Here is a 225,802-nt window from a genome sequence, read left to right as displayed (position 1 = left end):
AATCATCATCGACATAGGCCCAATCGGGTGCCTTCGTCCGGCGCCCGGTCTCCGCGATCAACTGGCGCGGCGGGGTGTGGACCATCAGCGGGTTGGCAAACACGTCGGTCGCCTGGCGCCAGTAGGGATCGCCCGCCAGGCCGCCATAGGTAACGACAAGGGTCGGCGTGTTGTTGGTCTGCGACCCGGCCCAGAACTGGAGCACGTCTTCGTAGAAGTGCTCCACTGGGACATTGTGTTCGACCGTCGAATTGCCGTCGGCGATCAGGTTCATGTCCATGCCGAACAGCGAACCACCCTCGGCCACGACGAGCATGTTCTCGTCGCGCGCCGCAGCAACCACCTGTTGGCGCTGTTCGCGCCGGGGCTGGTTGTAGTTCTTCACCGACACACCGCCCTGCGCCTTGATACGGCGGACATGCGCCAGCGCATCGTCATAGCCGTCGATACGGGCATAGATACCCGGTGCCTTCGCACCATAGATGACCTCGCCGGTCGAGAAGATGCGCGGCCCGAGCAGGAGGCCCGCCCGCTGGCGTTCGGACGCTTCGAAAATCTGGCTCGCTTGCGAGGAAGGATCGTGGATCGTCGTCGTGCCGAGCGCGAGGTTCTGGACCAGCGACCAGTTCTGCTGCGGGACAAGGTCGCCCGTCCCCTGCGATCCATGCGCGTGTGCGTCGACGAGGCCGGGCATGATGGTCTTGCCCGTGGCATCGACCTTCGTGGCACCTGCCGGAATGCTGACCGATGAGGCGGGTCCGACTGCAGCGATGCGATCACCGTCGATAACGATCGTACCGTTCTCGATCACGCCTGCGCCATCGCCGGTCATCGTCAGGATGCGCGCGCCTGTCAGGGCGACCACGCCCTGATGCTTGTCCGCCTGGACCGTGCGGGCCAGTGATACACCGCTCACCGGTGGCTCGAACTTGGGAGCATCCTTGTCCTGCGGAGCGTTGGCGAACATCGAAGAGATCGGTGCGCGGAACAGCGTCGGTCCCATCGACCAGGTCAGCGTGCGGCCACCGTCGGTCCAGCCGACATAGTCCGCGCCGCCCTTGCTCGCACGGGTCACTGGCAGGGAACTGGCCTTCTCGCCTAATGTAACCGCCTGCCCGCCTGGCATCAGCGGCGTTACGAAGACTTCGTAGTTCTCGCGGAAGGCTAGCATGTCCCCCTTGGGGCCGACGCTATAGCCGCTGACAAGTTCGCCCTCGGCATGCACCTGTCGCTTGTCACCATCGAGGTTGGCGGAGATCAGCTGCAGCTTGCCGCCCGACCGCCCGAGCATGAACACGCGGTCACTCGCTGCACCGAACTGCGGCTCCGACGTGTCGCGAGCAATCAGCTTCGGCGTCCCGCCGGTGACCGAAACCGCATAAACGCCCTCGTTCTCGGAATACTGGGGCGAAGTCAGGTATCCGCCAGAGCGCTTCTCGAACACGACAGTACGGCCATCGGGCGAGAACTGCGGCAGCGCATAGTGCCCGCGCATGGTGGTGACCGCTTTCGCATTGCGGCCATTGGCATCGGCCACCATCACCTGCCCCAGGCCAGCATCGGTCCAGCGCACGAAGGCCAGCTTGCGCCCGTCGCGCGACCAGCTCGGCCACAGCTCCAGAGCGTCCCCGCCATCGGAGAACAGGCGGCGCGGTTCGCCGCCCGCCACCGGCTTGGCGTAGAGTTTGCCAAGGCTTTCGAAGGCAACCGTTCGTCCGTCGGGCGACACGCTGGCAAAGCGCGGGATTTTCGCGGTGAAGCTGTCTTCACCCACCGGAATGACCGGATGCGGCGCGTCGGCGACGCCGCGCGTATCGTCGATGCGGAAGGGAATGACAGTCGCCCCGCTACCGTCGGCGGCGATGCGGCGGATTTTGCCGCCTGCCCATGCGACGATGCTCTTGCCGTCGGGCGTCCAGTCCATCAGCGGGTAGAACCCGTAAACCGCCCAGGTTTCCTGCATGTCCAGGTCGAGGTCGCCATAGACCATGCGCTCAACGCCGCTGGCGAGGTCTTTCACCCAGAGTTCGGTCTGATCCTTGTCGCGGCGGATGAAGGCAAGCGACTTGCCATCCGGCGACGGCGAGGGGCGCACAGCGCCGCCGAACCCGCTGGCGACCGTGGTGACTTCGGTGGTGCCGAGGTCGTAGCGTTCGATCGCGAAGGTGCCCTGCGTCGAATCCTGCGCATATTCGAACGAGTTACCGCCGGTGACATTGCGCGTGTAGTAGACCGCATCGCCCGAAGGTGCGTAGGTCGGCTCGCCCAGTTCCTTCTGCAGGTTTTCGTTGGCGCGGGCGACCAGCTTGACTCCGCCACCGCCGGACACGTGGTAGAGCCAGATTTCGCCCGTGCCGGCGCTGCGTTGGGTGGTGAAGTGCTTCTTCGCCGCGATGTACTGGCCATCGGGCGACCAGCTCGCCTGGTTGAGAAGGCGAAAATCTTCCTTGGTGACCTGCTTCTTGCCCGAACCGTCGGCGTTCATCACCCAGATGTTGTCACCCCCTGCACGGTCGGAGGTGAAGGCGATACGCTTGCCGTCGGGCGAGAAGCGTGGCTGCACTTCCCAGGCGAGGCCGTCGGCGACGCGCGTCGGCGTGCCGCCGGAAATGGGCATGGTATAGATGTCGCCGAGCAGGGAGAAGGCGAGCATCCCGCCGTCTGGCGAGACGTCGACATCCATCCATGTCCCCTCGTCGGTGCGGATCGGCACCTGGCGGATCGTCGCCCCGCGCGGTTCGGTGACGTCCCACTTCTCGTCTTCCTTCTTGGCTTCGGCAGCGGGCTTGGCCGGAGCGGCCTGAACCGCAATCCCCGAACCGTCCTTGGGTCCGGTTTCCTGCGATGCATCGACTTCCTGTTCCTCCACCGGATTGGGACTCGGCTGCGGATCTTGCGCGAATGCGGCCTGGCTCGCGAACAAGACCGCGAGGACGGAAGCGATACTCGATTTCATTATGCTCTCCCTGTGCGTGACCGCTTCATAGGCGGTGAGGCAGGGAGGGCAAATGCAGTTTGTCGATTGGCGTCAGCGGACGCTCGAACGCTCCACGAGATGAACCGGAACGCGGCGTTCGGGCTTTTCGCCCTCACCTGCCAGTGCCGTATCGACAAGAAGCTTTCCTGCCGCGGCAAAATCCGGCTCGACGGTGGTCAGTGGCGGCGAGCTGAATTCGCCCGAACCAAGGCCGTCGAAGCCTACCACGCCGACGTCGCCGGGCACGGAGATGCCCCGCGCCGAGAGTTCTTCCAGCGCGCCGAGCGCCATGGCATCGCAAGCGAAGAAGAGCGCATCGAACTTCGTCCCGGCATCGACCAATGCGGCAATCGCGCTGCGCCCTTGCGACACACGGTCCTCGCCTTCACTGACCACTGGCTCGCTAACCGGCAGGCCCGCCGCCTCCACGGCCTCGGCATAGCCTTCATAACGTTCTCGGAACTGCCGCTGCGAGGAATTGGTGTCGCCGACAAAGACGATGTTCCTCGCGCCGCTGTCGACCAGCCGCTGAACCGCGATCCGCCCGCCCTCGCGATTGTCCGAACGCACCCACACCGCATCGTCGAAAGGTGAACCCCAAAAGGCGATCGCATCGGTTTCCTTCGCGCATTCGCGGAAATAGTCCCACGCGGCGGAGTTGGTCGCCGTACCGATCACGACGACGCCGTCGGCCTGGCGTCGCGCGACGTAGTGGCCGAAGAAGTCGTCCGGTTGCGCCTGGAACGACACCAGCGCTTCGTAGCCGCGTTCTGCTGCCGCGGCACAGGTGCTGCCGAGCATGGAATAGTAGAACGGATTTATCGCTGCAGCGCCCTGCCCCTCGCGACCGATGATGACGATCGCGATCGTGCCGGTTTCGCCCTTACGCAGGCCGGCGGCACGGGCGTTGACGAAATAGCCCAGTTCGCGCGCCGCCTCCTCGACACGGCGGCGGGTTGCCTCGGTTATCGTCTCCGACCCGGAGAGCGCCCGGCTGACCGTAGACTGACTGACCCCTGCCCGTTCGGCGACGTCAATCGACGTCATCCGGCGGACCCTACCCTTATCATCATGCGGCATGTTTGCCCCGACTCCTCTCGCGCCCAACCCCTAACCGATCGCTTGTCTGATTGGTAGCGGGCGGCAATCCGCTTGTGCAAAGTGTCTTGCCATGGCTATCCTGACGAAAATCCAGGAAAGCTCATGCCAAGCGACAGTCGCCGTGAAGAACGACATATGGTTCAGGTTGCTGGACGCTATCGGTCGAAACACGGCCAGTCGCGAGACATCTGGATCAAGGACATCTCCGAATATGGATGCCGCTTCTTCGACCGATTTTCGGTGCTGGAGGTCGGCAGCACGATCCTTATCAAGGTCGGCAATATCGGTCCGATCACCACCGATGTGAAATGGCGCGAAGGGAGCACCGTGGGGGCCGAATTCGACAATCCTCTCCACCCGAGCGTGCTTGGTCACATCATCCGTGAGATGGACCGGCCGGGCGAGGGTCAAGACTGACGGCTGCTGCCCGGACAAATTCAGTGCATCGCGTACGTCCGCTGCTTGCCTGAGACACTCCGCAAAGGCATCCTTCCTGGAGTGTACGAGTTCCTCCTCCTTGCATCCTGCATCCTCTTCGTCGGGGTCTGCATCGCCTATGTAAGGCAGGAGGCGGCGAGCCTGCTGCACCCGGCGTCGATCTACCTCGCCTTCCACGGCTTCATCTTCGTGATCCGCCCACTGTTCGCGTGGTTCTACAAGTTCGATCTCGTCTATCGGGTCTACGATTTCCAGCCTTCGATGGCGGACAAGATAACGGTCATACTGGGTGCAAATCTGGCGATGGTGGTCTTCGTCGCCGTATCGCTGAAAGTGGCGTCCGTTCCCTCCCAACCTGTGGCGACGGGCGGCTTCGATCGCTTGCGGCGCGCGATGGTCGGACCGATGTTGCTCGTCTCCGCGCTGCTGGTGCCGCTTGCCGTGGCTGCACAGCTGGAAAACTGGAATCGCCGTATCGACCCTTACGCAACCATGGCGCGCGATGCGGCGACCGGAATCATGGTCAATGTCGAGGGCAACGGCTGGTTCAGCGAGTCCGCGCTGGTCCTTGGCCCACTGGCCGTGCTCGCGGTCTGGTTGCTCCGGTTTCGCGCCTCTGGCTGGCTGCTGTTCCTTGCCGCCAGCCTGCTGATGCTCGGCTCGGGCGGCCGCGGTTCCTTCATCTTCGCTGCAGCGGCGGTCGCCTTCCTTTTCCTGCTAGAGCGGCGCCGAAGCTGGTTCGACTGGCGCGTGATGGCGATTGCCGCAATCAGCTTTCTCACCTTCAATGCAGTGGTCGTGGACCGCGGCGCTGCCATTCGCGGAGTGCTGGGAGGCGACGCCGGCGATACCTACACCTCGGCCATGGAGCTCGATCCGCTCGAACACATGGATTTCGCCAGCCTCGAGTATTTCGAGTACATCGTCTACGCCGTCCCCCAGCGGACGGGCAGCTGGGACTATTTCGCCCATAACCTGCAGATTTTCACCGAACCGGTCCCCCGCGCCCTGTGGAAAGACAAGCCCATCGGCTCGCCTGTGCAGTTCTTCAAATTGTGGGACTACGGCACGCCGATCGGGATGACGATTTCAATGCCCGGCGCGGGCTGGATGTCGCTCGGCTATTTCGGCCTCATCATCCAGGCGGCGATCTTTGCGATGCTCTACGGCGGCGCACACTCCCGGCTGCTCACGCGCAACGACGATGCCATGCCGCGCCTCTATTATGCTCTCTTTGCAGCGACCTCGATCGTGGTCTTCCGCGACGGAATCCTCCTGACATTGCTCCGCCAGCTTCCCTTCTACCTCGGGCCTCTTGTGCTCATACACCTATTGGTGCGCCTGAAGAGCGTCAGAGCCGCGCGAATACCGGCGCAATCTCACAGCGCCCCTGTCCAAACTCCTGCCGAGAGGCGACGCGAGCTGGCCTCCCGCGCCTCCTAGTTCGGGTTGCATTTCACAACCTACTAGCGCACGCCTCGCGCTTGGGTTACGTTCGCGTAAAGTGGGAGACAAATTAATGGCAGACACGGCGACCGATTTCGACGTTCTCATCGTCGGGGCAGGCATTTCCGGCATCGGCATGGCAGCACACATGACCGAGAAGGCCCCGGGCCACAGCTACGCGATCGTCGAGCGCCGAGAGAACCTGGGCGGGACCTGGGACCTGTTCCGTTACCCGGGCATCCGTTCGGACAGCGACATGCACACGCTGGGATTCGATTTCGAGCCGTGGAAGCACGAGAAGTCGATCGCCGATGCTCCCTCGATCCTCGAATATCTCGACCGCATCGTCGACGAGCGTGGCATCCGCCAGCACATCCGTTTCAATCACAAGGTCATCTCCGCCGACTGGCGCGAGAGCGATGCGCGCTGGCATGTGACGCTCGAAACCGGTGAGGGCGAGCGCAAGATGCTGACCGCGAACTGGCTCTACCTTGGCGCGGGCTATTACGACTACGACGAACCCTATGATCCCGGCTTCGATTTCGGCGAGTTCGAAGGGCAGGTCATCCACCCGCAGTTCTGGCCCAAGGACCTCGACTACAGCGGCAAGAACGTCGTCGTCATCGGATCCGGCGCAACGGCGGTCACCATCGTCCCGTCGATGGCGGACAAGGCGGCGAAGGTCACCATGCTGCAACGCACGCCGACCTGGATGTTCAGCCGCCCGGCCAAGGACGGCATCGCCAATTTCCTGCGCAAGATCCTGCCGGAGAAAACGGCCTACAACATCACCCGGTTCAAGAACATCAAGATGCAGGACATCAGCTTCAAGATGGCCCGTAACAAGCCGCAAAAGGTGAAGGACGGGCTTCACAAGCGGATCCGCAAGTCGATGGGCAAGGACTACGATCTCACGCCCTTCACCCCGCCCTACAACCCGTGGGAACAGCGCCTTTGCCTCGTTCCCGACGACGATCTGTTCCAGGCGATCAAGAAGGGCAAGGCCGAGGTCGTAACCGGCCACATCAAGGCTTTCGAAAAGGGCGGCGTGCGTCTGACAGACGATACGTTCCTGCCCGCCGACATCGTCATCACCGCAACCGGGCTCAAGCTCGCCGTCGCGGGCAAGATCGCCCTATCGAAGGAAGGCCAGCCGATCGATCTGGCGCAGCACTTCTATTACAAGGGCTGCATGTTCTCGAATGTGCCGAACCTTGCGGCCGTGTTCGGCTATCTCAATGCCAGCTGGACACTTCGGGCCGACATCAATTCGGATTATATCTGCCGGGTGCTGGTCAAGCAGAAGGCGACAGGGACCGACGTTGCCGTACCTGTTCTCGCCGAGAATCATGGGCTCGAGGAAGACGACATCTTCGATTTCTCCAGCGGCTATATCCAGCGCGGCAAGCACATCATGCCGAAGAACGCGGTCAGCTACCCGTGGCGGCTCAACCAGGAATACGTGATCGACCGAAAGCGGATGAAAACCGATCCGCTGGAGGACGGCATTCTGGATCTTCACCGCCATGGAGCAAATGCACGCGAGGTCGAGGAACAGCTGGAAGCTGCAGAGTAGCTTTCCGGACAAAGCCGCACTACGTCCTCACGCATGAGCGAACGCATCTATACCGCCGGCCTCGTCGTCATCGGCGACGAGATCCTGTCCGGCCGCACGCACGACAAGAACATCGCGCAGGTCGCCAGCTGGCTTCAGGTGCAGAACATCCGCCTCGCCGAGGTCCGGGTGGTCCCCGATGTGGTCGAGCGGATTGTCGAGGCGGTAAACGCGTTGCGCGAGGCCTACGATTACCTTTTCACCACCGGCGGGATCGGCCCGACGCATGACGACATCACCGTCGATGCGGTTGCCGAGGCGCTGGGCGTCGCAGTCGTAGTTCATCCAACGGCGCGGGCGATCCTCGAGAAGTATTATGCCGACAAGGGTGGCCTCAACGAAGGGCGCCTGCGGATGGCACGCGTGCCCGAGGGAGCCGAACTGATCCCCAACCGCATGTCCGGTGCACCGGGCATCAAGATCGGCAACCTCCACCTCATGGCCGGCGTGCCGCACATCACCGCGGGCATGCTCGACGCGCTGACCGGCACGCTCGAAGGGGGGGCACCGCTGCTGAGCGAAACGGTTGGCGGTTTCATCCCCGAAAGCGAGGTCGCGATCCTGCTGCGCGATACCGAGAAGGCGTTCGAGAACTGCCAGATCGGCAGCTATCCTTTTTTCCGCGAAGGCAAGGTCGGATCGAACTTCGTCATCCGCTCGACCGACGAAGCGGCGCTCAAGGCCTGCATGGCGCAACTGTGCGAAGGACTCGATGCCGCAGGATTTGCCTTTACCCACGGCGGAATCTGACTGCGGCTTTCGCGCCGACCAAGCCACCGTTAGAAATGGCGCGAGGGGGATCGCGCGATGGAATGGCTTTTCATCTTCGGACTGGCCGGGCTGGTCGCCCGCTTGTGGCATCGTCTCGACCGGGCCGAACAAAAGCTCGAGCGCCTCGACGAGCTGCAGGATCACATGTTCGATGCAATGCGGACCATGCGTCCGGCAGAGCGCGAAGCGCCTGTCCCGGTTGAACGAACCGCCCCTCCGGCACCTCGCGAAACGGTTACGGTTCCCAAGGTTCGCCTGAGCCAGACGGTTCATTCCGCGCCCCCTTCGGAGACGACCGAACCAGCTGGCGAGCCTCAGGTCACGGCACCTGCGGTCGTGGATCACACCGAAGAACTCCACCCGCGCAAGCCACTGCGCGAAATGTTCGCGTTCGACCTTGAAGACGTTTTCGGTCGCAGGCTGCCGATCTGGGCTGGCGGGGTCACCCTGGCGGTCGCCGGGGTTTTCCTGGTTCGATATTCGATCGAACGCGGGCTGATCACTCCGCTGCTGCGCGTCATCATGGCCTTCGTCTTCGGCGGCGGCCTGATCGCCGGCGCCGAAGCCGCGTACCGTTTTCGCGAGAAGGTCGCCGATCCTCGTGTGGCGCAAGCGCTGGCGGGCGCAGGCCTCGCGACGCTCTATGCCGGGTTCTATCTCGCGGGCACACAATACGGGCTGATAGGGCAGACGATGGCCTTCCTCGGCCTTGCAGCGGTCACCGCCGGCGCCATTGCGCTGTCGTTCCGTTTCGGCATCCCAAGCGCGGTCCTGGGCCTCGTCGGTGGCTTTGCCGCGCCGGCAGTGGTCGGGGGTGACAATGCCAATCTGCCGCTGTTGGCACTCTATCTCGGCCTCGTCACCGGCGGCCTTACCTACGCGGGCCGCGAGCAGAAGCGCGAATGGATGGGCATCGCCGCAATGGTCGGTGGCCTCGGTTGGGGCGCATTGCTGCTGCTCGGCGGCGATCCCGGTTTCGCCGACGTTCTGGCACTTGGCCTCTATTTCGTCGTGCTCGGCGCAGTGCTGCCCGCGCTTTCGGGGATGGGCCGCTTCGAGCTACCGTTCCGCCTTGCGTCCGCACTGGTTGCAAGTGTCCAACTGGCACTGCTGGTCGACAGCGGCGGGTATTCGCCGCTCGCCTGGGGGCTCTACCTTTTGCTCGGTGCGACTCTCGGCTTCTTTGGCTGGAAGAGACCCGACATGCGGGAGGCAAATGCCGTTGCCGCATCGGTCGGATTGTTGCTTCTGGGCCAGTGGAGCGGTGCGTCGGGCGAAGGGTTCACTGTCGTGGCATGCGGCATTGCAGCAATATTTGCCGGACTTCCCTTGCTTCACATCTGGCGCGAGGACGAACGCAAGATCGATCTCTGGCAGGTTGGAGGCGTGACGGCTGCGCTGGCCGTGATCGCCTACGCCTCCTACGGAGATTTCTCCGCAGATCGCATCGAAGCAGCGCTGGCAGCGGGAACGCTGGCGCTCGCCACATTCCCGGCGCTGGCGGCATGGCGTCTCTGGCACAGGGGCCCTGCGACCGTGCTGGCCTTCGAATTGCTCGTTGCCTTGATGCTGGTGTTTGCCGCCAGCCTCATGGTGTCCCCCGCGTGGCTTGCGCCAATCGTGGCTGCAGCCCTGTTCGCGGGCAGCTTTGCCCTCCTGCGCGAACGCGAGGAAAAGGAACTGCTCGGGCTGCTCTGGGGCATCGGAACGGCAAGCATTTTCTCGCTCCTCGGTCACGTTGCGGTCGAGGCCGAGGTCATGCGTCTGTCCGCAGGCACCGAACCGGCGCTTGGCCTGCGTAGTCTCCTTCGCTGGCTCGCCCCGCTCGCAGTCATGGCAGCACTCGCATGGCGCGAGCGGATGCCCGAGTTGCGTCATTTCGCGGAAGGGGCTGCCGCGGCGCTGGCCTATGCTGCGCTCGCGCAAGTGCTACCGGGCTGGACTCTGGCCTGGGCAGCCGCCTTGCTGGCCATCGCATTGTCCTTCGGTCTGCCGGACCGCCCGGTCGCCAGGCTGGTCGCCGTGGCCATCACCGCGTTCTGGGCGCTCCTCCCACTGTTGAACTGGGTCGGCGCAGCGCTGATGTCGCTTGGCGGCGAGCCGGTATTTGTCGATGCAATCCCTTCGCTGGCGATGATCGGACGTCGCCTGCTACCCCTGATCGCTGCGCTGGCGTTCCTCCGGCTCCCTCCGCATGCTTGGCGGAGCGTGACTGTCCGCCTGGAATGGCTTGCTCTCATCCCGCTCGCGGTGGCGCTGCATGTCGCATTCAAGCAGGTTTTCGCGATCGAGACGATCGCGGCCTTCGTATCGCAGGGTCTTGCCGAGCGTACGCTTTGGGAAGCCCTGCTGCTTGCGGCGGGATGGGCCGCGATGACAAGGGTACCGCTGGTCGGGCGGGTCATCATGACTGCCGCGCTGGTCCATTTCCTCGTCTACACCGGCCTGCTGCATAACCCGCTGTGGGACAGGCAGGCAGTAGGCGCGACGCCGGTCGCCAACCTGGTGCTGGCCGCCTATGCGGTTGCGGTCGGCACGGCGCTGATGCTGCGCGGGGCCATTGCCGAGCGCCTGGAACCTGCGGCAGACGGGCTTGTCGTCGCGCTGGTCAGCCTGGGAACCCTAACGTTGCTCCGACAGGCATTCGCTGGTTCGATACCCGTGGATGCGCCGATGACGCAGACGGAGGACCTGCTGCGCTCGCTGCTTGGCATTGTCCTGGCGATCGGCTTCCTGATCCTCGGCAGCCGACGGGGAGAACGCAGCTGGCGGGTCGGATCGCTGGTGCTCATGGTCCTGGCGGTTGCCAAGGTCTTTATCGTTGATGCGGCCGGGCTCGAGGGCCTGTTGCGCATCGCCAGCTTCATGGCGCTGGGCTTCAGCCTGATCGGAATCGGCTGGCTCTACTCGCGCCAATTGCGGGGCGTACCAATGCCACAATGAGAAAGGGCCGGAGGGTTCCCCCCCGGCCCTTCTGATCTCATCGCTCGAAGCGAGTGGCTCAGGCGCCTTCGACTTCGGTGAGGTCGAGCTTGAGGCCCGGGCCCATCGAGCTGGTCAGGGTAACCTTGCGGACATACTTGCCCTTGGCACCCGACGGCTTGGCCTTCACGACGGCTTCAGTCAGCGCCTTGAAGTTCGCCTTGAGGTCGGCGTCCTTGAACGACAGCTTGCCGATGCCCGAGTGGATGATGCCCAGCTTCTCGACACGGAATTCGACCTGGCCGGCCTTCGCATCCTTGACCGCCTGTTCGACGTTCGGGGTGACGGTGCCCAGCTTCGGGTTCGGCATCAGGCCCTTGGGACCCAGCACCTTACCGAGACGGCCGACGACGCCCATCATGTCCGGCGTGGCGATCACGCGGTCATAGTTGAGGTTGCCGTTCTGCATGTCTTCCATGAGGTCTTCCGCACCGACCTTGTCGGCACCGGCGGCGAGAGCCTTGTCGGCATTGTCGCCACGGGCGAACACGGCGACGCGAACGTCCTTGCCCGTGCCGCTCGGCAACGAAACCATGCCGCGAACCATCTGGTCGGCGTGACGCGGGTCGACGCCCAGGTTCATCGCGACTTCGACGGTCTCGTCGAACTTGCTCTTGTGCTCGCGCAGCGTGGCGAGCGCCTCGTCGACGGTGTAGAGCTTTTCGCTGTCCAGCTTGGCGCGAACCTGCTGCTTCTTGGTCTGCTTTGCCATGGTCTTAGCCCTCCACCACGTCGAGGCCCATCGAACGCGCGGAGCCTTCGATGATCTTGGTTGCCTGCTCGATATCGTTCGCGTTGAGATCCTTCATCTTGGTCTCTGCGATTTCGGCGAGCTGCGAGCGCTTGATGGTTCCGGCCGAAACCTTGCCCGGCTCCTTCGAACCCGACTTCAGCTTGGCAGCCTTCTTGATCAGGAAGCTGGCCGGCGGAGTCTTGGTGATGAAGGTGAACGAGCGGTCGGCATAGACCGTGATGATCGTCGGGATCGGCATACCCTTTTCGAGGCTGTCGGTCGCGGCGTTGAAGGCCTTGCAGAATTCCATGATGTTCACGCCACGCTGGCCCAGTGCGGGGCCGATAGGCGGCGAGGGGTTGGCGGTGCCGGCGGGCACCTGCAGCTTGATATAGCCGTCGATCTTCTTGGCCATGAATGGCCTCCTTTCTCACTGTTGCCGCGCCTCTTTCGACACGCGGCTCATGGTAAGCGGTCAAGTGGACTACCGGGGCAGTCCTCCCGCGCGGGTTTCCCTAAGATGTCTCGGGAAGGCGCGCACATAGCGTTTCGCGCCGCGAATGCAAGCGATTCCGCCCCTGCACCGTCGACCGCCCATCGAACCCGATGGCTCCTCTATCGAAGCCCACTCCCTTCGAGGATTGCAAAGGTCTATGATCGCTGCATGAAGTGGAGAGGATCGATCGCCGCAGCTCTGCTGTTGGCAAGCTCATCGCCGGCCATGGCACAAGCTTCGAAAGAGGTGCGGACCACGCCGGTCATGCGGATGCCCGAACTGCCGCCTGCCGTCATCGACGAGACTCTGCAGATCGGTGGCGAAGCTATCGAGGCGGAGAAGCGCGTCAGCCGGATGACTGCAGAGGTCATGGTCAACGGCAAGGGACCCTACAACTTCGTCGTCGACAGCGGCGCCGACACCTCGGTGATCGGGCAGTCGCTGGCGGGTAAGCTCGGCCTTCCCGACGGGGAGCAGGTTCTTCTCCACGGCGTGACCGAAAGCCGCATGGTCGACACGGTCAAGGTCGACACGCTGGGATTGGGCCCGACCGAAACCGTCGGTCTCGAATTGCCCGTGCTCGACGAAAGCGATCTCGGCGGGGACGGGATGATCGGCCTCGACACCCTTGTCGAGCAGCGGCTGATGCTGGATTTCGAAAAGCGCATCATCACCGTTGACGACGAGCGCAGCGCGGGCATGTTCGGCGATGGCATCATCGTCGTGACGGGCCGTCTGGAGCGCGGCCAGCTGATCCTGACCGAGGTCACTGCCGAGAGGGAAAAGGTCGACGCAATCGTCGATACGGGCTCCGAGATCACCATCGGCAACCTTGCGCTGCGCGACAAGCTGCTGCGCCGCCACTTCGATGAATTCAGCAAGATCAAGGTCTATGGTGTGACCGGAGCCGCGATGGATCTCGATTTCGCCATCATCAAGCGGCTCAAGGTCGGTCCGATCATCCTCCAGAATGTGCCGATCGCCTTTGCCGACATCCCGCCGTTCGAAGTGCTCAACCTGACAGGGAAACCTTCGCTGTTGCTCGGCACCGACATGATGGAGAACTTCCGCCGCGTGTCGCTCGACTTCAAGGAACGCAAGGCGCGTTTCCAGTTGAAGAAGTGCGACAGCAGCCGCGTTTTCGTGCGTACCACGCACAGCGCATCGCGCATCAGCGCGGACCGCGAAACCGCCTGCTCTTAGGGATGCTTTGGCGGGACCCGGGCCCCGCCAGCCGAATTACTTGACGAGTTCGACTTGCTCGAAGTCGAGTTCGACCGGGGTCGCGCGACCGAAGATCGAGACCGAGACCTTGACCTTCTGCTTGTCGAAATCGAGTTCCTCGACGAGGCCGTTGAAGCTGGCGAAGGGGCCGTCGAGCACCTTGACCTGGTCGCCGATTTCGTAATCGACCGATACCTGCGTCTTGGGCGCGGCCTTGGCTTCTTCCACACCGCCGAAATAGCGCGCAGCTTCCTTGTCGGAGATGGCCTGCGGCTTGTTGTTGGTGCCGAGGAAGCCGGTCACCTTCGGGGTGTTCTTGACGAGGTGGTAGACGTCGTCGGTCATGTTCAGCTTCGCAAGGACGTAGCCCGGCATGAACTTGCGTTCGACCTGGACCTTCTTGCCGCGCTTCACTTCGGTCACGGTTTCGGTCGGGACCTGTACGTCTTCGACCCCGTCCTGCAGGCCCAGGCGCTCGGCCTCGGCGATGATCGCGTCACGGACCTTGTTCTCGAAGCCCGAATAGGCGTGGATGATGTACCAGCGTGCCATTTTTTCTCGTTACCCTGTCGGAAGTTCGGCCTGATCGGCGATTATGCGAGCGACAGCAGCCACTGCATGGCGGCGCTGAAAAGCGTGTCGATGCTGAGGAAGAAGACCCCCAGGATCAGCATCATGATGAAAACGAAGATGGCAGTGCGTACCGTTTCTTCGCGCGACGGCCAGACCACCTTGCGGGCCTCGGTCTGGACCTGGCGGATGAATTCCGCCGGCGAAGTCTTCTTTTCGTCTGCCATGTTCGCACTCTCGCGTGTAATTCGTCGCGCCTTCCGCCACGTCCCTTTCAGGTAGGGTCTCTCGCCGCCCCGGTTCAAGTCCGGGAGGGGCTTTTTCGATTCCCAATGTCGGAAGACGGGTGCGCATCTAGGGCTTGCGCGCATAAAAGGCAAGCGGGCTTGGCCGGCGAGCGGACACGAAAAAGGGGCCGGAAACCACCATGGCTTCCGGCCCCTTATCCTTCGACTGAACCCTCAGCGCCGTCCGAACAGTCGGGCCAGGAAACCCGGTTCCTCCATAGGGAGGATCTTGCCGTGGGTCTGATAGCGCAAGCTGCTGTCGCTATAGGGCTTTGGTTGGGTCCACCGGTCGGGGCGGCTACTGTGGAAGGACAAGCTCGACATGGGTTACCTCCATGAAACTCTTTCCCTCCGTCCTGATGGGTAGAAACCCTAAGTAGCTGCGGCGGTTCCCGTTTCAGTTTCGGCGAGTCCCGATCCGGGACGCGTCCACACGAGGAAAAACAAGGCCACGGCGGCAAGGGGCATGAGGTTCACCCCCATCGGCAATGCGGCGGCGCGAGTCGCATAGGGTGCGAACCACAGGACCACCAAAGCTAGCTTTTCGTAAGTACGAAACCCCTCGGTGATGCCCCGCTCCACTAGCCACAGCGTAGGGAAGATGAGGAACGGCAGATCGTAGTTGAACAGGTAGGGCGATGCGAGCGCCGTAGCTGCAAGGACGGCTGCTCCCGTGGCGCGGGCATCCCCGTCAAACCGACGCCAACACGTCACTGCGGCGAGCAGTGCCAAGAGCGCGGAGATGCTGCCCGCAATATAGGCTGCCCCGTCTCCAGCAAAAATGCGGGTCTGCGAGAAGAAGGTTGTCATGCGCAGGAGGAAGTCTGTGTTTACCCCTTCCATCAGCAATCCGCTGGCCTTCCAGCTGGTCACGTATCCTTCGAAAGTCGCCGTGCCGAAAACGAGCAATGCCGCAAGCAGCAGCGCAGCCACGGTCATACCTGCTGCAACGAACGTCCTCCATTTCCCTCCCGCCGCGAACCAGAATGGCGCCAGCAAGGCGAGGTGGGGCTTCATTACCAACGCCCCGATGGCGGCACCTGCGAGGCGCGGCCGTTTACCCAGCTCGTGAGCTGCAAGGACCAGAAGTGAACCCGTCAGCAAGCCTGTCTGGGCATGGCCCGCCGCGACCAGCGCTCCAGGATAGGAGACCACCAGTGGCCACAGGCGCGGAAAGGCGCGAATGCTCGCCCACGCCCACAGCCCCCAGGTGACAGCGACCCATGCAATCCAGGCCAATGGGAACGGCAGCGCGCCAAAGGGCGTCGCGGCGAACAGGAATGGTGGTGGGTTGACGAAGGCGAACCAGCCCAGGCTCCCGGTTGCGGTCTGCACACGCTGCTGCGTTGCCAGATCGTATGCCGCTGCCGGTTCGCCTGCTGACGTGACATGTCCCGCACCCCAGAATGCGAGGAAATCCGTCCCGTCAGGCCCCATGGCCTTGAAGTAGCTATTGGCAAGCAATGCCAGGGAGGCGAGCGCGACGAGCAGGGCATAGCCCCGCACACGATCTCGCGTCAGCCAGTCTGCCTTGCGCAGGAAATCCATCGCCACCCCCGGTCAACTCCCTTGCCGTAATGGCAGCATGAGGACGCGGCCATAGGGGGCGGCGATCAATCCACTTTCACGAGCCGGTCTACTTTCCGCCGCCGGCGATCCAGGCGTCGATCTTGGCCTCCAGCACCGACAGGGGCAGGTCGCCGGTATTGAGGACTTGGTCATGGAACTTGCGAACATCGAAGCTGTCGCCAAGCGCCGCTTCGGCCCTTGCGCGCAGCTGCTTGATCTTGAGCTCGCCGGTTTTGTAGGCAAGCGCCTGGGCCGGCATGACGATGTAGCGTGCCGTCTCGCTCTCGGCGAAGTCGCGGGGCTGACCGTTGGCGACCATGTATCCGATCGCCTTCTCGCGGCTCCAGCCCTTGGCGTGCATGCCGGTGTCGACCACCAGCCGGACCGCGCGCAGCAACTCGCCCCCTGCCAGGGCACCTATGCGATCCAGCGGGTCGTCGTAGAGGCCGAGTTCGTAGCCGAGGCTTTCGGCATACAGCCCCCAGCCTTCGCTGAAGGCCGTGAAACCGCCGTAACGCATGAAGTCAGGCAGGTCCTCGTTCTCGTAAGCGATCATGGTCTGGAAATGATGCCCCGGATTGCCTTCGTGCATATACAGCGCGATCGAGGTGCCCAGCTTGCGCTCGGCCACGTTCCAGCCACTAAAGTAGAAGGTGCCTGGTCGGGTGCCGTCGATCTTCCCCGGGTTGTACGACGCTGCAAGGTTGAAGGCCTCCCGGTATTCCTCGTAGGGGAGGATCTGCAACTCCGTCCGCGGCTTGTGGATGAAAAGCTTGTCGAGCAACGGATCGACCTTGCGACCGACGCCGTACCATGCCTCCTGCAGGTCCGCCTTGGTGGTATAGGTCGGTTGCGTGCGATCCCCCGCCTCGTCCCGGGCCTTGGACAGCGCTGCATTGATCCGCGCCACCTCGGCAAGCCCGGTCTGGTGCACTTCCTCCGCGGTCAGCGGCAGCGTGGTCATTTCGTGGATGCGATGCGCGTAGTAGGCCTCGCCACCAGGGGTCGCTGTGGCTGCAATGCTGGTTCGCGCCAGCGGCAGGTATTCATTTGCAAGATAATCCCGCATCCGCCTCATCGCAGGGAAGAGTTCGTCTTGCACGGCGGTGCGCGTTTCTTCGTCGAGCCGCGCCTTCTCGGCAGCGGAAAAACTGTCCGGGAAGGCCTTCAGGGGCGCGTAGTAGGGATTGCTCGCGTCTGGTGACCCAAGCTGTGTGTCGAATTGCTTGACCATTATTTCGACGGTCAGCCGAGGCAGAGTAATCCCCTCATCTGCGCCGGTCCGCAAACGGGCGATCATCTCGTCGATGTTCTGGGCTGCAGAACGATGCCGGGACAGATTGTCTTCGTAATCCTTCGCCGTATCGAAAGGCATGAAGGCGCCCGGAGCCGACATCCGTGGATAGAATACGTGGAAGCCCGTGAAATGGTCGATCGGAGTGGCGAGGTTGGTCTTGAGCACGTCGCCGGAATTGTCCGCGATGCGCCTCTGCATCGTGTATTCGAACGTGTCGTAGACCATTCGGTCGGTTTCGCTCAGAGCCGATCGGTCGATGGCGTGCAACGATGCCAGGTCCGACTGCGCAGCGGCTCGCTCGCGGTCGTAATATGCAGGCGAGGAATCGCCCAGAGTGTCGGCATGCGTGAAATCGCCGCGGAAGAACGCCGATACGGGATTGCGTTCCAGATACGCTGCTTCGCTGGCGACGAGGAGTGCATCCAGTTGCTGGTGGGGGCTGGGCAGCGCCGAGACCGCTTCCGCGTCGATGCCTCCCGTGGTGGTGCAGGCCCCTGACATTCCCGCAAGGACCAGTGCAAGCGCTGCCTGCGCGGCGAATTTCTTCATGTTCTTTCCTCCCCTTGGAAAGCTATTTGTTGAGCGGCCTCCATGCTTGCAGAGGCCGCCTCGATCACTTGCCTCCGCCGGCAATCCAGCGGTCGATCTTCTCCTCTAGCACCGGCAGCGGCAGCGCACCCGTATCGAGTACTTGCGCATGGAATGCGCGGATGTCGAACTTGTCGCCCAGCTTCTCCTCGGCCCGCTTGCGCAGTTCCTGGATCATCAGCGCACCGACCTTGTAGGCGAGCGCCTGCGAGGGGATCGCAATGTATCGTTCGACCTCGGCCACGACCTCAGTCCGGGTCATGCCGGAATTGGCCAGCATGAAATCGATCGCCTGTTCGCGCGTCCAGCCCTTGGCGTGGATGCCGGTATCGACGACGAGACGCATGGCGCGAAGCTGTTCGTCCTGCAGCGTGCCGTAACGGGCCCAGGGATCCTTGTAGAAGCCCATCTCGTAACCTAGCGTCTCGGCATAGAGCGCCCAGCCTTCGACATAGGCAGTGTTACCGCCGAACCGCATGAAGGCGGGCAGCGCCTCGTTTTCCTGCGCAAGGCTGATCTGGAAATGGTGCCCGGGCGCGCCTTCGTGGAGATAGAGCGTGACGTTGCCCGTCGTCAGCCTGCTCGGCAGGTCATAGGCGTTGAAATAGAAGGTGCCCGGGCGCGTGCCGTCGGGCGAGCCGGAATCGTAGGATCCGCCGGCCTCGAACTTCTCGCGCCATTCCTCGTAAGGCTTGATCTGCAACGGAGTCTTGGGAAGCAGCGAGAAGTAGTTGCCGATCTGCTCGTCGACGCGCTTGCCTATGTCATAATAGCTCTGGGTCAGTGCCTCGCGGCTCTTCGGCTTGAACTTCTCGTCGGTGCGGACGTAATCGAAGAACTCGTTGAGTGTGCCCTTGAAGCCGACCTCGTCCTTGATCTGCTCCATCCCGCCCTTGATCCGGGCGACTTCGGAGAGGCCCAGCTGGTGCAGGTACTCGGGCTCCAGCGGCAGCGTGGTCGAGTTCTCGATGAGAAAACGATAGTAAGCCGGTCCGCCCTTCATCTGGCCGAGACCGACGCTGTCGCGCGCCACGGGCAGGTATTCGTCGCGCAGGAAATCGCGCAGACGGGTGTGGGCAGCGTAGATTGCCTGCGTCGTGGTTCGATATTCAGCCGTCAGGCGCGCCTTGTCCTCTGCCGAGAAATCTTCCGGCATATTCTTGATCGGCATCCAGAAGGGCGAGTCCTCGATGGGCATCGCGAGCTGCGTGTCGAGCTGGCTGACGACATTGCCGATGGTCAGCTTGGTCTCGAAAACGCCGGTCTTCATGCCTTCGCGGAACTTGCCGATCGCCCGGTCGGTGATGGCAATGTAGTCGGCATGGCGCTTGAGATTGTTTTCGTAGTCGGTGACCGTCTTAAACGGAGCCGCGCTCTGGCCGCTGGCGAAGCTCGGGTAGAAGGTGTGGAAGCCCGAGAAGTGGTTGACCGGACGGACTTCGGAGGCGGCCATCAGTTCGGGCGCAAAGCTTTCCATCGCCCCCTTCTGGTCATGCGCGAACACATCGTAGGCGATCTGGTCCGTCGGGGAGAGCTTGCTGCGGTCGATGGCTGCCAGCAGCGTGAGATTGGTTTCGGTGTCCGCCTTGCTCGCGGCGGTGAATTCGTCGGTGAGATAGTCGCCGAGACGATCGGCGTAGCGCATGTCTCCGCGGAACAGCGCGCCGATGGGGTTGAGCTTGAGATTGCGTTCGTCGGCATCGGCGAAGAGCGCGAAAAGCGCGTCATGGGCAGCCTGCTGCTCGTCAGCCTGCGTGACGACCGCAACTTCCTGCGGTTCTGACATGGTGCCGGTGGTGGCGCAGGCGCCGAGCGAAAGTGCTGCTGTCGACAGCAATGCGATGCGGGCGAGTTTCATTGTGGTTCCCCTGGTTTTCTCGTGGCGCCCCTCAGACACGCGCAAGCGCGCGCCGAAAAGCGCTCTTCCGACCACGGGCGGACACTACTCGACCAATGTCAGGCGGCGACGGTCGCCCTTGCCTGCGATTCCTCTCCCAGCGGCTGGCCGCCGGAGTAGGCAAATTCAGGACCGTTGAAATCGATGTGGGGGAAGGCCTCGCGTTCGGCCCAGTAGTCCTGGTTGTGCCGCCATTCGGGCTTCGACCCGCGCCGCGGCATCGCATCGATCCCGCGATTGAGGTAGCCGGGATTGAAGTTGTCCGTCTCGATCCAGGGGAGGATTTCCATGTCCTGGTCCTCGGGCCGGAACTTCACCTCGACCTGCGACACGCCCTTGTCGTGCATGTTGTTGAGCATGGCACACACGAAATCGCCCATCATGTCGACGCGCAGGGTCCAGCTGGCACGGAAATAGCCCATCACCCAGACCATGTTGGGCACGCCGGTATGCATCGCACCGCGATAGGTGACGGTCTTGCCCCAGTCGACATCCTCACCATCGACGGTGAAGGGAATGCCGCCCATGACCAGCAGGTTGAAGCCGGTGCAGGCGATGATGATGTCTGCCTCGATCTCTTCGCCCGAAGATGTGCGCACGCCCTTCTCGGTGAAGCGGTCGATCGTGTCGGTGACGACGTCGAGCTTGCCCGAGACAGCCGCCTTGAACACGTCGCCCTCCGGACAGAAGGCCAGCCGCTGCTGCCAGACGCGGTATTTCGGGGTGAAGTGCGGTTCGAATTCGAAGTCGGGCTTTTCCGCGAAGGTCCGCACCAGTTCCTTCAGTTCCTCGAAAACCGTTTCGGGTTCCTCCTGGCAGCGCTTGGTCATCACGTCCTGGTTAAACATGATCTGGCGCCGGACGATGTCGTGAATCGCGGGCTCCTCGGCCCCGACCTCGCGCAGCTTGTCGGCCAGGGGGTTCTTGTTCTCGCTGCAGAAGAAGTAGGTCGGGCTGCGCTGGAGCATGATGACCTTCTCCGCCTTCTCGGCGAAGGCTGGCACGACCGTGGCGGCGGTCGCGCCCGATCCAATCACCAGCACGCGCTTGCCGGTGTAGTCGTAGTTCGGGTCCCACTGCATGGCGTGGAAGAAATCGCCCTTGTAGTCGCCCAGCCCCATGCCCTGCCACTCGGGCGGGATGTAGGGGTTCTCATGGTCGTAATAGCCCTGGCACATCCACAGGAAGTGGCAGGTGAAGGTGAGTTCGGCACCGTCGGACAGGCGGGTCGCGCCGACCGTCCACAGCCCCGTGTCGCGCGAATAGGCGCAAGAGGTAATGCGGTGACCGTAGCGGATATGCTCGTCGATCCCGTTCTCCTCGATCACCTCGCCCATGTACTTGAGGATTTCGTCGGCACTGGCGATCGGCGCACCTACCCACGGCTTGAAGCGGTAGCCGAAGGTGTAGAGATCGCTGTCGGAGCGCACGCCCGGGTACTTGTGCGTGTCCCAGGTCCCGCCGAACGTGTCCTTCATCTCCAGGATCGTGTAGCTCGCCCACGGGCATTGCTGCTGCAGGTGCCAGGCGGATCCGATGCCCGATATGCCCGCGCCGACAATCAGGACGTCGACATGGGTGGCATTCTTGGAGGGCGAAAAACTCTCGACAGCGTTCATAGGCGATTCCTCTCTCGCTGACGTGCTTATCACATCCGCGCAGGAATCGAGTCATTGATCGGCGTCAAAGCGCCAGATTGTGTCGCTAGAACGTGTAACCGACCCCTGCGGCAAGCATCCACTGGTCATCGTCACCCCGGATGCTGGTGAAGGGAGTGCGCTTCGCATCGCCGAGCATTTTCGAGTATCCGCCGAGCACGATCAGCGCGAAGCCGCCATTGGTCAGGTCGCCATCGAGATCCACTCCGGCAAGCAAATTGACCCCGACGCTGTCGAAACCGCCCTTGGCCTGGAAGCCGGGCAATGTGTCTTCGGGGGCCAGCGTATTGAGCGTGGGAACCGAGTAATAATAGTCGGCATAATCGTCGTCGACGTGGCCGGTGCTGACCGACAGCGACACGGCGGCACCGCGGCTGACGGGTGTGAAATAGGTCACGCTGGGGTTGATGGTCATGCCCTTGTGCGCACCCGCCACGTCCCACAGCGCGTCCACGTTGAAACTGAGGCTGTCGTAGGGATTGAGGACGGCGGGGAAGCTGACGCCGAGCGTCGGCCCGACTTCGACCGCGGTGTCGAGCTCGCCGTAGAGCTTGACCACGGGATCCTTGATCTGGCTGGCGCGATTGCGGTTGATCCTGGCTGCGACGCCCGCCGAAAATGCCACTTCGCCATCCGCATCGGGGATGAAGTCGAGCGCGAGACCACCGGGTCGCGGATTGATACCGATGCCGCCCAGCTTGCCCTGCACGATCGGCAGCGGTGAAATCACATAATCGTCCGACCCGTCGTAACTGGGCGAATAGACCACGCCCGCCCCGACGCTGAGCCAGTCGCCAGTATAAACCGATTGATGCGACTCACGCAGCAAGGCGTCGCCCTGTTCTGCGTCCTGCGCGAATACCGAGGTTGCACTGGCGGCGAGGATGGCCCCGAGTGCAAAGCGGATCGTATGCGATTCCATTTTGACATGCCCCTTTTCAATGGAGAACCGCCTTCACGCCGCGACGTTCCCCCATTCGGTAGAGCCAAGTCGTTGATCCATGTCGTTTTGCACGCCACAAGCATGCGATGATCACGAAGCTTAGCCTTGCTGCCCTGGTGGCACTTGCAGCGTCTCTGCCAGCACCTCTCTCTGCCGCTGGGGAAAGCGCGTACACCGACCTCGTCGAAGCCCTTGCGGCGAAGGACCGTCTCATGTCCGGCTTCGCCGATAGTGCGATCGCCGTGATGGTCGGGGAAGCGCGGCGCGATCCGGAAATGGTCGAGATGGAAGAAGAGTGCGCGGGAACGCTCGACCTCATGGGACAAACCGCGCGTCCGCATCTCGTCGCTTCGCACGAAAGAGGTGTGACGCAATACCGGGCGCAACTGCTTGAGCTCTTTTCATCCCGGCTTTCGCCAGAGGAAGCCCGCGGTGCGGCCGAGTTTTATGCATCCGATGACGGGCGATTCCTTATCAGCCTGGCCGAACAGAACGAGTCGGTCGAAAACGTTCTCTCGGACGTCCGCGGGAACGAGGACGGCTCCGTCTCTGCCGCAGCGCTCGCGGCAGACAAGGCGGTAATGGAGGAGAAGATCAGGAAGGGCGGCGACAGGACCAGGCTGGCCAAGATCGGCTGGTTCCTGATGACCGCCGACTGGTTTCGCAATTTCCAGACGCTGAAGTCCGAAATGCACCAGCTCGAACTCGCACTGGTGAACGACGACTTCACCGCGGAAGAAGGGGCCGCCTTCGATGCCGCCCTCGAGGAAGCCTTCACCGCGCATTTCGAGGCCTGCTACGCCGATTGAGCGGCGACACTCGCGATTGCCGCAGGCCAAGTTACTCCCTAAGCCTTCCTGCCAATGAGCGGGCGCAAGATCGACATGGCCATCGTAGGGGGCGGATTGGCCGGGGGGCTGACCGCCCTGGCCGTTCACCGCACCTATCCCGACATGGCCATCGCAATCTTCGAAGCGGGTGACAGTTTCGGCGGCAACCACCGCTGGAGCTGGTTCAAGGACGATGTCGCCGACACCGCCCGGGGCCTGCTCGTAGGTTTCGACAAGACCGACTGGACGAGCGGCTATGACGTGCGCTTCCCCGCCCATTCGCGGAGCCTGAAGGCGACCTACCGCTCGATGTCCAGTCGCGCCTTCGACGCCTTCTTGCGCCGCGAATTGCCTCAGGATGCGATACAACTGAGCACGCGCGTCGCCGGACTGCGCGACGACGGGATTGTTCTCGAGAACGGACAGGGCATTGCCGCAGACAGGGTGGTCGACTGCCGCGACTTCGAACCCAGCCAGCATCTGCGCGGGGGCTGGCAGGTTTTCATGGGCCGCCACATCCGCACACCTGCCCCCCACGGGGTCGAGCGCCCGATCGTGATGGATGCGGACGTCGCACAGCACGATGCCTATCGCTTCGTCTATACGCTGCCTCTCTCTCCCGACGAGCTCTTTGTCGAGGACACCTACTACGCCGATGCGCCGACGCTCGACCGCGAGGCGCTTTCCGCGCGGATCGATGCCTATTGCGAGAAGCAGGGCTGGAAGGGAGAGACGATCGGCGAGGAGACGGGTGTCCTGCCAGTGGTCACGGGAGGCAATTTCGCCGCCTTCCAGCGCGAACTTGGGATGCGCGGCGTCGTTCGAGCGGGCGCCCGCGCGGGCTTCGTCCATCCGTTGACAAGTTACACGCTGCCCTTCGCTGCCGCGAACGCGGTCTTCATCGCGCAGAATGCCCGCCTTCCGGGAGCCGAACTCGCCGACCTTCTCGCGAAGCGCGCGAAGGAGCACTGGAAGGCGATGCGGTTCTATCGCGATCTCGGTCGCATGCTTTTCGACGGCGCCGTGCCGGACCAGCGTTACCTTATCTTCGAGCGGTTCTATCGCCTGCCGGAACCGCTGATCCAGCGGCTCTATTCGGGTCGGTCCACGTTCCGCGACAAGCTGCGCATATTGAGCGGCAAGCCTCCCATCCCGATTCATGCCGGTGTGCGCGCCTTGCTTGGCAAAGGCGCTCCGCTGCGCCAAGGGGGGAGCCGATGAACGCCGAAACGACGTCCCCGACCGCACCCTCGCCCGAACTTTCCGAAGTCCCCATGACGCGAGGCCGGACCGCCTGCGTGATCGGATCGGGCTTCGGTGGCCTTGCGCTCGCCATTCGCCTGCAGTCCGCCGGTATTGCCACTACGGTGGTCGAGGCGCGCGACAAGCCGGGCGGTCGGGCCTACTTCTGGGAAAAGGACGGCTTCACCTTCGATGCCGGGCCGACCGTCATCACCGATCCCGATTGCCTCAAGGAACTGTGGGCGCTGACCGGGCACAACATGGCCGAGGACGTCGACATCGTTCCCGTCATGCCGTTCTACCGGCTCAACTGGCCCGACGGGACGAACTTCGATTATTCGAACGACGAGGAGAAGCTGTTCTCCGAAATCGCCGCGCTCAACCCGGCCGATGTCGCCGGCTACCAGCGGTTCCTCGAATATTCCGAGGCGGTGTACGAGGAAGGCTACGTCAAGCTGGGGCATGTGCCGTTCCTCGACTTCAAGTCGATGCTGAAGGCCGCGCCAGCGCTCGCGAAACAGCAGGCCTGGCGCAGCGTCTATTCGATGGTTTCCAGCTTCGTCGACAACGAGAAGCTGCGCGAGGCGCTCTCCTTCCACACCCTCCTCGTCGGCGGCAACCCGATGAAGACGAGCAGCATCTACGCCCTCATCCACAAGCTGGAGAAGGACGGCGGCGTGTGGTGGGCCAAGGGCGGCACCAATCGCCTCGTCGCCGGGATGGTCCGCCATTTCGAGCGGATCGGCGGCACAGTGCGGCTGCACGACCCCGTCACCAAGGTCCACACGCTGGGCAAGACCGCGACCGAGGTGGAGACGCATTCGGGCTGGAAGCAGCGCTTCGACGCGGTCGCAAGCAATGCCGACATCATGCACAGCTACCGCGACCTGCTCGGCGAATCCAAGCGCGGCACGGACTACGCACACAGCCTCGCCAAGAAGAAGTTCTCGCCCAGCCTGTTCGTCGTCCACTTCGGGATCGAGGGGACCTGGCCCGGCATTCCGCACCACATGATCCTGTTCGGCCCGCGCTACAAAGGCCTGCTCGAGGACATCTACGACCACGGCGTGCTGCCGGCGGATTTCTCGATCTATCTCCATCACCCCAGCGTTACCGATCCGGGCATGGCACCCGAGGGCAAGAGCACTTTCTATGCGCTCGTCCCCGTCGCCCACATGGGCAAGCTGGCGGTCGACTGGGCAGAGATGGGCCCGATCCTCGAAAAGCGTATCCTCGACGAGGTCGAGCGGCGCCTGATCCCGGGCCTTTCCGAACGCATCGTCACCAAGTTTCACTACGCACCGCGCGATTTCGCCATGGACCTCAACGCCCACATGGGCAGCGCCTTCAGCCTTGAACCGCTGCTGACCCAGAGCGCGTGGTTCCGCGGCCACAATCGCGACGACGTGATCGACAATTTCTACCTCGTGGGCGCAGGCACGCACCCGGGCGCGGGCATCCCCGGCGTCGTCGGCAGCGCCAAGGCGACTGCGGGGCTTATGATCGAGGACCTGCTTTCATGAACCGTCTCGCCGTATACTGCGGCTCCGCCAGCCCGGAGGATCCGCGATACATCCAGCTGGCCTACGACGTGGGCAAAGGTCTCGCCGAGCGCGGGATCGGGACCGTCTATGGCGGCGGCCGCCTGGGCCTGATGGGCGCGGTTGCGCGTGGCGCGCTGGAAGCCGGGGGCGAGGTCATCGGGGTAATCCCCGAAGCGCTCGCCAATTCGGAGGTCGCCAACCACGACTGCACCGAACTCTATACCGTCTCGGGCATGCACGAGCGCAAACAGCGCTTCACCGACCTTTCCGACGGCTTCGTCACCATCCCCGGCGGCGTCGGCACGATGGACGAGCTGTGGGAGGCGATGAGCTGGGCGCAGCTCGGCTATCACCAGAAGCCCGTCGGCCTGCTCAATGCCTTCGGCTTCTACGACCACCTTGTCGCCTTCAACCGCCACATGGCCGATGTCGGCTTCGTCCGCCCCGCGCACCAGGGCATATTGATCGCGGACGAGACGTTAACCGGATTGCTCGACAAGATGGCAGCATATGAGCCGCACACCCCGATCTTCCGCATGAAGGCCGAAGACCTCTGAGCAAACCGCGTCCCCTTACGACCAGCAAGATCCGCCACACCCCTGCCCGCGCCGGCGGCGGGCGCGAAAGGCATTTCCTGGTCCAAAAGGCGAAGGCCGCGATCGAGGAAGGCTCGCAGAGCTTTTCCGCCGCGTCGAAACTGTTCGACCGCGCCACCCGCGAACGGGCCTGGCTCCTCTACGCCTGGTGCCGCCGCTGCGACGATATTGCCGACAACCAGGACAAGGGCGGGCCGCTGGGCGACCAGGGCGACCTCAAGGACGCCGAGGACCGGGTGCAGGCCATCCGCGTGCTTACCCGCCGTGCGCTTGAGGAACAGCCGACCGCCGACCCGGCATTCGACGGCTTCGGCCTGGTTGCCGACGAATGCGGACTGACCATGGACCTCGCCAACGACATGATCGGTGGCTTCGCACTCGACGCCACCCGCTGGAAGCCGGCGAACGAGGCGGACATGCTGCGCTATTGCTACCATGTCGCGGGGTCCGTCGGGGTGATGATGGCGCAGGTCATGGGCGTGCCAGAGGATGACGGCGACACCCTCGACCGCGCCTGTGACCTCGGCCTGGCTTTCCAGATCGCCAATATTGCCCGCGACATCGTCGAGGATGCCGAGGCCGGGCGCCGCTACCTGCCGATGACGTGGCTGCAGGAGAAGGGCTGGGCCGAGGGCGAACATGCGCTGCCCGAAAACCGCTTCGTGCTCGCGAGCCTGATGCCGCGCCTCATCGCGCTGATGGAAAAGCACGAGCAGGCCTCCAAGCTCGGCGCCGCGCGCCTGCGCTTCCGTCAGCGCTGGGCGGTCCTGTCCGCCGCGAACATATACGGCGCGATCGGGCGCAAGGTGCTGAGCCGCGGGCAGAAGGCCTGGGACAAGCGCGTACGCGTGAACCGGCTCGAAAAGCTGTGGCACGTGACCACCGCCTTCTTCGAAGCGCTGGTCAATCGCCCCACCCCGCTCGAAGAACCGATCCTCTGGTCGCGCCACGATTTCCGCCCCGTCGCCGGGTGGTAGCTTGAAGAGGGCTTCCGCTACGGCTAGCGCGGGCGGGAAGTTTCAGGAGAGAGACGATGAAGGGATGGCTCGCCGCAATCGCGGCCACTGCGATGTGCCTCGGCACACCAGCCATGGCGCAGGACGACAGCAATGCCGCGATCCTGCACTCGGTCGACGAGTTCCTGCGCGGACTGAACGAGAAAGACCCCGCAGTGATCGGCGCCGTCTCGACCAAGGATGGCCTGCTCGCCTCGCACCGGATGCGCGAAGGCAAGGAAATCGTCCGTTTCCGCAGCTTCGCCGACGATCTCTCCACCATCAACGAGGGCGATGACACGTTCCGCGAGGTCTATTGGGACCCCACCGTTCTGGTGCGCGGCAACATCGCTGTCGTCTGGGCCGAATACAGCTTCGACCTCAACGGCAAGCGCAGCCACTGCGGCATCGACGTGTTCAACCTGATCAAGATCGAAGGCGCGTGGAAGGTCACCGGCATCCAGTACACCGTCGAACCCGACAACTGCCCCAAGGGACGCTGATTAGCTAACGATGATCCAGAAACTCCTCATCGCCAATCGCGGCGAGATCGCCTGCCGCATCATCCGCACCGCGCGCGAGATGGGTATCGCCACGGTGGCGGTCTATTCGGACGCCGATGCAAAGGCGCTGCACGTCCGCTCGGCGGACGAGGGGGTGCATATCGGCCCCTCGCCCGCGGCAGAGAGCTATCTCGTGGGCGAGAAGATCATCGCCGCGGCGAAGGCCACCGGGGCAGACGCGATCCATCCGGGTTACGGCTTCCTGTCGGAGAATGCCGGCTTCGCGCAGTCCGTGATCGACGCGGGGCTGATCTGGGTCGGGCCGAAGCCATCGAGCATCGAGGCCATGGGCCTGAAGGACGCGGCCAAGAAGCTGATGCGCGCGGCGGGTGTACCGGTCACGCCGGGTTATGAGGGCGAGGACCAGTCGGTGGAGCGCCTCAAGCAGGAAGCCGACGCCATCGGCTATCCCGTGCTGATCAAGGCGGTCGCGGGCGGCGGCGGCAAGGGCATGCGCAAGGTCGATGACGCGGCGGATTTCGAAGCCGCGCTCGAAAGCTGTCGGCGCGAGGCGAAGGCAAGCTTCTCGAACGACGAGGTCCTGCTCGAAAAGTGGATCACGTCGCCGCGCCATATCGAGGTGCAGGTGTTCGGCGACAGCCACGGCAACGTCGTCCACCTGTTCGAACGCGACTGCTCGCTCCAGCGCCGCCACCAGAAGGTGATCGAGGAGGCCCCCGCCCCCGGCATGGACGAGGCCACCCGCGAGGACATCTGCGCCGCCGCTGTGCGCGCCGCCAAGGCGGTGGACTACGAGGGCGCGGGCACGATCGAGTTCATTGCCGATGCCAGCGAAGGCCTGCGCGCCGACCGCATCTTCTTCATGGAAATGAACACCCGCCTTCAGGTCGAGCACCCGGTGACCGAGGAAATCACCGGGGTGGACCTGGTCGAGTGGCAATTGCGTGTCGCGAGCGGCGAGCCGATCCCGCTCAAGCAGGACGAGCTTTTCATCGACGGTCATGCGATCGAGGCTCGCCTTTATGCCGAAGACACGGTTGCGGGATTCCTGCCATCGACCGGTCGCCTCGAACATTTCGATCTCGGCGTTGAGGGCAGGATCGAAACCGGCGTGGAGGAAGGCGACATGATCTCGCCCTTCTACGATCCCATGGTGGCCAAGCTGGTCGTCTGGGGTGAGAACCGCAGCGATGCCATCGACCAGCTCGCCGAAATCGCCGAGGGTGTCGAAATCTGGCCGGTGAAGACCAACGCCGCCTTCATCGCCAATTGCCTGCGCGACGAGGATTTCGAAGACGCCAACCTCGACACCGGCTTCATCGCTGCAAAGCTCGACGACTTGGTCAATTCCGACGAAGCTGACGAGACGATCTGGCGGACCGCAGCCGATTTCGTCGTCCTGGCAGAGACCGAGGAATACGACCATCTCCCCATCGGGCTACGCCTCAACGCGCCCGGGGTGCTGACCACGACACTTTCTCACAAGGGCGACACCCGCACCGTCTCGGCCGCGCGCTCCGGCCTCGATGTTCCCGCAACCGGATTCGTGGATACTGCGCGGGTCGTGGTGTTCGCAGAAGGGCAGAGCTTCGTATTCGATCGCGGGGCACGCGGCGCTGGCGCGCACCACGCCCATGACGGCGACATCATCGCTCCCATGCCTGGCAAGGTCATCGCGGTCGATGTGGCCGACGGCGACACCGTCACCGCGGGCCAGCGGTTGATGGTGCTCGAGGCGATGAAGATGGAGCACGCGCTCACCGCGCCCTTTGACGGGACCGTCACCGGGCTCTCGGTCAGCGCCGGCAGCCAGGTACAGGTCGAGGCCGTGCTGGCAGTTGTCGAGCCGAAAGAAGAATAAGGCTTCCCTTTCGCCGCGTCCCTTGCAAGCGTGCTGGCCTGAGGAGAGCGGGCACGCATGAGCTGGGAAAAGGAACTCGAGGAACTGCGCCATCGCGAGGCACTGGCCGAGGCGATGGGCGGGCCGGACAAGGTCGCACGCCAGCACGGGCGCGGCAAGATGGACGCCCGCGCCCGGCTCGCGGCCCTGGTCGATCCCGGCTCCTTCCGCGAGATCGGCAAGATCGCCGGCAAGGGCTCCTATGACGAGGACGGCAACCTTACCGGCGTCCTCCCTGCCCCGTTCCTGTTCGGCAAGGCGACCATCAACGGGCGGCCGGTCGTCGCCACGGCAGACGACTTCACCATTCGCGGCGGCGCGGCGGATGCGGGGATCGGCCGCAAGATGGAGCAGGCCGAGAAGATGGCGCACGAGCTGCGCCTGCCGATCGTCCGGATGATCGACGGCACCGGCGGCGGCGGCTCGGTCAAGACACTGGAGATGATCGGTTCGACCTACATCCCCGCGGTCCACATGTGGGGCGAGGTGGTGAAGAACCTCGACACCGTGCCCGTGGTGGCGCTCTCGCTCGGCCCCACGGCGGGCCTCGGCGCGGCCCGGATCGCGGCGAGCCATTACTCGGTCATGGTCAAGGGCCTCAGCCAGATCTTCGCCGCCGGTCCTGCCGTGGTCGACGCGCTGGGCGATGCGTGGAAGGACGGCGGATCGGCGAACCACGAGGAGGCCAAGGAAGCGCTCGGCGGCAGCGGCATCCACACCCGCAACGGCGTGGTCGACGACGAAGTAGCGAGCGAGGCAGAGGCGTTTGCCCGTGCACGCCACTTCCTCTCCTTCATGCCCGAACACGTCGGCCAGCAGGCGCGTCGCATTGTCAGTGGCGATCCCGCGGACCGGCGCGAGGAAGCGCTGCTAAGCCTGATTCCGCGCGACGAGAAGCAGGTCTATTCGATGCGCCGGGCGATGGACCTGCTGTTCGACAAGGGCACCGTGTTCGAGATCGGCCGCATGTGGGGCCGCGCGTGCATCACCGCCCTCGCCCGCCTCGACGGCTGGCCGGTCTTCGTCCTCGCCAACGACCCGAGCTATCTCGGCGGATCATGGGACGCGAAGACCTCCGAGAAGGTCGAGCGGTTCGTGAAACTGGCCGACCTGTTCCGCCTGCCGATCGTGCACCTGGTCGACAATCCCGGCTTCATGATCGGGCGCGAGGCTGAGGTGGCGGGCACGATCCGCTACGGCGTGCAGGCGATGAATGCGGTCTACAAGGCTACCGTCCCGCTCGCCTCGATCGTCATGCGCCGCGCTTATGGCATAGCAGGAAGTGCGATGAGCAATGCCGATCTCTACCAGTACCGCTATTGCTGGCCCTCGGGCGACTGGGGTTCGCTCCCCATCGCGGGAGGGCTGGAGGTTGCCTACAAATCGGAGATCGAGGCGGCTGAGGACCCGGCGGCCGAACTGGAAGCGATCCGCGCGCGACTAGACAAGGTCACCAGTCCCTTCCGCAGCGCCGAGCGCTTCAATGTCGAGGATATCATCGACCCGCGCGACACGCGGCCGTTGCTGTGCGAATTCGCCGACCTCGCCTGGCGTAGGCTGGCGAGCGACCTCTAGTCTTCATCGTCGGGTTCAGGCGGCCCGAACAGCTTCCCGCGCTCGGAATAGAGCACGAAGGCGAGGCTCGTCAGCGCCGCCAGCAGCAGCGCCGTCGCCAGCGGGCGGGCGCTGCCGTCATAGGCATAGCCGACAGTCGCACCGAGCAGCGCACCGGTGGTCATGCGCAGGAAGCTCTGCGCGCTCGATGCGGCGCCGGCAATGTGCTTGAACGGCTGCATCGCGATCGATCCGAAGTTTGCTCCGATGAACCCAAGCAGGCTCATGTTGGCAGCCATCAGGGGGACGAAAGTCCACAGGTCCTCGTCCGGCTGGTGGGCGAAATAGTACTGCAGCCCTGCGACGCCGATGAACAGGAACAGCGCCGTGTGGCTCACGCGCCGCGCGCCGAAGCGCTCGACGATGCGGCTATTGGTCCAGTTGGCGATCGCCATGCAGCCCGCGCAGATGGCGAAGAGCAGCGGGAACATCTCGCCCGCGCCGAAGGCTTCGCCGATCAGCTGTTGCGAGGAATTGATGAAGCCGAACAGCGCCCCGAAGACGAGCGAACTCGCCAGCGTATAGCCGATGGTCGCGCGCAACGAGACTGCACTGAGCATGTTGCTGGCGATGTGCGATATCTCGATATCCTGCCGGTCTTCCTCGTGAAGGGTCTCGGGCAGGCGGAAATAGACCCATGTCGTCATTAAGGCGCCGAGCACGGCCATCGAAACGAATATCCACCGCCAGTCCCCGAACAGCAGCAGGACGCCCTGTCCGATACTCGGTGCGACGGCAGGCACGAGCAGGAAGATCACGAAGATAAGGCTCATCAACCGCGCCATGCGGTCTCCGCCCACGCGGTCGCGAATGATGGCGGGCGGCAGGGCGATTATGCCCGCCGCGAAGAACCCCTGCAAAGCGCGCAGGAAGAGCAACTGGTCGAAACTCGTTACCGCCGCGCAGGCCAGCGAGAGTGCGATGTAACAGCCCAGGGCCACGAAAAGTACCGGACGACGACCGTAGCGGTCGGCGAATGCTCCCGGTATCAACGTACCGATACCGCCGGCGAGGAGGTAGATGCCGACCACGAACTGGCGGTCATTGCCGGCAACGGCAAAGCTGTTCGCAAGGCTGTCGAGCGCAGGCAGGATGGCGTCGATGCCAAAAGCGTTGCACGCCATCAGCAGCGCCATCATCCAGATGAGCTCGCGCTCGCCGATCCGCCTCTTGGGGGCGGCGGCGATTACCGGCTGTTCACCGCTGGCAAGGACTTCTCTTCGCATGCGCACAAAATGGCAGGTGACGGACAAGGTTCCGCTTTGCAACCCGTCGGCCTATCTTGGTTGCTATGAGTGACGCGAAAGACACGGATGAGGACGGCGAGGCGGACGGCCTGCGCAAGGTCATCCATGTCGACATGGACGCATTCTTCGCCAGCGTCGAACAGCGCGATAATCCCGAATTGCGGGGCAAGCCGGTCGCCGTGGGCGGTTCGGGCGGACGCGGTGTGGTGGCGGCGGCGAGCTACGAGGCACGAAAGTTCGGCGTGCGCAGCGCCATGCCCTCGGTCACTGCCAAGAGGCTGTGTCCCGACCTCATCTTCGTCCGCCACCGCTTCGATGCCTACAAGGAAGCGAGCCGGCAAATCCGTGCCATTTTCCACCACCACACCGACCTCGTCGAACCCCTGAGCCTCGACGAGGCGTATCTCGACGTTACCGAGGACAAGCTCGGCATCGGCAGCGCGACACGCATTGCCGAACTGATTCGGCAGGAAATCCGCGCCAAGACGAAGCTCACCGCGAGCGCCGGGGTGAGCTACAACAAGTTCCTCGCCAAGATCGCCAGCGACCAGAACAAGCCGGACGGGATGTGCGTCATCCGCCCGGGCGAAGGCGCGCAATTCGTCGCAAAGCTGCCCATCCGCCGGTTCCACGGCGTCGGACCCAAGGGCGCGGAGAAGATGGCGCGGCTCGGGATCGAGACCGGAGGCGACCTGGCGCTCAAGGACATCGAGTGGCTGCGTGCGAACTTCGGTAGCTTCGCCGACTACCTTTATCGCGCCGCGCGGGGCATCGACCTGAGGCCGGTGCGCTCAAGCCGCATCCGCAAGTCGGTCGGCGGGGAGCGGACCTTCAACCGCGACCTGTCATCGGGCAGCGAACTGCGCGAGACGATGGAGGACATCATCGACATCGTGTGGGGTTATATCGAGCGCGCCGAGGCCAAGGGCCGGACGGTGACGCTGAAGATGAAATACACCGACTTCCAGATCTTCAGCCGCGCGAAGACGGTCGACCGGCCGATCGAAACGAAGGCCGAGTTCGCCGCCATCGGACGAACCTTGCTGGAGGAGGTCCTGCCGCTGCCCATGCCGATCAGGCTGATGGGGCTTACACTGTCGAAACTTGAAGGTGACGGCGAAGCCGAGCAGTCGCGCCCGGATGCGCAGTTGAGCCTGCTCTAGCTCTTGCGTGCCTGCCATAGGTGCAGGCGGGCCTTGGTCCGCGGGCTCAACGGTTCGGGCAGCGAATGGGTCGGGAAAAACCGGGCTTCGACAATCTCGCGGCCATCGGCCTTCGGCATGGTGTTCACCACGCCCTCGAAGATGTGCGCGCGGTGCGGAGCGCCCGACAATTCCTCCTCGATGATGCCGACGAGCTTGAGCCCTTCGATCGGGCAGTTCGCTTCCTCGCGCAATTCGCGCCGGGCTGCATCCTCGGGCATTTCATTTCTCCCGATTCCGCCGCCCGGGAAGTACCAGCCCTGCGGCCCGTAGCTATGCCGGACCAACAGGATCTGGCCGTCGAAGTCGCGTCCAATCACCGAAACGCCCTCGCCAGTGACGCCGGTCGCCTTGCGCCAATGATGGCGCAGGCGATGGCCGACGGTGAGGGCAAGCCGATGGAGCGGCTTCGGGATCAGGTGAAGCATGTCACCTTTTGTCTAGCTGCACCGAGCAGCCGCGCAACCGGAAGATCGCTTTGTCCCCCAATGGCTTGGTCGAGAACGGCGCGTTTCTCCTCGCCGCGGATGACGAAGACCAGCTGGTCGCTTGCCAGCAGCGAAGGAATGGTCAGGCTGATGCGGTCGAAGGGTGCCTCGGGCGGCAGGGGGTCCGGCGTGAGCCGCACCACCTGCTGCGGTTCGTCCACCCGCGGATCGGTATTGGGGAACAGCGAGGCAATATGGCCGTCAGCGCCCATGCCCAGCCACGCCAGCGTGAAGTGCGGCACGGCTTCCATCTCGGACAGAGTGACTACTTCGGCTCCCGCAGGTTCGAACAGGTCGCGCAGCTTGCCGGTGTTGGATGCGGGATGGTCCTCCGGCACGACGCGGTCGTCGCCCGGCCAGACGACAAGACGCGTCCAGTCGAGATCGTGGTCGAGCAGCGATTCCATGATCGGAAACGGGGTCGACCCGCCGGGGACAGTGATGGTCACCGGCCCCTCACCTGCGTTGAGCGCATCGGCAATCTGCACTGCCAGCCAGTCGGCAATCGCCGAGTCGCTCGCGCTTTCGATAATTTCCACCTGAGCCATCCGCTCTCCATACACCAAGGCCGCCCACGCCCAATGGCGAAGGCGGCCCGATGCGCGTGCGAATAGCTATTCGCTTACTTGGCGGTCTGGCGAAGGAACCAGATGCGCTCCTCGCAGGCGTCGATCCATTCGTCGACAAGTGCGCTGGTGGCGTTGTCATTCGCCGCTTCGGCCGCGTCCTTGAGCGTTTCGAGGCGCTCGTGCAGCGTTTCATTGTCGCCCTTGAGTTCGGTGACCATCTTGTCCGGGCCGATCGAGGTCGAGTCCTGGTCCTTGATCTTGGTGTGCTTGGCAATCGAACCGATCGAGGTGAGCGTGTCGCCATCCTGCTTGCGCGCGCGCTCGGCAATGATGTCCACAGTGCCGAACAGCTGTTGCGCCTGCTCGTCGAACATGAGGTGAAGGTCACGGAAACGCGGGCCCGCGACGTGCCAGTGGAAGTTCTTGGTCTTGATGTAGAGGGCGTAGGTATCCGCGAGCACCCCGTTAAGTGCCGCGATGAGTTCCTTCTTCGAATTGTCGCCAGCCTTGGCCATGGTCCCAACCTTTCGTGGATTTCGTGTTCGAACATCCAACGCAGGAAGGGCTGAACGGGTTTCCCGATTTCAACCGGTCAAGGTAATCGGTTCACCCGATGATGCCGCGGGCCGAAAGCGCAGTCGATACGGCGACGAGGAAGAGGAAGATGGCAACGAAATGCCTGATGGTGCGGAGCGGCAACCGGTCGAGACCGTCCTTTCCGAGCGTCCAGCCGATCGCGACAATGACCATTCCGCCGACAGCGCCTCCGACTGCGGCCATCTCGGGCGCGGCATAGGCCGCCGCAACGGCGAGGACGAGAAACCGCGCAGCATCGGTGAGCTGGCGTGCGAACAGAACGATGCCGATGGCACCCAGCGACCGTGTCGGCTCGTCGGGCGAGATCAGCCGGCGCGGGAGCGCACACTCGATGGCGGCGACCAGCATGGCAATGGCGACGAACATGGTCGAAGCGTCGTTGGACATGGTCGAGCCGATCAGCGCTCCGCACCATGCCGCGATCAAGGCGGTGGCCAGTGCCGTGGCCAACCCCGTCACCAGCAGTCCACCCGATTGACCCAGGCGGTCGCGCAATGTGCCGACGAGCACCTGGTCGCGCGCACCGGAACCGGCGGCAAAGGCGGCAAGAAGGGCGAAAAGAAATGCTGTCACGGTTCTGCGACGGCTCCACTGGCTATGGCTCTCGGCATGCGATAGCAGTTTCGCACGAGAGACAAAGAGCTGGGAGAGAGAGAATGGAACTGACGGCAGGCATGGCAGCGGTGGTGACAGGCGGCGCATCGGGCCTCGGGAAAGCAAGCGCGCAGGCATTGGCGGATGCGGGCCTCAAGGTGACGATCTTCGACGTCAACGAAGAAGCGGGCGAAGCTCATGCCGCAGCCATCGGCGGCACCTTCGCGCGGGTGGACATCACGGACGAGGATTCGGTCGTTGCCGGGTTCGAAAAGGCCCGAGCCGCTCATGGCCAGGAACGCGTAACCGTCCACTGCGCGATGACCAGCCGCCGGGGCAAGACGCTGGGCTGGGACAAGGAAACCGGGAGCTACAAACGCCTCGCCACCGAGGACTATGCCTTCGGGGCTGAAGGCATCCTCGTCTCTTCCTATCGCATCGCCAGCCATTCGGCGCTCGGCATGGCCAATTCCGAACCGCTCAACGAGGATGGCGAGCGCGGTTGCATCACGCTGACCGCCAGCGTCGCGGCGCAGGACGGACAGATCGGGCAGGTCATCTACGGCAGCTGCAAGGCGGGCGTGAACGGCCTCGTCCTGCCGATGGCCCGCGACCTGATGGATGTTGGCATCCGCGTGAACTCGGTCATGCCGGGCATCTTCGCGACTCCGCTGATGCTGGGGATGAAGGACCGCAATCCGGCAATGTGGGCGCAGCTCAACGCCTCGGTGCCCTTCCCCAAGCGTCTCGGCCATCCGGAAGAATTCGCCTCGCTGATCATCGAGATCGCGCGCAACACCTATATCAACGGGCACCAGTTCCGCCTCGACGGCGGGATCCGCATGCCGCCGAAATAGGCTAGCGCAGCAGCTGCAGACCCTCGCGGATTGCCGCCACGAGTTCGAGCGGAGTGTCGACGAGGACGTGGTGATGCGCGTCCTCTATCGCGGTCGAGAACCGGCAATCGGAAAGCAACGCCTGAAGTTCCTCGAGCCTCCCTTCCGGGAACAGCGCCGACTTCGCGCCTATGATGATGCCAATCGGTATGCCGACCTTCACACCGAAGGGAACCGGTGCGAACTTCTTCCAGAAGCGAGGGTCGAAGCGCCAGGTCCAGCCGCCCGGGTCATCCCCGGTTTCGGGAACCTGGTGGAGGGCATTGCGTGCCATCCAGTCGATGATCTCGGGCATGCCGGTGTCCTGTTCGGGCAGGAACCGGAAACGGCGCAAAGCTGCCTCCAGCGTCGGATATCGGGGATTGCGATCGCGGCCCTGCGCAAGGCGCGGTGGAGGCCCCTGCCCTGGCTTGGGCGGCGCCGAGTCGACGAGGATCGCGCCTGCAACGACGTCGGGATGGAATGCACCGATGTGGATCGTCGGGAAGCCGCCGAAGGAATGGGCGATGATCACCGGCGGTTCGCCCGAAGCGGCTAGCCCTGCCACTTCGATCGCGGTCATCGCTTCCCTGGCGAAGGTCGGGATCGCATAGGCCTCGCGCCAGTCGGAGCGCCCCATGCCTGACCACGAGATCGCTGCACAGCGAAAGTCGTCGGCAAAGAGGGGGGCAATGAAGCTCCACCAGTCGGCATGGGCGGCATTGCCGTGGAGGAACAACAGGCCGGGTTTGCCCACTTCGCCCCATGTCAGGAGCTCGATTTGCGCGCCGTCGACTTCGAAATGCGATCGCTCCGGAGCAATGGCGAGCGCTTCGGTGAACCACTCCGCCGCCGGGGGTTTTGCACCGTTAAAGCGCCCAAGCAGGCTGCCGTCGTCGTCGGACTGTTGCGAAACCATGCGGTCCAAGCCTGCCCCCAAGCCTATCGAGCAGAAAGAGCGTGGCGGCTCAAATGCACCAATCGGCCGGCTTGGTATGCGCGGCCTTGCCATCGAACTTGTCGCGGCCATGGATCATGCGCTTGGACAAATCGTGGACCGTCCTGCTGCCGTTGCCCTTGAACCAGAAGGGAAAAATGCCGTGCACGAAACAGGCGAGGCTCCCCACGAACATCCGCGACCCGAAACTGAAGGCGCTCGACATATGCTCGCCATAGCTTTCGCCGACTGAGTTGGGATGGTCCGTAAAGATCGACATGGTCGCTCCAAGCAGTTGCTGGGGCCACCCTATAATGCACCTGTGATGATGGGAAGGGCGGCTGGAGCGGGTAGCGGGAATCGAACCCGCGCGTTCAGCATGGGAAGCTGACAGGCTACCATTACATCATACCCGCCTGTGCGCGGCGCTTTGCCGCAGGTGCCCGCCCCGGTCAACGTCGTTGTGACCCGCGCTGTCGCGCTCCTCCCTTGCTTGTGGCGCACACATCTCTAGATGGGCCGCAAGAGGAGATTCCCATGCGTCAGGTAGACCATTTCATCGTCGGCGGAGCCGGCGGAACCGCAAGCCGCACCCACAAGATCTGGAACCCGTCGACGGGTGAAATCCAGGCCGAGGTCGCCCTCGGCGATGCGGCGCTGCTGCAGCGCGCGGTTGATGCGGCAAAGAAGGTCCAGCCCGAATGGGCCGCGACCAACCCGCAGAAGCGCGCGCGTGTGATGTTCGAATTCAAGCGCCACGTCGAAGCGCACAAACAGGAACTCGCCGAACTTCTGTCGAGTGAGCACGGCAAGGTGGTCGACGACGCGCACGGCGATATCCAGCGCGGTCTCGAGGTGATCGAGTTCGCTTGCGGCATCCCGCAGGCACTGAAGGGCGAATATACGCAGGGCGCCGGGCCCGGCATCGACGTCTATTCGATGCGCCAGCCGCTGGGCATCGGCGCGGGCATCACTCCGTTCAACTTCCCGGCGATGATCCCGATGTGGATGTTCGGCATGGCCATTGCAGCGGGCAACGCCTTCATCCTCAAGCCTTCCGAACGCGATCCGAGCGTGCCGGTCCGCCTCGCAGAGCTCTTCATCGAGGCCGGCGCGCCGGAAGGACTGCTGCAAGTCGTCCATGGCGACAAGGAGATGGTCGACGCGATCCTCGACCATCCCGACATTCCGGCGATCAGCTTCGTCGGGTCCTCCGACATTGCGCAGTACATCTACTCGCGCGGCTCGGCGAATGCGAAGCGCGTGCAGGCTTTCGGCGGGGCCAAGAACCACGGCATCGTCATGCCCGACGCGGATCTTGACCAGGTGGTCAACGACCTCGCCGGCGCGGCCTTCGGCTCGGCGGGCGAGCGCTGCATGGCGCTGCCTGTCGTCGTGCCGGTGGGCGAGGACACGGCCGACCGGCTTCGTGCGAAGCTGATCCCTGCGATCAATGGCCTGCGCGTCGGCGTCTCGACCGACAAGGATGCGCATTACGGCCCGGTCGTTACGCCCGAGCACAAGGCTCGCGTCGAAGGCTGGATCGACACCGCCGAGAAGGAAGGCGCCGAAGTCGTTATCGACGGTCGCGGCTTCACCTTGCAGGGCTACGAGAAGGGCTTCTTCGTCGGCCCGACGCTGCTCGATCGCGTCACCACCGACATGGACAGCTACAAGGAAGAGATCTTCGGCCCCGTGCTCCAGATCGTCCGCGCAAAGGACTTCGAAGAGGCCGTCCGCCTGCCGAGCCAGCACCAGTACGGCAATGGCGTCGCGATCTTCACCCGCAACGGCCACGCCGCACGTGAATTCGCGAGCCGCGTGAACGTAGGCATGGTCGGAATCAACGTCCCCATCCCGGTGCCGGTCAGCTACCACAGCTTCGGCGGGTGGAAGCGTTCGGGCTTCGGCGACATCGACCAGTACGGCATGGAAGGCCTGCGCTTCTGGACCAAGACCAAGAAGGTCACCCAGCGCTGGCCCGACGGCGGCGGCGACGGCTCGAACGCCTTCGTCATCCCGACAATGGGTTGATCTTTCAGGGATAGTTTCCGCAACCCGGGCGTTGGAGGCTTCATGAACCATGCAGCCCTCCTTAGCCCGCTCCTTCCCGCATTGTTCCTGGCCATGGCGGCATGTTCGCCGGGACCGGATGCATCGGGAGCAGATGAGCCCGTTGGTGCAGCCGGCTCTGGCGAAGCGAAGGCTTCCGCGCAGACGTCACCAACTTCCTCGCCAACCCCTGTCACGGCAGAGGAAATCCCCTCAACCTTCCTGGGTGTGTGGGACCACGACAAGCCTAGTTGCGACGTGCCGTCCGACATGCGGCTGGAAATCGCGCCCAAGTCCATCCGTTTCTATGAGTCGCGTGGCGAGGTCACGCGCATCGAGGTAGACAGCGCGGACAGCATCGTCGTCTCGCTGGCCATGGAGGGCGAGGGAGAGAAGTGGCAGATGGCTCGCAAGCTCGATCTTTCCGACGATGGTAATACACTCACCGAGTCCTCGGTAGACGAGGACCGGATAGACCCGATAAAGCTGATGCGTTGCGACAACTGAGGAGGATGCCCATGCGTTCGATTGCCCTGATCGCCATCGCCCTGCCCCTTGCGGCGTGCGCGGCCTACGAGGAGCCGGCCAGCACTCCGGCGGCAGAACCGACATACACTTGCGATGCGGCCGCAGTTCAGGGGCATATCGGCCATACCGCCAGCGCCGACATGGGTGCTGCGATCCAGCTGCAGAGCGGCGCTCGCACCCTGCGTTGGGGTCCGCCGGATTCGGCCTGGACCATGGACTATCGCCCGGACCGAGTGAACGTGCGTTATGATAACGCGATGAAGATAACCGAGATCACTTGCGGCTAGTCGTACTGGTTTCGATCACGGGGCTCATGTCGGTGACGGCATGTGCCCCTCGCCATTCGAGCCTCACCGAGCGTGCTGCTGCCGAGGGCGCCTGTGATGCAAGGCCGGCACAGGTCCACGTCGGGCAGCAGGCCTCGCAGGAAATTGCCCAGCGCATCCAGGACGTGACGCGCGCGCGCATTTTCGAATGGATCGAGCCCGACATGATTGTCACCACGGCATTCAGCCCGTGGCGGGTTCGCGTTACCCTGAACGGGGAAGGCCGTATCACCGCGATTACCTGCGGCTGACGCCTTCCATCCTGCCCCGTCCGGCGCTAGGGCACGCGCCATGACCGGACAATTTGCACTTACCGACGACCAGCTCGCGATCCAGGAAATGGCGCAGCGGTTCACGGCCGACAACATCACCCCCTTCGCCGCCGAATGGGACGAGAAAAGCCACTTCCCCCGCGACGTCATCCAGAAGACCGGCGAGCTCGGCTTCGGCGCGATCTACGTCAGCGAGGAATCGGGCGGCATCAACCTGGGACGGCTCGAAGCGGCGCTGATCATGGAAGCCATGGCCTATGGCTGCCCCGCGACCAGCGCCTATGTCTCCATCCACAACATGGCGACCTGGATGATCGACCGCTTCGGTGGCGAGGACGTGAAATCGCGCTTCCTGCCCAGCCTCGTGACCATGGAAAAGATCGCCAGCTACGCCCTGACCGAACCGGGTTCGGGATCGGACGCGGCGGGGCTCAAGACCACCGCAGTGCTCGATGGCAACCATTATGTCCTCAATGGCACCAAGCAGTTCATTTCGGGCAGCGGCTTCAACGATATCTATGTCGTCATGGTCCGCACCGGCGAGCACAAGTCCAAGGGCATCACCTGCCTCGTGATCGAGAAGGACACGCCCGGCCTCTCCTTCGGCAAGCCGGAGAAAAAGCTCGGCTGGAATGCCTCACCCACGGCGCAGCTGATTTTCGAGGATTGCCGCGTGCCCGTGGCCAACCGCGTCGGGCCGGAGGGCGACGGGTTCCGCTATGCCATGGCGGGCCTCGACGGCGGTCGCCTCAACATCGGTGCCTGCTCATTGGGCGGGGCGCAGCGCTGTCTCGATGAGGCGGTGAAGTACACCAAGGAACGCCAGCAGTTCGGCCAGCCGATCGCCGACTTCCAGAACACCCAGTTCATGCTCGCCGACATGGCCACCGATCTCGAGGCAGCGCGCGCCCTGCTCTACCTCGCGGCGGCCAAGGTCACCGACAACGCGCCCGACAAGAGCAAGTTCTCGGCCATGGCAAAGCGGCTGGCGACCGACAGCGGGAGCAAGATCGTCAACGACGCACTGCAGCTGTTCGGCGGCTACGGCTACCTCAAGGAATACCCGATCGAGCGCTTCTGGCGCGACCTCAGGGTCCACTCGATCCTCGAAGGCACCAACCAGGTCATGCGCATGATCGTCGGTCGCGAGATGCTGCGCCAATGATCGGCCTCGCCATGACGGCGTTGGTGGTGCCCGACTATGACGAGGCCATCGCCTTCTTCCGCGACGCACTGGGCTTCGCGCTGGAAGAGGACAGCGACCTTGGCGAAGGCAAGCGCTGGGTGGTCATGGCCGGATCGCATGGCGGCAAGCTCCTGCTCGCCCGCGCCGTCAATGACGACCAGCGCTCCGCCATCGGCAACCAGACCGGCGGACGCGTGGGCTGGTTCCTCGACACCAATGACTTCGCCACCGACCATGGCCGCATGACCGCATGGGGGGTGGAATTCACCGACGGACCGCGCGAGGAGCCCTATGGCACCGTCGCGGTCTTCAACGATCCCTGGGGCAACCGCTGGGACCTTATCGAACGCAAGGAAGCTGCATGACCGACGAGGTCCATATCCATACCCACGGCCACGCGGGGCACATCTCGCTCAACCGGCCCAAGGCGCTCCACGCGCTGACCCTCGACATGTGCCACGCGATGAGCGCGGGCCTCGCCAAATGGGCGGACGACGACAAGGTCGAGGCGGTCATCCTCGACCACGCCGAAGGGCGCGGGTTCTGCGCCGGGGGCGACATCAACCTGCTGCGCCATTCCGCCCTAAACGACGGGGGCAAGAGCGGGCGCGCCTTCTTCCATGACGAATACCAGCTCAATCACCAGATGTTCGAATATGCGAAGCCCATCGTGGCCTTCATGGACGGCATCACCATGGGCGGCGGCGTGGGCATCGCCATGCCGTGCAAGTACCGCGTGGCGACCGAGAACACGCGGTTCGCCATGCCGGAGACGGGCATCGGCCTGTTTCCCGATGTCGGCGGCGGCTGGCACCTCTCGCGCCTTGGCGGCAGGCTCGGCCAGTTCCTCGCGCTGACCGGCGCGCGGCTCGACGGGTCGGAATGCCTGTGGGCCGGCATCGCCACGCACTACCTGCCGGCTGAGAAACTGGCCGAAGCGAAGGCCCGCATAGCCGAGCATCCCGACCGGATCGCGGGCATCCTTTCCGAACTGTCCGAAACGCCTCCGCCGGCCCGGATCGAGGCTAATGCCGAGCGGATCGCCAAGCATTTCGCTTCCGACAGATACGAGGATATCCTCGAAAGCCTCGAGCTGGACGACATCGAATGGGCGGCGAAGGAACTCGCGACCCTGCGCACCAAGAGTCCGCAAACCTGCAAGGTCGCCCTGAGGCAATTGGCCGAAAGTCAAAATCTCGACAATTTCGCCGACAACATGAAAATGGAGTATCGGATCGCCTCGCGCGTGCTCGTCCGCCCCGATTTTGCCGAGGGTGTCCGCGCGGTGATCGTCGACAAGACCCACGACCCCAAATGGGACCCGGCAACGCCCGAGGGCGTGAGCGAGGAACTGCTCGACAGCATCTTCGCCCCGCTTCCCGCCAACGAGGAATGGAAACCCCTATGAGTTACGAGACCATCACCGTCGAGAAGCGTGACGCGGTTACGCTGATCACGCTCAATCGCCCGCAGGCGCTGAACGCGCTCAACTCGCAGGTGCTGGACGAGCTGATCGACGCTTTTGCTGCCTACCAGGCCGACGCCAGCCAACTGTGCGCGGTGCTGACCGGATCGGGCGACAAGGCTTTTGCCGCAGGCGCGGACATCAAGGAGATGAGCGAAAAGGCGGCCGCCGACTTCTATCTCGACGACTTCTTCAGCCCCTGGACTAGCGAAATCGTCAAGAAGACCCGCAAGCCGTGGATCGCGGCAGTCAACGGCTTCGCGCTGGGCGGCGGGTGCGAACTCGCGATGATGGCCGACTTCATCATCGCCTCGGACAAGGCCAGGTTCGGCCAGCCCGAGATCAATCTCGGCGTCGCACCGGGCATGGGCGGCAGCCAGCGGCTGACCAAGGCAGTCGGCAAGTCGAAGGCGATGGAGATGTGCCTGACGGGCCGGATGATGGGCGCCGAAGAGGCCGAACGCGCAAACCTCGTCGCGCGCGTCGTCCCGCATGAGACACTGGTCGAGGAAGCGATGAAGACGGCTGCCACCATCGCGTCGAAGCCGCCGATGGCCGCGATCGCCAACAAGGAAATGGTCAATGCCGCTTTCGAGACTTCGCTCGATCAGGGGCTGATCATCGAGCGCCGCATCTTCCAGATCCTCACCGCCAGCGAGGACAAGAAGGAAGGCATGGCTGCCTTCATCGAGAAGCGCGAAGGCCAGTGGAAGGGACGCTGACATGAAAATCGCTTTCATCGGCCTCGGCAACATGGGCGGCGGGATGGCCGCGAATCTCGTCAAGGCGGGGCACGAGGTGAATGCCTTTGACCTTGCGGATGAAGCGCTTCGTTCGGCCGCCGAACACGGGTGTTCGGTGTTCGACGACGCCGGCGCTGCGTGCGAAGGCGTGGACGCGGTCGTCACCATGTTGCCCAACGGCGGTATCGTGAAGTCGGTCTACCAGAACAGCGTCTTCGGCCATGCGCCTGCCGGTGCCATCCTGCTCGACTGCTCGACCATCGATGTCGCCACCGCCAGGGACGTCATCGCGGCCGCCGAAGCGGCGGGCTACGACATGGTCGACGCGCCGGTTTCCGGCGGGATCGCGGCGGCCAATGGCGGGACTCTGACCTTCATGGTCGGCGGGACCGAAAAGGCGTTCGAGCGCGCCAGCGAAGTGCTCGACCCGATGGGCAAGGCGGTGATCCATGCCGGCGCTGCGGGCGCGGGCCAGACCGCCAAGATCTGCAACAACATGCTCCTCGCCATCACCATGATCGGCACGGCAGAAGCGATGACCATGGCGAAGAAGCTCGGCCTCGACCCGCAGAAATTCTACGAGATTTCGAGTGTGTCGAGCGGCTACAACTGGTCGCTGAATGCCTACACGCCGCTCCCCGGGGTCGGCGTGCAGAGCCCGGCGGACAATGATTATCAGGGCGGCTTCGCCACCGCGCTGATGCTCAAGGACCTGCGCCTTGCGATGGAAGCTGCGGACAGTGTGAACGCGACGACCGTCCTCGGTTCGACCGCGGCGGAGCTTTACGAGAAGTTCGCCGAGGCCAATGGCGGGCTCGACTTCAGCGCGATCATCAAGACGCTCTGATTTCCTCGATAATCCTCGCGAGCCATTGGCGCGGCGCAGCCCTGCGCCCGACGTCGGCGACGAACTCCTGGCCGCGCGCCACGCTGCGCAACTTGCCGCCACGCAGCCAGCGGTCGGGACGGTCGTGATAGCTGAGCCCGCCCGGCTTAAGCCATGCGGGGCGCTGCCATAGCGAGGGCTGCGCCCCCGCCACGGTGAGGCGCAGGGCATCGCTCGCTCGCGCCGCCACCCGCCCGCTTCCGGCGTAGATCGTGTCGTTGCTGCCGTGCATACCGAGCGCGTGCGGATGCTTGTGCTCGACCAGCCAGTCCGGCGTACCGCCCGCGAGCGGGATGACTTCCCCGACTTCGAGGAAGCCGAAAATCCGGTGATGTGGATCGCCCCCGTCATCGCGGAACAGGCCGAAGAAGAGGAACACGTCCCCTACCCCGACACCGCGGTTTTCCAGATGGGTCTGCGCCGCGCCAACCTGTCCGAAGAGGCAACGGCCGTCGGCGGTGAACATGGGGTCGTGGTGGCACAGCGAAGCGGCGTCATGACGTCCCCTGCTCGCCCGCGCGGCATGGTCGCCAAGGCCAAGGTCGCCATAGCTTGTCCGCGATGCCACGCCCGCCGGTATGGGCAGGCTTACGGGTCGCCCTTCCACGATCGGCGAGGGTCCTCCGCCCGCCGCACTATCGAAGCCCTTCCGGCTGAAGACGATCTTCATGACCGCGGGCGAGCGATCAACGCCCGCCCTGCTCGCTCAAACTCGGCGATCCGGAAGGTGGATTGGGCTCCTGCCAGGCGAGCACCGGCTTCCTTGCCGCCAGCGTCTCGTCGAGACGGCGGCGCGGGGCGTAATGCGGCGCGGTCTTGAGCGTTTCGTCGCCGTTGACTGCCCGCTCTGCGACGCTGCGCAGGGCACCGATGAACTGGTCGAGCGCGGCCTTGCTCTCGGTCTCGGTCGGTTCGACCAGCATCGCGCCATGCACGACCAGCGGGAAGTACATGGTCATCGGGTGATAGCCTTCGTCGATCAGCCCCTTGGCGAGATCGAGCGTCGAGAGCCCTTCCGCAAAACCCTTATCGCTGAACAGCGCCTCGTGCATGCACGGCCCGCTCGGCCCGAAGGGCGCGTCGAGCACGTCCTCCAGGCTGCGAAGGATGTAATTGGCATTGAGGACCGCGTCCTCGGCCACCTGCTTGAGGCCATCGGCGCCGTGGCTGAGGATGTAGGTCAGCGCGCGGGTGAACATGCCCATCTGCCCGTGGAAGGCCGTCATGCGGCCGAAGGCCTGAGTGTGGTCGAACTCGGCCGCGTTCTCTTCCTCGACGAGGTGCACGATGCCGTCCTTGGTCCTCGCGGTGAAGGGCAGCGGACCGAACGGCGCGAGCGCTTCCGACAGCACCACCGGTCCCGAACCCGGACCGCCGCCGCCGTGCGGGGTGGAGAAGGTCTTGTGCAGGTTGATGTGCATCGCATCGACGCCAAGGTCGCCCGGGCGCACCTTGCCGACGATGGCGTTGAAGTTGGCACCGTCGCAATAGACAAAGCCGCCCGCCGCATGAACCGCGTCCGAGATCGCCTTCATGTCGCGCTCGAACAAGCCGCAGGTGTTGGGGTTGGTGATCATCACGCCGGCGACATCGGGACCGAGGCGTGCCTTGAGCGCCTCGAGGTCGACGCGGCCTTCGGCGGTCGCGGGAATGTCTTCCACGCGATAACCCGCAAAGGCGGCGGTGGCAGGGTTGGTGCCGTGCGCACTTTCGGGGACGAGGATGACCTCGCGCGCATCGCCGCGCGCTTCGAGCGCGGCGCGGATGCACAGGATGCCGCACAGCTCGCCATGCGCGCCCGCCTTGGGGCTCATCGCGACTCCGTACATGCCGGTCAGCTCGATCAGCCAAAAGGCCAGTTCATTGATGACCTCGAGCGCGCCGCGCACGGTGTCGACCGGCTGCAGCGGGTGGACATCGGCGAAGCCGGGCATCCGCGCGACCTTCTCGTTGAGCCGCGGGTTGTGCTTCATCGTGCAGCTTCCGAGCGGGAAGAGGCCGAGGTCGATGGCGTAGTTCTGGCGGCTGAGACGCGTGTAGTGACGCACGGTCTCGGGTTCGGAGAGACCGGGCAGGCCGATGGCCTCGGCGCGGTCGAAACCGCCCAGGCGGTTCGCGCCGCGACCTGAATCCTTGGGAGGCTCGGGAAGGTCGACGCCGGTCTGCTCGACATGGCCGATCTCGAACAGCAGCGGCTCTTCCAGCATCAGCGCGCGGTTGCCGGTGGCGGTGTCGGGACCGCTCATGGCGTTGTGACCTTCGACAGGCGTGCCGGGCTTCCAGCCGGATGCGTTCGGGGTTTTGGGGGGCGCGTTCATGCGAGCACCTCCTCGAGTGCGGAGGCAAGCGTTTCGATGTCCTCCTCGGTGGTGGTTTCGGTCACTGCGACGAGCAGGCCGTCGGCGAGTTCGTCATGCGCCGGGAACAGGCGACCGAGCGAGACGCCCGCCAGGACGCCCCTGTCGGCGAGAGTGCGCACGACCTTGCGCGCGTCCTTGCCGAGACGGAGGGTGAACTCGTTGAAGAACGCATCGTTGAGCACGCTCACGCCCGGGATCTTTGTCAGCCTGTCGGCGGCGAGGCAGGCGAGGCGGTGGTTCTCCGCCGCCAGCGCGCGCAAGCCCTTCTCGCCGAGCAGGGTCATGTGGACGCTGAACGCCAAGGCGCAGAGGCCCGAGTTGGTGCAGATGTTCGATGTCGCCTTCTCGCGGCGGATGTGCTGCTCGCGGGTCGAGAGGGTGAGCACGAAGCCGCGCTTGCCCTCGGCATCGACGGTCTCGCCGCACAGGCGGCCCGGCATCTGGCGCACATGCTTGGGATCGCGCACCGCGAAGAGGCCGAGATACGGTCCGCCGAACTGCAGGCCGACGCCGATCGACTGGCCTTCGCCCACGACGATGTCCGCGCCGAGCTCGCCCGGCGACTTGATCGCGCCCAGTGCGACGGGCTCGGTATTGACCGCGATCAGCAACGCGCCCTTGGCATGCGCCGCCTCGGCAATCTCGGTGAGGTCGGGAATGCGCCCGAGGATGTCGGGGTACTGGACCACGACGCAGCTGGTCTGGTCATCGATCCGCGCGATCAGGCCAGCGTTATCCGGCGCGGCCTGGAGCGCGGGCGAGGCAGATGCGATCTCGTCCTCGGTGAACTTCGCCATTGTCTTGACGACCTCGGCATAGTGCGGGTGCAAAGCGCCCGATAGAACCACGCGCTTGCGCTTGGTCACGCGCCCGGCCATCGCCACTGCTTCCCAGCATGCGGTCGAACCGTCGTACATTGAGGCATTGGCGACCGCGCAGCCATAGAGGCGGGCTACCTGGCTCTGGAACTCGAACAGCATCTGCAGCGTGCCCTGCGCGATTTCCGGCTGGTAGGGCGTGTAGGCGGTCAGGAACTCGCCGCGCTGGATGATGTGATCGACGCTCGCCGGGACGTGGTGCTTGTACGCCCCCGCACCGAGGAAAAACGCAGCATCGGCCGCCGCGAGGTTCTTCTTGGACAGGCGCCGCATGTGCTTCTCGACCGCCATTTCGCTGGCGTGCAGCGGGAGGCCCGCGATCGGGCCCGACAGGCGGGCTTCCTCGGGCACGTCGACGAAGAGATCGTCGATATTGCTGGCACCGATCCGGGCGAGCATCGCCGAACGGTCATCCTGGGTAAGCGGCAGGTAGCGCATCGTATGTCCTCGGGTCCCCGGCACGGGGACGATCAATTAGAGACTGTCGCAGAAGGATTTGTAGGCGGCTTCGTCCATCAGGCCGTCGAGCTGGCTCGCGTCGCCGATGGTCATCTTGAAGAACCAGCCATCGCCTTCGGGCGCGGTGTTGACCAGAGCGGGATCGTCCTCAAGCGCCGCATTGCCTTCGGTCACTTCGCCGTCGATCGGGGCGTAGACGTCGCTTGCCGCCTTGACGCTTTCCACCACCGCCGCATCGCCGCCCTTGCTGAGCGAGGTGCCGGCGGAGGGGAGTTCGACGAAGACGATGTCGCCGAGCTGGCCCTGCGCATAATCGGTGATGCCGACCGTGGCAGTGTCGCCGTCGACGTCGATCCATTCATGTTCATCGGTGAAGTAACGGGCCATCGGATCATTTCCCTCTGTAGTAGCGGTGGGGGACGAAAGGTGTCGGGACGACCGTGGCCGCCAGACGCTTCGAACGGACTTCGATTTCGAGCGCGGTGCCTGTCGCGGCATGGGCGCTGGCGACATAGGCCATGGCGATGGGCGCACCGAGCGTTGGCGAGAAACCGCCACTGGTCACCACCCCGACCTGCTCGCCGCCGGCAAAGACCTCGGCACCTTCGCGTGCGGGCATGCGGCCTTCGACCTTGAGGCCGACCCATTTGCGCAGCGTGCCTTCGACGATTTCGCGATTGATCCGTGTCGCACCGGGATAGCCGCCCCCACCCTGTTCAACGGGGCTGCGGCGGCGCTTGTTGATGCCAAACACCAGGCCCGCTTCGATGGGCGAGGTTTCGGGCGAAAGGTCGTGGCCGTAGAGCGGCAGGCCCGCCTCGAGGCGCAGGCTGTCGCGCGCGCCAAGTCCGATGGGCTTCACTTCGGGTTCGCGGCACAGCACGTCGGCGATTTCCTCGGTTGCATGGCCGGGAAGCGAAATCTCGAACCCGTCCTCGCCGGTATAGCCGGCGCGAGCGATGGTCACCTCGTGGCCCGCTATGGTGAAGCGGCCGAACTTCATGAAGGTCAGTGCCGAAAGCGGGTATTCGCCCGTCGCATGGCGCGCCAGCGCGTCCGCCGCCTTGGGCCCCTGCAGCGCCAGCAGCGCCTGCTCGTCGAGATGATTGAGGGTGATCTCGTCGGGCAGGTATTCGCGCAGATGGCCGATATCGTCCCACTTGGTCGCACCGTTGACGACGAGATACAGGCACTCCGGCCAGCGCGAGACCATCAGGTCGTCGAGCACGCCGCCATCTTCGTCGAGCAGCAGCGAATAGCGCTGCTGGCCAAGTTTCAGGGTCGACAGGTCGATCGGCAACACGGCTTCCACCGCCGCGTCGAGATCGGGACCGGACAACAGCAGCTGCCCCATGTGGCTGACATCGAACAGGCCGGCATTGGAGCGGGTCCATTCGTGTTCGGCCACGATGCCTTCGTACTGGATCGGCATCCAGTATCCGGCGAACTCGACCATGCGCGCGCCCTTGTCGCGATGCCAGGCATCGAGCGGCAGCGTACCGGTTTCGGGCTCTTCGATTTCGATGTCTTCGCTCAACAAACTTCCCCGACAGCATGGCCGCCCCTTGCGGAGCACAACATTTCCATGCCCCCTCTGTCGGGAAACCTGAGAGACTGGCCCCCACCTTCATGCAAAGGTGCGCGGGCTTACCCCTTCGGTGGCCGCCGATGATGGCGACGCTTTCCAGAGTGCCGATGGCAGCGCACGGTCCGTGGGCCTGAGAGTTTCCGGGGCGGTTGCTCCTTCGGCGCCGGAGGGTTGCCCCGCCGGTCTCTCCCGTGCGCGCCTGCCGCAGAATCGCTCCCGTGGCCGACGCCGATTGCCCTGCGCGATTAGCGCGGCACGGTCAATCTCTACCCTTGCCCCGCGAGGCAATTTCCACGGCACGCGCGACGAGCGCCCGTTCCTCGTCGGAAAAGCCGCCGGTGTCCTCGACTTCGGGCTCAGGCACGGCGGTAACGAAATAGGCGATGCCGCGGCGGCCCTCCGGGTCGATCCACAGCCCCGAGCGCAGCCCATAGGCCTCGCCCGCGTGACCGTACCGGCGCGCGACGTCGGGGAAGAGATCGTCGTTGCAGCCCGCCAGCCCGGGATGGAGCGTCTGCACGGCGAGGCCGTAGAAGCAGAACAGCGGTGCGCTCCCGGCAATAGGCGATTCCGGGCGCTTGAGCCGGGCGAATCCGGGTGGGTCGAGCAGGCGGGAATCCTCGTTCAAGATGGCCTGACCCAGTCTCGCCAGATCCACCATCCCGATGCGCACCCCGCCCTGAGGCGAGAAGATCGAGGCATTGGTTCCCGGCACATAGTCGTCGAGATTGCACGCAGTACCTTCGACAACCGGAATGGTGCAATTGGGCGGGCGGTCCCCAGCGGCATCGCGCGCGACCTCGCCGGTGCTGCGATACAGTACCACCGCGCGCTCGGCGAAATCCTGCGCACAGCCGATCCAGTTGAGGCAGGCCTCGATGCCCAGCGGCGCGAAGACCGTTCGCTCGACCAGCCGATCATAACGCTCGCCGCTCGCCGCCTCGAGCACCGTCGCGACCACGGGCGAACCGACATTGGCATATTCGAAGGGAGCCTCTCCCGGCGGTGCGCCATGATACCAGGCCGCGGGATCAGTGAACTTCGCCTGCAGGCTCTCGCCCAGCGGTATGACATAACCCGCATCGTCGCGCAGGCTCGACCGGTGCGAGAGCAATTGTGCGAGGGTAACCGGCACGTCGGGATAATCGGGGTGGCGCAGTTTCCAGCCGAGATAATCCGAAACGTCACGGTCGAGGTCGACCTTGCCTTCGTCGACCAGCCGCATGGCCGCGAGCGCCATGACGAGCTTCGATATGCTGGCGATGCGCACGGGATCGTTGGTTGTGACCGGGCGCATGGTGGAACGGTCGGCCATGCCCTCAACCACCACGGGTCTGACGCTCCCCTTGTCGAAGACGACCGCAACCGCAGCCGGTGGGGGAGACGCAGGAGCCTTGGGCACCGAAGCGCAGCCTGCCAGAAGGGCAAGTGAAGCCGTGAGAAAGAGCCGCATCATCACCTCAGCGCCAGTTGAGCCACAGCAGGTATAGCGCCGACAGCACGATCCACGCACCGTCCATGGTCTTGAGGCGCCGTGCCCCCAGCCACAGCGCTATGGGCCGCGCGAGGAAGCCGCCGAGAGCCGCGCCCGGACCGGCGAGGAGTACGACTTCCCACTGCATCGTTCCCGCCTCGACGTGCCAGATCGCCCCGCTGAGCACGCTGATCGAGGAGATGAGGCAGGCCGCACCCGTGCACAGCAGCACCGGGTAGTGGCGGATGAAGAGGTAGAGCGCGACCAGCTCCCCGACACCGACTGAGAACAAGGCGGTCAGCACGCCGCCCGGGACGGCAAGCACGAGCAGGACTATCAGGTCGAACCTCTCGAGCTGCGTTTTCTCGGGCCGCGCCATGTTGACCGTCCAGGTCGAGGCGATGAGAGCGACGCCGAGCAGGACGGAGAAAGCCTTGTATCCCATCAGGACCGCATGCTGGTCGAAGGCCGTGAAACGCTGGGTCAGCAGCATGGCCGGTAGCGATAATGCAAGGACGCCGAATGCGACGGTGAAGAAGTCGCGCGGGCGGACGAGGGCATGGAGCGGCTCGGGCGCGGGCTGGTGGTAGAGGCGGTCGGTCCAGCGCAGGGCCCCCATGGTCATGCCGAAGCTCTGGATGCCCATGGAAACGCCGACGACCTGCAGCGGCTGGAGGTCCATGACCCCCCATTCGCGCAAGGCGTTGAAGACCGGCACGAAGACCACGCCGCCACCAGTTCCCGAGGTGTTGGCAATGATCGCCCCGATCACCCCGATGCCGGGCAGGAACCAGAGCGCACGCATCAGATCGGGCTGGAACGGCACGGCGAGGAGCAGGATGATGTAGGCGGCAAGCAGCACGCTGCCGCCGATCCACACCAGCCGCCCCCGGGGCAGCGCGCTCAATCCAGATTCGGTCGCAGCCATCTCTCGGCGGTCGCAATATCGACCCCTCTGCGGCGCGCATAGTCCGCAAGCTGGTCGCGCCCGATCCGCGCGACGCCGAAATACTGTGCTTCCGGGTGGCCGAAGTAGAACCCGCTGACCGCAGCCGTGGGATACATGGCGAAATTCTCGGTCAGGGTGAGACCCGCGTTCTTCGGCGCATCGAGCAGGTCGAAGAGGATCGGCTTCAAACTGTGGTCGGGACACGCCGGGTAACCGGGCGCCGGACGGATGCCGCGATACTCTTCCTTGATCAGCGCCTCGTTGGTCAGCTGTTCCTGCGGCGCATAGCCCCACAGCTCGGTGCGGACATGCTGGTGAAGACGCTCGGCGAAGGCCTCCGCGAAGCGATCCGCCAGCGCCTTCAGAAGGATGTCCGAATAATCGTCCTTGTCGTCCTTGAAGCGCGCCGAATGCGGTTCGATGCCATGGATGCCAACCGCGAAACCGCCGATCCAGTCGCCCGCCGGATCGATGAAATCGGCAAGGCACATGTTCGCCCGGTCGCGGCTCTTCTTTACCTGCTGGCGAAGGAAAGGAAGCACTACGTGACGCTCTTCCTCCGCTATATGAAGCGTTACGTCGTCTCCATCCCGCGCGCAGGGCCAGAAGCCCGCCACCCCCTTCGCCACCAGCCACTTTTCGGCGATGATCCGGTCGAGCATGGCGTTGGCATCGGCGAACAATTGCTGCGCGGTCTCGCCCACGACCTCGTCCTTGAGGATCGCAGGGTAAGTCCCGTGCAGTTCCCAGGCGCGGAAGAATGGCGTCCAGTCGATGTAGTGGCGCAGGTCCGCCAAGTCCCAGTCGGCAAAGGCGTGCACTCCCGGCTGCAGCGGCGGTGCGGCCTTGTCCGAGAGATAGGCATCGAAGAAATTCGCCCGCGCTTCCTCGATGGTCAGCAGGACGCTCTGCCCTTTGCCTTCGCGCGCATCGCGGACCTTCTCGTATTCGGCTGCGGTCGTATCTACGAACTCGTCACGCTGCGTGTCAGACAGCAGGCGGCTCGCAACGCCCACCGCGCGGCTCGCGTCGAGGACGTGGATCACCGGACCTTCGTAGGCCGGGTCGATGCGCAGCGCTGTGTGGACCTTGCTCGTGGTGGCCCCGCCGATCAGCAGCGGCATGGTCATGCCCGCACGCTGCATTTCCTCGGCAACGGTCACCATCTCGTCGAGCGAGGGAGTGATGAGGCCCGAGAGGCCGATCATGTCGGCTCCGTTCTCGTTCGCGGCAGCGAGAATCTGCTGCCATGGCACCATCACGCCGAGATCGATGACCTCGTACCCGTTGCACTGCAGGACCACGCCGACGATGTTCTTGCCGATGTCATGAACGTCGCCCTTGACCGTCGCCATGACGATCTTGCCCTTCGACTGGTCGGCAAGGCCCGATGCCTCCTTCTCCGCCTCGATGAAGGGGATGAGGTGCGCGACCGCCTTCTTCATGACACGGGCCGATTTCACCACCTGGGGCAGGAACATCTTGCCGCTGCCGAACAGGTCGCCGACCACGTTCATGCCGTCCATCAGCGGTCCTTCGATGACCTCGATGGGGCGCGCGAATAGCTGGCGAGCTTCCTCCGTATCCTCGACCACATGGGCGTCGATACCCTTGACCAGCGCGTGCTCGATCCGGCGTTCGACCGGCCACCCGCGCCACTCCTCGGCGGCCTTCTCGTCAGCCGCGGACTTGCCCTTGTAGCTTTCGGCAAGCTCGATCAGCCGCTCGGTCGCATCCGGGCGGCGCATCAGGATCACATCCTCGCACGCTTCGCGCAGGCCTGCGTCGATCTGGTCATAGACGTCGAGCTGGCCCGCATTGACGATCGCCATGTCGAGCCCGGCGGGGATCGCGTGGTAGAGGAACACCGAGTGCATCGCGCGGCGCACGGTCTCGTTGCCGCGGAAGCTGAAGCTGAGGTTGGAAAGTCCCCCGCTGGTCCGTGCATGGGGGCAGCGCGCCTTGATCTCGGCCACCGCCTCGATGAAGTCGAGTCCGTAGCGGTCGTGCTCCTCGATCCCCGTCGCAACGGCGAAGATGTTGGGATCGAAGATGATGTCCTCGGGCGGGAAGCCGATGCCGGTGAGGATGTCATAGGCGCGCGAACAGATCTCGACCTTGCGGTCCTTCGTATCGGCCTGGCCCTTCTCGTCGAAGGCCATCACGACCACCGCCGCACCGTAGTCCATGCATTTGCGAGCGTGTTCGAGGAAAGCGTCTTCGCCTTCCTTCATGCTGATCGAATTGACGATAGGCTTGCCCGAAACACATTTCAGGCCCGCCTCGATCACTTCCCACTTGGAGCTGTCGATCATCACAGGCACGCGCGCAATGTCGGGCTCGGCAGCGATCAGCTTGAGGAAGGTGGTCATGGCCGCGACCGCATCGAGCAGGCCTTCGTCCATGTTGACGTCGATCACCTGCGCGCCGTTCTCGACCTGCTGGCGCGCGACTTCGACCGCCTTGTCGTACTCGCCGCCAAGGATCAGCTTCTTGAACGCCGCAGACCCGGTGACGTTGGTCCGTTCACCGATATTGACGAAGCGGGCAGTGGTGGTTTGCGTGTCGGTCATGCTGCAATCGTGAAGGGTTCGAGGCCGGCAAGGCGCATGTCGGGGGCGATGCTCGGCAGCTTGCGCGGAGCCAGGCCTTCTACTGCCTTCGCCATGGCGGCGATATGCGCAGGCGTGGAGCCGCAGCACCCGCCAAGAGCATTGATGCGCCCATTTTCGGCCCATACGCGGGTCAGTGCAGCGGTCGTTTCCGGTACCTCGTCATATTCGCCGAGGTCATTGGGAAGGCCGGCGTTGGGATAGGCCATGAGGTAGGTGTCAGCGATGGAGGACAACAACTGGACGTGCGGGCGCAGCTGCTCTGCGCCGAAGCTGCAGTTGAGTCCGATAGTCAGGGGCTTCGCGTGACGCACCGTGTACCAGAACGCCTCGACCGTATGGCCCGAGAGGTTGCGGCCCGACAGGTCGGTCAGCGTCAGCGAGATCATCAGCGGGATGTCGCGGCCCAGTTCGCGCTCGAGCTGCTTCACCGCCATGATTGCGGCCTTGCAATTCAGCGTGTCGAAAACCGTCTCGACGAGGATGAAGTCCACCCCGCCTTCGACCAGCGCGGCGCATTGTTCGCGATAGACATCGACGATGGTGTCGAAATCCACCTCGCGATAGCCCGGATCCTCGACATCGGGCGAGAGCGACAGGGTCTTGTTGGTCGGTCCGACTGCGCCGACGACGAAGCGCGGCACGCCATCTGTCTGCGCATCGACTGCCTCGCGAATGATCCGCGCCGCTGCAACATTGATGTCGCGAACCAGCCCTTCGGCTCCGTAATCGGCCTGGCTGATCCGGTTGGCGTTGAAGGTGTTGGTGGCAAGGATATGTGCGCCCGCCGCGATGTAACTGTCGCAGATGGCGCGGATGACCTGCGGCTGGGTCAGGTTGACGAGGTCGTTGTTGCCCTTCTGGTCGTGCGCGAGGCCGGTGTCGCCCGCATAGTCTTCCGCGGCCAGCCTGGCGCGCTGGATCTCCGTGCCGTAGGGCCCGTCCTTGATCAGGATGCGCTGCGCCGCTGCAGCTTCGAACTCTTCACGCTTGGTCATGATCAGGCCTTCGGACGCAAACCGAGCATGTGACAGATGGCATAGCTCAGCTCGGCGCGGTTGAGGGTGTAGAAGTGGAACTGGCGCACCCCGCCAGCATAAAGGCGGCGACAGAGCTCGGCGGCGATGGTCGCGCTCACCAGCTGGCGCGCCTCGGGACGGTCGTCGAGCCCCTCGAACAGGCCTTCCATCCACGAGGGGATGGCCGTGCCGCATAGTCCGCTCATTCGCTGGACGGCGGCGAAGCTCAGCACCGGCATGATGCCCGGCACGATCTCGCCCTCGATTCCGGCACGAGCAGCCTCGTCGCGAAAACGGAAGAAACACTGGGGGTCGAAGAAGAACTGGGTGATCGCGCGGGTCGCGCCGGCATCGAACTTGGCCTTGAGATTGGCGATGTCGGCCTGTGCGTCGGGCGAGTCCGGATGGACCTCGGGATAGGCGGCCACCGAAATTTCGAAATCGGCGATCTTCTTGAGACCCGTGATGAGTTCCACCGCATTGGCATAGCCGCCCGGATGCGGGGTATAATTGCCGCTGCCGTCCGGCGGATCGCCGCGCAGTGCGACGATGTGGCGGATACCCTCTTCCCAATAGTGACGGGCAACCTCGTCCACCTCCTCGCGGGTCGCCTCGACACAGGTGAGGTGGGCAGCTGCGGGGATTCCCGCCTCGTTCTGGATGCGGACGACCTGCTGGTGCGTACGCTCGCGGGTCGAGCCCCCGGCACCGTAGGTCACGCTGGCAAAACGGGGGCCGAGAGGTTTCAGCGTTTCGACTGCATGCCACAAGGTCTCGCCCATCTTTTCGGTCTTGGGCGGGAAGAATTCGAAGCTCACTTCGATATCGCCGGGCAGGCCGGAAAAGAGCGGCGTTTCCAGCGCCCGTTGCGCTTCGCGCATCTGGTCGACGGTTGGGCTCACGAGACGGCTTTCCTTCTTTCGGCGGCTCTTTCGCCAATCCAGATCTTCACCACCAGTTCGCCATCCTCGAGCGCAATGGCGGGGACGGGGTCGAAACCGGCATATTCCATTAGCTTGTCCATCTGGGCGTCTTCGAAGCCGAGGCGCGCATGGGCGTGCCGTTCGCGCAATTCCTCGCGCTGGTGGGCAGCGAAATCGACAATCGCAATCCTCCCACCCGCACGGGTGACGCGGGCCGCTTCGGCAAGGACGGCGTCCGGGGACTGCGCGAAATGGAGTACCTGGTGGAAGAGCACCGTGTCGAAGCTTGCCGCCGCGAAGGGCAGTGACGAAAAATCGCCCTGCACCAGTTCGACGCGATCTGCCGGCAGGTGCTGCAGCTTGGCCCGCGCGACGCGCAGCATGGCGAGGCTCTTGTCGAGAGCCACGATGTGTTCGGTCCGCTCGGCCAGCAATTCGGCCATCCGTCCAGTGCCGGTGCCGATATCGAGCAGGCGACCGAGCTGGCGTCCGCCCAAGGCCTTTGCCAGCGCATCCTCAACCGCCTCGTCCGAACTGTGAAGGCGGCGCAACTCGTCCCAGTCGCCAGCGTGGCGCGCGAAGTAGGCCTGCGCCTCTTCCTCGCGATACTTGCGGATTTCGGCGAGCTTCCGCCGGTCCGCATCACAGGCGGCAGCGAATGCCGGATCGTCCTCTTCGGCTTCTGCCAGCAGGCGCAGAACCCCGCCACACAGCGATACGCCTTCGGTCGAGGCCGAGCATGCGCGCACGAAAGTCCAGCTGCCCTCGCGCCTGCGTTCGGCAAGTCCGGCATCGCACAGGATCCCGATGTGTCGTGACACGCGGGGCTGGCTCTGTGCGAGGACCTGCGCGACTTCGCCGACGGCAAGCTCCATCGATCCCAGCAAGCGCAGGATGCGAAGGCGCGTAAGATCGGCAAGCGCGCGGAAGGTTGCTTCGGTTCGCATATCGAGACCAGAGGACATAAAGATATTTTTATATCTGTAAATCGCACAGCGTTCGTGCGACCAAACGATAGCTTTCCTGCGGCCAATTCCTCGTTCGCAAACGGGATATTTACCATTCTCGGCGATCACCGGTGGCGAAATGCCTGCCGGCCCAACCCAGCCCGCGCCCGAACGCGAACGGTTCGTCGAGGACCTGCTCGAGTACATGACGCTCGAGGAGAAGGCGGGCCAGCTCGTCCTGTTCCCCCAGGCCCCCGAACGCGGATCGGCAGCATCCAGCACCGAAGCCCACCTCCTCGACCAGTTGCGCCGCGGCCTTGTTGGCGGTGTCGTGGGCCTGCGTAGCGCCAGCGAAATCCAGCGACTGCAACGCATTGCAATCGAGGAAACCCGCCTCGGCATTCCACTGTTCCTGATGGCCGAAACGGGTTCGGGAATCCGCACCCAGCTGCCCACGCCGATCAGCGCCACTGCCAGCTGGGATCCCCAGGCCGTCGAGGCTGCAGAGACGCTCGTGGCCGACGAGGCCGGAGCAATCGGGATCAACTGGGCGCTGTCGCCGGTGGTCGCAACCGGCGACCAAGTGGAGGGGAGCAGCTTTTCGCAGAGCTCCGGCGACTCCCCGGTCCTGGCAAAGCGCATGGCGGTCGCACGGATTCTCGGCCTCCAATCGAGTGACGACGAACGGCGCCATCGCCTGCTCGCGTGCCTGCAGTACCCCAATGGTACCACGCCGCGCGGCAGCGTTTCGCGAGAAGCCGCAGCTCGCCATGCAGCCGAACGAGCCGACATCGTTCTTTCCGCACTGCGCCAGGCGCAACCTGCAAGCATAGCGCTCGACCCGATCATGCAGCGCGTCAGCGACCGTCGTTCGCCACTGCCGGATCCTGTCGAGTACCTGTCGAGGCCCGGCAGCTATGACGGCATCATGCTTTCGGACTGGAGCGAACTCGCAGAACTATCGGGGCAGCCCCTGACTTCACCAGGCTTTGTCGGCCTCTCGGTCGATCGGCTCGTGGCAGCGGTCACGGCGGGTCGCATAGAGCGCTCGACTCTCGACGACGCAGTCCGCCGGGTAATTGGCGCCAAGTACGACCTCGGGCTCTTCCGCCCTACCCTTCACGACTCGCCCCGCGCTTCCGCCACCATCCGCGACCCGGTGCTCGATCTCGCCCGCAAGTCGATCGTACTGCTGCGCAACGATCCTGCCCTCCTTCCGCTGACAGTGGATTCGGGCGAAGTCCTGGTGGTGGGCAGCGCGGCACGCGACCGTTCGCTCCCGCTTGGCGGCGCTGCGGGCGAAGCGGCCAGCATCATCGACGGGCTCGACGAACTGGGAATCATCTACAAGTTCGCTCCTGGCCTCGCCCTGCGTCAGGATGGCGCGACGGTTTCGCGCATGATCGATGCCGACCGGATGGCGATCGGCATGGCCGGCGAAGCGGCGCGCCGTTCCAACACCGTGGTCCTCGTTCTCGGTGATGTCAGCGACGATGCCGGTTCCCCGCTTGGCGAAGCACATCGAACGCTGATCGAAACGCTGCGCGCAGCCAACCCGCGACTTGTGCTGGTCACCCTCGGTGAACGTGCAATCGACCCGGATATCGGCGGAAGCCCGCTCCCCTGCGTGCTTCATGCCGGCCAGTTGGGCAGCCGCTCCGGTCATGCGATTGCCGAAGTCCTGACGGGCGACCGCGAGCCGGTGGGCCGCCTGCCCTATGCCCTGCATGGCAGCGACGGAAAGGTGCGCATCCCCTTCGGTCACGGCCTCGGCTATACCGATTTCGCGCTGACAGAACTCGCCCTCGAACTGGGCGGCGACCGCGTCCTTGCCAGCGCAGTGCTGCGCAATGCGGGCGAACGTGACGGCAGCGAGGTCATCCAGCTCTATGTCCGCAAGCTCGGCCCCGATCCGCAAATGGAACCCAAATTAAGGGATTTCCGCCGCCTGGCCCTCCAACAGGGCGATGCCGAGCGGGCCATCTTCGAGATCGGCGCGGAGGAACTGGGAACTCTCGACCAGGACGGTCGCCTCGTCGTCGCAGCCGGGAACTATGAAATCAGCCTCGCGGTCAACGCCAGTCGCGGCCAGTCGGGCGAGATCGTTGTCCCGCAGGCGGTGGCCGATGCAATGACCAGCGGAGTTTCGGGCGCGGGCGTCATGGTCCCCTTCCGGGGCCTGCGCGCGGGCTGATCAGCCTTCGAGCAGCGCGAGAAGCGCGAAGCTCGCCAGCCAGTGTTCACCCATATAGTCGCCCGCGACGTGCGGCATCGCAGCATTGAGATGCTCGCTCGCCCGCAGCTCGATCAGCGGAAGAGCCGGATGATCGCCCAGCGCCTTCCCGATGCCACGCAGGCACCAGGCCCGGCTCAGATTGAGGCCGTCGAGATGCGCAATCTTGCCATCGCTCCGATCGGAAACGGTAACCGGACGGCACTCGCGCTCGATCCAGCCATTTCCCAGCACCAGCCCGTCGACCCATGGCTCGAACTGTGTGAAGGGCATCACGCGGCTCATCAGCATTGAGGCGCAAAGCACGGGCGAAAGGAATTCATCACCGCCGGGTTCCCATCCCCGGTAGTCATCGCGGTGCGAAAAGCCGGCTATCGACCAGTCGTCGATGGTGGCGAGAAGGACCGGGTCGTGTCGCGCTGCCCACTCGCGCGCCAGGATCAGGGCGAAGCTCGTATTGAAGTGCGTGCCGACGGTTATCGGATATGTCAGGATGCGCAGGTATTCCACCAGTCGCGCGGCGAAGGCTCTCGCCAGTGGCGCAAGACGCTCGCCCCAACCGTGTTCGGCAGCGCGCTCGGCTTCGAGGTGGAGATAGAGCAGCCAGCCCCAGCCATATGGCCGCTCGAAACCGCGCGACGATGGCCGTTCGAGATAGGCGAGTTCGACAGCCAGCTTTTCCTCGGTGAAAGTTCCCTCGGCCAGCGCCGTTATGGCTGCTGCCTCGGGTATATCCGGATACAGCCGTCGCAGGGTCAGCAGGGTCCACCAACCATGGACGCAACTGTGCCAGTCGAAACTGCCGAAGAAGACCGGATGCGCCTCACGGGGTGCGCGCACATCATCTTCCCCCTCGAAGACATGGTCGTCCTTGTAGGGATAGGGCCGCGCGACATGGCCCAGCGCAATGCGCGCGAAATTGCGGGCGATATCCTCGGTCAGTTCCACAGCAGGAATGCTCCGACATAGATGATCGCCACGTTGCATACCCAAAGCGGCAGGGCAGTACCGACCTGCTCGCGGATCACCGCGTTCTGGTCCTTCAGTTCGAGCAGTGCGGCAGGCACGATGTTGAAGTTCGCCGCCATGGGGGTCATCAGCGTACCGCAGAACCCAGCGAGCATTCCGACTGCGCCGATCACCGCCGGGTTGCCGCCGTATTGCTGGACCAGCAGCGGGATGCCGATGGCGGCGGCCATGACCGGAAAAGCGGCGAAGGCATTGCCCATGATCATCGTGAACAGCGCCATCCCGAGCGCATAAACCATTACGGTGAGGAACACGCTGCCCTCGGGAATGACGCTTCCCGCGACACCCCCGATAATGTCGCCGACACCAGCCAGCGCGAAGACCGCGCCCAAGGCAGCGAGCATTTGCGGGAGGATCGCGGCCCAGCCTATGGAATCGAGCAGGCGTCGCCCCTCTTCGGCCGGGGCGAGGGCCGGCGGTTTCAGCCACAGCATGGCCACCACCAGCGCAACCAGCACGCCGATCCCGAACAGCAGCAGTGTCTCGCGCCGTTCCTCGAACAGGCCGGTCTCGCCCAGCGGCGTGTAGTTGTAGAGAAGCGTCCCCGCGACAGCGGTCAGCGGTACGATCAGTGCGGGCAGGAACAGACGATTGCCGAGCCGCGCCGAACTTGTCGCCCGCTCCTCGACGCTGGTCGTCGGCGGATCGCTGCGCTTGAGGCCGCCCAAACCGGCGATGCCGACCATGGCGAGCACGAGCAGGCCGTTGACGAGGTCCGAAAAATGGCTGCCGAAAAGGAAGCTGCCCGCGAGCAGGGCCCAGAACGCCGCGTTCCCCTTGCACCCGTCGCGCAGCGAGAGCAGCGCCCAGATGGCGAAGAAAATCCCTGCAAGGATGTAGAGCCATTCGTAGGTGATCATCGCGCGACCCTCCCCAGACGACGGTCCATCGCGAGGATGCGGCTGCCATGAATGAGGAAGGCGCAGATCGCGGTCGGAATGGCCCAGACCGACAGTTGCAGCGGCGTCAGGGGATAGCCCGCACTTTCGAAAACGCCCTGGATCAGCAGGATCGACGCGATGGCGAAGAAGATATCCTCGCCGAAAAACAGGCCGACATTGTCGGTTGCCGCCGCCATCGCCTTGACCTTCTCGCGCTCGTCCTCGGCCAGGTCGCCATGCGTCTTTTCAGCCGCCGCCTCCGCCATGGGGGCAACCAGGGGACGGACCGCCTGCGGGTGGCCGCCGATATCCTTCATGCCGAGCGCCGCAGTCAGCTGGCGGAAGGCAAGATAGATCACCAGCAACCTGCCCATCGTCGCCCCGCGCATCCCCTCGATCACCGTCCGGGCACGCTGTTGCAGCCCGTAGCGTTCGAGGAGACCGATAACCGTCAGGATGATCCATGTGACCGAGATGTAGCGGTTGTCGTTGAACGCCTTGCCCAGCGCCTCGATCACCGCGACCAAGTCGAGCCCGGCAAGGACCCCGGTGGCCAGTGCCGCGCCGACCACGACCATCAGCGGATTGAAGCGCAGCGCGAAGCCGATGACGACGATCGCGATGCCGGCCAGTGGCCAGTAGTTCATGGCTTCTCCTCCCCGTATCCCCCGCCGCCGGGCGTAAGGATCACGAACGTATCGCACGGCAGCATTTCGGCGGAGCCGGTTGCCCCCAGTTCCTCGCACTTTCCGTCCGCGCGCTCGACCCAGTTGCGGCCGGGCTGCGCATCCCCGCCACCGCAGATGCCTTTGGGAGCGATCCGGCGACGGTTGGCAAGCATGTTCGCGCGCATCGGCTCGAGGAAGGTCACGCGCCGTTCGACCCCGTCGCCTCCCTTGTGCGCGCCCTTCCCGCCCGAACCGCTGCGGATGGCGAAGCTATCGAGCCTGACCGGCAGGCGCGTCTCGAGGATTTCGGGATCGGTCAGGCGCGAATTGGTCATGTGCGTCTGCACTGCGCTGGTCCCGTCATGGTCTGGCCCTGCGCCCGAGCCGCCGCAGATCGTCTCGTAATACTGGTGCCGCGAATTGCCGAAGGTGAAATTGTTCATTGTCCCCTGGCTCGGCGCCAGGCGGCCGGTCGCCGCGAACAGCGCGTCGGTGACGACCTGGCTCGTCTCGACATTGCCCGCAACCACCGCTGCTCCGGGCGTGGGATTGAGCATCGAGCCTTTGGGCACGACCAGCTCGACCGGGCGCAGGCACCCATCGTTCATCGGGATCACGTCGTCGATCAGCGTGCGCAGGACATAAAGCGCGGCGGCGCGCGTGATCGAACGCGGGGCATTGAAGTTGTCGGGCAATTGGCCGCTGGTACCGCTGAAGTCGAACACGGCCGAGCGATTTTTGCGGTCGATACGAATGGCAACCTTCACCACAGCGCCATTGTCCATCTCATAGGCGAATGCGCCATCCTCGAGCCGGTCGAGCAGGCAGCGCACGCTTTCCTCGGCATTGGCGAGCACGTGATCCATGTATGCAGCGACCACCGCCTCATCTTGCTCCCGCGCCGCTTGCCGCAGCAGTTCCGCACCGCGCGTGCACGCCGCGAGCTGGGCCCGCAGGTCGGACAAGTTGCGGTCGGGATTGCGCGCAGGGTGGAGCGCGGAGGCGAGCACCTCTCGCATCCCGGCCTCGCGGAAATGCCCTTCGTCGACCAGCAGTTCGTTGTCGATCAGGACGCCTTCGTCCTCGATGGTCCGGCTTTCGGGTGGCATCGAGCCCGGGGCAATCCCGCCGATGTCGGCATGGTGTCCGCGCGCCGCGACGAATGCGTCGGGTTCTTCACCGTCTTCGCCATAGAAGACCGGAACGATGACGGTGATGTCGGGTAAGTGCGTGCCGCCGCGATACGGATCGTTGAGGACATAGGCATCGCCGCGCCCGAACCCGCGCCCGTCGCGCCGCTCGCCCCGCGCCTCGATCACCCGCGCGATGCTGTCGCCCATGCTCCCGAGATGGACCGGAATGTGCGGCGCGTTGGCGATCAGCGCGCCCGTGCGGTCGAACAGGGCGCAGGAGAAATCGAGCCGCTCCTTGATATTGACCGAGGTAGCAGTCGACTGAAGCACGACGCCCATTTCCTCGGCGATGGCCATGAAGAGGTTGTTGAAAATCTCGAGGCGCACCGGGTCAACCGCGGTCCCCGCCGCGCGTTCGCGCGCCAGCGGGACTGTGCGCTTAATGACGAGGCTTCCCTCATTCTCCAGCCGAGCCTGCCAGCCTTGCTCGACGACGGTGGTCGAGCCCGGAGCGATGACCAGCGCCGGTCCGTCGATGGTCTCGCCAGCCCTCATGCGGGCACGCTCCACCGTTCTCCAGCTTCCCGACGGTTCACCCGTCGCCGCGACAGGTTCGGGGATGATCCCGCCGAGCCCGCCTGATTGTCCGCTGGCCTCGACACTCAGTGCCTCGACGACAATCGCCGCATCGGCGTCGGAGTAGCCGAAGCGCTGGCGGTGATGAGTGCGGAAGGCCGCGTCCATGGTGGAGACATCGCCGCAATCGACCGCGAGCACGCTGTCGCTGCCGGCAAACCGCAGGTGCGCACGACGTTCGAGGGTGATGGCATCGGGAGTGATGCCTTGTTCGATGAGGGCCTGACTCGCCTCTTCTTCAAGAGCAGCCAGCTCCCCGGCGTAGCTTTCGCCGAGCGGACGCACGAGGCTGACCTCGCGGATGGCTTTGACCGGGGCCAATCCTATCCCGTAGGCCGACAGGATACCTGCAAGCGGGTGGACCAGCACGGTCTCCATCCCGAGGGCATCGGCGACCTTGCAGGCATGCTGCCCGCCCGCCCCGCCAAAGCATGCGAGCGCATAGGCGGTCACGTCATGCCCCCTCGCGACGCTGATCTTGCGGATGGCGTTGGCCATGTTGTCGACCGCGATGGCAAGGAAGCCCTCGGCGATTTCCTCGAGCGGGCGCGGTTCGTCGAGCAAGGCCGCGACCTCCGCCAGCCGAACAGCGGAGGCATGTGGATCGAGCGCTTCATTGCCCTGTTCACCGAACACCTTGGGAAAGAACGCCGGATCGATGCGGCCGAGGAACAGGTTGCAGTCCGTCACCGTCAGCGGGCCGCCCTTGCGATAGCAGGCAGGTCCGGGATCGGCCCCGGCGCTTTCCGGTCCGACGCGGAAGCGCGAGCCGTCGAACCGGCAGATCGAGCCCCCGCCCGCCGCCACTGTGTGGATCTGCATCATCGGTGCCGCCACCCGCACGCCCGCCACCACGCTGTCGCCGGTCAGCTCGTACTCGCCGGCATAATGGGCAACGTCGGTGCTGGTGCCACCCATGTCGAAGCCGATGAGCTTGCGGTGGCCGAGCGGCGCGCTGGCCGCGACCATGCCGACCACACCGCCCGCGGGGCCCGAGAGGATCGCATCCTTGCCGCGAAATGCGCCGACTTCCGCAAGGCCCCCGTTCGACTGCATGAAGCGCAGCGATCCGGTCGCGGGCAGGCTCGCCTGCAGCGTGTCGGTATAGCGGCGCAGGACCGGCGAGAGATAGGCATCGACCACGGTCGTATCCCCGCGCGGGATCAGGCGGATCAGCTGCGCGACCTCGTGACTGACGCTGACCTGGGCAAAGCCGAGTTCACGGGCGATCCGCGCCAATCGCTCCTCGTGATCACGGTGCTTCCAGCCGTGCATCAGGACGATGGCAAGCGCATCGTAGCCTTCGCCTCGCAAGGCCTCGAAACCGGCGCGGGCCTGCGCCTCGTCGAGCGGGTGCAGGACTTCGCCATCGACCGAAACACGCTCGTCGATTTCCAATACCCGCGAAGGCAATTGCTCGGAGAGCACGATATGGCGCGCAAAGATGTCGGGCCGCGCCTGCGTGCCGATGCGCAGGGCATCACCGAAACCGCGCGTGATCGCCAGCGCCAGGCGCTCGCCCTTGCGCTCGAGCAGGGCGTTGGTCGCGACGGTCGTGCCGATGCGCACCTCGGCGATCGGGCCGGACCCATGCCGCGCCATCAGGCGGCGAACCGCCTCGCTGGCGGCATCGTCGTAGAAGCCGGGGTTCTCGGATAGCAGTTTGTCGGTGACCAGCCTGCCATCGGGCGTGGTCGCGACGACATCGGTGAAAGTCCCCCCGCGGTCGATTGCAAAGCGCCAGCCCTCAAACTTCCCCTCTGCCACGACTCAATGCACCCGGAGGAAGCTTCGGCCGGTCTGACGTTCGAGCTCGCCCAGCCGTTCGGCGGCGAGCACCGCGACGACCGCACCGCCGAAGCCGCCTCCCGTCATGCGGGCCCCGCCCTGCGCGCCGATTACCGACTGCAGTTCCTCGACCACGGCATCGACCGCCGGAACCGAGACTTCGAACAGGTCACGCAGGGACGCGTGCCCTTTGCGCAAAATCGCCCCGAAGGCTGCAAGATCGCTTCGGCCCAAGGCGTCCGCCGCGGCGCGGGTGCGGGCGATCTCGTCGACCACATGCAGTGCCCGCCTGCGGGTGAGATCGTCCAAACCCGACGCCTCGACGTCCGCCATCGAGGCATCGCGCAGCGAAGCGACGCCAAGCGCCCTGGCCGCCGCTTCGCATTGTGCACGGCGGGCGTTGTATTCGCCATCGATCAAGCCGCGCGTGACCCCGCTCTCGGTGACGACCACCGCCCAGTCTTCTGGCAATCGATGCAACGAAAAGCCGAGGTCGCGGCAATCGAGCAGCATCGCATGGCCCGGCTCACCCGCCGCCACAGCCATCTGGTCCATGATCCCGCAGGCCACCTCGGCCCATTGGTGTTCGGTCCGTTGTGCTGCCTGGGCGAGTTCGACCGGGGAAGCCTCCCTGCCCGATGCCTCCGCAAGTGCGCACCCGACCGCAACGCACAGTGATGCCGACGACGACAGACCGGACCCGCGCGGAAGGTCGCCCGTGACCAGCATCCTCATGCCGCCTGCAGCCAATCCGCTCTCGGCCACCATTCCGCGCACATAGCTGCGCCAATCGACTTCGTCCGGTTTTCCGGGCGGAACAGCGAAACTGTCCTCTTCGCCGAAATCTGCCGCGACGACCTCGAATTCCGTCCCTTCACTGCGCGCCCAGGCGATCGCAGTCCCCTCGCGGACCGGCATCGGCAGCACGAGGCCTTCATTGTAGTCGACGTGCTCGCCGATGAGGTTGACACGGCCGGGAGCGAAAACCACGCCTTCGGGATCGGTACCGAACCGCTCCGCGAAGAGGCGGGCGGCCTTGTCCTTCAGCTCCGCACTCATGCGAGGCACTCGCGAAGGCGCTGGGCCGCCGCCTCGGGCGTCAGGTCGCGCTGGGTTTCGGCCATGAGTTCATACCCGACCATGTGCTTGCGGATTTCCGCCGAGCGCAGGAGCGGCGGGAAGAAGTGGGCATGCAGCCGCCAGTGTGCCGTATCCGCGCTCGCATCGTGTGGAGCACCGTGCCAGCCCATGGAATATGGGAAATCGGTGTCGAACAACGCGTCATAGGCGGGCAGGAGCTGTCCCAGAATACGCGCCAGCGCATCGCGGGCCTTGTCCGACAGATCTTCCATCCGCGCCACATCGTCGCGCGCGATCAGCAGCGTTTCGAACGGCCATGCGGCCCAGTGCGGGACGATGGCAAGCCAGTGATCGTTCGCGCAGATCACCCTGCTTCCTTCCGCCAGCTCGGCCTCGATCACGGCAGCGAGCAGGTTTGCGCCATTACCGTCGCGATAGTCCCGCTGGCACTTGTCCTCCTGCGCGACGATGGTCGGGACGAAATCGCTCGCCCACACCTGCCCGTGCGGATGCGGCGAGGACGCGCCCATCATCGCGCCCTTGTTTTCGAACAGCTGCACATAGGCCCACCGCTCGCCGAGGTCGCGCGACAGGTCGCACCAGCTTTCGACCACCTCGCGACGCCCGGCATCGTCGAGCCGCGCCAGCGTGGCGGAATGGTCGGGCGAATAGCAAATCACCCGCGCCTCGCCCGCCGCCGGTTCCTCGCGCAACAGGCCGTCGCGACGGCTACCGTCGCGCTCGCACAGCAGCGCAGGAAAGTCGTTCGGGAAGACGAAAGCGCCACCGTAGTCCGGGTTGGGCACGCCTCCGACGCGCTCGTTTCCGGGGCACAGATAGCAGGACGGGTCATGGCTCGGACGATCACCTGCGGCCGCCGGTTTTGTCTCGCCCTGCCATGGTCGCTTCATCCGCTGCGGGCTTACCAGCACCCACTCGCCGGTCAGGCGATTGAGGCGGCGGTGGGGATGGTCGGCGGTACTCATGAAACGGCCTTCAGGTGGTAGATCAGCGTGCTTTCGGCAGCGATGGACGGCATGGGCAGGCCTGCGCCTGCAAGCCAGCTGCCGGAAAAGCGATGGGCCATCCCGCGCATTGCCGCAACCGCCGGCCCGATGCGCGGCGTCAGCACGCCCCGCGGGCCGGCATGGCGCAGCAATTGCACGTCCCAATCGCGCGCCTCCGCAAAGGGCAGCGGGATTGGCTGCGCTCGGCGGTCCTCGCCATGATCGCGGCGGATGACCCAGAGGAGGAAATCCTCGCCGTCTCCCTGCGCCTGCCAGACGATCCCGTCGTTCGCTTCGCCCAGCACGGTGCAACCGCCATGGATCGTCGCGCGCCACTGCTTCCAGAACGCGATCCACTCCGCGAGGCGTGACCGCTCTGTCTCGTCCATGACAGCCGGATCGAGCTCGACGCCGAGGTGTCCCTGGCAGGCAATCGCCGCGCGGAAATCCAACGATTGTGCGCGTCCCGTCGCATGGCTCGGACTGGCGCCGACATGCGAGCCCATGACTTCGGGCGGCATGAAAGCGAGAAAGCCGCGCTGCATCGGTACGCGGGCGACTGCGTCGATGTTGTCGCTGGTCCAGAAGCGGTGGATGTAACGGGCGATGCCAGCATCGATCCGCCCGCCGCCCCCTGCGCAACTCTCGATTTCGAGCGAGGGATGAGCGGCACGAAGCCGCTGAAAAAGATCGTAAATTCCGCGAACTTGCGCCGCCCCGCCACCTGGAGCATGGTCGCGATTGTGGTCCCATTTGATGTAGTCGATATCGACCGTCGCACACACCTTGTCGAGCATGGTGTAGAGGTAATCGCGCACGGCGGGCAGGCGCATGTCGAGAACGAGCTGGTTGCGCGCGGTCGGCTGTTCACGACCCTCCAGTTTCAGCACCCAATCGGGATGAGCGCGGTAGAGCTCGCTGTCCGGGTTGACCATTTCCGGCTCGAACCACAGGCCGAACTGCATGCCGAGGCTGCGGACCTTGTCGGCGAGCGGCTTGAGGCCGTTCGGGTACTTGGCCGGATCGGGTGTCCAGTCGCCGAGTCCGGCATTGTCGAGATTGCGGCCCCTGAACCAGCCGTCGTCGAGAACGAAGCGTTCGATGCCGATGGCGGCGGCGGCCTCGGCGAGCTCGCCGATCCGCGCCTCGTCGTGCGAGAAGTAGACCGCTTCCCAGCTGTTGAGGTGGACGGGACGCGGGCGCATCGCACCGCCGGGCCAGTCGATCCGTTCGCGCACGGCCGCGTGCATCTGCGCCATCGCGCCGTTGCGGCCCTGGGCGGAGATTGCCAGCAGCAGCGGCGGGGCGTGGAAGCTCTCGCCGGGAGCCAGTACGATTTCTCCCGCGGCGAGCATTGCCTCGGCCATGGCGACCCAGAAACCCTCGTCGTCGCGCTCGATGGTGAGCTTCGCATCGCCCGACCAGGCCAGCTGCATTGCCACGGCGAGGCCCGAGTGCCATCCGGCATCCTCGCCCAGCACATAGGCTCCGCAAGGTCCGCCGTGTCCCGGCAGGCCGCGGCGCGTCTCGCGCACCCAGGCATGTTCGGGCATGGCCTCGCGGCATTCGACGAACTCGGCATTGTGTCGCCCGCGCCAGCTGACGATCTCGCGCGAGTGGCCGGCCAGCGGCAGGACGGCGCTGGCGCAGCGGTCGAGCGTGACGAAGTCGACGCCGCGATTGGTCAGGCGGACGGCAATCTCCAACCCGCCGCCATCGAGCTTGCGGAACTGCTGCCGGACCTCGATCCCGTCGAGACTGTCGCGACAGGTGAGCGTCAGGCCCGCCCCGGTCTTCTCCACCTCGCAGCTGTCGAACACGACCGCCGTATCGCGCAGCGCCAGCGCCGAAGGCCCGAACCACCCCAGCCCGCCCACCGGCAGCGCATCCATCGCATGGTCGCCCTCGAGCGAGAACGTCGCCGGACCGCGCAGATCCGCCAGCCGTGGCAGGCTGCCCGGCTCGACCCGTGCGCCGAGATGCCGCCAGACAGGTACCGCGCGGCCGCCCTTCTCGAGGACGAGGCTCCATTCCTCGCCATGCAGTTCCAGCAGTTCGGCGTCGCTCATGCGGGCGCTTCATCCCCGCCCCGGAAGAGCGCGAAGCCGATCCATTCGGCCCGTCGACCCAGGGCGAAACGGTTGAAGGCGAGCGCCGCGGCGACCGAGGTGAACAGGGTGATCACCATGAAGTCGATGTAGTGCAGGCCCACCGCTGCGGCGAACCCGTCGGCGAAGGTATAAGCCCCGTAGAGCGCGATGCCCCAGACGACGCCAGCAATCGCCGCGCGCGCCGCGACGTTGCGGAACAGCAGGCCGACGATGAAGGCGCTGAGGATCGGCATGGAGGACAGGCCATTGAGCTGCTGGAGCAGGTTTATGATGCTCTCGGCATTCTGGTAGAGCGGGATCAGCGCGATCGCGAGGACGGTCGCCGCCACGCTCATCACCGCGCCCAGCTTCCAGTGGTTGGCAACCTTGCCGATGAACTGCTCGTGGAAATCGACCGAATAGAGCGCGACCGTCGAATTCAGGACCGCGCTGAAGGTGGTGATGACAGCCGCCGCGACCATCGCGGCAAAGGCGCCCGAAAGCCAGGTCGGCAATACCTCTGCGACCAGCCGGCCATAGGCCGCATCGCCGACGTCACCGAACAGCTTGTAGGCGACAACGCCGGGAATGACGACGATCGGCGGGACGATCAGGATGCGGATAGCGGCGGCGGCGAAGACACCCCTCTGTGCTTCCTTCACCGTCGGCGCAGCCATCGCCTTCTGGGTGATGTTCTGGTTGGTCGACCAGTAGAAGATCTGGATGAAGGCCATGCCGGTGAACAGCGTGTGGAAGGGGATCGGGCTGTCCGCCGCTCCGACCATGCTCAGCCGCTCTGCGGGCACGCCGCTGACGATGTCGAAATCGACTGCTGCCAGCGCGAGGAAGACGATCACCAGCGCGAGGCCGAGGATGCCGACGCCCGAAAACGTGTCCATGACGGCGACCGCCCTCAGCCCGCCGAAGATGGTATAGGCCGCCCCGATCACCGCCAGCGCGATGGCCCAGCCGACCAGCGGCACGCCATCGCCGAACAGCGACTGCAGGAACAGCCCGCCCGAATAGAGCGCGGCGGGCAGGTAGATAAGGATATTGCCCGCCAGGAAGATGCCCGAGATCAGCGTGCGGATCGAACGCCCGTCATAGCGCCGTTCGAGCAGTTCGGTGACCGTGGTGCAATTGTAGCGGTAGTAGAGCGGCACGAAGACGAAGGCCAAGGCCATCAGCCCGACGAAACCGGCGATTTCCCACCAGGCGAGCAGCAGCATCTGGTTGCCGTTCATGCCCACCAGCTGGTCGGTCGAAAGGTTGGTCAGGGTGATCGAGCCCGCGACGAAGAACCAGCTTAGTCCTTTCCCTGCGAGAAAGACGTCCTGTTCGGACCCGTCATGTTTCGCACTGCGGACCTTCCACCAGGTTAGCGCCGCCACCAGCAGCATCAGCCCGGCAAACACGCCCAGCTGCACGATATTACCGAACTGCGCCTGCTCCCCGTACATCCGACCCTCCCGATTAGGCTGGCATCCATCGCATATTCGGCACTAGACGCAAGCGCATGGACCTTGGTGTTTGCTACTATCCCGAACATTGGCCCGAAACCCGCTGGGCCGAGGATGCGCGACTGATGCGCGAGACGGGCCTCACCCGCGTGCGGATCGGCGAGTTTGCCTGGAGCCGGATCGAGCCCGAGCCCGGAAAATTCGACTGGGGCTGGCTCGACCGTGTGGTCGACACGCTGCATGCCGCAGGGCTCGGCATCATCATGGGGACGCCGACGGCAACGCCGCCCAAGTGGGTGGTCGATGCCATGCCCGACATGGTCGCGCTCGACCGCAACGGGAGACCGCGCGGATTCGGGTCGCGGCGGCATTATTGCTTCAGCCATGCGGGATATCGGGCACAGGCCGCGCGCATCACGCGTGCGGTCGCGGAACGCTATGACCAACATCCCGGCATCGTCAGCTGGCAGACCGACAATGAGTACGGCTGCCATGACACGGTGCAGAGCTTCTCGCCCGCCGCGCGCGATGCATTCCGCCTGTGGCTAGCGGAGAGATACGGAACCGTCGCGGATCTGAACGAGGCTTGGGGCAACGTCTTCTGGTCGATGGAATATCGCAGCTTCGACGAGGTCGAACTGCCGAACCTCACCGTGACCGAGGCCAACCCGGCGCACTGGCTGGCCTTTCGCCGCTTCTCCTCCGACCAGGTGGTGAGCTTCAACAAGGCGCAGGTCGACATCCTGCGCGAATGTTCGCCGGGACGCGACATCACCCACAATGCGATGGGGTTCTACACCGGCTACGACCACCACGATCTTGCCGCCGATCTCGACGTGCTGGGGTGGGACAGCTACCCGCTCGGCTTCCTCGAGATGTTCCGCTTCACCGAGGAGCAGAAGCGCCGCTTCGCCCATTCGGGCCATCCCGACATCGCCGCCTTCCATCACGACCTCTATCGCGGATGCGCGAAGGACGGGCGCTGGTCGGTGCTCGAACAGCAGCCGGGGCCGGTGAACTGGGCGCGGCACAATCCCGCGCCGCTGCCCGGCATGGTCCGGCTTTGGACATTGGAAGCCTACGCCCACGGGGCGGAGCTGGTCAGCTATTTCCGCTGGCGCCAGTTTCCCAAGGCGCAGGAGCAGATGCACGCAGGGCTCTTGCGTCCCGACGCGACGCCCGCTCCCGCGCTGGCCGAGGCGCGCGCTGCGGCGGACGACCTCGCGAGCCTCGAAGGCGGCGCGCCGGTGAAGCAGTCAGCGGTGGTGTTCTCCTATGCCGCCGAATGGATGACGCAGATCCAGCCGCAGGGCGAAGGCAAGTCGGCACTGTGGGCGGCCTTCCACTGCTATTCGGCCCTGCGGCGGCTGGGGCTGAACGTCGATATCGTCCACCCCGATGCTCCCCTCGACGGCTATGCACTCGTGGTCGTCCCCTGCCTGCCGATCGTTTCCGACACGCTTGTCGCCAATCTCGAAGCTTTCGACGGGCAGGTGGTAATCGGCCCGCGCAGCGGATCGCGCGACATGGATTTCGGCATCCCGCCCACCCTCGCTCCCGACAAGCTCGAAGCACTGGTCGGCGGGCGCGTCGTGTTGAGCGAAAGCTGGCGCCCCGGCCTCGCCATCGAGGGCGATGGCTGGCTTGCAAGCGGCTGGTTCGACCATGTCGAGGGCGCGGCGGCGCCGGAACTGACCGGCAGATGCGGCCGCGTCGCAAGCTGGCAGCATGGCAAGGTCCGCTATGCCGCCTGCTGGCCCGAGGGAAGCTACATCGACCTCGTCGTCGCCCGCGCCGCCTACGATGCGGGGCTGCCGCACGACCCGCTGGCCGACCACGTCCGCCACCGCGTCCGCGGGGACCGTCGCTTCGTCTTCGATTACGAGAGCGCGCAGGTCACTATTCAGCAGGCTTGAACAAACCGATCACGACACGCAGGTTTTTTGCGTTGCAATAGGCACATGAATCCGCACATCGTGGCTCCAGCATGCTGCGCCAGTACGAACTTGTAGAACGGGTCAAGGAATACGACCCCGACGCCGACGAGGCGCTGCTCAACCGCGCCTATGTCTATACGGTGCAGAAGCACGGCACGCAGACACGCGCCTCGGGCGACCCCTATTTCAGCCACCCGGTCGAGGTGGCGGGCCTGATGACCGACCTCAAGCTCGATCAGGAAACGATCATGACCGCGCTGCTCCACGACACGGTGGAGGACACGCTGGCGACGATCGAGGACATCGAGAACAATTTCGGCGAGGACGTGGCGCGCCTGGTCGACGGGGTCACCAAGCTTTCCAAGATCGAGCAGATGCCCGAGAACGAGCGCGCGGCCGAGAACCTCAGGAAGTTCCTCCTCGCCATGAGCGAGGACATCCGCGTCCTGCTGGTCAAGCTCGGCGACCGCCTGCACAACATGCGCACGCTCCACTTCATCAAGAACCCGGAGAAGCGCCAGCGCATCGCGCGCGAGACCATGGATATCTACGCCCCGCTGGCCGAGCGCGTGGGCATGTACGAATACATGCGCGAGATGCAGATGCTCGCCTTCGAGCAGCTCGAGCCCGAGGCCTTCCGGACCATCACCCAACGGCTCGACCAGATCCGCAGCGAGGACGGCGGGCAGGTCGATGCCATCGCGCTCGACATGAAGCATGCCCTGCTCGAAGCGGGGATCACGACCGAGGTCTCGGGGCGCGAGAAGCACCCCTATTCGATCTGGCGCAAGATGGCCGAACGCCATGTCAGCTTCGAACAGGTGACCGACATCATGGCCTTTCGCGTCATCACCGAGGACGTGGCCGACTGCTACCGGGCCATGGGCGTGCTGCACACGACGTGGCAGTTCCTGCCGGGCAAGTTCAAGGACTACATCTCGACGCCGAAGACCAACGGCTATCGCTCGCTCCACACCTCGCTGATCTACGGCAAGTCGATGCGCGTGGAGGTGCAGATCCGCACGCGCGAGATGCACAAGCTCAACGAATTCGGCTTCGCCGCGCACTGGGCCTACAAGCAGGGCGACAAGCCCGACGGGCAGGTCGGCTGGCTGCGCGACCTTATCGAGATCGTCGATGCGAGCCACGATGCCGAGGAACTGCTCGAGCACACCCGCCTCGCCATCTACCAGGACCGCATCTTCGCCTTCACTCCCAAGGGCGCGCTGCACCAGCTGCCCAAGGGTTCGACCCCGGTCGATTTCGCCTTCGCGGTCCACACGGATCTCGGCGCGCAGACCGTGGGCGCGAAGATCAACGGGCGGCACATGCCGCTGCGCACCCAGCTCTCGAACGGCGACGTGGTCGAGATCATCAAGAGCGACAAGGCCGAGCCGCAGATGAGCTGGCTGGGCTTCGTCGTCACCGGCAAGGCGCGTGCCGCCATCCGTCGCGCGGTGCGCCTCAAGGAACGCGCCGAAGTGGCCGAGATCGGCAAGAAGCTGTTCGACGAGATCGCCCTGCGCGTCCCGGCAAAGATCGGCCGCAAGGCCACGCGCGAGGCGATCAAGCGGCTGGAGATGGAGGAGGAGGAAGATCTCTACTACGCCATCGGATCGGCCAAGATCACCGACCGCGCGGTGATGGAGGCGCTGGTTCCCGGCTGCACCGCCGAGCTCGAGGACGAGCCCGACTGGACCCGCAGCGGCAAGGCATTGTCGATCCGCGGGCTGACCGCCGGCGTCGGCTTCCAGCTTGCCCAGTGCTGCCACCCGGTCCCGGGCGACCGCATCGTCGGCATCCGCAAGCCGGGCGAAGGGGTGGAGGTCCACGCGATCGACTGCCATCAGCTGGCGAGCGGCATCGATACCGACTGGCTCGACCTGTCGTGGGGCAAGCAGTCGCGCGGTGCCGTGGGCCGCATGCGCGTCACGCTCTACGACCGCCCCGGCACGCTCGCCGAAATGGCCGGCATCTTCGCGCAGAACCATGCCAACGTGACCACGCTGGAACAGACCCAGCTCGACCATCCCTTCCACACCTACGAGGTCGATCTCGAGGTGCAGGACCTTCCCCACCTCACCCGCATCCTCAGCGCATTGCGCGCCAGCGATTCGGTCGCCCAGGCGGAGCGCGTATGAGCCACCTCACCGGTATCGACCACGTCCAGCTTGCCATGCCGCATGGCGGCGAAACCCATGCGCGGCTGTTCTGGGAAGAGATCATGGGGCTGACCGAAGTCGCCAAGCCCGCGCACCTCGCGGTCAACGGCGGCTGCTGGTTCGAAGGCGACGGGGTCACGATACACTGCGGGGTCGAGGACGGTTTCCTGCCCGCACGGCGCGCCCATCCGGCGTTACTGGTGCGCGACCTGCGCGCGCTGGTGGCCAGGCTGGAACTGGCCGGCATCGGCTTCAAGCCGGGCAAGAAGCTCGACGGCTACCTGCGCGGCGACATCGCCGACCCCTTCGGCAACCGCATCGAACTGATGCAGCGGGTCTAGGTCTGGGGCTGGCGGACCAGCACTGCCCGATGGCCGGCCACCGACAGGATGAGACGATCCCCCTGCGGCTCCATCGCCAGATCCCGGACAAGGAATCTTCGGAATAGCCGGTCGTGGGGCCGCTCCACACAGGCAGCTAGGGTGCAGGTGCGCGCGTGATAGATGCCGCGCCGCTCATCATCACCGCCGATGCCGCAGGAATTGCATCCGTCGTAATACCCGACGACTTCGCCCCAGCGGATACCGATCGAATAGCGCTCTGCACCGACGTCGACCCCGTCGATGGTAACGAAACGCCAGCTCCCATCTTCCTTCGGAGCAGCGACGAGGTGCCACAGGGTCTCTCCCGGGGGCATCACTATTCCTCCGATGGCAAGCACAAATGCCAGGGACAGGCCGCCGGCCGTTACCCATGCCAGACGCTTGTGGTGCTGGCCTGCCATCAGAGCAGTTCCAGTTCGACTTTCGCCGTATCACCCGCGACGAGGTCTTCGGCTTTCAGGACCTTCCTGCCCACGAGCAGCCACCATTCGCCGGTCTTTGACGGGAATACCGAGGTCTTCCATCGCGTGTCGCCGATCACGGCCATCACCTTGACCGAACCGAACCCGCGCCGCGCCCCGAATTCGAGGCGGCGCAGGCGTTCGTGCATGGTGATCGCCTCGGCCCCGTCACCGCCGATGGTGATGACGTGGTAGACCGCCTTCTCGCCCTGCCAGCGCGTGATCTCGGCGGCAAAGGCGACCTCGTCGCTCACTTCGCGGCGCGGCGCACCGGAACCGGGATGTTGCAGATGTCCGCCCCGCCCGCAGGCACAATGAAGAACGGATCGCGCCGGTTGGCGCGCGCATCGGCATAGCGGGCGAAGGTCTCGCCTTCGGTAGAGAGATATTCGAAGTGCGGGCGTGTTTGTTGGCCTACCGCTTCGCTGCTTGAGGCCGGGTCGGCTTCAGGCAGGTCGCTGGCGACGCGCACGGTCAGGATCGGGGTGCGCTTGTCAGCTTCCTCGTCGGAGTAGAATCCGAGGTCGCCATGTCCGCGCGGCAGCGAGGAGAGGTGCTCCATCCCCTCGATAATCCGGCCGACGAGCGCGATATTGCGGTCGAGATGGCGCGGGGCCTGTCCGATTACCGTGTAGAGCTCGGCTCCCGAGCCGGTGTCGGGCGACAGGTTTCGTCCCACGCCTACCATGCCGTAACAGTGGACGGGCCAGACCTTTGCCGGTTCTCCTTCGGCCGCACTTCCCGCATTCGACGCCAAGGGCCAGCCCGCATGGAAAAGGGCGGCCTGAGCGTAGGAATCGATGAGCCCGTTGGCGATGATGATGGCGGTCGTGGTGTCGGTTCCCGCCAAGGCGCTACCGGTTTCCAGCGCCAGGTCGCGCCGCGTATCGGCAAGCTTCACGGCCAGACCGATCGCGTTGCCATCGACCGAATAATCGCTTTCATCAACCGTCGGCAGTCCCGGAGGCAACAGCTTGGGTTCACCTTTCGCCTCGGGGTTGTCGTAGTTGAGGTCGCCCCACTGGACGACGTAATTGTCCTGCACGCGGTTGACGGTGATGTTGTCGTACCACTTGGCGCGTGCGAGCGTGCGGATGTTCTCTACCCAGCCTTGCGAGAACGGCGCGGGCATCAACTGGATGACGACCTTGCGCTCCTTGCCCGCAGCGTCCGGGGCGAGCGTCATGACCAGCAGGTCTTCCGCCGGGATCGCGATCCACTCCTCGGCCTTGGCCCCGGCAACAATCTCGTTAGGCGACGGAGCGCCCTGCGGTTCGTCCTGAGCAATGGCGGGAACAGTCAGCGCACACAGCGCGGCGAGCGAAATCAGGGGCTTCCTCATGCCGCGATACCTGTCACGCCTCGCGCGCAAACAAAAGCCCCTTCCCGCGCGTTTTGTGGGGCGGAAAGGGGCTTCGAGACGGTGTTCGCAGGGAATGCATATCCGCGCAGCACCGCCACAGCCATGGTTGTATCACCAAATTCGCAAAGGGAAATATGGTCTGCCTGCTTCGGCTTGCGAAACCCACCGGTCGCCGCTAGAGGCGCGGCTCCCTTGCGGCGCTGCCATGCTCGATCAGTCGAAGCGGCAGAGCAGTCGAGGATGCGGAGCGGTGGCCGAGTGGTCGAAGGCGCACGCCTGGAAAGTGTGTATACGGTAACCCCGTATCGAGGGTTCGAATCCCTCCCGCTCCGCCATCCGGACCCGCGCTAGTACCCCTGCCGGCTGGCTGAGGCCGAAACCGCTGCAGGCTCTCGGCGTCAGCGGTTCTGCCTGCCCTCGATCAGCGAATCGACGATCGTGGGATCGGCAAGCGTCGAGGTATCGCCGAGCGAGCCGAACTCGTTCTCCGCGATCTTCCTCAGGATCCGCCGCATGATCTTGCCCGAACGCGTCTTGGGCAGGCCGGGGGTGAAGTGCAGGTGGTCGGGCGTGGCGATCGGCCCGATTTCCTTGCGCACCCACTGGCGCAGCTCTCCTGCAAAATCGTCCGACGATTCCTCGCCGGCGTTGAGCGTCACGTAGCAGTAGATGCCCTGCCCCTTGATATCGTGCGGGTAGCCGACCACCGCGGCCTCGCTGACCTTGGGGTGGAGCACCAGCGCGCTTTCGACCTCGGCCGTGCCCATGCGGTGGCCGGATACGTTGATCACGTCGTCGACACGGCCGGTGATCCAGTAATAGCCATCGGCATCACGGCGGCATCCGTCCCCGGTGAAGTACTTGCCCGGATAGGTGCTGAAGTATGTCTGGATGAAGCGCTCGTGGTCGCCGTAGACGGTGCGCGCCTGGCCCGGCCAGCTGCGGGTGATGCACAAATTCCCCTCGGTCGCGCCGTCGAGCACATGGCCATCATTGTCGACCAGTTGCGGGCAGATGCCGAAGAACGGACGGCCCGCGCTGCCCGGCTTCATGTCGTGCGCGCCCGGCAGGGTGGTGATCATGATGCCGCCGGTCTCGGTCTGCCACCAGGTGTCGACGACCGGCGTCCTGCCGCCACCGACGTGGTCGTGATACCAGCGCCAAGCCTCGGGATTGATGGGCTCGCCAACCGATCCGAGCAGCCGCAGCGACGACAGGTCGTGCTTCGCCACATGCCCCTCGCCCTCGCGCATCAGCGCGCGGATGGCGGTGGGGGCGGTGTAGAAGATGTTGACCTTGTGCTTTTCGCACACCGCCCAGAAGCGGTCGTGGTCGGGATAGTTGGGCACGCCTTCGAACATCAGCGATGTCGCACCGTTCTGCAGCGGGCCGTAGACGATGTAGCTGTGTCCGGTGACCCAGCCGATGTCGGCCGTGCACCAGTAGATTTCGCCGGGACGGTAGTCGAAGACGTAGCGGAAGGTGGTCTCGGTCCAGACCGAGTAGCCGCCGGTCGTGTGGAGCACGCCCTTGGGGCTGCCGGTCGATCCCGAGGTGTAGAGGATGAACAGCGGGTCTTCCGCATTCATCGGCTCGCACGGGCATTCCTCCCCGACATCGGCGGACAGCTCCTGATACCAGTGGTCGCGTCCCTCGGTCATGGCGACATCGCCGCCGGTATGGCGGACGACCAGCACGGCCTTGGCCGACGCCTTCTCGAGCGCCGCATCGACATTGGCCTTGAGCGGGACGACCTTCGAGCCGCGCAGGCCCTGGTCGGCGGTGACGATCCAGTCGCTCCTGCAGTCCTCTACACGCCCGGCGATGGCATCGGGCGAAAAGCCGCCGAAAATCACCGAGTGGATCGCGCCGATGCGCGCACAGGCGAGCATGGCGAAAGCGCCTTCGGGGATCATCGGCATGTAGATCGTGACGCGGTCACCCTTCTTCACGCCGAGCTTCTTCAGCGTGTTCGCCATGCGGACCACTTCGGCCTTCAGCTCGGCATAGGTGATCGTCCGGCCCTCGCCGTCGGGGCTGTCCGGTTCGAAGATCAGCGCGACGCGGTCGCCATTGCCCGCATCGACGTGGCGATCGACGGCGTTGTGGCAGATGTTGAGCTTGCCGTCCTCGAACCACTTGATGTCGACCGGGTCGTAGCTCCAGCCGGCGATCCGGGTCGGTTTCTCGATCCAGTCGAGCCGCGCAGCCTGTTCGGCCCAGAACCCGTCCGCATCGTCCACGCTCTCAGCATACATGCGCTCGTAGTCGGCGGCGGTGCATGTTGTGCCGTCGGACGCATCAGCGGGCCGCTTGACCCAATCGTCGTCGTGCGCGGTATTGCTCATTCCTGGCCCTCCTGCCTCGTCGGTCGTTGCCCGACCCTTCGCCCGCGTACCTAGCCAATCCGGCCCAGCCGCGCGTTACGACCTTAGTCCCATAGTCGACCGCCCCGGTTTATTCCGAAGCCCGCGCATCATCGCAAGGGTGATTGCACGGGTCCCGATGGATGGGGCTTGCGACAAGCATGGCTGCGCGTACCATGCCGCGCAAGAGCAGGAGAGGACATGGGATTTCCCGAAATCGCCGCGAAGGCGCATGACGATCCGGCAGCGTTCTGGCTCGATGCCGCCGCCGCGCTCGAATGGTCGCGCATTCCGCGGGTGGCGCATGACCCGCAAAGCGACACCTGGTTTCCCGACGGAGAAATCAACACCTGCCACAATGCCGTCGACCGTCATGTCATGGCGGGCCATGGCAACGATACCGCGCTGATCTACGAAAGCCCGATCACCGGCCAGGCCCGGACCTTCACCTTCGCCGAGTTGCAGGAACGGGTCGCGCGGACGGCGGGGATGATCGCGGCGCAAGGCGTGAGCAGGGGTGACCGGGTGATCATCTACATGCCGATGGTGCCCGAGGCGGCCTTCGCCATGCTCGCCTGCGCACGACTGGGCGCGGTGCATTCGGTCGTCTTCGGCGGGTTCGCCGCGCCCGAGCTTGCCAAGCGCATCGACGATTGCCAGCCGAAGCTGGTCCTCAGCGCCTCGTGCGGGTTCGAGCCGGGGCGGACTATTGCCTACAAGCCGCTGCTCGACGCGGCGCTGGATATCGCCCGGCACAAACCGGCAGCCACGATCATCCTCCAGCGCGAGCCGCTGCAGGCCGATTTGCAAGAAGGCCGCGATCTCGACTGGTCGGCGGCCTACGAGACTTCCGGTCCTGTACCTTGCGTCCCGGTCGCATCCGGCGATCCGCTGTATATCCTCTATACCTCGGGGACTACGGGCACGCCCAAGGGCGTCGTGCGCGACAATGGCGGGCACGCCACGGTGCTTACGTGGTCGATGGCCAATATCTATGGCGTGGGTCCGGGCGACACATACTGGGCGGCATCGGACATCGGCTGGGTCGTCGGGCACAGCTACATAGTCTACGGTCCGCTGCTGGCCGGATGCACGAGCGTGCTGTTCGAAGGCAAGCCTGTGGGCACCCCCGATGCCGGCACCTTCTGGCGGATCATCGACCGACACCGGGTGAAGGTGCTGTTCACCGCACCCACCGCGATCAGGGCGATCCGCCGTTCCGATCCCGACGGCTCATTCATCGATGATGCTTCGCTCGCCTCGCTCGAAGTGCTGTTCCTCGCCGGCGAGCGGGCCGATCCCGACACCCTGCTCTGGATAGCCGGCAAACTGGGCAAGCCGGTGATCGATCACTGGTGGCAGACCGAACTCGGCTGGCCCGCGATCGCGACCTGTTTCGGTCTCGGCCAGACCGAGATCAGGGCGGGTAGCGCGGGACACGCCGTGCCTGGCTATCGTTTCAGGGTTAAGGACGATGCGGGATCGGACGTCCCCGCCGGTACCGTCGGCAATCTGCTGATCGAGCAGCCGCTGCCGCCCGGAGCCTTCCGTTCGCTATGGAACAATCCCGAGCGATACGCCGCCGGTTTCACCGACTTTCCGGGATACTACACGACCGGCGACGCGGGGATGATCGACGATGACGGCTTCATCCACATCATGGGCCGCACCGACGACATCATCAACGTTGCGGGACACCGGCTCTCCACCGGCCAGATGGAAGAGGTTGTCGCCAATCACCCGGAGGTCGTGGAGTGCGCCGTGGTCGGTGCCGCCGACGATCTCAAGGGCGAGATGGCGGTCGGCTTCGTCGTCACCCGGCCCGGGTGCGGCGACCTCGAGGCGGTGCATCGCGAACTCGTCGCCGCGATCCGGGGGGACATCGGCGCAATCGCCAGCCCGCGCTCGATCTACTTCGTCGAGGGCCTGCCGAAGACGCGCTCGGGCAAGATCCTGCGCAACCTGCTGCGCGACATCGTCAACGGGGCGGAGATCATCGTCCCGCAGACGATCGAGGACGCGAGCGTGATCGACGCGGTCAGGGAAGCCGTTCGGCCAGTACCTCGGGATGTTTCGCCCGGGGGATGACAGCGTCCCTGATGCAGCGCAGGCTCTTCACCACAGGGTCGATATAGGTCCCCTTGAGCGTGTAGTATTTGGCCAGTTCCTGCTCATCGAGGCCATAGATGCCGTAGACGATCTCCTCGCCCTTTTGTGGGCGATAGGCGGTGCCGAACATCCAGTCGAAGATCGACAGGTTGCTGCCGAAATTGCGGTCCCAGTGCACCTCGAGGCTGCTGTGGTGGACCTGATGCATGTGCGGGCTGATGAAGAGGCGATCGAGCGGACCGAAGCCGACGGGAAATTCCGAATGGCGAAGGGCGTCCAGCGTCGAGATCGTGAGCAGCTGGTTGGCCAGCGCGCCGATGGCCAGCACCTCGACCAGGCTGAAGCCCCAGTAGTGCATGAACAGGCCGGATGGCACGCCTCCGACCAGCCCCTTGAGCGAATACTTGCCGACAAGGACCAGCGAATGTGCGCGCTGGTTGGTGAAGGGATTTAGCGTTTCCGCTGCATGGTGGACCTTGTGCAGTTCCCACATGAAGGGAACCTTGTGTTCGGCATAGTGCCAGCCAAATGCCACGAACTCTCCCAGCAAGGTCAGCGTCACCGCCACGACGAGGATACCGGACAGCCCTGGCACCGCCCCGGTCGGCAGGATCGCCCAGGTGCCAAGCGCAGCGGCAGTCGCTGTCGCCACCATTGCCCAGACTGCCGTGCCCGGGGCGAGGAAGATGAAATCGGTCAGCTTGCGGATCACGTAGACCTTGAGATCGGCATGAAAGCTTTTCGAGCGCAGCGGATCGAAGGGGAATAGCGTCTGGAAGAGATCGCGTACCGACCACTGCACCAGTCGACGGCGGAATCGCAGCAGGAAGAAGATCGTCCCCGCCGCGAAAAACGTCGTCCAGGTAAAAAGGAACGGCGGCAGCGCCGCGAATGCTTCCAGCTTCGCGTTCAAGCGTGATCCCTCCGATATGCTGCCCGTATCATGATCACGAGACTACCCAGAGCGCCCCTGAGCCGCAGCTTGGCATTCGTATTAGCCTGAAATCGCCATTCCCCCCTTCGTGCACCTTGCACCCGTCATTGGGGTTACGCCCCATGACCAATTGCTTCCGCGCCCTCGTGCGGTGGAAACTGGAAGGAAGCCGTGATCTGCACCGGGACGCAGGACGTGGCCGACGAAAGGACGGATGGGCATGGCAACGCGCAACTTCGGCGATGAAATCCTGACGCTCGACAACGAACTGATTACCGTAGGTGAAATCGGCGGCGAGGAAGCTATCGAAAGTCAGCCGGGCGTGCTCCTGCTGCATGACGAACTTCCACCCGACCCGCCGGTTCGCAAGATCGACGTCAAGCCCAGGCTGCGGTCTGATCCGGGTGCCATTCGCGCGTCTTCCGAGCCGCCCGAGGATGACGGGTTCATCAAGTCGCCGCGTCTCGCCTGGTCTGCCGTGCAAAGCGAACCAGTCGAACGGACGCGCGATATCGCCCCGCCCGAACCCGTCGAAAAGGCGCAGACTCCGCTCGAGACCGCGCTTCACGGCGCACGGAAACAGGCGCTCGTCTATCACTTCGTCGAGGCACGTACCCGCGCAGCACTCTACGAAGCGATTGGGAAGGCCTATGATTTCTCGCTTATCGCGCGCCGTTTCCCGGTCGAATACCTGCGGCATGTCGAAGATGCAGGTATCGAGATTTCCGACCGCGCCCGCCTGGTCGCCCTCGCCAAGCTCGTCTTCGGCAAGGACTACGACAAGACCCGCCTGAGCGAAATTGCCGCGGTCATCTCCTATTGCCAGCGCGAAGCGCTCAAGCCCGGCAGCGTGCCCCAGTACATTGCCGATACGCCTGGCGGCATCCGTCACATCGTTGCCTTGGAGCGGCTGCTCAAGAATGCCGAGGAGGGGGCGGAGGCTCCGGCTGAGCGAACGGTTCCCCGGCAGTCCATTGCCCGCAAGCTTGCCAAGGTCGAGGCGCACGGCCTCGAACTCCTCGACGGCGAGGGCGATGAATATGTCCTCGTGATAGCCAGGCGCGATCCTGCCGGCAGCCCCTGCCTTCTGGGCGAGGTTCCGCGCGACATCGGCCTGCTCGAGAAGGCTGCACGCAGCTTTCTGGCCGAAGGGAAGCGCTGACCCCTTTGGCGGGGCGCACCCTATCCTTGCGAGTAGGTGGAGCGGCTGGCCCGCTATTCGTAAGGGTAGGTGCGTCCAATCCGGTGAATGTCCTTCTGCCACGGCGCAGCGCTCCACCGGTATCCCTATGATTTCAGACATCGAGGCTGCGTTTCGGGCGGCCGCAGAACGGATGACAGGATGAGCAAGCCAGGTTGGAGGGAATGGGTCGCCGCGGGCAAGGCATTGCGGGGCGGGAATCTGCTGCGCAACGAAGGGCCGCGCCAGCTGACCGTCGGCTTCGAAAAGCACTTTGCTTCATACATCGGCAGCGAACACGCGCTGGCCCTGACCAGCGGGACAGTGGCGCTGCATGCGGCGATGACTGCCATCGGCGTGGGGCCTGGGGACGAGGTGCTGGTTCCGGCCTATACTTGGATCGCAAGTGCGGCGGCACCGGCGTTGGCGGGGGCGGTCCCGATCCTCGTCGACATCGACGAGACGCTGACGATCGACCCCGCCGACATCGAGCGCAAGATCACTCCGCAGACCCGTGCGATCCTGCCGGTCCACATGGTCAATGCGCCGTGCAATATGGACGCGATCATGGACATCGCGCGCCGCCACAACCTTGTTGTTGTCGAAGACGCCTGCCAGGCCGTCGGCATCGAATACAAGGGCCGCAAGCTCGGCAGCTTCGGCGCGATCGGAGCTTTCAGCTTCAACCACTACAAGAACATGACCATTGGCGAAGGCGGCGCAGTGGTCACCAACGACCCCAACCTGTTCTCGCGCCTGATGAACTTCCACGACCTCGGGATCTGGGCGCGCGACGGATACGAGGCAGGCAACGAGCCGGCTTTCCTCGCTTCCCACTCGCGTATGACCGAAGTGCAGGGCGCGATGCTCGACGTGCAGCTGTCCCGGCTTCCCGCTGCCGTCGCCGCAATGACGCGCAACCGCAAGATCGTGGCGGACATCCTGCGAGAGCGGAACGGGCCGCGCATCTCGCCGCACAACGATCCCGACAGTGCCGCCGGCCTGACGGTCATCTTCGACACTGCGGAAGAGGCATCGGAATTCGCCAAGCGGCCGGCGGTCCACCGGATCTACGACAATTCGAAGCACGTCTATACGAACTGGGACCCGATCCTGAACCATCGCACGGCCCATCCGGCGATGAACCCCTGGGCATGGTCGAAACGCCCGGTCCACTACGACGAGAACACCTGCGCGCGCACGCTCGATATCATGCGGCGCAGCTGCAAGATCACCATCTCGCCCGGGTGGTCGCCAGTTCTGGCGCGCATCCTCGCGAAGACCCTCTGGACGCCCGGCGCGCCCGATAGCGCGGCTTACCGCCTCATCGAGCGCGTCCAGGGACGCTGACCGGGATCCCAGGCGCGTGAAAACCCGCAGGATCGACTTGGCGGACAATGGCGCGGTCATCGCCACCGATCTCGCCATCGTCGGCGCAGGACCGGTCGGGCTTGCCATTGCCGAGCGTTGCGAGCGTGCCGGGATCGAGGTGTTGCTGCTGGAAAGCGGGCTCGAGCAGCAGGATCCGGCGCACGAAGCGCTTAACGAGATCTTTGCGGCAGCAATGGACAGCGCCGACGCGCGCGCGGAATTTCACGGTCCGCAGGCGAAGCTGTGGGACCCGCAGCGGCAGGCCTATGGCGTGCGATGCCGCGGCCTTGGCGGCTCGACGCAGGCGTGGGCAGGCAAATCTGCCTCCTTCGATCCAATCGACTTCGAGCCGCGCGACTGGGTAGCAAGCTCGGGATGGCCGATTAAGCTCCAGGAACTGGCACCCTACATTGCCCAGGCTGGCGAGATGCTCGGGTTGAGCCCCGACCTGCCCGTACCTGCTGTGGAGGCGGCCGGCCTGCGCTCTTTCTACTGGCAGTTCGCCGGTTCACGCGTCGACCGGCTCGACCTCATGCGCTTCGGTCGGGACCTGGCACCGGGCATAGGTGAGGGTGCACAGTGCCTGCTCGATGCTACAGTAACCGAAATCGGCTTCAACGAGGCGAGCGGCGAAGTGAGCGACCTGCATGTCGCCAGCCTGACCGGGGCCAGGATTACGGTGCGTCCACGCCGTGTCGTCCTTGCCGCCAGTGCCATAGAGAATGCCCGACTGATGCTGGCCTCTCCGTGCGGTCGAGCAGGTGCGGCATTGAACCGTTACGACAATGTGGGCCGATATCTCGTCGATCACGCAGGGACCCGGCTCGGGCTTATCGGCCGCGAGGATGCGGCACGGATGTCGCGCCTGTTCGGGTTCCAGTCGCTGGCATATGGTGGCCGCTCGCACATGTTCCAGCACGGACTGGCGCTCGATCCTGCCACCCAGCGCCGCCAACGCATCCTCAACGGCGCCGTCTGGTTCGCCCAGCAACGTGCGCCAGACGACCCGTGGCCTGCGCTCGAGCGCTTGCTGAGGCGGCGCAGCGCGGCGGTCGGATCAGACTTCGCGACCGTCCTTCGCGGCAGTGGGCTTGTCCTGCGCGGTGCGGCCGTGAAGGCGCTGGCATCCCCTCACATGCCTGAAGCGATCCGTCGCGCGGTCATCGAGGCAGCTATCCGGATCCTGCCCAATGCGGTTGCCGACGAATTCCAGACCGGCGGCCTGCCCCACAAGCTGTCGGGATTGTCGCTCGAAGCGATCGTAGAAACCGCGCCGCGCCGCGAAAATCGCATCGACCTGTCGGATCGTCTCGATGCCCTTGGCCAACCCTTGCCTTGCGCAACCTGGCGGACGGGCGAAGAAGAACACCGGACATTGCGGGTCATGGCGAGTTCGGTGGCGGAAAGTTTCGCAGCCAACGATTGGCCCGTTCCCGACTTCGAACCGTGGATCGACGACGTAAACGCGACCCCGTCGATCATCGATTGCGCGCACAGCATGGGTACGACGCGGATGGCGTCTACCCCAAGCGAGGGTGTGGTCGACACCGACTGCCGGGTACATGGGGCGGCCAATCTCTTTGCGGCCGGCGGATCGGTATTCCCGACCGGCGGGCATGCCAATCCGACCTGGATGTACCTTGCCGTCGCGCTGCGCCTTGCCGACCATCTCACAAGTCAGTCGGCCTGCCTTGTGAACGATACCAGGGCCGCTTCGGCCAGACACCTCGAAGCTATTACGGGCTGACCCGTAACGCGCCCCATTAATGAGAAGTGCGTGGCCGCACCATCTATACCAAAGTGGTCAATCGACACTCTCCTGTTGCGCAAATCACGGGAACGGGGGGCTAGGGCACTGTCAATCTCCGTGCGGCGGAATATCGAGGGCCTAACCGGTTCGAACACCTCGATCCTGGTTGGGTTAGGGTCGATGGATAGGACTGCTTGCACCATGACGGATGGTCGAAAAGGCAGGGTACCATTCCTGTTGGAGGAGCTGCAGGAATTGCTCAAGAACGAGGATACTTTCCTGATCCGCGATTTCGAGGAAGTCGCGCAGAGTTTCGTCGCGGGATACGGGCGTTTCGTGCGCTCCGGAGTCCCCAGTTCCACCATCGGACTGGCGATGCTTGGTGCCACGGTGAACCTCTACGCCATGTTCGGCATGGAAGAGGAATTGCCCGATCTGCTGAGATCCCTGGCTGACAAGATGGAGGACAAGACTGCTCCGCATTGAACGCCGAATCTCATGGCGAACATTCCCTGGGCCCTTCGGAGTCGCACCCGCTAACCCATAGGGATTGAACCCTTTGCCACCCTTCTTCGTCCGCGCCGGGTGGGGTATTTTACCCTTGCGCCATTATCGAGACGCGGAGGGACAATGCGCATCCATGTAGCCATCGCCACCACGGGCCGGCCAGCCATCGTGCGCCAGGTGGTCGATCACCTGTCATTGCAGGAACGCAGGGCCGACGGCATCGTCGTGGTCGGTGCCAGCCGCGAGGACATCGCTGGGCTCGAGGGTGAGGACGACGCGGTCGACATTCTCCTGTCCGATCGTGGCCTGTGCAAACAGCGGAACACCGCTCTGCGGCACATCGGCAACAGCAGCGACGTAGTGGTCTTCATCGACGATGATTTCGTCCCTGCCCGCGACTTCCTCCGCCGCATCGAAACGTTGTTCCGCTACCGCCCCGAAGTCGTCGGGGCGACCGGAGTCCTCGTGGCCGACGGCGCGCATACATCGCCCATCGGGTTCGAGGAGGCGGTTCACCGGCTCGACGTGCTGGGCGAGCGTCCGCCCTCTCGGCTGGCAGAATGCCAGTCGCTCTATGGCTGCAACATGGCCATTCGCCTGTCTGCGGCCGAAGGGCTGAAGTTCGACGAGCGCCTGCCTCTCTACGGCTGGCAGGAAGACGTTGACTTCACCTACCAGCTCGGTTGGCGCGGTACGCTGGTGAAGACCAGCGAATTGACGGGCATCCACATGGGTTCGCGCAGCGGCAAGACGTCGGGCCTGCGCCTCGGCTACTCTCAGGTTGCGAATATCGCCTACCTCCTGCGCAAGGGGACCATTCGCGGCAGCACCGGCCGCACGCTGATGATGCGCAACATCACCGCCAACGCGGTGCGCAGCCTGTGGCCGGAAAAGGACATCGACCGTCGCGGCAGGCTGGCGGGCAATTTCATCGCCGCGCGCGACGTGCTGCGCGGCCGGATCGATCCCGAGCGGATCGAGGCGCTCTGAGCGCATGAGCCTGCGCCTTGGAGTAATCCGCGGGGCGCTCTCGCTCGGTTCGGCAAGGATCGTGGCGAGCGTGCTGAACGCGCTCGGCATCCTCGTCCTCGCGCGATTGCTGACACCCGAGGATTTCGGCATCGTGGCTATCGCGACGGCGGTTGTGACCGTCGCCGCTTCGCTGACCGAAGCGTCGTTGCAACCGGCGCTCGTCCAGAATCGCAATCCCGACCGGGTCCTCGTCGACACGGTATGGACCATGTCCGCCATTCGCGCGGTGCTGGTCTATGGCGGCGTCGCCCTTGCCGCCTGGCCGCTGGCGCTGGCCTATGGCGACGAGCGATTTTTCGCCGTGCTGCTGGTGGCCGGTCTTTCGGGCGCCTTCACCGACTTCTTCAACCCCATGCTGACGCTCGCCACGCGCGATATGCGGTTCGGCCCGCTGGTCATCTTCCAGGTCGCGCAAAAGGCCTGCGGCCTGCTGCTCGCCATCGTTCTGGCCTTCGTCTGGGGCAATTTCTGGGCCATCGTCGTCGGCAATGCGGTCGGCATCATTCTCGCCGCTCTCGCGAGCTATTTTCTCATCCCCTATTTCCCTGCTCTCACGCTCAGGCGCGCGCGCGAGGTATGGGATTTCTCAGGCTGGATGTTCCTCAACCAGCTCTGCGAGACGGTGAACTGGCGCTTCGACCAGCTCGCCATCGGGCTTTATGCAACCAAGGCACAACTCGGTTTCTACGCGATGGCGGACAACCTCGCGGTTATCCCTTCGCGCGAATTGTCGCTGCCGCTGCGCAATGCGCTGTTCCCCGGCTTCTCCTCGCTGGGTGAGGACAGGGAGCGCCTGCGAAAGGCTTACATGGAGGCGCAGACCGGGGTCGCCATGCTGACTTCACCCGCCGCGATCGGCCTGTCGCTGCTCGCAGTCCCGGCCGTCGCGGTCCTGCTCGGCGAAAAGTGGCTGGTGACCGCGCCGATCGTTCAGCTGCTGTGCCTTACCTATGCCTTCGACACCTTCATCACCGCCGTCCGCCCATTGGGCATGGCGATGGGCGAGACGAAGTACCTCTTCCTGCGCCAGCTCGCGGCACTGTTCGCCCGCATTCCGCTGATCCTCCTCGGCTTCATCGCCGGTGGGCTGGTAGGTGCCGCAGCAGGTCGAGCGACAAGCAGTCTCGTCAACGCGCTCATCAGCATGATGGTCGTGCGCAGGCTCCTGGGGGTGCCGCTGGGTGAACAGCTGCGGGTGCACATGCCGACCATCGCCAGCCTCGGAGTGATGGCTATCGCGGTACTTGGGGCCTGGTCGATAACCGGGCTCGAGGGGAGCCTGGTCCAGTTGCTCGTCCTCGCGCCGCTCGGTGCCCTTGCCTATGCCGTTTCGCATTGGGCGATCTGGCTTCAGTCGGGTCGTGGCGAAGGCGCGTTCCTCGAAATGGTCCGCCTCGCCGCACGCATGCCGGGATGCGGAGGACTCCAGCGACTGGCCGGAGCATGAGGACCCCGGCAAACCATCTCCTGCTGCTGTCGGCTGCGCTTTGCTTCGGTTGTTCCGCCAGTGAGGCCATCCCGCCCGAGCATCTCGATCTCTGCGCCTATACTCTTGCCTTCGGAGACGAGTTCGACACCCTATCAGTCGCACCCAAGTTCATCGAGAACGGCGAACGCTGGACCGCGCACACGCCGTGGAACGGTGATTTCGGCGATGCGATGTTCTCAGATCCACGGCCCTCCTGGCCGTTCCGGGTCAAGGACGGCATCCTGTCGATCACCGCCTTCAAGGACGAAACCGGCAAATGGCGTTCGGGCCTGCTCGCTGCAGCCGACCCCAAGGGCCGCGGCTGGGGCGTGCAGTACGGCTATTTCGAAGCGCGGATGAAGCTCCCGCCGGGCCCCGGCACATGGCCGGCCTTCTGGCTGATGAGCCTCCAGCCAGCCTCCAAACTTCCAAAGGTCGAGATCGACGTGATCGAATACTACGGCCACATGACCGACCGCTATTTCGCCACGACCCATGTCTGGTACGCCGACGATGACGAGCGGGTTTCGACCCACGACGGCAGCACCATCCGTGTGCCCGAGGGTTCGCTGACCAGCGACTTCCACCGCTATGGCGTGCGTGTCGATGCGGGCAACATCACCTACTTTCTCGATGGGGTCGAGGTGTGGAGGCAGGTGACCCCGGAAGAGATCGATACGCCGCTCTATCCGCTGGTGAACCTCGCGCTCGGGTCCGGTTATCCCATCGACGAAACACCCGACCCATCGGTTCTCGAGGTCGACTATGTGAGGGTGTACAAGCCTTCGAACGATCCCGAAGCCTGCCGGAAGAAGGCTTCAGAAGCGCCGCAATAGCGAGCCGACTGCCGTCTTCGCATCGTCGAGCAATGCCCGGCAGCTGGCGAAGGAGACAGGGTAGGCCGCCAGTCGGTAATCGCTTCGGCGTTCGTGCGGCCAGTAGTTTTGCCAATCCTCGCTCACCCCGAGGAAGCGATAGTTGCGGATCCCCCGCTCGTGAGCGTGGCGCAAAGTCTCGTGCATCTGGATAATGCCGGGTGCGAAGCGGGCGAACTGTTCGTCGAACCCGACCTTTATGCCGCACCAGCTCTTTCCGTGCTGGAGGACTACCCGGCCCGCCGCATCCTCTTCGCCTATCTTCAGTATGGTCACGAAGGTATCGCCGGTACGCGCGAAGGTCCGGGCTACCTGCAGCACGAATTTGGCCATCAGCGGATCGCCAAGCAACGAGGTACCCGCCCTGCCCTTCCAGCTTGCGTCCTCGATCCGCGCGAAGCGTTCGAGCAGGGGGGCGACTTCCTCTTCCGCCGGGCAGAAGACCGAAAGTTCGCATCCGCCCGCTTCATCCATCAGCTTTTGCTTGCGACGGATCGTTTTTCGGCGGCTCTTGGACATGCTCGCTTCGAAGGCATCGAAATCATCCGGCATGGCGACGAAGGAGGCGCGGTGGAGCTCGCGGAACATGCCGGGGGCATGACGGCGAAGGCGCTTGGCGAACCCGATCGCATCGGCTTGCGGCGCGGCGAACCGACGGAATAGCAGCGGTTCGCCAAGCTCGGCACAAGCGTCTGCAAGTGCGAGCAGCGCATCCGCGTCGCAGTAAATGATGCGGTCGGGTTCTCCCGTGAACGCATCGATGGGGACGAGACGGCAAGGACCTGCCTCCAGCGAATGCATCAGCGGAGCTGCCGCAACCAGCCGGTTCCCGCGCCAGATCAGCGGAATGCAGAGATCCGGATTGCTATCGCTTTGTGCTTCGAGCGCTGCCTCGTACCAGCCGTGAAGCGCCAGCGGGGTCTCGTGCAGAGAGGCCAACGCATCCCAATCGGGAGCCAATTCGGAGAAGCGTGAGCGCGATCGCACTATCTCTGTCCGGAAGGGCAGGCGCAGCGCACCTTCCACCAGTCGGCGCCTCGTCGCCGCTCCGGCCCCCACAGTCGCCCGGTCCATGGCCGAATGATATGTCATGGCCTTGCCAGCCCTTCCTGGCGCAATTCGTCGAGCATCTCTTCCGCCAGCCTCTCATGCTGGCCGGCTGGGCGACGGTGGGCGCGCCGAAACTCGACCATGCGCGGCCTCACGGCGAGTGACCCGGCAGCGAGGAAGGCAAACATCACGCCGGGGACCGGCGAAGGCGAATTGACCATGGCGGGTACGATGCTGAGCACCGCCGCCACACCAAGCGCGCCGCCTACCGTGTCGAGTTCATCGTCGGTCGCCACCCAGCTCGAGCGGCGTCCGGGCTGGATCAGGCCAGCGAGGTACATCGCGAACGTCACCACGCCGATGACACCCATCGACCCCATTATGGCGTACAGCAGGCTGGACGAGCGGAAGCTGCCGGCACCGATACCGATGCCCCAGGAGAACTTGAAAGCTTCCCAGCCCTGCATCGCCCAGAAGACGCGTTGCAGGCTTGAATCACTGGCAGACTTCTCGACCGTCATGCGCTTGACCACGTCGATCAGCGAGCGGATCAGATCGGGTGAAACGAGCAGCAGGATGGCACCGAAGAACATCGCTGCGAACAGGGCAGCCAAGGCGATGCGGGCTTTGCGGAAGTCCGCCACTTGAGGCAATGCGAGTGTCCTCGCCGCGAAAACGAGGCCATAGAATGCGAGCGCAAGATAGGCGGTCGACGACGTGCTGAAGAACAGCACCAATCCCATGACAAGAGCCGCCGCCCCCGTCCGGCGCGAGCGGACAGAGCGGTACCAGAGCTCGGCATTGGCGACGAAGAGCGCGAATCCGACACTGGCATAGGTGGAAGCTTCGGGCAGGACGCCGCGGATACGCGCGAAGCCGCCCACCGCGTCATCCATCTGGGCGTAGTTTGAATTGCGAAAGAAATCGAAGACCGCATCTCCCGGCGTGTCGCGCAGCACCGTTGCGACTACCCCTGTCACGGCATGAAACCACGCCATGGCGACCAGAATCGCAACCATCGTTCCGGCCATGCCCTGACGGCGCATCATCGACCAGACGGCGATCACGATGAGGAGGGCGCCGATGAAGTAGCTCGCCGCCGTGAGATTCTGCGAAGTCGGTTCGAGCGGAACCGTCGCGAAAAGGTCGCCGGTCATCAGGGCGCGCATCGGAGCTACGTCGATCAGGCCGGCGAACATGCGTGGCAGGATGAAGGCCGAGGCGACGCCATAGAGAGCGAAGGCGGCAAACCAGCGATTGGCGCGCATAGCGCGAGGCAGGTCGGGCAGCGTTCCCCCACCAGGCAGGAGCAGGCGTAGATAGACGAACAGCAGTGCGAACTGCACCGGCGGGATCGACGAACCGCCGAGCGCGGGCAAATCAACGGCCGAAGAGCCGTTGAAGAGCGCGGAAAACATCAAGAAGCCAAGCGCGTGCCGCAGCCCCCCCGCCAGCACGATCCACCCGCCGGCGACAATCATCGCAAAGCCGATGATCGTCAGTTCCATTGGCGAATCCCCTCGCTGCCCTCGTCGATGAAGCGCTTCATCCGCTCGTCGAACACTTCGGGCGCGAAGTGTTCGGCGCGCTCGATCGCATGGTTGGGGTCGAAGTGCGGGAGGAAGGACTCCAGTTGTTCGACTGCGTCGACCAGCGAATGGACTTCCTGTTCTCCGAAGAACACCCCGGTTCTGTCGGCGATGACGGTTTCGAGGGCCCCTCCTCCTGCAAAGGCCACCACGGGGCGGCCCGAGGCCATCGCCTCGACAGGAGCGATTCCGAAATCTTCCTCGGCGGTCATGATAAAGGCCCGCGCCCGGGAGTAGGCGCGGCGCAGCTCGTTGAACCCCAACCGCTCGACGAAGCGGATGTTCGGCCTTGCTCGCGCCTTGAGAGATTTCAGCATGCTGCCCTGGCCGACCATCAGCAGCTTGCGGCCATTCGCATTGAACGCGTCGACTGCGAGGTCGGGGCGCTTGTAAGGCACCATCGCGCCCACCCAGAGGTATTCGTCATCCACCTCGAGCGAGGGGGTGAACAGCGAAGTTTCGACCGGAGGGTGGATGACATCAGCCTCGCGCCGCCAGACCTTGCGGATGCGGTTGCGCACGAAGCCGGAATTGGCCGCGAAACGGTCGACCCGCGCGCTCGAGTTGACATCCCATTGGCGAAGCCAGTTGTACACCAGCGGCATCGCCGCGCGGGCCAGCGGGTTCGCCGCCCTGCGGTACTGGTGGTAGTGGTCCCACAGGTAGCGCATCGGCGAGTGGCAATAACAGACGTGGAGGCTGCCAGGATCGGTGATGACGCCCTTTGCCGGACCGGATTCACTGCTGATGACGAGGTCGTATCCCGAAAGGTCGAGCTGCTCGAGCGCGGTTGGCATGAAGGGCAGGTAGTACTGGTAGAACCGCTTGGAGCCGGGCAGGCGATCAATGTAACTCGTGGCGATTCTGGCCTGCCTGATCGTGTCGGACATGCGCGCCGGATCGTAGACATGGGTGAAGATGTCGGCGCCGGGATAGAGACCCAGCATGCGTTCGACGACGCGCTCGCCCCCACGCATCGAGACGAGCCAGTAGTGCACGATCGCCACCCGCGGCGCCGAGAAGCGGCTCGGCGCGGGGTGGTAGGCTGCGACCCGGGAAGGCGTGCTGCCCGTCATGCGTAGTATTCGCGGTACTGCTTGTAGTAGAACGACGGATCGCTGTGGTCGAAGTACGCGCGACGCCGCATGTCGACCTGGTTCAATGCCATGCCCACGAGGTTCACCTGGTCGGCGGGCAGGCGCTTGAGTGCCGTGCGCAGCGCATGGCGCGAAGTCTTGCGCCAGTGCACCGCCATCACCGTCGCATCGGCGCGACTGGCTATGATCGGTGCCGATGCGATCGGCAGCACCGGCGGCAGGTCGAGGATGATGTGGTCAAACGTCCCGCGCAATTCCGCCAGCAGTCGCTTGAACGGTTCGCCGGTCAGAAGGTGCTCGGGGTGCTCCTCGCTCGGCCGTAACGGCAACACGCAGAAAGACCGGTCACCGACCATTTCTGCCATGTCGATCGTGGCCTTGCCCTCGAGGTATTCGACAAGGCCGTTTTCGTAGCGGCGCATGTCGAGCAGCCTGCTGATGCCTGCCCGCCGCAAGTCGCAATCGATCAGCATCACCCGCTTGCCGCTCTGCGCAAGGACGTACGACAGGCAGCAGGAAATCACCGTCTTGCCTTCGTCCGGCAGGGAGGAGGTGATCGCGATTGCCTGATGACCGTCATGCGTAATCTGGCCGATGGCGGTGTCGAGCGCGCGGAAACTCTCGGCGAAGGCCGAATTGGGCGCATCCTGTACCGCGGTAATCGCATGGCGGATGCGCGGTTCGACCGACTGGAGCAGCGGGATCGATGCGAGGAAATGCTCGCCCGTCGCGTCTTCGACCTCTTCAGGAGTCGAAACACCGTGGAACATCGCTTCCCGCACGAAGGCAGCGATCACGCCAAGGCCGAGTCCGATGACCAGCGCCAGCGCCATGTTGAGGGGAATGTTCGGCTTTTCCGGCAGCATCGGCACTTCGGCCATGGTCAGGATGCGGGCATTGGGCTTCTCGCTTCCCTCCGCAGCCAGCAGTTCCTTGTACCGGTTGAGATAGGTCTCGTAGATGCCCTGCGAAGCTTCTGCCGCACGTTCGAGATCACTCAGCCCCACCATGGCCGCGTTGTTCTGCGACAGCTGCGCACGGGCGCCCGACAGGCTGCCGTTAAGCGAGGCGAGGCGCTGTGCCGACACTTCGCGCTTGGCCCGCAGGTTGGAGATCACGCGACCGATTTCGTTCTGGATCTGGCCCCGCACTTCGGTGAGGCGGCTCTGCGCCTGGATCAGCAGCGGGTGATTGGGGCCGTACTTGGACGAAAGGTTGGCCACCTCGCTCGCCGCCTGCGCTTCTTGGACACGCAGCTGCGAGACGACCGAGGATCCGAGCGCCTCGCCCACGTCATCACCCGAAGAGCCGGAACGCAACTGGGCAAGCGCGGTTGCGAGGCGCGCTTCATCCTCGGCAGCTTCGGCGCGGGCCCGGGCGACTTCCTGGTTGTAGTTGGAAATCTCCTGCTCGGTCAGCGAAGCACCCGACGTGCTGAGGAGATTGTTCGAAATCCGGTATTGCTGGAGCGCCTGCGTGTCGGCCTGCGCCTGCCCGCGCAATTCGCCGAGCCGCTGGCGGACGACGTTACGGGCCTCGACATTGCGGACCTTGTCGCTGTTGAGTTCCCAATTGGCGAACTGCCGCGCAAACTCGTTGGCGATCTGCGCCGCAGCTTCCGGCTCCGAAGCGGAATAGCCGATGGCGAGCGCATAGCTCTTGCCTGTACGCTCCGCCGAAACATCGCTCTGCATCTCGTCAATGACACCGCGCAGTTCGAATTCGTTCAGCCCGCGATCCAGCCCCAGCGAACCCGCGACCTGTTCGGCCATCGAACGCGAAGTGATGATCTCGACCTGGGTGTCCACCAGCTCGCTGCTCAGAACCTTCTGCGTCTCGACCGATCCGCCTGCTCGAAGTGCCTGCTGCTCGTCGTTGGTGAGCATGACCGTCGCCTTGGCGAGGTACTCCTTGGGCGCGAGCACCGAATAAAGTCCTACCGCCACCACGCAAAGGGCGGTCACCGCGGCAATGGTGGTCCGCTGGCGGCGGAAAAAGGTCATCGTCTCGCCGAGGTCGAGCTTGTCGCTGCGCTCAACCAGCGCCGAACCCTGGCGCATGGGCAGCCTGCTGGCTGATTCCGGTACTAGCTGTCGCGATTCATTCATGGCCAAGTCTCGATTGCGCTGACCGGTTCACCCGGCTTGAGGTTTGGATTGACGATTACATTCGGATGCGGACGCCGACGGTCGCCGACACGCCGCTGTAGTCTCGGCCGAAGTCACCGCCGTCCTGCTGGCGCCAGCCGACGCGACCGATCACGCCGACATTGTTGGTCAGGCGATAATGCGCGCTGAGCCCCGCATGGAGCCTGAGGTCGGAGCGGTTGATGCCCTGGTACTCTTCACGCCGTGCACCAACTTCTGCCGTGGCAAGCAGGCGGTCGCCGAAGACCTTGGTCGCTTCCAGCCGGAAATCGGTCGCGACAATGGCGGGAACGTCGGTTCGGGGGCTGGGTTCGACGACCCTTTGCGCAAGAGCGGTGACTTCGACATCCGGCTTCGGTGTCCAGTCGATACGCAGGTGGTAATTGATGTCGCTGACATTCTCGATCGCGGGGTTGTCGAATTCCTGGTGGATGTAGCCGCCACCTGCCTCGAGCTGGATGAGATCGGTGAGCAGCAACCGCATCCCCGCGATAACCGCGAAACCATCGGAATCACGCGAGATCGGATCGTCCCGCTCGTAGCGCACGCGGTTGCCCGACACTTCCAGGAAGATGCGTGTGTGGTCGCTGCTCGGAGCACTACCGCGGATACGCGCCCGCTGTACCGATACGTCGCGACCCGACAGGTCGACAGGCACGCCGCCCTGGGTTGCGTCCTCAAAGTCAATCTCGGCAAGACGGACTTCGCCGAGCATCTCGAGGAAACCGCCTGTGCGACGAAGCTGCGCTCCGAATTCGACCCGATCGTATTCGACCGGGCGATCGGTCAGGAACTGATCCCCAGCCGTACCGCGCTGTTCGATCCCGTGGCGATAGCCGCCGTCTATCGCCAGTTCGGTGCGCGAAGCGAAATCGAGCACGGCCCGCCCGCCGATATCGTACTGGTCGCTGTCTTCGGATGTGACATCGGCGTGGCGCTGGAACTCGGCTCCTCCATAAACCTGCAGGCTGTGACGCCCCAGGTCAGGCTTGAGAAGGAAACGTGGACGAACCGAAAGGACGAAATCGTCGATCTCGTTGTTCTCGGTGTTGTAGATGTTGCTGTCGAAGGTGCCGTCGACCTCCAGGCGGGGGTAGAGATGCAGCTTCTCGCCGAGCTTGACGCCGTCCCCGGACTCCGGGTCGAACAGGTCGAACGGCGTCACGACACCGGGCTGCTGGGCATAGGCCGGACGCGCCAGCGTCAGCGCAGCCAGGGCCACTCCCCAACGCAGGTAGTGCCGCCGACGCTTGCGCAGACGCTGTGCCTGCACGCGCGCAATTCGGAGTGACCGGGCACCCTTCTTCACCCGTTTCGGTTCGCCAAGCACCCAGCGCCCGACCAGGATCAGGTCCTGCACCAGCATACCTGCGCCTCCCAACGCCGCACCGGCGCGCGAATCGGGAACCATACGGGTCGTCGGCCTGTTGACCATTAGGGTTGCGCCCTTGTCTGTCGGACTGTTCGAAAGTAGTAGTGTGCAATCCGGATTGGATGGTCGTTTTGCGATGGAAGAGCCCTTGGGCGCCTTTGAAGTGGAAGTAAGCGAATCAGAACGCGGCGGTTCTTTTGCCCGCGGCGCACTGATCGCCCTGCCGCTTGCCCTGTCGGCATGGGCGCTCCTGTACCTCGTCCTGTAGTCGCCCGCCCCTCTGCGCATCGCCATCATCCGTTCCCACCCAGAACCGCAGGAATCGTCGCCAGAAGAATGCGGCAGTCGAAGCCGATTCCGCGATTCCTGACATAGAAAACATCGGTCGCCACCCGGCGGCGATAGCTCGTCGTCTCGTCCCGGGTGACCTGCCACAAGCCGGTCAGCCCCGGCCTGACGCTGGCATAGTCGAGCGCGTGCCGACCGTAGCGGCGCACCTCGTTGGCCACGATCGGACGCGGGCCCACCAGGCTCATGTCGCCACGCAATACGTTGAAGAGTTGCGGCAGCTCATCGAGCGAGGTGTTGCGAAGGAACCGGCCCAGTCGCGTGACACGAGGATCGCACAGCAGCTTCTGCGTGGCTGTCCACTCGCGCTTGAGCATCTCGTCCGACGATAGCAGCGCCTCGAGCCGCGCGTCGGCATCCACACACATCGTGCGGAACTTGAGACAGGGAAATGGCGCGAGGTCGCGACCGATGCGTTCGTGCGCGAAGATGGCGGGACCCTTCTCGAACAGGCGCAGGGCCACCCAGATGATCGCCATGACCGGCATGAAGAGAACGATCATTGCTGCCGCCGCGACAATGTCGACCGCCCGCATGACAAGATCGCCGAAGTTGCCCGATCGCGATCCCGGCAGCGGTTGAACCGCAGGGCGCGAAGTGACGAGCGTCCGATCCATCGCGCCCATCTGGCCATCGGCAAACATCATCGGTTTCGCCGAGGCGCCGACGATCAGGCGACCGTCGCTATCGACCTCGTCCAGGTCGCTATCGAGCAGGGCAATTTCAAATTCGCGTTCGTTGGAGATACGCATCTGGTTCAGCATCTCGATTGTCCAGTTCCGGTGCCCTGCCTCCGCCCGAACGGCGATGCCGGCATCCCCCATGAAGTGGACGATTGGCCAAATTGTCGTGCCAGACAATCGAGCATCCGAACTAAGTCCCTTCTATCCTGACGGACTATTATCGCGCCCGAGGCCCCCCCGAATTCCCCACGCAGGGGGAAGTGCCAGCACCTTTGCTTTCGCCTATGAATTCAGGCGGAGAGCGGCGCCTCGTGCCGCTCGAGAGGGCACACATTTACAGCGCAGGACGAGACCGATGATGCAGTCACGATCGGACAATGATGCCAACGGCAGCGGGCGGGGATTCAAGAAGGCTATGGCACTGATGGCGGCACCGCTGGCGGTCATGTTGCTGGCAGGTTGCGCAGCTTCCAGCCTGCCCACGATCGCGGTTTCGGACGCCAATGCGGCCATGAACCAGGGCTATCGGGTGTCAGGCGGGGACAAGATCAGGGTCTCGGTATTCGACGAACCCACGCTGACTGGCGAATACGACGTCGGTCTCGACGGCGGGCTCTCGCTGCCGTTGCTCGGAACCATCCCCGCGCAGGGCAAGTCGGCAGAGCAGCTGGCGCAGGCCATCGCCGCGGCACTGAGCGAAGGCGGCTACGTCAACGATCCGCGCGTGTCGGTCGACGTGGCGCTGCACCGGCCCTTCTTCATTCTGGGAGAGGTCCAGGCTCCGGGCGAGTACCCCTATGCAGGCGACCTGACGGTCGAGCAGGCGATTGCGAAGGCGGGGGGCTACACACCGCGCGCGGCACGGTCGGAAGTCGTCCTGAGGCGTGCCAGCTGGCCCGAACCGCGTCGCATAAAGCTTGGAAATTCGCCGCTTCTGATCGGTCCTGGAGATACGATCCGGGTAGAAGAAGCCTTTTTCTGAAAGACTTGCGTCATCGGGCCGGTCGGTTATAGTGTCCCATTCCGGGACAGAACGCAATAACTCGAAATTGCAGACCCCGGTTTGATGAATCGGAATTGCGCAGGGTCGGCGCGTTAAGCATTATTAATCGTAATTTCCTTCGAGTCGCGAACTTGAGGATGACTTCGGCAAAAGACCGTGGGCATTCTGGCAGACGCTTTACATGACTTGGGGGTAACAAATGTCATCGGAACTATGCCTCGTAAGTGGAAGTGACATCTTTCGCGAAGGCTTGACCCACATTCTTGAATCGGAAGGCTTCGTCGTCACGCAGTCGGTTGAGCGCGTGCGCGACCTCATCAACCTCGATCGCGATTCCGACCAGCTGCTGCTGCTCGACTGTCCCTCGCTCGAAAAACAGGCCGAGCGCGTCGAAATGGCGAAACAGCGATACCCCGCCATGAGCGTCGTCGTGCTGTCGGACGAATACGATCCGAAGGTCGTGATCGAGTGCTTCAATGCGGGTGTGCAGGGCTACATCATCAAGTCGAGCAAGTCCGACCGCATCGTCGCCGCGTTCCGCCTGGTGGCACTCGGCGAGAAGGTGATCCCGTCTGATCTCGTCGACCTGATCGGGGGCCGGGGCTTCGACTATCACAACGGTTCCGATGCCGAGCGCGAGGTCGAGATGGCCAATCTCTCGCCGCGCGAGGTCGAAGTGCTGTGCTGCCTAATGGCGGGCTTCCCCAACAAGGTCATCGCCCGTCACCTCGACGTGTGCGAAGCGACCGTGAAGGTCCACGTCAAGGCGATCCTGCGCAAGCTCAATGTACGCAATCGCACGCAGGCAGCCCTCTGGGCCAATTCTCGCGGCATCCGCGAACCGATGATCGCAGCCTGATTTTGCACTTGGAGGTCGTGGCACCCTACTCCCCCGGGGTACCCGCCCTCACCTCTCCCGCATCAACCGGTCCAGTTGCGGTCCGGAAGCCGGCAAGCACTGCGAGGCGTCGGGTCGGCTGACCCGCTGGCAATCCCACAGCGCCACATCCATCCCTGACGACCCATCCCGCAGGAACAGGAAGAGCGGACGCTCACGCTGGCTAGACGGGCGGGAGCGACTGGCCTCAAGCGCACCTGCGTCGCCATATCCCAACACCTGGCAATTCACCTTTCCCTGGCACCGCGCCATGGCCGAGATTGCCCATCGCCCGTTGGCCGAGCCCGGGTCGAGCTGGAGGAATTCCGCATTCGAGACGACACGCGGGGCGGCAGCCGGCGCTGCATCGCCCATCGCGAAGGAAGTGGCATATTCGATCGTCGGACCGGCCGCCTCGCCAACCTCTCCGGGCGTACCCGCCTCGCCAGGCTTGTTCGAGCGGGCGACCAGGTAGACGAAGTCCTGCTCCCCACCCGCGACGCCTTGCCGCGAAGGGAGAACTCCGCCCCGGCCCGGAAGTCTGTAGAAGATGTGTCGCCCGACCTTGGCCAGCTGCAACATCGATCCGGCCCACCACGGGCGGACATAATCGGCATGGTAGTGGGTTGCCTGGGCGACCGGCGCATAAGTCGATCCTTCAAGCGCCGCCAGCGCAGCCTGCCGCGCCCGTGCGAGCGCAGCAGCACTGGGGCGTCGGCGCTGGAGAGAGCCGTCACAAGTGAAGGTGAACTGGCAGCCCGTCGAAAGCTGAGACCCCTGGAATACCACACCGCATACCGAGTTCGGGAATGCCGGATGCGCCACCCGGTTGAGCACAACCTGCATGACCGACCTCTGGTCCTCGCGATTGTCCCCCGCCTCGTACCACGCGGCCATGGCAAGACACTCGGTCGCCCGCCCGAGGTCGGTGGTCGAACCGGCAAAGTAGAACGGGTTCGCAGCTGCCGAAGCAGCCAGGTTGGCTATCGCACCGACCGAGCCGATCCCTAGCGGATCCGAAGCGGCACCCGTGGCAAGCTTGCTTGCACTTTGGCGGAGCAGCTTGGCGACATCGGGCCGCGGCGGCATGCGCGCAGATACGTCTACCTTGTCCGTCTCGCGAACGCCGGAATGCAGCGTTGTCTGGCCGGATAGCGAAAAGGGAACGAAGACCGCCGCCAGCAGGAGCCAGAAGCGACGCCGGGGCGTGGCATCGTCTTGTGGCTGGAACACCTCAATTGCACGAGGGTCATGCATGTCAGACATCCCTTCCGCTGCCGGCGGCGATCGGCGTGGAGTATCCATCCCACCCGAGCAGGGGGCCAATGCTCTTCCGGAGTAGAAGGTGATAATTGGTGCGGTAGTCCATCGATGCCTCGCTACCCGAACCGGGGTATGCCGACGCCCGTCACCAAACGGTCGGCAATGCGACGGGGGTACGAATTCAACGACTTCGGCAGGCGTCGCTCGAGCGGATCGAGCGCGCGCTGCCCGACGGTGCGAACCGCTGAAGCCAGGGTCGCAGGGCGGGTAAAAGACCCGGCCAACAGTTGGACTTCGCGTGTCGCGTAATGTTTCTTGTAGGCTTCATCGCCACGGCCGAAATCGATGGCAAAGACCTCTTCCGCCTGTGCTTGTTCGGCACATGCCTCGAGGAGCGAGAGCCCCGGACTGCATCGGGACGCCCTCGCGTCGTATGCCGGGAACCACCAATGGAGCACGCCCAGCGAGATCATCCCGAAATGGGCTGCGACAGGCTCGCCACCTGCGCATAGGACGCTGAGCGTAGTGCGCAGGGTCTCCGCTTTCGCGCGGCGAAGCTCCGCGAACACCTCCCCCTGCCAGCCTTTTGCGAATTGCGCTTTCATGCCCATGCTGAGGTAGAGCTCGTTGCGCATTCGCGTGTGAGCGGAAAGATGCGCCTGGTCCATGCTGTCGAACACGAAGGTGGTCGTGCCGAATTCGCGTTCGAGTTTCCGCAATTTGCGGCGCTGTGGGGCCTGCCGCTTGTGGAAGTCCTTCCCGCGCGATGCGAGGTAGGCTGCGTATCCTCCGGCAAGGTCCATCACCGGCGATGTCCCGCCGCCCCTGACTGTCGCCGAGCGAGCCGCGAATTCGGCAGGCAAGTGATTGAAATCGTATGCTGCTATTGCGGCAGCCGAGAGCAGTGCCGGGTCAGAATGGTCGATATCGCGCCGCAGGATGGCACCCTGGTAGTCGTTGATGTGACCGCCGATAGGTTTGGCGATCGCCCGCCCCACGCGGTGAAAAGGCAGGAAGCCGACCACTTCGCCACCCGCCGTGAAAATTGCAACGCGGGCGTCCTTGCGCACCGCGCCGACAGCAAGTGTGAAGGCGGGGTCATAAAACGGGCTCGAATAGCAGGACCGCCCTGCCCGCAGTTGCTGCCACGCCGAAAGCAGGGAGGGGTCGAGTTCGGCAGGGCGCACGACATCCGCAGTCACCGTCAAACCATTGCCAAAGCTCGTGCTGTGATAATTCATGGCGTTGCAGGATAGCGTTCGCAGCGAACGGTCCCATTGCGCATCGGGCGAACCATTTGCCCCGATGCGGCGCAAAAGAATGATGCTCCACGCCCGCACTGCGCCGCAAGCTACCCAATAGGGAGGACATACCGATGTTTGCTTCCGTGTGCGCGCCTGCGACCGGATAGTGATGCTTGCCGGTTGCGCATTCCTGTGCCCGGACTTGGCCTCGGGGTGGGGGCCGGAAAGCGAGATCGTGATGACCCTGGACGAACACCTGCACCCGACATTGGGCGAAGCGGCGGACAGTGCCGTGCATGAGCAACCGATTTCGCGTGCCAAGCCCAAATCATCGGAGATGACCCCGGGCCCCGGCTTCATGATCCGCACCGATTTCCCGCGCCTCCCGACCGAACTGGTGGAAGGGTTTCGCGAGTTCGAAACGGCCGACGTGTCCGACGTTCTCAACCGCCTCTACGCCATGAACGGAGCGATCCGGAACCAGGTCAACGACAAGGAGCTTCTCGGTGTCGCCTGCACGGTGAAGCTCTATCCGGGTGACAACCTGATGATCCACAAGACACTCGACATCGCCAAGCCGGGCGACATCGTGGTGGTCGACTGTAGCGGTGCGATGTCGAACGCGGTGCTGGGGGACCTCGTCTCCAACAAGGCAGTGCATCGCGGCATCGCCGGTTTCGTGATCGACGGGCTGATCCGCGACCTCGACGGGATCATCGAATGCGGCATGCCGGTCTACGCGAGAGGCGTAACGCCCTTCGGTCCGCTCCATCGCGGTCCGGGTGAAATCAACACGCCCATCTGCTGTGGCGGCGTGGTGGTAAATCCCGGCGACATCATAAAGGCGGATTCGACCGGCATCGCGGTAATCCCGCGCGATTTCGCGGCGGTGATCCTCGCGCGCCTGCAGGACAACCGCGATCGCATGGCTTCCTATGTCGCAGCCGTGAAGAAGGGTGACTTCTCCAACGACTGGGTGGACGACCAGCTGCGAGAGAACGGGTGCGTGATCTGCAACTGACACTGCCCCGGGTGGATGCGGGAAATGCGCCCCCGCCTGTATCGGCTGCGAAGCGGTTCTGGCTTCGCGGCAAGCGGCGCATTGCCGATTTCGGCGGCATCATGGAGCGCCGCCGGTTCGAGGAAGTCCGCACCTATTTCTATGACGCAATGTGGCGTCAGGCGGCGTCCGATGCGAGCGCACGGATAGAGCGACTGCCCAACGGCATCTTCCGCATCTCGCGCCGCGGCCGTTCTACCTTTGTCGACCGTTCTACGCTGACACTCGACAGCGCGCTCGTCGACCGGATCATGCTCAACAAGTCGATCACATATGGCTGGCTCGCCGCAAAGGGGCTGCGCACTCCTCAGAGCGTTCGCTTCGGCATCGGCAATATTGAGGTCGCGTTGCGCTTCCTTTCCGAATCCAAGGGGCCAGTGGTAGTAAAACCATCCGACGGGACCGGCTGTGGGCACGGTGTTACCACGGGGATCACCGACGAAGCGGGCCTGCGTGCTGCAGCCGGTCATGCTGCCGCCTTCCACTCGCAACTGCTGGTGGAGCGACAGCTCGCAGGTGCGAGTTTCCGCCTGCTGTTCCTCGATGGCCAGTTCATCGATGCGGTCCGCCGCGATCCGCCGCGGCTGGTGGGAGATGGCAGGTCCAGTATCCGCGACCTGGCCCGCCAGGAAAACGAACGTCGCCGCGCTTGCGCCCCGGTCACCGCGCTTAGCCCGCTGGTGATCGACATGGAGAGTCGCAACACGCTCGACCATGCTGGACTGCATCCCGGCTCGATCCCCGCAGCAGGCCAGTCGGTCAAGGTGAAGCTCGCCGTCAACGAGAACGGGGCAGCACAGAACCATGTCGTCCGCGACGAGGTCCATCCCGACATTATCGCAGCCGGCGCCCGCATCGCCCGCGATTTCGGCATCGGGCTTGCCGGTCTCGACGTTACCGCGACCGACATCTCGGCGCCGCCGGCGCACCCGGATACCGTATTCAACGAAGTCAACGTCGGGGCAGGTCTGCACCATCATTATCTCGTCTCCGATCTCGCGCAGGCCGCCGACGTGGCGCCGCGCATTCTCGATCACATTTTCACCACCGGTCATGGAGCCATGGAACTTTGAGCAACCTCGACACATCGCGCCCGGTCCTGCTGCTGGGCGGCGGGGCGAGCACCCTCGCGGCCGTGCGCAGCCTCGGGAGCGCAGGCATCACGGTCTATGTCAGCGGCCACAGCGGTTGCAGGGCCATGCATTCGCGCCACTGTGCGAAGGCGTTTCCCGTGCCTGAACCAAGGCCGGCCGAAGATTTCTGGCGCGACCTCCTGCTGGAGCGGGCCGTCCCTGAACTTCAGGGGGCCATCATCCTCGTCGGCTGCGATGAATCGCTCACCTTTGTCGAAAACTACGAGGACGAATTGCGCCAACGCTATGTCGTGGAAGAATTCGTAACCGACCTGCGCCACGCCATGCTCGACAAGTACGAAACGCTTGTCCGTGCGCGCGAAGCCGGCATTCCCACCCCTGCATTCTGGGAAATCCATTCGGCAGAGGACGTCTACAAGCTGCGTGACGAACTGCGCTTTCCCGTCATGGTGAAGCCATTGTCGTCGGTCGGCTTCATGGAGAAGTTCGGACGCAAGCTTTTCATCATCAACGACAGCATCGACGAAGTCGCGGAAAAGGTCGCCCTGTGCAACGAACACGGACAGGACGTGCTGCTGGTGGAAATGATCCCTGGCCCTGACAGCCTGTTGTCGAGTTATTACACCTACCGCACGCCCTCCGGGCGCTCGCTCTACGATTATACCAAGAGCATTATCCGGCGCTGGCCGGTCAATCGCGGCGGCGCCTGCTTTCACCAGTCCGAATGGCTTCCGGAAACAGCTGCAATGGGCTGGAAGCTGTTCGATTCCATTGGCTGGCAGGGCATCGGCAACGTGGAGTTCAAGCGCGACCTGCGCGACGGGCAGCTCAAGATCATCGAAGTCAATGGCCGCCTTACCGCAGGGCACCCACTGATCATCAAGGGCGGCGCACCGATCGACCTGGCGATCTATTGCCATCTCACCGGACAAGAGGTTCCCCGCATCGAGAACTATTCCCAGGCGCTGCGCCTTTGGGACCCGGCCCGCGATTTCATGGCTTTCCGCCAGCTCCACCAGCGCGGCGAACTGACCTTCGCCGGCTGGGTACGGAGCATTTTCTCGCAATCCGTCGTCCTGCCGTTCTTTTCGTTCGACGATCCCAAGCCTGGTATCAGCGAGGCCCTCGGCGTGTTCGGGCGTGCCCTTGGCAAGATTTTCGATCCGGTACGGAGAGCGCAATTGAATGCGGATTGACCTTGCCACCTATCGCCGTGCCCTCGGCGACCTGATCGCAGGTGCGGGCGTCGATGCGGCGCAGGCGGAAACTCTCGCCGATAATCTCGCCTGGTGCGATATGGCGGGACGTCGCAATCACGGTATCGAGCGCCTGCCGATCATGTTCGCGCGTGTCCGCAGCGGGGCAATCAAGTGCCCATGCGAACCGCGTTTCGAGCAGAAGGCACCGACGATCGCCCTCCTCGATGCCGATGGCGGCTTCGGTCACCATGCCGGCAAGCTCGCAATGGACCGGGCCTGCGAAATCTCACGCGAACAGGGCATCGGCGCGGTCGGCGTGCGCAACAGCAATTTCTACGGAGCCGGTGCCTACTATGCGCAGCTCGCCGCGCAGCGGGGCATGATCGGCATCGCGCTCAGCAATTCCTTTCCCAAGGTTGCGGCGCATGGTGGCAAACGCGCTGCGCTGGGAACCAATCCCCTGTCATTCGCTGCGCCGCGCGATGCCGAGCGCTCGATCATAGTCGATATGTCGACCGCCGCACTGGCAGGTTCGACCGTGCGCGAGGCCATGGCGCGCGGCACGCCGCTGGAGCCGGGGCTGGCGATCGATGCCGAGGGTGCGCCCGTGCTCGACCCCGCATCAGCAGCGGCCGCCACCCTCCTTCCCGCCGCCGGAGCCAAGGGCTTCGGCCTTGCCATCATGGTCGAGATCCTGAGCGGCGTCCTGACCGGCGCCGGGATCGGGGGCGAAGTGCGCTCGATGTATCACGATCTCGACCGCGCCGGGGCGAACGGCCACTTCATGCTGGCCATCGACATCGCCAGGTGGATGCCGATCGAAGAGTTCGGCGCGCGCATGGAAATGCTGTGCCGCTGGCTCCTCCCCGAGGACGCCCCGGAAGGCGCGCGCCTGCCCGGCGATGCGCGATGGAGCGAGATCGCCCGCAGTCATGCCGATGGCGTGCTGGTGGAGGACCGCACGCTGGGCGAGATAGAACGGCTGGCTGACGAACTGGGCCTTCAGCCCGCCTGGACGCACTGAACGATGCCGTCTCGAAAGCGCCTCCGGATTGCGTTGATCCTCCGCGATCTGGCTGATCCGCCGACCTGGATTGCTCGGCTAGTTTCGGGAATCTCAGACGATCCGGCATTACAGCTTTGCGCCGTGGTTGGTCCGGCTGCGCCACGCAAGAAAGTTGAGGCTGGCTGGGCATACAGGATGCTCCAGCGTGTCGAAACTGCGATCGCCGCACGCAGACCACCTGCAAATCTCGACGAATGGCACGAAAACCTGAACACGGTGCCTCATGTGGCATCGGGCGACGAGGTGTCGCTTGCACGAACAAAACCCGAGGTTCTTCTGGACCTGGCAGGCGATTACGGCCTCACCGTGCCAGCATCTGCAGCGACGCACGGCGTCTGGTTCACCGATGCCACGTGCACGATTCCGGGAGCAGCAGGACTTCGCCCCCTGCTGGAAGGCAGCCCGGTCAGCACGATCAACCTCTTCCGGCGAACCTCGCAACAGCCGGTGCCGTCGCAGATTTCTTCGGCGGCGGTCGACGGCAAATTCCTTGCTGCACGCAACACCTGGTTTCTCGAGGAGAAGTCGGTCGCGCTGATCCTGCGTGAACTGCGCCGCTGTGCGCGCGATCGCAAGCCGGGACAGGGGCGCGAGGGTGCGCTCTTCGTGTCCCCCGCCGCACCTTCTGCGCGCGAATTCATCCGTTACCTGTCGGGTGTGATGGCTGCGGTCGTCGGCAGAGCAACCGACGAATTGGCCCAGCGTCTGCGCCTGAGGCCGGGAATGTTCCATCTGCGGATCGAGCGGGAGGGTTCGTTGCTACGGTTCGCACCCGAAGACGGAGAAGCGACCCGCCCCGACGACAACAGCTATTACGCCGACCCTTTCCTGCTTGAGCGCGATGGCGAGAAATGGTGCCTGTTCGAACGCTACGACTATGCCGAACGTCACGGTTCGATCTGGGCAGGCCGCCTTGAAGACGATCGGGTGGTCGAAATACGCAGCGCCATCGACCCCGGTTACCACCTGTCTTTTCCCGTCCCCATCGAACATGGGGGCGAGTTGTTCGTCATGCCTGAAAGCTGTGCCATGCGGCGGCTGGAAATCTGGCGTTGCGTGAGTTTCCCGGATCAGTGGGAACTGCACGCTACCGCGCTCGAAGATTCGATGATTGCAGATTCCGCCCTGCTCGAGCTCGACGGCGACTGGTGGATCTTTGCCAACATGGCGAGCGACCCATTCGGTGACGTGAGTTCCGAACTTCACCTCTACCGCACCAGTGGGCCGGACCTCGCCTGGGTTGAGCCGCACAGGCTCAATCCGGTGGTGTTCGATTCGCGGATGGCGAGGAATGCCGGTCGCATCCATCGGATCGGCGATGCCCTCTACCGCCCGGCCCAGGACAATTCGCATGGGACCTATGGATATGGCCTGCGCATCATGAAGATCGAAACGGTCGGCAGGGATGAATACCGTGAACGCTCCACGCGCCACGTCCTGCCCGACTTCGATCCCGGGGTCATTGGCATCCATCATGTCGACAGGCTGGGCGACCAGGTCATATTCGACGTTCGCGAACGCATGGGGGGCGCGGCGTGAACGCCCATGCGATCCTTCCACGGAGCGATCCCGGAGGATCGATCGACCGGGTAGTCGTGCTCCACGACTATCCCCATGCCGAAGGTGGGGCGGGCACGCTTGCGACCCTGGCAGCACGGGAGTTCGCAGCGCGCGGAGTCCCCGTGACCTTCTTTTCCGGTGCAAGCGATCTCGACGCGATCTCGGACAAGGGGATCGAGCATGCCGGTGCTACCGGACGTCCGCTTCTGGATCTGCCAGCCAGCACGGCGATCCTTCAGGGATTTCACAACCGCGATGCCAGCGCGCGGCTGTCGACCTGGATAGCCAATTACGACACACCGCGCACCGTTTACCACCTGCACAACTGGTCACAGATCCTATCGCCCGCAATTTTCGCGGCGTTGCGCCCGGTCGAAAGCCGGCTTGTCGTTACCTGCCATGACTTCTTCAACCTGTGCCCCAATGGTGGGGTTACCGACTTCCGTCGGACACAGCCGTGCGAACTGCGGCCAATGAGCGCTCGCTGCATCGCGACCGATTGCGACCGTCGCAGTCGGCTGCACAAGCTATGGAGAACCGCTCGTCACGCAAATCTCGTCCGCCTTGCGCGTTTTGCCCGGTCGGAGGCGACATTCACCTTCATCCATCAGGCCATGCGCGACCGGTTCGTCGAAGGCGGATTTGCCGGGCGAGATCTTGCGGTCTTGCCGAATCCGGTCGAGCCATGGACCGAGAGCCGGGTGCGGGCAGAGGATAATGCCGGCTTCCTGTTCGTCGGGCGACTCAGCCGGGACAAAGGGGCAGATATCGCTGCCGAGGCCGCTGCGCAGAGCGGCGTGCCGATGACACTGGCGGGCACTGGCGAGCTATTTGGCAGCCTGCGGCATCGTGCGCGCGGCGTACGGCTGGCGGGATGGTGCGACCGTTCCGACTTGAGAGCTCTCGCCCGCAATGCCCGCGCAGTGGTGGTGCCAAGCCGGGTCACGGAACCCTTCGGCCTCGTTATCATCGAGGCCGCGGCCAGCGGTGTCCCCGTGATCGTCTCCGACCGGGCCTATCTGGCGGCAGATGCGGAGCGGCTGGGTTTCGGCCTCGCCTTCGACCCGGCCCAGGACGGAGCTCTTGCAGCCATCCTCGACAGGATTTCACGCGATCGCACTGCCGTGGAACGGATGAGCAAGGCCGGGCACGCGATTGCCAGCCGCCTGGCCCTGAGTCCGGAAGACTGGGCGGACCGGCTCTTGGTCCTCTTCGAACGCAAACTGGGCCACATTTCTGCAGGCGCAGGCGTCCCCCTTCATTAGGACAAGTTGTATTAGCTCCAGCATGACCCTATCATCGGGCAAGTCTCGATAGAGGGGGCACTTTCCCGGTGACGGATGTATTCGTTTCCTATGCCAGGTCGACACAGGCGCACGCTCGCCGTGCCGCGCGTGCGCTGGAGGAAGCGGGATACTCGGTTTGGATCGACGACGAATTGCCCGCGCATCGGGCTTTTTCGACCGTGATCGAGGACCAGTTACGTGGTGCATCCGCAGTGCTGGTGCTGTGGTCCGAAGATGCACGCGCCTCTCGCTGGGTCCCCGCCGAGGCCGACATGGCATATAATTCGGACAAGCTCGTGCAGATGAGCGTCGACGGCGCACTTCCGCCGCTTCCATTCAACCGCATGCATTGCGAGATGCTCTCGCACTGGGAAGGCGATGCGGACGATCCCGCGTGGCGCAAGATCCTCGATAGCGTGGCCGAACTTTCCGGGCGGGGGACGGGTCCCATTCACCCCGTCGAGGCGGTCGCCGCCTTCAAGCAGGAAAAGCCGAAACGAGGCCCGACGGAAAACGTCCTCGCCGTCCTCGCTTTCGACAATCTCTCGTCCGACCCCGACCTCGACTATTTCTGCGACGGCGTGTCCGATGAAATCCAGCGCACGGTCGCGCGCGCAACCTCGCTGAAGATTGTCGCACGCGCATCCAGCTTCCAGTTCCGCGGCGCCGACAAGGCAACCGCCCACGTAGCGGCCGCACTCGGTACGACGCACCTGCTCGACGGCACGGTCCGGCGAGGGGGCGACAGGGTCCGGATTTCGGCCGAGCTCGTGGAATGCTCGAGCTGCTCGGCCATTTGGGCGGATCGCTTCGACGGTACTCTCGACGATGTTTTCACGCTGCAGGAGGAAATCGCCGAATCCGTGGCGCAGGCATTGAAGGTGGCGCTTGAACCGGCGGTGGCGGAACGCCCGCTTTCCTCCATCGATTACGAACGGTTCCTGCGCGCCAAGGCACACCTCGCCGGTGGGGATTCGGTGTTTGACGATTCCGCATTCAAGGCGATTCCGCTGCTCGAAAAGGTCGTCGACGCCCGTCCCGATTTCGCACCCGCATGGGAGATGCTGGCGACGGCACGTGCGACCGAATTGCGGTCGGGTCACTCGCGCATATCCTATTCCGAGGGAGCAAGAAGGACGCGCGAGGCAGCCGAGCAAGCGCTGTCACTCGATCCCAACCGGACCCGCGCCTTGCTTGCCCTTGCCCTGCTCGAACCCTGGGGTGCGTATACCAAGCGCGAAGAGTTGCTCGACAAGGCGCTTGCGGCTTCGCCCAACGACCCCTTCGTCCTTACCGAACTCAGCAATTTCTACTGGTCGGTTGGCCGCGCCCGCGAAGGCATCGCGCTGGCCGAGCGGGCGTTCGAGCTCAATCCGATGCTACCGGCCGCCGCGATCCAGGTCGCGCAGATGTTGGCCTATGTCGGCGAACCCCAGGCCTCGATGAAGCTCCATCGTGAACTGTACCGGCGGTGGCCGGACAATCCGGGGATGCTGATGGCCCTGCTGAACATGGCGGGCACGACCGAGCTGTGGGACGATTTCGACGAAGTGGTCAACGACATCGAAAAGTTCGACGGCTGGCAGGCAGTCGACCTGAAGGCATCGCGCGCATTCTCGCTGACGGTTCGGTCCAAGGACCCCGAGAAGGCCAAACGCCGCATCGCGCGCTACCAGGAACTGCTGGAGGCGACCGGCACCGTCCCGATAAACATCATCACTGGCATCAGCGTCTTTGGTTTCCCCGAAGAGGCGCTCGATATGGCCGAGAAGGCCAATTACGACTTCATATTCCAGCCCGAAGGAAATCGCGCCGGGACCTATTTTCATGGGACCATTTTTGGCCCCTGGAGCCAGATGCGCGAACTGCCGCGGTTCGTAGACCTTTGCGACCGGCTGGGCCTGTGCCGTTATTGGGTGGAAAGCGACAAGTGGCCCGACATGATCAGCGAGCTACCCTATGACTTCAAGGACGAGGTCCGGAAGCGGGTGACGGCTCAGGCCTGATTTTCGAATCCACCAGCATGTGATGATAATTGGGGCTGTCGCCATAGGCGTGCAGGACCTTGATCACATCGAATTGCGCATCGGAAGTGAAGTAGACGGCCAGCCGGACGTCCAACCTTACGGCGGGCAAATCCCAGTCGATCCCGACGTCGTCGATATGCATCCCCTTACCCAGATGTCCCGATTGGCCCGCACCCTCCTTCGGTCGCTCCAGGCCGAAGAGGTTGGTCAATTGTTCGCTGAAGCTGGCCGACCACATGAAGCGGACGTCGACGCGCTCCTTCGGCAGGCATTTGAAGCCATCCAGGTTCGAATGGCTGACCTGCGATGAGACCAGCGCCCTGTAGGCGGCCAGATAGCTGTCGTTCGCATCGCGATACTGCTTCACGGAATTCAGCTCGATCTCGGGCACTTCGAAATGCTCACCCGGTTTGTCGATGGACCATTCCGGCGGAAGGATACTGCTGAACGTCAGGAGGAACTTGCGCACCTCGGCATCCTGGTCGAGCAGTTCCTTCATTGACGGCAACGGAGGTCCGACGGTGCTTCCCGGGGGTCCGTCGCTCCCCTTCGGTGGATCGGCCTGTTCACCACTTCGCAACTGTGCAGGCGGGTCGGTCACCATCGGACCCCCACGAATATGCATGCCCCCCAGATCGCGAACCTGCGAGCGTGGGTTGTATGTGGAGAAGCCATGCAGGTCGACATCCATATGAAAGTCCTGCCCGGTCGAGCCCTCCGCAATCAGCACGTCGGCCATGCCCTTTTCGCCACCATAGATTTCGCGGCTGGAGAAGGTGACGTAGCTGTTGTTGTCGAAATAGAACGGCTGCACCCAGACCAGGGTCCGCTCGACCAGCAGATTGTCGTCGGTCCTGCGATAACGCGCTGCCGGAAATGTCCAGATGACTTCGCGGTGCTTCAGCGTTCGCTCGGGGTCTTCGCTCTCATGCAGGCTCCTGAAATCGCCGTGATCGACCACTGTGAGGAAGCCGAACGAAGGCTCGGCCCAGACCTCGTAGTGATACTTCGCGCGGTCCGGACCCTTGGAATTCATGAAATGCTCGAGATAATTCCTGACCTTTTTCGCAGGGACCGCCGCCAGAAACAGCCAGGTCTGCGCCGCCTTCGTAGTCCACGGGGTCAGCATGTGTCGGGTCGTGAAGGATTCGATGAAGCGCGTCATGGCATCGGCCTCGGCCCGAAGAAGCCCTTGAGCGGGCGGAACCAGCGTGCCGTGAGGTCGCTCGACCCTCGCTTCAGCACTTGCCCGTGGCCGCCCTCTTTCCTGTCCTTGCGGATATCGAACTCGTGCAGAACCCGCATGTCATCGAAATCGACATTGGCCGAGAACTTGAAGGCGCCTACGACCTTGGCCATGCGCCCGGTAATCGACACGGTCTTGTCCAGCTCCGGATAGACCACCAGCGGCTTCTTTAACTCGTCGCCGAGGATCACGTCGACGGCCTCGCGAAAACTGCCGACGTAGTTGAACATGACCCAGATATCCCGCTCGTCGTAGAAATCGAGGTTGCTGATCTCGGAGTATTTCGAACGGCAACCGACCAGCGCCTGGTAGACAGCGCACTCCGGGTCGACGGCATCCCGGTACTGCTTCAGGGCAACGGTCTGCATGGTCGTCGGGACCAGGCCGAGTGACGCATCGTCGACAAAATTGGACAGGCCCGCGATCTTTTCCAATGCCCAGCGGACCGGTTTGGCCTGGAATGCGGTGGCCAGCGACTTGAGCGGCTCGGTCGCGCGGAAAGTAGGCAAAGCGGGTCCGGTCTGGACATAGAGGAACGGAAGGTCGTGTTGCATCTCGGGAGAATTCCCGTCCCAGCCCGGCATGTGGACCTCGCCGAGGAAGCTACCCGGCAGGTAGCCCGGACCGATATCGATGCGCGACATCATCTTGCCGAGGCCAAGCATTTCGCGGCCGCAGACGCACGACCAGGGCTGGTCCACGACGATGAACGGCAGAATCCATTCGAGTTCGGATTCGACCAGCAATCCCTTTGGACCAACTCCGTAGCGCATCACCGGAATTGCGGCGAAGACCTCGTTCTGGCTGGTGGTTCCACGATCCGCCATCGGCACGATGAAATCGGGGTTCGAACTCGGAATGGGATTTTCCGAATCACGCCCATTCCCCCCTTTGACCACGTCGGGCGCAGCGCTGATCATCACGGGATAATGCAGGAACAGGAGCTGGGCGAAAGGCCAGGCGGGCACGGCCCGATACTCGAACCCCCGCTCCTCGCGCGTGCCCAGGTTGAGGAAATCGTCGCAATATTTCTGCACCGCCTTGAGGTCCGCCTCGATGACGAACCCCTGGACGTCCACGTTGGGAAAGAAATAGGGCGGCGCCACGTCGAGCGAGTTGTCCGACTGCACGTATTCGGGGCTGTGGTTGGGCCTCACGCCGCGCTCCTCCCGCTCAACGTCTCGAATTCACCGGCTCCCGACGTTTCGACAAGCGATGACCCCATTAGTCGTGCGGGCGTGTTGAAGCCCGGCTGACTTTCTCCCGCAAGGACCCGGCGAACCACCTCTTCGGCGATACGGGCCGAGGCACCGTATCCATCGAGCGTCTCCAGGCGCAGCAATCTTGGCCGTCGCCAAGGGTCCAGCGCTTCCACCACCATGCTAAAGCGGGCCGAACCCCGCGCGACTTCCGGCGGACCTTCGCGCAAAGCTCGGGTGATCAGTCCTCCGACCGCACGAAAGGCATTTCTCCCGGTAAAGCCCATCCCCAGACCCGTACCGCGATATGTCGCGCGTTCGTGCCAGCGCATCTCGTTGTAGACGGTTACGTTTGGGACTCCGGTGGTGAAATGGCCGGTAACGACATCCGCCCAGCTCATCGCCACGGCCTCGCTCATGCCCTCGCCGAAATCGAATGCCTTCGCCAAGCTCCCAGAAGGAACCTCGCACAGCTCCCCATCACGGCAAATCAACGCGGTCGGCGCGACAAGACCCGACATGCTCGTAGCGCTGCCACGGGACACGACCTGAGCACGCGAGACCCCAAGGTCGAGCTGGGCAGTATCGGGCCAAAGTTCGACCGCACGCAGAAGCAGGCAGTCTGTCGCTGCGATGGTCAGCCCTACACCGGGCAGCAGCATTATTCCTGCCGCCCGCGCCTCTTCATCGCGTGCCATAATGTCGATGAATACCGGCCATTCGCCACCGAGGTCGAGGTAGTGGGTTCCGGTCGCAAGGCATGCGTCGATCAGCGGCATGGCCGTGCGGTCGAAGGGCCCTGCCGCATTGAGCATGATGTCCGCGCCTGACAGCGCGAACACTGTCTCTGCCCGATCCGAGAGATCGAAAGAGCACCATTCGCGATCGAGAGGTTGAGCCACGGCTTCAACCTTGGCCGCGTTCCGGCCCGCCACGACGAGTTCATCGACCTCGTCCAGCTGCGCGGCGATCATGCGGCCGGTATAGCCGCTTGCACCATAGAGGATCACTCGCCCCCTCATGGTCGGTCGAACACCCAGCGCACCAGCCCGGCAAGGAACTGGCGATCCTCACAATCGCCAATGTCGCCGTAGGCCTGTTCGAACTCCTGAAGCGCAGCGCCGGCCATGGCGGCTGCAACCTTTCGTGCGTAAGCGATGGAGCCTTTGCGCTCCATCAGTGCGGCCAGCCAGAGAACGTCTGCGTCCGTGCGTTGATCACGTGTCAGGCCGAGGAAAGTATCGATCCGCTTCCTCTCGTTCACCGATGCAGCGTTACGGACATGAACGAGCATGAGCGTACGTTTCGCTTCGTAGAGATCGCCGTTTTGCTCCTTGCCGTAACCGGGGTCCTCAGAAAGGTTGCGCAGGTCGTCCTCAATCTGGAATGCGATGCCCAGGAAATGGCCGAAGCCGATCACGCGCTGCGGATCGGCCCGGCCCCACGAGCCGACGATCAGGCCCAGTTGCGCGGGCCAGATCATGCCCATCCACGCGGTCTTCTTCAGCGCCATGCGGAAGTAGTCCGCCTCGGCAAGGTCGGTAACATTGCGGTCGCGCCAACCCAGCTCAAGCGCCTGCCCCTCGGCAGTCTGGCGAGCCATCGTCATCGTAACATCCAGCACCTGTCGTCCGACATCGGATCCCATGGTGCGTACCGCATCGAGCAATGGCCTGAAGGCGGTGAACAGCAGCGCGTCGCCGGCATTGATTGCCAAGGGCATGCCATGGATAGCATGCAGGGTCGGTCGTCCGCGCCGCATGTCGCTGCCGTCCTGCACATCGTCGTGGATCAGCAGGGCATTGTGGAGCAGCTCTACGGCCGCTGCGCAGCGATAGACCTCTTCGCGTGCTTCGCCGAAGATACGGGCATTGGCGATGCAGATCGCCGGACGCATCATCTTGCCGCCGCGATCGGGGTATTCCGCCAGCAGCGGGTCGAGAAAGGGCTCGGGGCTGTCGTTCTCGAGGTAGCGTCGCAATTGTCCCTTAGTCGCGGCCGAGTAACGGGCAAGCAGTCCGTCCGGCGGGAGCGAGGGGTGGATCATCTCCAACCGGTCCTGCCCCCTCGTGGCCATCAGCCGACCTTCAGGACCATCAGACCAAGGGGCTCGTCCTGGTCGCCGGCATAGATTTGACCGACATAAGTGCCCGCAGGCTGTCCGGAAGGAACTGGAACCGTGGCGACCAGGCCCATGATGGAAACGTCGAAGGAAAATTCGACTTTGCCAGGCAGTTTTGCCTTCCCATCACGGGTGGTCAGCGGAGTTACTGAAAGCTGTTCCGGTCGGGTAGGCTTCTTCGGTCGCTGGAGCATGGCGTGCTGGTCCTTCGCACCCTCCTTCGCGCCTTTGATCCGGACAGTGAGCAGAAGGCCTGAAGCTTCGTCCCCATGTCCCTTGTGCTTGCCCTTCCCGTGTTCACGAAATGACGGCACCTTGGTGGCACCGGGCTCCGGCAAAGTCGCAACTGCGGTCATCTGGTGCAGAAGCTGTTCGACGATATCGATCGTGGTCCCGCTCAACTGACGTGCCAGGTCGAGCAACCGCAGGATCATCGTCTCCACGTCATGGGGGACCTGGCGCATGTTGTATTGGCCCTGGCGGAACTTCTCCGCCGCTTCGCGCCCCTGGGCGATGGTCTTGGCAAGCGTGTCGTAGCTTGATCGAACCGCATCTGCGACCGCCTCGTCGATCGCCGGATCCTTCGAGTGGTCGCGCTCCTCAGAATCGGCGCGCTTGGCGTTTGCCGCCTGGGCCCTGACACCGGACCGGATGGCGTTTGTGCGCGCGGGTTCCGGCTTCTTGGAACGGGCTTTGTTGGGCGACTTGCTCTTAGGGGTGGTCATAAGCGGTGATGTCCTCCAGCCTCGGCGATCCCGACAAGGCGTGTGCAGCGAGCAACCCCGACATGACCGCGCCTTCGACGCAGCCTGAATGGAATCCGCTATCGGTCCAGTCGCCTGCGATTGTCAAATTGTCATAGCTCACTTCGAGCGGTGAAATGCGGTGCCGATGGCTACCGGGCTTATGCAACACGTAGCGATCCGAAGGGTTCACATTGGCTCGCCAGTACTGCGTCGCGAAACGTTCGCGTCCCTTCGGTTCAGCCTTCATGGTACCGTCGTCAGGTGCTTTCAGGATTTCCCAACGGAATCCGCCCGAGGCGTCGAAAGCGCCTGGCCAGACTTCGCGCATCGGACCAGTCAGGTATTCCTCGGCATTCCGGCGTACCTCCTGGGCACGACGTGCCGGATAGTCGCGGTCCTTGTCAGAGGGCGGCGTTTGCGGCTCCGGAAGGACTGCGCAGAAATAGACCGATGTCACAGGCGGCCTTTTCCATCCTTCCTCCGGCACGACATGCGCCATGTCGCACCAGGTGTCGAAAGGTTTGGCCGAGGCACCGGTAATGTAGGCCGGGCCATCCCAACCGAGAGTCTCGATATCTTCATCGAGCCAAACCTGAAACGCTTGCGACGCGACAGTGCTGACATTGTCGACCATTCCCCGCCAACGCTGGTCGTGTTCGATAAGCTCATTTGCCACATGAGGCACCGCACCAAGGCCGACGCAAAGCGCGACAAGGTCGAAATCCTCACCTACCTCCAGCGTGCGGGTGCCTGCCTTGCGCCGGTCCCAGTGGGATTCGAGGTTCCAGCCTTCGCGCTCGATTTTCCGGCCCTCCCTCAGCTGGTCGAGCAGCGGGTAGGATGGCCAGCAGGGCCTGTCTTTCACCGGGATCAGCGGCTTGTATTCCTCATCACCGGCAACCCTTGCCTGGACGTCGAAGGTCAAACTGCCGACATGGTCCTTGCCCTCGCCGAGACCCATGTCCGTCAGGCGGTGGAAGAACTCGAAGCGGACGCCACGACGCTTGAGCGCCGTGTAGAGCGGTGCGAAAACCACGTCCCCCATGCCTGCGCGCATCCGCCACATGAATGCACCGCGATACCCGAAGAACGTGCGCATCGTGCCGCGCAGTCCCTGCCCAGCGGAAATCGCCGGCTGGTCCGGGTCTCCATGCACATAGCCCATCGCAAGGTCATAGAGGCCACGCATGAACGGGGACTGCAGGGCGCGAACCGATGCGCCGTTGATCCGCATCCATTCGCGGCACTCGTAGTCGTCGATCGATTCCAGTCCACGCGGGTGCGAGAGCGCGTTGAACCGGATCAGTCCGACGGTAGAGGCCAGTGCAAGGTCGGCAATCTCCCACAGGAAGCGATTGGGATCGTCGGCGATCCATTCGTCCTCGATCCAGTTGCGCAGGCGATCGAGTGTGCCCTGGGCCGCATGCAGGAGGCTGTCCGCAGTTTCTGGCGTCATGGTGCGAACCAAGGCGGAAAGAACGCCAAGTCCCTCGGCCAATGCGGCTGCTCCTGCGAAGCCGCCCAACTTGGCGAGATAAAGCAACCGCGCCTTGATTGCTCCCTCCGGTGGTCGATCAAGTCCCGACAGGGTGCCTTCACCATCAACTCGCGTGTCCAGCACCAGCGAACGAAACAGGTCGAAGGCGCGCGACAGGTAATAGGGCAGGCTGAAGACCAGGTCGGGTGGCAGGGGATCACCAGGCAGTCCCGGCCGCGGCGGCATGTGCGCGGTCCATTTCTGGAATGTGCCGTCTTCGCCTGTCGAACAGAGTGCGATGTCGTTTTCGGGCGTCCAGGCATCGCGCCAGTCGCCGTAGACATGGCCCAGACCAGCCGCTTCGAGTTCCGCATGACATTCGCGCATCATGCGAAACGAATTGTCGTAGAAACCCAGCCAGATGTGGAGCCCGTGTTCCTCGATCCTGCCACTCGGACCGCGGCCGGAAGCCCCTTTCCCGCCAAGCCGCCACCCCTCCTGGTAGACAGTGACCTCGTACGCCCCGGCAAGTTCTGGCTTGGTCAGTTCCCAGGCGACCGTCATCCCTGCGCACCCGCCACCGATGATGGCAACTTTGGTGGGCCCTTCGCTCAACGGTCTTTCGCCGCTGGCAAGCTTGGTTGGAATGGCAGGTAGCCCATGATTCCCTCCTCCCCCGAAGAGGTGACAAGGGGTTCCACAAACGCGCGGCTTTGTCCACACCTCGCAAGGATAGGTCAGCCCGTGCCTTTTCTCTTGGTGCGTGGGGAGTTACACCCTCCCCACGACGCCGGGGACAGGAGGGCATCGACGAGCCATGGGTGAAACTGCAGCTCATGCCGATTTCCGGCCGCGTCTCGCCCTGAGGTTCGGGATTACCGGGCATCGCCCACCTCGCCTGAGCGCCGACCACCACGAAACCATTCGCGACCACTGCAAGGACGTGTTCCGCAAGGCAGAGGAAACGCTTGCCGAACTGCATCGCGAGCATGCGAAGGTCTTTGCCCCTGAAGCACCGAATGCCAAGCTGGTCACGTCACTGGCAGAGGGCGCGGATGTCCTCGCCGCGCAGGCTGCGCTGGAGGCCGGGCTCGGTATTTCGGTCTGCCTGCCCTTCCCGCCCGAAACCTATGCCGAGGACTTCGGCAAGGAGGAATGGAGCGATACGCAGGCGCTGATCGACCGCGCGGATTCTCTGATGGCACTGACCGACCATCACGGTGCGGACACCGCCGCATACGAAATGGCCGGCAAGATGGTGCTGGGGCAATGCGACATACTGCTGGCCGTGTGGGACGGCGAGGCATCGCGAGGGCGCGGTGGAACAACAGAGGTGATCGCCGAGGCAGTGGCGCTCAACCAGCCGGTTATCCATATCGACGCCACCGGCAAGTCGCCACCCGAACTGCTGTGGGGAGGCTTGCACGAAGCAATCCCCGAACGCCCGTCGATCGACGGCGTAGAGCGCGCGCCGGCAAGCGAGGCGCTGCCCGAGCTGATCCGGGCTCTGTGCGAACCCCCGGTCAGGCCGGAGGACCTCAAGTCGCTTGAGAAATTTGTCGCGGGCGACATGAACCTGCGGCGCTATTCATTTGGCTGGCCGATACTTCTCGCGCTGACCGGTGCGAAGCCGCTGGCATCGCTGCGCCTCACCTCGGGAAGCGCCGAAGAAAGTGCCGACTACATGCGCAGCCATGTGGCGCCCTTCTCCACCTGCGGCGCATTCGGGACGCGCCTCAACGAGAAGGTATTGTCACGCTTCGGACGAGCCGATGCGCAGGCCAACCAGTTCTCCCTCCGATTCCGTTCCAGCATGGTGACCAACTTCACCATGGCCGGACTCGCGGTCCTCTTCGCCCTGTCCGGCCTCCTGGCTCCCGAGCTGAAAAAGCTGTTCATCATCGGCGAACTGATGGTGATCACCGCGATCATCCTCAACACCCGCGGCGCACAGCGCCTGAAGCTTCATCAGTTTTGGCTCGACCGCCGCCACTTGGCCGAACGGCTGCGCCTGTTGAGCTTGTCTTCGGTGCTGGGCCGGCTTTCATTGCGGGATGTGGAGGATGGGACGAGACACCCGGGCTGGGTCAGCTGGTATGCCCGCGCGACCGCACGCGAGCTTGGCCTTGTCACCGCAGTTCTCGACAAAAGTTTCCTCAAGATCGTACGTAATGCGATCGTTTCGATGATCGACGAGCAGGTCGAATATCACATCGCCAATGCTGGGGTGATGCACCGTGCCAACCACCGTTTGCACCAGGCGGGGGACTTCCTCTTCTACGGTACGATCATCGCCTGCATCGCCTATCTGACGGTTTCACTGGGCATGGGCCACATGGCCGATAACTGGGGCATTGCGCCGCTCGTGACTTTCGTCACGGCCCTGTTCCCGGCCATTGCCGGCGCGCTTTACGGCATCCGGACACAAGGCGATTTCGCCGGGACGAGCGAACGGTCGACCGTCATCGCCTATCGCCTCGAACAGCTGCGCGCGGCCATCGCGTCCGATCCGCTCACCTACGAGCGCCTGGTCGAAAGGTCGCACAGGCTGGGCGAGATAATGCTCGCCGAAGTCCAGCAGTGGCGCCTCCATTACGAGACGCGGCCGTTGAGCCTGCCCGGCTGACGGCTATTCCTTGGCCATCAGCCGGTCGACGGCACCCTGCGTCACCGAATGGTAGGTCTCGCGGGTTTCGGCATAGATTCGCTTGGCGATCGGCCGGCCCCAGTCACCCTGGTTCCACAGCGCCTGGAACAGCGGGCGCACGAATTTTGTGCGACCGACATGGCCGAGGAATTTCTCGACCTGCGGGACGGCGGGTTGGTAGCGATTGGCCATGGCCAGCTCGAGCCATAGGAACAGTTCTTCATTGTTGCCGCTCGCGGACAGGCCCAGCCGATCGTCCAACTGCGCCAATTCGGCAGCGTCGAGCTTGCGCGGGAGGTTCTTTAGGAAGCGCTGGCGCTCGGCCGACGTCCAGGTCTCCCAACCGGCGGGACGGATTCCGTCCTTGGCGTAGGCTGCAGACGCCGCATCGACGGTCGCAAAGGCGGCCGGATCAGGCGTGGCGACATTGTCGGGAAGGCCCGGGTAGTAGATCCATTCCTTCAGCTTGAGGCGTTCCGCCTCGGCATCGCTGCCCGCGAGGTTCGCCTTCAGGTCGGCATAGATCATGTCGGACGTTGCCGGCTGGAAGGCGTGCTTGTCGAACCACTGGCGCAGCCATGCGTCGAATCGCTCGCGTCCGGTCTCCTTCTCCAGCGTGCGGAGGAAGGCGGCACCCTTGTTGTAGATGATCGCCGAGCCGGCACTTTCTGTGCCGTCGGGCTGGTGGAGTGCGGTCCCCGGCGCATCGCGACCAACCTCGTCCAGCGTCTCGAGGATCGCCATGTAGTCGAGCGCGACCTCCTGCTTGGCACGCTTGCTGCCATAGACCGCCTCGACGATGCGGTTTTCGAAATAGGACGTGACGCCTTCGTTGAGCCAGCTGTCGCCCCACACCGCATTGGTAACCAGATTGCCCGACCAGCTGTGCGCGAGTTCATGCGCGACGAGGCCGTTGTTGCTTCGGTCGCCCGCGATGAAGGTCGGCGTGAGGAAGGTCATCACCGGGTTCTCCATCCCGCCGTAGGGGAAGGCGGGCGGTAGTACGATCATGTCGTAGCGCCCCCAGCGATAGGGACCGTAGAGGGCTTCGGCCGCCTCGACCATTTCCTCGGTATCGCCCACTTCGGCCCGAGCGCGTGCGAGTGTCGCAGGCTCGGCCCAGACGCCGGTCCGCGAGCCGACCGGGGCGAAATCGATGTCACCCGCCGCAATGGCAATGAGGTAGGGCGCAACCGGCTTGTCCATGACGAAGCGGAAGGCGCGGCGACCGTCGCCGAGGTCTTCGGGCTCGCCCTGGATGATGCCGGACATGACCACGTCCAGCGGTTTGGGTGCCGTGATGCGGGCTTCCCAGGTCTGGCGGATGCCGGGGCTGTCCTGTGTCGGGATCCAGCTGCGGTTGAGGATCGCCTGCCCCTGGCTGAAGAGATAGGGGTGGACCTTGCCCGCGGTCTGCTCCGGCCTCAGCCATTGCAGCGCTTCGGCATCTGCGCCCGCGCGATACTGGATTTCGACATGGTCGGTACGGGCACCCGCAGCATCGACCAGATCGATCGTCAGCGGGGCACCCTTTTCGCCCTCGCTTGCGCCCATGCGCCAGCCAAGTTCGCGGCCCTTGCCATCGGTCACGCGAAGGATCTCGAGGCCGAGCGCATCGAGGATCACCTCTGAAGCATTCGGGGCGGCAAGGATGTCGAGCGCGGCCGTCCCGCCGACCCGCTTGGCACCGAAGTCGAGCGCCAGATCGAGTGCAACATGGGTGACGCGCGCCTCCTGCGGCTTGGCATAGGTCGAGGCATCGAGCGCATCGGGCGTCGTCAGGATCGGCGCGATCATCGTCGGCTCGCGCGTTTCGGGAGCGACTGCGACACCGGTGGTGGTGCAGGCAGTCGACGCAAGCAACAGGCTGATGGCGGGGATGATGCGACGCATGGTGTTCTCCGGCTAATCTTTCGGTTCCCGTTCATCTCGGGATGATACGGGGGCAACGCGCGGTGCCTATTGCCGATCCGGCCGCCAAGTTCCAGCTTCGCGCGCGAAAACGTATCCGCAGCTATGGCCAGACGGCCTGACGGTGTGCATGATAACGTTCTCATAGCGGCCGGAGAGTCGCTTGTCGGGAGAGCCAGAATGACGTTTCGCGCCCTTGCCTGCCTGATCCTTGCTGCTGAAGCCGTGAATCCGGCGAGCGCGCACGAGACGGGTTCGCCGCCGACCGATCGCCCGGTGATATTCGCTGACGAGTTCAATGGCGCGTCCCTCGACAGGACGAAGTGGAATGTGATCGGGCCCGACTTCTGGGTCAACAACGAGCAGCAGGCCTACATCGACGATCCGGGCGTCATCGCCATCGTGGACGGCATCGCCGGGGCGGACGGTGGCGTGCTGATGCTCCGCCCGCAGCACCTTCCGGGCATCGACCCGCACCCGACGCGCAAGGCCCCCTTCGTCAGCGGCCGGATCGACAGTCGGGACAAGTTCGACTTCACCTATGGCCGCGCGGAGGCGCGCATCCGCATGCCCGATGCCGAAGGCGTGTGGCCTGCCTTCTGGCTGCTGGGCAACGGCAAGTGGCCCGACACGGGCGAGATCGACATCATGGAGTTCGTTGGCGAAAAGGACTGGGTCGGGGTTGCCCTCCACGGTCCCGGCTATTCGGGCGAGACGCCGCTGGTCGACAAGTACTTCTTTCCCAAGGGCGTCGATGTGACCCAGTGGCACACTTATGCGGTCGAGTGGAAAGAGAACCAGATCGACTTCGAGATCGATGGCCAGGTCACTTATCGCGTGACGCGTCCGATGGTCGAGAATTACGGCAAGTGGCGCTTCGACAATCCCAAGCACATCATCCTAAATTTCGCGATGGGCGGCGCATATCCGTTCAAGACCAACGGCATCAAGGAGCCGTACAACGGCGTACCGCAAGAAACGGTCGCGAAGGTCGAAACCGGGACGGTTGCGATGCTGGTCGACTGGGTGAGAATCTACGCGCCGGAGTGACCGCCGCCCGGGAGCAGGTCCCGTCCGGCTTGGCAGTCCCCCGCCCATGCTGTAGCCTTTTGCCCACAATCCGGGTCGCGTCGATGTTCTGGGAGAGCGGACATGGGCGACGAAGCGACTGACCTGCCGACCGGTATCCAGCTGACTTCGCTGGACCCCGCCTATCGCGAGGATGCAGAGAGCGTTCACGCGCGGCTTCGTGCCGAATGCCCGGTGCACCACGACAAGCAGTTCGGCCGGTATTTCCTGACCAACGGCAAGGACATCGAAGCGGTCCTGCGTAACCGTGCGCTGCTGCTCGATCCCGACCGCGCCAATCAGGGCACGATCGCCAAGCTGCAGACCCAGCGCGAAGGTTTCATCAAGTCGATGCTGTTTCTCGACGATCCGGACCATCACCGGCTGCGTTCACTGGTGGCCCAGGCCTTCAGCCAGAGATCGATCAACGACATTTCGCTGCACATCGCCCAAGTCGCCAACGAACTGCTCGACGCCCTCGAGGGCAGGGATCGGTTCGACGCCATTGCTGCTTACGCATCGCCCCTGCCGATCATCATCATCGCCGAAATTCTCGGCGTCGACCCTGCCGACCGGGCAGATTTCATCGCCTGGTCGCGCACCTCCGACAATGCATTCAATCCGATGCTGACTGCCGAACAGCAGGAAGCGATGCTCCGTTCGCAGAACGAGCTCTTCGACTATTTCGAAAGGCAGATCGCGGAACGGCGGCTCAGTCCCCGGGACGATCTGATATCGGCCATGATCGCTGCGGCAGACGGCGATCACCGACTTTCCGACCAGGAAATCAAGGTGACCTGCAACCTGCTGCTGGTGGCAGGCAACATCACCACGACCGATCTCATCGGCAATGCGATCAGATTGCTGATCGACCACCCCGACCAGCGCCAGCTCTTGCACGAAAGACCAGACCTGGCTGCCAATATGGTCGAGGAGGTCCTGCGCTTCGACCCCCCGGTTACCGCCAGCTCGCGGATCGCGCCCGAAGACATGACCGTCGGAGCCACCTTAATTCCGAAGGGAGAGGTCATGTTCACCGCGCTCCAGTCGGTTGGTCGGGATCCCGAACTGAACCCCGATGCCCAACGGTTCGACATCACTCGGGACAAACCGGTCCACCACGCCTTCGGTGGCGGCGTGCACTTCTGTCTCGGTGCCCAGTTGGCGCGGATGGAGGCGCGGATCGCGATCCCCCTCCTGTTCGAACGCTTCCCGAACCTCTCGCTGGCTGCCGAGCCCGTGCGCAAGATCGCGCCCGGCTTCAACGGCTACGGCGAGTTACTGGTGAATGTCGGCTAGCTCCAAACCGCTTCGGGCGGCAGGCTCATAAGGATGGCATCGATATTGCCGCCGGTCTTGAGGCCGAACAGCGTGCCGCGGTCATAGACGAGGTTGAATTCGGCATAGCGGCCGCGCCATTCAAGCTGGGTGAGTTTTTCCTCGGGCGTGAACTCGCTCGCCATGCGTCGGCGGACCAGCTTCGGGAAGATGTCGAGGAAGGCTTCGCCCACGTCCTTCGTAAAGGCAAGGTTGCGCTCGAATGCTGCGTCGTCAGTGCATTCGAGGTGATCGTAAAAGATGCCGCCCACACCGCGATGGACGCCGCGGTGCGGGATGAAGAAGTAGTCGTCCGCCCACTTCCTGAAGCGTTCGTAATAGGTCGGGTTGTGCGCGGCGCAGGCGGCGCGGAAGCGCGCGTGGAATTCTTCCGTATCCTCGGCATAGGGGATCGGCGGGTTGAGATCCGCGCCCCCGCCGAACCACGCCTTTCCCGTCGTGAGGAAGCGGGTGTTCATGTGCACGGCGGGCACATGCGGATTCGCCATATGCGCAACAAGGCTGATGCCGGTGGCCGTGAAGCCGGGGTTCTCTGCACTCGCGCCGTTGATGGTCCCCGCGAACTCGGGCGCGAAATTGCCGCGCACGGTCGAGACGTTGACCCCGACCTTCTCGAAAACCTTGCCCTTCATCAGGCCCTGGACGCCGCCGCCGGGATCGGCATTGCCTTCCTCGTGGCGCTGCCACTCCGTGTAGCGGAAGGTGGCGTCCGACCCCGCCTCGCGCTCGATCGCTTCGAACTCGGCGCAGATGCGGTCGCGCAGGCTTTCGAACCAGTCGCGTGCGGCTTGGGTCTTGTCGGTGAGGTCGGTCATATCGCCCCCTTGCCAAGCGTGCGGGCGAAGGGCAATAGCGAGCCATGGTTCCCCTTTCGTTCGCAGACGAGGAATGGTTCCTCACCGAAGGCCGTGCACTCTACTGGCCGCGCGAACGCGCGCTGCTGGTTGCCGACCTGCATCTTGAAAAGGGCAGCTTCTTCGCGCGTCACGGGCAGATGGTCCCGCCCTACGACAGTCGCGAGACGCTGGAACGGGTGGCGCTGGCAATCCGCGAAACGGGTGCGCGGCGCGTCATCACGCTGGGCGACAATTTCCACGATTCGGACGGGTCTGCGCGGCTCGAACCGCATGCTGCCGGAATGCTCGACGCGCTGACCAGCGCCGTCGACTGGCTCTGGATCACGGGCAACCACGATCCGCACATGGAGGCCCGCTGCGGCGGCACGCTGGCCGAGGAGATCGAGATCGGCGGGGTCATCCTGCGCCACCAGGCGAAGCGCGGAGAGACGCGGCCTGAACTTTCGGGTCACTACCATCCGCGCCTTCAGGTCAAGGTGCGCGACCGCAGCATCCGGCGTCCTTGCGCCGTCGTGAGCGACAACGAAGGCGCCGACGGGCGACCAAGCGGGCGGATGATCCTTCCTGCGTTCGGCGCCTACACTGGTGGAATGAACGCGGCCGATCCGGCAATCCTGAACGCGTTGCAGCCGGCAAACCGCATCGATGCGGTGGTTCCGGCGGCCGGAAAGCTCGCCCGCTTCCCGCTGTGGCGGGCGGCATAGGCGCAACGCCCGGCGGCGATTCTGCGCCCCACGCGCACAACACACTTCCGAATCCGCGCAAGAATGCCTACATGCGCGTGTCCGATTAAGGCCACCAAAGGAGAATGCCCCATATCACGTCCACCCCGCCGTAGCATGCAGATGCCCATCAAGAGTGGCCCGCGCTACGATAACATGATCAATGTGCCGAAGGTCCGCGTGATCGATCACGAAGGCGAAAACCTCGGCGTGATGTACACCCGCGAAGCAATCGAGCAGGCCAACGAGCTTGGCCTCAACCTCGTCGAAGTGTCCCCCAATGCGGACCCGCCGGTGTGCAAGTTCCTCGACGTCGGCAAGTATCGCTACGAGGCGCAGAAGAAGGCGAACCTCGCACGCAAGACGCAAAAGACGCAGGAAATCAAAGAAATCAAAATGCGTCCGAACATCGATGACCACGATTACGATGTGAAGATGAAGAACGTGAACAAGTTCATCGAGCATGGCGACAAGGTGAAGCTCACCCTGCGCTTCCGCGGTCGCGAAATGGCGCACCAGCAGCTCGGCATGGACCTGCTCAACCGCGTGCGCGAAGACATGGAAGAACTGGCCAAGGTCGAAAGCTTCCCGCGCCTCGAAGGGCGCCAGATGATCATGGTGCTGGCACCCAAGTAAGCGCGTCCTGCTTGCACCGCAGTTTCGACAAACCGGGGAACGCGAGATGCGCTTCCCCGGTTTCTCGTTTCATGGATCGCAGAATTCTGAGCGCGCTGGCGCTATTCGCCGTCACTGCCTGTTCGCAGCCCACCGAAGATAGCGCACCGACGCAGACCGTGGACCTGCCTGGCAACGCCGACGACGGCTTGCCGCCGCCTCCTCCGCCGGTCGGAGGTCCCCCGCCAATGGAAGGCGACGCAACGAACGACGGCTACCCTGATCTCACGCCCGCCGCGCTCACCCCCGAGGCCGAAAGGACAGTAAAGGGCGCGCGCAACGTCCTGCTGTCGTGGGCCCGCGCGATCGAGTTGCGCGAATTCGACCAGGCCTGGGGCCTCATGAGCGACACGGATCACGCGAAGTGGTCCAAGCCCGCCTGGGCCAGGCTTTTCGCAGACCTCGACAAGATCACGGTCGCCGTGCCCGATGGCACGATGGAAGGTGCCGCCGGTTCATCCTACTACACGAGCCAGGCAAGCATCACCGGCACCGACAAGGATGGCCGCGCAGTCCGTTACGAGGGGCCGGTGGTCCTGCGCCGCGTCAACGATGTTCCGGGAGCGAGTGCCGAGCAGCTACGCTGGCATATCGACAGCGTAACGCTCGACTGGGTCCACTAACGCCCGATGTGCGCGTCGAGGAACTTGAGATAGGCCTCTGACGCGGTGATCCGGTTCTCCTTGCCGCGAAAGCCGTGACCTTCGTCAGGGAACAGCACGTATTCTACCGGCACGCCATTGGCCTTGACCGCAGCGACCAGTTCGTCGCTTTCGACCTGCAAGACGCGAGGATCGTTCGCTCCCTGCACCACCAGCATCGGCTTGGTCACGTTCGATGCGTGGAACAGCGGCGAGATCGCGCGATGGCGCTCTTCGTCGGTCGCGGGGTCCCCCATCTCGTCATACAGCGCATCGCGGAAACTGCCCCACCAGGGCGGGATCGACTTGAGCGTGCGCACCCAATTGGTGACGCCGAAGATATTGATGCCGGCGTCGAAAACCTCCGGGTAGAATGTCAGTGCCGCGGCGGTCATGTAGCCGCCGTAGGAGCCGCCCATCACCGCGATCCGGTCGTTTGCTACCCAGTCCAGTCCCTGCAGGAAGCCCTTGGAAGCGACCACATCCTTGAGGTCGACGTCGCCGTGCTTCTTGTCGTCCATGTGGAAGAAGGTCTTGCCGTAACCGGACGAGCCGCGGTTGTTGATCGCGTATACGGCATAGCCATTGTTGACGAGGTGCTGGATCATGGCGCTGTAACCGCGCGTGCTCTGTCCACCCGGTCCGCCGTGGACCATGACGATCGCCGGGACCGGATGGTCGGCGCTGGCGTTCTTCGGTCGGTAAAGAATGCCCGGCACTTCCAGACCATCGTAGCTCGGGAAACGTGCAACGGTTGCCGTGACGAGGTCGGCCTCGCGAATGGCGGGATTGAGGGCGTGGGTCAGCCGCGTCGTCTTTCCAGATTTGAGATCGGCAACATAAACGTCCGCGGGCGAAGTGTCCGAGGTGACGATGAAGGCAATGTTCTTCTCGCCAGGGTCGAAGCGTACCGATGCGAGCATGGCTTCAGGCAAGCCCTTCAGTTCTACGTTCTTGCCGCTCTTCCCATCAAGGATGGACAGGACGTTCAGTCCGTCGGCGTTGATCGCACTGACCCGGTAGCGGCCGCTAGGCGAATACTGGAGAAAGGCGACGTCCCAGTCGGCTTCGATCACGGGGGACTTGGCACCGCTGGCAATGTCGTAGCGCCAAGCCTGGTTGAACTCGCCATGCTCGTCGGTTGCATAGATTAGCGCAGCATTGTCGCGGGTGAAGGAATATACGCCATGGCTGACATTGCCTTCGTGCTCGGAGATCAGCTTGGACTCTCCGGTTTGAAGGTCGGCGAGGTAGAGATCGCTGTTCGCGCTCGAAATGGCCTTCGACAGCGCTACCCAGCGCCCGTCGTTTGAAACGTCTTCGACCGAGTAGGCACCCTCGTTAGTGAACACCCGTGCCCGCTCGTAGCTCGTGGCGTCATAAGCATAGAGGTCGAAGGCAGCGGAATCGCGTTCATTGGTGGTGACGTAGAAGGTCTTGCCGTCGCTGCTCCATCCGGCGAAGCCTGCCTTGACCTTCTCGCCCGGAGTAAGGTCGGTGACGGTGCCATCCTCCGCACGAACGAACAGGTGGTTGAGCTCGTCGCCGCCATTGTCGGCAGTGAAGAGGATACGGTCATCGCTGGGGAAGAAGCTGGCCCCAAAGGTAGCATCGTCGGTCGATGTGGTCAGCGCGATCGGATCACCGCCCTTCACCGGCATCAGGTAGACATTGAACACGCCTGTCGCATCGCTGGTAATGAGAACGTATTTCCCATCGGGCGAGAAGTTGTAGCCATTGGGCGAGCCGACCGCATAGGACGTCGATTCAAAGAACTGGCGAGCGCTGTAGGTGGCCGCTTCGCTCGCTTCGGAGTGGCCCTTGTGGTCGTGGGCCTGGGCCATGGCGGGCGCAGCAAGGGCAGTCAGCGAAGCGGCGGCAAGCAGGGTCAGCGTACGGATCACGGCATCTCTCCTGTATGATTCAACTAATACACCTTCGATATGGCGAATTGCAATGTTCAGCAACCCCTACCGTTTGCAGTCGTCGGAGCCGCTGCATCTCCCGCAGCTGCCCTTTTCCCTTTTCGATGATCGACTTGTGGGCCCGGTCCCCATCGACGAACACCATGTGACAATCGGCAGGACACATTGAGACACCAGCCATCGTCCTGTAATGTTCGACAAAACCTAGATGCGATTACTCTAATCGCCAAATGAATCCGGAACCTCCGGACTTTTGCAGGGATTGGGAAATGACTATTCGTTCGATTGCCTTTCTTGGCGCGGCCACGGCGCTGGCATTGTCAGCATCGCTGCAGGCAGAAACCCCCAATGCGCCTTCGTCCGAAGCAACGCGCGACCAGGCGTTCGACCGCTTCGTGCCGCAGCCTTCGGGCAAGGAAACAAAAGTCGATTATTCGTTTCTCGACGACGCGCTGAAATACATGGTGCTGCGCATGGGGCCTTCCACGCGCCAGGGAATGGGCAAGCCCCCCGCAGGCATGGGCACGCGGATGACCTACGGCCACGACTCCCGCGTCCGGCTCGAAGGTAACCGGATCGTCTTCGAATATCTCGACGAAGACGCGATCACGCCGCTGACTGCGTATCGCGAGGACCTCGAACGCCTCGGGGCCGAACTCGAGATCGCGACACTGCCGCGAAACGAACAGCTCTCCTACTGGATCAACCTCCATAATGTTGCAGTGATCGAGCAAATCGCACGCAACTATCCCGTGCAGTTTCCGTCACGCATGAAGCTTGGCGCGGATGGAACCGGGCTGGACGACAGCCCCGTCGTCACCGTTGCAGGCGTGGCCATGAGCCCGAAAGACATCCGCACGAAAATCGTCTTTCCCAACTGGCGTAATGCCAATGTGATTTACGGCTTTTTCCGCGGTGAGGTTGGCGGCCCGTCGATCCAGCCGCGCGCCTTCACCAGCGACAATGTCGGAGATTTGCTGACGTTCTCGGGTCAGGAATTCGTCAACTCGCTCCGCGGAGTAGAGGCCTTCGGAGACGACCTCCTGGTCTCGAAGATCTACGAAGAAGCCGCTCCTTTCTACTTCCCGCAAATGGGCGCCGACCTCAAGGCTCACCTTGCCACTCATGCGGCTGAAGACGTTGCCAAGCTCGTCGCCGCGAAGCCCAACGTGAAGGTCAACCAGTATGAAGGCATTGTCGCCGACCTTGCAGCTGGCGATCGTGAGCCGACCTATTCCTATATCGAGACCGATGGCGAAGCGCAGCGTACTCGCATCACCCCATCGATTGCCCGGCTGCTGAGCGAACGGTACGACAAGTTCGAAAAGCTGCGCCGAGAGGGCCAGCTTACCGGTCGCGTGATCATTATTCCGCAAAACGGCGGGCCGGCAGTCTCGTCCGACGAAGCGGATCCCGAAGTCAAATAGCTATCCCCCGCGCGTGGCGCGGCCACGATTGGCCTTACTCTACTGCGGTGGTAGTTCCTGCCCTCGGCTGAGAGGCGGGGACGGGAATGACAGCAGGGCGTATCGGTTTTCTTATCGGCAGCATGGCGCTGGCGGTCAGCATCTTCGCGCCGCTTCCTGCGGGCATGTCCCGCGAGGCATTCGTGACAGCCGGCCTCGTCGTACTGATGGCCGCCTGGTGGATGACCGAGGCGCTGCCGCTGACCGCGACCGCGCTCATGCCCTTCCTCGTGCTGCCCTTCGCCGGGGTCATGAGCGCCAAGGACACCGCCTCGGCTTATTACTCCGACATCCTTTTCCTGCTCCTGGGCGGTGCCTTCATCGCGCTGGCGATCGAGCGGACCGGGCTGCACAAGCGGCTGGCGCTGGGCATACTCAAGGCTACCGGTAACAAGGTCGGGCCGCGTGGGCTGCTGCTGGCCTTCATGGCCAGCGCGGGCATTCTCTCGATGCTCATTTCCAATACCTCCACCGCACTCATCATGATGCCGATGGCCCTCGCCGTGCTGGCTGGAGGGGGGGCGGATCCCAAGAACCCCGACGGCCTTTCCGGCGCGCTCCCGATGGGCATCGCCTTTGCTGCAAGCATCGGCGGGCTCGGCACCATCGTTGGGTCTCCGACCAATGCGATCGCCGTTGGCTTGCTCGACGAGCTGATCGGTGTGCGCATCACCTTCGTGCAGTGGATGGCGTTCGGCCTGCCGCTGGTCGTCATCGGTATCCCGCTGGCAGCTGCCATCGTCGGTCGCGTGCAGCGGGTGACGGACCATCCATTCGATGTCGCCGCAGCGCGGGCGGCCATCGACACCCATTCGGCATGGACCCTGCCCGAGAAACGCCTCGTTCCCGTGGTCGCAATTACCTTCGTAGCCTGGCTCGGCCAGTTATGGATCGAGCCCCTGCTCCCGGAAGGATCGCTGACCGACGGCACAATCGCCATCATCGCCAGCCTTACGCTGTTCCTGCTGCCGGACGGCACCGGGCGCCCCCTGCTGACCTGGGAGGAAGCGGATCGCGCACCGTGGGGCGTCATCATGATGTTCGGCGGCGGTCTCGCCCTGGCGGCCGGCATGGGCAAGAGCGGCCTTGCCGACTGGCTCGGCCAGATGCTCTTGCCCCTGGAGGCGCTACCGCTGGTCGTGGTCGCGATTGCCGTGGTGGCGCTGGTCGTCCTTATCACCGAATTCGCCAGCAATGTCGCGACAGCGAGCGCCATCGTGCCGGTCGTCGCCAGCCTGACGGTTGCGCTGGGCGCCGATCCGCTACTGCTTGCTATGCCTGCTGCGCTCGCCGCGAGCTGGGGCTTCATGCTGCCTGCGGGCACCGGCCCCAACGCGATTGCCTGGGCGACGGGCCGCATCCGTATCGAGCGCATGGTCAAGGCGGGTCTCCTGCTCGACCTCTTCGGCATCCTCCTGCTGGTCGGCGTAGTCTGGGTGATGCGCGCGGTCGTGTAGGGACCGTTCGTCGCAGTTGAAACCAACCCCGCCGCGACATAAAGGGAGCGGCACAATCGGCGACCGGCGGAGAGGCGTTCCTGCGGAGGTTAGGAACGGGCGCCCCGGCAACCGCACCAGCCCCCGCCTTCCTGGGGGCGTCGCAAAAGGAAGGATGCTCGCCAGATGAGCGACGTCACCAAGATCAATGGCCGCCCGCTGAAGCCCAGCACGCTGATGATGGGCCATGGTTTCGACCCCAAGCTGTCCGAAGGCAGCCTCAAGCCGCCGGTTTTCCTCACCAGCACCTTCGCCTTTCCCAGCGCCGCCGACGGCAAGCGTCACTTCGAAGGCATCACCGGCAAGCGCCCGGGCGGCGCGGACGGCCTCGTCTATTCGCGCTTCAACGCGCCGAACCAGGAAATTCTCGAGGACCGCCTGTCGATCTGGGACGGCGCGGAAGACGCGCTGAGCTTCTCCAGCGGCATGACCGCGATCTGTGTCCTGTTGCTGACCTACGCCCAGCAAGGTGACGTAATCGTCCACTCCGGGCCGCTCTACGCCGCGACCGAAGGTTTTGTCGCCAAGTGGATGTCGCGCTGGGGCGTGAGCTATATCGACTTTCCCGCCGGTGCGACGCGCGAGGAAATCGATGCGGTGCTCGCGAAGGCCAGAGCCAGGGCCGACGAGCAGGGCGGCAAGGTCGCCATGGTCTATCTCGAAAGCCCGGGTAACCCGACCAACGCGCTGGTCGACGTCCAGGCGGTGCGCGCCGCGGTCGATGCCGCAGGCCTCGATTGCCCGATCGCGATCGACAATACCTTCCTCGGCCCGCTGTGGCAGCGTCCGCTGGACCATGGCGCGGACATCGTCTGCTATTCGCTGACCAAGTATGTCGGCGGCCACTCGGATCTTGTCGCAGGCTCCATAGCCGGGGCGAAGAAGTGGATGGATCCCGTCCGCATGCTCCGCAACACCATGGGCGGGATCTGCGACCCGAACACCGCCTGGATGCTCTGCCGCAGCCTCGAAACGGTCGAACTGCGCATGCAGCGCGCGGGCGAGAATGCCGAGAAGGTCTGCGCTTTCCTTGCCAAGCACCCCAAGGTCGAAGGCCTCGGCTATCTCGGCATGATCAAGGACGCGCGCCAGCAGGACATCTACGATCGCCACTGCCTTGGTGCCGGATCGACTTTCTCGCTGTTGCTCAAGGGCGGCGAAGCCGAATGCTTCCGCTTCCTCGACAGCCTCAAGATCGCCAAGCTCGCGGTCAGCCTCGGCGGCACAGAGACGCTGGCCAGCCACCCGGCATCGATGACCCACCTTTCCGTGCCGGACGAGCGCAAGGCGGCACTGGGCATCGGCGACAACCTCATCCGCATCTCCATCGGCATCGAGGATCCGGACGACCTCATCGCCGACTTCGAACAGGCGCTGGAGGCGGTCTGACCCGCATCGGCTTCCTTGCCTGCGCAGAAACGCTGCCCCCCGATCTCGGCGGGGCGGCGGAGCGGCGCGGCGATGCCTTCGAGCACGATCTCGAGGTCGCCGCGCTGCGTCCGGCGTTCGAGGCGGCGGGACTGGACCTCGTCGAACTCGACTGGCGTTCGCCGCTCGAAGATTTCGACGGGATGGCGATGGTTCTGCTGGGGTCGTCCTGGGATTACCAGGACTATCCGCAGGAATTCCTCGCCCGGATCGATACGCTCGCCGCGCGCGGCATTGCCGTTCACAACCCGCCCGAAGTGGTACGCTGGAACCTCGACAAGGGTTACCTGCGGGAACTGGCGGCGCGCGGTGTCTCTACCATCCCGACCCTTTGGCGAGACGAGCTCAATCGCGCAGACGTGATCGCTGCGATGGACCAATTCGGCTGCGATGGCGTGGTGGTAAAGCGCCAGGTCGGCGCGGGCGGCATGGGCCAGTTCCGCTTCACCCGGGAAACCCTGCCCGATTACGGTTGGAGGATGGGACGACCCTGCATGGTCCAGCCCTTCCTCGCCAGCGTGCCGGAGGAAGGCGAATTCACTTTCCTCTTCGTCGACGGCGATTTCAGCCATGCGGTTCTCAAGCGTGCAGCTGAAGGCGAATACCGTATCCAGTCGCTCTATGGCGGCAGCGAACACGACTACACGCCGACACCCGCAGACCTCGCCACCGCGCAATCGGTTGTCGCCGCTCTTCCCTTTGTCGCGCCCCTGTATTGCCGCATCGACATGGCGCGCCTGCCCTCAGGCGAGCTGGCGGTGATGGAGGCCGAGATGATCGAGCCGTACCTCTATCCCGAACAGGGACCGGGGCTTGGCCAGCGAATGGCCGAAGCGATCACAAAGCGCCTTGGCGAGGCCACGCCGAACCGGACCTAGAGTTCGAGCGCGTTGCTCACCTCTGGCGAGAGTGGGCGCGTGAAGCGAACCCCTGCCTCATTGCCGCTGACCCAGACGACCTCGCCGGCAAAGTAGATCGGGTCCCTGACTTCGAAAACTATCGTCGACCCGCGCTGGGGCACTACCCCGTCGAACATCTCTATGCGGCACCCGGTCGGTGACACATCGCACAGGATCGCTCGCTCCGTACGGCCGAGCACAACACATTCGAGAACAAGGTTGGAAGGTTTTCGATCTGTCCCACGCAGGTCCATTGAGGCTACCCTGTTTCTTGTGCGACCTCCTGACGCTTTGCACAAAATTAGAATTGTCTCAATTAGGCCTTGGCGGATCACAGGACCGCCCGGCGGAGAAATTGCCATGGCGGAAAAAGTATTCCTTGTAATAGGTGCCGGCGCCGGGATCGGCGGACACGCCGCACGGCGCTTCGCCGCTGGCGGATATCATGCAGTACTGGCACGGCGATCGGACGAGGAAGGTCTCCAGCGCCTTGTCGATGGCATAGTAGCGGATGGTGGCAGCGCCAGCGGGAGACTGATCGACGCCTCGCTGCCTGACACGATCGAAGACCTTATCGACGATGTCGAACGCGCCATCGGTCCGGTCGAGGCGGCATTGTTCAACCTTGGTGCGCAGATCGGCAATCGCCCGCTCGCCGCGACCACTCCGCGCATGTTCGAACTCGGCTGGCGCCTTGCCACATTCGCGCCCTACCGCCTCGCCCGCGCTCTCCTGCCGCGCATGGCGGAACGAGGTCGGGGCGCCTTTCTCGTGACTTCGGCAACCGCAGCTGTGCGGGGCAATTCCGGACAGGCGAGCCATGCGGCGGCGATGGGCGGGCGGCGCATGCTGTGCCAGAGCCTCAATGCCGAATTCGCGCCCCAGGGCGTCCATGTCGCCCACATCCTGATCGACGCAGCGGTCGATGCGCCCGACACATTGGGCAAGATGATCGGCGACCGCTGGGACGCGTTCAAGGACCGCATGGGCGAGGATGGCCTCGTCGACCCTGGCGCCGTAGCCGAGACCTATTGGCATATCGCCCACCAGCCGCGCAGCGCCTGGACCTTCGAAGCGGATATCCGCCCCTATCGCGACGTGCCGTGGTGGAACGACAATCCCATCACGGCCATCGAGCGCAACTGACCGGCTTCAGGCGGGTGCGAGCGTCGGATCGGTCGGTGCCGATCCGCCGCCGAGCCGCATGGGCTGGCGCTTCCAGTAGGTCAGCGACCGCCATACCCACTCGAGCGGGCCGAAGCGGAAGTTCCTCAGCCAGATGACGGAGATCGTCATCTCCACGGCGGCAATCGTGAGGACGAGGAGATAAAGCTGCGAGCGGCTGAGTTCACCGTACAGGCCGAAGCCGAAGCCGTAGAACAGCGTCGTGCAGATCAGCGTCTGGCCGATGTAGTTCGACAGCGCCATCTGGCCCGCTGCGGCGAAACCCCGTTGCAGCCAGCGGAGCCAGCCAGACTTAACGACGCTGAGGATCAGCCCGATATGGCCGACCACCATGGCGAAGCGGCTGATCTGGTAGGTTCGGTTGGCTTCCTCGGCCGCGAGGGTCGAATATGCCCCGGCCTTGAGAATCTCGAGCTCGTAAAGGCCGAGTGATATTCCCACTGCATAACCCGCAACCATCATCATCGCGTAATGGCGCGCGTCGAGCTGCGCGGAGAGCACCCCGTATTTGAGCAGGGCCATGCCGATCAGCATGAACGGGATCATGTCGAGCAGGAGCCAGTAAGGTATCCCGACCCACTGGAACTCGTAGCTGAAGTCCCATTGGCCCTTCACCGCGTCGATGTAGCTGCCTTCGTGCCAGCCCTCGAACATCTGGTTGGTCAGGTCGTTCGGCTGCTGGTGCGCTACCAGTTCGTCACGCTCGGAAATCGCCTGCTGCTGGCCGAAATCGAGGCCAGCGCCGTCGGCCTTCGCCGCTTCGGCCGCATCTGCGGCGGCATAGGTTTCGCGCACCTCGCCATAATGCCAGTTGTTGTAGATGCCCGCGATGCAGAGCGCGGCGATACCGATCCCCAGCTGAAGCCGCCGGTCCATCTTGCGGAAAGCGAAAAGGACGAAGCCACACAGCGAATAAGCGAATAGGATCTCGCCGGTCCACAGCAGCAGACCCCAGTGGATGACACCGAACAGCATCATCCAGCTCATCCGCCGCAAGTGGACGTCTGCCGCGCTGAGGGCCCCGCCCGATTTCTCCAGCCGTTCCGCCATCAGGACGATCCCGGCGCCGAACAGCATCGAGAAGATGCCGCGCATGGTCCCTTCGAACCCGACGTTCATGATCTCGAACAGCTTGAGGTCGAGCCCTGTCGACCCGCCAGCGGCATAAGGATTGCCATAGGCCTGCCAGACGAGGCCGAAGGCGGAAATGTTCATCAGCAGGATGCCGAAGACGGCAATCCCGCGAAGTATGTCGAGTGAATCGATGCGATCCGCCTTGGCAACAGGCGCAGCAAGTTCAGGCATAGGGAGTCTCCTCCCCGAGGGTTGATCAGGCCACGACCCGTCTGCCCAGCGGCCCAGTCCCCGGTCCCCCAAGGCCGCCGATGGATGGTATGCGAATTCCGGCTTGGTGGCAAATTGGCGCCCTCAGCCGCGCCATTCACGCCTTTCTTCGGCAGCCTTCAAGACTTCGTAGGCGACCTGGAGTTTCTGGAATTCGGCCGCCGCTTCCTTGTCGCCCGGCTTCACGTCCGGGTGGACGGTCTTGGCCTTTTCGCGCCAGGCCTTTTTGATCGCGGCGAAATCGGCGTCGGCTTCGAGTTCGAGCACATCGAGTGCACGCATTTCATCGCGGCTTCGCGAACCATCGCCGCTGCCCGCCCAACCATAGTGCTGAGCTTCGGCATAACCGGCGTTTTCGCTCCGTTCGGCCTTGGCACGTTCCTCGCGCTCGGCCTTGTCGAGACCCTCGAAATAGTCCCACTTGGAATTGTATTCGGCCGCATGTTTCTGGCAGAAATACCAGCGTTCGCGGCTGTTTGGTGCCTTGGGCGCCGGGCAATTGCCAGGCTCGTCACAGCCGTGACGGTCGCATATGCGGACCTGCGTCGCCTCGCGCGACGAGCCGTAGCCACGCCACCGCGGGAAGCCCCAGTCCATCGAACGGCTAGGCTTGGGCAAGGCAATCACATGTCGTTTGTCGGGCGGGCATGGCGGTCAATCTAGGCGTGCTGGAAATTCGTGCAAGCTTGGGGAACCAGTTTCATATTGAAATGTTGCACTGCAACTACCAGTTAACGGTTACGCGCTAAAGGCGCCGACCAGAGGTTGAGACGATGAGCAAGCAACTGACCCTTTCCGCATCCGTCGCCGTGCTGAGCATGGCTGCATTTGCAATGATCGCGACCTTCGGCATGACCCCGAAGGAAGACGCGTCGCACACGGCAGGCAAGGCCCCGCTGTTCGAACTTACTGTCGGTCGCTGACCCTCCCCCCCAAAGTCCTTTGGGACTGTCCCAAGAGGCGATCGACATGAGGGGCTCCCGCGATGCGGGAGCCCCTTTTCGCATCAGTTGATGACGATCGTCGCAGCGCGGCGGTTCTGCGCCCAGGCGGATTCGTTCGAACCGAGGGCCACGGGGCGTTCCTTGCCATAGCTGACCACGCGAATGCGGTTCGCGGGAATGCCGACCGAGACGAGGTAGTTCTTCGCCGCATTGGCGCGGCGTTCGCCCAGCGCAAGGTTGTACTCCCGCGTGCCGCGTTCGTCGGCATGGCCTTCGATGGTGAAGTTCAGCTGCGGGTACTGACCGAAGTAGCCGGCCTGCGTCTGCAGCTTCGCCGCATCTTCGGAATCGATATTGAAGCGATCGGTGTCGAAATAGACCACCGTGTTCGCCATGCCCACGGCATCGACGAAATGCTGCTGCGATCCGACACCGGGCCCCATCGGCTCGGTCGATGACGGCGCCGGAGTCGAAGTGGCCTCGGGCGCGGGAGGAAGCTCTGCCGGCGCCTTCTTCTGGCAGGCGGCAAGGGCGATGGTCGATGCAAGCATCAGGCCGGTGGCGATACGGGTATTCATAGGGCTGTCCCCTTTCAAACAGCGTTGCAAACCTGGTTTGCCCCCAAGTGTACTATTTCTCGTTCAATGCATTTACGGCAGGATCGGTCCCCAGGAGGGGTCCGAAGCATCGACCTGCGTCGGCAGGCGGCGCAGGTTCTCGCCCGTCAGGTCGACCTGCCACAGCGAGGTCCTGCCGCTGTTGCGCTCGGTACGGAAGAACTGGATGATGCGGCCGTTGGGCGCCCAGGTCGGCGCCTCGTCCTGCCAGCCATTGGTCAGCGTGCGAACGCTGCCGCCCGACGGCGTCATCACCGAGATGTTGAAGCTGCTGGCATTGGTGAAGGCGATCTGGTCGCCGCGCGGGCTCCATTCCGGCGTGGCACAACGCCCGCCACCGAAGCTGATGCGGCGCTGGTTCGAACCGTCGGCGTTCATGACGTAGCATTGCTGCGTGCCCGAACGGTCGCTTTCGAAGACGATCTTGCTCCCATCGGGCGAATAGGAGCCGCCAATGTCGATCCCCGGCGTGTCGGTCAGGCGGCGCGGCTCGCCACCGGTAGCCGGCACGCGATAGATGTCGGTGTTGCCGTTGACCGCCATCGAATAGAGGATCCACCTGCCGTCCGGGCTCCACCTCGGGGCGAAGGTCGGGTTGGTGCTCTGCGTTACCAGCGTCTGCTTCCCCGTCCCGATATCGTAGATGTAGATGCGCGGATTGCCGTCGATATAGCTGAGGTAGGACAGCTTCTTGTAGTCGGGCGAATAGCGCGGCGTCAGTGCGGTCGAACGGCCGGTGGTGATGAAGCGATGGTTCGCCCCGTCGCTGTCCATGATGGCGAGCCGCTTGGTCCGGTTATCTTTGGGCCCGGTTTCGGCGATATAGGCGATGCGACTATCGAAGAAGGGGCTCTCGCCAGAGAGGCGCGAATAGACGAGGTCCGCGCATTTGTGCGCGGCGCGACGCCAGTCGGCGGGCTGGACCACCCAGCCTTCGCGCACCAGCTGGCTCTGCAAGGCCATGTCGTAGAGGTAGCAACCGACCGTCAGCTTGCCGTCGCTGCGCCCGCGGACGTAGCCATGGACCAGCATTTCTGCCCCGCGGTTCGACCAGATCGGAAAGTTGGGCGCGGTAATCTCGGCAAAGCGCGGCTGCGGCAGCGCATCGGGGCCGGTCGGCTTGAAGAGGCCGTTGTTCCTGAGGTCGGCCGTGATGACGCGGGCGAGTTCCTTGCCCAAGGCTGCCGTCCCGCTGCTATGCGCCGGGGTCGGCACGTCGGCGTCGGTCGCAAAGCCCGGGATGGCGATACCGAGATCGTCGAGATTGCCTTCGAAGCTGACCGAACCCGTGAGGCCTTCGCCTTCGTCCACGGTCTCGACCTCGCCGCCTTCCTGGACCGCCTGTCCGAGGTCCTGGTTCTGCGCCAGCACAGGCGCGGCAACCAGCGCGAGGGTCGCGAGCAGAAGATATTTCATTGGGCGAGTCTCCAGTCGAAGCCAAAGGGACCGACCAGCTTCCAGGCCTCGTAGAATTCGGGCGGAAGGTCGGTGAAGGGTGCGGCAAGCTGGACGGCCCTGATGGCCTGTTCGGCATGGCGTTCGGCCTGCGCGCGGTTGGTGTCGTTGATGCCGGTCTGGCGAACCACGGTCGGGCGCCCGGCAAGGCTGCCGTCGGGATTGAGGCGGAAGCGAAGGTATGTAGTGATGCGATCGACGTCGGGGCCGCTCGGCGGTTGCCACTTGGGCTTGATCCGACGGGCGATCGCCTGGACGAGCGAAGCCTTGGCGCTCGCACCGATCTGCGAGGCAGGGACGCGGGTCTCGCTGGTCGTGGTGCTGCTGCCCGAACCTTCGAGGAAATTATCGCCCAAGCGCGAACCGCCGCCCTTGTCCTGCTTGCGCGGAGGAGTCTGCGTGCGCGGCGGGTCGGGGCGACGACGCTCGCGGTTGTCAGGCCGCGCGGTCGGAGCGGGGACGGGCGACTGGACGCGCGGGGCAGGCGCCGTGGTCTCGCGCGGCGCGGGTTGGTCGGGCGCCGGTGCGGGTGCATCCGAAATGGTCGGCGCTGTCGCGGCGCGGCTTTCCGCCACCGGATCGGGCGCAGTCGCTTCGAGACCAACATCCTCGGCCAGGCTCACCGTCATGCGCTCCGGCTTTTCGAAGGTCGGTGCGGGCAGGAGCCCCTGGACGAACAGCGCGACAAGGATGAGCAGGTGCAGGCCGAGCGCGACCAGCAGGCCGGTCTTCTCTTCCTTTCGCAACATGCTCGCTCCCATGCTCATCGGGCTATTCCTGCTGCGATGAACCGTTGTTGACCGGAGCACGAACTCCGCCGCCATTCGTCACGAGCGAAATGCGGTTGAGCCCGGCGCGGTTGAGTTCTCCCATCACCGCCATGACGCGCCCGTAGTCGAGCGCGCGGTCGGCGCGCAGGGTGATATCGGGACCTTCGCCGGTGCGCGGAAGGTTCTTCAGCGCCTCGGGCAAGCCGCCTACGGGTACCCGCGCATCGTCGATATAGACGTATCCACTCTCGTCGATGCTGATCGTGACCTGCTGCTGTTCCTGCGGCAGCGCCGAGGCCCGGCTGTCGGGCAGGTTGATCGGGACACCCGCGGTCAGCAGCGGTGCAGTGACCATGAAGATGATCAGCAGCACAAGCATGACGTCGACCAGCGGGGTAACGTTGATCTCGGACATCGGGCGTCGCCCGCCGCCGCGCCCGCGCCGCCTGCGTCCTCCGCCAGAGGCAAGGCCCATCGCCATTCAGAGCGCCTCCAGCTGGCGGCTGAAAGTGGCCGAAAGCTTGTCGGCGAAGCGGGTCAGTCGCGCCTCGTAACGGTCCACGCGGTGGCTGAAGCGGTTGTAGGCGATCACCGCCGGAATGGCGGCAAAGAGGCCGATCGCGGTGGCAAAGAGCGCTTCCGAAATGCCCGGCGCGACGACGGCGAGGCTGCTGCTTTCCTGCGCGCCGATCTGGAAGAAGCTGTTCATGATGCCCCAGACCGTACCGAACAGACCGACGAAGGGTGCGACCGCGCCGACGGTGGCGAGGAAGTTCAGCCGTTCGGCAATGTCGTCCGCTTCGAGCGCGATCTGGCTGTCCATGGCCGAAGCAATACGGGCGCGCAGTGCCTCGGGATCGCGCACCGTGGTCTTGGTGGAGCGGCGCCATTCGCCGACCGCCGCCTGCGCCACACGCGCCGCAGGGATGTCCTTGTTGCCGCGCTCCGACGTGAAGCGGTCGAAATTGTCCGCCTGCCAGAATTCGCTTTCATACTCGATCGTGCGGGCACGCATATTGCGCATGCGGATCGAGAAGCTGACGATGATCATCCACACCCACACGCTGGCGAGCAGCAGTCCGGTCATCACCAGCTGGACGACGATGTCTGCATCGAGGAACAGGCGGATGGGGTCGAGCCGCGTCGGGGCGGCGGCGATCAGGAGAAGGGCGGTCGAGCTCATTGGTCCTCTTGTGCGGCAAAACGCGCGAAGGCCGCGCGCCATTCCTCGGGCTGGCGTTTGGGCCTGCCCTCGGGTGAAACGAAGCCGACGCGCAAGTGCGCCTCGGCCAGCAATTCGTCACCCCTCCACGCCTTCTGATGCATGCGACATGAAGCGGCACCGAGTTCGGTGCAGCGCGTCTCGATCAGCACGTCATCGTCGAGCTTGGCAGGGCGCAGGTATTTGAGCGTCAGTTCGGACACCGCATAGGCGCCCTCACCTGCCTCGATCGCCGCGCGCTGGTCGATTTCGAGCCGGCGGAGCAAGTCCGATCGCGCACGCTCGAACCAGCGCAGGTAATTGGCGTGGTAGGTGATGCCCGAAAGGTCGGTGTCCTCGTAATAGACGCGCACCGCATACAGGTGGCGGCCCTTGTCGAGCACTCCGTCGGGGGGATTGGGCATGGTCATGCGTCAAGCGGCATTAGACGAGCGCCGAGTCGCACGGCAATCGCAAACGACGAAATGAGCGATTTGGGCGATTAACGCCGCCAGATCATCGGCCCGAGCGGCTGTCCGCCGAAGATATGCACGTGGAGGTGGGGAACTTCCTGCCCCCCATGCGCACCGATATTGGCCATCATGCGATAGCCGGGCTCGACCAGCCCCTTGTCGCGCGCGACATTGCCGACCGCGCGGACGAAGCCCGCGATTTCCTCCGCACTCGCCCTGGCGCTGAAGTCGTCCCAGCTGACATAACGGCCCTTGGGCACCACCAGCGTATGGATTTCGGCCTGCGGGTTGATGTCCTCGAAGGCATAGGCCCACTCGTCCTCGTACACCTTGGTCGAAGGGATTTCGCCGCGCAGGATCTTCGCGAAGATGTTGTTGTCGTCGTAGGGCAGGGTCGGGTCGATGGGCATTATTCGCTCCTGGATGCCTTTTCCGCGAGGCCGGACGTGCCTTCGCGCCGGTCGAGCTCGGCAAGCACTTCGGCCAGCGTCACGTCCTTTGCGCCGAGCAGGACCATGAGGTGGAACAATACGTCGGCCGCCTCCCCCACCAGTTCTTCGCGTTCGCCCGCGAGCGCGGCAGTGATGGTCTCGACCGCTTCCTCGCCCAGCTTGCGCGCCATGACTGCAAGCCCGCGATGGTTGAGCTGCGCCACATAGCTCGACGCAGGATCGGCATTGCGGCGGGAAGCGATCGTCGCTTCGAGGCGGGAGAGCGTGTCCATCGGCCCTATCTGTTGCAGCGCGCCTGTGCGGTCAACCGCGGGCAGGGATGCCGGCATTGCGCAGCGCGGCATGTGCCTCGGCGATCGAGTGCTGGCCGAAATGGAAGATCGAGGCCGCGAGCACGGCGCTGGCATGGCCGCGCGTCACGCCCTCGACCAGGTGCTCGAGCGTACCGACACCGCCGCTGGCGATGACCGGCACCGAAACGCTGTCGGCAATCGCGCGGGTGAGTTCGAGGTCGTAGCCCTCCTTGGTTCCGTCGCCGTCCATCGAGGTGACGAGGAGTTCGCCCGCGCCGAGTTCGGCTAGACGCTGGGCGTGTTCCACCGCGTCGATCCCGGTCGGCTTGCGCCCGCCGTGGGTGTAGATTTCCCACCCGCGAAAGGCGCCGTCCGACTGCACCGCCGCGCGTGCATCGACGCTGGCGACGACGCACTGGCTGCCGAACTTCTCGGCGATCTCGCGCACCAGTTCGGGCCGTGCGACGGCCGCACTGTTGACCGCGACCTTGTCTGCGCCTGCCAGCAGCAGTTCGCGCGCATCCTCGACACTGCGCACCCCGCCGCCGACGGTAAGCGGCATGAAGCACACCTCCGCAGTCCGCCGCACCATGTCGAGCAGAGTCCCGCGCCCCTCGTGGCTCGCGGAAATATCGAGGAAGCAGAGTTCGTCCGCCCCCGCCCGGTCATAGGCCTGCGCCTGTTCGACCGGGTCGCCGGCATCCTTGAGGTCGACGAAATTGACCCCCTTCACCACGCGCCCGTCCCGCACGTCCAGACAGGGAATGACGCGAACGCGGACGGTCATCGTGGTTGAATCCGGACCGTGACAGAACATGGATCCTCGGCGCTGCGACCGCAGCCAACGTTTTCCCGCCAAGAATTATCGGCCAAAAGGACTAAGGCTCCGCAGCTAAACGCATAAAAACCCACTATTCCCCAGTACCACGTTGGCGTCTCGCTACGCAGAACATTCCAGCCGCCAAACGACGAGCTCCCGCGCCACAGATCGCGAATAACAATTATGGCCAGGACCAAAGCCGCAATCAAACCGAGGGCCACGACGGTCACGCCCGCGCCGCCATCGCCAGAGCCGCCGCGAGGTCCAGCCGACCATCGTAGAGCGCGCGCCCGGTGATCACGCCTTCGATCCCTTCGCGTGCGTGGAGCGAAAGCACGTGAATGTCGTCCAGTCCTTTAACACCGCCGCTGGCGATTACGGGAAGGTCTACACGGCGTGCAAGATCGAGTGTTGCGTCTATATTCACGCCCTTCAACAGACCGTCGCGGCCGATGTCGGTGAACAGCAGGCTGGCGACGCCCGCATCTTCGAAGCGGCGGGCAAGGTCGACCACCGAGACGTCGGACACTTCGGCCCAGCCTTCGGTCGCGACCATGCCGTCCTTGGCGTCCACCGCGACGACGATGCCGCCTTCGTATTCGCGGGCCATGTCCTTGACGAATTCGGGGTCCTTCAATGCCGCCGAACCGATCACGACCCGCGCGACACCGAGGTCGAACCACCCTTCGACGGCCTCGGGATTGCGGATGCCGCCGCCGAGCTGGACATAGCCCGGAAAGGCCTCGACGATCCGCTCGACCACTTCGCGGTTGCGGCTCTCGCCCGCGAAGGCGCCGTCGAGATCGACCACATGCAAATGCTCCGCCCCTGCCTCGGCGAAGGTCAGCGCCTGGGCTACCGGATCATCGCCATAGATAGTCGCGCGGTCCATATCGCCTTCGGCCAGGCGGACGACCTGGCCATTCTTGAGGTCGATGGCAGGAAAGACGATCACGGATTCCACTCCAGGAAACGGCCCAACATGGCGAGCCCGTAGTGCTGGCTCTTCTCGGGATGGAACTGCACCCCGGCGATATTGTCGCGCCCCACTGCCGCCACCAGCCCCCCGCCATGGTCGGTCATCGCGAGCACGTCCTTACCGCTCTCGGCATGGAAGTGGTAGGAGTGGAGGAAGTAGGCCTCCCCGTTCTCGACCAGGTCATGGTACTTCGCGTGCGGCGTCAGCGCGACGTCGTTCCAGCCCATGTGCGGTACCTTTACCGTCTCGTCGGAAGGTTTGATCAACCGCACCTCGCCCGGAATCCAGTCGAGCCCCGGAGTGACCGCGTGTTCGAGGCCCCTGGTGGCGAGCAATTGCATCCCGACACAGATGCCGAGGAACGGCGCACCGCCGACGAACACGCGCTCGTGCATCGCCTCGACCACGCCCTTCGCCGCATGAAGCCCCTCGGCACATGCCTTGAAACTACCCACGCCGGGCAGGACGATGCGATCCGCAGCGCGCACCACATCTGGGTCGGCAGTGACCGTGACCGACGCCCCGACCTTGCGCAGCGCGTTCTCCACCGAATGCAGATTGCCCGCGCCGTAATCGACGAGGGCGACGACCTCAGCCACCCAATTGCCCCTTGGTGCTCGGGATGGCCCCGCCCTTGCGCGGGTCGACCTCGACCGCGGCACGCATGGCGCGGGCGAAGCCCTTGTAGATCGCTTCGCAGATGTGGTGGTTGTTGGTGCCGTAGAGCAGTTCGACATGCAGCGTCAGGCCGCAGGTCTGGGCAACCGAGTGGAACCAGTGTTCGATCAGCTCGGTGTCCCACTCGCCCAGCTTTTCCTGGCTGAACCCGGCCTTCCACACGAGATAGGGGCGGCCCGAAATGTCGAGCGCGACGCGTGCCAGCGTTTCGTCCATCGGCGAATAGGCGCTGCCGTAGCGGGCGATCCCGCCCTTGTCGCCGAGTGCGGCGGAAAGTGCTTGGCCGAGCGCCAGCGCGCTGTCTTCGGTCGTGTGATGCTGGTCGACATGCAGGTCGCCATCGACCTTCATCGTCACGTCGATCAGCGAATGCTTGGCGAACTGTTCGACCATGTGGTCGAGGAAGCCGATCCCTGTCGCCACCTCGTACTTGCCCGTCCCGTCGAGATCGACCTCGACGAGAATCTTCGTTTCCGCAGTATTGCGTTCGATACGGCCTGTTCGCATGGCAGTCGCCTATAGGCCAAGCAGGTCCGCGCGCAAGGAAATGAACCGCTTTCAAGGGTAAAGTCAGGCTTAAAGCGCTTGACCCGCCGCCCTTCGGGTATCACCTAGCGCGCATGAGCGACGACACGCCCGACAGCCTGATCCCTTACGACTCCATCGTGCAGGAGGCTTTGCGTGCAGTTGTCGGCCGCGTGCTGGGCGAGATCGAGGATACCGGCGGCGAACTGCCGGGGGCCCACCACTTCTACATCACCTTCAAGACCCATGCGCCCGGCGTGGTCATCCCGCAGAACCTGCGCGAGCGGTTTCCCGACGAAATGACCATCGTGCTGCAGAACAAGTTCTGGGGCCTCAACGTGCGCGAGGACGGGTTTTCCGTCGGCCTGTCGTTCAATCAGGTCCCGGCTGAACTCGACATCCCATTCGCCGCGATCACCCAGTTCGTCGACCCGGCTGTCGATTTCGGCCTCCAGTTCCAGGCAACCGTCGCCGACATGGCTCCGGCGCCGACCGAACTGCCGGAGAACGACGGCCCCGAAGACGGCACGCCCAAGACCGACGATGGCTCCAACGTCGTGACGGTCGATTTCGGCCGCAAGAAGTAACCCGGTGGCGAAGCGGAAAAACCGCAAACCCACGACAAAGGGCGCGAAGGTCCCGGGCCCGACCGAGAACCCGCTCACAAACCTCATGCTGGCCGATGTCGCGATCCGCGCGGGGTCCTATATCGTCCGTCGTACGGTCGAGAAGGGTTTCCTGCGCGGCCGCTACGGCAAGGAAGCGGCTCGGGACATCATCCAGAACAAGACCTTGGGCCAGACCGTGGTGTCGTTCGGACTGGCCAGGCTGGCGACACGCAACCTGCCTGGCGCGATAATCGTCGGCGGAGGCGCGCTTGCGAAAACGCTCTACGACCGGCGCAAGTCGAAGCGGAAACAGCAGGCCGAAGGCGATGCCCAACTGATCGAGCAGGCGCAATCGGAGGAATAGGGCCCGCCCGGCCTTGATTTGACCCGCCGCCTTGGCCCAAAGGCGCACATGGCCGATTCCACTGCATCCACCAGCGACACTGTCCGACCCAACCTCGCACGGCGCGGGCTCATGTTCATCCTGTCCTCTCCCAGCGGCGCGGGCAAGACGACGATCAGCCGCATGCTGCTGGATGCGGACGAAGAAATCCGCCTGTCGGTCAGCGTCACCACCCGCCCGCCGCGTCCGGGCGAGATCGATGGAACCCACTACTATTTCGTCGACGATGCCGAGTTCGACCGCATGGTCGAGGAGGACGACTTTTACGAATGGGCGCATGTATTCGGGCACCGCTATGGCACGCCCAAGGGCCGCATCCGTTCTGCGCTGAAGGAGGGGCAGGACTTCCTCTTCGACATCGACTGGCAGGGTACGCAGCAGCTCTACCAGAAGGACCGGCAGGATGTCGTCAGCGTGTTCATCCTTCCGCCCAGCCTTGCCGAACTGCGCCGCCGTCTCGAAAGCCGCGCCCAGGATAGCGCAGACGTGATCGATGCTCGCATGGATCGCGCCCGCGGAGAAATCAGCCACTGGGCCGAATACGAATATGTCGTGGTCAACGACGACGTCGACGCGTGCTTCGAGAAGGTGCGTGCAATTCTCGAAGCCGAGCGGATGGAGCGAACCCGGCAAACCGGACTCATCCCCTTCGTGCGGGAACTTATGGCCTGAGCAAGGTCGGGCGGCGTTAGGCCGCCCGCGCGACTATCGCTTGCCGATCAGCGAGCCGAGGAACTTGCGACCATCGGTGTGCTGGACTTCGAAGATCAGGAATACTTCCTCGCGGTCCGGCCCGGCGAGCGACCCTACATACTTGCCCTTGAAGGCGTTAGCAGTGTCTTCGGTGTCGCCTGCAAAAACACCGCTGTCGGTCAACGTCGAGGAAATCGGCAGAGCCGCACGCACCACGGGCGCACCCGCAACGGACTCTACGACCTGGATCGTTCCGGCGATCTTCTTGTCGCTAGAGGTGACGGTAAGAGTCGTCGCCGGCGAGCTGAACACGCCCGGCGGGGTTTCACCCGACTTGCCCCCAACCACCTGCGCAGTTCCCGTGTAAGCAAGGTTCGATGCAATGGCCGTGGTCGTGGTCACGGTGTTGTAGAAGATCGAATAGCGGTAACCATGGAGGTTTCCGGCCACCGTCTCGCGCGTGTAAGGAATGGTGGTCTCGTATGCGACCCGCAAGACATTGTCGAAGGGCAGCTCCATCGATAGGCCATCGCTACCCTTGCGATAAGTCCGTAGCGTCGGCGAGGCGGTGAGCAGGTCAGCCGCAGAGAAAGTCGTGAGAGTCGAAGGGTCTGGCCATTCCAGCGTCACGCTCTCTGGCGAGACAGCAAAGGTGATCTTCGCCTCCCCACCGCGTCGCGATCCTTCGCTCCAGACTTCATATCCACCGGTCGGAGCGAAGTAGGCATAGTTGAAAGACGTGCCCGAAGCCGTGGCCGTAAATGCCTTGGTGAAATCGAAATCGATCGTGGTCGGCGGTGTCGGAGTCGGCGTTCCAGTCGAAGTCGGGGTCGGAGTTGGCGTTGCGCTATCGCCCCCGCCGCAAGATGCGAGCAGGGCACAGCAGGCAGCGGCGCTGGCGAAAAACACGGGCTTGTTACGCAAGATAAACGACCTCTTCCTCGGGAGCGTTGCCAGCCTTGGCATGTGCAAGGCCGCTCGAATAGCTTTGCAGGCGAGATTCCCGCAAGTGATTTCCCGAAACCGCAGCGTTGGACAGTGGCTCAGGGGAGACCGGCGCGCCCCACATCGACGGTGCAGGCGTAGATTCGGCCAGCCTTTTCGGCACTTGCATGTTCGCGATGCGAAGAAGGCGCCGTCAGCGTGAACAACGTGCGCCCGTCCGCTCCGCCAAGCATGCAGGCGTAGCAATTGAGACCCTCGGTCTCGACGATTTCGAGAACCTCACCGCCTTCCGCTATCCGCACGCACCGTGGCGCCAGCGGATCCGCGATCCAGATCGCATCTTCAGAATCGAGGCAGATGCCATCGGGAATATGCGGCAGGGTCGAGGCCCACACACGCCGATTGGTGAGTGAGCCGTCGTCGGCAATATCGAAAGCGGTTAGCCGTCCAGCCAGAGTCTCACCAACGATCAGCGTCTTGTCGTCGGGAGTTATCACCGTGCCATTGGGGAAGCCGAAGTGTTCATTCCCCGCAGCTGAGCGGACCGTCCCGTCCATCTCAACCAGCGCCATCGGCGTGGTCGGATGGTTGGCGAGCACGCTCTCCGGGCCACGTGCCGACAGCTCCGCGTCGAGATCAAAGCCGAAGTTGCCGACATAGGCCCGGCCCTTCGCATCGACGACCATGTCGTTGCACCAGAAGGTGGCGATGCCGGACAAGTCCGCGTGGCGTTCCAGCCGTCCGTCCGGCCAGCGCCGCCAAAGCTCCTGTGCCTGCATCTTGACGAACAGCAGCGAGCCGTCGGGCATCCAGCCGAGACCCGAGGATTGCTCCTCGCCCTTAAGCTGGAGTTCGACCCGCATGTCGCCGCCGGCCTCACTCACAGAATAGATGCGGTGAGCGTAGAAGTCGGAGAACCACAGCCGCCCCTCACGCCAGCGCGGCCCTTCGGCAAAGTGGATGCCGTCGGCGACGAGGCGCTGGGTGCGGGACATGGCGTTACTCCATCAGGGTTGGGCGAAGTGGCTCGGCAGCAGGGCGTTGACGATGCCGCCGTCGACGGTGAGAGTCTCGCCGATCGTGTAGTCTCCCGCACGGCTGGCGAGATAAACGGCAGTGCCGCCCATGTCGTACTTGTCGCCGACGCGCTTGTTTGGGATGCCTGCGGCGCTTTCCGCCTCGTGATCCCGCGCCGCGCGGTTCATGCTCGACGGGAAGGCCCCGGGTGCAAGGCTGGTGACGTAGATGTGGTCCTTGACCAGACGTGCAGCCATGCGCCGTGTCAGGTGGATCAGCGCCGCCTTCGATGCCTGGTAGCTGTAAGTCTCCCACGGATTGACCCGCTGGCCGTCGATCGAGGTAATGTTGATCACCTTGCCCGGCCGTTCGGGCGAGGCAGCGGCAGTCAGCAAGCCGTGGAGTTTCTGGGTCAGGAAAAACGGCGTCTTGACGTTGAGGTCCATGACCTTGTCCCACCCGGCTTCCGGGAACTCCTCGTAATCGACGCCCCATGCGGCGCCCGCATTGTTGACGAGGATGTCGAGCTTGTCTTCGCGTGCCGAGATTTCCTCCACCAGCGCCTCGATCCCGGCGATGGTCGAGATGTCGCCCTGGATGCCGATGACTTTCTCACCCAGCTCGTCGCAGGTTTCCTCGATCTCATGGATCTTGCGCGCGGTGATGTAGACGCGGTCGATGCCGGCAGCGAGGAAGCCTTCGACGATCATCTTGCCGATGCCGCGGCTGCCCCCGGTCACGAGGGCGACGCGCCCCTTGAGGCTGAACAGGTCTTCAAGGTTCATCAGTTTTCTCCCGCTCAGTATCCGCTCATCTCGGCCACGCGGCCTGCGTGGTAGTACTGGTCACCCAGGAACTCCTGCAGGGCACGTTCGCGCTTCATGTAGAGGCCGATGTCGTATTCATCGGTCATGCCGATACCGCCGTGCATCTGGACGCCTTCGCGCACCGCCAGCCCGGCGACCTTGGCAACCTTGGCCTTGGCGACACTGGCCATGAGGTCGGCCTTCTCGCTTCCGGCGTCGAACAACTGGGCGGCCTTGATGGTCACGGCGCGGGCGATCTCGACTTCGGAATAGAGGTGCGATGCGCGGTGCTGGAGGGCCTGGAACTCGCCAATCACCTTGCCGAACTGCTTACGCTGCTTGATGTAGTCGACGGTCATATCCATCGCCCCGCGAGCGACGCCGACACCCTCGGCAGCCGAGCCCACCCGACCGGAAATGAGCATCGCATTGAGCACATCGCGACCGCCATCGACCTCGCCGATCACGGCATCGCCGTCGAGTTCGACATTGTCGAAGGTCACATGGCTGGCCATCGAGGCATCAACCAGTCGGACGCTGTCATGGCTCATGCCGGCAGCATCCTGCGGCACGGCAAACAGGGTGACCCCGTCCTTGTCGGCATCACTGCCGGACGTGCGTGCCGCGACGACGATCATTTCGCTCGACGCGCCGTAGACCACGAAGTCCTTCTTGCCCGACAGGCGGAACCCGTTGCCCGATTTCTCGGCGCGGCAGGCAATGCGTTCGGGACGGTGCTTGATGCCTTCGTCGATAGCGACGGCATAGACCTTGTCGCCCGAAACGAGGTCGGGAAGCCAGCGGCCCTTCACGTCATTGCTGCCGTGCTTGAGCGCGGTGGCGGCCAGCACGGAAGACGACAGGAACGGTGAGGGTGTCAGGTTGCGCCCGATTTCCTCGAGCACGATGTTCGCCTCGACCTGGCCCATTCCCAGTCCGCCGTCGTCCTCGCCCACCAGCATGCCGGTGAAGCCCATCTCGGCGAACTGCTTCCACAGTCCGTGGCCGAAGCCGTCCTTGCAGTTGCGGTCGCGCCAGTGGCGCAGCTGGTTCTTGATCGAACCTTCCTCGGCCATGAACTGGCTGGCGGTTTCGGCCAGCATGGTCTGGTCGTCGTCGTAATACAGAGGCATCGATCAGGCTCCCGGCAGGTCGAGGATACGCTTGGAAATGACGTTCAGCATGACTTCGGACGTGCCGCCCTCGATGCTGTTCGCCTTGGTGCGCAGCCAGTTGCGCGATGGCTTGCCGCCGTCGGTCTCGCCGCTATCCCATTCGAGCGCCCGTGTGCCACCCGCGGCCATCATCAGTTCGTGGCGACGCTTGTTCAGCTCGGTACCGGCGTATTTCATCATGTTCGGCTGTGCAGGATGCGCCTTGCCGACCTTGATTTCGTCGAGGAACTTCTCGCCCATCGCCGAATAGGCGAGCGCATCGACATCGAACTGGGCCAGTTCGGCACGCAGCACCGGGTCGAGTTCGCCCGACAGGCGCAGCATGGCAGCTCCGATCGCGCTGGTCCGGTCGCCGCCGTCGGCGCCCGAGATCATCTCGCGTTCGTGGCCGAGCAGGTACTTGGCGACATCCCAGCCGCGGTTGACCTGACCGACATAGGCCGGAACGTCCTCGCCGTAGCTCTTGGGCACCTCCACATCGTCGAAGAAGGTCTCGCAGAAGGGCGAGCTGCCGCTGATCAGCAGGATCGGCTTGGTCGACACGCCCGGGCTGGCCATGTCGTAGAGCATGAAGGTGATGCCCTGGTACTTGTTCTCCTTGTCCGTACGGACCAGGCAGAAGATCCAGTCGGCCTTGTCGGCATAGGAGGTCCAGATCTTCTGGCCGTTGACGACCCAGTGGTCGCCCTTGTCCTCGCCATAGGTCTGCAGGGAAACGAGGTCCGAACCCGAGCCGGGTTCGGAATAGCCCTGGCACCAGCGGATTTCGCCCCGGGCGATTTCGTTGAGGAAACGCTGCTTCTGCCCCTCGGTGCCGAAGTGGAGCAACGCCGGGCCGAGCATCCAGATGCCGAAGCTCGACAGCGGCGGACGTGCACCAATGGCCGCCATCTCTTCGCGCAGGACCTTTGCCTGTGCCGGCGAGAGCCCGGCACCGCCGTATTCCTTCGGCCATGCGGGCACGGTGTAGCCCTTGTCGCGGCAGGCTTCGAACCAGGCCTTCTGCGCGTCGTTCTTGAAAGTCGCGTTGCGGCCGCCCCAATAGACATCGTCTTCGTCGCGAACGGGCTCGCGCATTTCGGGGGGGCAGTTCGCTTCCAGCCACGCGCGCGTTTCCGCGCGGAAGCCTTCCAGATCCGTGTCGGACATGTGCCGAATCCTCTCTTCTAAAAGCTCGGTATGTTGACGCTTACGTTAGGGTGATTCGCCACTCGCACGCAAGGGCGGTCGCGATGCCCCGCATTGCCGTAGCGTCAGGCAGAATTCGTTGACGCGATAGCTTCCGCGCCTAAGCTTGGCCGCGAGAAATTCGGGGAGAGAGTAGGCATGCGATTCTCGGGCAAGACGGTTGTCGTCACCGGTGCGGCATCAGGCATCGGGGCTGCTGCGGCTGCGCTTTTTGCACGCGAAGGTGCCATTGTCTTTGCGAGCGATATCGACGTCGCTGGTGGCGAAAAGCTGGCTGCCGGGACCGAAGGCGATGTCCGTTTCGTCGAGTGCGATGTCTGCGACACTGCAAGCATCAAGGCGCTGATGGACCGCGCCGCTGCAGAAACCGGCGGTATCGATGTCGTCTTCAACAATGCCGGTGCGGGCGGCGCGCGGCCGGATATTTCCGAGATCGAACCCGACGAGTGGGACCGCACGATGGACCTGCTGTTGCGCTCGGTGGCGATGGGCATCCGCTATGCCGTGCCGCACATGATGCATCGCAAGGGCACGAGCATCGTCAACGTGTCGAGCGTTGCCGCAGTCGGCCCGGGCTATTCGCCGACGGCTTACGCCGTTGCCAAGGCTGGTGTGCTCCACCTGACGAAGTGCGCGGCGATGGACCTCGCCAAGCACGGCATCCGCGTGAACGCGGTCCAGCCGGGCTTCATCAACACCAACATCTTCACCTCCAGCCTCGAAGTGCCGGACGAGATCAAGGACATGGCAAAGGCGGCAATCGCCCAGTTGTCCAGCAACGCGCAGCCAGTGGCGCGCGGCGGCCAGCCGATCGATATCGCCAACGCGGTCGCGTTTCTTGCCAGCGACGCGGCGAGCTTCATCACCGGGCAGTCCATGATCGTCGATGGCGGCCTGACGGTCGGCCCCCGGCATAGTTGGGATGCCGAGGCTCCGCGCATGTTCTCCACTCTGGAGGCCATGGTCGAGCAGGCTCAAGCGGCCAAGCAGAACGCCTGATGGCAATTTCCGCCGCCAGCGACACGATTGCCCCGCCCCCGGCGGAGCGTCTGCCGACGCGGCTGAAGATATTTCACGGCTTCGGATCGATCGCCTACGGCATCAAGGAGAATGGCTTCGCCACCTTCCTCCTGCTGTTCTATAATCAGGTGGTGGGGATCGATGCGGGACTGGTCGGCACCGCCATCATGGTCGCGCTGATTGCGGATGCTTTCGTCGACCCGGTCATCGGGGAACTGACCGACCGCACCCAGACGCGCTGGGGGCGCCGCTTGCCTTGGCTCTACGGCGCGCCGATCCCTCTCGCGCTTGCCTGGATGATGCTGTGGAGCCCGCCGGAAGGCAGCAACACGCTGGTCCTCGGCTGGCTCATCGGCTGGGCGATCATAGTGCGCTCGCTGGTTTCAATGTGCGAAGTGCCCTCCGTCGCGCTCGTGCCCGAACTGACCGCCGATTACGACGAGCGCACCATCCTCATGCGCTATCGCTTCCTGTTCGGCTGGGCAGGCGGACTGCTGATCCTGATCATGGCCTACGGCATCTTCTTCAAGGACAGCGGAGAGACCGATCCGGCCGGATATTACGCCTACGCGCTTTCCGGCGCGGTACTCATGGCAGGAGCAGTGCTCTTGTCTGCGCTGGGACAGCACAAGCGGGTGGCGCATCCTTCTCCCCCGCAACCGCGTCACGCGGGCGGCCTTCGCGCTATCGCCGCCGAGATGCGCAAGACCCTGTCCAACCGTGCCTTCCTGTGGCTGGTCTTTGCAGCCCTTTTCGCCTTTACCAACCAGGGCATCGCATTTTCGCTGACCAACTATTTCCTCGGCTTCCTGTGGCAGTTCACGCAAGGCGAAAAGGTCGCATACGGGTTGCTCCTGTTCGTGACGATGATGGCAGCCTTTGTAATCATCCCGCCACTCGCCAGACGGCTTGGCAAGCGGGAGGCGGCCCTGATCGCAGGGGCCACCTCGGTCACGTTCAATGCCGGACTGTTCCTCAGCTACTATTTCGGGATTTTCCCAGGCCTTCCCGGAAAGCCCTCGGTTGCAGCCATGTTCGCGATGATTTTCCTCGCCAACACAGCGGCGATCACACTGATGGTGCTGTCGAGTTCGATGATGGCCGACGTGGTCGAGGCATCGCAGGCCGAAACCGGGCGCCGCAGCGAAGGCCTGTTCTTTGCCGGCTATTTCTTCATGCAGAAATGCGCGACCGGTGCCGGTATTTTCCTCGCCGGACAGATCCTGAGCTGGGCCGCCTTCCCGATCGGTGCCGCGCCGGGAGAGGTGGCACAGGACATCATTTCCAACCTCGCGCTCGGTTACGTTGTGGTGCTGTCGGCAGTCGGGTTCACCGGTCTGATGGTGCTGCGTCGCTTCCCCATCGACCGCGCGAGCCACGAACGGCGGCTGGCTGTGCTGAGCGATGCTGCGAGGGCAGACCTCGACGCTGAAGGGATGCACCCGTGAGGTGGAACAATTGAATCATGGCTTGGCGCGGCCAATCAGGCGTGCCAGTTTCCTTAAGCAACGGAATCGAGAGAGAAGGATAGAGACGATGGATTTCGAACCGACAGAACGGCAAGCATACTGGCGCGACCGGGTGAAGAACTTCATCGACGCTCACGTCCGTCCCGCGGTCCCGACCTACAAGAAGCAGGACGCCGAGGGCGACCGGTGGAAGGTCATTCCGGTGGTTGAGGAGCTGAAGGCCAAGGCCAAGGCCGAGGGTATCTGGAACCTCTTCATGCCGCCGCGCAATGACGGCCACCACCATGTCGACGAGACATACGAGTTCGAAGGCCCTGGCCTGACCAACCTCGAATACGCGCTCTGCGCCGAGGAAATGGGCCGCGTCGGCTTCGCCTCGGAAGTGTTCAACTGCTCCGCGCCGGACACCGGCAACATGGAAGTGTTCCACCGCTACGGCACGCGCGAGCAGAAGGACCAGTGGCTGACCCCGATCATGAATGGCGAGATCCGCTCTGCCTTCCTCATGACCGAACCCTTCACCGCCTCGTCCGATGCGACCAACATCGAAACCCGGATCGAGCGTGACGGCGACGAATACGTCATCAACGGTCGCAAGTGGTGGTCCTCGGGCCTCGGCGATCCGCGCTGCAAGGTTGCGATCGTCATGGGCAAGACCGATTTCTCGGCCGGCCGCCACGCCGCGCAGTCGATGCTGCTCATGCCGCTCGACAACACGCCGGGCGTCAATATCCTGCGTCACCTGCCGGTGTTCGGCTATGACGATGCGCCGCACGGCCACATGGAAGTGGAAATGAAGGACGTCCGCGTCCCCGTCACCAATATGCTGTTGGGCGAAGGCCGCGGCTTCGAGATCGCGCAAGGCCGCCTCGGGCCGGGCCGCATCCATCACTGCATGCGCACCATCGGCGTTGCAGAAGAGGCGCTTGCGAAGATGTGCAAGCGGCTCCAGGAGCGCGAGGCTTTCGGCAAGCCGATCTACAAGCACTCGGTCTGGGAGGAGCGCGTCGCGCGTGCCCGTATCGACATCGACATGACCCGCCTGCTCTGCCTCAAGGCGGCCGACATGATGGACAAGGTCGGTAACAAGAACGCCAAGCAGGAAATCGCCATGATCAAGGTCCAGGCGCCGAACATGGCGCTCAAGATCATCGACGATGCGATCCAGGCGCATGGCGGCGGCGGCGTGAGCGAGGACTACGGTCTCGCCAGTGCCTATGCCCACCAGCGCACCCTGCGCCTTGCCGACGGCCCGGACGAAGTTCACGCCCGCTCGATCGCGCGCATGGAATTCGCCAAGCACCTGCCCGAAGCTGGTCCCACCGCCAACGCGCTGCGTGACGGCAAGGCCCCGACCTCGGGCAATGATAACCTGTCCTCGGGCGACATGGGAGTGGCGCGCTGATGGCAAAAGCGGCAATCCTCGAGAGTGTCGGCGGACTGACGATCGGCGAGGTCGAACTCGCCGATCCCGGCCCGCACGAGGTCCTGATCGACACCAAGGCCTGTGGCCTGTGCCACTCGGACCTGCATTTCATCGAGGGTGCCTATCCGCACCCGCTGCCGGCCATTCCGGGCCACGAGGCGGCGGGTGTGGTCCGCGCGGTAGGAAGCGAAGTGAAGACGGTGAAGCCGGGCGACCACGTCGTCTCCTGCCTCTCCGCCTTCTGCGGCCACTGCGAATTCTGCGTCACGGGCCGCATGGCGCTGTGTCTCGGGGCCGATACTCGCCGTGCGCCCGACGCCAAGCCACGCATCATGCGTGCTGACGGCAGCGGACCGGTCGGCCAGATGCTCAACCTATCGGCATTCTGCGAACAGATGCTGATCCACGAACATGCCTGCGTCGCCATCGACAAGGACATGCCATTGGACCGCGCTGCGGTGATCGGGTGCGCGGTAACCACCGGTGCGGGTACGATCTTCAACGCCTGCAAGGTCGTCCCCGGCGAAACCGTCGCCGTCGTCGGTTGCGGCGGCGTAGGACTCGCGGCGATCAATGCGGCCAAGATAGCGGGCGCGGGCAAGGTCATCGCCATCGATCCGATTGCCGAAAAGCGCGACCTTGCGCAGGTCCTCGGCGCGACCCATGCGGTCGATGCCATGGCCGACGATGCCGTCGACCAGGTGATGAAGATCTCGGGTGGAGGCGTGCATCACGCGATCGAAGCTGTGGGTCGGCAGGCCTCTGCCGACCTCGCGGTCAAGATCCTGCGCCGCGGCGGGACCGCGACGATCCTCGGCATGATGCCGCTCGACTGCAAGGTCGGCCTCGGCGCGCTCGACCTGCTGTCGGGCAAGAAGCTGCAAGGCGCGATCATGGGGATGAACCACTTCCCCGTTGACCTGCCGCGCCTGGTGGATTTCTACATGCGCGGCCTGCTCGATCTCGACACGATCATTGCCGAGCGCATCCCGCTCGAGAAGATCAACGAAGGCTTCGAAAAGATGAAGGGGGGCCACTCCGCTCGCAGCGTGGTGGTGTTCGACTGATGGCGGAACAGGCTGCAGCACCGATCGATTTCGACAAGGAAATGGTCGGCACCGTCGAGGTGTCCGACGCCGACAAGATGGACCTCGACGCGCTGACCGCGTGGTTCGAGGCCAATGTCGAAGGATACGAAGGGCCGATCAGCTATTCGAAGTTCAAGGGCGGGCAATCGAACCCGACCTATCGCATCGACACGCCGAGCAGGTCATACGTGCTGCGCCGCCAGCCCTTCGGCAAGCTGTTGCCCAGTGCCCATGCGGTCGAACGCGAATACAAGGCCATGCATGCACTCGGGCCGACAGGTTTCCCCGTGCCCAAGACCTATGGCCTGTGCGAAGACCCGGAGGTCATCGGGTCGAAGTTCTTCGTCATGGGCCTCGCCGACGGGCGGTCCTTGTGGAACGGTTCGCTGCCGAACAATACGCCCGAAGAGCGGCGCGAAATCTACAATTCGATGATCGATACCTTCGCCGATCTCCACACCACCGATCCCAAGGCGATCGGACTTTCGGACTTCGGCAAGCCGACAGACTATTGCGCGCGCCAGATCAGCCGCTGGACCAAGCAGTACAAGCTGTCCGAAACCGAGCACATGCCGAAGATGGAGCGGATGATCGAATGGTTGCCCGAGACCATTCCGCCGCAGCACGAAAGCTCTGTCGTCCATGGCGATTACCGTCTCGACAACATGATCTTCCACAAGACCGAGAACCGCGTGCTCGCGGTGCTCGACTGGGAATTATCGACGCTGGGCGATCCGATTGCGGACTTCAGCTACCTCATGCTCAACTGGCACAATCCCGCCGACGGTCGCGCAGGGTTGCAGGGGCTGGACCTCAAGGCGCTGGGCATCCCGACACAGGAAGAGGCGGTTGAGCGTTACGTCGCTCGCACCGGCTACCCGGTCCCGCCGATGGACTGGTACTTCGCCTACAACCTCTTCCGCCTCGCGGGCATCATGCAGGGCATCAAGAAGCGCGTCATCGACGGCACGGCCTCGTCCGCCCACGCCAAGTCGATGTCGGATCGCGTCGCGCCGCTGGTCGACCGCGCGTATGACTTCGCCGTCGCCGCAGGGATGGACTAGCGCTGCCACGCTGCTAACGGGTTCTCCGCATATCATACGGAGACCAGCATGAGCGCCGACCTCGAAGCAGCCATCGAAGCCGCGTGGGATGACCGCGCCAACGTCACGCCTCAGAGCGCCGACGTGCGCGCGGCGGTGAATGCTGCGCTTGCCATGCTCGACAGCGGCACCGGCCGCGTCGCCGAGCCCGACGGCAACGGAGGCTGGAAGGTCAACCAGTGGCTCAAGAAGGCCGTGCTCCTGTCCTTCCGCCTCAACGACAATCGCGTCATGGAAGGCGGCAGTGCCGGCCATCCGGCATATGACAAGGTGCCGAGCAAGTTCGCGGGATGGGACGATGCCCGTTTCCGCGCGGCGGGTTTCCGTGTGGTGCCCGGCGCGATCGCCCGCGAAGGTGCCTACATCGCCCCCGGCTGCGTGCTGATGCCCAGTTTCGTGAACATCGGCGCCCATGTCGGCGAAGGCACGATGATCGATACCTGGGCTTCGGTCGGCTCCTGCGCCCAGGTCGGCAAGAACTGCCACATCTCGGCAGGCGCCGGGATCGGCGGCGTGCTTGAGCCGATGCAGGCCAATCCGACGATCATCGGCGACAACTGCTTCATCGGTGCGCGTTCGGAAATCGTCGAGGGCGTGATCGTGGGTGAGGGCTGCGTCGTCGCCATGGGTGTCTTCATCACCCAGTCGACCAAGATCGTCTACCGCGACACGGGCGAAGTTATCCGCGGCCACATCCCGCCCTACTCGGTCGTCGTGCCCGGCTCGATGCCCGGCAAGGATGGCGGCCCTGGCCTCGCCTGCGCCGTAATCGTCAAGACTGTCGACGCCCAGACGCGCGAGAAGACCGGCATCAACGAGCTGCTGCGCGACTGATACCTTCGTCACAGTCCGGCGGAACATTCGCCAATCCCGACCGTAGGAACCCGTGAATACACGGGTCCACCAATGAGTGCGGGAGGCGTTTGTCATGCACAAGGAAGGCGAAGAAATTCATGTTAGCGAAGCCGAGGCGAGCGGTGGCTCGAAGGAAGGCGTCGTGCGCTGGGTACTGCTCGGCGGACTCGTCCTTGCGATCGCGCTGCTCTCGGTAACCTGGCTCATCCCGGCTCTTTCCGGAGATGACACCGATGATGCCGCCCGTCACGATCGGGCGACAGAAATGGGACGGCCGCAGGGCGACCTGAACTGATCGCTGAACGGAGCAAACGGGTCGCATGAGCAAGTCGAACAGTTACCGGACGAACCAGTATGTCCAATGGAACTGGGGCAATGGCACTGGCACGGGCCAGATTACCGAGCGGTTTGAGCGGAAGGTAACTCGTACCCTCGAGGGGAGCGAGATCACGCGGAACGGGACGAAGGACGACCCTGCCTACCTGATTGAACAGGAAGACGGCTCCGAGGTCCTCAAGCTGGGGTCCGAATTGTCGGAGGCGAGCTGACCGTCGATGGCAGCGCGCGAGGATCATCCGGTGGATTTCGATCGCTTCCTGGCCGCCCAGGACCATGGCGTTTACGAAGTTGCGCTCGAGGAGATCCAGTCAGGCGAGAAGACCAGCCACTGGATGTGGTTCGTCTTTCCCCAGATCGCTGGGCTCGGCACAAGCGCCAATGCGAAAAAGTACGCCTTGCCGGACAAGCATGCCGCGCATGGCTATGCCACCCACGAAGAACTCGGTCCTCGACTCTACGAGGCAACGGAAGCCATGCTTGAATGGGCCGGTACCATGTCGGCAGCGGACATCCTCGGCCAAACCGATGCGATGAAGTTTCGAAGCTCGATGACGCTGTTCGAAGCCGCATGTCCGGAAGACGATGCCGTTTTCAATGATGCTATCGAACAGTTCTTCGAAGGCGAACGCTGTTCGCACACGCTTGAAAGGCTATGACCGGCTCCGACGACAGCGTCGAGGTCATCACTGCGACCTTCAACGAACAGCTCCTGGTAGGAGCCGGTATGATCGCGCTTTGCGTTGTGATTCACGGAATCGGTCTTTTCACTATCCAGCGCATCATCTCCCGTGAATCGATGACGCGACGTTTCGAAGAACTCGAGCCGCTTTCGTTCACCGGAGCCGTCTTCACTCTGGTCGCGGTCTTCGCGATCATTGTGATCCACTTCATAGAGATCTGGCTGTTCGCATTCCTCTATGATCACCTCGGGGCGCTGCACACCTTCAGTGACGCCCTCTACTTCTCCACGATCAGCTACGCCACGATCGGGTATTCCGATGCCTCGATCCATGAACAATGGCGTATGGTAGCGGCTCTGGAGGGCGTACTCGGCGTCATCCTCTTGGGGTGGTCTACCGCCTTCTTCGTCCGCGTACTGGGTCGGCTGGAAGGCGACGACGGCAAACGCCGCTAGTCGGCATCCTTGGCACCACCCGACGGGGTCTCAATCGGTGGCGCGGCCTTCTCGCTCGCTGCAAAAGTCTCCGCCTCGCGAAGAACGCGCATCACGTTTCGAGACGCAATCTTTTCGAGATCGGCCTGCGAGTACCCGCGGCGTGCCAGCTCTACAAATAACGCTGGGTATCCCGAAACATCCTCCATGCCGACCGGTCCGTTCGGCATGCCGTCATAGTCTCCGCCAATGCCGATATGGTCGATACCGGCAACCTTGCGGATGTGGTCGATATGATCTGCCATGTCGGAAACAGTCGCAACCGGTGTCGGGTTGGCGGCATCCCACTTGGCCAATTCGGCCGCGACCTGGTCGGGTTGCCCCTGCCAGAGCGCCTTCAGCCGCGCCTCTTCACCCGATCGCGCCCCGAACCACTGTCGCTGCTCCTCGCTCAGGAAGCCGGGCAACGCGACAACCATGACCACTCCGCCATTTCGGGGCAGGCGTGCCAGCACGCTGTCGGGTACGTTGCGCGCGTGTCCGTTGATTGCGCGAGCACCCGAGTGGCTGAAAATGACCGGGGCCTTCGCCACATCGAGCGCGTCCATCATCGTCGCCTCGCTGACATGGCTGAGGTCGACGAGCATGCCCAAGCGGTTCATTTCGCGCACCACATTCTCGCCGAACTCGGTGAGACCGCCATGCGTCGGCACATCCGTCGCGCTGTCGGCCCAGCCCAGGGTCTTGGAGTGGGTCAGCGTCATGTAGCGCACCCCGAGCGCGTACATCTGCCGCAACACGGCCAGGCTCGATCCGATGCCGCCCCCGCCTTCCATGCCCATGAGCGAGGCTATCTTCCTCGCCTTCATTGCTTTGGCAACGTCGTCGGCGCTGAAGGCCAACTGCATGTCAGAAGGGTAACGCGAGACCAGGCGCTTGGTGACGTCGATCTGTTCGACCACTTGCTGGACGGCCTCGGCCTCGGGCAGGCTTGCGTTGACATAGACCGACCAGAATTGCGCACCGAGATGCCCCTTCCGGGCCCGCGTCAGATCGGTGTGCATCGCCTTGGTATCGCCAGTGGCAGTGTCGAGCGTGTCGACGAAATCGAAATCGTTGATCACGTTGCCGACCCGCTCGCGCAGGGCATAAGGGACGTCGTTATGACCGTCCCATACCGGTGCCGCCTCCAGCGCGGCCGCAGCTGTCTGCTCCGGTGTAGGCGCCGCAAGGGCAGGTGCGGCGAACAGGATGGTGCTGGCAGCGAGAAAAGCGGTGCGGCGCATGATCGAATACCCCTTGCTATTGCGATCCTGCTCCTAGCAAACCTTGGCCACAAGGAAAGGAATTGCACCATGGCCATCGTCGCACGCTGGAACGGAGCCGATATCAAGGACCGGATCGCGTTCTGGAAGGGCGTCGAAGCTTTCGCCGAATGACCCGCGTCCGGACCATGCTGCGCTACGTCATGGGTGTGTTCTATGCGCTTGCAGGCTACGCGCACCTCGCTTCGCCGGAACCCTTCCTGACAATCACGCCGCGCTGGGTACCGCTGCCGGAAACCGTCGTGTTTTGGACCGGGGTGGCCGAGCTGCTCGGCGCGCTTGCACTGGTTCAGGGCTGGTACCCGAAGCTCAGGAAGGCAGGCGCGATCGGCCTCGCGCTCTATGCAGTTTGCGTGTTTCCAGCGAATATCCATCACTTCGCGCTCGACATGGCGCGGCCCGATGGCGGGCTGGGCCTCGGCTATCATGTGCCAAGAATGTTTGCGCAGCCACTGTTGGTGTGGCTGGCCTTGTGGACCGGCGGCGTAACGGACTGGCCGCTACGCCGCCGATGACCTTTAGCTCATGTGCTTCGAGACGGCGCCCGTCATCTTGAACATGGAGATCTGGTCCTTGCCGATCACCGCGCCGAGCTTGGCATCGGGATTGATCATGCGCTTGTCCTTGGAATCCTGCAGGTTGTTAGCCTTGATGTGATCCCAGACCTTCGAAGTCACCTGGGCGCGGGTCATCGGACCCTTGCCGACGACGGCTTCGAGTTCCGGCGTGAGATTCACCGGCTTCTGCAGGGCGTTGTTCTTGCCAGCCATGACTAATCCTTTCCTTGGCTATGCTTCAGTCATCGTCGTCGAGGTCATCAGCGTCCCATTCTTCGACCTCATGGCCTTCGAAACGGGCGGTGAGAACCGCGGCGGCGGTCACGTGTCCGTCCATTTGCTGGACGAGTTCCTCATGCGTCGCCCCCGGCATCAGTGTGAGCGGGAGATCGAGCGCAAAGAGCTGGAATACGTAGCGGTGCTCCTCGCCAAGCGGCGGGTCGGGGAGCAACCATTCGGAATTGCCGTAGGCGTTCTTGCCGGTTCTCGGCGGGGTCTCGCCTTCGAGCAGCTTGCCCTTCTGCGGCTTGATGCCCCAGACGGCCCAGTGGACATGGCCCTTGTCGGCATCCTCGACAACAAGAGCGATTTCCTGCGCTCCTGGGGGAGGGGCGGTCCATTCAAGCGGCGGTGCGACAGAATCTTCTTCGCAAGCGGTGAAGCACGGGTCCAGTTCGCCGCCATGGCGAAATGCGTCGCTGGTCAGCGCAAAGCCAGACCGGCCGAGAACGCGCTCGTCCGCAACCCTGCCGAGCGTCAGATTGGCCGGAACCTCACCGCCACCGACAGCGCTTGCGACCCAACCCCCGGAACCACTCGACATTAAACTTCCTCGTGCGAGCCGCGACCCCCGCGCCCCTTCGATTCGACGGGTTAAGGCACAGGCGCCGGAGGAAAACCATGCACCCAAGGCGTATTTGCACCGTTTTCAGAGCATTTCGTCCGAATTTGCCCTTCCCGACAACTCACGAAGGCAAAAAATTTGCTCAGCGCTGGTTAATGGCGCATTCCCTTTATCGACTGTTCGCGTGACAGATCGCGTCTGGAGGGGTTCTTTATGTCTATGGGTCGCACCATTCTCAGCGCCGCGCTGGCCTTTTCGCTCGCTGCTTGTGGTGGCGGGGGCGGTAACACGATTGGTGGGGGTGGCACCGGCGGTGGCGTAGGCGCGGCCGATTGTTCGCTTGGCGCACGGCAGGACTGGGTTCTTGCCCAGCTCAACGAGTGGTACCTGTTCCCGAACCTGCTGGACACCAGCGTCAACAAGGCGAATCACAGCACATTGCAGAGCTATATCGACGCGCTGACTGCGCCGAGCGACCAGCTCTTCGGCGCGGACCGGACGTTCACCTACATCACCTCGATCAAGGAAGAAGACGCGCTGATCAACAGCGGTTCGAATGCCGGTTTCGGCGTTCGACTGAGCTATGATGTCGCCGCGGGACGCGTGTTTGTGGCAGAAGCTTTCGAGGGAGCTCCAGCCCTGGCGGGCGGGATCGACCGCGGAACCGAGATTATCGCCATCAACGGCCAGACCGTTTCCGCGCTTATGGCAAGCGGCGGTGCGGCAGCAGTGAGCAATGCGCTCGGCCCAAGCGACCCTGGGGTCACCCGTTCTCTTACCATCCGTCAGCCGAGCGGCGCTGAAACGACGATTAGCGTTACCAAGGCGAACTATTCGCTCGACCCCGTTTCCGACCGCTACGGCGCGAAGATCATCGACAACGGCGGCACCAAGGTCGGCTATATCAATCTTCGCACCTTCATCGTCGATGACGCCAAGGCTCAACTGCGGACCGCCATCGGCCAGTTCAAGGCGCAGGGCGTCACCCAGGTGATCCTTGATTTCCGCTACAACGGGGGCGGACTGGTCACTGTAGCCGAAACGCTGGGTGACCTGCTTGGCGCCAATCGTGTGGGGCAATTGTTCAGCAAGACCCTCTATCGCGATTCAAAGGCAAGCCAGAACAGGACTTACAATTTCGCTGCCGAAGCCCAGGCAATCGGAGCAACAAAGATCGCCGTAATCGGTACGGAAGGGACCGCCTCGGCAAGCGAACTCGTCGCAAATGCTTTCATCCCTTACCTCAACGGCAACATCGCTTTGGTAGGTAGCGATACCTACGGAAAGCCCGTGGGGCAGAATGGCTTCGACCGATCGGCCTGCGACGATCGCCTACGCGCAGTCACTTTCCGTACGGTGAATGCCGCGAACGGGGGCGACTATTATTCCGGCCTCGCCAGCGTGATGCCGGTTACCTGTGCTGCGGGAGACGATCTCCTGACTCCGCTGGGTGACCCGACCGAAGCATCGATCAGTGTCGCGCTGGATTATCTCGCCGGTCGTAGCTGTACCGCCATTTCGCAGGCGACGAAGGGCACGGCTGCGCAGGAAGGGGCCAAGAGGCGCCTGATGGGGACGCCACCCAAGGCGAGTGCAGCGCAGTACCAGGTACCGGGTCTCTACTGACGTTCTATTCGGCGGCAGCCAACATGCCGCCGCGTGTCTGGCTGTAGGCTTCGATTGCCGCACCCACGACCTTGCGCGAGCAGGCGGGCTTGGCGATGCGATAGGCGTTGAGCGAGCGAATAGTCTCGTTCTGCCTGTCGAGGTCGCCGGAATGGATGACGTACGGGATGCCGCGCTTGTCGAGCTCGAGCGCGATCGGCAGGCAATTCTCGCCATCCTGCAAGCTCACGTCGAGGACGGCACAATCGATCCCGCTCTCGATATGCGCAAGTGCGGTAGCGATGGTCGCCCCGCAATAGGGATGCAAGCCCTCGTCCTCCGCTGCGAACTCGAGATCCATGAGGATCAGGGGTTCGTCATCGACGAGTAGAATGCTTGTAGGTCGGTCCATCAGCAAATGTGCCCCCGCTATGCTGGCAGCGTTACAACGGCGTGGAGGCCGTTCCGGTTCCAAATACGTTCGATTGCGCCGCCGCCTGTCCTGAGCATGCGGTCCGTGATTGCGGAGCCGGTTCCGGGCCCGATCATCGAAACATCGACCGGCGGCCCGCCCGTTTCCAGCCAGCTCAGTTTCACCTGTCCGTTCTCGTCTTCCGGCAGCCAGCTGACCGTCACGCGTCCATTGTCAGCCGACCAAGCGCCGTATTTCGTCGCATTTGCCGCCAGTTCGTGAAGGATGAGACCCACAAGCGATATCGCTGCGAAGCTTACCCTTCCCCCGTTTCCGACCAGGTCCATGCGATGGCCGTCCGCATCATAGGGCGAGAGGATGGACCGCACAGCTTGTCCGAGTTCGATCGTGCCGGAAGAAGCATCGTCGAGGGTCGTCTCGTATGCCCGGCCCAAGGCCTGGATCCGTGCGTTGATTTCGGCCGCTTCGGCCTCGATCCCGCGCACTCTCCCCGTCACATTCACGATACCTGAAATGACCGAGAACATGTTCTTCATGCGGTGCGAAAGTTCGCGGGCAAGCATTCGCGCATGGCGCTCTTCGGAACGCGCGGCACGCACGTCGCTGACGTCCCACTGGCTACCGAAGTAATAGACCAGCTTGCCATCATTGTCGTAGATAGGCCCCAAATGGAGCGCATTCCAGAAGCTCGACCCGTCCTTGCGATAATTGAGCATTTCGACGACCGTCACCTCCTCGGTGTCGATCGCGCTGCGTAACTGCCGGACGGGTTCCCGAGCTGTGTCGGGCCCCTGAAGGAAGCGGCAATTGCGCCCGATAATCTCTTCCTCTTCATACCCTGTCAGGGCGCGAAACGCCCGATTGGCAAATATTATCGGATTATCGTCCTGATATGGGTCCGTAAGACAGATGGCCATGCGCGTCTGGGCCATGGCCTGCTCGAACAGGACGCCCGACGAACCCGAAAATGAATCTTCGGGATGCGCCTCGCGGAAGCGGCCCGGACTGGTGTCGAAACGCATATGCGCTTGCGGACCATGTCCTTCCAGATTCTTGGGATCGTCACTCACAAGCAACTCGATGCAGACCGCTCAGCGGATTCGGGATTCAGGCATCAATGACGCGAGCGAGGCTCGGTTCCCGCAGAAATGGCGATTCTCAGGCCAATGCGACGAGCAGAGTTGCGATACCCAACCCCAACGACAGCGTTACGCGAAGCGACATCCACCAGCGCGGGGCAAGCGGGCCGAGCCTTGCATCGATCGCGGGGCTCAGCAGAATTGCCCCACCTAGCATTGCGAGGGATGGTTCGGGCCAGGCCCAGCCAAATACCCATGGAAGGAAGGCCGCCAGCGCGACGAGGCTGGGGAGGACTGCCGCAACCCACAGCCAACCGAGCGCCTGACGACGCTCCGCTGCAGGCGCTGCAGCAGCAAAGCCCCACCACATCCCGCCAAGGAAGGCAAAGATCAGCGCGGCGTAGGCGAAGGCCAACGAAAGCGCAGCATAACGCCAATCGGGTGGCCCGGCATAAAGGATGGCAGCGCAGGCGAACTGCGGAAGCAGTCCTGCCAAACCCAGGAGACGTGGCATGGCTGGGACTTCACGCATTTTCTCGGCGCCTCCAGAGGAAGAGGACAAACCCCAGGGTGAACAACAGGTCGCCCGCTACGATTGCTCCGACTGCGGCATCTCCATTGCCGAACCAGTTCGGTGGCCCAAGCATGGCGACGACCATTGCCTTGCCCAGAATGCCCGCGAGCAATGCGGGGGCGAACCGCGTCGGATTGCCCGCAACCAGCGCGTAGACGATCCCGAAGCAGAAAATCAGCACGCCGTTGATCGCTTCGGGAGAAGCCCAATGCGCAGCAAGGAATCCAACAGATCCAATCACCAGATTGTAGGCTGCTGCAATCCAGAAAAAGGTACGCCAACCTCTCGATACCGAGCCCTTCACGCGGCTTCGCCTCCAGTGAATGGCTGTTTGTCGGTCCAGGCACAGCCTTCCCGCTTTTCGGAGCCGATCATGAGTGTGGCAACGAAGGGATAAGTAAGGTCACTCATCCCGTCGGAACATTTGCCCGGGGTCACCATGAGATCGAAGGTCGCATCGCCTAGCTTGCCGCTGAAACTGACGCCATTGAGGCCTGCAAATCGTTCGACGGGAAAGCTGGTACCGCCGGGGTCGTCCGGCGTTGAATAGTTTGCCACGTTGGTGGCAATTGAGCCGCCCCAGAAAGGCTCGGTTCCAGTGAACTTCACAGTCTCGGTGACCGATATTCCATCGAATGCCGGGGTCGGCCCGCCATTGCCCTCGCTTCCTGCGGATTGGCACGAGGCAAGGGAAGCACTTGCCAACAGGATCGCAAAATTGGGCAGGCGCATTATTGGGTCCTCAAGTGTCGGCAGATGAAGTCTGCAGTTTGTTCGATTGCACGCCTGCCCTCGGGAATGGGTAGAAGCATCCAGACGTGGAACATGCCGTGGTATTCGTGATACTCGTGCGTCGATAATCCAGTTTCACGGAGACGCGCGTCCAGCCTTCTGCCGTCAACCACAAGGATGTCGCTGGTCCCGGAAAAGATCGCCATTGGCGGCAGGCCTTGGACGGCACCGAACAACGGGCTGACGCGGGGGTCGGTCAGTTCCAGCTCACCGCGGTAAAGTTGACCGCAAGCCTCAAGGCCAGAGACGGCGATCATTCGGTCGCGCTTCTCGATCTCCTTTTGCTCGGGCTCCGATGCCGTCGCGTCAAGCCACGGCGAAAACAGCACCAACGAACCTGGCAATGGTCCGTCATCATCCCTGATGATCTGGGCAAGCGCCAAAGACATGCCACCACCGGCACTGTCGCCCATGATTGTAATACGCTGGGCGCCGTGGCTTTCGACAAGCTCGCCATAAAGCTTGCGCATTTCGCCGAGGATATGGGGCGCCTTGTGTTCGGGGGCGAGCGGATAGACAGGAACTGTGGCCGATGCCCCCAGTATCGAGCATAGCCGCGCAAGCGCCGACCAGTGCAGCGCCGCAACGTCCATCACATACCCACCGCCGTGGAGGTAAAGGAGATGCGGCGCATCACTTTCCGCAGCGCCCTTGGGCACCATCGTTACGACCGGATAGCCACGACTAGTGTCCTCGGTGACATCGAATTCTGCGAGGACGCCCTTCCCGGGTCGTGGAGAAGGCTTGCGACGCAATCCGGCGATGCGCGCATCAAGCTTTTCGGGCTGGCTGAAGAAGCGCCTGATGCCGAGCAGCGGCAGGCCGAAATTCACGAGCCGCGCAGGCAAGCTTACCATAGGCTGGATCCCTCCCTTGAGGAAGCCAGCCTAGCGCCCGCCGGCGACGGCGCAAGCGGTGAAAAGGCAGACTTTGCTTAGCGCAGCCCGCCCTCGAGCCGCGCAACGAGTCCCGGTGAAGCAGGCGAAAGTTCGGCAGAACTCATGGCGTTCGCCTGTCGTGCCACATCAGCTGCAACCCCACAGAATTTCTGAGGAGACCGCTGCATTGCGAAACGGTTGTAAACTTTGGTCTGCTGGCGGTCCAAGCCAGCTACGCCGTACCTGGCGACCTCTTGGCGATATGTCTGGTCGAGCAGCACCGAATGCCGCTTCAGCAGTTGCGCATAATGCCCGTTGACGTTTTCCACTCCCCGCCCCCGACACGATAACGCAGCGACGTTGAGGCCGGAACGCAGGCGCCATATTTCCGCGCGCGGCATGGCCTTTGCGGGAGCCACAGCAACATGCTGCTGCGGCGCAACAGGCCTGACATTGGCCACACTTTGCGGGCGATAGTTGCCACTGGGTGCACTACCACACCCAGCCGTCGCCGCGAGCGCGATGCCCGCGGCAAGTATTCTTGCCGAAACCCTCATTTTTAGCGTCCCTCGACTTCTTACGATCCGGTTGCACCGATAGCATTATCGCCCTGTCTTCCGCATGATGATTGCGGCGGAAAGGTTGGGCGGCGCGATGGGACGAATCGGAAATTCCGAAAGTTCGCCTGAATGCAAAATTTGTTAAAAGTGTCAGCCGGGATTTGTGTCGAAGGCGGGCGTCTCGCCGGTGTCCACCCAGCATTGCTTGCTGCGCGTCCAGATATGCGCCGTCGGCTCAAAACGTGAAGCGTCGTCAAGCGTGCCGGCTTTCACAAAGGCCATTCCAGGCGCGACCTCGACCTTCGAAATCAACGGAGAACCGCAATTGGGACAAAAGATGCGCTCCACGGACTTCCCGCTCTCTCCGGCATCATGGTAGGTCTTCGTCTCGCCCGAAACTTGGATCGCACCTTCCGGAACGCCGAGAATGGTCGAAAAGGCGCTGCCCGATTGTTTCTGGCAATGTGTGCAATGGCACACCATCGCCGCCGCAGGATCGCCCTGGAAACTGTAGCGCACCTGGCCGCACAGGCAGCCGCCTTCGGTCTTGCTCATCGCCTCTCTCCCTTTGGCCAACAACCTAGCCGGTGAGCGAAGGGAGTCCAGACCCCGGCGTCACCGACCGAAGATACGAGCGATGATACCGCGCTTCGCTTCGGGCTCGTCCTCTTGGCCGGTTTCGATGACCTTGCGGCGAAGGTCGGCGCCGGTCAGTTCCACGATCTCCTCGACCGTTCGGACCTGGATGAAATCTGCCGCAATGATCGGTGCTGCTGGCCTTATTTCAACCACGCGGGCTTTCTCCACCGTCCTTGCGCCGATCCCGTGAACGGTGACGATTTCGGGGCGCATCTCGACAGTTCCGGCCACGACCGGAATTCCACCGGGCAGCCCGTGAATTGCACATTCGCTGGCGACCGACTGATGGAAAAGCAACGCGCGCCACCAGCAGCCAAGCACATATTCCACATATCGCAGCGGAGCATTCTCGGGCCGACCATCGCGGAAGAAGTGGCGCTCCTTGTGATGCAGAAGGGCGGTGTTGATCGCATCGAGACCTTCAAGGTCGAGATAAACCTCGATGTCCTCGTCGTAACCCGCCCACGCGGGACCGTCTTCCGTTTCGGTCTGCGCAAGCAGGTCGTCTGCCGCCGCGCTGCTGAATTCGAACCCTTCATCGGTGTAAAGGCCGAGCATCATGTAAGGGTGATGCACTTGCCCCTTTTCGAACGCACGGTCCGCCTCATTGGCAATGGCAAGGGTTACCCCTGTGATCGGATCACCCTCATGATCACGGATCGCCTCGACAAGCTCTTCCCAACCACTGATCGTGACGTTCTCGGGCCCTGTCCGGAGACACATGCGCCCGAAATCACTATCGAGTTCCGCCAGTGCCGCTTCGAGAACCGCATGGGCATCGTCGAGCTCGCCGGCAAGGAAATGGGCTCGCAACTTGGTTTCCCATGCGCTCTCCCCTTCTGCATCCGCAAAAGTGTGCTGCAACGAGTGCATCTGTACGAAACTCCCCGAATTGCGCCCGAGGGCGCTCTAGCGGCCAATTGTCACCGCGCCGTTAACCTGCACCTTGAACCATTGCAGGGGCGTTTCCCGGCGGGGTTAAGGAGGGGTGAAGGGGTCATTCGGTAAAAACCGCGCCGGAACACATGGGCCATGGCGCGCGTTGCACCCACCGTCACCATGTCCACCCTGTCACGACCTTTCCCCCTCAAGGCGACCCTAGGCATCGCAGCAATTACGGTGGCTGCGATCGGTGCGATAAGTGGAAAGGCCATTGGATCGACCCCGATGCTGATGGAAGATACTGCATCGGCCGTTGCAGGCACCCGGATTGACCAGGATAACTTCGCGGCAATTGCCGCAGAAGATCGCCCACCGGACCATTATGACTTGGTAACGCCAGAGGGAACGATCCCGGTTGCGGAACTCTCTCTCCATGGACGGCTCAGGGGCAGGAGTGATAGTTGGTGGGAAGGCGCCGATCCGGTGATGCTCGACGCGTCCTATGACGACGAATTCAGTGATCGGGAGATTGAGCAGCTTGCCCATGCCGAGCCGGCAGTCCTGGGGCAGGACGAACCTGCAGAACAGGATCACTCAGGCATCTCAACAACGAGCACAAATGATGGCACTGTGCGAATTGTCGATGTTTCCGCCGCCGTTGCGGGTGCCGCCCAGTACTAACCCAACGATCCCGAGCATGCACCCCCGGCTTGGCACCATTGCCTCGCCGTCCAATTAGCTGCATCCTCGAAGCATCGGGTCGCGGCCTTGGGGGAGGTCCGCATGGAAGCAAGTTTTGCTACTCGTCACGAAGGCGACAGCCGGTTCTGGGCCGCACTGTGGCTTTACATCCTACTCATCGTCCTGCTCGGATTTCGCGAGCCGGTGAGCCAGCGCTTCTTCGACGACTACCAGGAGCCCGCATCTCCCTGGTTGGTCCTGCACGTCTGGAGCTTTGCCGCCTGGCTTTTCCTGCTGGCCATGCAGGCATGGTTTGCCGCCACAAAGCGCATCGACTGGCATCGCAAACTGGGAGTTGCCATGTTGCCGCTTGCCATGGTGATGCTGGTTTCCGCAGGCACTGCCGAGTTCGCGGCCCAGAAACGTGAAGTCGCCGCCGGGCAAAGCGGCGCGTTCTCCATCGTTACCCTGACATACCTCACTACCTTTGCAGTACTTGTCCCATTTGCCTGGGCAGCGCGAAAGAATCCGCCCGCGCACAAGCGCCTGATACTCATGGCAACCGCGTCGATCTGCGCAGGTGCGCACTTGCGCACCGTTTCATCCTTCGATCCGGCTCTGTTCTGGGAGTCGCAAAGTTACTTTGCCCACCTCGCTTTCGGCTTCGGCGGATCGATGTTGCTAGTCGCGATGGGCATGGCCTGGGATCTCTATTCGCGCGGCGCGCTACATCCGGTCTACCGGGTCGGAGCGCCTATACTGTTTGCCACCTATGTGATTGCAGCGTGGTTGTACGGATCCACATGGTACTCCGAGGTATCGACCGCATTTCTCTCGACCCCGTGATGGAAAAGCGTGTGCGCATCGCCTAGGGAACCGCGCTCAGCAAAAGCAGGAGTTCGGACATGTCGGGCGGCGACGAAGAGTACGTGTATGACGAGGAAAGCGGCGAATGGCTGCCTGCAAGCGAGCTGGCTGCAAGACAGGCTGCCGAGGGACAGGTCGAAGTGCGTGACGCAGTCGGCAATCTTCTCGCCGATGGCGATGCGGTGACGCTCATCAAGGATCTCGACGTCAAGGGCGCCGGCCAGACCCTCAAGCAGGGCACGCTCATCAAATCGATCCGGCTGACCGGCGACCCGCAGGAAATCGACTGCAAGTATCCTGGCATCAAGGGGCTCGTGCTGCGTGCGGAATTTGTCCGCAAGCGCTGAGCCTGCTTGAGCATGGAGCGAGACGAGTTCAGCGAGCGACTGAAGATCGGGCCCGATTCAGAAGTTGGAGTGCATCACCGCGAGAAGGAGAGTTTTCGCGGAATCTCTACCCGGAAGAAATTGCGCATCCTGACCGCGAGCGCCGTAACCCAGGACTTCCTCGACGAGATTTGCGAACTCGAAAATCTCGAGTGGCTGACGCTCGAATGGCCAATCACTGCCGAATCTCTCGAAGGCCTGACCCGCCTGAAAAAACTCCATCGCCTCAAGCTCGATTCACCGCGCAACATCACCGATTTCACACCCCTTACCCGAATATTCGGCCTGACCCGGCTGGAAATCGAGAACGCCAAACATCTCTTTGACCTACGCTGGATCAGGCCGCTTAAGGACCGGCTCGAGATGCTCGGCCTCGACGGATCGATAAATACCACTCAGAAACTGGAAAGCCTCGATCCGTTGGACGGCTTTGCCTTTTCCGAACTGTCGCTTGTCAGCACGAGCGTGAAGGACAAGGATCTTTCCCCACTCATCACCTGTCGCAATCTCAGCCGGCTCCAGTGCGCCAAGGCGGTGTCGAATTTCGAAGGCTTTATGGCCTTGGCGGATGCGCGACCAGATATGGCCTGCCAATGGTTCGATCCCGACTGGTGGCCAGGCCGCAAATGGCGTGGTGGCCCGGCCCGCTAGTGTTCTAGGAACACCTGTTCCGCTGGCGTGTTGCCAAGGCCATGAACCGAAAGATCCTTGCTCTCACCGTCCTCTTGCCGCTGGGAATAGCTGCCGCAGGCTGCGTCGGCACGCCCGGCCCGGTAGGCAATATTGCAGTCCCTCAACCGGCCAAACCTGTGGCGCTCGATGCCTATCTCGGCAAATGGTACGAATACGGCCGCTACGAAGCCCCATTCCAAAGAGGCTGCGAAGGTGTGACCGCAGAGTACTCGCGGCGTGACGATGGGACGATCAAAGTGGTCAACTCGTGTTATCGCGACAGCCTCGACGGCAAGTTCGACCAGTCGACCGGCAAGGCAAAGGTTGTCGAGGACAGCCAGGGTGCGAAGCTGAAGGTCAGTTTCTTCGGACCGTTCTACGGCGACTACTGGGTTCTCGACCACGGTCCAACGGGGACCAATGGCCTTTACGAATGGTCGATCGTGGGTGAACCCAGTGGGCGATACCTGTGGATGCTGACGCGTGAGCCGCAACCTGACGCTGTCCTGCGCGAACTACTGCAGCGACGCGTGAAGGAACTGGGCTATGACTGGGCCCTCGTCCGACTGACCCAGCAGCCTGCGACCTGAGTGTCAGCCGGCTTTCCTCCAGCCGTGGCTGAGAAGTTTCACGGTGACCTTGCCTGTCGCCACTTCGATCCCTTCGGCATCGTGCATGGGCACCTGCGCGACGTAGGTCGCACTACCCTTGCTCTCGAGGTCGGATAGGAGCCGAGCCATTTCATCCTCGGACAGAGTGTATTCGGCAGTTACGTCGCTGGCCGCCATCCGGTGGAAGTCGACTGCGATGTCCTTGATGATCGGGAAATAACGCTCGGTATCGAGGATCGAGATGCCCGGCCCTGCCGCAACCGCCTCGGCCAAGACGCAAAATGCGCCGAGGTACATGACATCGACGTGATTGGCATTGGGGGCGAGCGGCATGAGCAGTTTCGAATGCCCGCGCCCTTCCTCCAGCCGCCGCATACCGGTGCGTTCGACGAAGGGCACGCGGTAAACTGGCTTCTCGGCTATCTCTCCCATCTACTTCCTCCCCAAACCTATCCGATCACCACGTTCTCGCTGCCGATGAATGCCCGGCTTCGCGTGAAGTCGATGAAATTGCGCTCGTCCTCGAGCAGGATGTGCGCGTGGCGGAGCCCTTCCTGGGTCGCAGTCATCGCGGCCACGGCATCTTCGCTGTCGAACCAGAGCTCGGCGACGCCGTCGTAGTCCTCGCCCTCGCCATGCGGCATATTGCGACCGTCCGCCGTCCCGTCGCCGATCGCGCTCTCTACTGTGTGGCATTGGACATATCGTTTGATGCCCAGGGCCTCACTTGCTGCCGCGACGAGCGGAGCGTGGGTTTCGCGCCAATAGCGCTGGAATTCCTCGCGGGTGAGCGAAGGCAGGCGATGGAGACAATAGGTCAGCTTGATCATGCTGCGGCGTCCTCTGTCATGGCGCATTCCGTATTTCGCCAGGCATCATGCCATAGCGATCCCGCCTCGCAAGCACAGTCTAGTCCGCGCTCCCCGCAGGTTTGTGTGCCCAGCATTCGAGTTCGACCCGCGCGCCGAGTGCCAGCCCGTTAACGCCCATGGCCGATCGGGCCGGAAAGGGCTTGGTGAAGTATTCGGCATAGATGCCGTTGAAGGTCGGCCAATCCGCCATGTCGGCCAGCATGACAGTGCACTTGATCACGTCACGATAGTTCAGGCCATGGGTCGCAAGGCGCTCGCCGAGCCTGATCATCACCCGACGCGCCTCGACCTCCATACCGCCTTTGGCGATGGTCTGCCCGTCTTCGGCCATGCCGATGTCGCCGGACAAGAACAGGATATTCCCCACCTGCACCGCATCTGAGAACGGATAGGGTAGCGTCGAAGGTGTGAAGACAGGTTCGCTCTCCTGAGCAACTGCGGGTACGGTCAGTGACAAGGCCACCGCGGCAGCGCCCAGTTTCAACGCAGTACTGCTTTCCATCATCGCCCCCTCCCAAAAAACTTTGTGGTTACATTACTTTGTCGGGCCGCGGGTCGTGGCCGTGGCGGTCGCTCTTCCCGAAGTGACGGTCGAGCCGCTGGGCCAGTGTAATCGCAGCGCGACGCGCGGCATCGTCAACGGTCGAGCCGTGCTCGGTTACCCCGATAGCCCGCCCACCGCGGGGGCGCGCCTCCAAAGTGCAGGCCTTGTCGTCATGACCGTGCGTGTGGCGATGGTCGTTGTGAAGGTGCACCTCCAGCCGGGTCAGCCGCTCTTCGAACCGTCCGAGCTTGTCGCGAACTCGCGCCTCGATGCGGCTGGCGACGTTGTCGGTGCCCATGACGCTGCTGTCGGAATTGAACTGGACCTGCATGGCTGGTGTTCCTTCTTGCCGTTCCTTGTATCAACGCCCGATATGGGGTTTCAGCCCCGTGCGCGCCAGCCGAACCCGCTGCTGCAGTGCGCCCGTTGCGCCGGGTCGTGATGCGCATGCGGCCTGTCGAAGACGCAAACTCTATCCTTCCAGCAGCACAATGTCCCAGCTGTATCGATGATCGCCCAGCGCGCTGGCGACAGATGTCGGCGCATCCGCGCCAAGCGTCTTGTAGAGCGAGTCCCGCGCGTTCGCCGCGGCATCCTCTGGGAAATACATTTGCAGCATGGCCCGCGTATTGGGTCCGATGGCGTCCATATGAATGTGCGGTGGGCGGTTGCCGATCGGGCTGTCATAGCTGCCCGGCTTGATCGTGGCCAGCTTCCAGCTGCCGTCGCCCCCGGTGGTGATCCGGGCAAAGCCCTGGAAGCCGGGGTCGAGCGGCATGATCGCGGGGTCCTGCGGATGGTCGTAGCGTCCGTGGGTATTGGCCTGCCAGATGTCGAGCTGGGCCCCGCGGATGGGATTTCCCATCTTGTCGAGCACGCGCCCGACGACCTCGATTACCTGGCCCTCCGCGCGTTTGGCGGCACCGGCAACCCGCGTCAGGTCCGCATCGGTCTCACCGCGATACCCGGCAGGATAGAACGGCCCCATTTCCGACGTTGCCGTGACCGCCTGCGCCAGCGCACGCGGCCCGGCCGCGGCCGCACCAATAACCCCAACGGCAAACGTTCGGCGCGAGATGATGTAATGATGATGGGACATGGACGCTCTCCCCCTGATGGAGTCTCGGCGGCCCGGAGGAAGGCTAACTTGCCTTGGAGTGGGAGTCTATTGCGTCCGGCCGTCGCGCATCCGTCCCGCGCAGAAAAATTTGATCGAGGACAACGACACTGACCCCGTCAGTGGAGAAATTGCAATCCGCAAGAGAAGGAGTCCCGCCATGATCGACATCGACCTGTCCCACGAAGAATTCGTGATCCTGCGGCCGAAGGGCGCGCTAAGCGAGCAGGATTTCGCGGATCTCGCAGCCGCTATCGACTCCCGGATCAACGAGACGGATCGAGTCCCCAACCTGCTGATCAGCGTCGAAGGCCTTCCCCATTGGGACAGCGTGGGAGCTCTCACCCGGCACTTCCACTTCGTGAAGGAACACCAGAAGATCGTGGAGAAGGTAGCGGTGGTGGGCGACTCGCCCCTGCTGTCGCTTGCTCCCGAAATCGCCAATCTATTCACGAAGGCGACAATCCGGCGCTTCCCTTCGCGCAAGATAGAGGACGCCAAGGCCTGGCTGCGCGCGAGTGAGGATGACCCGGGCCGCTTCGAGGTCATCGAAGGCCTGCCGCGCGATGTAATCGCCGTGCGGGCGGTTGGGATCATCACTGCACAGGACTATCACGATGTCCTTATCCCGCTGGTCGAGAACAGGCTGAAGGATCACGACAAGCTCAAGCTGCTGTTCGTGATGGGAGATGACTACACGACATTTTCGGGCGATGCGGCGTGGGAGGACACGAAATTCGACCTGCGCCATGTCAGGGATTTCACACGCATCGCAATGGTAACAGACGTTCCGTGGCTGGTTCGCACCGCCAGGATATTCCGGCCGATCGTGCCCTACACTTTCGAAGTCTTCCCGATGGAGAAGCTCGAGGAAGCGAAGGACTGGATCAAGCGCTAGGGCGTGTTGCTGTCTCTTGGCGTCAGTTTCGCACCCCAGTCGATGCGTGCGAGGAGGACGAGCCCCGCCAGCATCGCCACCTGAAGCGCGATACCCAGCGGGCTGCTGATCTCCTCGCGCAGGACCTCTCCCATGCTTGTCGATCGGATGCTCTGGGCGGTCAGACCGTAGAATGCGTAGGACATGACCCGCCCTGTGAAGAAGGCGACTGTGAAGGGCAGCAGGCGCAGGCGCGCCAATCCGGCCGCCTCGAACAATTGTGCCGAGGGTACGGGCGAGATCGCGAACAGTCCGAGGGCCAACAGCGTGTTGCGACGACGCGCCTCCAGCATTTGCCGGGCCGCGGTGAGATTGGCCTTGGTCTTCACCGACAGGAATCGCGTGCCCAGCGCCCGCGTGGCATGGCCGAGGAGGAACCGCCCGCTCGCCGCCGCCACCGCCGCCAGTCCGACCAGCGGAGCAAGTTCGAGATCGCTGTTGAAGGCGTACAGCGCGATGATCGACCATGTTGGCGGCCCGAAGGCGGGCAGCAGGTTCACGCCGAATACGAGTGCGAAGAAGATGAGGTATTCGGCCATCCGCCAGACCTAGCAGCTATTCGCTGTGCGCACGTGGCTCAATCGGGCAACTCGCGCGGATCGCCGGCGACCAGCCTGCCGCCCTCGCACCATGCGGCGAGCGAAGGGCTGAACTCGGCGGCGACCATGCGGTCGTAATCGGCGAGGTCCTGAGGGTCGTAGACATCGCGCCAGCGGCCGTTGGTGCCCTTGTTGATGAAAGTATCGCCACCGCCCTTCCAGATGTTCACCGCATTGGGCAGCAGGTCGCCGGACTTCTTCTTCATCGCATCGAACCCCGCCGCTTCGACCAGTTCGGGCCACAGGGTTTCGGGGATGTCGATCCCGAGGAATCCGGCGATCCTTCGCATCTCGCCCTCGCGATCGGCCTTGAGGTCGTTGAAATGGACCAGCAGGACGTTCGGATCGCGCCGCGCGGCCCAGAAGCTGTTCTCCATCACCCAGTAGTTCGCACCCTCGTCGCCCATCGCGTTTTCCCAGCCATGCAGCCAGTCATGGAAGTGCTGGCCCGGCCCGCCCTCGGGCACGAAGGGGACGTGCTCGCCGCCGAACTTGGGATCCTCGCGATTCAATTCCTCCATCCGCTCGACCGTGAAAGGGGTGTAATGAAGCTTGTGGTTGTAGAGGCTCATCGCTGCATCGCGCCCGTCGCGCGCGACGTGGATGAACTTCACTCCCTCGTAGACCGGCAGCGCATCGAACGGCAGGTGCGACTTGAGGAAGCGCCGGTGCGTCTGCGATTCCCCCAGCGCGATCATTGCGCCCGGCGGCGGCATGCGGAAATCGGGCCAGGGCGAGCTGTCCTGCACCGGAAAGGGCGCGGCGCTGCCGAAGACCAGCGAGCCGACGATGCGCTGCGTCCAGGTCGTCCCGCACTTGGCATAGGTGGAGATGACGATGTCGTCGCTGCGTACGGGAAAGTCGTCCCATCCTGCGCTGTCGAAGATGAGCGAACGAACGTGGCGCGTGGCCGGACGGACCAGTCGAGCTTGCTGCATGGCGGCTTTCCCCTCCCCCGAGTGAATGCATGGCGCGGCCCGTTTTTCGCATCATAACGAGGCTCGCCGCAAGCGACAGGGGCAATTGCGGGTAGGCGAATGTGTCACCCGCAGGTGGAACAGGTGGAACACGGTCCAGAAGAAATTCCGCGCCTTCCGTGACTCTGGAGCGCAAAAGCGTGACCCTGCGCAGCGGATTGTCACCCTCCCCGCGCGAGCCGTCACCCGACGAGGCCCGCCCGTCACCCTGCGCGCGCTGAAAGCGTCACCGCGAGGCCGCACCGCCGTCACCTGCTGCGCGCCCGCCTGTCACCCTTGGCAGGGCTCGGCAGGGGCCGCTTGTCGAGCAGCGGATGGACCGGCTTGCGTCCCCGCCGCGAGGAGGCCTTGCGCTTCGCCGCCACCTCCATCGCCATGTCCCAGTACTCGGCAAACCGCGGCGCCCGCGCGCGCAGGCGATAGGCCGCCTGCCGGCTCATCCCCACGGCCCGCGCCGAAGCCGCCACCTTGCCCGAGCGCCCGAGAAGCTTGAGAAAGATTGAGGCCTTCTCCCCCGTCCAGCGGGTGTTGTCGGGCTTCGGGCGAGCAGGAGGGGGTGCGGGATGGTCCATCCGGCGAGCTTAGGCACGGATGGAGGGGTGTAGGAAAGAAATAACCTGTTCTTCCAACGGCAATTGCGACTAGGTTTCTGAATCGGGAGGCCGAATCATGGTCGAAGAGCTATTCTCCAAAGTATTGAGCAATCCGCTTCTTGTTTTCTTGTTCGTCGTTGTGGCGGTCGTGTTCGTTGCGAAGGAGATATCGGGCGGCGGCAAGAAGCGATATTATCGGAAGCGCCGAGGTGGTTATCGACCCGAACAGAAAGTCATGCCGCAGGCGGGCGAAGACCCCGCGCTGGCCTCGGCGGCGGACCAGTTGCGCACGGTCATGGGCGCGGACTTCAAGTCGCGCGCCTTGCTCAACCGGCCCGAGGCAGCGGTGTTCAAGGCGCTCGACGAGGCGGTGATCGCCCGCAATCCGAAATGGCAGGTGATGGCGCAGGTCTCGCTAGGTGAGTTCCTCTCCTCCCCCAACCGCAGCGCCTATTTCGCAGTCAACTCGAAGCGCGTCGATTTCGCGCTGATGGACGAGAAATGCTGCGTGCGCCACGCTCTCGAATACCAGGGCAACGGCCACCACCAGGGCAACGCCGCCGCCCGCGACGCGGTGAAGAAGGAAGCACTAAGGAAAGCGGGGATCGGGTATCACGAGGTCGTCGCAGGGCATACAACGCCGAGTGAACTCAGGGCGCTGGTGGAGAAGCTGGTTCCCGGGGAATAGCATTTGATCCACGACGTCGACCGCCCCTCAAGCCACGCAGACTGGGAAGAAATCAACTGATAACTGTATTAAGTTCTCAATCGACTCTCTAATTGATGATAGAATCACAAAATGGCCGATATTAAATATGTCTGGAATCAACGAGCGATCCCGGTAGTCATCCGGCGAACGAAGAAGGGTGAGAAGCATCGACTTCGGATGCCATTTAGTGCAATCAATCGTGATTGGCTTCGAAACGATAGGCGTGATCGGCCAGTCTGGCTATCAGATGGTAAATACTGGGAGATCCCGAAAGCTTGGTTCAACGACTTCGTTGAGCGAAGCCTCAAGCGATTTGGCCAAGTATGGATTATTCAACCCTACCGAGAAAGCGAAGTTTGTGCCCCCGCTTGCATGAAGGCTCAAGGCCACGAATGTCAGTGTTCGTGCATGGGCGCCAATCACGGCGTTGAAAACGATGGCTCATGGTTTGAGGTATCGGAAGCATTTGCAGTGCGCTGGAACCGGGAAGAATGGGCAGCGAGGCTTCTGAGGGCGAAATGAAAACCGCATCACTTACCGACCACGAGAAACGCATAGCGAAGAGATTGCTTGAGGACGGTAATACATACCAGGACGTTCAGCAGCTCATCAACACCGGCAGAATGCCTACAATAAATCCGGGGCGCCTTGCTGGCTGGAAAGACTGGGAAATCGAAGCAACCTCAGAGGTCGACGTCAAACGATATAGATATGAGAAATCACTAGTCGATCTTAAGAGCGGACTTTCTCCCATAGACGATGAAAGGCTCTACCGTGCCAGAGAGGCGATGATTGCCGCTGTCGAAATATTCAACAGCCCAGCTATGTTATTCAAAGTTCAAATTTTCCCTGTTTTAAGTCAGGTAGCTTGGACTTATTTGTTACACGAGTATTATGATCGAAGGGGTGTCGAGATCATCGACGCCAATGGCAATTCTTTGCTTCTCGGCCAGATGCTTAACAGAGACGATTGTCCGCTTGAAAGCGAGGTAAAGAAGAATTTGATCGCAGTTAAAACGTTGCGGGACAACGTTGAACACAAGCTTTTGGCATCAATTGGGAGAACTTATTGGCCTCTTTTTCAGGCAAATTGCCTCAACTTCGATCAGGCTATCAGAAAACTATTCGGCGACAATACCGGTCTTCGAGACAGTCTTTCAATCTCACTTCAATTTTCAAAAATGGACATCGATCAGCTTAAAGAACTACAAGCCTACGATCTTACGCCTCAAATTGAAGCGATTGACCAAGCAATATCTGATGCAGCCGGACTTAATGGCAGTGAGGGCACGAACTACAAATTCAAGGTCAGCTATCATTTCGAGAAAGCGACAAAGGGGGAGTCGCATATTGTATTTTCTGAGAACAACCCAGACGGAAACTCCAAGAAGAACGTACTGACGCAGAAGGTTGTCGGTGATGAGCTGTGGCCCTTCAAACCTAAAGATGTCGTTGCGAAGGTTCGCCAACGGGGCGCCCCAACTTTTAATGCTCACCACCATCAACTGGCATGGAAGAAATTCGGTGCGCGGCCACGTGGAAAGGCAAAGAACCCCGCAGACTGCAAGAAGGATTATTGCCATTATCATGCAGCCCATCAAGACTACACCTACTCGCAAAAGTGGGTCGATCTGTTGATTGGCATTGCTTCTGACCCGACCGAATTTGACGCTCTCAAAAAATATAAGCCAAAAGCGTAGGCTCTTATTCGTCCGGCAAATACAACTCGTTGCCCTTCTCCGCGTACACCTCGCTCATCTTCTCCATCCCCGCTTCTGCATCCTCCACCGGCACCGTCGCCGCCAGATAGCTGTCCGAGTTCTGCTTCGCCGCGAAGTCGCGCACTTCCTGGGTGATCTTCATCGAGCAGAACTTGGGCCCGCACATGGAGCAGAAGTGGGCGGTCTTGGCGCCTTCGGCGGGGAGGGTCTGGTCGTGGTATTGCTCGGCCGTGTCGGGGTCGAGGCTGAGGTTGAACTGGTCGCGCCAGCGGAATTCGAAGCGGGCCTTGCTCAGCGCGTCGTCGCGGACCTTGGCGGCCGGATGGCCCTTGGCGAGGTCGGCGGCGTGGGCGGCGAGCTTGTAGGTGACCACGCCCACCTTCACGTCGTCGCGGTCGGGCAGGCCGAGGTGTTCTTTGGGCGTCACGTAGCAGAGCATCGCGGTGCCGAACCACCCGATCATCGCCGCGCCGATGCCGCTGGTGATGTGGTCGTAGCCGGGCGCGATATCGGTGACGAGCGGCCCAAGGGTGTAGAACGGCGCCTCGCCGCAGCTTTCCAGCTGCTTGTCCATGTTCTCCTTGATCTTGTGCATCGGCACGTGGCCGGGGCCTTCGATCATCACCTGCACGTCCTGTTCCCAGGCGCGCTTGGTCAGTTCGCCCAGCGTGTAGAGCTCGGCGAACTGCGCCTCGTCATTGGCGTCGGCGATGGAGCCGGGGCGCAGGCCGTCGCCGAGCGAATAGGCGATGTCGTAGGCCTTCATGATCTCGGTGATCTCGTCGAAGCGTTCGTAGAGGAAGCTCTCCTTGTGATGCGCGAGGCACCATTTCGCCATGATGCTGCCGCCACGGCTGACGATGCCGGTGACGCGTTTGGCGGTCATCGGGACATAGGGCAGGCGCACGCCGGCGTGGATGGTGAAGTAGTCGACGCCCTGCTCTGCCTGCTCGATCAGCGTGTCGCGAAAGATCTCCCAGGTGAGGTCCTCGGCAATGCCGCCGACCTTTTCCAGCGCCTGGTAGATCGGGACGGTGCCGATGGGGACGGGGCTGTTGCGGATGATCCATTCGCGCGTGTCGTGGATGTTGCGGCCCGTCGAAAGGTCCATCACCGTGTCCGCGCCCCAGCGGATCGACCAGACCATCTTGTCGACCTCGCTCGCGACGTCCGACGCGACGGCGGAATTGCCGATGTTGGCGTTGATCTTGACGAGGAAGTTGCGACCGATCGCCATCGGCTCGGCTTCCGGGTGGTTGACGTTGGAGGGGATGATCGCCCGGCCCCGCGCCACCTCGTCGCGGACGAATTCCGGCGTCACGTATTCGGGGATCGCTGCGCCCCACGAATTGCCCTCGACTTCGCGGCGGATGAATTCGCGGCCGAGGTTCTCGCGCTCGGCGACGTATTCCATTTCGGGCGTGATGATGCCGCGGCGGGCGTAGTGCATTTGGCTGAGGTTCGCGCCCGGCTTTGCCCGCAGCACGGTCTTCGCGACATTCGGAAAGGCCGGGACGCCGCCCGAACGATCGGGGCCGAGCTGGCCATTGTCTTCGGGCTTCACTTCGCGCGCGGCATATTCCTCGACATCGCCGCGGGCGAGCTGCCATTCGCGGCGCAGCTGCGGCAGGCCCTTGCGGATGTCGATCTGCGCGGCCGGGTCGGTATAGGGGCCGGAGGTGTCGTAGACCCGCACGCTCGGCTCGCCGCCCTCGAGGTCGATCTCGCGCATGGCAACGCCGAGCTTGCCGACATGAATCTTGCGGCTGCCGCGAATGGGCCCGGTGGTGACGCCGATGTCGAATTGCGAGTTGATGTCGGCCATGCGTATTCTCTCCAGATGGCGGAGAGCGGAATACGGGCGAGGTGCCGCTCCACTCCCTCCGCCGATGCTAATCGGTTCAGGTTCGACGGGTCGGAGGGTGCGAAACCTCCCTCTCAGCGCACGCGCGCTCCCCGGGGATGGGAGCGCGATAGACCCTGTGCCGGTCAGCGTCTAGTGGCAGCCCATGACCCGGCTCTACCGTCTCGATGCCAGCGCGCAGGAGGTCGCCATGCGCTTCGGGGCCCGTCAGGGCGAGGACTCGTGGCAGGGCGGTTACGTGGCGCCCGAGCACTTCGCACCGGTCGTCACTGCCGGCCGCGAGTTCATCGCCGGCCCACGCCCTGCCGGTGGCAGGCTGGAGCCGCGCATGACCCCGCGCCTGTGGGGCGTCCTGTCCCCACCCTCGTCGCACGACATGACCCGCCGCGTTTCGACCGTCCGCAATCCCGACAGCCCGTTCTGGATCGGAAACTTGAGGAACAGCGAATTCCGCTGTCTCGTCCCGGCAACTTCGGTGATGCTCTGGGGCAGCGGCACCGATTACGAGGGGCGCCGCCTGCAACACTGGTTCGCGCCGCAGGGCCAGCCGATCTTCGCCTTCGCCGGAGTATGGAAGGACGAGGAGGTGCCTGCTTTCGCCCTGCTGGCAAGGGATGCACTGGGCGCTCCTCGCGACCTGGGCTGCACCGCAATGCCGGTGGTCGTGCCCAACGAGGAACAGGCACGACAGGCGTGGCTTCACGGAAGCTGGGACCGTGCCCGCGAAGTCGTCGAGCGCTCGCCCGGCGATCTCGTCGAGGTCGTGCGATAGGCGACCGCCTCCAGACGGTCCTAGCCCGCCCCGTTACCCATGTCGCGAAGGTGCCGCATTCCGGCGGTGACATAGGCCGCCACCGTGTCGGCATGATCCGCAAGCTCTCCGCCGATCCGGCCCGCCCGCCATTGGTTGCAGACCAGTTCCGGTGGACCCAGCAGCAGCGACTGGATCAATGCGGGGGCAAGCAGGGGTAACCGCTTGGCAGCGAAATGCGGCATGCCCCACTCTATGACCGGACGCTCGATGTCGGCGGCGAGGTCATTCCACATCTTCTGCTTTTCACGCAGCCATTCCGAATTCGAGAACTGCGCGTTGAGACGGTAGTAGCGCTGCGGATCGCGCGCCTGGAACATCAGGGCGCCGCGCGCACCTTCCCCCAGCGCTTCGCAAGGGTCGCCCTGGTGTTCGAGAGTGCACTGGCTGACATAGGCGAGATAGGCGCGTCGCTCGCGCTTGAAGATTTCCTCGAGCACCCCGTCGCGTGAACCGAAGTGGTGGAAGATCGACCCGTTGGACACGCCTGACAGCTCGACCAGATCCTTCATCGCAAGGGCTTCGTGCCCGCGCTCCAGCACCAGCTGTGTCGCCGCCTCGAGCACCCGCTCCCGCGTCATCTTGCTGCGCGCCTGAACCATGGTCCGCCTTTGGCTCATCCCTTCCTCGATGTCACTCTAGAACTATTATCTAGATTAACAATCTAGACAATTGCTCTAATTTTGGCTAGAGGGTGATTCGTCGGCGCCACCCAGCGCGGCTGAAATGCAAGAAACGAACACGGAGAGTGATGATGAGGATGAACACTTTGAAGGCACTGGCGAGCGCCACTGCCCTGTCCGCCACCGCGCTCGTCGCGGTCCCCGCCCATGCCGGCCCGCTCGGCTTCCTGAAGAAGGTTGTGAAGCAGGAGCTGTCGGAACTGGCACAGGATACCGCTCGCGAGGCTGTCGATGCCGCTACGGGCACTGCGAAGGCAGGCAAGAAGGGGAAAGTCGAAGCCAGCTGGAAGGTCGAGGAAGGCGAAGCCGCCCCCACGGGCGATGGTGGTTTCCGGCAGGAAGGCGGCACCACCGTTCCCACCGCAGATGACGTGCAGGCGCCTCAGGGCGAGACCCGTGGTCTCCTCCTTCCTGCCGTCCAGCCCCGGTTCCAGGGCGGCGTCAACGTCGCAGTGGGCGACGTGAATGGCGACGGACGCGACGGCAAACCTGGCATGAGCCAGAACGGCACGACCGTCCCAAGCGCCGACACCGTCCAGGCCGCCAAGGAAGAGCGCCGTGCCTCATTGCTGCTTCCCGCAGTGCAAAAGGTCGCCCCGGAAGCGCGGCCGCAGCGCGCCAAGATGGTCCAGAACGGTACGACCGTCGCGACCGCAGGCGAGATCAAGGCTCCTGAGCAGGACGACTGATACCTGCTGCCCTGGCCAATCGGGGGGCGGCGGCAACGTCGCCCCCTTTTTCCATGGCTTCGGAGACCGTTCGTGCCGCAGGCGCTCAAGCGCCTAGCCGAATTCAAGCCCCTCAAATTTGCCCGAATTGCGCCAGGCATCCATGTGCGCCCAGTAGGCCAGCGCACCGCGCGGATCGCCGACGAAGACGCGCGAGTTCTCGCCCCAGCCTTCACCTTCGTTGTTGTAGTATCCGGGCGTGCAGTCGCCGCTGCCGATGGCGCGCGGCGGACCGCTGGCAATGAAATCGACCCAGGCCTGCTCTGCCTCTTCGGTCGGCTCGACAGTCTTCGCCCCGGCCTTCTCTGCATGGCTGACGATGGCCGCGATGGTGTCGGCATGGTCGACGATATTGTGCGGCACATTGGCGATGAAATTCGCCGCCTGTGCGGGCTGGACCATGAAGGCATTGGGGAAGCCGTGCATCTGGTTGCCGTGGAAGGTGCGCATGCCGTCGCCCCAGCGTTCCGACAGGGTAACGCCGTCACGTCCGGCCATGTCGAAGCCCGAGCGCGAGACATAGCTCGTGCCGACTTCGAAGCCCGATGCGTAGATGATGCAGTCGACCTCGTATTCGACGCCGTTCGCGATCACGCCCTTCTCGGTAATCCGCTCGACCCCCTGGCCGCCGGTATCGATGAGGTGCGTGCCCGGCTCGTTATAGGCCTGAAGGTACTCGTCGTGGAAGCACGGGCGCTTGCACAGCTGGCGGTACCAGGCCTTGAGGTTCTCGCCCGTGGTTGGGTCGTCGACCACTTCCTGCGCACGCTGACGGATCTGCTCCATCTTGGCGAAGTCCGCATCCTCGAACGCGGCCATCATCTTGGCCGGCGTCCACTCCGAAGGCGGCACTTCCTTGAGGTTCGCGCGCATCCGCTTGGCAAGGTCGGTCCAGCCGTCGTTGACCAGGTCTTCGGCAGGGAAGCCGACACCCAGATTGGCGGCGAAATTGTCCTGCCACTTACGCTGCCAGCCCTCTTCCGCGACGCCGGCGAACCAGTCTTCGTCGATGGGGCCATTGGCCCGCACGTCGACCGATGACGGGGTGCGCTGGAAGACGAAGAGCTCCTTCGCGCCCTTGGCAAGGTGCGGTACGCATTGCACCGCGGTGGCTCCCGTGCCGATGATCGCCACGCGCTTGTCGCCCAGCTTGTCGAGCGCCGCGCCCTCGGGATTGCCGCCGGTGTAGGAATAGTCCCAGCGGCTCGTGTGGAAGCTCTTGCCCTTGAAATCCTCGATCCCCGGCAGGCCCGGCAGCTTGGCGACATGCAGCGGGCCGGTGCCCATGCCAACATACTTGGCGGTGAACTCGTCGCCGCGGTCTGTCCGGACGACCCAGACAGAGCGCTCTTCATCCCAGTCGAGCCCGGTCACGCGCGTGTGGAACAGCGCCTTGTCGTAAAGCCCGAAATGGTGGCCGATGCGGCTGCAGTGGTCGCGGATCTCGGGAGCATGCGCATACTTTTCGGTCGGCATGTGCCCGGTTTCCTCGAGCAGAGGCATGTAGATCATGCTCGCCGTATCGCACTGCGCGCCGGGATAGCGGTTCCAGTACCACGTGCCACCGAAGTCGCCGCCTTTCTCGATGATACGAACATCGTCGATGCCGGCCGCCTTCAGCCGCGCACCCACGACGAGGCCGGCAAAGCCCCCGCCGATGAAGGCGAAGGTCACATGGTCGTGCACCGGCTCGCGCTCGGCCACTGGCGTGTAGGGATCGGCAGCGAGTTCGTCGAAGCTGCCTTCGAGACGGACATATTGCGCACTGCCGTCGCTGCGCAGGCGCTTGTCGCGCTCCTCCGCGTACTTCTGCTTCAGCGCTTCCTTGTCGAAACTGATGTCCCTTGCCGCTGTGGCCATCCACCCTCTCCCGGTCGATTCCGTCTGTTATTGCAACTGTTCCATGATGACCCCAGACTGGCAACTCGAAAGTGCCTGAGTCGCGCAGAGGGAGAGCTGCATTGGCAACGTTACTGGAACGTCCCGCTACCCCGGTCGATGTGAGCGACAATGCGCTCTACACCGAACACCTCTGGCACGCGCCTTTTGCCGAACTGCGCCGCAGCGCCCCGCTGAGCTGGCGCGAGGACAGCCCCTATGGCCCTTACTGGTCGGCCACCACGCACGAGCTCGTCGCGGAGGTTGAGCTGGACCCGGCGACCTGGTCGTCGGAGCTTGGCAACATCACCATCCAGGAAGGCGTCGCGGGACACGAATTCCCCAACTTCATCGCCATGGACCCGCCACGCCACACTGCGCAGCGCAGGGTCGTCTCCCCGGCCTTCAACCCGACATCGATGGCCCGCCTTGAAGAACTGGTCCGCGCGCGCAGCAAGCAATTGCTCGATGCCCTGCCGCAGGGCGAGACCTTCGACTGGGTCGAAGAGGTCTCCATCCCGCTGACGATGGGGATGCTGTGCATCCTGTTCGACATGCCGTTCGAGGACCGTCACGACATCAAGACCTGGTCGGACATGGCCAGCAATGTCGCCCCCGACACGGGCAGCGAGGAATATTACGAGCGTTTCATGGCGGAGATGGGTCGCATGCTAGCCCGTTTCGACGAACTGATGGAGGAGCGCCGCAACCTGCCGCCCTCCGACGATCTGCTCAGCAGGATGGTGCATTCGGAAGCCATGGGCAATCTCACCCCGATGGAGCGGATCGCCAACATCGCCCTGCTGATCGTCGGCGGCAACGACACCACGCGCAATTCGATGAGCGGGCTTGTCGATGCCTTCAACCGTTTCCCCGGGGAACTGGACCGGCTCAACGCCGACCCCTCGCTGATCCCCAATACCGCGCAGGAAATCATCCGCTGGCAATCGCCCGTCACGCACATGCGGCGCACGGCGACGAAGGACACCGAACTCGCCGGGCAGAGGATCGCGGCAGGCGAGAAGATCGTGCTGTGGTACATCTCCGCCAACCGTGACGAGAGCGTGTTTCCCGATGCCGACCGCTTCGACGTCGGCCGCGCCAATGCCCGCCGCCATCTCGGCTTCGGCCACGGCATCCACCGCTGCGTCGGTGCGCGGCTGGCCGAGGTCCAGCTGGTGACGCTGATCGAGGAGATCGTGGCGCGCAACTGGCGGATCGTTCCGCAGGGCGAACCCACGCGCCTCGCCAGCCCGTTCCTGCACGGGTTCACATCCATGCCGGTCAGGCTGGAGCAGCGGGGCTAGGCGAGCAGCAGCCGGGCCGAAAATCCGGCTTTCACAAACCATCGGCAATCGGTCGGCCAACCGTCGGTGGCCCGTCATTGCCGCTCGTCACCACCCTCTCGATACATCCGGTCATGGTCGCAACACCCTGACGAGCATCGGCAATCAGCCCGAGCCCGTCGTAGCCGGATTATCGGGAGTACCGATCATGACCAAGACTACCACCCTGTCGAAGGCCCGCCTTGTCGCGGCACTCGGCTCGACCGCCCTCTGCGCAACGGCCGCCTTGGCACTGCCGCGCTTTGCCGATTGGGCGCCGCCCGTCAGCATAGAAGCCCTGCCGGCTTCCTCCACCGCCATCAACACGGCAGCGATCGACGGTTGCGCCTCATTGTCCCGAGACGGATTGACCCTGTTCTTCAACTCGAACCGCTCGGGCAATTTCGACATATTCGTGGCGACCCGTGCAAGCCGGGACGAGGGCTTCGGCGAGCCCCAGCGCCTCCCCGCGCCGATCAACACCTCGGCCAATGAGTCTTGCCCCACTTTCACCCAGGACCACCGCCTGTTCTTCTCGAGCGACCGCGAGGATTCCGCCTACGACATCTACGCAGCGCGCTGGCAGGCGGGCGAGTGGACCGATCCGGTCAACCTCGGGGGCAATATCAATCGCCCCGGGTGGCTCGACGAGACGCCAACCTTCTACGAGGACGAGCAGGGACGCGAGGTGATGATCTTTTCCAGCCGCCTGCCCGGTGGCAGCCAAGGGAAGATCTACCAGTCGGTCGAGTTCGGTCCGGCGACCCTGGTCGAAGGGGGAGTGAACAGCGCCGGTTCCGACAACCGCCCGAGCATCACGCACGACGGATTGACGCTGTTCTTCGACTCCACCCGCAGCGGGGGTGCCGGTGGTCCCGACCTCCACGTCGCTTCGCGCACTAGCGTTTCCGAGCCTTTCGGACCGGCAACTAACCTGCGGTCGCTCAATTCACCCGGCTTCGACGCCAGGCCCTGGGTCAGTTGGGATGGCAGGGAACTGATCTACGCGTCGATCCGCGGCACCGGAGAGGGCGGGCCGGATATCCTCTGGACCAGCCGCGACAAGAAAGCCCCGGGCGCCAAGGAAGTCATCTTCTGAGCGGACCTGTCCGCGGCGACCCATGATTGCGTGAGAAATGTGCTGGATGCCCCGTGAGGATTCGAACCTCAATTGACGGAGTCAGAGTCCGTAGTCTTACCATTAGACGACGGGGCATCATCACCTCGGCAGGACGGGCAGAATCGCCTCCGGTCCGGCAGAGAGGCCGCGCATCTAGTTTCGCGCGCGACCAAGGTCAACCCCGTGCGAACCGCCGCGCTTGCCGTGAGTTCGCTTCATCGCTAGCATCGGCCACAAGTCCCCGTGCCGGTGGTTGGCGCGGGAGGAAAAAAGAAAGCTCCCGATTATGGCGGATCATCCTCCGCCGGACGCAAAAACGGGGCACGGGACAAAACGGGGCGGCAAGTCCGGCAAGGTAGCCGATTTCCGCTACAAGCGCCCCTCCCGGGCCGAGGCGAGAGACAGCGAAAGGCGCGCAGCAAAGCCGCGTGACCTACGCCGACCGCCACCCAAAGCGCCGGCCCCCACCGACAATGTGCAACCGATTGATGGCGCCAACGGCGCGCGGCGACAGGCCTATGCCGCGCTGGATCTCGGCACCAACAACTGCCGCCTGCTCATCGCCCGGCCGAGCGGGGAAGATTTCACCGTCATCGATGCCTTCAGCCGCGTGGTCCGGCTGGGCGAGGGCCTCGCCGCGAGCGGCCGCCTTTCGGACGAGGCGATGGAACGCACCATGGCCGCGTTGCACGTCTGTGCCGAGAAGCTGAAACGGCGCAACGTCAGGCTGGCCCGCTCGGTCGCGACCGAGGCATGCCGTCGTGCCGCCAACGGGGCGAAATTCATCGAGCGGGTGAAGCGCGAAACGGGCATCATGCTCGACATCATATCCGCGCAGGAAGAGGCGCGGCTTGCCGTGCTCGGTTGCCATGTCCTGCTGGCCGAAGGCGAAGGCCCGGCGATCATCTTCGATATCGGTGGCGGCTCGACCGAGCTTGTGCTGGTCGAATCCGGCGGCCCCGTTCCGCGCATTCTCGACTGGATGAGCGTGCCCTGGGGCGTGGTCTCGCTGACCGACAGCGTCGCCAGCAAGGAAGACAGCGAAGAAGATCGCATCGAACGCTATCGCGAAATGCGCCGCATCGTCACCCGAAGTTTTGCGCCCTTCGCGCGGCGCATCGGCGAAATGGCCAAGTCGGACGCGCCGATCCGCCTTCTGGGAACGAGCGGCACGGTTACCACCCTTGCCAGCCTGCACCTCGAACTGCCGCAATACGACCGCCGGGCGGTGGACGGGCTGATCCTGCCCTCACAGTCGATGCGCGACATTTCCGCCAGGCTCTCGCGCATGAGCGCACCCGAACGCCGGCAATTGCCCTGTATCGGCGATGACCGGGCAAACCTCGTCATTGCCGGATGCGCGATCCTTGAATCGATCCTCGACATCTGGCCCGCAGAACAGCTCGGCGTGGCTGATCGCGGTATTCGCGAGGGCATATTGCGCAGCCTGATCGCCGCCGACGCCGAAGGTGATCGCAGCCGAGCCGCGCTCCAGCGCATGCGGGAGCAGGACGTATGAGCCGTTCTGGCAAGGACCGCGAAACGCGGGTCAAGACCGCCAAGAAGCGCACTGCGAGCTCGACCCGCTGGCTCCAGCGGCAATTGAACGACCCCTACGTCAAGCAGGCCAAGGCCGAAGGCTATCGTAGCCGCGCCGCCTACAAGCTGATCGAACTCGACGAGAAGTTCGACCTGCTCAAAGGGGTGGAACGCGTCGTCGACCTTGGCATCGCCCCTGGTGGCTGGAGCCAGGTGGTGCGCAAGGTCAAACCCAAGGCGCATGTTGTCGGAATCGACCTGCTCGAGGTCGAACCGATCGAGGGCGTAACCATCTTCCAGATGGACTTCATGGACGATGATGCACCGCGCGTGCTGGAGGAGGCGCTGGGCGGCAAGGCCGAACTGGTCATGAGCGACATGGCCGCCAACACCGTCGGCCACAAGCAGACCGACCATTTGCGCACGATGGGACTGGTCGAGGCCGGGGCGTGGTTCGCGATCGAGAACCTGGCGCCGGGCGGGACGTTTCTTGCCAAGGTGCTGGCAGGCGGGACCGATAACGACCTCCTTACCCTGCTCAAGAAGCATTTCAGAACCGTCAAGCACGCCAAACCGCCCGCGAGCCGCAAAGGTTCGAGCGAGTGGTACGTGATCGCGCAGGGCTTCAAGGGCGATCAGGCCTAGACCCTGAAACGAAAAGGCCCCGCCGAAGCGGGGCCTTCCTCTCCAAATTCGTTTGCCTTCGCGATCAGTTCGCGGTGGCGGCGCCTGCTTCGGCAACCGGCTCGTCGGCGCCCATGGCACCGGCGGCTTCTGCTTCGGAAGGTGCTTCACCCGCTTCCGAGGGAGCAGCTTCCTCGGCCGCTGCCGGAGCCGCAGGGGCAGGGAAATCAGGACCGCCACCGTTGGCCTTCAGGTAGGCGAGCAGGTTGGCACGGTCTTCCGCCTTGCCGAGACCGGCGAAACTCATCTTGGTGCCGTCGGCAAAAGCGCGCGGGCTGGTCAGCCAATGGTCGAGATTTTCATAGGTCCAGTCGCCGCCATGGCCCGACAGTGCCGAGCTGTAGGCGAAACCGGCAGCATGCTTGCCGACGGGCTTGCCGACGATGGCCCACAGATTCGGACCGATGCCGTTGGCACCGCCCTGGTTGATGGTGTGGCAAGCCGTGCACTTGGCGAAGACCTTCTCGCCAGCCGCAGGATCGGCGCTGGCGAGCAACGTGCCGAGATCGGGGCCAGCGGCTTCGCCACCTTCGGCAGCTTCGCCCTGGATGAAGAAGCCGGGCTTCTCAACATGGGCGTGCTTGTCAGCCTTGAAGTACATGCCTGAAACGATGGATGCGCCCAGCGCGATGATGCCTGCGCCAAGAACCCAACCGGCAGCGGTATTGAAACGGTCGTCCATTGCGTGATTGCCTGCAAGAATACGAGTGGTCTGGTGTTTGCGCGCCGCTCTAGTGAAGCAAGCGCGCCCGCGCAAGTGCGGGTGTGGGAATAGCGCTTGAAGAGGGGCTTTCACCTCCCTAGCACCGCCAGTTCCATGCGTCAGTTTGCCAAACCAGCCCTTGCGATCGTCGATTCGATGCGCACCGCCGCCGCCGCCGAGCCTGCCCGTGCCATCGCCTTTGGCGGCGCACCCGGTTCGAATTCGCACCAGGCGGCGATGCAGTTTGCGCCAGATGCGCTGCCCCTGCCATGCTTCAGCTTCGAAGATGCGCTCGACGCGGTCGAGACCGGGGTCGCGGGCTGCGCGATGATCCCGATCGAGAACTCGCAGCACGGCCGCGTCGCGGACATCCATTTCCTGTTGCCCGAAAGCGGGCTCGCCATCGTTGCCGAGCATTTCATGCCGATCACCCATGCGTTGATGGCATTGGGCGAGGGCCCGTTCGAGGCCGCCTACAGCCATCCGCAGGCGCTCGGCCAGTCGCGCCACTACCTCCACCAGCGCGGCATCACCGGGATGAGCTATGCCGACACGGCGGGTGCAGCGGCCTTCGTCGCCGAAAGCGGCAAATCGGACATCGCCGCCCTTGCCCCTCCGCTCGCGGCCGACCTTTACGGACTGAAGATCATCGAGAACGCGGTCGAAGACGCGCATGACAACACCACGCGCTTCGTCGTCCTGGCAAAGGATCCACTCGATCCGAACAGCCTTGCGGGCACGCCGACGATGACGACCTTCATCTTCGAGGTGAAGAACATCCCCGCCGCTCTGTACAAGGCGCTCGGATGCTTCGCGACCAATGGGGTCAACATGACCAAGCTCGAAAGCTACCAGAAGGGGGCGAGCTTTGCGGCGACCATGTTCTTCGCCGATATCGAAGGCATGCCCGGCGATCCGCGCGTCGATGCTGCGCTTGACGAGCTTGCGTTCCAGACCAATTCGGTGCGCCTCCTGGGCAGCTATCCGCAGGTCAGAAAGCGCGGGTGAATTCCCTTCTCCGATTATCACGGGAACGGCGGAATCCCGCCGTTAGCGGGGTATCAAACCCGGTGATAGTGCGACTAACCGCCCGATGATTAAGATAAAAAATCGATATACTCGGGAACTATAAATCTAAATCCACAGTTCTCCTCTTGGAATTGGTAATTCATTCTAATGAGGGTAAACCATGCGCAAACTTCCTATAGTTTTTGCGCTTTGCTCGACTGCGCTTGCCACACCAGCATTTGCGCGCGACGGCGAAGTGTATGTCGAAGCCGGCTTCGGCCCGATGATCGTCGAGGACATCGACGTATCGGAAATCGTGCCTCCTACCGGCGATCGTGCCACGATCGAACCCGAAGACTTCGGTTTCGATGGCGGGTTCATCGTCGGCTACGATTTCGGTCAGTTCCGGATGGAAGCCGAGGCTTCCTATCGCAAGACCGATTTCGAACAGCTCGTCACCCCCACTGCCACCATCGCCAGCCCGACGCTCGACGCGGATGTCTCAGCCTTGAGCTTCATGGGTAACGTCCTGGCCGACTTCGGCCCCGACGACGGCGTGCAGTTCTTCTTCGGCGTGGGCGGTGGTGCCGCGAAGCTCAAGACGGACATCTCCGCCGGCGGTGTCGATCTGGTGCAGGGCTCCGACTGGGAGTTTGCGTGGCAGGGCCTCGCAGGCATTCGCGCCCCGCTGACCGACAACATCGATGTCGGCCTGCGTTATCGCTACTTCCACGTCGACGACTTCAATGTCGGCGGCGACAATGGGACCAGCGTCGTGAAGGGCGACTGGACCTCGCATTCGCTGCTCGGGACCTTCACCTACAATTTCGGCGGCAGTGTTGCCCCGCCGCCACCTCCCCCGCCGCCACCTCCGCCTCCTCCACCCCCTCCTCCTCCGCCGCCGCCACCTCCGGCTTCGGTCTGCGAGCAGGGTCCGTACATCGTCTTCTTCAACTGGGACGAATCGGCGATCACCCCGGAAGCGGCGACGATCCTCGACAACGCGGTCTCGGCCTATTCGAACTGCGGCGCGGCGAGCGTCATGCTCGCCGGCCACACCGACACCTCGGGCTCGACCAGCTACAATATGGGCCTGGCCGAGCGTCGCAATTCGTCGGTTCGCGGGTACCTCACCTCGCGCGGCATCCCGGATGGCCGGATCGCCAGCGAAGCTTTCGGTGAATCGCAGCTGCGTGTCCCGACAGCAGATGGCGTGCGCGAGCTACAGAATCGCCGCGTCGAAATCACCTACGGCCCGGGTTCGGGCATGTAGTTTCGCTCCCCTTTGCGAAACGCATGGATGGGGCCGGAGCAATCCGGCCCCATTTTGCTTGCCCGGTTCAGGAGGGGGGCTGCCTACTCGTCGGCGTAGATGCCAACTTCGCTGGTACCCTTGCTGGTCGCCCGACCGCGATACATGCCGCTGGTGTTCATGCTGAAGACGGCATCGCCATTGGGCGCGACCACGATAACGCCGCCGTCACCGCCCAGCGCTCCGACCTCGGCAATCACCGCATCCGATGCAGTCTGGGCATCTTCGCCCTTCATCTGCATCCTGAGGCAGATCGTGCGCGCAACGCCGACGCGGATGAAAAACTCGCCCCAGCCCGTGGCAGAGACCGCGCATGCCGCATTGTCGGCATAAGTGCCTGCTCCGATGACGGGAGCATCGCCGATGCGGCCCCAGCGCTTGCCGGTCATCCCGCCAGTCGAAGTCCCCGCTGCAAGGTTGCCCGACTTGTCCAGCGCCACCGCGCCCACCGTGCCGAACTTGATGTCGACGTCGATCGCAGAAAGCTTTTCCGCCTTGAGCCTCTTCAGCGCCTCCAGCCGCTCGGGCGTGTCGAACCATTCGGGCGGGGCCATCTCTATGTCCTGTTCGGAGGCGAACTGTTGCGCGCCCTTGCCGGCGAGCATGACATGGGGACTGTCGGTCATCACCTTGCGCGCCAGCCGGATCGGGTGGCGAATGCCGGTCACTCCTGCCACCGCACCTGCCGACCGGTCGCGCCCGTCCATGATCGATGCATCGAGCTCGTGCGTTTCGTCCCAGGTGTAGACTGCGCCGCGCCCGGCGTTGAACCTGGCATCGTCCTCCATGATCACGATCGCTGCCTCGACCGCGTCCATCGCGGTGCCGCCTTCGCGCAGTACCTTGGCTCCGGCATCGAGAGCCTGCCGGAGTGCCGCGCGATAGGCGGCATCGCGCTCCGGCGTCATGTCCTTGCGTCCGAGCGTGCCCGCTCCACCGTGGATGGCGATCGACCACCCTTCCTCTTCATGTGCCATGGCAGGTGCTCCGAGGATTGCCACGAATGCGGCGGCGATTGCGGTCAGGCGCGAGGGGATGGATTTCATGGCAGTGGGATAGCACCGGCAGTTATCCACTCAATCCCCAGTCACCGTTTTGTAAAAATACGCCATCGGTGATAGCCGCAAGCTCGAACGGATTTCGATGAGCAATTTTCACCGGATTCGGATCTTGCGCCAGGAGCAAAAGCTCCGGCCCTTCGGGGGGAGGGGAAAGGGGGCGCGAAGCACGGGCTTCGCGCCCCCATTTGATTCCCTTCACGCAAACCTCTTCAATTGCGGCGAGCTCCGGACTAAGCCGCTGCACGATGCAGCTTCGCCCCGCCACCATCGATGACGCGCAAGAGCTGGCCGATTTCGGTCGGGAGAGCTTCGCCGCGGCCTTCGCCCACCTCTACCGCCCGGAAGACCTCGCCGCCTTCAACGCCGAGAGCTACTCGCCCGAGGCGGTGGAAGCGGAAATCGCAGGCGACACCTGCACCCACCGCATCGCCGAGGACGACGGGAAGATCGTCGGCTATTGCAAGCTGCGCTACCCCAGCAAGCTGGCGGGCTATTCGCAGGCGGCCAACCCGCTCGAACTGGGCCAGCTCTATACCCACCCATCGATGACCGGCACCGGTATCGGCGCGAAGTTGATGGACTGGGCGCTCGACGTCGCGCGCGATGGCAGGCACGATTCGGTGCTGCTGTCGGTTTGGAGCGGCAATCACCGGGCGCAGAAATTCTACGAGCGATACGGCTTCGCCAAGATCGCGGACATCCACTTCAAGGTCGGCGAACAGCTCGACGAGGAATTCCTGTACGAACTGCCATTGTAAGGAGAGAGACATGGCGAACTTCGGTTTCGAAAGCACCGCGGATGACGTGCTTGAGGGCAAGGACCTGTCGGGCAAGACCGCGCTGGTAACCGGGGGCTATTCGGGGCTCGGTCTCGAAACCGCACGGGCCATGGCTGTGAAGGGCGCGCATGTCATCCTTTCGGGTCGCGATGCCACCAAGCTGTCCGCCGCAGCCGACGAGATCGCCACTGCGACCGGCGCGAAGGTCGATACGCTGGTCTGCGACCTCGCATCGCTCGCCAGCGTGCGCAGCGCGACCGACGAAGCCAATCGCCGCTTCGACAAGATCGATCTGCTGATCAACAATGCCGGCGTGATGGCCTGCCCGCTCGACCGGACAGCCGATGGCTTCGAGATGCAGTTCGGCACCAATCACCTCGGCCACTTCCTCTTCACCAACCGGCTCGTGCCGCTGCTGGAAAAGGGCGACCACCCGCGCATCGTCAACCTGTCGAGCCGTGGCCACCATTTCGACGGCGTCCATTTCGACGATCCGAATTACGACAGCCGCGAGTACGAGAAGTGGACCGCCTACGGGCAGTCCAAGACCGCCAACGTCCTCTTTTCCGTCGGGCTGGAGCAGCGCCTCTCCGACAGGGGCATCCATGCCTATGCCGTGCATCCCGGCGGCATCCAGACCAACCTCGGACGCCACATGACCGAGGACGACATGAAGTGGATGATGGATCGCATCCGCAAGAATTCGGAGCAGAGCGGCGCTCCGGCGCAAGGGTTCAAGACCATCCCGCAAGGCGCGGCGACCAGCTGCTGGGCCGCGACTGCAGACGAACTCGAAGGTGCAGGCGGGCTCTATTGCGAGGACTGCCATGTCGCCGACCAGAGCGACGACAATCCGAGCGGCGGCGTGCGCAGCTATGCCATCGATCCTGGTAATGCAGACCGCCTGTGGTCTCTGTCGGAGGAGCTGGTGGGGGAAAGCTTCGCTTACTGAAGAACGCTGGCGAGCAGCCCGTCGCGCAGCCAGCGGGCGAGCATCAGGCCCGCCTCGTTCACTGCGGCATCTTCGCCAAGGTCGGCTGCGAGCAGGCTACATGCCTCGGAGAAACTAGACCCTGCGAGCATGGCGACAAGGGCGCGTCCTTCCCACTGCGGGCGCAGGACGAAGACAGGCCTCTCTCCTTCGCGCCAGACGATGGCGGAGTGCGGTTCATCGAGGGACAGCAAGTCCGGTTCGCTGCCATCCGAGGCGAGCGAGGACCACAGGCAGACAAGGTCGAAGCTTGCGCTGGTACTTGCCGTGCCGGGCAAGAAAGCGAGGCGCAGGCTCGCCCATTCCCCTTCCCCGAAACTCGCTGTCGCGGCACCGAATCCTGCCATGTCCAGCGGCTCGGCATCGGCAGCGGTGAAGGCACAGTGCATGGCCCATTCGAGCGCCGCCAGTTCGGAGACGTCGGGATCCTTGGCGAAGAGGTCGGCGCAGGTGTCGGGAAAGCCGGCGCCGGCAAGGTCGAGCGTCCAGCTCGACGGCGGATGGACGATGCAGTGGTGGGCGGCGGCAGTGCGGAATGCATCGGCGCCGACCAGCCTGTCGGTCCGCTCGAAGGTTGCGCGCAGCGCCTCGACCAGCGAGGAGCGGTAGTTGTTGCGGTAGATGGCAAACCCGTCGGCGCGGTCGTCGGCGACGTCATCCTCGGCGAGGATCCGGCCGAGGAAATCCTCCTGCAACTGCGCCAGCGTACTCATGCCGCCTCGCGCTCACGATGCAGGCTCGCGAAGTCGCGGGCAATCGCCAGTTCGTCGAGCAGGTTGGGCAGTGGCGGTATCTTGTCGTCGCGCTCGATCATCACTGCGACGTCGATCGAGTGCTTCATCACCTCGCCGAACAGCTGCCAGACGCCATCGGACACAGCGCGATCATGGGTATCGACGATGATCTCGCCCGGCTGATGCCCGGCAAGGTGGATTTGTCGTACGCGATCGAGCGGCAGGCCGGAGATGTAGTCGCGCGCATCGAATGAGTGGTTGTGCGCACTGACGTAGACGTTGTTCACGTCGAGGAGCAGGTAGCAGCCGGTCCTGCGCACCATCTCGGCCAGGAATTCCCACTCGGCCATCTCGTCGTGCGGAAAAGTCAGGTAGCTCGACGGGTTCTCGAACAGCATCGGGCGGGCGAGTGCGGTCTGGGCCGCGTCGATATTGTCGCACACCACGTCCAGCGCCTCACGGGTCAGCGGCAGCGGCAGGAGGTCGTGCGAATTGTGGGCGCTGGTGCGGGTCCAGCACAAATGGTCGGAAACCCACAGTGGCTCGATCCGCTCGGCGAGGGTTCGCAACCTTGCGAGATAGTCTCGGTCGAGCCCGTGGGCAGAGCCGATCGACAGCGACACGCCGTGGAGGATGACCGGATGCCTCGCGCGGACCTCTTCGAGGATGCGCAGCGACTTGCCGCCATCGACCATGTAATTCTCCGAGATCACCTCGACGAAATCGACCGGCACGCGGCCGCCGAGGAAGTCGGCGTAGTGGGTGCGACGAAGGCCGAGGCCGAAGCCGGAGAACGGGGCGATGTGAGTCATGGAAAAGCTCGCGAGGAAAGGGGTGGCGGCCCGGCGCGGGACGGGTTGGGGGGAGGGTTACGCCGGGCCGCCTGTTCGAGCGACCTTGGGGCTCGAAAGTTTTTGCTTCGGTTAGCCGAGGTCGCCGATGGTGCCGCCCTTGGTCAGGCAGGCGCCGGCCTTCATGGCCTTGAAGCCGTGGCCCTTGCACTCGTTCTGGCCCTTGCACTGGTGTTCGGTGGTGGCGCAGTCGGCAGTGCCCTTGCAGCTGTTGACGCCATAGCAGTGGACCGTGTCGTCGGCACCGACGGCGCGGCCGCTGCTGCCTGCGGGTGCTTCTGCGGCAAAGGCGCTCATCGAGCTGAGGGCGAAGAGAGCGGCGGCAGCGGCCATCGCGGGACGGGTGGTGGTGGTCATGGCATCTGATCCCTTGTGAAGATGAATGTACGAAATGCGAGGTGTGCGACGGGGCACACCCGGCAGTTCGGAACGCATCTCCAGCCGGTTACAGCGGCAAATATTTTCGCAGCTCCGTAACCTCCCCCCGGACCTTCGCGAATGGACGGCCACATCCGGCGGGATCGCCGCGATGAACGGACAACCCATTCTTCGAGAGACATGCCATGAACGCCAATTCGATTGCCCGCCTCGCCGGCCTCGCCCTTACCGCCGGTGTCGCCGCCGGCCTCGCCAGCACTCCCGCAGCCGCGCAGAAGAAGCCGGAAATGGAAAAGTGCTACGGCATCGCCAAGGCCGGTCAGAACGACTGTGCCGCAGGACCCGGAACAAGCTGCGCCGGTACTTCGACCCGCGATTACCAGGGCAATGCCTGGAAGCTCGTCGCCAAGGGCACTTGCATCAAGACCGAGACGCCCAAGGGCAAGGGCTCGCTCACCGCGATCAAGCGCTGATTGCTTCAGTCGAGGGGAGGTCCACGATGCGCAGCCTGCTTTCCGCCTATGACAGCCTGACCGCCTGGCTCGCCTCGCGCCTGCCCGAAAGCCTGGCGCTGCTCGTCCTGCGCGTTGCGCTGGGCGGGATTTTCTGGCGCTCGGGCCGGACCAAGATCGAGGAGGGCACGCTCTTTTCGATCAGCGACCAGGCCTATGCGCTGTTCGAGTACGAATACACCGGCCTCCCCCTTCCTCCCGCCATTGCGACCCCGATGGCGACCCTGGCCGAGCATCTGCTCCCCCTCCTGCTGGTGCTCGGCCTCTTTACCCGCTTCTCCGCGCTTGGCCTGCTTGTCATGACGCTGGTGATACAGGTCTTCGTCTATCCCGAGGCCTGGTGGCAGACGCACATCTTGTGGTTCGCCATGGCCGCGATCCTCGTCTCGCGCGGGGGCGGACTGTTTTCGCTCGACGCAGCGCTCGCCGGGTGGCGGACGCAGTGATAGGTTCGGCATCGGAGGGCACGCGATGATCGCCGACGAGAGCGCGCTGGCACGGCTGATGGCCGCTTCGCAGAAAGGCGATGCCAATGCCTATCGCGTGCTGCTGGCCGAAGTTCAGCTGTGGTTGGAGCGCTATTTCCGGCGCCGCGTCGCCCCGGCGCAGCTCGACGATCTGGTCCAGGACGTGATGATGGCGCTCCACGCCAAGCGCGCGAGCTGGGATCCGACCCGCGCCTTCATCCCCTGGCTCGCGGCGATCGCGCGCTATCGCTGGGTCGACCATTTGAGGAAGGTGTATCGCAGCGCCGAGGACGAGCTTGGCGACCACGACGCCGCCGACGACAGCGACGAGGAAGCGGTGCTTGCCCGCATGAGCCTCGAACGGTTGTTCGTCCACCTCCCCGAAAAGCAGGTCGAATGCATCGAACTGGTCAAGATCGAGGGGCTGTCGATAGCCGAAGCCTCCGCCAGGACCGGCCAGAGCGAAAGCCTGGTCAAAGTGAATATCCATCGCGGGCTCAAGAAGCTGTCCGCGCTCGTAGAAAAGGCCGAATGAAATGAACCGGGTTCCCAATCCGCTGATCGACGAACTGGCGAGCGATCTCGCCCCGGTCAGCCCCATGACGCATCGCACCGGCATAGCCGTGGCGTTTGCGGCGCTCGCACTTTCGGTAACCGGTACAGCGCTGGTCGAGGGTATCTGGATGGCCCCCTACGCCGGGCAGGCCTCACCCTTCTTCCTGATCGTCAACCTGGCCTTCCTGCTGCTGGGGCTTGCCTGCGCCGGTGCGGTATTGCGAATGGCCTCGCCGAGCGTGGGCAATTCCTACGCCGGTTCAGGCTGGGCACTGGCCATGACTGCAATCCTGCCCGCTGCCACGCTCGTCGCCCTTCTCGGCCGCGGCGATGCACTGGCGGCGATCGACGAGGCTTTCGCCCTCCACTGCGTCACCGCTCCGCTGCTCACTTCACTCGTCACCGCTACCGCGCTTGTCTGGTGGCTGCGGCGCGGAGCACCGGTCTCGGCTACGCGCGCGGGATTTCTCACCGGGCTTGCTGCGGGAGCGCTGGGCACGTTCTCCTACGGCCTGTCCTGCTCGTTCGACACTGTCGCGCATCTCGGTCTGTGGCACATGGTGCCAGTGGCGATAGCTGCACTGGCAGGCCGGATTGTCGTGCCCTACCTCGTGCGCTGGTAGGCCTTAGAGCCAGCGCAGACGGCGGAACACCACGATCAGCGCGACGAACAGCAGCGCACAGATCGCGGCGACGGTCCAGAATGCGTCAGGATCGTTCATCCCGGGCATTCCGCCGACGTTGATGCCGAGCAGGCCGGTTAGGAAACTCAGCGGCAGGAAGATACCTGCGACGATGGTCAGCATGTAGGTGGCATGCTCGCTCGAGGCGAGACTGCGGGCGCGCAATTCGTCCTGCAGGACCACCGCGCTTTCCTTGCTGATGTCGATGTCGTCGAGATAACGACGCAGGCGGGCGATGCTCTCGGCAATCTCGCGCCGGTCGTGCCCTTCGAACCACATTGGCGCATCGCGGCTGATCTGTTCCAGCGCTTCGTGCTGGGGGGCCATATGGCGCTTGAGCGCGAGGCAATTGCGCCGGATGGTCGAAATCCGGTGCAGCATCTGCTCGGCATGCTGGTCCGGATCCTGGGCCTCGAGTTCGTCGAGCACGTAGTTCATGTCGATGATCGACTGGCTCATCCGGGTGATGAGCAGTTCGGCCAGCAGCGTGATGGTTGCTCCGGCATCGGGCGGTCCCTGTCCCTGGTCGATCGCCATCAGGATTTCGCGCGGGGTTTGCAGTGGGTGCCGGCGCAGCGTGATCAGGCGCTGGCCGTCGCTCCACAACTGCATCGAGATCATGTCCTCCGGCTCGGCCCCCGGATTGAAATTGATCCCGCGTAGCGTCGCCACCAGCGTTTCGCCCTCGCGAAAGGCACGCGGCCGGTTCTGGTCGCCGGTCAGCAGTTCGGCAGTCGGCTCGGGAAGCGAGAGTTTCTCTTCGAGCCAGTGCTGCATACCCGGCCGGGTACGGTCGAGGTGAAGCCACATGACCTCGTCCGGATTGCCGGGGGACCAGTCCTGTGCGTCCTCCCAGGTAATCGGACGTCCGCCACCTTTCCCGTCGAGCACACGCCCGAACAACAGAGGGGTCACATGTTCGAAGTCGTCGTTCGGATCCTTCATGCCAGCCTCATGCCCCAAGCCGCGCGCCGTGTCATTGCCCCTTCATGCTTCGCCCTCTATATCGCGGCCCATGTCCTCTATCCGTCCCTGGCGCGACATCATGCGCCGCCAATCGCGCCAGATCATGGTCGGCAACGTCCCCGTAGGCGGCGATGCGCCGATTACCGTCCAGACCATGACCAATACGCCGACCGAGGACGTGGGCGCGACGATCGACCAGATCCGCCGCTGCGAGGATGCGGGCGCGGACATCATCCGCGTGTCCTGCCCGACCGAGGAGGCGACCGCGAACTTCGACAAGATCACCCGCGCAGCCAACGTCCCGATCGTCGCCGACATCCACTTCCACTACAAGCGCGCTCTCGAAGCCGCCGACAGGGGCGCGGCATGCCTGCGCATCAATCCCGGCAACATCGGTTCGTCCGAGCGCGTGGCCGAGGTCGTCCGCGCGGCCAAGGCCAACGGTTGCGCGATCCGCATCGGCGTGAACGCGGGCAGCCTCGAGAAGGACCTGCTCGAAAAATACGGCGAGCCCTGTCCCGAGGCGCTGATCGAAAGCGCGCTCGACCATATCAAGCTGCTGCAGGATCACGACTTCCACGAATACAAGGTGGCGGTGAAGGCCAGCGACGTCTTCCTCGCGGTCGCGGCTTATCACGGCCTCGCCGACGCGGTGGACTGCCCGCTGCATCTCGGCATAACCGAGGCGGGCGGGCTGATCGGCGGGACCGTCAAGTCCTCGATCGGCATCGGCAGCCTGCTGTGGGCCGGCATTGGCGACACCATCCGCGTCTCGCTTTCCGCCGAGCCGGAGCAGGAAGTGAAGGTGGGCTACGAGATCCTCAAGGCGCTCGGCCTGCGCACCCGCGGCGTCCGCGTGGTGTCCTGCCCCTCGTGCAGCCGCCAGGGCTTCGACGTCATCCGCACGGTCGAGGCGCTCGAAAAGCGGCTCGAACACATCAAGACGCCGATGAGCCTTTCCGTGCTCGGCTGCGTGGTCAACGGCCCTGGCGAAGCGCGCGAGACCGACATCGGCCTGACCGGGGGCGGCAATGGCAAGCACATGGTCTACCTCTCGGGGGTCAAGGACCACCACATCGAGAACGAGGACATGCTCGACCACATCGTCAGGCTGGTCGAGGCCAAGGCGGCACAGATCGAGGCAGGGGAAGCGGTCGCCTTCGATCCCCATGCAATAGCGGCGGAGTAACACTCCGAAGGAGGGCGAATGGCAATCGAGACAGACTACCTCATCGTGGGAGCCGGGGCGACCGGCCTCGCCTTCGCCGACACGCTGCTCGAACAGGACCCCGACGCCGACATCGTCTTCATCGACAAGCATTCCGCGCCGGGCGGGCACTGGAATGACGCCTATTCCTTCGTCGCGCTGCACCAGCCGAGCGCGACATACGGCATCAACCGCCTGCCCCTCGGCCAGGACCGCATCGACGAGGCGGGGCCGAACAAGGGTTTCTACGAGCTTGCGGATGGGGCCGAGGTGCTGGCCTATTTCCAGTCGGCCATGCGCGACCACCTGCTGCCGACGGGCCGAGTGAGATACTTCCCGAACAGCGAATTCCTAGGCGACAACCGCTTCCGCAACATCTTCTCGGGCGAGGAGACAAAGGTCACCGTGCGCCGCAAGCTGGTCGATTCCACCTATTTCGAGACCTCCGTGCCTTCGACGCACAAGCGCAAGTTTGCCGTCGCCGATGGTGTGCGCGTGGCCGTGCCGGGCGAATTGCCCAACCTGTGGAAGCAGGCCGAAAGCCTGCCGCAGCACTACGTCATCCTCGGCGCGGGCAAGACCGCGATGGATACCGGCGTCTGGCTGCTCGAGGCGGGCATCCCTCCCGAAGCGATCACCTGGGTGAAACCGCGCGAGAGCTGGATACTCAACCGTGCCCGGGTCCAGCCGGGTGAACAGTTCTTCGAGGACACGATCAGCGGCCAGATCGCGATCATGGAGAACGCCGCCAAGGCCGAAAGCGTCGCGGCGCTGTTCCACGCACTTGAAGATGCCGGGGTCATGTTGCGGATCGACGAGGCGGTCGAGCCGGAGATGTTCCACTATGCCACCATCTCGCAGGGCGAAGTCGACCGGTTGCGGACCATCGACCGGGTCATCCGCAATGGCCGCGTCGAGCGGATCGAACATGGCCGGATGATCATGCGCGACGGCGAGGAGGCAGTCCCCGAAAACTCGCTCTACATCGACTGCACGGCAACCGCTGTTCGGCCAAAGCCTGTTGCGCCGCAATGGCAGGGCGACAGGATCGTGCTGCAATTGCTCCACGTCCCGCTTGTCACCCTCAATGCCGCAGTCAGCGCCTTCATCGAGGCGAACTTCGACACCGACGAGGAAAAGAACGCCCTGTGCAAGCCCGCTGCCTTCGTCGATTCGATAGACGGATATGCAGGCACCATCCTCGGCACCGGCACGAACCGTTTCCTGTGGTCGCAGAATCCCAAGGTCGCGGGATTCCTCGCAAAGTCGCGGCTCGACCCGGCGGCACCGACGATTGCCTGGCTCGCGCAGAACGCCCCGCACCGGCTGGCCATCCTCCAGCGGTTCAGCGAAGCGAGCATGGCGGCCATGCCGAACTTGCAACGATTGGCAGCAAGCGCCATCGCATCCGCATGATCCGTTTCGCTTTTGCGCTGGCCCTTGCCGCGCCGCTCGCCGCTTGCGCGACTGTTCCACCCGTGGCAGCCGAACTGCCTGACGCTGCACCCTATGCCGAGGGCCGCGATGCCATGGCCGATGTCGATGCAGCGCTCGCCCGCGCTGCCGAGCGCGGCACGCGGGTGTTGCTCGTGATGGGCGGCAACTGGTGCCACGACAGCCGCGCACTCGCCGGATGGCTGGAGACCCCCCGCCTCGCCGCCCTGGTCGCCGAGCGTTACGAGCCGGTCTATGTGCACGTCGCCTATCCCAACGGCGGCGAGCGGACCAATATCGCGGTTGCCCGCCGCTTCGGGATCGACGAGCTGCCGGGCACGCCCAATGTCTTCGTCATCACGCCCGAAGGCCGCCTGGTAAACCCAGAGACCGTAACCGGCTGGCGCAACGCCTCGAGCCGCAGCGAAGAGGCGATTTACACAGAACTGGCCGCCCTCGCCGACCGTTGAGCGCTTTACCCGCGCTTAATCCCTCTTTGCGACAATGGCAGCATGCGCGAAGCCGTGCTCCTTGTCGTCGCCGTATGCGCCTTTGTCGGCGCAGCCTTCGTGCCGGGCGGCGCCTTCGATTCCGCGACCGGCGAAAGCGCATCGCGCGAGGAGGCCAACAAGGTCCTCGCCGAAGTCGAACGCAAGGAGGCCTTCGCCTCGTGGAGCGCGGGGGAAACCGTCCTGCCGCGCGGAGCCAACGGCCATTTCTTTGCCGATGCCATGATCAACGGGGTCCCCGTCGGCTTCATGGTCGACACCGGCGCCAGCGTCATTGCTTTGACCGGAGCGGACGCCACCGCAGCAGGCCTGACCTGGAGCGATGCCGATGTGCGCGAAGTCGCCTCGGGCGCGAGCGGGCCGGTCTACGGCGTCTATGTGCGGCTCGACCATGTCGAACTGGGCCGTCACGAGGCGGACAATGTCGAAGCGATCATCGTGCCCGAGGGACTCGGCATCTCGCTTCTCGGACAGAGCTTCCTGCGCACGATCGAGCCGGTGCGTATCGAGGGCGACAAGATGATCCTCGGCGGATCGTAGCCCTGCCCCCGCCGACCGATTGGCAATGGAACCGCGGCGGCCGAATTGCTATATTGGTATGGTGAAGAGGCGTGACATCCTTCGTGGCGGACTTGCTGCCGGACTGGCTTCGGCCTTGCCGGCGCGCGTATTCGCCCAGGTGAACCCGACTGCGTCGCGCGACCGGGAACTCATGGACCTCGCCCGGTCCGAACTCGCCCGCGTGGGTTCGGGTATCTGGAAGAAGGATATAGTCGGCGTCGCCGACTTCGGCCTCCATTCGGCTGAACGCCGGTTTCATTTCGTCGACGTCGTGAACGAGCGCGTGCAGAGCTTCCACGTCAGCCACGGCGACGGTTCGGATCCGCAGCATGATGGCTGGCTGAAATATTATTCGAACCAGGAAGGCTCACACTGCACCAGCCGCGGGGCTTACATGACGCGCAGCTGGTACACGGGCAAATTCGGCACCTCGATCCGGCTGGACGGTCTCGACCCGAGCAATTCGGAAGCGCTTCCGCGCGCCATCGTCATGCACCAGGCAAGCTATGCGACGCCCGAACACGTCTCGCGCTGGGGCCGGCTGGGCCGGTCGAACGGCTGTTTCGCCATGGGGCCGGAACAGTTCGACCGCGCCCTCATCGACCTGTCGGGCGGCCGCCTGCTGGTCGCCGGGAGCTACGGGCTGACCGAGACCGGGGGACGCATGAACCCGCCGCTCGCGCAGACCGACCTGCTGGTCCGCGATCCGGCCACGGGCACTTTCGACCGGACGAACCCCGGGGTTTACTGAGCTTCTCGATCAGGTCTGGAGATCGTCGACGATCTCGACCACTTCCTCGTTGGTCTTGCGCGCACGGTTCTGCTGGCGCGGCGCATCGAGCGCGGCGAGTACCGGGGCATCGCGTTCATAGATGTCGGCGAACTTGGTCAGCTTGTCGTTCACGTCGACGCCATAAGTGAAATAGGTGATGTAGACCGGCCACTGGTTGACCATCGGGTAGCGGGTGTATTCGCCGCTCGCCGTGATTTCCGACACCTCGGCCTGGATGACCGGCAGGTCGGCCTTGGTCTTGGCATTGCCCAGCATCGACATGGTCATGGCCAATTCGCGCGCGCCCTGCACGCGGATGCAGCCATGGCTCAGCGCACGGTTGTCCTGCGCAAAGAGATGGCGGCTCGGCGTGTCGTGGAGGAAGATCGCATGCTCGTTGGGCATGTCGAGCTTCATCAGGCCAAGCGAATTGTTCGGCCCGGGCTGCTGGACGACGGTAATCCAGCCGTTCTCGCCCTTGGTGCCCTTGTAACCGGCGGCCTTGGCCCAGCCGGGATTGGCGAGCACCTTGGCCCCCAGGCCTTCGCCCTTCACGATGCTCTGCGGCACGGTCCAGGTCGGGTTGAAGATCACAGCTTCGACCATCTCGGCAAGCTGCGGCGTCGCGGTCCGGCCGGGCTTGCCGACCACCACGCGATAGGTCTTGATGTTCTTGTCGTTAACCGTGAGGCGCAGCTGGTATTCCGGCACGTTGGTCAGCAGGTATTTCTTGCCCAGGTCCTGCCCCAGCCACCGCCAGCGGTCCATGTTGGCGCGGATCAGCGCGCGCTTGGCCGGGTCCTTGGTCAGGGCAAGGTCTTCCTTGAGACGCGCGTAGTGCGGATGCGTCGGGTTGAGCGCCGTCAGCGTGCCCGCGATGTCACCGCTCGCCAGCGCGCTTTCCAGCAGCTTGTGCGTCGGCATGCGATCGGGGTCGGGATCGACCACGAACCACTGCTTGCGCGCTTCCATCGGCGTGCGCCCGTCGCGCAGGTCCTCGACCAGCCACACGAAAGTCTGGCTGGCAACCTCGTTGAGGGCAGGTCCGGCACCCGCAGCAATCGCGGCCTTGAGCCCGTCGGCATTGTAGTCGGCGACGCGCAGCCCCTCGGCCTTGACCGAAGGAATGAAGGCCAGCAGCTTCTGTGCATTGGCGAGCGACCATTCGCCGACCAGCGAGGGCACCTCCTGCACCACTTCGCCCGACTGCATCTTGATGTCGTCGAAAGCCTGGTCGACGCTTTCCTGCTTGGGCGCAGGCGCAGCTGCTTCCTTCTTGGTGAAATCAGGCAGCTTCTCGGTCACCTTGGCCGGCTCGGGCGGGAGAAGGTTCTCCGGCTTGCGATCCTGCGCAACGCCGGGGTTGGCGAAAAGGGCCGCTGCAGCGACCGAACCGAAAAGGAATTTTTTGTACGTCATTCGTCCCACCGTTTGCGCCGCAGGCTCCGAGGCGCGCGCGGCAGCATCCTATGCAATATCACCCTCATCTCCAAGATCGCGGCTTACAAGAGCCTGAACTGGCGCATCATATGATGACGCGGCGCAACACCCGCATTATGCGACGAACGGTGAGCGACCATGCCAATCCCATCCGCCCGATCCTGGCGACCGCCTTTGGCATAGCGCTGCTGTCGCTGATGGACGCCTTCATGAAGAGCGCCTCGCTGGCGCTGGGCGCATACATGGCGGCACTGCTGCGATCCTCGCTTGCCTTCGCCATCGTGGCCCCGGTCTGGCTGGCGACGAAGAGCCGCTGGCCATCGCGCGAAGTGATGAAGGTTCACCTGACCCGCGGGGTCGTGGGATCGATGATGGCGCTGACCTTCTTCTATTCGCTGACCAAGCTGCCGCTGGCCGAGGCAATTGCGATTTCCTTCATCGCGCCGATCGTGTCGCTCTACCTCGCCGCCGTCATGCTGGGCGAGACGATCAATCCGCGCGCGGTCTGGGGTGCGTTGTTGGGGCTGGCGGGCGTGCTGGTGATTGTCGGGGGCAAGTTCGACCGCGGCAATCTCAACGCGGAAACTTGGCTCGGCCTCGCGGCGATCACCGTATCGGCGCTGCTCTACGCCTGGAACCTCGTGCTCCAGCGGCAACAGGCGCTGGTGGCCAAGCCGCTGGAGGTCGCGACCTTTTACATGGGCACGGCGGGTCTGGTCTATCTCGCCGCCGCGCCCTGGCTTTTCGCCATGCCCGCAATCGGCGATCTCAAGGATGTAGGCATATCGGCGGGCCTGTCGGTGCTCGGCGCGCTGACCATGTCATGGGCCTATGCCCGTGCGGAGGCGCAGGTGCTGGTGCCGCTCGAATATTCGGGATTCGTCTGGGCGGCGCTGTTCGGCTGGCTGCTGCTCGGCGAGAGCCTGACCGCGAGTGCAGTTGCGGGAACAGTACTGATCGTGGCCGGGTGCTGGATTGCGACGACGCGCAGGCGGCCCGAGATCAGCGCGGTCTAGCGAACCGATTCAGCTGCCGTGGCCGGAGCATCGGCGAAGGTGAAGGCAGCGGAAAAGCAGCCGACCACGGCCAGCGCGGCAGCGATTACGGCTATACGGATGGGTTGACGCGAGCGTGTGCCCGCAGCCTGAAGCGACGACATCTGGTAACTCCTCATTGGGTTCGCACGAACCGCGTCGCGCGCCTGCCCCGATTTTGCCTTAATAATCGATGAAGCGGGGCTTGGGTTCCGCCAAGGCGTTTTTCAGGGGCGGCGGACCTTGATTTTTGCCCGCTTTGCGCGCAGGGCGCGGGCACATTTTCGCCGCACCCGCGAAGGCTCGCGATGCGGCTCCGGACAGAAAGGACACGCCCCCGCATGACCCAGGTCGGCAAGGACACGCTCGGTACCCGCTCAACCCTCACCGTCAACGGCAAGGACTATGCCTATTACTCCTTCGCCAAGGCGGAAGCGACCATCGGCGACGTGTCGAAGCTGCCTTTCAGCCTGAAGGTCCTGCTGGAGAACATGCTGCGTTTCGAGGACGGCGGCTTCACCGTTTCGACCGAGGACGCGCAGGCGATTGCCGACTGGCAGCGCAACCCGTCGACCGGCAAGGAAATCCAGTACCGCCCGGCGCGCGTGCTGCTGCAGGACTTCACCGGCGTGCCCTGCGTGGTCGACCTTGCCGCCATGCGCGACGCGATCGCCAAGCTCGGCGGCGATACCGCCAAGATCAATCCGCAGGTTCCGGTGAACCTCGTGATCGACCACTCGGTCATGGTCGACGAATTCGGCCACCCCAAGGCTTTCGAGAAGAACGTCGAGCTCGAATATGCCCGCAATGCAGAGCGGTACGACTTCCTCAAGTGGGGCTCGAAGAGCTTCCAGAACTTCACAGCCGTGCCCCCGGGCACCGGCATCTGTCACCAGGTGAACCTCGAATACCTCGGCAAGGGCGTGTGGTCTTCCGAAGGTGAGGACGGCCAGATGGTCGCCTATCCCGACACCTGCGTCGGCACCGACAGCCACACCACCATGATCAACGGCCTCGGCGTGCTGGGCTGGGGCGTCGGCGGGATCGAGGCCGAAGCGGCCATGCTCGGCCAGCCGGTCTCGATGCTAATCCCCGAAGTCGTCGGCTTCAAGCTGACCGGCGCAATGGCCGAGGGCGTCACTGCCACCGACCTCGTCCTCACCTGTGTCCAGATGCTGCGCGAAGTCGGCGTGGTCGGCCGCTTCGTCGAATTCTACGGCGAAGGCGTCGCCAACCTGACCCTCGCCGACCGCGCGACCATCGCCAACATGGCCCCCGAATATGGCGCGACCTGCGGCTTCTTCGGTATCGACGACAAGACGCTCGAATACATGCGCCTTACCGGCCGCGACGAGCAGACCATTGCCCTCGTCGAAGCCTATTCGAAGGCGCAGGGCATGTGGTTCACGCCCGAGAACGAGCCGGTCTTCACCAAGACCCTTGAGCTCGACGTGTCGAAGGTCGTCCCCTCGCTCGCCGGTCCCAAGCGCCCGCAGGACCGCGTCGCGCTGCCCGGCGTTGACGAACTGTTCAACAACGACCTCGTCCAGGTCTACAAGAAGAGCGCCCCGGCGCGCGTCGGCGTGGACGGCAAGGACCACGACATCGGTGACGGCGACGTCGTGATCGCGGCCATCACCAGCTGCACCAACACCTCCAACCCCGACGTGCTGATCGCAGCCGGCCTCGTCGCCAAGAAGGCGAACGAGAAGGGTTTGAAGCCCAAGCCGTGGGTCAAGACCAGCCTCGCCCCGGGATCGCAGGTCGTCACCGACTACCTCAACAAGTCGGGCCTGCAGACGCATCTCGATGCGATCGGCTTCGACCTCGTCGGCTATGGCTGCACCACCTGCATCGGCAACTCGGGCCCGCTGGCCGAGCCGATCTCGAAGGCGATCAACGGCAATGACATCGTCGCCGCCAGCGTCCTTTCGGGCAACCGCAACTTTGAAGGCCGCGTGTCGCCCGACGTGCGCGCCAACTTCCTCGCCAGCCCGCCGCTGGTGGTCGCCTATGCACTCAAGGGCACGGTGACCGAGGACATCACCGAAACCCCGATCGGCCAGGACCAGGACGGCAATGACGTCATGCTTGCCGACATCTGGCCGAGCAACGCCGAGGTGCGCGAACACCGCGCCGCCAACATCGACCGCCAGATGTTCGAAAGCCGCTACGCCAACGTCTATGCCGGTGACGAACACTGGCAGGCGATCAAGGTCGAGGCTTCGGACACCTATCGCTGGAACCCGACGAGCACCTACGTCGCCAACCCGCCCTATTTCGAAGGCATGGGCATGACCCCGGCGCCGGTCACCGACATCACCGATGCCAAGCCGCTGGCAATCCTCGGCGATTCGGTCACCACCGACCACATTTCGCCTGCCGGTTCGATCAAGGCCGACAGCCCTGCCGGCACCTACCTGCAGGAGCACCAGGTCTCGAAGGCAGACTTCAACTCATATGGTAGCCGCCGCGGCAACCACGAGATCATGATGCGCGGCACCTTCGCCAACATCCGCATCAAGAACGAGATGGTCCCCGGCGTCGAAGGTGGCGTGACGACCTACAATGGCGAGCAGATGGCGATCTACGACGCCGCCATGAAGCACAAGGCCGACGGCACGCCGCTGGTGGTCATCGCGGGCAAGGAATACGGCACCGGCTCCAGCCGCGACTGGGCGGCCAAGGGCACCATCCTGCTGGGCGTTCGCGCGGTCATCGTCGAAAGCTTCGAGCGTATCCACCGCTCGAACCTCGTCGGCATGGGCGTGCTCCCGGTCCAGTTCAAGGACGGCGACACCCGCGCCTCGCTCGGACTCAAGGCGACCGACAGCTTCACCATTCGCGGCCTCGCCGACCTCGTTCCAGGTCAGGACATCGAGGTCGAGGTGACGCGCGAGGACGGCTCGAGCTTCACCTTCACCGCGCTCTGCCGCATCGATACCGCGAACGAGATGGAGTACTACCGCAACGGCGGCATCCTCCACTACGTCTTGCGCAAGCTGGCGGCGGGCTGAGAAGAGCAGGCGGCGCAGCATGCTCGAGGGCCTGCGCCGCCGCTTCGGTCTCGCGCAATTCGACGAAAAGGCCGATCCGGCGAAGCTCGCGCGGATCGGTGACGAAGTGCGCGCGCGGCTGGCAACAAACCCGCGCGCCGAGGACAGGGGCGGCGCGAAGGCCGACCTTTTCCTCGTCCCCGACATGCTTTCGCCCGACCAGTGCAAGCGGCTGATCAAGGCGATCGACAGCCGCATCACCCGCTCGACGCTGTTCAGCGACCGCGTCGCCCCCGCAGGACGAACCAGTTCGACGCACTATTTCCGCAAGGACCTGCCAGAGACCCGCGCCGCGACCGCTGCGATCGATGCAACGCTCGGGATCGAGCGGCGACATGGCGAGACGCTGCAGGGCCAACGCTATCTCGTCGGGCAGGAATACCGCCACCACTGCGATTTCTTCCGCCAGGATCGACCCTACTGGCCCGGCGAAAGGCCGCGCGGCGGGCAGCGGACATGGACCGCCATGATCTACCTCAACGAGGTCGAAGAAGGCGGCCAAACGGAGTTTCCGACGCTGGGCCTCGTCGTAACTCCGCGCCCCGGCCTGATGGTCGCGTGGAACAACATGGACCGCAAGGGCCGGCCCAATCGTGCCACGCGGCATGCAGCCTTGCCCGTGCTGGCGGGCAGCAAATACGTCGTGACGCAGTGGTATCGCCAGGAGGACTGGCAGGTCAGCCGCGGCTGATCGAGGGGCTCAGGCCCCGCGCTTCACCCGCAGCTTGCGCCGGCCGAGGATCGCGGCGGCCGCCATGCCGAACAGCGCCATCATCGGCGGCGCAGGCACGTCGGTGCCGCTGCTGCTGCCGGTGGTCGAACCCGAGGTCGACGAGCTGCTCGAGGTCGAGGTGCTCGACGACGAGCTGGTCGAGGTTGAGCTCGACGAGCTGGTGCTGCTGGTGACATTGCCCGAAGTCGAGGTCGAGGTGGACGTCGAGGTCGAGGTGCTCACGTCGCCCGAGGTCGAGCTGGAAGTCGACGAGCTGACATCGCCCGAGGACGAGCTGGTCGTCGTGCTGCTGACCTGGCCGGTGGAGGTCGAAACACTACCGGTCGAGGTCGAAACGCTCCCGGTCGAAGTCGAGACGCCGCCGGTCGAGGTCGAAACCGAACCCGTGGAGGTCGAGACAGCGCCCGTGCTGGTCGAAGTCGACGACGAACTGGAAACCTCGCCCGTGCTGGTGGTCGAGGTAATGCCGCCCGTCGAAGTCGAGGTCGAGCTGCCGCCGGTCGAAGTCGAAGTGGAGCTGCCTCCGGTGGAGGTGGAGCTGCCGCCCGTCGAGGTCGTGGACGAGATGTTGACCACGGGAGGTTCGCCGCCGGTGGTGGTGGTCGAATTGACGATCACGCTGCCGCCGCTCGAACCGCCGAAGAAACCGCCGAAGAAACCGCCTCCGAAACCGCCGCCGTAGCCGCCACCATAACCACCGCCCGGAATCGAGCGCGAGGCGCCGCCGCTACCCGAAACGACCGGAGCCTGCGGCAGCGGCGGAACGGGAACAGGGACCATCGCCTCGCGATAGACGGGCGGGCAGATGTTGTCGGGATTGTAGGCGGCCTGCGGCGAATCGGCGGGCACGCACTGCACCGGGCGCGGCGGGATCGTGCGCTTTGCCTGGACCGGACGGCGCGGGATCGCGCGCTTGACCGGCTTGGCCTGCTTCACCTGCTTGACCATCTTGGTCTTGTACTGCGGATTGTCGGTGATCGGCTTTTCCGCAACGTGGACGGCGCCGCCCGCAACGAGCGCCCCGCCCGCCGCAGTTGCCGCCAATTTCGCCAAGGCTGACTTTACCGACATCGTTCAATTTCCCTCTGGACCAGCTCCACGAAAACGCCCCCCGTGGTTTCCGGCCCCTTCACCCCGTTCGCGATTTCCCATGGAGGAATCACGCCGAACGGAATTAATATTCGCACATCGCAGACAAAAGTAAATTTCTCGCGGATTTGCGAGCTTTCCGGAGCCCGCGTCCCGTTTCGGGACCAACTGCGGCAAGGGTATTACCGGGCAGCTAACCCTCTTCGTCGAACATGTCGGGCTGCGGGCGCGAAGGTGGCGTGATTCCAAGGTGCTGCCAACCGCCATCGTTGAGCATGCGCCCGCGCGCAGTCCGGGCGATCAGGCCGAGCTGGATGAGGTAGGGCTCGATCACTTCCTCCACCGTGTCGCGCGGTTCGGAAAGCCCTGCCGCCAGCGTCTCTACGCCCACCGGGCCGCCCTTGTAAGTCGTTGCAATCATGGTGAGATAACGCCTGTCCATGGCATCGAGGCCAAGGCCGTCGACCTCCAGACGGGTGAGCGCCTCGTCGGCGACCTTGCTGGTGACCGTCGCCTCGCCCAGCACATGGGCGAAATCGCGCACGCGGCGCATCAGGCGTCCCGCGACACGCGGCGTGCCGCGCGAACGGCGGGCGATCTCGCGCGCACCGCCTTCGTCGATACCCATGCCGAGCAGGCCCGCGCCGCGGGTGACGACCTTCAGGAGCTCGTCTTCGGTGTAGAAATTGAGCCTCACCGGGATGCCGAAACGGTCGCGCAAGGGGGTGGTCAGCAGGCCCTGCCGCGTCGTCGCGCCGACCAGGGTGAAGGGCGGCAGGTCGATCCGCACGCTGCGCGCGCTCGGCCCCTCGCCGATGATGATGTCGAGCGCGCGGTCCTCCATCGCCGGATAGAGTACCTCCTCGACCACCGGATTGAGGCGGTGGATCTCGTCGATGAAGAGCACGTCGTTGGGCTCGAGATTGGTCAGCAGTGCGGCCAGGTCGCCCGCCTTGGCGATCACCGGCCCGGACGTAGCCCGAAAGCCGACGCCAAGTTCCTTCGAAACGATCTGCGCGAGCGTGGTCTTGCCCAGCCCCGGAGGGCCGAAGAACAGCACATGGTCCATAGCCTCCCCTCGCGAGCGGGCGGCCTCGATGAACACGCGCAAATTCTCGCGCGCCGCCTTTTGCCCGACGAACTCGGCAAGCGATTTCGGCCGCAGGGCGGCATCCGGATCCTCCGGCTGGCGGGCGGGGGAATGAAGGGGAACGGGTTCGGTCATCTCAGAACGGGTTCACCGTGTAGCCGCGCTGTTGCAGCAGCGCATGAGCGGTCATGGCGGAGAGTGCCATTTCGACGCCCGGGATCAGCTGGTCCTGCGTCACCCCATAAGCTGCCGCGCTCTGGCCGCAGACGATGAAGCGCACGCCATGCTCGATCATGATCTGGACCATGTCGGCGGACGGGTTATCGCCGCGCGCAAGCAGGTCGTTCACCGCCTTGCCGTGGACGACCACCGCGATGCGGATGTTGTCCTCGGGCACGCCATGGGCGACGTGCATGTTGATGAAGCGCGCCGCGCTTTCGAAGCCCTTGTTCCATTCCCCTGCTTCGGCCGGCTTGGAGACATCGAATGCCACCGCGAATTCGGTGTCGGCAGGGACCTGTCCGATCCCTTCCACCGGAGCGTGCGGGCCGAACTGCTTGAAGACCGGACCGGTCTTGAAGGTGCTCATATCCTGCGCGGCAAGCGGACTTGCCAGCAAGGCCAGAGTGACCATGATTACCTTGCGCATCGAGCTTCTCCTCACCCAGCAGCCTTTCTCAGAGCAACCCTTATCAGATCGCCCTCGCTCGCGCCCTCGCCCAGTTCGCCTTGCGCCAGCGCCACGGCGCGCGCAGCGACGGCGGGCTTGAAGCCCAGGTTCTCAAGCGCGCTTACGGCATCGGCACTGTGGCTTCCCGCATGGGAGATCGCAACGCCGACCGGACCAGGGCCGCCCGGTAGCGCGCCTGCCTTGTCCTTGAGCTCGTTGACGATGCGTCCGGCGAGCTTCGGCCCGACACCGTTCGCCCGCGCGACCATTGCCGCATCGCCGTTGGCACAGGCCTGTTGCACTTCGGCAGTCGACAGCGCCGAGAGGATCGCCAGCGCGACCTTGCTGCCCACGCCCTGCACCTGTGTCAGCAGGCGGAACCAGTCACGCTCCGCGCTTTCCGCGAAGCCGAGCAGGCGCATGTCGTTTTCGGAGACCTGCAGGTCGGTATAGACCGTGCAGGCCTCGCCGACCTCGCCCAGCGCTGCCAGCGTCTTGGTCGAACAATGGACGAGATAGCCGACGCCGGAGACGTCGATCACCGCCCAGTCGGCGCCGGTTTCGTCGAGCAGTCCCTTGAGTTTCGCGATCATCTGGTGCGCTCAGCAATCATGGTTTGTTCTTGCGCCTCAAGAAGGATTTGGTCCAGCGCCGATGGACTTGCGCCCACAGTTGCGACAGACAGGATGGCATGAGCTGGAACACATTCGGACGCGTGCTTCGCTTCACCACCTGGGGGGAGAGCCACGGCCCCGCGATCGGCGCGGTCGTCGACGGGTGCCCGCCGGGCCTTGCGCTGGCGGAATCCGACATCCAGCCCTTCCTCGATGCGCGCAAACCCGGGCAGAACAAATTTACCACCCAGCGACAGGAAGCCGACGAGGTCCGCATCCTTTCGGGCGTGTTCGAGGGCAAGACGACGGGCACCCCACTGAGCTTGCTGATCGAGAACACCGACCAGCGGTCGAAGGATTATTCGGAGATCGCCAACACCTATCGCCCCGGCCATGCGGATTATGCGTATGACGCGAAGTACGGCTTTCGCGACTATCGCGGCGGCGGGCGATCAAGCGCGCGGGAGACTGCGATGCGGGTGGCCGCCGGCGCCGTGGCGCGGCTTGTCATCCCTGAAGTGAGCATCATGGCCTATGTCGTCGAGATCGGCGGCGATGCTGTCGACCCGGCGAATTTCAACGCAGAGGAAATCGGCCGCAATCCGTTCTGGTGCCCCGATCCCGAAGCCGCGAAGCGCTGGGAGAAGCTTGTCGACGACGCACGCAAGGCCGGCTCGTCGCTTGGCGCAGTGGTCGAATGTATCGCGACTGGCGTTCCCGCGGGCTGGGGCGCGCCGATCTATGCCAAGCTCGATGCGGACCTCGCCAGCGGCATGATGAGCATCAACGCAGTCAAGGGAGTGGAGATTGGCGACGGCTTCGGCGCCGCACGCCTGACCGGCGAGCAGAACGCCGACCCGATGCGCCCGGGCAATGATGGCCCCCGCTTCGAAGCAAACCACGCGGGCGGCATCGCCGGGGGAATCTCGACCGGCCAGCCCGTAGCCTGCCGCGTCGCCTTCAAGCCGACCAGCTCCATCCTTACCCCGGTGGAGAGCATCACCCGCGATGGCGAGGCAACCGAGGTGCGCACGAAGGGCCGCCACGATCCCTGTGTCGGCATCCGCGGGACCCCGGTGGTCGAGGCAATGATGGCGCTGGTGCTGGCAGATCACAAAATGCTCCACCGCGCCCAATGCGGCTGAGCACATGCAAGCGGCTCAATATTAACCGAATTGCCTTCCCGGAAGCCATAGTTGCCTTGCGTTGCATCGGACCATTCGGGTGCGCAGGAGCGCCGCGAACGGTGCAAATCCGTCAAATTCTCACGATTCCTATACTTTAGGGCAGCCAGAACAAATCGTCCTGCTCAAAGGGGTCAGTCTTATCGTGTTGACTCCCTTAACCAAAAAATTAACCATCCCGCGCTGCTGCCCGAGTCGTTTGGTCCGCTCATAGAGTCTTCGCGGCCCTGACCCCTCGGGAAACTAGAATAGCTGGTCGCGTGCAGTTTGCGTTGGAATCTGCGTATCGACGTTTCGCGTGCCATACACTTGGCACAGCCCCGGCTATTTCTGGCTCCGGCTGCACTCAGATTTGATTGACTCCGACCGCGCAACCAATCGCGCGGTTCAACAATCGGCGACCGCCATCGCAGGGCGGTTGAGCCCGGGAGAGTTCTGATGGCAGTCTACACGAATGACGATGGCATCTCGCTGGTCGACCTCACCACCCTGATCGACGACACGGATATCGATGCCACCGTCAACGGCGCTTACTTCACCATCGAAGCTCTCGAGTCTTCGTCCGGGACGGGGCTGATCCAGTCGTTTGTCCGCCTGCAGCAATCAGGTGACGAGGACGGCTACAATACCTCGGGTCGCCCGATCAACGACCCGGACGTCAACACGTCGCTCCAGTTCACGCACAACCTGCTGCTGGCCGACGTCCCGATCGTGATGATCGACGGCGTGCCGCACTACGAATTCCTGCTCGACATCAACCAGACCAATGCCAATCCGCTGATCTCGCTGGACGAACTGCAACTCTACACGAGCTCGACTGCCAGCCTTACCTCGGGCGTCGAGACCGCCGCCTTCCAGAACGCCACAGACCTTGTCTACGATCTCGACGGGGCCGGCGACACCTCGATCCTGCTGAACTACGAACTGCAGTCGGGCAGCGGTGCGGCCGACATGTATTTCTACGTGCCCGTCAGCGATTTCACCGGCGATCCGGCGACAACCTACGTGTATCTCTTCTCGTCCTTCGGCGAACTCGGCGCGCTCGACGCAACCGACGAGGATGGCACCGGCGACATCCCTGATGCGCTTTACGGTTCGTATGCGACGAACGACGGTTTCGAGGAATGGGCGGTTTCCCGCACCATCAGCGGCCCGACTATCGATGGCTACAAGTGGGAAGACAGCAACGGCAACGGGGTCTGGGACCAGGGCGAACAGGCGCTCAGCGGCTGGAAGTTCGACTACAGCTACACCATTGGGAACGGCTCCAATGCAGTAACCTACAACGGCACTGCCGTGACCGACGCCAATGGCCGCTACATCATCCCGATCGTCAGTTCGAACCAGGCCTACACCATCACCATCACCGAGCAGGTGCAGGACGGATGGATCAACACCTATGATGGCGATGCGACCGTAAACGGGTCGACCCAAGTCGTTATCGGACGCAACCTCACCAACCTCCCGGATGGCGATCCCCTCACTACCGAACGAATGAATTTCGGTAATTTTGAGAAGTTCGACATCTCCGGCACCAAGTACACCGACATCACCGGCGACGGCCTGTCGGAGGACGACACCGGCCTCGGCGGGG

222 protein-coding genes, 3 tRNA genes and 3 riboswitches (1 of these 228 cut by a window edge) are annotated in these 225,802 nt (G+C 63.8%); of the genes, 109 read left to right on the top strand and 116 right to left on the bottom strand.

What is annotated here, in order from left to right; translation table 11 throughout:
- Both IRL76_RS01125 and IRL76_RS01120 read right to left on the bottom strand, forming a co-directional pair.
- Positions 1–2,956: the 5' portion of an amidohydrolase family protein gene (locus IRL76_RS01125; RefSeq protein WP_200982386.1), read on the bottom strand. It extends 368 nt beyond the left edge of the window; the window shows 2,956 of its 3,324 coding nt (coding positions 1–2,956); its start codon is at positions 2,954–2,956; its stop codon lies off the left edge, out of view.
- 72 nt (positions 2,957–3,028) lie between these two features.
- On the bottom strand, positions 3,029–4,024 hold the full coding sequence (locus IRL76_RS01120) for a LacI family DNA-binding transcriptional regulator (protein WP_246449888.1): 996 nt from the start codon (positions 4,022–4,024) through the stop codon (positions 3,029–3,031).
- A 156-nt stretch (positions 4,025–4,180) separates the two neighbouring features.
- On the opposite strand from IRL76_RS01120, the gene IRL76_RS01115 reads away from it, so the two are divergent.
- The 5 genes from IRL76_RS01115 (at position 4,181) to IRL76_RS01095 (ending at position 11,291) form a co-directional block, all read left to right on the top strand.
- The gene (locus IRL76_RS01115; protein ID WP_216629300.1) at positions 4,181–4,495 is read left to right on the top strand and encodes a hypothetical protein; all 315 of its coding nucleotides are present in this window, start codon (positions 4,181–4,183) and stop codon (positions 4,493–4,495) included.
- A gap of 81 nt (positions 4,496–4,576) precedes the next feature.
- A complete protein-coding gene (locus IRL76_RS01110) occupies positions 4,577–5,959 on the top strand; it encodes a hypothetical protein (protein ID WP_200982380.1) in 1,383 nt (460 codons plus the stop codon).
- Between the two features lie 76 nt (positions 5,960–6,035).
- A complete protein-coding gene (locus tag IRL76_RS01105; RefSeq protein WP_200982378.1) occupies positions 6,036–7,538 on the top strand; it encodes a flavin-containing monooxygenase in 1,503 nt (500 codons plus the stop codon).
- A 33-nt stretch (positions 7,539–7,571) separates the two neighbouring features.
- A complete protein-coding gene (locus IRL76_RS01100; protein WP_200982376.1) occupies positions 7,572–8,327 on the top strand; it encodes a competence/damage-inducible protein A in 756 nt (251 codons plus the stop codon).
- Between the two features lie 57 nt (positions 8,328–8,384).
- Positions 8,385–11,291 carry a DUF2339 domain-containing protein gene (locus IRL76_RS01095; RefSeq protein ID WP_200982374.1) on the top strand — a complete coding sequence of 969 codons (2,907 nt, stop codon included), beginning with the start codon at positions 8,385–8,387 and terminating at the stop codon, positions 11,289–11,291.
- A 58-nt stretch (positions 11,292–11,349) separates the two neighbouring features.
- Here IRL76_RS01095 and rplA read toward each other — a convergent pair whose 3' ends face one another.
- Both rplA and rplK read right to left on the bottom strand, forming a co-directional pair.
- Positions 11,350–12,042 (bottom strand): 50S ribosomal protein L1, encoded by a 693-nt coding sequence (rplA, locus tag IRL76_RS01090; RefSeq protein ID WP_200982372.1) that lies wholly within the window; start codon positions 12,040–12,042, stop codon positions 11,350–11,352.
- A 4-nt stretch (positions 12,043–12,046) separates the two neighbouring features.
- Positions 12,047–12,478: a 50S ribosomal protein L11 gene (rplK, locus tag IRL76_RS01085; protein WP_200982369.1), complete on the bottom strand. Its 432-nt coding sequence runs from the start codon at positions 12,476–12,478 to the stop codon at positions 12,047–12,049.
- Positions 12,479–12,727: 249 nt separating this feature from the next.
- On the opposite strand from rplK, the gene IRL76_RS01080 reads away from it, so the two are divergent.
- Entirely contained in the window at positions 12,728–13,762 is a 1,035-nt protein-coding gene (locus IRL76_RS01080) for an aspartyl protease family protein (RefSeq protein WP_200982367.1), read from the top strand.
- A gap of 36 nt (positions 13,763–13,798) precedes the next feature.
- On the opposite strand, the gene nusG is transcribed toward IRL76_RS01080, so the two are convergent.
- The 7 genes from nusG to IRL76_RS01045 all read right to left on the bottom strand — a co-directional run bounded on the left by nusG (position 13,799) and on the right by IRL76_RS01045 (position 22,571).
- The gene (gene nusG / locus IRL76_RS01075; protein ID WP_200982365.1) at positions 13,799–14,335 is read right to left on the bottom strand and encodes a transcription termination/antitermination protein NusG; all 537 of its coding nucleotides are present in this window, start codon (positions 14,333–14,335) and stop codon (positions 13,799–13,801) included.
- A gap of 41 nt (positions 14,336–14,376) precedes the next feature.
- Positions 14,377–14,580: a preprotein translocase subunit SecE gene (secE, locus tag IRL76_RS01070; protein WP_200982363.1), complete on the bottom strand. Its 204-nt coding sequence runs from the start codon at positions 14,578–14,580 to the stop codon at positions 14,377–14,379.
- Between the two features lie 432 nt (positions 14,581–15,012).
- Complete coding sequence (locus IRL76_RS01065; protein WP_246450052.1) at positions 15,013–16,188, bottom strand: glycosyltransferase family 87 protein; 1,176 nt, start codon at positions 16,186–16,188, stop codon at positions 15,013–15,015.
- An 88-nt stretch (positions 16,189–16,276) separates the two neighbouring features.
- Complete coding sequence (locus IRL76_RS01060) at positions 16,277–18,055, bottom strand: DUF885 domain-containing protein (RefSeq protein ID WP_200982359.1); 1,779 nt, start codon at positions 18,053–18,055, stop codon at positions 16,277–16,279.
- A 64-nt stretch (positions 18,056–18,119) separates the two neighbouring features.
- Positions 18,120–19,952 (bottom strand): DUF885 domain-containing protein, encoded by a 1,833-nt coding sequence (locus tag IRL76_RS01055; protein WP_200982357.1) that lies wholly within the window; start codon positions 19,950–19,952, stop codon positions 18,120–18,122.
- A gap of 98 nt (positions 19,953–20,050) precedes the next feature.
- The gene (locus IRL76_RS01050; RefSeq protein WP_200982355.1) at positions 20,051–21,610 is read right to left on the bottom strand and encodes a flavin-containing monooxygenase; all 1,560 of its coding nucleotides are present in this window, start codon (positions 21,608–21,610) and stop codon (positions 20,051–20,053) included.
- An 85-nt stretch (positions 21,611–21,695) separates the two neighbouring features.
- On the bottom strand, positions 21,696–22,571 hold the full coding sequence (locus tag IRL76_RS01045; protein ID WP_200982353.1) for a MipA/OmpV family protein: 876 nt from the start codon (positions 22,569–22,571) through the stop codon (positions 21,696–21,698).
- Between the two features lie 107 nt (positions 22,572–22,678).
- Between IRL76_RS01045 and IRL76_RS01040 the strand changes: the two genes are divergently transcribed.
- Genes IRL76_RS01040 through IRL76_RS01005 form a run of 8 tightly spaced genes read left to right on the top strand, consistent with a single transcriptional unit; the run spans position 22,679 to position 31,798 of the window.
- The gene (locus IRL76_RS01040) at positions 22,679–23,401 is read left to right on the top strand and encodes a hypothetical protein (RefSeq protein ID WP_200982351.1); all 723 of its coding nucleotides are present in this window, start codon (positions 22,679–22,681) and stop codon (positions 23,399–23,401) included.
- Between the two features lie 54 nt (positions 23,402–23,455).
- Positions 23,456–24,643 carry a lycopene beta-cyclase CrtY gene (crtY, locus tag IRL76_RS01035; protein ID WP_200982349.1) on the top strand — a complete coding sequence of 396 codons (1,188 nt, stop codon included), beginning with the start codon at positions 23,456–23,458 and terminating at the stop codon, positions 24,641–24,643.
- Between the two features lie 53 nt (positions 24,644–24,696).
- Positions 24,697–26,187, top strand: a complete 1,491-nt coding sequence (locus IRL76_RS01030; protein WP_200984121.1) for a phytoene desaturase — start codon at positions 24,697–24,699, stop codon at positions 26,185–26,187.
- Positions 26,184–26,765 (top strand): LOG family protein, encoded by a 582-nt coding sequence (locus tag IRL76_RS01025; RefSeq protein WP_200982347.1) that lies wholly within the window; start codon positions 26,184–26,186, stop codon positions 26,763–26,765. The genes IRL76_RS01030 and IRL76_RS01025 overlap by 4 nt, the downstream gene beginning before the upstream one ends.
- On the top strand, positions 26,762–27,781 hold the full coding sequence (locus IRL76_RS01020; RefSeq protein ID WP_200984120.1) for a phytoene/squalene synthase family protein: 1,020 nt from the start codon (positions 26,762–26,764) through the stop codon (positions 27,779–27,781). Before IRL76_RS01025 ends, IRL76_RS01020 begins: the two co-directional genes overlap by 4 nt.
- 56 nt (positions 27,782–27,837) lie before the next feature.
- Positions 27,838–28,302: a hypothetical protein gene (locus tag IRL76_RS01015; RefSeq protein WP_200982345.1), complete on the top strand. Its 465-nt coding sequence runs from the start codon at positions 27,838–27,840 to the stop codon at positions 28,300–28,302.
- Between the two features lie 10 nt (positions 28,303–28,312).
- Positions 28,313–30,184 (top strand): acetyl/propionyl/methylcrotonyl-CoA carboxylase subunit alpha, encoded by a 1,872-nt coding sequence (locus IRL76_RS01010; protein WP_200982343.1) that lies wholly within the window; start codon positions 28,313–28,315, stop codon positions 30,182–30,184.
- Between the two features lie 57 nt (positions 30,185–30,241).
- Entirely contained in the window at positions 30,242–31,798 is a 1,557-nt protein-coding gene (locus IRL76_RS01005; RefSeq protein ID WP_200982341.1) for an acyl-CoA carboxylase subunit beta, read from the top strand.
- Here the strand turns inward: IRL76_RS01005 and IRL76_RS01000 are convergent.
- Positions 31,795–33,063, bottom strand: a complete 1,269-nt coding sequence (locus IRL76_RS01000; protein ID WP_200982339.1) for a multidrug effflux MFS transporter — start codon at positions 33,061–33,063, stop codon at positions 31,795–31,797. The genes IRL76_RS01005 and IRL76_RS01000 overlap by 4 nt on opposite strands.
- 65 nt (positions 33,064–33,128) lie before the next feature.
- On the opposite strand from IRL76_RS01000, the gene dinB reads away from it, so the two are divergent.
- Positions 33,129–34,247 carry a DNA polymerase IV gene (dinB, locus tag IRL76_RS00995; protein WP_200982337.1) on the top strand — a complete coding sequence of 373 codons (1,119 nt, stop codon included), beginning with the start codon at positions 33,129–33,131 and terminating at the stop codon, positions 34,245–34,247.
- Here the strand turns inward: dinB and IRL76_RS00990 are convergent.
- The 4 genes from IRL76_RS00990 to IRL76_RS00975 all read right to left on the bottom strand — a co-directional run bounded on the left by IRL76_RS00990 (position 34,244) and on the right by IRL76_RS00975 (position 36,513).
- On the bottom strand, positions 34,244–34,714 hold the full coding sequence (locus IRL76_RS00990) for an NUDIX domain-containing protein (RefSeq protein ID WP_200982335.1): 471 nt from the start codon (positions 34,712–34,714) through the stop codon (positions 34,244–34,246). The genes dinB and IRL76_RS00990 overlap by 4 nt on opposite strands.
- Positions 34,702–35,322, bottom strand: coding sequence for a 6-phosphogluconolactonase (locus IRL76_RS00985; RefSeq protein ID WP_200982333.1), 621 nt, complete (start codon positions 35,320–35,322; stop codon positions 34,702–34,704). Before IRL76_RS00985 ends, IRL76_RS00990 begins: the two co-directional genes overlap by 13 nt.
- A 74-nt stretch (positions 35,323–35,396) precedes the next feature.
- Complete coding sequence (locus IRL76_RS00980; protein WP_200982331.1) at positions 35,397–35,858, bottom strand: Dps family protein; 462 nt, start codon at positions 35,856–35,858, stop codon at positions 35,397–35,399.
- A 91-nt stretch (positions 35,859–35,949) separates the two neighbouring features.
- Entirely contained in the window at positions 35,950–36,513 is a 564-nt protein-coding gene (locus IRL76_RS00975; RefSeq protein WP_200982329.1) for a hypothetical protein, read from the bottom strand.
- A gap of 83 nt (positions 36,514–36,596) precedes the next feature.
- On the opposite strand from IRL76_RS00975, the gene IRL76_RS00970 reads away from it, so the two are divergent.
- On the top strand, positions 36,597–37,391 hold the full coding sequence (locus tag IRL76_RS00970) for an SDR family oxidoreductase (protein WP_200982327.1): 795 nt from the start codon (positions 36,597–36,599) through the stop codon (positions 37,389–37,391).
- A gap of 1 nt (position 37,392) precedes the next feature.
- Here IRL76_RS00970 and IRL76_RS00965 read toward each other — a convergent pair whose 3' ends face one another.
- The 3 genes from IRL76_RS00965 to IRL76_RS00955 all read right to left on the bottom strand — a co-directional run bounded on the left by IRL76_RS00965 (position 37,393) and on the right by IRL76_RS00955 (position 38,762).
- Positions 37,393–38,328 carry an alpha/beta fold hydrolase gene (locus IRL76_RS00965; protein ID WP_200982325.1) on the bottom strand — a complete coding sequence of 312 codons (936 nt, stop codon included), beginning with the start codon at positions 38,326–38,328 and terminating at the stop codon, positions 37,393–37,395.
- 49 nt (positions 38,329–38,377) lie between these two features.
- Positions 38,378–38,626 carry a DUF6356 family protein gene (locus IRL76_RS00960; RefSeq protein ID WP_200982323.1) on the bottom strand — a complete coding sequence of 83 codons (249 nt, stop codon included), beginning with the start codon at positions 38,624–38,626 and terminating at the stop codon, positions 38,378–38,380.
- 62 nt (positions 38,627–38,688) lie between these two features.
- A tRNA-Gly gene (locus IRL76_RS00955) sits at positions 38,689–38,762 on the bottom strand.
- Between the two features lie 121 nt (positions 38,763–38,883).
- On the opposite strand from IRL76_RS00955, the gene IRL76_RS00950 reads away from it, so the two are divergent.
- Genes IRL76_RS00950 through mmsB form a run of 9 tightly spaced genes read left to right on the top strand, consistent with a single transcriptional unit; the run spans position 38,884 to position 45,765 of the window.
- Positions 38,884–40,380, top strand: a complete 1,497-nt coding sequence (locus IRL76_RS00950) for a CoA-acylating methylmalonate-semialdehyde dehydrogenase (RefSeq protein ID WP_200982321.1) — start codon at positions 38,884–38,886, stop codon at positions 40,378–40,380.
- A 42-nt stretch (positions 40,381–40,422) separates the two neighbouring features.
- Positions 40,423–40,905, top strand: coding sequence for a hypothetical protein (locus tag IRL76_RS00945; protein ID WP_200982319.1), 483 nt, complete (start codon positions 40,423–40,425; stop codon positions 40,903–40,905).
- Positions 40,906–40,916: 11 nt separating this feature from the next.
- Positions 40,917–41,213: an I78 family peptidase inhibitor gene (locus tag IRL76_RS00940; protein ID WP_246449887.1), complete on the top strand. Its 297-nt coding sequence runs from the start codon at positions 40,917–40,919 to the stop codon at positions 41,211–41,213.
- Positions 41,214–41,239: 26 nt separating this feature from the next.
- Positions 41,240–41,503, top strand: coding sequence for an I78 family peptidase inhibitor (locus IRL76_RS00935; RefSeq protein ID WP_200982315.1), 264 nt, complete (start codon positions 41,240–41,242; stop codon positions 41,501–41,503).
- 40 nt (positions 41,504–41,543) lie between these two features.
- Positions 41,544–42,689 (top strand): acyl-CoA dehydrogenase family protein, encoded by a 1,146-nt coding sequence (locus IRL76_RS00930; RefSeq protein ID WP_200982312.1) that lies wholly within the window; start codon positions 41,544–41,546, stop codon positions 42,687–42,689.
- Complete coding sequence (locus IRL76_RS00925) at positions 42,686–43,075, top strand: VOC family protein (protein WP_200982310.1); 390 nt, start codon at positions 42,686–42,688, stop codon at positions 43,073–43,075. The genes IRL76_RS00930 and IRL76_RS00925 overlap by 4 nt, the downstream gene beginning before the upstream one ends.
- Positions 43,072–44,118, top strand: a complete 1,047-nt coding sequence (locus IRL76_RS00920; RefSeq protein WP_200982308.1) for an enoyl-CoA hydratase/isomerase family protein — start codon at positions 43,072–43,074, stop codon at positions 44,116–44,118. The genes IRL76_RS00925 and IRL76_RS00920 overlap by 4 nt, the downstream gene beginning before the upstream one ends.
- Complete coding sequence (locus IRL76_RS00915; protein WP_200982306.1) at positions 44,115–44,897, top strand: enoyl-CoA hydratase-related protein; 783 nt, start codon at positions 44,115–44,117, stop codon at positions 44,895–44,897. Before IRL76_RS00920 ends, IRL76_RS00915 begins: the two co-directional genes overlap by 4 nt.
- Entirely contained in the window at positions 44,854–45,765 is a 912-nt protein-coding gene (gene mmsB, locus IRL76_RS00910; protein WP_246450050.1) for a 3-hydroxyisobutyrate dehydrogenase, read from the top strand. The genes IRL76_RS00915 and mmsB overlap by 44 nt, the downstream gene beginning before the upstream one ends.
- On the opposite strand, the gene IRL76_RS00905 is transcribed toward mmsB, so the two are convergent.
- The 11 genes from IRL76_RS00905 to IRL76_RS00855 form a co-directional block, all read right to left on the bottom strand.
- A complete protein-coding gene (locus IRL76_RS00905; protein ID WP_200982302.1) occupies positions 45,752–46,474 on the bottom strand; it encodes an Nmad3 family putative nucleotide modification protein in 723 nt (240 codons plus the stop codon). The two genes, mmsB and IRL76_RS00905, sit on opposite strands and share 14 nt — an antisense overlap.
- A gap of 16 nt (positions 46,475–46,490) precedes the next feature.
- Positions 46,491–48,122 carry an aminomethyl-transferring glycine dehydrogenase subunit GcvPB gene (gene gcvPB / locus IRL76_RS00900; RefSeq protein ID WP_200982300.1) on the bottom strand — a complete coding sequence of 544 codons (1,632 nt, stop codon included), beginning with the start codon at positions 48,120–48,122 and terminating at the stop codon, positions 46,491–46,493.
- The gene (gcvPA, locus tag IRL76_RS00895) at positions 48,119–49,480 is read right to left on the bottom strand and encodes an aminomethyl-transferring glycine dehydrogenase subunit GcvPA (RefSeq protein WP_200982298.1); all 1,362 of its coding nucleotides are present in this window, start codon (positions 49,478–49,480) and stop codon (positions 48,119–48,121) included. The genes gcvPB and gcvPA overlap by 4 nt, the downstream gene beginning before the upstream one ends.
- A 36-nt stretch (positions 49,481–49,516) precedes the next feature.
- Entirely contained in the window at positions 49,517–49,888 is a 372-nt protein-coding gene (gene gcvH, locus IRL76_RS00890; protein WP_200982296.1) for a glycine cleavage system protein GcvH, read from the bottom strand.
- 4 nt (positions 49,889–49,892) lie between these two features.
- On the bottom strand, positions 49,893–51,041 hold the full coding sequence (gcvT, locus tag IRL76_RS00885) for a glycine cleavage system aminomethyltransferase GcvT (protein WP_425504499.1): 1,149 nt from the start codon (positions 51,039–51,041) through the stop codon (positions 49,893–49,895).
- Between the two features lie 44 nt (positions 51,042–51,085).
- A riboswitch (glycine riboswitch) is annotated at positions 51,086–51,197 on the bottom strand.
- Positions 51,198–51,291: riboswitch (glycine riboswitch) on the bottom strand. It abuts the riboswitch before it with no gap.
- A 57-nt stretch (positions 51,292–51,348) separates the two neighbouring features.
- A complete protein-coding gene (locus tag IRL76_RS00880; RefSeq protein ID WP_246449885.1) occupies positions 51,349–52,545 on the bottom strand; it encodes a serine hydrolase domain-containing protein in 1,197 nt (398 codons plus the stop codon).
- Positions 52,546–52,549: 4 nt separating this feature from the next.
- Complete coding sequence (locus IRL76_RS00875; RefSeq protein ID WP_200982292.1) at positions 52,550–53,470, bottom strand: sulfite exporter TauE/SafE family protein; 921 nt, start codon at positions 53,468–53,470, stop codon at positions 52,550–52,552.
- Positions 53,467–56,085: a methionine synthase gene (gene metH / locus IRL76_RS00870; protein WP_200982290.1), complete on the bottom strand. Its 2,619-nt coding sequence runs from the start codon at positions 56,083–56,085 to the stop codon at positions 53,467–53,469. Before metH ends, IRL76_RS00875 begins: the two co-directional genes overlap by 4 nt.
- On the bottom strand, positions 56,082–57,122 hold the full coding sequence (locus IRL76_RS00865) for a homocysteine S-methyltransferase family protein (protein WP_200982285.1): 1,041 nt from the start codon (positions 57,120–57,122) through the stop codon (positions 56,082–56,084). The genes metH and IRL76_RS00865 overlap by 4 nt, the downstream gene beginning before the upstream one ends.
- 2 nt (positions 57,123–57,124) lie before the next feature.
- Positions 57,125–58,024: a methylenetetrahydrofolate reductase [NAD(P)H] gene (metF, locus tag IRL76_RS00860; RefSeq protein ID WP_425504516.1), complete on the bottom strand. Its 900-nt coding sequence runs from the start codon at positions 58,022–58,024 to the stop codon at positions 57,125–57,127.
- A 17-nt stretch (positions 58,025–58,041) separates the two neighbouring features.
- Positions 58,042–59,013 carry a metalloregulator ArsR/SmtB family transcription factor gene (locus IRL76_RS00855; RefSeq protein ID WP_200982281.1) on the bottom strand — a complete coding sequence of 324 codons (972 nt, stop codon included), beginning with the start codon at positions 59,011–59,013 and terminating at the stop codon, positions 58,042–58,044.
- 139 nt (positions 59,014–59,152) lie between these two features.
- Here IRL76_RS00855 and IRL76_RS00850 point away from each other — a divergent pair, with 139 nt between their 5' ends.
- Positions 59,153–61,207 (top strand): glycoside hydrolase family 3 C-terminal domain-containing protein, encoded by a 2,055-nt coding sequence (locus IRL76_RS00850; RefSeq protein ID WP_200982279.1) that lies wholly within the window; start codon positions 59,153–59,155, stop codon positions 61,205–61,207.
- Here the strand turns inward: IRL76_RS00850 and IRL76_RS00845 are convergent, their stop codons facing one another.
- The 8 genes from IRL76_RS00845 to IRL76_RS00810 are packed head-to-tail and all read right to left on the bottom strand — an operon-like array spanning position 61,208 to position 73,018.
- Positions 61,208–62,194 (bottom strand): DUF2891 domain-containing protein, encoded by a 987-nt coding sequence (locus tag IRL76_RS00845; RefSeq protein WP_200982277.1) that lies wholly within the window; start codon positions 62,192–62,194, stop codon positions 61,208–61,210. It lies immediately after the preceding gene.
- The gene (locus tag IRL76_RS00840; RefSeq protein ID WP_200982275.1) at positions 62,185–63,135 is read right to left on the bottom strand and encodes a DUF979 domain-containing protein; all 951 of its coding nucleotides are present in this window, start codon (positions 63,133–63,135) and stop codon (positions 62,185–62,187) included. Before IRL76_RS00840 ends, IRL76_RS00845 begins: the two co-directional genes overlap by 10 nt.
- The gene (locus IRL76_RS00835; protein ID WP_200982273.1) at positions 63,132–63,803 is read right to left on the bottom strand and encodes a DUF969 domain-containing protein; all 672 of its coding nucleotides are present in this window, start codon (positions 63,801–63,803) and stop codon (positions 63,132–63,134) included. Before IRL76_RS00835 ends, IRL76_RS00840 begins: the two co-directional genes overlap by 4 nt.
- Positions 63,800–67,360, bottom strand: coding sequence for a hydantoinase B/oxoprolinase family protein (locus IRL76_RS00830; RefSeq protein ID WP_200982271.1), 3,561 nt, complete (start codon positions 67,358–67,360; stop codon positions 63,800–63,802). The genes IRL76_RS00835 and IRL76_RS00830 overlap by 4 nt, the downstream gene beginning before the upstream one ends.
- A gap of 3 nt (positions 67,361–67,363) precedes the next feature.
- Positions 67,364–68,440 carry a galactokinase gene (galK, locus tag IRL76_RS00825; RefSeq protein WP_200982269.1) on the bottom strand — a complete coding sequence of 359 codons (1,077 nt, stop codon included), beginning with the start codon at positions 68,438–68,440 and terminating at the stop codon, positions 67,364–67,366.
- Positions 68,437–69,447, bottom strand: a complete 1,011-nt coding sequence (locus IRL76_RS00820; protein ID WP_200982267.1) for a UDP-glucose--hexose-1-phosphate uridylyltransferase — start codon at positions 69,445–69,447, stop codon at positions 68,437–68,439. Before IRL76_RS00820 ends, galK begins: the two co-directional genes overlap by 4 nt.
- Positions 69,444–71,537 carry an alpha-galactosidase gene (locus IRL76_RS00815; RefSeq protein WP_200982265.1) on the bottom strand — a complete coding sequence of 698 codons (2,094 nt, stop codon included), beginning with the start codon at positions 71,535–71,537 and terminating at the stop codon, positions 69,444–69,446. The genes IRL76_RS00820 and IRL76_RS00815 overlap by 4 nt, the downstream gene beginning before the upstream one ends.
- Complete coding sequence (locus tag IRL76_RS00810; protein WP_200982263.1) at positions 71,534–73,018, bottom strand: SLC5 family protein; 1,485 nt, start codon at positions 73,016–73,018, stop codon at positions 71,534–71,536. The genes IRL76_RS00815 and IRL76_RS00810 overlap by 4 nt, the downstream gene beginning before the upstream one ends.
- 56 nt (positions 73,019–73,074) lie before the next feature.
- Here IRL76_RS00810 and IRL76_RS00805 point away from each other — a divergent pair, with 56 nt between their 5' ends.
- The 3 genes from IRL76_RS00805 (at position 73,075) to IRL76_RS00795 (ending at position 77,458) form a co-directional block, all read left to right on the top strand.
- Positions 73,075–74,934 (top strand): beta-galactosidase, encoded by a 1,860-nt coding sequence (locus IRL76_RS00805; protein WP_200982261.1) that lies wholly within the window; start codon positions 73,075–73,077, stop codon positions 74,932–74,934.
- Between the two features lie 71 nt (positions 74,935–75,005).
- Positions 75,006–77,096 (top strand): RelA/SpoT family protein, encoded by a 2,091-nt coding sequence (locus IRL76_RS00800; protein ID WP_200982259.1) that lies wholly within the window; start codon positions 75,006–75,008, stop codon positions 77,094–77,096.
- On the top strand, positions 77,093–77,458 hold the full coding sequence (locus IRL76_RS00795) for a VOC family protein (RefSeq protein WP_200982258.1): 366 nt from the start codon (positions 77,093–77,095) through the stop codon (positions 77,456–77,458). Before IRL76_RS00800 ends, IRL76_RS00795 begins: the two co-directional genes overlap by 4 nt.
- On the opposite strand, the gene IRL76_RS00790 is transcribed toward IRL76_RS00795, so the two are convergent.
- From IRL76_RS00790 to IRL76_RS00780, 3 genes are read right to left on the bottom strand one after another with little or no spacing between them, the layout of a single operon-like run.
- On the bottom strand, positions 77,455–77,901 hold the full coding sequence (locus IRL76_RS00790) for a hypothetical protein (RefSeq protein ID WP_200982256.1): 447 nt from the start codon (positions 77,899–77,901) through the stop codon (positions 77,455–77,457). The two genes, IRL76_RS00795 and IRL76_RS00790, sit on opposite strands and share 4 nt — an antisense overlap.
- Positions 77,901–78,215, bottom strand: coding sequence for a DUF1905 domain-containing protein (locus IRL76_RS00785; RefSeq protein ID WP_200982254.1), 315 nt, complete (start codon positions 78,213–78,215; stop codon positions 77,901–77,903). Before IRL76_RS00785 ends, IRL76_RS00790 begins: the two co-directional genes overlap by 1 nt.
- On the bottom strand, positions 78,212–79,303 hold the full coding sequence (locus IRL76_RS00780; protein ID WP_200982253.1) for a peptidylprolyl isomerase: 1,092 nt from the start codon (positions 79,301–79,303) through the stop codon (positions 78,212–78,214). The genes IRL76_RS00785 and IRL76_RS00780 overlap by 4 nt, the downstream gene beginning before the upstream one ends.
- 265 nt (positions 79,304–79,568) lie before the next feature.
- Here IRL76_RS00780 and IRL76_RS00775 point away from each other — a divergent pair.
- Positions 79,569–79,659, top strand: a tRNA-Ser gene (locus tag IRL76_RS00775).
- 63 nt (positions 79,660–79,722) lie between these two features.
- On the opposite strand, the gene acs is transcribed toward IRL76_RS00775, so the two are convergent.
- Entirely contained in the window at positions 79,723–81,672 is a 1,950-nt protein-coding gene (gene acs / locus IRL76_RS00770) for an acetate--CoA ligase (RefSeq protein ID WP_200982252.1), read from the bottom strand.
- 219 nt (positions 81,673–81,891) lie between these two features.
- Here acs and IRL76_RS00765 point away from each other — a divergent pair, with 219 nt between their 5' ends.
- Positions 81,892–83,778: an AMP-binding protein gene (locus IRL76_RS00765; RefSeq protein WP_200982251.1), complete on the top strand. Its 1,887-nt coding sequence runs from the start codon at positions 81,892–81,894 to the stop codon at positions 83,776–83,778.
- On the opposite strand, the gene IRL76_RS00760 is transcribed toward IRL76_RS00765, so the two are convergent.
- Positions 83,729–84,712 carry a sterol desaturase family protein gene (locus IRL76_RS00760; protein ID WP_200982250.1) on the bottom strand — a complete coding sequence of 328 codons (984 nt, stop codon included), beginning with the start codon at positions 84,710–84,712 and terminating at the stop codon, positions 83,729–83,731. The genes IRL76_RS00765 and IRL76_RS00760 overlap by 50 nt on opposite strands.
- Positions 84,713–84,953: 241 nt before the next feature.
- Between IRL76_RS00760 and IRL76_RS00755 the strand changes: the two genes are divergently transcribed.
- The 7 genes from IRL76_RS00755 to IRL76_RS00725 all read left to right on the top strand — a co-directional run bounded on the left by IRL76_RS00755 (position 84,954) and on the right by IRL76_RS00725 (position 92,877).
- Entirely contained in the window at positions 84,954–85,895 is a 942-nt protein-coding gene (locus IRL76_RS00755; protein WP_200982249.1) for a hypothetical protein, read from the top strand.
- A gap of 180 nt (positions 85,896–86,075) precedes the next feature.
- Entirely contained in the window at positions 86,076–87,263 is a 1,188-nt protein-coding gene (locus IRL76_RS00750; RefSeq protein WP_200982247.1) for a DegT/DnrJ/EryC1/StrS family aminotransferase, read from the top strand.
- Positions 87,264–87,279: 16 nt separating this feature from the next.
- Positions 87,280–89,031 carry a GMC oxidoreductase gene (locus IRL76_RS00745; RefSeq protein WP_200982245.1) on the top strand — a complete coding sequence of 584 codons (1,752 nt, stop codon included), beginning with the start codon at positions 87,280–87,282 and terminating at the stop codon, positions 89,029–89,031.
- A gap of 204 nt (positions 89,032–89,235) precedes the next feature.
- On the top strand, positions 89,236–89,520 hold the full coding sequence (locus IRL76_RS00740) for a hypothetical protein (protein WP_200982243.1): 285 nt from the start codon (positions 89,236–89,238) through the stop codon (positions 89,518–89,520).
- A 144-nt stretch (positions 89,521–89,664) separates the two neighbouring features.
- Positions 89,665–90,531: a glycosyltransferase family 2 protein gene (locus IRL76_RS00735; protein WP_200982241.1), complete on the top strand. Its 867-nt coding sequence runs from the start codon at positions 89,665–89,667 to the stop codon at positions 90,529–90,531.
- Positions 90,532–90,535: 4 nt separating this feature from the next.
- Positions 90,536–92,020 (top strand): lipopolysaccharide biosynthesis protein, encoded by a 1,485-nt coding sequence (locus IRL76_RS00730; protein WP_200982240.1) that lies wholly within the window; start codon positions 90,536–90,538, stop codon positions 92,018–92,020.
- The gene (locus IRL76_RS00725) at positions 92,017–92,877 is read left to right on the top strand and encodes a glycoside hydrolase family 16 protein (RefSeq protein WP_200982238.1); all 861 of its coding nucleotides are present in this window, start codon (positions 92,017–92,019) and stop codon (positions 92,875–92,877) included. Before IRL76_RS00730 ends, IRL76_RS00725 begins: the two co-directional genes overlap by 4 nt.
- Here the strand turns inward: IRL76_RS00725 and IRL76_RS00720 are convergent.
- The 5 genes from IRL76_RS00720 to IRL76_RS00700 form a co-directional block, all read right to left on the bottom strand.
- The gene (locus IRL76_RS00720) at positions 92,860–94,008 is read right to left on the bottom strand and encodes a GNAT family N-acetyltransferase (RefSeq protein WP_200982236.1); all 1,149 of its coding nucleotides are present in this window, start codon (positions 94,006–94,008) and stop codon (positions 92,860–92,862) included. The genes IRL76_RS00725 and IRL76_RS00720 overlap by 18 nt on opposite strands.
- Complete coding sequence (locus IRL76_RS00715; RefSeq protein WP_200982234.1) at positions 94,005–95,474, bottom strand: glycoside hydrolase; 1,470 nt, start codon at positions 95,472–95,474, stop codon at positions 94,005–94,007. Before IRL76_RS00715 ends, IRL76_RS00720 begins: the two co-directional genes overlap by 4 nt.
- Positions 95,465–96,631: a glycosyltransferase gene (locus IRL76_RS00710; protein ID WP_200982232.1), complete on the bottom strand. Its 1,167-nt coding sequence runs from the start codon at positions 96,629–96,631 to the stop codon at positions 95,465–95,467. Before IRL76_RS00710 ends, IRL76_RS00715 begins: the two co-directional genes overlap by 10 nt.
- Positions 96,628–98,712, bottom strand: coding sequence for a GumC family protein (locus IRL76_RS00705; protein WP_246449883.1), 2,085 nt, complete (start codon positions 98,710–98,712; stop codon positions 96,628–96,630). The genes IRL76_RS00710 and IRL76_RS00705 overlap by 4 nt, the downstream gene beginning before the upstream one ends.
- 103 nt (positions 98,713–98,815) lie before the next feature.
- A complete protein-coding gene (locus IRL76_RS00700) occupies positions 98,816–100,234 on the bottom strand; it encodes an outer membrane beta-barrel protein (RefSeq protein WP_200982228.1) in 1,419 nt (472 codons plus the stop codon).
- A 13-nt stretch (positions 100,235–100,247) separates the two neighbouring features.
- Here IRL76_RS00700 and IRL76_RS00695 point away from each other — a divergent pair, with 13 nt between their 5' ends.
- Positions 100,248–100,439: a hypothetical protein gene (locus IRL76_RS00695; protein WP_200982226.1), complete on the top strand. Its 192-nt coding sequence runs from the start codon at positions 100,248–100,250 to the stop codon at positions 100,437–100,439.
- Between the two features lie 25 nt (positions 100,440–100,464).
- Here the strand turns inward: IRL76_RS00695 and IRL76_RS00690 are convergent, their stop codons facing one another.
- Complete coding sequence (locus IRL76_RS00690; RefSeq protein WP_343072306.1) at positions 100,465–101,343, bottom strand: sugar transferase; 879 nt, start codon at positions 101,341–101,343, stop codon at positions 100,465–100,467.
- 214 nt (positions 101,344–101,557) lie between these two features.
- Here IRL76_RS00690 and IRL76_RS00685 point away from each other — a divergent pair, with 214 nt between their 5' ends.
- Positions 101,558–102,184: a polysaccharide biosynthesis/export family protein gene (locus IRL76_RS00685; RefSeq protein WP_246449882.1), complete on the top strand. Its 627-nt coding sequence runs from the start codon at positions 101,558–101,560 to the stop codon at positions 102,182–102,184.
- 220 nt (positions 102,185–102,404) lie between these two features.
- The gene (locus IRL76_RS00680; protein ID WP_200982224.1) at positions 102,405–103,064 is read left to right on the top strand and encodes a response regulator transcription factor; all 660 of its coding nucleotides are present in this window, start codon (positions 102,405–102,407) and stop codon (positions 103,062–103,064) included.
- A 48-nt stretch (positions 103,065–103,112) separates the two neighbouring features.
- Here the strand turns inward: IRL76_RS00680 and IRL76_RS00675 are convergent, their stop codons facing one another.
- Both IRL76_RS00675 and IRL76_RS00670 read right to left on the bottom strand, forming a co-directional pair.
- Complete coding sequence (locus tag IRL76_RS00675) at positions 103,113–104,339, bottom strand: cell wall hydrolase (RefSeq protein WP_246449878.1); 1,227 nt, start codon at positions 104,337–104,339, stop codon at positions 103,113–103,115.
- Between the two features lie 122 nt (positions 104,340–104,461).
- Entirely contained in the window at positions 104,462–105,586 is a 1,125-nt protein-coding gene (locus IRL76_RS00670) for a GNAT family N-acetyltransferase (protein WP_200982222.1), read from the bottom strand.
- Positions 105,587–105,827: 241 nt separating this feature from the next.
- Here IRL76_RS00670 and IRL76_RS00665 point away from each other — a divergent pair, with 241 nt between their 5' ends.
- The 7 genes from IRL76_RS00665 (at position 105,828) to IRL76_RS00635 (ending at position 114,860) form a co-directional block, all read left to right on the top strand.
- A complete protein-coding gene (locus IRL76_RS00665) occupies positions 105,828–106,610 on the top strand; it encodes an RraA family protein (protein ID WP_200982220.1) in 783 nt (260 codons plus the stop codon).
- The gene (locus IRL76_RS00660; protein WP_200982218.1) at positions 106,592–107,722 is read left to right on the top strand and encodes a hypothetical protein; all 1,131 of its coding nucleotides are present in this window, start codon (positions 106,592–106,594) and stop codon (positions 107,720–107,722) included. Before IRL76_RS00665 ends, IRL76_RS00660 begins: the two co-directional genes overlap by 19 nt.
- On the top strand, positions 107,719–108,939 hold the full coding sequence (locus tag IRL76_RS00655) for a carboxylate--amine ligase (protein ID WP_200982216.1): 1,221 nt from the start codon (positions 107,719–107,721) through the stop codon (positions 108,937–108,939). The genes IRL76_RS00660 and IRL76_RS00655 overlap by 4 nt, the downstream gene beginning before the upstream one ends.
- The gene (locus IRL76_RS00650) at positions 108,929–109,966 is read left to right on the top strand and encodes an Ldh family oxidoreductase (RefSeq protein ID WP_200982214.1); all 1,038 of its coding nucleotides are present in this window, start codon (positions 108,929–108,931) and stop codon (positions 109,964–109,966) included. Before IRL76_RS00655 ends, IRL76_RS00650 begins: the two co-directional genes overlap by 11 nt.
- A gap of 177 nt (positions 109,967–110,143) precedes the next feature.
- Positions 110,144–111,547 carry a glucosamine inositolphosphorylceramide transferase family protein gene (locus IRL76_RS00645; RefSeq protein ID WP_200982211.1) on the top strand — a complete coding sequence of 468 codons (1,404 nt, stop codon included), beginning with the start codon at positions 110,144–110,146 and terminating at the stop codon, positions 111,545–111,547.
- Positions 111,544–112,833, top strand: a complete 1,290-nt coding sequence (locus IRL76_RS00640) for a glycosyltransferase family 4 protein (protein ID WP_200982209.1) — start codon at positions 111,544–111,546, stop codon at positions 112,831–112,833. Before IRL76_RS00645 ends, IRL76_RS00640 begins: the two co-directional genes overlap by 4 nt.
- A gap of 68 nt (positions 112,834–112,901) precedes the next feature.
- Entirely contained in the window at positions 112,902–114,860 is a 1,959-nt protein-coding gene (locus tag IRL76_RS00635; protein ID WP_200982207.1) for a TIR domain-containing protein, read from the top strand.
- Here IRL76_RS00635 and IRL76_RS00630 read toward each other — a convergent pair.
- The 6 genes from IRL76_RS00630 to IRL76_RS00605 are packed head-to-tail and all read right to left on the bottom strand — an operon-like array spanning position 114,820 to position 122,286.
- Positions 114,820–116,046, bottom strand: a complete 1,227-nt coding sequence (locus IRL76_RS00630; protein WP_200982205.1) for a hypothetical protein — start codon at positions 116,044–116,046, stop codon at positions 114,820–114,822. The genes IRL76_RS00635 and IRL76_RS00630 overlap by 41 nt on opposite strands.
- Positions 116,043–117,284 (bottom strand): hypothetical protein, encoded by a 1,242-nt coding sequence (locus IRL76_RS00625; RefSeq protein ID WP_200982203.1) that lies wholly within the window; start codon positions 117,282–117,284, stop codon positions 116,043–116,045. Before IRL76_RS00625 ends, IRL76_RS00630 begins: the two co-directional genes overlap by 4 nt.
- The gene (locus IRL76_RS00620) at positions 117,281–118,348 is read right to left on the bottom strand and encodes a saccharopine dehydrogenase family protein (RefSeq protein ID WP_200982201.1); all 1,068 of its coding nucleotides are present in this window, start codon (positions 118,346–118,348) and stop codon (positions 117,281–117,283) included. The genes IRL76_RS00625 and IRL76_RS00620 overlap by 4 nt, the downstream gene beginning before the upstream one ends.
- The gene (locus tag IRL76_RS00615) at positions 118,345–119,403 is read right to left on the bottom strand and encodes a polyprenyl synthetase family protein (RefSeq protein WP_246449876.1); all 1,059 of its coding nucleotides are present in this window, start codon (positions 119,401–119,403) and stop codon (positions 118,345–118,347) included. Before IRL76_RS00615 ends, IRL76_RS00620 begins: the two co-directional genes overlap by 4 nt.
- Positions 119,403–120,173 (bottom strand): hypothetical protein, encoded by a 771-nt coding sequence (locus tag IRL76_RS00610; protein ID WP_200982199.1) that lies wholly within the window; start codon positions 120,171–120,173, stop codon positions 119,403–119,405. Before IRL76_RS00610 ends, IRL76_RS00615 begins: the two co-directional genes overlap by 1 nt.
- Entirely contained in the window at positions 120,160–122,286 is a 2,127-nt protein-coding gene (locus IRL76_RS00605) for an FAD-dependent oxidoreductase (RefSeq protein WP_246449873.1), read from the bottom strand. Before IRL76_RS00605 ends, IRL76_RS00610 begins: the two co-directional genes overlap by 14 nt.
- A 202-nt stretch (positions 122,287–122,488) precedes the next feature.
- Between IRL76_RS00605 and IRL76_RS00600 the strand changes: the two genes are divergently transcribed.
- Positions 122,489–124,297: a hypothetical protein gene (locus IRL76_RS00600; RefSeq protein ID WP_200982197.1), complete on the top strand. Its 1,809-nt coding sequence runs from the start codon at positions 122,489–122,491 to the stop codon at positions 124,295–124,297.
- A gap of 3 nt (positions 124,298–124,300) precedes the next feature.
- Here the strand turns inward: IRL76_RS00600 and IRL76_RS00595 are convergent, their stop codons facing one another.
- Positions 124,301–126,211, bottom strand: a complete 1,911-nt coding sequence (locus IRL76_RS00595) for a M1 family metallopeptidase (protein ID WP_200982195.1) — start codon at positions 126,209–126,211, stop codon at positions 124,301–124,303.
- Between the two features lie 198 nt (positions 126,212–126,409).
- Here IRL76_RS00595 and IRL76_RS00590 point away from each other — a divergent pair, with 198 nt between their 5' ends.
- Positions 126,410–127,279: a glycoside hydrolase family 16 protein gene (locus IRL76_RS00590; RefSeq protein WP_200982193.1), complete on the top strand. Its 870-nt coding sequence runs from the start codon at positions 126,410–126,412 to the stop codon at positions 127,277–127,279.
- Positions 127,280–127,381: 102 nt separating this feature from the next.
- Positions 127,382–128,596 (top strand): cytochrome P450, encoded by a 1,215-nt coding sequence (locus IRL76_RS00585; RefSeq protein ID WP_200982191.1) that lies wholly within the window; start codon positions 127,382–127,384, stop codon positions 128,594–128,596.
- Here the strand turns inward: IRL76_RS00585 and hemF are convergent.
- Positions 128,593–129,450 (bottom strand): oxygen-dependent coproporphyrinogen oxidase, encoded by an 858-nt coding sequence (gene hemF, locus IRL76_RS00580; protein WP_200982189.1) that lies wholly within the window; start codon positions 129,448–129,450, stop codon positions 128,593–128,595. The genes IRL76_RS00585 and hemF overlap by 4 nt on opposite strands.
- Before the next feature lie 44 nt (positions 129,451–129,494).
- Between hemF and pdeM the strand changes: the two genes are divergently transcribed.
- From pdeM to IRL76_RS00565, 3 genes are all read left to right on the top strand, one after another.
- Complete coding sequence (gene pdeM, locus IRL76_RS00575; RefSeq protein WP_200982187.1) at positions 129,495–130,196, top strand: ligase-associated DNA damage response endonuclease PdeM; 702 nt, start codon at positions 129,495–129,497, stop codon at positions 130,194–130,196.
- 135 nt (positions 130,197–130,331) lie between these two features.
- A complete protein-coding gene (gene infC, locus IRL76_RS00570; RefSeq protein ID WP_200982185.1) occupies positions 130,332–130,850 on the top strand; it encodes a translation initiation factor IF-3 in 519 nt (172 codons plus the stop codon).
- Positions 130,851–130,921: 71 nt separating this feature from the next.
- Positions 130,922–131,512, top strand: a complete 591-nt coding sequence (locus IRL76_RS00565; RefSeq protein WP_246449870.1) for a hypothetical protein — start codon at positions 130,922–130,924, stop codon at positions 131,510–131,512.
- Here the strand turns inward: IRL76_RS00565 and IRL76_RS00560 are convergent.
- Positions 131,509–133,434, bottom strand: a complete 1,926-nt coding sequence (locus IRL76_RS00560) for a S9 family peptidase (protein ID WP_200982183.1) — start codon at positions 133,432–133,434, stop codon at positions 131,509–131,511. The two genes, IRL76_RS00565 and IRL76_RS00560, sit on opposite strands and share 4 nt — an antisense overlap.
- Before the next feature lie 290 nt (positions 133,435–133,724).
- Between IRL76_RS00560 and IRL76_RS00555 the strand changes: the two genes are divergently transcribed.
- The 4 genes from IRL76_RS00555 (at position 133,725) to IRL76_RS00540 (ending at position 138,723) form a co-directional block, all read left to right on the top strand.
- The gene (locus IRL76_RS00555) at positions 133,725–134,882 is read left to right on the top strand and encodes a DUF547 domain-containing protein (protein ID WP_200982182.1); all 1,158 of its coding nucleotides are present in this window, start codon (positions 133,725–133,727) and stop codon (positions 134,880–134,882) included.
- An 86-nt stretch (positions 134,883–134,968) separates the two neighbouring features.
- Positions 134,969–136,378 (top strand): SLC13 family permease, encoded by a 1,410-nt coding sequence (locus IRL76_RS00550; protein ID WP_200982180.1) that lies wholly within the window; start codon positions 134,969–134,971, stop codon positions 136,376–136,378.
- A 165-nt stretch (positions 136,379–136,543) separates the two neighbouring features.
- Positions 136,544–137,806 carry a cystathionine gamma-synthase family protein gene (locus IRL76_RS00545; protein ID WP_200982178.1) on the top strand — a complete coding sequence of 421 codons (1,263 nt, stop codon included), beginning with the start codon at positions 136,544–136,546 and terminating at the stop codon, positions 137,804–137,806.
- Between the two features lie 182 nt (positions 137,807–137,988).
- On the top strand, positions 137,989–138,723 hold the full coding sequence (locus IRL76_RS00540) for an ATP-grasp domain-containing protein (protein ID WP_246449868.1): 735 nt from the start codon (positions 137,989–137,991) through the stop codon (positions 138,721–138,723).
- Here IRL76_RS00540 and IRL76_RS00535 read toward each other — a convergent pair.
- Entirely contained in the window at positions 138,720–138,998 is a 279-nt protein-coding gene (locus tag IRL76_RS00535) for a PilZ domain-containing protein (RefSeq protein WP_343072302.1), read from the bottom strand. The genes IRL76_RS00540 and IRL76_RS00535 overlap by 4 nt on opposite strands.
- A 106-nt stretch (positions 138,999–139,104) precedes the next feature.
- On the opposite strand from IRL76_RS00535, the gene IRL76_RS00530 reads away from it, so the two are divergent.
- On the top strand, positions 139,105–139,890 hold the full coding sequence (locus tag IRL76_RS00530) for an SDR family NAD(P)-dependent oxidoreductase (RefSeq protein ID WP_200982175.1): 786 nt from the start codon (positions 139,105–139,107) through the stop codon (positions 139,888–139,890).
- Positions 139,891–139,896: 6 nt separating this feature from the next.
- Here IRL76_RS00530 and IRL76_RS00525 read toward each other — a convergent pair whose 3' ends face one another.
- A complete protein-coding gene (locus IRL76_RS00525; protein ID WP_200982174.1) occupies positions 139,897–141,234 on the bottom strand; it encodes a DUF418 domain-containing protein in 1,338 nt (445 codons plus the stop codon).
- Positions 141,235–141,357: 123 nt separating this feature from the next.
- Positions 141,358–141,891 carry a J domain-containing protein gene (locus IRL76_RS00520; protein WP_200984111.1) on the bottom strand — a complete coding sequence of 178 codons (534 nt, stop codon included), beginning with the start codon at positions 141,889–141,891 and terminating at the stop codon, positions 141,358–141,360.
- 155 nt (positions 141,892–142,046) lie between these two features.
- Here IRL76_RS00520 and IRL76_RS00515 point away from each other — a divergent pair, with 155 nt between their 5' ends.
- Positions 142,047–142,196, top strand: a complete 150-nt coding sequence (locus IRL76_RS00515; RefSeq protein ID WP_200982173.1) for a hypothetical protein — start codon at positions 142,047–142,049, stop codon at positions 142,194–142,196.
- Between the two features lie 83 nt (positions 142,197–142,279).
- On the opposite strand, the gene pal is transcribed toward IRL76_RS00515, so the two are convergent.
- The 12 genes from pal to hisB all read right to left on the bottom strand — a co-directional run bounded on the left by pal (position 142,280) and on the right by hisB (position 150,462).
- Positions 142,280–142,795 carry a peptidoglycan-associated lipoprotein Pal gene (gene pal, locus IRL76_RS00510; RefSeq protein WP_200982172.1) on the bottom strand — a complete coding sequence of 172 codons (516 nt, stop codon included), beginning with the start codon at positions 142,793–142,795 and terminating at the stop codon, positions 142,280–142,282.
- A gap of 72 nt (positions 142,796–142,867) precedes the next feature.
- A complete protein-coding gene (tolB, locus tag IRL76_RS00505; protein WP_200982171.1) occupies positions 142,868–144,250 on the bottom strand; it encodes a Tol-Pal system beta propeller repeat protein TolB in 1,383 nt (460 codons plus the stop codon).
- A complete protein-coding gene (locus IRL76_RS00500; RefSeq protein ID WP_343072301.1) occupies positions 144,247–145,056 on the bottom strand; it encodes an energy transducer TonB in 810 nt (269 codons plus the stop codon). The genes tolB and IRL76_RS00500 overlap by 4 nt, the downstream gene beginning before the upstream one ends.
- 4 nt (positions 145,057–145,060) lie before the next feature.
- Complete coding sequence (locus IRL76_RS00495) at positions 145,061–145,540, bottom strand: ExbD/TolR family protein (protein ID WP_200982170.1); 480 nt, start codon at positions 145,538–145,540, stop codon at positions 145,061–145,063.
- Positions 145,541–146,242, bottom strand: a complete 702-nt coding sequence (gene tolQ, locus IRL76_RS00490; RefSeq protein WP_200982168.1) for a protein TolQ — start codon at positions 146,240–146,242, stop codon at positions 145,541–145,543.
- Complete coding sequence (locus IRL76_RS00485; protein ID WP_200982166.1) at positions 146,239–146,691, bottom strand: YbgC/FadM family acyl-CoA thioesterase; 453 nt, start codon at positions 146,689–146,691, stop codon at positions 146,239–146,241. The genes tolQ and IRL76_RS00485 overlap by 4 nt, the downstream gene beginning before the upstream one ends.
- A 71-nt stretch (positions 146,692–146,762) precedes the next feature.
- Positions 146,763–147,143 (bottom strand): histidine triad nucleotide-binding protein, encoded by a 381-nt coding sequence (locus IRL76_RS00480; RefSeq protein WP_200982164.1) that lies wholly within the window; start codon positions 147,141–147,143, stop codon positions 146,763–146,765.
- The gene (locus IRL76_RS00475; protein ID WP_200982162.1) at positions 147,143–147,457 is read right to left on the bottom strand and encodes a phosphoribosyl-ATP diphosphatase; all 315 of its coding nucleotides are present in this window, start codon (positions 147,455–147,457) and stop codon (positions 147,143–147,145) included. Before IRL76_RS00475 ends, IRL76_RS00480 begins: the two co-directional genes overlap by 1 nt.
- Positions 147,458–147,488: 31 nt before the next feature.
- On the bottom strand, positions 147,489–148,265 hold the full coding sequence (gene hisF / locus IRL76_RS00470) for an imidazole glycerol phosphate synthase subunit HisF (RefSeq protein ID WP_200982160.1): 777 nt from the start codon (positions 148,263–148,265) through the stop codon (positions 147,489–147,491).
- 259 nt (positions 148,266–148,524) lie between these two features.
- Positions 148,525–149,253 (bottom strand): 1-(5-phosphoribosyl)-5-[(5-phosphoribosylamino)methylideneamino]imidazole-4-carboxamide isomerase, encoded by a 729-nt coding sequence (gene hisA, locus IRL76_RS00465; RefSeq protein WP_200982158.1) that lies wholly within the window; start codon positions 149,251–149,253, stop codon positions 148,525–148,527.
- Positions 149,250–149,876, bottom strand: coding sequence for an imidazole glycerol phosphate synthase subunit HisH (hisH, locus tag IRL76_RS00460; protein ID WP_200982156.1), 627 nt, complete (start codon positions 149,874–149,876; stop codon positions 149,250–149,252). The genes hisA and hisH overlap by 4 nt, the downstream gene beginning before the upstream one ends.
- The gene (hisB, locus tag IRL76_RS00455; protein WP_200982154.1) at positions 149,869–150,462 is read right to left on the bottom strand and encodes an imidazoleglycerol-phosphate dehydratase HisB; all 594 of its coding nucleotides are present in this window, start codon (positions 150,460–150,462) and stop codon (positions 149,869–149,871) included. Before hisB ends, hisH begins: the two co-directional genes overlap by 8 nt.
- 113 nt (positions 150,463–150,575) lie before the next feature.
- Here hisB and IRL76_RS00450 point away from each other — a divergent pair, with 113 nt between their 5' ends.
- From IRL76_RS00450 to gmk, 3 genes are read left to right on the top strand one after another with little or no spacing between them, the layout of a single operon-like run.
- Complete coding sequence (locus tag IRL76_RS00450; RefSeq protein WP_200982152.1) at positions 150,576–151,067, top strand: SspB family protein; 492 nt, start codon at positions 150,576–150,578, stop codon at positions 151,065–151,067.
- Between the two features lie 4 nt (positions 151,068–151,071).
- Positions 151,072–151,452: a hypothetical protein gene (locus IRL76_RS00445; RefSeq protein ID WP_200982150.1), complete on the top strand. Its 381-nt coding sequence runs from the start codon at positions 151,072–151,074 to the stop codon at positions 151,450–151,452.
- A gap of 48 nt (positions 151,453–151,500) precedes the next feature.
- Positions 151,501–152,163, top strand: a complete 663-nt coding sequence (gene gmk, locus IRL76_RS00440) for a guanylate kinase (protein ID WP_200982148.1) — start codon at positions 151,501–151,503, stop codon at positions 152,161–152,163.
- Positions 152,164–152,196: 33 nt separating this feature from the next.
- Here gmk and IRL76_RS00435 read toward each other — a convergent pair whose 3' ends face one another.
- The 5 genes from IRL76_RS00435 to IRL76_RS00415 all read right to left on the bottom strand — a co-directional run bounded on the left by IRL76_RS00435 (position 152,197) and on the right by IRL76_RS00415 (position 157,276).
- Complete coding sequence (locus IRL76_RS00435; RefSeq protein ID WP_200982146.1) at positions 152,197–153,108, bottom strand: hypothetical protein; 912 nt, start codon at positions 153,106–153,108, stop codon at positions 152,197–152,199.
- 119 nt (positions 153,109–153,227) lie between these two features.
- On the bottom strand, positions 153,228–154,124 hold the full coding sequence (locus tag IRL76_RS00430) for an SMP-30/gluconolactonase/LRE family protein (RefSeq protein ID WP_200982144.1): 897 nt from the start codon (positions 154,122–154,124) through the stop codon (positions 153,228–153,230).
- A gap of 12 nt (positions 154,125–154,136) precedes the next feature.
- Positions 154,137–154,931 (bottom strand): SDR family oxidoreductase, encoded by a 795-nt coding sequence (locus IRL76_RS00425; RefSeq protein ID WP_200982141.1) that lies wholly within the window; start codon positions 154,929–154,931, stop codon positions 154,137–154,139.
- A gap of 14 nt (positions 154,932–154,945) precedes the next feature.
- Complete coding sequence (locus IRL76_RS00420; RefSeq protein WP_200982139.1) at positions 154,946–156,085, bottom strand: acyl-CoA dehydrogenase family protein; 1,140 nt, start codon at positions 156,083–156,085, stop codon at positions 154,946–154,948.
- Positions 156,086–156,088: 3 nt separating this feature from the next.
- On the bottom strand, positions 156,089–157,276 hold the full coding sequence (locus IRL76_RS00415; RefSeq protein WP_200982137.1) for an acyl-CoA dehydrogenase family protein: 1,188 nt from the start codon (positions 157,274–157,276) through the stop codon (positions 156,089–156,091).
- A 177-nt stretch (positions 157,277–157,453) separates the two neighbouring features.
- Here IRL76_RS00415 and IRL76_RS00410 point away from each other — a divergent pair, with 177 nt between their 5' ends.
- From IRL76_RS00410 to IRL76_RS00365, 10 genes are all read left to right on the top strand, one after another.
- Complete coding sequence (locus IRL76_RS00410) at positions 157,454–158,314, top strand: SDR family NAD(P)-dependent oxidoreductase (RefSeq protein ID WP_200982135.1); 861 nt, start codon at positions 157,454–157,456, stop codon at positions 158,312–158,314.
- On the top strand, positions 158,314–159,783 hold the full coding sequence (locus tag IRL76_RS00405) for an MFS transporter (RefSeq protein ID WP_200982133.1): 1,470 nt from the start codon (positions 158,314–158,316) through the stop codon (positions 159,781–159,783). Before IRL76_RS00410 ends, IRL76_RS00405 begins: the two co-directional genes overlap by 1 nt.
- 88 nt (positions 159,784–159,871) lie before the next feature.
- Entirely contained in the window at positions 159,872–161,209 is a 1,338-nt protein-coding gene (locus IRL76_RS00400; RefSeq protein ID WP_200982131.1) for an acyl-CoA dehydrogenase family protein, read from the top strand.
- Complete coding sequence (locus IRL76_RS00395) at positions 161,209–162,297, top strand: Zn-dependent alcohol dehydrogenase (RefSeq protein ID WP_200982129.1); 1,089 nt, start codon at positions 161,209–161,211, stop codon at positions 162,295–162,297. Before IRL76_RS00400 ends, IRL76_RS00395 begins: the two co-directional genes overlap by 1 nt.
- On the top strand, positions 162,297–163,382 hold the full coding sequence (locus tag IRL76_RS00390; RefSeq protein WP_200982127.1) for a phosphotransferase family protein: 1,086 nt from the start codon (positions 162,297–162,299) through the stop codon (positions 163,380–163,382). Before IRL76_RS00395 ends, IRL76_RS00390 begins: the two co-directional genes overlap by 1 nt.
- Before the next feature lie 48 nt (positions 163,383–163,430).
- Entirely contained in the window at positions 163,431–164,255 is an 825-nt protein-coding gene (gene dapD / locus IRL76_RS00385) for a 2,3,4,5-tetrahydropyridine-2,6-dicarboxylate N-succinyltransferase (RefSeq protein ID WP_200982125.1), read from the top strand.
- A gap of 94 nt (positions 164,256–164,349) precedes the next feature.
- Positions 164,350–164,571 (top strand): hypothetical protein, encoded by a 222-nt coding sequence (locus tag IRL76_RS00380; protein ID WP_200982124.1) that lies wholly within the window; start codon positions 164,350–164,352, stop codon positions 164,569–164,571.
- 25 nt (positions 164,572–164,596) lie between these two features.
- The gene (locus tag IRL76_RS00375; protein WP_200982122.1) at positions 164,597–164,824 is read left to right on the top strand and encodes a hypervirulence associated TUDOR domain-containing protein; all 228 of its coding nucleotides are present in this window, start codon (positions 164,597–164,599) and stop codon (positions 164,822–164,824) included.
- A gap of 6 nt (positions 164,825–164,830) precedes the next feature.
- Entirely contained in the window at positions 164,831–165,271 is a 441-nt protein-coding gene (locus IRL76_RS00370) for a DUF1810 domain-containing protein (RefSeq protein WP_200982120.1), read from the top strand.
- Entirely contained in the window at positions 165,268–165,750 is a 483-nt protein-coding gene (locus IRL76_RS00365; protein WP_200982118.1) for a potassium channel family protein, read from the top strand. Before IRL76_RS00370 ends, IRL76_RS00365 begins: the two co-directional genes overlap by 4 nt.
- Here the strand turns inward: IRL76_RS00365 and IRL76_RS00360 are convergent.
- On the bottom strand, positions 165,747–167,015 hold the full coding sequence (locus tag IRL76_RS00360) for a dipeptidase (protein ID WP_200982116.1): 1,269 nt from the start codon (positions 167,013–167,015) through the stop codon (positions 165,747–165,749). The genes IRL76_RS00365 and IRL76_RS00360 overlap by 4 nt on opposite strands.
- Positions 167,016–167,164: 149 nt before the next feature.
- Between IRL76_RS00360 and IRL76_RS00355 the strand changes: the two genes are divergently transcribed.
- Positions 167,165–167,569: a DoxX family protein gene (locus IRL76_RS00355; RefSeq protein ID WP_200982114.1), complete on the top strand. Its 405-nt coding sequence runs from the start codon at positions 167,165–167,167 to the stop codon at positions 167,567–167,569.
- 3 nt (positions 167,570–167,572) lie between these two features.
- On the opposite strand, the gene IRL76_RS00350 is transcribed toward IRL76_RS00355, so the two are convergent.
- Both IRL76_RS00350 and IRL76_RS00345 read right to left on the bottom strand, forming a co-directional pair.
- The gene (locus IRL76_RS00350; RefSeq protein ID WP_160608914.1) at positions 167,573–167,824 is read right to left on the bottom strand and encodes an SWIB/MDM2 domain-containing protein; all 252 of its coding nucleotides are present in this window, start codon (positions 167,822–167,824) and stop codon (positions 167,573–167,575) included.
- Between the two features lie 25 nt (positions 167,825–167,849).
- On the bottom strand, positions 167,850–168,434 hold the full coding sequence (locus IRL76_RS00345) for a YbhB/YbcL family Raf kinase inhibitor-like protein (protein ID WP_200982112.1): 585 nt from the start codon (positions 168,432–168,434) through the stop codon (positions 167,850–167,852).
- A gap of 240 nt (positions 168,435–168,674) precedes the next feature.
- Here IRL76_RS00345 and IRL76_RS00340 point away from each other — a divergent pair, with 240 nt between their 5' ends.
- Positions 168,675–170,081, top strand: a complete 1,407-nt coding sequence (locus IRL76_RS00340) for a S41 family peptidase (RefSeq protein ID WP_343072297.1) — start codon at positions 168,675–168,677, stop codon at positions 170,079–170,081.
- Positions 170,082–170,085: 4 nt separating this feature from the next.
- Here IRL76_RS00340 and IRL76_RS00335 read toward each other — a convergent pair whose 3' ends face one another.
- The 9 genes from IRL76_RS00335 to IRL76_RS00295 all read right to left on the bottom strand — a co-directional run bounded on the left by IRL76_RS00335 (position 170,086) and on the right by IRL76_RS00295 (position 175,828).
- Positions 170,086–170,472, bottom strand: coding sequence for a response regulator (locus IRL76_RS00335; RefSeq protein ID WP_200982108.1), 387 nt, complete (start codon positions 170,470–170,472; stop codon positions 170,086–170,088).
- A 17-nt stretch (positions 170,473–170,489) separates the two neighbouring features.
- A complete protein-coding gene (locus IRL76_RS00330) occupies positions 170,490–171,563 on the bottom strand; it encodes a PAS domain-containing protein (RefSeq protein WP_281388121.1) in 1,074 nt (357 codons plus the stop codon).
- Positions 171,564–171,651: 88 nt separating this feature from the next.
- Entirely contained in the window at positions 171,652–172,104 is a 453-nt protein-coding gene (locus IRL76_RS00325) for a DUF3429 domain-containing protein (protein ID WP_200982104.1), read from the bottom strand.
- Positions 172,097–172,387, bottom strand: coding sequence for a hypothetical protein (locus IRL76_RS00320; RefSeq protein WP_200982102.1), 291 nt, complete (start codon positions 172,385–172,387; stop codon positions 172,097–172,099). The genes IRL76_RS00325 and IRL76_RS00320 overlap by 8 nt, the downstream gene beginning before the upstream one ends.
- Positions 172,388–172,446: 59 nt before the next feature.
- Complete coding sequence (locus tag IRL76_RS00315; RefSeq protein WP_200982101.1) at positions 172,447–172,878, bottom strand: COG3650 family protein; 432 nt, start codon at positions 172,876–172,878, stop codon at positions 172,447–172,449.
- Positions 172,878–173,795 carry an alpha/beta hydrolase gene (locus tag IRL76_RS00310; protein WP_200982099.1) on the bottom strand — a complete coding sequence of 306 codons (918 nt, stop codon included), beginning with the start codon at positions 173,793–173,795 and terminating at the stop codon, positions 172,878–172,880. Before IRL76_RS00310 ends, IRL76_RS00315 begins: the two co-directional genes overlap by 1 nt.
- A 77-nt stretch (positions 173,796–173,872) precedes the next feature.
- Positions 173,873–174,373: a hypothetical protein gene (locus IRL76_RS00305; protein ID WP_200982097.1), complete on the bottom strand. Its 501-nt coding sequence runs from the start codon at positions 174,371–174,373 to the stop codon at positions 173,873–173,875.
- Positions 174,374–174,526: 153 nt separating this feature from the next.
- Entirely contained in the window at positions 174,527–174,931 is a 405-nt protein-coding gene (locus IRL76_RS00300; RefSeq protein WP_200982095.1) for a GFA family protein, read from the bottom strand.
- 60 nt (positions 174,932–174,991) lie between these two features.
- Complete coding sequence (locus tag IRL76_RS00295) at positions 174,992–175,828, bottom strand: hypothetical protein (RefSeq protein ID WP_200982093.1); 837 nt, start codon at positions 175,826–175,828, stop codon at positions 174,992–174,994.
- Between the two features lie 219 nt (positions 175,829–176,047).
- Between IRL76_RS00295 and IRL76_RS00290 the strand changes: the two genes are divergently transcribed.
- The 5 genes from IRL76_RS00290 to IRL76_RS00270 all read left to right on the top strand — a co-directional run bounded on the left by IRL76_RS00290 (position 176,048) and on the right by IRL76_RS00270 (position 179,093).
- A complete protein-coding gene (locus tag IRL76_RS00290) occupies positions 176,048–176,578 on the top strand; it encodes a hypothetical protein (RefSeq protein WP_200982091.1) in 531 nt (176 codons plus the stop codon).
- 102 nt (positions 176,579–176,680) lie between these two features.
- A complete protein-coding gene (locus IRL76_RS00285) occupies positions 176,681–177,424 on the top strand; it encodes a hypothetical protein (RefSeq protein WP_200982090.1) in 744 nt (247 codons plus the stop codon).
- Between the two features lie 59 nt (positions 177,425–177,483).
- Positions 177,484–177,792, top strand: coding sequence for an alkylphosphonate utilization protein (locus IRL76_RS00280; protein ID WP_200982088.1), 309 nt, complete (start codon positions 177,484–177,486; stop codon positions 177,790–177,792).
- Positions 177,793–177,798: 6 nt separating this feature from the next.
- Entirely contained in the window at positions 177,799–178,482 is a 684-nt protein-coding gene (locus IRL76_RS00275; RefSeq protein ID WP_200982085.1) for a hypothetical protein, read from the top strand.
- A gap of 41 nt (positions 178,483–178,523) precedes the next feature.
- Positions 178,524–179,093, top strand: coding sequence for a lipocalin family protein (locus IRL76_RS00270; RefSeq protein ID WP_200982083.1), 570 nt, complete (start codon positions 178,524–178,526; stop codon positions 179,091–179,093).
- 3 nt (positions 179,094–179,096) lie between these two features.
- Here the strand turns inward: IRL76_RS00270 and IRL76_RS00265 are convergent, their stop codons facing one another.
- The 5 genes from IRL76_RS00265 to IRL76_RS00245 all read right to left on the bottom strand — a co-directional run bounded on the left by IRL76_RS00265 (position 179,097) and on the right by IRL76_RS00245 (position 181,629).
- Positions 179,097–179,546, bottom strand: a complete 450-nt coding sequence (locus IRL76_RS00265) for a PaaI family thioesterase (protein WP_200982081.1) — start codon at positions 179,544–179,546, stop codon at positions 179,097–179,099.
- A 17-nt stretch (positions 179,547–179,563) separates the two neighbouring features.
- Positions 179,564–179,944, bottom strand: coding sequence for an EthD domain-containing protein (locus IRL76_RS00260; RefSeq protein ID WP_200982079.1), 381 nt, complete (start codon positions 179,942–179,944; stop codon positions 179,564–179,566).
- 79 nt (positions 179,945–180,023) lie between these two features.
- The gene (locus IRL76_RS00255) at positions 180,024–180,491 is read right to left on the bottom strand and encodes a RidA family protein (protein ID WP_246449865.1); all 468 of its coding nucleotides are present in this window, start codon (positions 180,489–180,491) and stop codon (positions 180,024–180,026) included.
- Positions 180,492–180,516: 25 nt separating this feature from the next.
- Positions 180,517–180,861 carry an HPF/RaiA family ribosome-associated protein gene (locus IRL76_RS00250; protein ID WP_200982077.1) on the bottom strand — a complete coding sequence of 115 codons (345 nt, stop codon included), beginning with the start codon at positions 180,859–180,861 and terminating at the stop codon, positions 180,517–180,519.
- A gap of 141 nt (positions 180,862–181,002) precedes the next feature.
- Positions 181,003–181,629 (bottom strand): dioxygenase family protein, encoded by a 627-nt coding sequence (locus tag IRL76_RS00245; RefSeq protein ID WP_200982075.1) that lies wholly within the window; start codon positions 181,627–181,629, stop codon positions 181,003–181,005.
- Positions 181,630–181,807: 178 nt separating this feature from the next.
- Between IRL76_RS00245 and IRL76_RS00240 the strand changes: the two genes are divergently transcribed.
- Complete coding sequence (locus IRL76_RS00240) at positions 181,808–182,545, top strand: SpoIIAA family protein (protein ID WP_200982073.1); 738 nt, start codon at positions 181,808–181,810, stop codon at positions 182,543–182,545.
- Here the strand turns inward: IRL76_RS00240 and IRL76_RS00235 are convergent.
- From IRL76_RS00235 to IRL76_RS00225, 3 genes are all read right to left on the bottom strand, one after another.
- Positions 182,542–183,123, bottom strand: a complete 582-nt coding sequence (locus IRL76_RS00235; protein WP_200982071.1) for a hypothetical protein — start codon at positions 183,121–183,123, stop codon at positions 182,542–182,544. The genes IRL76_RS00240 and IRL76_RS00235 overlap by 4 nt on opposite strands.
- 38 nt (positions 183,124–183,161) lie before the next feature.
- The gene (locus IRL76_RS00230) at positions 183,162–184,121 is read right to left on the bottom strand and encodes a sulfotransferase domain-containing protein (RefSeq protein WP_200982069.1); all 960 of its coding nucleotides are present in this window, start codon (positions 184,119–184,121) and stop codon (positions 183,162–183,164) included.
- Between the two features lie 287 nt (positions 184,122–184,408).
- A complete protein-coding gene (locus IRL76_RS00225) occupies positions 184,409–184,732 on the bottom strand; it encodes a hypothetical protein (RefSeq protein WP_200982067.1) in 324 nt (107 codons plus the stop codon).
- Positions 184,733–184,829: 97 nt separating this feature from the next.
- Between IRL76_RS00225 and IRL76_RS00220 the strand changes: the two genes are divergently transcribed.
- From IRL76_RS00220 to IRL76_RS00210, 3 genes are all read left to right on the top strand, one after another.
- The gene (locus IRL76_RS00220) at positions 184,830–185,441 is read left to right on the top strand and encodes a DUF2726 domain-containing protein (protein WP_200982065.1); all 612 of its coding nucleotides are present in this window, start codon (positions 184,830–184,832) and stop codon (positions 185,439–185,441) included.
- A gap of 111 nt (positions 185,442–185,552) precedes the next feature.
- Positions 185,553–185,984 (top strand): hypothetical protein, encoded by a 432-nt coding sequence (locus IRL76_RS00215; RefSeq protein WP_200982063.1) that lies wholly within the window; start codon positions 185,553–185,555, stop codon positions 185,982–185,984.
- Positions 185,954–187,162: a DUF3644 domain-containing protein gene (locus IRL76_RS00210; protein WP_200982062.1), complete on the top strand. Its 1,209-nt coding sequence runs from the start codon at positions 185,954–185,956 to the stop codon at positions 187,160–187,162. Before IRL76_RS00215 ends, IRL76_RS00210 begins: the two co-directional genes overlap by 31 nt.
- A 4-nt stretch (positions 187,163–187,166) precedes the next feature.
- Here IRL76_RS00210 and thiC read toward each other — a convergent pair whose 3' ends face one another.
- Complete coding sequence (gene thiC, locus IRL76_RS00205) at positions 187,167–189,008, bottom strand: phosphomethylpyrimidine synthase ThiC (protein WP_200982061.1); 1,842 nt, start codon at positions 189,006–189,008, stop codon at positions 187,167–187,169.
- Positions 189,009–189,043: 35 nt separating this feature from the next.
- Positions 189,044–189,152, bottom strand: a riboswitch (TPP riboswitch).
- Between the two features lie 40 nt (positions 189,153–189,192).
- Here thiC and IRL76_RS00200 point away from each other — a divergent pair.
- Positions 189,193–189,819, top strand: a complete 627-nt coding sequence (locus IRL76_RS00200) for an SOS response-associated peptidase family protein (protein WP_200982060.1) — start codon at positions 189,193–189,195, stop codon at positions 189,817–189,819.
- Between the two features lie 20 nt (positions 189,820–189,839).
- Here the strand turns inward: IRL76_RS00200 and IRL76_RS00195 are convergent, their stop codons facing one another.
- A complete protein-coding gene (locus IRL76_RS00195) occupies positions 189,840–190,478 on the bottom strand; it encodes a TetR/AcrR family transcriptional regulator (RefSeq protein ID WP_200982059.1) in 639 nt (212 codons plus the stop codon).
- 140 nt (positions 190,479–190,618) lie between these two features.
- Here IRL76_RS00195 and IRL76_RS00190 point away from each other — a divergent pair, with 140 nt between their 5' ends.
- The gene (locus IRL76_RS00190) at positions 190,619–191,230 is read left to right on the top strand and encodes a hypothetical protein (protein WP_200982058.1); all 612 of its coding nucleotides are present in this window, start codon (positions 190,619–190,621) and stop codon (positions 191,228–191,230) included.
- A 93-nt stretch (positions 191,231–191,323) separates the two neighbouring features.
- On the opposite strand, the gene IRL76_RS00185 is transcribed toward IRL76_RS00190, so the two are convergent.
- Positions 191,324–193,129 (bottom strand): flavin-containing monooxygenase, encoded by a 1,806-nt coding sequence (locus tag IRL76_RS00185; protein ID WP_200982057.1) that lies wholly within the window; start codon positions 193,127–193,129, stop codon positions 191,324–191,326.
- Between the two features lie 101 nt (positions 193,130–193,230).
- Here IRL76_RS00185 and IRL76_RS00180 point away from each other — a divergent pair, with 101 nt between their 5' ends.
- The gene (locus IRL76_RS00180) at positions 193,231–194,454 is read left to right on the top strand and encodes a cytochrome P450 (RefSeq protein ID WP_200982056.1); all 1,224 of its coding nucleotides are present in this window, start codon (positions 193,231–193,233) and stop codon (positions 194,452–194,454) included.
- A 187-nt stretch (positions 194,455–194,641) separates the two neighbouring features.
- Positions 194,642–195,571, top strand: coding sequence for a TolB-like translocation protein (locus tag IRL76_RS00175; RefSeq protein ID WP_200982054.1), 930 nt, complete (start codon positions 194,642–194,644; stop codon positions 195,569–195,571).
- A gap of 43 nt (positions 195,572–195,614) precedes the next feature.
- Here the strand turns inward: IRL76_RS00175 and IRL76_RS00170 are convergent.
- Positions 195,615–195,688, bottom strand: a tRNA-Gln gene (locus tag IRL76_RS00170).
- A 190-nt stretch (positions 195,689–195,878) separates the two neighbouring features.
- On the opposite strand from IRL76_RS00170, the gene IRL76_RS00165 reads away from it, so the two are divergent.
- Together IRL76_RS00165 and IRL76_RS00160 are read left to right on the top strand one after the other, a co-directional pair.
- Positions 195,879–197,111 carry a Ppx/GppA phosphatase family protein gene (locus tag IRL76_RS00165; protein ID WP_200982052.1) on the top strand — a complete coding sequence of 411 codons (1,233 nt, stop codon included), beginning with the start codon at positions 195,879–195,881 and terminating at the stop codon, positions 197,109–197,111.
- The gene (locus tag IRL76_RS00160; RefSeq protein ID WP_200982050.1) at positions 197,108–197,776 is read left to right on the top strand and encodes an RlmE family RNA methyltransferase; all 669 of its coding nucleotides are present in this window, start codon (positions 197,108–197,110) and stop codon (positions 197,774–197,776) included. Before IRL76_RS00165 ends, IRL76_RS00160 begins: the two co-directional genes overlap by 4 nt.
- A gap of 64 nt (positions 197,777–197,840) precedes the next feature.
- Here IRL76_RS00160 and IRL76_RS00155 read toward each other — a convergent pair whose 3' ends face one another.
- Positions 197,841–198,497, bottom strand: coding sequence for a c-type cytochrome (locus IRL76_RS00155; RefSeq protein ID WP_200982048.1), 657 nt, complete (start codon positions 198,495–198,497; stop codon positions 197,841–197,843).
- A 135-nt stretch (positions 198,498–198,632) separates the two neighbouring features.
- Here IRL76_RS00155 and IRL76_RS00150 point away from each other — a divergent pair, with 135 nt between their 5' ends.
- Positions 198,633–199,526, top strand: coding sequence for a prephenate dehydratase (locus IRL76_RS00150; RefSeq protein ID WP_200982046.1), 894 nt, complete (start codon positions 198,633–198,635; stop codon positions 199,524–199,526).
- Positions 199,527–199,707: 181 nt separating this feature from the next.
- A complete protein-coding gene (locus tag IRL76_RS00145) occupies positions 199,708–200,799 on the top strand; it encodes an OmpA family protein (protein WP_200982044.1) in 1,092 nt (363 codons plus the stop codon).
- A gap of 83 nt (positions 200,800–200,882) precedes the next feature.
- Here the strand turns inward: IRL76_RS00145 and IRL76_RS00140 are convergent, their stop codons facing one another.
- Both IRL76_RS00140 and IRL76_RS00135 read right to left on the bottom strand, forming a co-directional pair.
- On the bottom strand, positions 200,883–201,884 hold the full coding sequence (locus IRL76_RS00140) for an isoaspartyl peptidase/L-asparaginase family protein (protein WP_200982042.1): 1,002 nt from the start codon (positions 201,882–201,884) through the stop codon (positions 200,883–200,885).
- A gap of 22 nt (positions 201,885–201,906) precedes the next feature.
- On the bottom strand, positions 201,907–202,143 hold the full coding sequence (locus IRL76_RS00135; RefSeq protein WP_200982041.1) for a hypothetical protein: 237 nt from the start codon (positions 202,141–202,143) through the stop codon (positions 201,907–201,909).
- Between the two features lies 1 nt (position 202,144).
- Here IRL76_RS00135 and IRL76_RS00130 point away from each other — a divergent pair, with 1 nt between their 5' ends.
- Complete coding sequence (locus tag IRL76_RS00130) at positions 202,145–202,657, top strand: GNAT family N-acetyltransferase (RefSeq protein WP_200982040.1); 513 nt, start codon at positions 202,145–202,147, stop codon at positions 202,655–202,657.
- A gap of 10 nt (positions 202,658–202,667) precedes the next feature.
- Positions 202,668–203,630, top strand: a complete 963-nt coding sequence (locus IRL76_RS00125) for an SDR family NAD(P)-dependent oxidoreductase (protein WP_200982039.1) — start codon at positions 202,668–202,670, stop codon at positions 203,628–203,630.
- Here IRL76_RS00125 and IRL76_RS00120 read toward each other — a convergent pair.
- From IRL76_RS00120 to bufA2, 3 genes are all read right to left on the bottom strand, one after another.
- Entirely contained in the window at positions 203,624–204,382 is a 759-nt protein-coding gene (locus tag IRL76_RS00120) for an HvfC/BufC N-terminal domain-containing protein (protein WP_200982038.1), read from the bottom strand. The two genes, IRL76_RS00125 and IRL76_RS00120, sit on opposite strands and share 7 nt — an antisense overlap.
- Complete coding sequence (gene bufB, locus IRL76_RS00115; RefSeq protein WP_200982037.1) at positions 204,379–205,215, bottom strand: MNIO family bufferin maturase; 837 nt, start codon at positions 205,213–205,215, stop codon at positions 204,379–204,381. The genes IRL76_RS00120 and bufB overlap by 4 nt, the downstream gene beginning before the upstream one ends.
- Positions 205,216–205,326: 111 nt before the next feature.
- Positions 205,327–205,611, bottom strand: a complete 285-nt coding sequence (gene bufA2 / locus IRL76_RS00110; protein WP_200982036.1) for a BufA2 family periplasmic bufferin-type metallophore — start codon at positions 205,609–205,611, stop codon at positions 205,327–205,329.
- Between the two features lie 206 nt (positions 205,612–205,817).
- On the opposite strand from bufA2, the gene IRL76_RS00105 reads away from it, so the two are divergent.
- The 4 genes from IRL76_RS00105 to IRL76_RS00090 are packed head-to-tail and all read left to right on the top strand — an operon-like array spanning position 205,818 to position 207,789.
- Complete coding sequence (locus tag IRL76_RS00105; RefSeq protein WP_200982035.1) at positions 205,818–206,105, top strand: BufA1 family periplasmic bufferin-type metallophore; 288 nt, start codon at positions 205,818–205,820, stop codon at positions 206,103–206,105.
- A gap of 26 nt (positions 206,106–206,131) precedes the next feature.
- Positions 206,132–206,590, top strand: coding sequence for a DoxX family protein (locus tag IRL76_RS00100; protein ID WP_200982034.1), 459 nt, complete (start codon positions 206,132–206,134; stop codon positions 206,588–206,590).
- Between the two features lie 25 nt (positions 206,591–206,615).
- The gene (locus tag IRL76_RS00095; protein ID WP_200982033.1) at positions 206,616–207,146 is read left to right on the top strand and encodes a sigma-70 family RNA polymerase sigma factor; all 531 of its coding nucleotides are present in this window, start codon (positions 206,616–206,618) and stop codon (positions 207,144–207,146) included.
- 1 nt (position 207,147) lies between these two features.
- A complete protein-coding gene (locus IRL76_RS00090; RefSeq protein WP_200982032.1) occupies positions 207,148–207,789 on the top strand; it encodes an NrsF family protein in 642 nt (213 codons plus the stop codon).
- A gap of 3 nt (positions 207,790–207,792) precedes the next feature.
- On the opposite strand, the gene IRL76_RS00085 is transcribed toward IRL76_RS00090, so the two are convergent.
- Entirely contained in the window at positions 207,793–208,794 is a 1,002-nt protein-coding gene (locus IRL76_RS00085) for a zinc transporter ZntB (protein ID WP_200982031.1), read from the bottom strand.
- 70 nt (positions 208,795–208,864) lie between these two features.
- Between IRL76_RS00085 and ispG the strand changes: the two genes are divergently transcribed.
- The 5 genes from ispG to IRL76_RS00060 are packed head-to-tail and all read left to right on the top strand — an operon-like array spanning position 208,865 to position 213,277.
- A complete protein-coding gene (gene ispG / locus IRL76_RS00080) occupies positions 208,865–210,004 on the top strand; it encodes a flavodoxin-dependent (E)-4-hydroxy-3-methylbut-2-enyl-diphosphate synthase (RefSeq protein ID WP_200982030.1) in 1,140 nt (379 codons plus the stop codon).
- 18 nt (positions 210,005–210,022) lie between these two features.
- Positions 210,023–211,438 (top strand): NAD(P)-binding protein, encoded by a 1,416-nt coding sequence (locus IRL76_RS00075; protein ID WP_200982029.1) that lies wholly within the window; start codon positions 210,023–210,025, stop codon positions 211,436–211,438.
- A complete protein-coding gene (locus tag IRL76_RS00070; protein ID WP_200982028.1) occupies positions 211,435–211,926 on the top strand; it encodes a thioredoxin family protein in 492 nt (163 codons plus the stop codon). Before IRL76_RS00075 ends, IRL76_RS00070 begins: the two co-directional genes overlap by 4 nt.
- 42 nt (positions 211,927–211,968) lie before the next feature.
- Complete coding sequence (locus tag IRL76_RS00065; RefSeq protein WP_200982027.1) at positions 211,969–212,505, top strand: retropepsin-like aspartic protease family protein; 537 nt, start codon at positions 211,969–211,971, stop codon at positions 212,503–212,505.
- 58 nt (positions 212,506–212,563) lie between these two features.
- A complete protein-coding gene (locus IRL76_RS00060) occupies positions 212,564–213,277 on the top strand; it encodes a murein L,D-transpeptidase catalytic domain-containing protein (protein WP_246449862.1) in 714 nt (237 codons plus the stop codon).
- A 9-nt stretch (positions 213,278–213,286) separates the two neighbouring features.
- Here the strand turns inward: IRL76_RS00060 and IRL76_RS00055 are convergent, their stop codons facing one another.
- Entirely contained in the window at positions 213,287–214,717 is a 1,431-nt protein-coding gene (locus IRL76_RS00055; RefSeq protein ID WP_200982026.1) for a L,D-transpeptidase family protein, read from the bottom strand.
- Positions 214,718–214,866: 149 nt separating this feature from the next.
- Between IRL76_RS00055 and IRL76_RS00050 the strand changes: the two genes are divergently transcribed.
- Positions 214,867–215,754, top strand: coding sequence for a DMT family transporter (locus IRL76_RS00050; RefSeq protein WP_246449859.1), 888 nt, complete (start codon positions 214,867–214,869; stop codon positions 215,752–215,754).
- On the opposite strand, the gene IRL76_RS00045 is transcribed toward IRL76_RS00050, so the two are convergent.
- Positions 215,751–215,897 (bottom strand): hypothetical protein, encoded by a 147-nt coding sequence (locus tag IRL76_RS00045; RefSeq protein ID WP_200982025.1) that lies wholly within the window; start codon positions 215,895–215,897, stop codon positions 215,751–215,753. The two genes, IRL76_RS00050 and IRL76_RS00045, sit on opposite strands and share 4 nt — an antisense overlap.
- A gap of 216 nt (positions 215,898–216,113) precedes the next feature.
- Between IRL76_RS00045 and acnA the strand changes: the two genes are divergently transcribed.
- From acnA to IRL76_RS00030, 3 genes are all read left to right on the top strand, one after another.
- Entirely contained in the window at positions 216,114–218,789 is a 2,676-nt protein-coding gene (gene acnA, locus IRL76_RS00040) for an aconitate hydratase AcnA (RefSeq protein ID WP_200982024.1), read from the top strand.
- 19 nt (positions 218,790–218,808) lie between these two features.
- Positions 218,809–219,519, top strand: coding sequence for a prolyl hydroxylase family protein (locus tag IRL76_RS00035; RefSeq protein ID WP_200982023.1), 711 nt, complete (start codon positions 218,809–218,811; stop codon positions 219,517–219,519).
- A gap of 64 nt (positions 219,520–219,583) precedes the next feature.
- Positions 219,584–220,243: a hypothetical protein gene (locus IRL76_RS00030; RefSeq protein ID WP_200982022.1), complete on the top strand. Its 660-nt coding sequence runs from the start codon at positions 219,584–219,586 to the stop codon at positions 220,241–220,243.
- A 600-nt stretch (positions 220,244–220,843) separates the two neighbouring features.
- Here IRL76_RS00030 and ruvB read toward each other — a convergent pair.
- From ruvB to ruvA, 3 genes are read right to left on the bottom strand one after another with little or no spacing between them, the layout of a single operon-like run.
- A complete protein-coding gene (gene ruvB, locus IRL76_RS00025) occupies positions 220,844–221,875 on the bottom strand; it encodes a Holliday junction branch migration DNA helicase RuvB (RefSeq protein ID WP_200982021.1) in 1,032 nt (343 codons plus the stop codon).
- 1 nt (position 221,876) lies between these two features.
- Complete coding sequence (locus IRL76_RS00020) at positions 221,877–222,389, bottom strand: DsrE family protein (RefSeq protein WP_246449858.1); 513 nt, start codon at positions 222,387–222,389, stop codon at positions 221,877–221,879.
- Positions 222,390–222,400: 11 nt separating this feature from the next.
- Positions 222,401–223,003 (bottom strand): Holliday junction branch migration protein RuvA, encoded by a 603-nt coding sequence (ruvA, locus tag IRL76_RS00015; RefSeq protein WP_200982020.1) that lies wholly within the window; start codon positions 223,001–223,003, stop codon positions 222,401–222,403.
- A 98-nt stretch (positions 223,004–223,101) separates the two neighbouring features.
- Here ruvA and aroC point away from each other — a divergent pair, with 98 nt between their 5' ends.
- Positions 223,102–224,169, top strand: coding sequence for a chorismate synthase (gene aroC, locus IRL76_RS00010; RefSeq protein ID WP_200982019.1), 1,068 nt, complete (start codon positions 223,102–223,104; stop codon positions 224,167–224,169).
- A gap of 477 nt (positions 224,170–224,646) precedes the next feature.
- Positions 224,647–225,802 (top strand): hypothetical protein (locus IRL76_RS00005; protein WP_200982018.1); only part of this gene is annotated, 1,156 nt, incomplete at its 3' end.

Source organism: Qipengyuania soli (genome assembly GCF_015529805.1).
Taxonomy (GTDB): domain Bacteria; phylum Pseudomonadota; class Alphaproteobacteria; order Sphingomonadales; family Sphingomonadaceae; genus Qipengyuania; species Qipengyuania soli.
Note: the sequence above shows the minus strand (reverse complement) of the source record. Positions and strands in the feature narration are given on the sequence as shown.

Coding starts and splice junctions, on each gene's coding strand:
- IRL76_RS00260 (WP_200982079.1), bottom strand. CDS start 179,944: ATGATCAAGCTGACCTATTGTCTCCATCGCCTGCCTTCGCTCACCCGC.
- IRL76_RS00290 (WP_200982091.1), top strand. CDS start 176,048: ATGGCGCGCGTTGCACCCACCGTCACCATGTCCACCCTGTCACGACCT.
- IRL76_RS00265 (WP_200982081.1), bottom strand. CDS start 179,546: ATGGGAGAGATAGCCGAGAAGCCAGTTTACCGCGTGCCCTTCGTCGAA.
- IRL76_RS00215 (WP_200982063.1), top strand. CDS start 185,553: ATGGCCGATATTAAATATGTCTGGAATCAACGAGCGATCCCGGTAGTC.
- IRL76_RS00925 (WP_200982310.1), top strand. CDS start 42,686: ATGATCGGCCTCGCCATGACGGCGTTGGTGGTGCCCGACTATGACGAG.
- IRL76_RS00065 (WP_200982027.1), top strand. CDS start 211,969: ATGCGCGAAGCCGTGCTCCTTGTCGTCGCCGTATGCGCCTTTGTCGGC.
- IRL76_RS00150 (WP_200982046.1), top strand. CDS start 198,633: ATGCGTCAGTTTGCCAAACCAGCCCTTGCGATCGTCGATTCGATGCGC.
- IRL76_RS00340 (WP_343072297.1), top strand. CDS start 168,675: ATGGGTCGCACCATTCTCAGCGCCGCGCTGGCCTTTTCGCTCGCTGCT.
- IRL76_RS00855 (WP_200982281.1), bottom strand. CDS start 59,013: ATGCGAACCGAAGCAACCTTCCGCGCGCTTGCCGATCTTACGCGCCTT.
- IRL76_RS01120 (WP_246449888.1), bottom strand. CDS start 4,024: ATGACGTCGATTGACGTCGCCGAACGGGCAGGGGTCAGTCAGTCTACG.
- crtY (WP_200982349.1), top strand. CDS start 23,456: ATGAGCGGGCGCAAGATCGACATGGCCATCGTAGGGGGCGGATTGGCC.
- IRL76_RS00165 (WP_200982052.1), top strand. CDS start 195,879: ATGGCGGATCATCCTCCGCCGGACGCAAAAACGGGGCACGGGACAAAA.
- ispG (WP_200982030.1), top strand. CDS start 208,865: ATGTCCTCTATCCGTCCCTGGCGCGACATCATGCGCCGCCAATCGCGC.
- IRL76_RS00360 (WP_200982116.1), bottom strand. CDS start 167,015: ATGCGCCGCACCGCTTTTCTCGCTGCCAGCACCATCCTGTTCGCCGCA.
- IRL76_RS00475 (WP_200982162.1), bottom strand. CDS start 147,457: ATGGACACGCTCTCCCGCCTCGAAGCGACGATCGCTTCCCGCCGCAAT.
- IRL76_RS00705 (WP_246449883.1), bottom strand. CDS start 98,712: ATGCGCCAGGGTTCGGCGCTGGTTGAGCGCAGCGACAAGCTCGACCTC.
- IRL76_RS01005 (WP_200982341.1), top strand. CDS start 30,242: ATGAGCTGGGAAAAGGAACTCGAGGAACTGCGCCATCGCGAGGCACTG.
- IRL76_RS00345 (WP_200982112.1), bottom strand. CDS start 168,434: ATGTCGAGTGGTTCCGGGGGTTGGGTCGCAAGCGCTGTCGGTGGCGGT.
- IRL76_RS00810 (WP_200982263.1), bottom strand. CDS start 73,018: ATGTACGGGGAGCAGGCGCAGTTCGGTAATATCGTGCAGCTGGGCGTG.
- IRL76_RS00555 (WP_200982182.1), top strand. CDS start 133,725: ATGACTATTCGTTCGATTGCCTTTCTTGGCGCGGCCACGGCGCTGGCA.
- IRL76_RS00130 (WP_200982040.1), top strand. CDS start 202,145: ATGCAGCTTCGCCCCGCCACCATCGATGACGCGCAAGAGCTGGCCGAT.
- hisF (WP_200982160.1), bottom strand. CDS start 148,265: ATGACCGTCCGCGTTCGCGTCATTCCCTGTCTGGACGTGCGGGACGGG.
- IRL76_RS00920 (WP_200982308.1), top strand. CDS start 43,072: ATGACCGACGAGGTCCATATCCATACCCACGGCCACGCGGGGCACATC.
- IRL76_RS00630 (WP_200982205.1), bottom strand. CDS start 116,046: ATGACGCGCTTCATCGAATCCTTCACGACCCGACACATGCTGACCCCG.
- IRL76_RS00680 (WP_200982224.1), top strand. CDS start 102,405: ATGTCATCGGAACTATGCCTCGTAAGTGGAAGTGACATCTTTCGCGAA.
- IRL76_RS00675 (WP_246449878.1), bottom strand. CDS start 104,339: ATGCATGACCCTCGTGCAATTGAGGTGTTCCAGCCACAAGACGATGCC.
- gcvPB (WP_200982300.1), bottom strand. CDS start 48,122: ATGAACGCGCCCCCCAAAACCCCGAACGCATCCGGCTGGAAGCCCGGC.
- pdeM (WP_200982187.1), top strand. CDS start 129,495: ATGGTTCCCCTTTCGTTCGCAGACGAGGAATGGTTCCTCACCGAAGGC.
- IRL76_RS00865 (WP_200982285.1), bottom strand. CDS start 57,122: ATGACCAAGCGTGAAGAGTTCGAAGCTGCAGCGGCGCAGCGCATCCTG.
- IRL76_RS00120 (WP_200982038.1), bottom strand. CDS start 204,382: ATGAGTACGCTGGCGCAGTTGCAGGAGGATTTCCTCGGCCGGATCCTC.
- bufB (WP_200982037.1), bottom strand. CDS start 205,215: ATGACTCACATCGCCCCGTTCTCCGGCTTCGGCCTCGGCCTTCGTCGC.
- ruvB (WP_200982021.1), bottom strand. CDS start 221,875: ATGACCGAACCCGTTCCCCTTCATTCCCCCGCCCGCCAGCCGGAGGAT.
- IRL76_RS00285 (WP_200982090.1), top strand. CDS start 176,681: ATGGAAGCAAGTTTTGCTACTCGTCACGAAGGCGACAGCCGGTTCTGG.
- IRL76_RS00315 (WP_200982101.1), bottom strand. CDS start 172,878: ATGCGCCTGCCCAATTTTGCGATCCTGTTGGCAAGTGCTTCCCTTGCC.
- hemF (WP_200982189.1), bottom strand. CDS start 129,450: ATGACCGACCTCACCGACAAGACCCAAGCCGCACGCGACTGGTTCGAA.
- IRL76_RS00405 (WP_200982133.1), top strand. CDS start 158,314: ATGGCAATTTCCGCCGCCAGCGACACGATTGCCCCGCCCCCGGCGGAG.
- IRL76_RS00525 (WP_200982174.1), bottom strand. CDS start 141,234: ATGCCTGAACTTGCTGCGCCTGTTGCCAAGGCGGATCGCATCGATTCA.
- IRL76_RS00965 (WP_200982325.1), bottom strand. CDS start 38,328: ATGGTTTCGCAACAGTCCGACGACGACGGCAGCCTGCTTGGGCGCTTT.
- IRL76_RS00685 (WP_246449882.1), top strand. CDS start 101,558: ATGATGCAGTCACGATCGGACAATGATGCCAACGGCAGCGGGCGGGGA.
- IRL76_RS01080 (WP_200982367.1), top strand. CDS start 12,728: ATGAAGTGGAGAGGATCGATCGCCGCAGCTCTGCTGTTGGCAAGCTCA.
- IRL76_RS00430 (WP_200982144.1), bottom strand. CDS start 154,124: ATGTCCCGCACCCAGCGCCTCGTCGCCGACGGCATCCACTTTGCCGAA.
- IRL76_RS00840 (WP_200982275.1), bottom strand. CDS start 63,135: ATGATCACCTACGAATGGCTCTACATCCTTGCAGGGATTTTCTTCGCC.
- IRL76_RS00550 (WP_200982180.1), top strand. CDS start 134,969: ATGACAGCAGGGCGTATCGGTTTTCTTATCGGCAGCATGGCGCTGGCG.
- IRL76_RS00350 (WP_160608914.1), bottom strand. CDS start 167,824: ATGGCTGGCAAGAACAACGCCCTGCAGAAGCCGGTGAATCTCACGCCG.
- IRL76_RS01115 (WP_216629300.1), top strand. CDS start 4,181: ATGCCAAGCGACAGTCGCCGTGAAGAACGACATATGGTTCAGGTTGCT.
- IRL76_RS00390 (WP_200982127.1), top strand. CDS start 162,297: ATGGCGGAACAGGCTGCAGCACCGATCGATTTCGACAAGGAAATGGTC.
- IRL76_RS00740 (WP_200982243.1), top strand. CDS start 89,236: ATGACGGATGGTCGAAAAGGCAGGGTACCATTCCTGTTGGAGGAGCTG.
- IRL76_RS00255 (WP_246449865.1), bottom strand. CDS start 180,491: ATGATGGAAAGCAGTACTGCGTTGAAACTGGGCGCTGCCGCGGTGGCC.
- IRL76_RS00200 (WP_200982060.1), top strand. CDS start 189,193: ATGACCCGGCTCTACCGTCTCGATGCCAGCGCGCAGGAGGTCGCCATG.
- IRL76_RS00420 (WP_200982139.1), bottom strand. CDS start 156,085: ATGCCTCTGTATTACGACGACGACCAGACCATGCTGGCCGAAACCGCC.
- IRL76_RS00125 (WP_200982039.1), top strand. CDS start 202,668: ATGGCGAACTTCGGTTTCGAAAGCACCGCGGATGACGTGCTTGAGGGC.
- IRL76_RS00595 (WP_200982195.1), bottom strand. CDS start 126,211: ATGCGTCGCATCATCCCCGCCATCAGCCTGTTGCTTGCGTCGACTGCC.
- IRL76_RS00765 (WP_200982251.1), top strand. CDS start 81,892: ATGGGATTTCCCGAAATCGCCGCGAAGGCGCATGACGATCCGGCAGCG.
- gcvH (WP_200982296.1), bottom strand. CDS start 49,888: ATGGCCCGTTACTTCACCGATGAACATGAATGGATCGACGTCGACGGC.
- IRL76_RS00075 (WP_200982029.1), top strand. CDS start 210,023: ATGGCAATCGAGACAGACTACCTCATCGTGGGAGCCGGGGCGACCGGC.
- IRL76_RS00615 (WP_246449876.1), bottom strand. CDS start 119,403: ATGGCCACGAGGGGGCAGGACCGGTTGGAGATGATCCACCCCTCGCTC.
- IRL76_RS00245 (WP_200982075.1), bottom strand. CDS start 181,629: ATGTCCCATCATCATTACATCATCTCGCGCCGAACGTTTGCCGTTGGG.
- thiC (WP_200982061.1), bottom strand. CDS start 189,008: ATGGCCGACATCAACTCGCAATTCGACATCGGCGTCACCACCGGGCCC.
- IRL76_RS00540 (WP_246449868.1), top strand. CDS start 137,989: ATGGCGATGGTTCTGCTGGGGTCGTCCTGGGATTACCAGGACTATCCG.
- IRL76_RS00280 (WP_200982088.1), top strand. CDS start 177,484: ATGTCGGGCGGCGACGAAGAGTACGTGTATGACGAGGAAAGCGGCGAA.
- IRL76_RS00545 (WP_200982178.1), top strand. CDS start 136,544: ATGAGCGACGTCACCAAGATCAATGGCCGCCCGCTGAAGCCCAGCACG.
- IRL76_RS00030 (WP_200982022.1), top strand. CDS start 219,584: ATGCCGAACAGCGCCATCATCGGCGGCGCAGGCACGTCGGTGCCGCTG.
- IRL76_RS00145 (WP_200982044.1), top strand. CDS start 199,708: ATGCGCAAACTTCCTATAGTTTTTGCGCTTTGCTCGACTGCGCTTGCC.
- tolQ (WP_200982168.1), bottom strand. CDS start 146,242: ATGAGCTCGACCGCCCTTCTCCTGATCGCCGCCGCCCCGACGCGGCTC.
- IRL76_RS00710 (WP_200982232.1), bottom strand. CDS start 96,631: ATGACGGGCAGCACGCCTTCCCGGGTCGCAGCCTACCACCCCGCGCCG.
- IRL76_RS00210 (WP_200982062.1), top strand. CDS start 185,954: ATGGGCAGCGAGGCTTCTGAGGGCGAAATGAAAACCGCATCACTTACC.
- IRL76_RS00915 (WP_200982306.1), top strand. CDS start 44,115: ATGAGTTACGAGACCATCACCGTCGAGAAGCGTGACGCGGTTACGCTG.
- IRL76_RS00060 (WP_246449862.1), top strand. CDS start 212,564: ATGGTGAAGAGGCGTGACATCCTTCGTGGCGGACTTGCTGCCGGACTG.
- IRL76_RS01030 (WP_200984121.1), top strand. CDS start 24,697: ATGACGCGAGGCCGGACCGCCTGCGTGATCGGATCGGGCTTCGGTGGC.
- IRL76_RS00090 (WP_200982032.1), top strand. CDS start 207,148: ATGAACCGGGTTCCCAATCCGCTGATCGACGAACTGGCGAGCGATCTC.
- IRL76_RS00190 (WP_200982058.1), top strand. CDS start 190,619: ATGAACACTTTGAAGGCACTGGCGAGCGCCACTGCCCTGTCCGCCACC.
- IRL76_RS00980 (WP_200982331.1), bottom strand. CDS start 35,858: ATGGCCAAGGCTGGCGACAATTCGAAGAAGGAACTCATCGCGGCACTT.
- IRL76_RS00750 (WP_200982247.1), top strand. CDS start 86,076: ATGAGCAAGCCAGGTTGGAGGGAATGGGTCGCCGCGGGCAAGGCATTG.
- IRL76_RS00960 (WP_200982323.1), bottom strand. CDS start 38,626: ATGTCGATCTTTACGGACCATCCCAACTCAGTCGGCGAAAGCTATGGC.
- IRL76_RS00805 (WP_200982261.1), top strand. CDS start 73,075: ATGGACCTTGGTGTTTGCTACTATCCCGAACATTGGCCCGAAACCCGC.
- IRL76_RS00820 (WP_200982267.1), bottom strand. CDS start 69,447: ATGAGTACCGCCGACCATCCCCACCGCCGCCTCAATCGCCTGACCGGC.
- IRL76_RS00195 (WP_200982059.1), bottom strand. CDS start 190,478: ATGAGCCAAAGGCGGACCATGGTTCAGGCGCGCAGCAAGATGACGCGG.
- IRL76_RS00270 (WP_200982083.1), top strand. CDS start 178,524: ATGAACCGAAAGATCCTTGCTCTCACCGTCCTCTTGCCGCTGGGAATA.
- IRL76_RS00930 (WP_200982312.1), top strand. CDS start 41,544: ATGACCGGACAATTTGCACTTACCGACGACCAGCTCGCGATCCAGGAA.
- gcvPA (WP_200982298.1), bottom strand. CDS start 49,480: ATGCGCTACCTGCCGCTTACCCAGGATGACCGTTCGGCGATGCTCGCC.
- dinB (WP_200982337.1), top strand. CDS start 33,129: ATGAGTGACGCGAAAGACACGGATGAGGACGGCGAGGCGGACGGCCTG.
- IRL76_RS00055 (WP_200982026.1), bottom strand. CDS start 214,717: ATGACGTACAAAAAATTCCTTTTCGGTTCGGTCGCTGCAGCGGCCCTT.
- IRL76_RS00020 (WP_246449858.1), bottom strand. CDS start 222,389: ATGCGCAAGGTAATCATGGTCACTCTGGCCTTGCTGGCAAGTCCGCTT.
- IRL76_RS00905 (WP_200982302.1), bottom strand. CDS start 46,474: ATGAAGATCGTCTTCAGCCGGAAGGGCTTCGATAGTGCGGCGGGCGGA.
- galK (WP_200982269.1), bottom strand. CDS start 68,440: ATGAGTGCGGAGCTGAAGGACAAGGCCGCCCGCCTCTTCGCGGAGCGG.
- IRL76_RS01045 (WP_200982353.1), bottom strand. CDS start 22,571: ATGGAATCGCATACGATCCGCTTTGCACTCGGGGCCATCCTCGCCGCC.
- IRL76_RS00395 (WP_200982129.1), top strand. CDS start 161,209: ATGGCAAAAGCGGCAATCCTCGAGAGTGTCGGCGGACTGACGATCGGC.
- IRL76_RS00600 (WP_200982197.1), top strand. CDS start 122,489: ATGGGTGAAACTGCAGCTCATGCCGATTTCCGGCCGCGTCTCGCCCTG.
- bufA2 (WP_200982036.1), bottom strand. CDS start 205,611: ATGACCACCACCACCCGTCCCGCGATGGCCGCTGCCGCCGCTCTCTTC.
- IRL76_RS01105 (WP_200982378.1), top strand. CDS start 6,036: ATGGCAGACACGGCGACCGATTTCGACGTTCTCATCGTCGGGGCAGGC.
- IRL76_RS01060 (WP_200982359.1), bottom strand. CDS start 18,055: ATGAAGAAATTCGCCGCGCAGGCAGCGCTTGCACTGGTCCTTGCGGGA.
- aroC (WP_200982019.1), top strand. CDS start 223,102: ATGAGCTGGAACACATTCGGACGCGTGCTTCGCTTCACCACCTGGGGG.
- IRL76_RS00175 (WP_200982054.1), top strand. CDS start 194,642: ATGACCAAGACTACCACCCTGTCGAAGGCCCGCCTTGTCGCGGCACTC.
- IRL76_RS00730 (WP_200982240.1), top strand. CDS start 90,536: ATGAGCCTGCGCCTTGGAGTAATCCGCGGGGCGCTCTCGCTCGGTTCG.
- IRL76_RS00415 (WP_200982137.1), bottom strand. CDS start 157,276: ATGTCCGACACGGATCTGGAAGGCTTCCGCGCGGAAACGCGCGCGTGG.
- pal (WP_200982172.1), bottom strand. CDS start 142,795: ATGAATACCCGTATCGCCACCGGCCTGATGCTTGCATCGACCATCGCC.
- IRL76_RS01040 (WP_200982351.1), top strand. CDS start 22,679: ATGATCACGAAGCTTAGCCTTGCTGCCCTGGTGGCACTTGCAGCGTCT.
- IRL76_RS00530 (WP_200982175.1), top strand. CDS start 139,105: ATGGCGGAAAAAGTATTCCTTGTAATAGGTGCCGGCGCCGGGATCGGC.
- IRL76_RS01100 (WP_200982376.1), top strand. CDS start 7,572: ATGAGCGAACGCATCTATACCGCCGGCCTCGTCGTCATCGGCGACGAG.
- IRL76_RS01055 (WP_200982357.1), bottom strand. CDS start 19,952: ATGAAACTCGCCCGCATCGCATTGCTGTCGACAGCAGCACTTTCGCTC.
- IRL76_RS00935 (WP_200982315.1), top strand. CDS start 41,240: ATGTCGGTGACGGCATGTGCCCCTCGCCATTCGAGCCTCACCGAGCGT.
- IRL76_RS00425 (WP_200982141.1), bottom strand. CDS start 154,931: ATGAACCTTGAAGACCTGTTCAGCCTCAAGGGGCGCGTCGCCCTCGTG.
- IRL76_RS00105 (WP_200982035.1), top strand. CDS start 205,818: ATGAACGCCAATTCGATTGCCCGCCTCGCCGGCCTCGCCCTTACCGCC.
- IRL76_RS00310 (WP_200982099.1), bottom strand. CDS start 173,795: ATGGTAAGCTTGCCTGCGCGGCTCGTGAATTTCGGCCTGCCGCTGCTC.
- IRL76_RS00335 (WP_200982108.1), bottom strand. CDS start 170,472: ATGGACCGACCTACAAGCATTCTACTCGTCGATGACGAACCCCTGATC.
- IRL76_RS00665 (WP_200982220.1), top strand. CDS start 105,828: ATGACCCTGGACGAACACCTGCACCCGACATTGGGCGAAGCGGCGGAC.
- IRL76_RS00990 (WP_200982335.1), bottom strand. CDS start 34,714: ATGCTTCACCTGATCCCGAAGCCGCTCCATCGGCTTGCCCTCACCGTC.
- metH (WP_200982290.1), bottom strand. CDS start 56,085: ATGACCGACACGCAAACCACCACTGCCCGCTTCGTCAATATCGGTGAA.
- IRL76_RS00095 (WP_200982033.1), top strand. CDS start 206,616: ATGATCGCCGACGAGAGCGCGCTGGCACGGCTGATGGCCGCTTCGCAG.
- ruvA (WP_200982020.1), bottom strand. CDS start 223,003: ATGATCGCGAAACTCAAGGGACTGCTCGACGAAACCGGCGCCGACTGG.
- IRL76_RS00835 (WP_200982273.1), bottom strand. CDS start 63,803: ATGAACTACTGGCCACTGGCCGGCATCGCGATCGTCGTCATCGGCTTC.
- gmk (WP_200982148.1), top strand. CDS start 151,501: ATGGCCGATTCCACTGCATCCACCAGCGACACTGTCCGACCCAACCTC.
- hisB (WP_200982154.1), bottom strand. CDS start 150,462: ATGCGAACAGGCCGTATCGAACGCAATACTGCGGAAACGAAGATTCTC.
- IRL76_RS00220 (WP_200982065.1), top strand. CDS start 184,830: ATGGTCGAAGAGCTATTCTCCAAAGTATTGAGCAATCCGCTTCTTGTT.
- IRL76_RS00365 (WP_200982118.1), top strand. CDS start 165,268: ATGACCGGCTCCGACGACAGCGTCGAGGTCATCACTGCGACCTTCAAC.
- rplK (WP_200982369.1), bottom strand. CDS start 12,478: ATGGCCAAGAAGATCGACGGCTATATCAAGCTGCAGGTGCCCGCCGGC.
- IRL76_RS00690 (WP_343072306.1), bottom strand. CDS start 101,343: ATGGGGGATGCCGGCATCGCCGTTCGGGCGGAGGCAGGGCACCGGAAC.
- IRL76_RS00645 (WP_200982211.1), top strand. CDS start 110,144: ATGCTCCAGCGTGTCGAAACTGCGATCGCCGCACGCAGACCACCTGCA.
- IRL76_RS00070 (WP_200982028.1), top strand. CDS start 211,435: ATGATCCGTTTCGCTTTTGCGCTGGCCCTTGCCGCGCCGCTCGCCGCT.
- nusG (WP_200982365.1), bottom strand. CDS start 14,335: ATGGCACGCTGGTACATCATCCACGCCTATTCGGGCTTCGAGAACAAG.
- IRL76_RS00155 (WP_200982048.1), bottom strand. CDS start 198,497: ATGGACGACCGTTTCAATACCGCTGCCGGTTGGGTTCTTGGCGCAGGC.
- IRL76_RS00720 (WP_200982236.1), bottom strand. CDS start 94,008: ATGACATATCATTCGGCCATGGACCGGGCGACTGTGGGGGCCGGAGCG.
- IRL76_RS00715 (WP_200982234.1), bottom strand. CDS start 95,474: ATGGAACTGACGATCATCGGCTTTGCGATGATTGTCGCCGGCGGGTGG.
- IRL76_RS00300 (WP_200982095.1), bottom strand. CDS start 174,931: ATGAGCAAGACCGAAGGCGGCTGCCTGTGCGGCCAGGTGCGCTACAGT.
- IRL76_RS00140 (WP_200982042.1), bottom strand. CDS start 201,884: ATGAAATCCATCCCCTCGCGCCTGACCGCAATCGCCGCCGCATTCGTG.
- IRL76_RS00410 (WP_200982135.1), top strand. CDS start 157,454: ATGCGATTCTCGGGCAAGACGGTTGTCGTCACCGGTGCGGCATCAGGC.
- IRL76_RS00225 (WP_200982067.1), bottom strand. CDS start 184,732: ATGGACCATCCCGCACCCCCTCCTGCTCGCCCGAAGCCCGACAACACC.
- IRL76_RS00620 (WP_200982201.1), bottom strand. CDS start 118,348: ATGAGGGGGCGAGTGATCCTCTATGGTGCAAGCGGCTATACCGGCCGC.
- IRL76_RS00565 (WP_246449870.1), top strand. CDS start 130,922: ATGGATCGCAGAATTCTGAGCGCGCTGGCGCTATTCGCCGTCACTGCC.
- IRL76_RS00800 (WP_200982259.1), top strand. CDS start 75,006: ATGCTGCGCCAGTACGAACTTGTAGAACGGGTCAAGGAATACGACCCC.
- IRL76_RS01095 (WP_200982374.1), top strand. CDS start 8,385: ATGGAATGGCTTTTCATCTTCGGACTGGCCGGGCTGGTCGCCCGCTTG.
- IRL76_RS01050 (WP_200982355.1), bottom strand. CDS start 21,610: ATGAACGCTGTCGAGAGTTTTTCGCCCTCCAAGAATGCCACCCATGTC.
- IRL76_RS00610 (WP_200982199.1), bottom strand. CDS start 120,173: ATGACCACCCCTAAGAGCAAGTCGCCCAACAAAGCCCGTTCCAAGAAG.
- IRL76_RS00355 (WP_200982114.1), top strand. CDS start 167,165: ATGACCCGCGTCCGGACCATGCTGCGCTACGTCATGGGTGTGTTCTAT.
- IRL76_RS01015 (WP_200982345.1), top strand. CDS start 27,838: ATGAAGGGATGGCTCGCCGCAATCGCGGCCACTGCGATGTGCCTCGGC.
- IRL76_RS00985 (WP_200982333.1), bottom strand. CDS start 35,322: ATGGCTCAGGTGGAAATTATCGAAAGCGCGAGCGACTCGGCGATTGCC.
- IRL76_RS00650 (WP_200982214.1), top strand. CDS start 108,929: ATGCGGATTGACCTTGCCACCTATCGCCGTGCCCTCGGCGACCTGATC.
- IRL76_RS00100 (WP_200982034.1), top strand. CDS start 206,132: ATGCGCAGCCTGCTTTCCGCCTATGACAGCCTGACCGCCTGGCTCGCC.
- infC (WP_200982185.1), top strand. CDS start 130,332: ATGCAGATGCCCATCAAGAGTGGCCCGCGCTACGATAACATGATCAAT.
- IRL76_RS00370 (WP_200982120.1), top strand. CDS start 164,831: ATGGCAGCGCGCGAGGATCATCCGGTGGATTTCGATCGCTTCCTGGCC.
- IRL76_RS00590 (WP_200982193.1), top strand. CDS start 126,410: ATGACGTTTCGCGCCCTTGCCTGCCTGATCCTTGCTGCTGAAGCCGTG.
- IRL76_RS00755 (WP_200982249.1), top strand. CDS start 84,954: ATGGCAACGCGCAACTTCGGCGATGAAATCCTGACGCTCGACAACGAA.
- IRL76_RS00250 (WP_200982077.1), bottom strand. CDS start 180,861: ATGCAGGTCCAGTTCAATTCCGACAGCAGCGTCATGGGCACCGACAAC.
- IRL76_RS00185 (WP_200982057.1), bottom strand. CDS start 193,129: ATGGCCACAGCGGCAAGGGACATCAGTTTCGACAAGGAAGCGCTGAAG.
- IRL76_RS00945 (WP_200982319.1), top strand. CDS start 40,423: ATGAACCATGCAGCCCTCCTTAGCCCGCTCCTTCCCGCATTGTTCCTG.
- IRL76_RS00380 (WP_200982124.1), top strand. CDS start 164,350: ATGCACAAGGAAGGCGAAGAAATTCATGTTAGCGAAGCCGAGGCGAGC.
- acnA (WP_200982024.1), top strand. CDS start 216,114: ATGACCCAGGTCGGCAAGGACACGCTCGGTACCCGCTCAACCCTCACC.
- IRL76_RS00325 (WP_200982104.1), bottom strand. CDS start 172,104: ATGCGTGAAGTCCCAGCCATGCCACGTCTCCTGGGTTTGGCAGGACTG.
- secE (WP_200982363.1), bottom strand. CDS start 14,580: ATGGCAGACGAAAAGAAGACTTCGCCGGCGGAATTCATCCGCCAGGTC.
- IRL76_RS00940 (WP_246449887.1), top strand. CDS start 40,917: ATGCGTTCGATTGCCCTGATCGCCATCGCCCTGCCCCTTGCGGCGTGC.
- IRL76_RS00970 (WP_200982327.1), top strand. CDS start 36,597: ATGGAACTGACGGCAGGCATGGCAGCGGTGGTGACAGGCGGCGCATCG.
- IRL76_RS00700 (WP_200982228.1), bottom strand. CDS start 100,234: ATGGTCAACAGGCCGACGACCCGTATGGTTCCCGATTCGCGCGCCGGT.
- IRL76_RS00780 (WP_200982253.1), bottom strand. CDS start 79,303: ATGAGGAAGCCCCTGATTTCGCTCGCCGCGCTGTGTGCGCTGACTGTT.
- tolB (WP_200982171.1), bottom strand. CDS start 144,250: ATGAAATATCTTCTGCTCGCGACCCTCGCGCTGGTTGCCGCGCCTGTG.
- IRL76_RS00160 (WP_200982050.1), top strand. CDS start 197,108: ATGAGCCGTTCTGGCAAGGACCGCGAAACGCGGGTCAAGACCGCCAAG.
- IRL76_RS00400 (WP_200982131.1), top strand. CDS start 159,872: ATGGATTTCGAACCGACAGAACGGCAAGCATACTGGCGCGACCGGGTG.
- IRL76_RS00240 (WP_200982073.1), top strand. CDS start 181,808: ATGATCGACATCGACCTGTCCCACGAAGAATTCGTGATCCTGCGGCCG.
- IRL76_RS00450 (WP_200982152.1), top strand. CDS start 150,576: ATGAGCGACGACACGCCCGACAGCCTGATCCCTTACGACTCCATCGTG.
- IRL76_RS00850 (WP_200982279.1), top strand. CDS start 59,153: ATGCCTGCCGGCCCAACCCAGCCCGCGCCCGAACGCGAACGGTTCGTC.
- IRL76_RS00375 (WP_200982122.1), top strand. CDS start 164,597: ATGAGCAAGTCGAACAGTTACCGGACGAACCAGTATGTCCAATGGAAC.
- IRL76_RS00230 (WP_200982069.1), bottom strand. CDS start 184,121: ATGCAGCAAGCTCGACTGGTCCGTCCGGCCACGCGCCACGTTCGTTCG.
- IRL76_RS00585 (WP_200982191.1), top strand. CDS start 127,382: ATGGGCGACGAAGCGACTGACCTGCCGACCGGTATCCAGCTGACTTCG.
- IRL76_RS00670 (WP_200982222.1), bottom strand. CDS start 105,586: ATGAATTATCACAGCACGAGCTTTGGCAATGGTTTGACGGTGACTGCG.
- IRL76_RS00795 (WP_200982258.1), top strand. CDS start 77,093: ATGAGCCACCTCACCGGTATCGACCACGTCCAGCTTGCCATGCCGCAT.
- IRL76_RS00735 (WP_200982241.1), top strand. CDS start 89,665: ATGCGCATCCATGTAGCCATCGCCACCACGGGCCGGCCAGCCATCGTG.
- IRL76_RS00535 (WP_343072302.1), bottom strand. CDS start 138,998: ATGGACCTGCGTGGGACAGATCGAAAACCTTCCAACCTTGTTCTCGAA.
- IRL76_RS00815 (WP_200982265.1), bottom strand. CDS start 71,537: ATGAGCGACGCCGAACTGCTGGAACTGCATGGCGAGGAATGGAGCCTC.
- dapD (WP_200982125.1), top strand. CDS start 163,431: ATGAGCGCCGACCTCGAAGCAGCCATCGAAGCCGCGTGGGATGACCGC.
- IRL76_RS01065 (WP_246450052.1), bottom strand. CDS start 16,188: ATGGATTTCCTGCGCAAGGCAGACTGGCTGACGCGAGATCGTGTGCGG.
- metF (WP_425504516.1), bottom strand. CDS start 58,024: ATGCGCGAAGCGCAACGGGCGCTGGAAACGCCGCTCTTTTCCGGCCTG.
- rplA (WP_200982372.1), bottom strand. CDS start 12,042: ATGGCAAAGCAGACCAAGAAGCAGCAGGTTCGCGCCAAGCTGGACAGC.
- IRL76_RS00305 (WP_200982097.1), bottom strand. CDS start 174,373: ATGAGGGTTTCGGCAAGAATACTTGCCGCGGGCATCGCGCTCGCGGCG.
- IRL76_RS01025 (WP_200982347.1), top strand. CDS start 26,184: ATGAACCGTCTCGCCGTATACTGCGGCTCCGCCAGCCCGGAGGATCCG.
- IRL76_RS00515 (WP_200982173.1), top strand. CDS start 142,047: ATGAGCAAGCAACTGACCCTTTCCGCATCCGTCGCCGTGCTGAGCATG.
- IRL76_RS00480 (WP_200982164.1), bottom strand. CDS start 147,143: ATGCCCATCGACCCGACCCTGCCCTACGACGACAACAACATCTTCGCG.
- IRL76_RS00950 (WP_200982321.1), top strand. CDS start 38,884: ATGCGTCAGGTAGACCATTTCATCGTCGGCGGAGCCGGCGGAACCGCA.
- IRL76_RS00035 (WP_200982023.1), top strand. CDS start 218,809: ATGCTCGAGGGCCTGCGCCGCCGCTTCGGTCTCGCGCAATTCGACGAA.
- IRL76_RS00790 (WP_200982256.1), bottom strand. CDS start 77,901: ATGGCAGGCCAGCACCACAAGCGTCTGGCATGGGTAACGGCCGGCGGC.
- IRL76_RS00495 (WP_200982170.1), bottom strand. CDS start 145,540: ATGGCGATGGGCCTTGCCTCTGGCGGAGGACGCAGGCGGCGCGGGCGC.
- IRL76_RS00880 (WP_246449885.1), bottom strand. CDS start 52,545: ATGATGCGGCTCTTTCTCACGGCTTCACTTGCCCTTCTGGCAGGCTGC.
- IRL76_RS01010 (WP_200982343.1), top strand. CDS start 28,313: ATGATCCAGAAACTCCTCATCGCCAATCGCGGCGAGATCGCCTGCCGC.
- IRL76_RS00045 (WP_200982025.1), bottom strand. CDS start 215,897: ATGTCGTCGCTTCAGGCTGCGGGCACACGCTCGCGTCAACCCATCCGT.
- IRL76_RS00485 (WP_200982166.1), bottom strand. CDS start 146,691: ATGACCATGCCCAATCCCCCCGACGGAGTGCTCGACAAGGGCCGCCAC.
- acs (WP_200982252.1), bottom strand. CDS start 81,672: ATGAGCAATACCGCGCACGACGACGATTGGGTCAAGCGGCCCGCTGAT.
- IRL76_RS00235 (WP_200982071.1), bottom strand. CDS start 183,123: ATGGCCGAATACCTCATCTTCTTCGCACTCGTATTCGGCGTGAACCTG.
- IRL76_RS00500 (WP_343072301.1), bottom strand. CDS start 145,056: ATGAGCATGGGAGCGAGCATGTTGCGAAAGGAAGAGAAGACCGGCCTG.
- IRL76_RS00085 (WP_200982031.1), bottom strand. CDS start 208,794: ATGAAGGATCCGAACGACGACTTCGAACATGTGACCCCTCTGTTGTTC.
- IRL76_RS01000 (WP_200982339.1), bottom strand. CDS start 33,063: ATGCGAAGAGAAGTCCTTGCCAGCGGTGAACAGCCGGTAATCGCCGCC.
- IRL76_RS00725 (WP_200982238.1), top strand. CDS start 92,017: ATGAGGACCCCGGCAAACCATCTCCTGCTGCTGTCGGCTGCGCTTTGC.